Source organism: Lysinibacillus sp. FN11, assembly GCF_024628845.1.
In the GTDB taxonomy this organism is placed as follows: domain Bacteria; phylum Bacillota; class Bacilli; order Bacillales_A; family Planococcaceae; genus Lysinibacillus; species Lysinibacillus capsici.
This window is the reverse complement of record NZ_CP102383.1, coordinates 2,708,985-2,939,670: the sequence shown is the minus strand read 5'-3', so window position 1 is coordinate 2,939,670 and position 230,686 is coordinate 2,708,985. Positions and strand designations below refer to the sequence as shown.

Here is a 230,686-nt window from a genome sequence, read left to right as displayed (position 1 = left end):
CTTTTGATAATAGTCATATGCATGGAACGGATGCAGTGTCTGCTATGGTTGTTTTCATTGATGGGAAGCCTGCAAAAAAGGAGTACCGAAAATATAAAACGCGTACAGCAGCCAAACATGATGATTACGGTGCAATGCAGGAGGTTATACGTCGTCGCTATATTCGTGTTTTAAAGGAAGGTCTACCATTACCAGATTTAGTCTTAATTGATGGTGGTAAGGGACAAATGGAAGTAGCCCGTGAAGTACTAGAAGATGAGCTTGGTCTTGTTATACCGATTGCTGGTTTAGCCAAGGATGATAAGCATAATACTTCTCAGCTATTGTTTGGTGATCCACCAGAAGTGATTAGCTTAAAACGTACAAGTGATGGCTTTTATTTATTACAACGAATTCAAGACGAAGTCCATCGCTTTGCTATTACCTTCTTGCGTCAACAGCATGAGAAACATGCCATTCAATCTGTATTAGATCATATTGAAGGGGTAGGACCAAAACGAAAGCAACAGCTGCTTAAACATTTCGGTTCAGTCAAAAAAATTCGAGAGGCGAGCGAGCTAGCATTACAGGAGGCTGGGATGCCTGCTAATTTAGCAAGCCAAATTTTTAGCTATTTTCAGCAACAATCATTGTCAAAGGAATAGGCATGTGCTATGGTTATAAATAACATTGTTTTCAATGTTATGGAGAGTCAACTGCGTGACTAGTTTGTTTACGCTAAGGCTTAATGAATTGAATACATTCACTTTAAAGTGATGATAGAGGTGCAAGATTCAAGAGTAACGCGATGGAGGATGGACAAGTCCAGAGATATTGTGTGAAAGGGGAGCTTGCCGAAGTGCAGTATTGTTGTTCCATTGCTGTACTGGTTTTGCATTTAAGAAATGTAAGACTGTCGATTCTAAACGTTTCGGAGAGCTATCACACATGCGCAAGTTACGATTATTGTACATGTTATAGGCAGCTTTCACGTTATGTGGAGGCTGCCTTTTGGTTTTCCAGAAACTGTTTTACACCTCATGATTTTGTAAAATATATGAACTGGAAGGGAGAACGAAAGAAATGGCTAAAATCGTGATGAAGTTTGGAGGAGCTGCATTAGCTTCTACTGAACAAATCCAAGAGGCTGCTAGGAAAGCGATTGCTCAAAAGGACAAAGGATTTGATGTAGTAGTGGTCGTTGCAGCAATGGGACACACTGCGAAAGAGATGAAATTGATGGTACACCAACTAACTGACGATGTGTCGAAAAGAGAATTAGATGCAGTGTTGTCAACTGGCTCTCAATTATCAAGTGCTTTATTTGCCATCGCCTTGCAGGAAGCAGGCTATGAGGCTGTGTCTCTAACGGGATGGCAAGCTGGTATACATACGGATGGTATGTATCGGCATGCTCGTATCGACTATATAGATATTAATCGAATGGAAGAACACTTTGCACAGGGACAAATTGTGGTTATTGCTGGAGAACAAGGGATTGACGAAGAGCACAATATCACCATGCTTGGGAAAGGTGGAGCTGAAACAGCTGCTGTTGCACTTGCCATAGCATTGGAAGCGGAGAGAGTAGATATGTATACAAATGTGGATGGTGTTTATACAGCAGATCCACGATATGTTACAAATGCCCAAAAGCTACAGGAAATTTCCTATGATGAAATGTTGGAGTTATCTAATTTAGGGTCTCATATCATACATCCTCGTGCGGTGGAGTTAGCGAAAAAATTTCAAATGCCTGTTATTATACGCTCCAGTTTAATAGAATCAGTAGGCACTTTATTGAAGGAGGAAGTGGAAATGGAAAAAAATTCAGTCGTTCGTGGTGTTGCATTTGAATCAGATATTATTCGTTTAACAGTAGGGTATGATGCTTTTTCCAATGCTTCATTAGCAGATATATTTATGGTGCTTGCAGAGAACCGTATTAATGTTGATATTATTGTCCAAGCCATTATTGATGGGTTGAAGCCAACTGTATCGTTTTCCATTTTAAAAGAGGAATTTGCGAAAGCATTACGTGTTTTAGAGGATAGTAAATTATCACTCGGATTTAGTTTTGCTGACTTCGAAATTGGACTAGCAAAAGTTTCTATTATTGGTTCAGGCATGGCTTCCAATCCAGGCGTTGCCGCTCGTATGTTTGATCGGTTACGTCGCGAAAATATCCCTGTAAAAATGGTTAGTACTTCTGAAATAAAAGTGTCCGTTGTTGTACCACAGGATGATATGATCCAAGCAGCTAATGCTCTCCATGATGAGTTTAATTTAGAGCAAGCACTTTACATATAATAATAGAAGAAACAGCATTTTATGTAATTGACCGAAATAAAAGGAAGAAAAAAGAAGGATTGTCATCCCAATCTTTAATGGGAGACAATCCTTTTTAATTATTCTGAGGGAATGGTATTCATAATACGTTCTTTAACGTCCCATTTGACTGTAAACATGACGTATTGTTGCTTTTCCCGTTTTTCACTATAGCATTCTGTCAGGTAGCCTTTAGCTAGTTGAATTTGCTCTGCTATAAATCCTGCTTCAAGTTTAAAGCTACGCTGCTTTATTTGCAGAATTTCAGGGTCATTTTTCAACTGGAAAATACGTCCATCTTTTGATTCCTTTATGAGTTCTAATGTACCCCAGCAGGCATCTGCGAAAAATGCGATAAGTTCATCTTGACTTTTACATGGGAACTTGCGAGCAAGCTCTTTACCTGCCCAATAAAGGACGTCATCTTCATGTTTACCGAGTATAGAAGATAGAATATGATCACGAATGATCTCATAGCCAAATGATGAGATTGTAGGAGATGGAGTGTTTAACATTGTTATCCTTCTTTCTTAGAATTTTCTTAAAATTTAACGGTAATAAAGTAATGATAGATTTTTCGAGAAAAAACGACGCATCATGTACTAGATTAGTTCTTTAATAAGCTCTATGAAAAACTCCGAGTTGCCTTGACGCTCGTAGCTCTTGAGAGTACAATAAACATGTCATAATATTGTACCATGATGAAATACACAGTCAATGAAGTATCATTTACAAAATGATGACTTCTTTTGTTGTGCTATTTTAAGTACTAAGGGGGGTAACAGTCTTGTCGAAAGATCGAGAGTTTTTATGGCGTCGCTTACATTCTCTACTTGGGATCATTCCAGTAGGTCTGTTTTTAACGATGCACCTGTTCATTAACTTTACAGCAACAGGCGGGGCAGAAAGTTACAACGATGCTACCGCAGTAATGGAAAAGATTCCATTCCTTATCCTAGTTGAATGGATTGTCATCTATATTCCATTAATGTTCCACGCATTCTATGGTGTCTACATTGCATTCACTGCTACACCAAACACAGGACGTTTCAGCACGTACCGTAACTGGATGTTCTCTTTACAACGTTTTACTGGTGTATTCTTAGTGATATTCATTGCATGGCATATTTTCCAAACTCGTATTCAAAAAGCACTTGGCACACACGTTGATTACGACATGATGGCGAATATTGTTGCTAATCCATTCATGCTTGGATTCTACATTGTTGGTATTTTATCAGCAACTTTCCACTTATCTAACGGTTTATGGGCATTCCTAGTAAGCTGGGGTATTACACAATCTCCTCAGTCTCAAAAGATCGCTACTTACGTAACAAACATTCTTTTCGTAATTCTAAGTGTAGTTGGTGTGGCTGCTATTTTAGCTTTCGTATAATTCCATAGAAGCTACGATAGAGCACATGCAATCATTGCAATTTTTTAAGAGGAGTGAGAAATAATCATGGCGAAAAGCAAAATAATTGTTGTCGGCGGTGGTCTTGCCGGTCTGATGGCAACGATTAAAGCAGCTGAAGTTGGTACTGAAGTTGATTTATTCTCATTAGTTCCTGTAAAACGCTCACACTCTGTTTGTGCGCAAGGCGGAATTAATGGTGCGGTAAATACTAAAGGTGAAGGGGATTCTCCATGGATCCACTTTGATGATACAGTATATGGTGGGGACTTCCTAGCGAACCAACCACCTGTTAAAGGTATGTGTGATGCAGCACCTGGCATTATTCACTTAATGGACCGTATGGGTGTTATGTTCAACCGTACACCAGAAGGACTTTTAGATTTCCGTCGTTTTGGTGGTACTTTAATGCACCGTACAGCTTTCTCTGGTGCAACAACTGGTCAACAATTACTATATGCGCTAGATGAGCAAGTTCGTTCTCATGAAGTAGCTGGTTTAGTAAATAAATATGAACACTGGGAATTCCTTGGTGTTATTATCGATGAAGACGGCGTTTGTCGTGGTATCGTAGCGCAAGATATGCGTACAGAAGAAATTAAATCATTCCGTGCAGACGCTGTTATTATGGCGACTGGTGGCCCTGGTATTATCTTCGGTAAAACAACAAACTCTGTTATTAACACAGGTTCTGCTGCTTCTATCGTTTATCAACAAGGTGCTTCATATGCGAATGGTGAATTCATTCAAATTCACCCAACAGCGATTCCTGGAGATGACAAAAACCGTCTAATGTCAGAATCAGCTCGTGGTGAAGGTGGTCGTATTTGGACTTATAAAGACGGTAAACCTTGGTACTTCTTAGAAGAAAAATACCCAGCTTATGGTAACTTAGTACCACGTGATATTGCAACACGTGAAATTTTCGACGTTTGTGTAAACCAAAAACTTGGTATCAATGGCGAAAACATGGTATACCTAGATCTTTCACATAAAGATCCACATGAATTGGACGTTAAACTTGGTGGTATCATCGAAATCTACGAAAAATTCGTAGGGGATGACCCACGTAAATTACCAATGAAAATTTTCCCAGCAGTTCACTATTCAATGGGTGGATTATGGGTTGACTACAATCAAATGACTGAAATTCCTGGTCTATTTGCAGCAGGTGAATGTGATTACTCTCAACATGGTGCAAACCGTCTTGGTGCAAACTCATTATTATCTGCTATCTACGGTGGTATGGTTGCAGGACCAAACGCAGTAGACTATGTAAAACACCTTAAAAAGCATGCTGAAGATCTTCCACAAGAGATTTACGATGCTCGTGTAAAAGAGGAACAAGCGAAATGGGATGCTATCATGAAAATGGAAGGCACAGAAAACGCTTACTTACTGCATAAAGAGCTTGGTGAAATGATGACTGCTACAATGACTGTAGTACGTTACAATGATCAGCTTGAAGATACATTGAAAAAACTTGATGAGCTTACTGAGCGCTGGAATAACATCAACATCAATGATACGCAAAAATGGAGCAATCAAGGCGCTCACTTTACGCGTCAGCTTAAAAATATGTTAGTGCTTGCAAAAGTAATGACAAAAGGTGCACTATTACGTAATGAATCTCGTGGTGCACACTATAAACCAGATTTCCCTAACCGTGATGACGAGAACTTCTTAAAAACAACAATGGCGAAGTTTGACCCAGCTACTGGTAATCCAATCATCACGTACCAAGAAGTCGACGTTTCATTAATCCCACCACGTAAACGCGACTACTCTGCGAAAGGAGACTAAAAGTTATGCAAATCGCAGCTAATACTGGAAGAATGGTCAAAGTGGAAATCTTACGTCAAGATACACAGGGCGGCAATAGCTACTGGCAAAAATTCCAAGTGCCTTACCGTCATGGTATGAACGTAATTTCAATTTTAATGGAAATTCAAAAAAATCCTGTTACTGAAGATGGTGTAAACACATCACCAGTATCATGGGATATGAACTGTTTAGAAGAAGTTTGTGGTGCATGTTCAATGGTGATCAATGGCCGTCCACGTCAATCATGTTCTACACTAGTAGACCAATTGACAGAGCCGATTAAATTGGAGCCAATGAAAACATTCCCTGTTATTCGTGACTTACAAGTTGACCGTGAACGTATGTTCAACGCTCTTAAAAAAGTTAAAGCATGGGTACCAATCGATGGTACGTATGATTTAGGTGAAGGTCCACGTATGCCAGAAGGTAAACGTCAGTGGGCTTATGAACTATCTAAATGTATGACTTGTGGTGTATGTATGGAAGCATGTCCAAACGTGTCTGAAAAGGCTTCATTCATTGGACCAGCTCCATTATCACAAGTACGTCTTTTCAACACTCACCCAACTGGTGCTATGATTAAAGATGAACGTTTAAATGCGATTATGGGTGACGGTGGCCTTGCGAACTGTGGTAACTCTCAAAACTGTGTTGCTGCATGTCCAAAAGGTATTCCTTTAACAACATCCATCGCTTCATTAAACCGTGCAACTACAGTGCAAATGTTCCGTAACTTCTTCGGTTCTGACCACTACGTAGACTAATATCGGACAAGCGGAACTCCCTTACACTTCGTGTGAGGGAGTTTTTTATAGTTATAGAAATGAAATTTATCAAGTTGTTTATTCGCGTTTTTTCTATGATAATATAGCATTTTCTTTTATAATGAATAAGTATTCATTTTGTTTGCCGTCGATTGATAAAAGACGGGCAATTACATGACAGGGGATGGTATATCATGAAGGCAAATTATATCGATAATTTTCAAGAGTGGGAAAAGGGTTTTTCATTTTTTAGTGAGGTACGAGTGCGATTTTCAGAAACAGACATGTATGGTCATATGAACAATACGATTAGCTTTACATATTTTGAGCAAGCAAGAATTGATTACTTCCGACATTTAGGAATTTCAATGCCCTCAGTTGGAGAAGAGAATGTGAAATCTATACCAATTGTAGCCGATTTACAATGTGATTATGTAAAGCAGGTTTTTTTTGATGACGTACTACGAATCTATACAAAAATCGCGCAAGTTGGGAATTCGTCGATGGACATTCACTATCTAGCAAAAAATCAAAAGGACGAAATCTGTTTCACTGGTCGTGGAACAATTGTGCAAATGGATCCTCGTACAGGTAAAAGTGTGCCGATTTCAGAGGAAGAAAAAACGAAATTCATTCAGTTGTCCATTCTGCCTCACTAGTTCACCATATAAGTATATGTAAATTTATTGAAATAGTAGATTTTACTTTTTACGTAAAATTTATGAATGTAACAATGTAATTTTCGAAATTTTTAAGGAAACATGGAATAATCATGCAAATAGCCGTCACCGCTTCCTGCCCCTTAACATAAGTTACAATACGTGCGGGGGAGGAGGGTGTAACTGAATGAATGGCTCTCATCATCGTTCTCTTTTAACAAACCGAGAACGTGAAATATTTGCGCTTTTATTAGCTGAAAAAACAACGAGAGATATTGCAGAGCAGCTTGGTATTAGTGAAAAAACAGTGCGAAATCACATTTCCAATACAATTCAAAAGCTAGGTGTAACGAATCGATCTCAGGCGTTAATTGAGCTGTTACGCTTGGAAGAATTTAAATTAGACTAATGGACACTTGCTATTTCGTGAAAAAAACGACAAAATAGAACTATTCAACGTATTTTTAGGAGTGAAATAGTTATATGTCGGATGAAGTAACAAAGCACTCACCTGAAACCGTTGCAACGGTTGAAAAGGAATTACGCTATATAGCGGCCATCGTGAAGCAAAAGGGAAGAGAAATTGTTTCCGATTATGCGATTACGCCGCCACAATTTGTTGCATTACAGTGGTTAGAAGAGCTTGGTGATATTACAATTGGCGAATTATCAAACCGTTTATATTTAGCTTTTAGCACGACAACAGATTTAGTGGACCGAATGGAGAAAAATGAATTAGTCAAGCGTGTGCGTGATGAAAATGATCGCCGTGTCGTTGTCGTTCATCTTCTCGAAAAGGGCGAACGTATTATTCAAGAAGTAATTGAAAAAAGACAGCAATATTTGCAAGAGATGCTTGTTGGTTTTAATGAACAAGAAGTCGCGCAATTATCAAGCTATTTAGAAAAACTACATGTACACATGAAACAGGATTGAGGCGGAAAGTATGAATGCCCCGATAGGCGTTATTGACTCAGGAGTAGGCGGTTTAACCGTAGCAAAAGAAATCATGAAGCGATTGCCAAACGAAACGATTTATTATATTGGCGATACAGCAAGGTGTCCGTATGGTCCAAGAAGTCGTCAGGAAGTACGGAATTTTACTTGGCAAATGGCAAAAGCACTCGAAAAAATGAATGTTAAGATGCTCGTTATAGCTTGTAATACAGCGACTGCAGTAGCACTCGAAAGTTTACAAAGAAATATGCCTTTTCCAGTACTAGGTGTTATCAATGCTGGCGCACGTGCAGCTGTAAAAAAAACGAAGCGACATGAAGTCGTTGTGCTTGCAACAGAAGGAACAATTAAAAGTGGGGCGTATGAAGAAGCCTTATTGTCACTCAATACGTCGACACATATTATTCCACTAGCTTGTCCCACATTCGTACCACTTGTAGAAAGTGGCGAATATAAAGGTGACTTTGCAAATAATTTAATAGCAGAAGGCTTAAAGCCGTTGAAAAATCGACAATTTGATACGGTTATTTTAGGGTGTACACATTATCCTATTTTACAAAAACAAATTGAAGCTGTTGTCGGAGAAGATGTGAATGTTTTATCTTCTGCGGAGGAAACAGCAAAGGATGTACAGGAAATGTTAGCGTATAATGGCACTTTAGCAAATGCCAATGCGGTGCCTGCTCATAGATTTTTTGCAACTGGTTCTGTTCCAATTTTCCGTTCGATTGCTGAGAATTGGTTAGAGCAAGGTACTCTCGACATAAAACGTATCACATTAAAATAAAAAATCAGCTTAGCAACAGGCTAGGCTGATTTTTGCCGTTTTCAGCATTGTACATAAGCCATCGAGTACTTTTTTGATGGCACAAATTATGATAAGATGAGGGCGCGAAAGTTTTTAGGAGGAACGAAATATATGACAAGATTTGATGGTAGAAATGCAGATGGGCTACGACCTGTGAAAATAGATAGTGAGTATCTATTACACCCTGAAGGCTCCGTATTAATTCAAGTAGGCAATACAAAAGTAATTTGTACCGCAACGATTGAAGACAAGGTACCTGGTTTTTTACGTGGGCAAGGGAAAGGGTGGATCACAGCCGAGTATTCCATGTTGCCTCGTGCAACCGCTCAACGTACACCACGTGAATCCTCTCGTGGGAAAGTCAATGGTCGTACAATGGAGATTCAGCGCTTGATTGGGCGTGCATTGCGTGCTGTAGTCGATTTAGAGGCGCTAGGCGAACGTACTGTATGGATTGACTGTGATGTCATTCAAGCGGATGGCGGTACTCGTACAGCATCCATTACAGGAGCATTTGTTGCCATGACACAGGCCATTGCTAAATTTGCTGAAGAAAAGCCATTTGAAAAATTCCCAGTAACAGACTTTTTAGCAGCTACAAGTGTTGGGATCGTTGAAGAACAAGGCGCTATTCTTGATTTAAATTATGTAGAAGATGTGGCTGCAGCTGTTGATATGAACATTGTGATGACAGGCGCAGGACGATTTGTTGAATTACAAGGTACTGGTGAGGAAGCTACTTTTTCTCGTGAAGAACTAAATGAATTGTTAGCATTAGGTGAAAAAGGCATACAACAATTAGTTGAGCTTCAAAAAATAACGCTTGGTGAACTGGCACACAAAGTTGGAGGGAATCAATAATATGAAACAAGTAGTCATCGCCACAAAAAATAAAGGAAAAGCAAAAGATTTTGAAGCATTATTTGGACCACTTGGTTATGAAGTCGTAACAATGTTTGAAGTGGCACCAGATATGGAAATAGAAGAAACAGGAACAACATTCGAAGAAAATGCCATCTTAAAAGCAGAAGCATTGGCGAAGGAGCTTAATACCATTGTTATTGCAGATGACAGTGGCTTAGCAGTAGATGCATTAAATGGTGAGCCAGGTGTGTACTCCGCTCGCTATGCAAGTGACCATGACGATGAAGCAAACATGATTAAACTGTTAGAAAATTTACAAGGTGTCGAAGATGACAAACGGTCAGCACGTTTTTGCTGCTGTATTGCAATTGCAGGACCTGATTTCGCAACAACAACGGTATTTGGTACATGTGAAGGCGTCATTGCCCATGAAAAGCGTGGAACGAATGGCTTTGGCTATGATCCAATCTTTTTTGTGCCAAGCTTAAATCGAATGATGGCTGAGCTTTCACCAGAGGAAAAGGGTTCTATTTCTCACCGAGGCAATGCAATTCGCAAGTTAAAGGAGCAATTACCGAATCTTATCAAATAAGAGGTGATATCCATGAAAATGCTTGTTATGAGCGATACACATGGTGATAGCCATGTCATCGAAAAGGTTAAAGGTTTTTATCCTGAAATAGATATTGTGATTCATTGTGGAGATAGTGAACTTCCCTATTCGCATGAAGCATTAGAAGGATTGAAAAAAGTACGTGGAAACTGTGATCGTGAGAAAGCTTTCCCTGAAGAAGAAATGTTCACGGTCCATGATGTAAAGATTTTTGTGACACACGGTCATTTATTCAATGTGAAAAATTCCATCTTATCATTATCCTATCGTGCTAAAGAAGTAGGTGCACAGATCGTTTGCTTTGGTCATTCACATATTCTTGGTGCCGAAATGATGGATAATATCCTATTTTTAAATCCAGGCAGCTTATTAAAACCACGTGGTCGTAAAGAAAAAAGCTTTGCTGTTGTGGAAATCAATGCGACATCTTTTAAAGTTGATTGCATGACAGATAATAATCAATGTATGGCTACATATACATTTGATCGACAATAATAGAGAAAATCCGCATAACTAGTAAAGTATGCGGATTTTTATTTGGGCTACTGATAATGGTAAAATTGCCTATGAATGATTCATGCTGAAATAGCAAAAATAAATCGTAAAGGCAATAAAGGAGAAAACATGAAAAAAACAATTGGCTGGCATTTTGATAATAGTTACGTTCAACTACCAAGTATTTTTTATTCCGACATATCGTTAAATCCTGTTCGTTCACCAAAATTGATCTTATTAAATGAATCAGTTGCAGCATCACTTGGGTTAGACATTCAGGCTTTAAAGAGTGAGGCAGCATTAGCCGTTTTAGCTGGTAATACAATCCCAGAAGGTGGCGAACCGATTGCACAGGCTTACGCAGGGCATCAATTTGGTCATTTTAATATGCTAGGTGATGGTAGAGCTCTGTTATATGGGGAGCAAATAACACCTCAAAATGAACGGTATGATATTGCTCTAAAAGGATCAGGTAGAACACCTTATTCTCGGGGTGGAGATGGGCGAGCCGCATTAGGTCCAATGCTAAGGGAATATATTATTAGTGAAGCGATGTTTGCACTAGGGATTCCCACTTCACGTAGTTTAGCAGTAGTCACTACAGGTGAAATGATTATTCGAGAAACGGAACTACCAGGCGCTATTGTCACAAGAGTTGCAAGTAGCCATTTGCGGGTAGGGACATTTCAATATGCTGCGCAATGGGGGACAGATAAGGAGCTACAGCTCTTAGCTGATTATGCAATAGAACGACATTACTCTGCTAATATTGGCAATCAAAATCGTTATCTTTATTTGTTAAATGAAGTCATAAAGAAACAAGCCTCCCTTATAGCAAAGTGGCAGTTAGTGGGCTTTATTCATGGCGTCATGAACACTGATAATATGACCATTAGCGGTGAAACCATTGATTATGGTCCTTGTGCATTCATGGACATCTATGATCCAGCGACTGTGTTTAGCTCGATTGATCGCCAAGGACGTTATGCTTATGGAAATCAGCCCAATATCGCTGGCTGGAATCTAACGCGCTTAGCAGAGTCCTTACTACCTTTAATTGATGATGATCAAGAAAAAGCCATTCTACTGGCACAAGAAACGCTACAACAGTATCCGAAATTATATGTAGAAAATTGGTTGGAAGGAATGCGTGCAAAGCTAGGCATTTTTAATGAGGAGCAAGAAGACATCAAGCTTGTTGAAGAGCTTCTTCAGCTTATGCAGCAATATCAAGCTGATTATACGAATACATTTATCGCCTTAACGTTTGAGCAATTGGAGGATTCCCCATTATTTAACGCATCAGCTTTTATGGACTGGCATCACAAATGGCAAGCTCGATTAGCGAGACAGCAGCAAACAAAAGACATGTCACAACTATTAATGCGTCAACATAATCCAGCTGTTATTCCGCGTAACCACAGGGTAGAAGAAGCTTTGGAAGCGGCTGTAGAACGAGACGATTATAGTGTGATGAACAACTTACTAAAAGTCCTAGCTCAGCCTTATGCTCATACGAAAGAACAACAAGAATACGCTTCATTACCTGAACCCACTAATCAACCATATCGTACGTTTTGTGGCACATAAGTAAAAACGAGAGCTATTTATTCTCTCGTTTTTTATTTGTATAAAGGCACCCTACCGTATTCAAACGCATATTCTATGTATGAATAAAAATAAAGGAGAATAGGGTCGGTGCATAAGTATTCAAAGGGTTGGTTTGTCAAAGTTTTACGTGCTCATGGAATAATGGTTCATCCTCAATTTAAAAGTCATTTAGGCTTATATAAAGAATCTGAATTACGAAACTTATATTATCGTTATGTCGCAATAGAGTCTGCTGAGCAAGATCAATAGACGTTTGTTTGAAGAACTCCTTTCTAGGAAAAACTAGTGATTAGAAAGGAGTTTTACTATGTGGATGATGACTCAAACATGGCAAGATGTTCTATTTTTACATTGGCCAATAGCCCCTCAAGAACTCGAAAAACATGTACCTAAAGAACTGAAGCTCGATCTCTTTGAACAAAATGCTTGGCTTAGTGCTGTCCTTTTTAAAGTTTATCGACATCGGCTACGCTTTCTACCACCTCTTCCTGGGATGACTACCTATTTACAATTGAATGTCCGAACATATGTGGAGTATAACGGCATGAAAGGCATCTATTTTTTTCATTTAGATGTGACGAATTATTTCCTATCAAAAATCACGGCAATAGGTAGCTTGCCATATCGCCATTCCAACATCCTAGTAAAACAAAGAGGGAATCACTATTCATGCACAAGCCATTACAAAGCATGTGACGAAAGATTGAGGGTTATTTATACAATAGGAGACAAGACCAATACTAGTTTTGACCGATGGATTGTAGAGCGCTACCATTCATGGGCGAAATGGAAGGATACACTTTTTCGCATTGATATTCACCACTCCCCATGGGAATTAAAGCGAGCCAACGTAACGATTCAAAGCAATACATTAGCCTCTTTTATGAAGGGGAAACTTCAGGACATGCAGCCTCGTGCTCATTATGCCAAAAACAAAACGGCGAGAGTTTTTCCTCCAGCAGTAGAGCATAAAATGATCATAAATCCACCAAGATCTTTGCATTAAAAGAGGTAGCAAAATTGCATAACGATGGCGCTGGCAATCATATCTGACATCGCAAGTGCCTCTGCTTCAATTTCATCAAATACCTCTACATCTGCCTGATAATCTTTTTGTATCATCGTGACAGCTTCATTTTTCGTTAAAGCTAAATGCGTATAAAACATTTTTTGTACTACCTCTCTACTTAGGTATGGATTGATTGTATGCAAAAAGAAAGCAATATCATCTGCATTACGATACCATTCCCTCTCTTTTGCTTCCGCTGTGGTAGCGTCACCTTTCGCAGCAGCTGTCACTAATTGAGCCGCAATTACCAGATGCTCTTTAATTAAAGCTGCATAACGATCCGCCACGGAGTCACCGTAAAAGGGGCGTAAACAATTCCCTAAATCGGTTGCATTGCGTAGCAAACGCTGCTGCACAAAGGGTAAATCAGGTAAATTAAACACAATGCTTATAATAGTCATCCGTGTCCAATTTACATGCTCCATCCAAAGTAAACGGTTCATAGCCATAAAGTCTGCTTCGCCTTTACTAATACAGCGTCGGTAATCATTTGACTGTAAAAAGTGACGAATCGGAGCCGTATACTGCGTATAGGGGGCATGATACAGCTGGCTTAATGAAAAACCATTTGAATAGGGGTACAAGGCTTCACTCCTTCTTGTTCTTTCTCCTACAGTAGCATACTCCAAGGAATCTCGGAGTATGAAGAACCAGAAAGAAAAGAAGAGACCACAAAATTACGCCTCATACATCATTTTCTTCGTCATGCCACCATCAACTGTAAGATTAATACCTGTCACAAAGTTATTCATAGGGTTTGTTAAATAGAGACAAGCCTGTGCAATATCTTCAGGCAGACCAACCCTTCCTGACAAATGCTGCGCATGATCGATTGGCCGTAGTGCCTCATAATCACCTGTTTCAATCCACCCAGGTGAAATACAATTCACAGTAATTTGATCTGGCCCTAAAGATCGCGCTAAAGCATGTGTTAATGCTATGATCCCTCCCTTTGTAGCCGCATAAGCTTCTGTATGAGGCTCTGACATTTCAGCTCGCGTTGAGGCCAGCGAAACAATGGAACCACCCTTTGCATTATGCCGCATCACTTTTGCAGCCTCTCTGGCACAGAAAAAGGAACCCGTTAAATTCGTCTGCAACAAATCCTGCCACTCATCAAACGTCACCTCGTAAGGAGATTGATGCTGGAACTTCCCAGCATTATTAATTAAAATATGAATGGTTCCATAATGCTCCACAGCCTGCTGCATCAAATGAATGATATCCTGTTCCTTTGTCACATCCGTTGGAACAAATAATGCAGAGTAGCCTTGAGCAAGCATATCCTGTTCTAACTGTTGACCTAAGCCTGCATTCAAATCAGCAATCACCACTTTTGCACCTTGTTGTGCATATGCAAGCGTAATACCCTTACCAATCCCTTGTGCACCACCTGTGACAATAACGACTAAATCTTTAAACATCCACAAACCTCCTACTTTTGTATCGCCAATAGTGTAGCAAATATTTTGCTATCCGTCCTGTTAAGAGGGTGAAGAAATGGTATAATGGATGCTGTAGCAACATACGATAAAAAATATGAGGCAAACCTTGCCTGCATAGTAAAATTAATGTTGACATTATGCTATAAAGTACATATAATAAATATTGTCCTTCCTATGATATACATAAGAAATGACATCATGTCTCAGTAGCTCAGCTGGATAGAGCAACGGCCTTCTAAGCCGTCGGTCGGGGGTTCGAATCCCTCCTGGGACGTCCAAAAAGCAGGTTTCAGGCCTTTAGGGATAAGGGTTTGAGAGAAATTAGGGATACGGTCAGGGCTTCGGTCTGGATGACTTTATCCCTTTTTTGTACCCTTGTAATTTTATTACGTGACCAGAATCATCTTCCAATTCAATTCATGAATGGAGGATTTTTTTTATGACTAAAAAGTCGGGACTATTTGAAGTAGATGTTGATTTAAACCTTTTGAAGGTTGAGAATGAGGCAACTGCTCAGCATAATTCAAAAATGATAAAAGATGCGATTCAAATTGTGAAAAGACAAATGATTTCCAGCGGTCTTCGACCTCGGACAATAAAAGACTATGAAACAATTGTAAATCACTTAGTAGATACACAGACTATTACGTTTTTAAATGAAATAACATTAGATACAATTTACTCTTGGCTTGAAAACATGCAAGTTTCAAATCAAACAAAATTAACGAGATTAAAAGCACTAAAGTCATTCTTAAGTAAATGTTATATTAATGGTTGGTATGAGTCAAAATTTTGGCAAGATGTGAACCTCAAAGTAGATAAAAAAGTAAAAACTGGAGCAAATGAAAAAGATGTACAATTATTGATTTCCCTTTTAGATTTAAATACTTTTATAGGTCTAAGAGATGCAGTAGCAATATTAACAATGTATAAAACAGGGATTAGAATAAATACTTTAGGAAAACTTGAAGAAAAGCATATCGATTTTGATGAAAAAACGTTGGTTTTAGAAGGGGAGATTTTAAAAAATCATAAGTTATTGAAGCTACCGATTGATAATCAATTAGTTCAGTTGTATCAAGTGTTGATTCAACAAAATAATAAAATTCGACGACATTATCATCAAAACAACGAGAATATCTTTATTTCCTATAAAGCAACTCCTTTAGATACAAAATCCACTAATAATGCAATTTCAAAACAATTAACAAAGTATAGCAAACAATTTGGTTTAAAAAACATTAACCCACATGCACTTAGAAGAGCATTTGCTAAAAATTTACTTTCGAAGGGAGCTAATATTGCATTAATATCTAAAGCATTAGGACATTCTAACTTGGAAGTCACAACCCAGTACTTAGACTTAGATGTTGACGAAGTATCAAATAGCTTAAGAGAATATTTGTTATAGCCTCTCACTAAAACAAAGCCTTAGAGATTTTTTTGAGAGACTTGCGAATTTTGGAGGAGCTTGAACCAAATAGGGTCTTAGAAATCCTAAAGAGATATATCATTTGAAGCTCCTAATAAATAAGGATAAGACTAAAAGTAGACATCTGATTTTAAAGATGTCTTTTTTTGTAGAAAAAATTGAAATTATTTTACAAAAATGGGACAATAGTAATGTGAGTTTTATTGGCGAAGTATTTAAAAATTTATATCTTGAGGTGAATGTTTTATGTGGGCTGATGATGCTTCAAAAATTGATATGCTTGCCTATCAACCATACGCAGATTTGATTACTGAAATTGCTGTAAGTGAACGAATGAATCCATTAACTATAGGGCTTTTTGGTAACTGGGGAAGTGGTAAATCGACATTGCTTAATTTAATTGAAGAACAAACCTCTTCTAATTCCAATAAGAAAATTGCTGTAGTAAAGATAAATGCATGGATGTTTGAAGGCTATGAAGATGCAAAGACGGCTTTAATGGAAGCAATTTTGCAAAGTATGGAGGAGAATCAGACATTTTTTTCGAATTCTAAAGAAAAAATTAAAGGTTTGATGAATAGGGTTAATTGGATGGGTTTAGGAAAAACAGTTTTAAAACAAAGCATACCATGGGCTATCAGTGGTATGACAGGAATACCTCCTTTTATAATGATACCCAACTCTTCTGATTTTGAAAGTCCTGAAAAGGTGCAAGAGCAAATTGAAAAAACTCAAAACTGGACTAAAGAATATATAAAAGAAAATCCACAGGAGAATACCGTCGAAAATATTCGCAAATTTCGTGAAGAGTTTACATTACTTATTCGGGACTCAAAGGTAGACAATTTGCTAATACTTATTGATGATTTAGATAGATGTAACCCCGACCGAATTGTGGAGACGCTTGAGGCTATCAAACTATTTTTATCTGTTGAGAAAACTACGTTTATCATTGCGATGGATGAAAACATAATTTCTTATTCAATAAAAAGAAAATATCCTCAATTAAATGATGAAGGAATAAATGTATCGACCGATTACATAGAAAAAATAGTTCAGCTCCCAATTAAAATTGCTGAATTAGCAGAAAGTGACGTTAAGAATTACATGTTGTTGCTTATTGCAGAAATGTTTTTGGATGACAAAGTATTAAATCAACTTCTCGAAAAATTAAAGGAAAAAGGAATATTCATCAAGGGTGAAATAATTTCTGGAACAGAAATATTAGATATAGTTCAAAACGAAATAGAAATAAATGGTTCAAAGTATAAAAATGGTATTACTGAGACAGATTTTGAACAGCAAATTCAAATTTTTAATAGTATCGGAAGTATTGTGGCTTCATCGTTGAAGGGAAATCCACGTCAAACTAAGCGTTTTTTAAACACCTTTTACATTCGTAAAAGGTTGGCGGAAATCCAACGGATAGATTTCAACTTAGCTATTTTAGCAAAATTGATGGTATTGGAATACGTCGACAGCGACTTATTTAAAGAGTTATTTCAGTGGCAATTTGAACACAGTGGAACTCCTTTACAGTTAAAGATTCTTGAAGTAGGAATATTGGATGAGCAAAAAGAGGATGAACAATTAAAAATTGAAGAGGTAACTAAAAATACAGCATGGTTAAGCGAAAAAATGAGGAGATGGTTTGGAACAGAGCCCAAACTTTCTGATATAGACCTCTCTCCTTACTTTTATTTAGCTAAAGATTCAATTTCAGATAGAAGATTATTTTCAATAAACTTGAACCAAGAACAAAGAAAATATATCAATCAAATATGCAATCTTGATACTCATATTGCCTTACGAAGAAAGAAAATAGAGCAGATGCTTGAAATGGACGAAGTTACAAGAAATGAAATTCTCAAAGGTGTATTAGAAAAGTATCATCAAGATAAAGCTCAATTAGAAACACTAATCGTATTCTATAACTCGCTACCTCAATATAAGTCTAAAATTTTTGAAGAGTTTAAAAAGATAGACGGTAAAGACTTCGACCTAAGTGAAATTCTTCTTTTTCGACAATTGGACGGTGAAACGTTTGATAAGTTGAAAGAATATTATATAGAAAAGAAAAACGTTGACAGCAAACTTTGGGATATAGGAGGAGATTAATAGAATGGGAACATCAAAAGGTTATTTACCACCGACAGGGTATTTATGGCCAGATGCTAAAAGGGATGTAACGAAGATGGTGAAGGATAACTTTACCCCTTCTTCGGTTGAAAAGGCAATTTCTAATTTTGCTAAAGCATTAAATGGCTCTACTGGTTCAGGGGCAAATGCAGGAAGAGCTATCCAATCGGGTGGTAAAGCACTGAGTTTCATCGATTCAGTTAGAAAATATGGGCTGTCTGAAACATTAGACCGATTTGGGCTATCATATTTGAAAAACGAGACACCTGAAAATGTTCGAAGGGGGCTATTAAAGTATTTCAGTGATAGTGGTAATGAATTTTACGATGGCATTTCTAATCAAAGTATGAATGAACTAATGAGAGAACTTTTTAAAGGCATTAAGGATGTGAATGGGTATGAAGAAGTATTAAAGTCATTAGATACAGGAGTATTCATTAGAGAATTTATTATCAAATTTATACAAAATTGCTTTTTTGCAAATTTCACTGAAAAACTGTTAAGTTTATTTGATAACATAGATAAATATAAGGTTGCAGAGAAGAATGTTAAGACATATATAAGAAATTCAATTGAAAAAAACTTCTCTATCCAGAAGATTCAAAACATTGATTGGAATGGAACAGAAGGCAACCAAATTTTAAATAATACTTATAAAAAAACTCTTGAGATTCTTTCTGTTTGGAGGGAGATAAATGAGTAATATTTGGATTAACAAAAACCATGATGATTTGAATCCAAGTCATTCGTCTGAAAAACAGTTTCTATTGTTCAATTTATTCGATAAAAAGAATAAGTCGAATGTGAAAACTGATATGGAGCAACTTTGGCGAAAATTTGGTATAAATAGTTTAACAAGCATAAATGAAGATTTTCTTATAATTGCTTCGAGTATTTTTTGTGTGGATAAACGAATTCCAAGAAAGAACTTTTCAGATAGTTGGACAAGGACTTTAAGGCTCTCAATACCTGTATTAGAAGTGGAGAAATGGAATTCAGTGAAAGAAGAGCTTGAATACGTAATAAGTTTTCTAAGTGGAGATAAGTGGAAATTTGAATTTAGACAAACAAATTTAAGGTTCAGAACTGATAAAATAAACACTAAAAATCTTATTGATGCTGGAAAATATGATTCAGTTAGCTTATTTTCTGGTGGATTAGATTCTTTCTGTGGAGCACTAACACTTTCTGAGAACAAACGAAATACACTGTTTCTTGGGTTTAGGGAATACAACCTTTTGACAAATCGACAAAAAGAATTGTTTGACGCTATAAACGACCACTATACAGAATTAGAAAATGAATTATTGTTATTCAACGTTAATCCCTTAGTTCCTATTCAAAGAGGAGAAAAGACAGAGAAGCTTTCAGTGGAAAGTACCAGTCGTAGCAGGTCGTTACTATTTATTGCTGGAGCAATCTCTGTTGCTTCAATTATAGGTAAAGAAACACCAGTGTATATACCCGAGAATGGTTTTATTGGTGTTAATGTTCCATTAACGGACAGCAGGACAGGAAGTTGTAGTACAAGAACAACACATCCTATTTTTATCAATTCATTAAACTCGGTTCTTGATAAAGTGGGGATAAAAAATAAAGTTTCAAACTTTTACTGGGATAAGACTAAGGGAGAAATTTTAGAGGAACACCAAAATAATGCGATTTTTAAGCAATATGCGACTCGCACATTGTCCTGCTCCCATCCATGCTTATCTCGTTATGATAAAAAGAAAAGTGATAAAGTTGTAACACCTTGTAATTGTGGTTATTGCTATCCATGCTTAATTAGAAAAGCCTCTTTTGTGAAGATAGGGAAAGACGAGACTTGTTATAACCCACTTTATGAGTTAAGCAAAGATTTTATCTTAAACTATAACAATATTCAAGGAAGAGCAAGTGACTTAAAAGCGGTCCTATTTAGTTTAAGGCGTTATATTGACCATCAAGAAGATAGTGAATATATTAGAAGTCTTTTAGTAAGGCAAGGACCATTAAATAGTGAAGAGTTAGATGGTTATGAGAGAGTGTATCGAAAGTCTATGGAAGAGTTAATGGAAATGATAAAGCTAAATGGCAAGGGTTTAATTGAATATACAGGAATCAAGGAAGTTGAAATCTATGTATAACTTATCCGATATGCACATTCATATCGACTATTTTAAGAACTTTAAAGAAATATACAACTCTTTTGAGCAGAATAAAACATATGCCTTATTTGTAACCAACTTGCCAGAAATTTATCAGAAATGTAGAAATGAATTTCCAGAAAGCAAATTCATTAAATTGGGGCTGGGATATAATCCTCAGTTGGCTGAAAAGTATCCCTTTAACCAGAACCTTTTCGATTCAATGCTTCCATTTACGAAATATGTTGGCGAAGTAGGGTTAGACTATTCTAAAGAGTTCGTCCAAACTAAGATAGAACAACAGGAAGCATTTGATTATATTTGTTCTCAGTCGGCAAACGGTAAAAAAATAATGTCAATTCATTCTCGTGGAGCTGAAGCAGATGTATTAGCGATGTTAAAAAAGAACAAAGTTGAGTATGCAATATTTCATTGGTATTCAGGTAATAAGGAATTTGTGTATAAAATAGTAGAACAAGGTTATTATTTTTCAGTGAACTATTCCATGTTAGCTTCAAAAAAGGGCTTGGATATTATAAAGTCAATCCCTATAGATAGACTTCTGATAGAGACAGACGCTCCCTTTGCTAAAACAAATTTAAAAGGTAATTCATACAATTTATCTGAAATCTATTGTCAGTTTGCGAAAAAATTAGGTGTAGAGCAATTTGAGGAAGTCATTTATAAAAACTTGGCGAGCCTTTTATTGAATCAAAGGGATTCATTAAATCAATAACTTGTTGAATATGTAAAGAAATATCGTCTCAGAGCAAGGATATTAGTGCGGTATATGAAAGTAGTAACCTTATAAATACATTTCTTAATGATTGTTGCAATCTATTACCCTAAGCTAATCTCCTGTTATATGGATTTTTATGTATCAGCTATGCCTTTAAATAAAATAGCATGTTTCAGACTGAAGGAAAATCAGGTGAAAGCCTGGTCACTCTTCAGTCTTTTTTGCATAAAAGAGTGGAGAAAAACAAGAGTGGAAAAAGGGTATTTGATGAATTGTAGGAAATATAATTCTCTTCCTGCTTGCTATTCCTCTCTACAAATTTCTATCGTTACTTTTTCCAATGTCTATATCTACTAAAGGAAATCACTTATTTGTTATAAAGAGCCTCCAGAAATCTAATATATAGGGATAACTATCTATCAAAAAGTAGGTTTCCTTAATGGGGAATGTTGGGAGGTAAAGGATTTGGAAAAGGAATTAGGGAAAGAGTTTAGCATGATTTTGAGATATTACAGAGAGAATCGAAAGATGTCACTTCAAGAATTATCGGAGAAAACAGGTATTTCAGTATCGTATCTGGACAAATTGGAAACGAATAATTATAGATTGCCAGGTCATCATGCTGTATTAAAACTTTCCGAAGCATTGAATGTTGAGGTGTGGCGATTAATGGGTTCTATGATGCAAGATAGAGTCATGACGATTGCTGAGTTAATTCTTAATAATAAGATTCAGTATGGTGGAGAATTGCTGATAAGCGAACAAAAAGTAGTACTAATTGAAATCATAGAACTACTATTAGACGTAGAATTTTCTTGTCAGACAATGCTTCAAGACTTGAGAATTATCGGGGAAATGTTGATTAAGTTAAAAGAATTACACTGAAAGAAAGTAGATGTATACGTTTAAACATTAGGGTGCATAGAGAGACTTAAAAGGGTTAAGAAGAAAAAATGACGCTTAGCTTTGTGAGAGATATTCAAGAGCTGTCAGATGAAATGAAAGAGCAGAACTAACGACATCTGTTTCTCTGCTTGTAAGAAAATATCTAAGTGAAAATGCTCAAAAAAGGATATGGAAGGTGTTGAAAGGTATGGATATAGTAAAAGAAGAAATGCAACAGCAATTTATTCAAAAAGAAGTGAAAGATGAACTTATAGAGGCGATTCGTGATGGAGATTCAAAAAAATCCATTGAACGATTAATCAAAATCGGGAATTTTAGTAAAGTTAATATAGAGAATATATAACGAGAAGCAGAAGGTAAATAAGAGCATTAAAAGGCAGGTTTGAAAATTTTATTATTCAAAAATGGTGATTCTCAAAAATCAATTAATGAATTAATAAAAGATGGACATTAAAATTGACTCAATAGTAAAAAAGAAGACTTGCAAATAGTCTTCTTTTTCTAATTATTCAACTGTCATTCCCAAATTATTTGGTCTGGCATTTCCATTTGTTTATTGGCTGAATCATGTAAAGTATGCAAAAAAGAAAAGGGTTGCAAGGTTCATAGAAAAGCCAATTAACTTTGCCTAAAAAGAATATTTATTTTTAATGAAGTTAGTCTGTTTTTGAATTGAAAATTTATTTATATATTGATATTATGGTAATAATTAGGCGAATGGATTGGTGAGAATATTTTAAAATAGATAGACTATCAGTTTAGAACTATTGGAGGGGACTTACATAGTGGAACAAAGAGGGTTTGAAGTACATAGCGTTGACCGTAAGGGAAATGATATTATGATTAGATGTGAAGGTGTAGACGACCAAGAGTTAGCTCATTTTGGAGGACTGGATTTACATGTAAAAGCAACAAAAGCACTTATCGGTGATTCTCAAAACGGAATGTCTTTCCCAGAAAAAGAAGGAGATTATAAGATAGGCAGTAAAGTAGTAGCTCTTTACCTAAATGAAATTGGTGAGTTACTTAGAAACCTTTCTTTTGACCCTGAATATTTAAGTGAATACTCAAATATAGATTTAGTAAAAATATTTCTTGAAAACGAGCTGAAAAATCCTGCAATTGCAAATGTAATTGAAAAGGACAATGTTGAAATTCAACAAGAACGTGAAGAAATTGAAAGAGAAGAAAAAGAAATGTGGGCTGGTTTTGTTGAAGGGCTGAATGGAGATATGTAAAGAACATCATTTTTAGGTGTTTTATATATATACTTTAAATAAGATATTAATGCATAAAAAAGACTGCTTATTGCAGTCTAAGATTGTTGGGATTAGACTAAAGGAATTATCACATCAAATGAAGAAATAGAATGAATATAGTAATTCCATAAGATGTAATATAAAGAATTGATGAATAGAAAATACATTCTTCAACATAGTTTAAAATGGTATACTCAAACTAATCCGTACAGAGGAGGCGTGCTATTTGAAGTGGGAATATACAATATCTTCTATTGATTGCAGATTGAAAGATTTAAAAAGTAAATATAGTGAATGTGGGTAAGACGTTGATATAGTGATGACTATATGTAACGTCTTTTTATTTTTGCTTATAGTCAAAATTAGAATAGAATTAATTACTAAATGTGACAATAGGAGGATGAATAATGAAATTGTATCAGATGTTAAAGACTATTAGTGTCATAACACAGGAAGAGCAAACGAACTTTTGGGAACAAGAGTTATACAATGAATTAGAATTTCAACAAGCTTTTTTAGATGTTCAACTTTTGCTTAAAGAAGGAATTGTGAGCCATGGACAGGTGGAAAAATAGATGTAAATGAGCAGGAAAAATAATTCATCCTTATTCTTAGGATGTTTAGGATGAGACTTTTCCCCTGAGAGTATCGAATAAATTTGTAATTCGAATCTATAATATAGCAAGTTTCTAATAATACAGGATTCTATTTTAGAAATAATCATAGTTGGAAATGCTAATGCGATTATGGATTAGATACATGAAGAAGCAGGGGGAATTGTATATGAATCAACAGACTACAACAGAAGATAAAAGAAAGATTTCGAGGACATTTGCACAACGACTTTGTTACTATAGGCAAGTCCGCAACCTCACTTATCAACAATTAGGTGAACTGGCGAAAATAGATGCGGGCTATATTCACAAACTTGAAAAGGGTATTAGACGTGCACCTTCCTATCCAATAATCAAGAATTTGGCTCAAGCACTTGATGTGCATATAACCGATTTAGTTGATATCGACCAGTTCGAGGAAGACCTTCCAACAAAGAGTATTCAAGAAATGTTAGTGTATAACGAATATCTGATTAGAGGGAAATTGCCGACAATGGAAGCGAGAGAGAGCTTTTTAGCACTTGTACAGACCTTACTGGAAAGTGAATGGACAGGACATAGTAAACATGTAGATTCAATTAAAATTATCAGTAAAGTAGATGCTTTTCTGAAGGGGCTTAATTAGTCCATGAATAAAAATTAGGGGGGAACTATGATTTTTATTAGTTCCCTTCGTTTTATTTATATCCAGAGGTTGTCCAGAATCTTCTTCTTAATGAATGAACATTTTTGGAGATAAGGCATTGTTTAATCACATTTAGCATCTACACAGCATCAAACACAACGCTAACCAACTTTACTATCCCTCTCAGCAACCAATAGATTAGTCTGAAGGATAAGCAAAGTAATTCTGTTATACAGAATAGTTGTTCCATACTGATTTATCCTTTTTGAAAATAGTTACTGAGTTTTATCGTGTTTCTTTACTAAATGTATGTTTAAGTTTTTATTTAGCTTCATGAAAGATGTAGTGTTTTTAACATAACTTTATCTGAGTATGTGTGTGTGAATTTCATAAAAGTTCATACTTGTTTTGCTAAATGATGAAAATTATATGAGTTATAACATGCGGGAAGGAGTTAGGATATTATGTTGATTCCAAAAAGTGCAGGTCAGCCAGTAAATTATGAGGTATATGAAGAGTACACTCCTGCAGAGCATAAGTTAGAGTTAGTAAATGGTGTTTTTCTTCCATTCAATAAAGAACGGGAAAAAATGCTTGCTTTATGTTTGTTCAATATGGGGTTACAAGAGTTCGTTACATTTCTACAGAAAGAATCAAAGGAAGAATTATTTCGTCTGCTTCAACAGAATTTGCAACCATGATTTATTTCTTTCAATATCTTAACCTCTTTCAGTTTAATTAAAAGTTTGGTAAAATATAGGAAGCGGAGCTTTTGGGTTCGTGCATAGAAAGGGTATTTTTTATGAGAACGACACCCTATTGCATTATGGGACAACCACTTTCTTTGTTTTTACAAAGTCTTAAAGTGGTTGTTTTTATTATGAATATTTAATATCAAAAGACCAAAATTATATATACTCTTCTTTTAAAAAATTTTTAATTGCTTCCTCAAATTTAAAGATTTCGAGAATGGAGTAGTTCTTTTTAGATATATTAATTCCCCACTCTGGTTTACTTGTTTGTCCTGGATTACCATAATTTCTATCAACAAATATTTCATTCGGTACTTCCTATACTTGTGCAGGGATAAGAAAAACATCAGGCATTTCCCCAACATTAAAAATTAATAGAGCCAGGTATAGGTTTTTATTCGTAATGTCAAATTTACTTTTTTGCATAAACACATAGCCTGTGCCTCTAAGAGAATTCACCTGTATTTCACAGAAATGCCCATTCTTATCTTTAATAATAAAATCAAAACCCCTGTCATCTTTGTAAAGAATTGAGTTTTGTCCAATCAGTATTTGGCATTACTATTCCTCCATATAATTTATAAATTTTATACATACTTTCCTAATATCAAATATTAACATAGAATTAAAATATAGGAATTTGAAATTTCGATTAATATACTTACATAAAGAGGGAAATATTTGTGGATAAATATTATTTCAATCTCATGCAATTTTTCGAGGGGTATGTAAGGAATTACCGCAGAATGAACTTATCTCATTTGCATAATATTTCTATGTTCACAAAAAGGGAAATTGACTTTTTTGCTCAATTAGGAGAAATGCTTGGCTTCGATGCATTCATTGAAGACTCAAAGCTTGATAAATCAAAAGGGTTTTCCCGACCAATGGATTTATCTTGGTGGAAGTGGGATGGCCGATTTAATGATGAATATTTTTTATATCTTGCCTTACATTTGGAGAGGGAGAGTATCCCGAAAAAAGATGTTGAAACAATAGAAAAGCTATTTTCGCAAACAGAAGAAGGATATATTCCGCATAATGTTATAGGGATACAATACATTAAATCTGCTGAAAGAGTAGATTATCTAAATGAATTGATTCTACGAAAGAATAAGATTCAAAAGTCGAATGTTTTAATGGTTTACCGTTATCATGATGAGGAATTTGATTTACAAAGAGTTTGTGCTTATAGTATCTCTCATGAAGGATTAATTGAGGAGAGGAAAGCCATTTTCAAATATGACCAGTCAGGCTATTGTTATATGTGCTTTGATGAAGATTTTGCCCAGTAACAAAATAGAAAGAGAATCACTGATTCGATTAAACATTAAAAAAAATGAAGTTTTAAATAGTGTGGAGCAAATGTTCTTAAGAACAATAACCAATAAGGTTTTGATAGAAATACAGAGGGATGTGATGAAAATGCTTTCTCTTGAAGAATACATTTCAAAAAGAAAAAGAGAAGATAATATCAATGAATATGATATTGATTCAAAAGATGGAAATTTACGTATTTGTGTGAATTATGTTTTTGAATACTTTAATCAATATTTGAATATTGAGGAGATGGAACAAAAAACATTCTTAAATGAAGAAAGGTTAGTAAAATTTAGAAATCAATTGAAAAAGTATGAAGATGCAGTTCAAGAATGGCTTGTTGATATTTATGATGTTCACGAAAAGCAAATCCATCGTTCTATTATAAGTTTTTTAAAAAAAGAGGAACTTTTCCTTTTGTATAACACTGAACATGAATTTAGGACTTGTTCATATGATTGTTATGCCTATCTTATAAAAAAGAACCCATTTCTAAAAGGCCAGACTGAGATGTTATTCAATTTAATAAAAGATTACCATCGGATTGAAAGTGAAAAAGAGTTAAATAATCCTTCGACATTTTTGACTGTGGATATAAATGAATGGCTGGAAAATACTTGGAGTAAACACAAAGTAAACATTTGGGCGTTTGCTTCCAATTATTTATTACGTTTTTCTGATGATGATTCTTTATGGCCAGTAAAACATAAAATTAAAACCAATGAAAATTGGCAACCTTATAATTATGATTATAAACAAAAAACAAATCTCTTTAATTTAGATACTCTTTACACCAAAATTTCAAATAAACCTTTTATAAAAGGGAAGAAGCAATATCTTGAAGTAATTTTGATGTACATATGGTTACATGATATATGGGGAGACAATAAAAATTATTGGGAAGAATACTGTGATAAGGTGGTTAAAAATTTATAAAATTAATTTTTAACAGAGTCAAATTCTCCTATGGTTGATAGTCGGCCATCAGAAAATTTATGTTTTTTAAAGAAGGGACGATGAATAATTGAACATGGTTGTAGTATTTGAAGAACAGGTTGTTAAGAAAACAGAACAAAAATTGAAGCAGACTTTAGTAAAGTTAAAAGAAAGTGTACATCTTCAACAGAATTTTAGGGAATTGACTGATTTATCATCAACATTGGAAAGAATTAAAGTTATCTTAGAAGATTTTGAAATAAATAAACAGAATAGGGATAAGCGGATAGCGAAAAGAAATGAACTTTTAGAAAAACATGATAAAATATATACTGAATTAATATCAGAAGGATTTGAAGATTCATGGATAACAACTATTGTTAAACATGAAATGAAGAATTTAAAAAAGGTTATTAAAGAGGCAAGAGAAGAAGCATACAAGGAATATTTTAGTAAAGTTGAAATTGAAGATGATGATTTGATGGATGACCGCTTTGACCTTGTATTACAACAAATACAGCAAGCAAAAAATAAGTATATTAAAGGCAATTGAAAAAATTCAAGAAGCCTCTTTTTATGCTATTGAATTATTGGTGAATTATACGAGCGGATATTGGACAACCTATCCAGTTTCGCTCGTATATTTAACAAAATAGAATTAGATAGATTAGAAATGAGGAATTTCAGCTTAAGGTGAGTAAAATGAGAAATGCTAAAGAATTAATTTAACAACAATTTAGTATTTTTAAATTCAAATGTTTTTGGTGAAAAATATTTATACAATAGTTCTTGTTGATATTTAGTCTTTGTACTGTTCATTAAAAAATCTGTTAACAAATTCTTTAGCCTTCTATTAATAGTCTAACGGCAAAAGGTGTTCCAAAATCTCCGTACTGAATGACACATTTCAAAGGGTGTTCCAAAATCTCCGTACTGAATGACACATTTCAAAGGGTGTTCCAAAATCTCCGTACTGAATGACACATTTCAAAGGGTGTTCCAAAATCTCCGTACTGAATGACACATTTCAAAGGGTGTTCCAAAATCTCCGTACTGAATGACACATTTCAAAGGGTGTTCCAAAATCTCCGTACTGAATGACACATTTCAAAGGGTGTTCCAAAATCTCCGTACTGAATGACACATTTCAAAGGGTGTTCCAAAATCTCCGTACTGAATGACACATTTCAAAGGGTGTTCCAAAATCTCCGTACTGAATGACACATTTCAAAGAGTGTTCCAAAATCTCCGTACTGAATGACACATTTCAAAGGGTGTTCCAAAATCTCCGTACTGAATGACACATTTCAAAGGGTGTTCCAAAATCTCCGTACTGAATGACACATTTCAAAGGGTGTTCCAAAATCTCCGTACTGATTGACATATTTTAAGGGTGTTCCAGATTCTTCGTACTGAACATACATATAATATCGTATGTAGTTAAACAGGAACAAAGCATGCGGTTACCAGTACCTTGTCTCAATAGGGGCATAAGGATTTGGTTTCATATAATGATTGGTTACAATGAATGATGTGGATTCCAGTAGTGTTTGTTACTTAATTTTATTTGAACATGTGTGAAATAATTTCATAAATGTTCATACTTTCAAATATTTATTTCGAAATAGTTTGAAGTAAATACAGAAAAAATATGAAAAAGTTCATACTTGTTTCGCTAAAATATTATAGGTAATACAATGCGTATTTTGCATTATAATCGATAACACATGTTAAGGTATCTATTATTATCAATTTACATACATGAAGTTTGAGAATTGATTTTTAAAAACCTGGGGGAGGAGTTAAGACACATTAAGGTGATTCCTAAAAAGCAGGGCAGCCAGTGAATTATAAGATGTATCAAAAGAGTATACACCAGCGGAAAATAAATTGGAGTTTGTTGATGGGTTTTTTCTGACATTTGATGAAGAAAGGGTGAAAATGGTTACCTTGTGTTTGTACAACCTGGGATTACATAACTTCGTTAAAATATTGCCACAAGAATCGAGGGTAGAATTACTTCAATTGCTTCAACAAAATTAGTATAGAAAACATGCTCGACATGATAGATGAGTTTGTAGTAGTCAATATGAAGGCATTGGTATTAATCCAGTGCCTTCTTCTTGTTTTTATATCGTTTAATGAATTCTTTACCGAATTCCCTCGTGTTCAATTTTGTTCTACCTACAGGTTCATAATCAATTTTAAAAGAAAATTCGGCATTCAAATTTTTTAGTTTCTCGTACATACTTTTCACAGGAGTTTCAATTTCATCTATTATTTTATAAATTTTTAGTCGGGGCAATGGATTCTTATCAGAAAATAGATATATGCGATATAATCCATTGTTTGATTTAATATCTATTACTTCAAGTAAATTGTTCATTTCATAACCTCCAAATGAATAAAATTAGTTTAACATGTAGTTTCAATAGCATTTGTACCATAACCATATTTGAATATATACAAACGAAGTACGAAATAATTTCATAACTGTTCTTAATTTATCGTACTTATACCATAACATTTCAGAGGAACTACGTAAAAAGTATGAAAAAGTTCATACCTTTTTTCGATATAGACCGAAATTTAATCGGCAATAGTAAAACTGAACAATCCTTATAAAATCTCTTTTTATCTTCTATCATAATAAAAAATAAAAAGAGAGGAGGAAAAGCATGACCATTACCATAAGTGAGAGTAAAAGAAAAGGAGGAAAGCGTTTAAACCCTGGGAAACAGTTCGAGAAGGACTTTTATGTCTCTGTTTCAGAGAAGGAGTACTTATTTTGTCTATAGATTAAAAGATGACAATTTAGGCTTTGCAAACGTGAAAAACCCTTGTGATTTTATCTTATATAGGAAACCAAAAATCTACCTTTTAGAATTGAAGAGTCACAAAGGAAAATCCATTCCATTTGGAGCCATCCAATCCTATCAAATCGAATTATTGTACCAATTCAGCATTATCGATGCTGTAAAGGCTGGATTTATATTCAACTTTTGAGATGTGAATGAGACCTATTTTGTAGAGGTTGTATCTGTGTATCATTTTTATCATGAAAGGGAACGTAAGAGCTTTTCATTGAATTGGGTAAAAGAAAATGGGGTTGCCCTTCCACAGAAGCTTAAACGAACACGATTTAAATATGAATTGGGTAGTTTACTTAATTAGTATTGGAGCTATGTGCTAATGCGTGTTATTATTTTGAAATTAAACTATGTCAGGGCAGGTGCAGGGAATGAGAATTACTTCAGTTATACCCACAAGAAATTTCAAATTGCTATTGGTGTTCGACAAGCAAGAATATCGCATAGTGGATATTCGAAAATTTTTAAAAGGTTATAGTGGTTCATTGGCTGAGGTCAGAGACAATTTGGAGTTGTTTTTACAAGTTACACTGGATGATATTGCTGGGACAGTGTGTTGGCCTAATGGAGTAGATTTTGAACCTGCTATACTGTATCAAGAAAGTATGGAGGTCGATTTTTCCTAAGACAAAAAATATCCCCTTATATCGATTCAGGTGATATACTTAATACATCCATATATGGGAGGTGTTTCGTTTGAAACGGGGATGTATAGCATATTGTATTCATTTCAGGTTGGTAAATTTAAAAATTGAACATAGTAAATGTACGTAAGACGTTGAAGTATAGCGATGACTATATTCAACGTCTTTTTATTTTTGTCTATAGTCAATGTAAATATGGATATTCATTATGAGGTTTAGGAGATGGAGAACAGCATTGATTTTACTTTTAATAAAGCGGTGGTTGTCTTAGAGATTACGGATTTGATGGAGTAGATAGGGAAGAAGAATTTTTTGCTATAAGAGAAGAACTTTTCAATATTTTTTGGAAAGATGAGGAGGAATATTAATTGGATTTTAAATTGAATGGAGGTGAAAAAATGTTAGCTTTAGCTATTGTAAGTATTTGTACTATGATTTTTATTTTTATGATGGCTTTACTCTCTATTTTTGTGATTTATAAAAAAGGAATAAGGAAACAAAGGAAATCAAATAAGAGAGATTCATTATTCAATAACTAAGTGAAAAGAGGGATATTGTGGCACAAATTAACAGAAATAAGAAACATAATCTTCATAGAGTGAAAATGAGAGTGACAGATATGGGATTTAGCGTATCAAATGATAATAAACGAATAATAGCAATGATAGAGGAACAAGAAAAAAGGAGATTTAGATTTTGTAATACAATATTTATCTTGTACTTCGGTATCTTGTTGTTAGCATTGAAAATGGTGATTTTAGATTGAAAAATAGTGATGAATTAATACAAATAAAAAATTACTTATGATAAGAACTATAATAAATTGAAGCCTACTGAGAAACTGATAAAACATATAAATATACTTTTTTGGGAAAGAGCAGATGTCTGGAACCAAGCTTGGTATAATGCTATCTATTCTGAGGAGAAATTAAATAAGGCTTCGATAAATTTAGGGTAGTGGTAACCAAATTAATAGGGGAAGAATGATAGAGATTCATAGTACGTGCTTTGGAAAAAGACTAAATCTTCAGCATTAGATTTTTGAGAAAATAACTTAATGAAAGGTGGATATTAATCATGAAAAAGTATGAAGAAATGTCAAATGAGGAACAGAAAAAATTAATAATGGAGATAAAACGATTCGATGAAGAATTTGATGATGGAGATGGAGTTTATGCCATACCACGACCACCAGGTGAACCAAAAGTAAAAGTACGAGCATTAGCAGATTATTGCAAAAAGAAGAGTGATGAATTAGGGAGAGAAGTAAAACCAATGGACTTGTCTCCAGAAGAATTAGAATTATTTCTTGTTTACTGAAGCATAAATGAAGAGGGGATATTCGAAAATATTAAAGCTTTCAAAGCTAAAGAATATCTCCCATTTCGATTTAACAAACACTCTTAGCTTATTGCTATTTATATCGTGATTGAAAAATATCTAATTTAATCTATATTTTGGTAAATGAGTAATTGAATAAGTATTAATAGTTTAGTATAATCTGTAGGTATTTAGATTTGCATCGTGTTTTTAGTATTTAGTATTTTATGCTTATCAATAAGTAACATTATTTATTAGGAGGAAGGTTTTGTGAAAAAAATAATAAGATACATAATGACCGTTTTAGTTTTATTTAGTAGTTTAATGTTTATGCAGGAAGCAAATGCTCAAACTATATTTTCTGATGTTCCAAAAACACATAGTGCTTATAAAGAAATTATGTTTTTAGCAGAAAAAGGAATAGCGAAAAAGTTCCCTGATGGAACATTTAAACCAAGTACCAATATTACACGACTGGATGCAGTCCGAATGTTATTACTAAGTAAAGAAATTACTGATTTTTCTGATGTCTCGAATCCAGGATTTGTCGATTTGAAACCTGGTCAAAATGGCTACGAAGAAATTGCTAAAGCCGTAGAGTTAGGTATTATTGATGGCAAAGTTAATGCTCAAGGACAAAAAGTGTTTGAACCTTCAGGGAACTTAACACGTGGTCAAATGGCAAAAATCTTCTCTATTGCGTATGAATTTGAAGGATACTCTAATAAAGGCTTCACAGACGTACCACCTTCACACTGGGCATCTGAATATGTTCAGTTATTAGCAAACAACAAAATTACATTTGGTTATAGCAATGGTAAATTTGGTGTCAATGACTTTATTACCCGTAGTCAGTTCTCACTGATGATGGCTCGTACATTGGATGAATCATTCCGTGTAGAACCAGAAACGCTAAAACCACCAACAGGTGGCATAACATACCCTGATGGATGGACAGCTCCAGTATTAACTTCTAAATGGAGTTCTGATTTAGCTAAGAACTTCGAAACTCTACAAAATGAGTTAGGTTTTACAGATGGTGGTCATTTTTACGGAATTCAAGGTGCTTCACGTGCTATCGTTGTAAATGGTGGAGACAGTCAAAATGAAGTGACAATCTCGTTCTACATGTGGGATGGTGATGCTAATGGTCAAATACCACAAGCATACCGCATTCCGATTGTGGCAAAAGAATTATTTAAACTTTATTTTGAAGGCGACGCAACACGTGTATGGAATTATTTTGATAAAAATGACATTCCTGAAACATTCACTGCAAATGGTCGAACTGTTAAAGCATCATATATAGAAATTGATGGGAATTTATATCTTCAAGTTGGTAAAAAGAAGTAAGGGAATAGGGAGACAAGTTGTGAAAAGGGTGATGGGTTTAGTAATTGAAGAACAAATCAGAGAGTGGTCTTCTACTCTCTTTTAGGAGGGAAATTTTGTGAAAAGAATTATGTACATTGTTACAATTATTTTTTTATTCACCAGTTCAGCATTTGTGCAAAATGTAAACGCTAAAACAGTATTTTCAGATGTATCAAAAACACATAATGCTTATAAAGAAATTATGTTTTTAGCAGAAAAAGGGATAGCGAAAGAGTTCCCTGATGGAACATTTAGACCAAGTGCTAACATTACTCGATTGCAAGCAGTTCAGATGTTATTGCTTAGTAAAGGTGTCACGGATTTTTCTGACGTCTCGAATCCGAGATTTGCCGATGTGAGACCAGGACAAGATGGCTACGAAGAAATTGCGAAAGCCGTAGAGTTAGGCATTATTAATGGTAAAGTCAATACTTATGGACAAAAAGTATTTGAACCTTCAGGTAACCTAACACGTGGTCAAATGGCAAAAATCTTCTCTATCGCTTATGAATTTGAAGGATATGCTGATAAAGGTTTCTCAGATGTTCCAGTATCACATTGGGCATCTGAATATGTTCAGTTATTAGCTAACAACAAAATTACTTTTGGTTACGCAAATGGTAAATTTGGTGTAAACGACTTTATCACTCGTAGTCAGTTTTCGCTTATGATGGCTCGTACATTGGATGAATCATTCCGTGTAGAACCAGAAGCTCCAAAACCACCAACAGAACCAACAAATTTACCTACAGGCGGTACAACATACCTTGATGGATGGACAGCTCCAGTATTACAATCTAAGTGGAGTTCAGACCCAGCTAAAAACTTTGTAACTCTACAAAATGAGTTAGGATTTACTGAAGGTGGTCACTTCTTTAATATTACAGGAGCACCATATGCCATTACGGTAAATGGAGGAGACAGTGTAAACGAAGTTACATTTAAATTTACTATGTGGGATGGCGATGCAGGAGGCTATTTAAAAGAAGCATACCGTGTACCTATCGTGGCAAAGGAGTTATTTAAATTATACTTCGGTGACGATGCTCAGAAAGTATGGGATTATTTCAACAATAATGATATTCCAGAAGAATTCACAGCTAATGGACGTAAAGTAAAAGCAACTTATATTGACATTGATGGAAGCATGTATATCCAAGTTGGGAAAAAGAAATAAAAGAATAGGGGAAACAAAGTGTAAGAAGGACGAAGCGTTTAATAATTGAATAGAAAACCAGGGAGTGTTAGCTTACTCCCTGTCTTTATAGAGATTTCTATTAATTTAATTGTATACAGATATTGGAATTAACCTCTTGGTGGGTAAGAGTCGTTACCGTAACTATTTTTTTCACGGATTCGACCTTGTTTATTGTGTATAAGCAGTTCGGATTTTTGATTTATGGCAATGTATCGGCCAAACTGAATAGCTTCATACTGTGTGTTGAATATTTTTGTAGCTTTTGAATTGCCTGCTCCTTTGACCTGAAAACCACCATTTGGATGCGGCGTAATATGTTGATTTTTCCCCATTAAATTGTCTCCTTGTCATTTAAAATTGTGGGAGGGGAACATATTATCCTCTGTTTATTTACTTCATTCTGTATTACTATTTATTTAGATATTTTAAACACATGCTCTTATTTGTTCTGCAAAACAAATAAGGGCTTTTTTACTTTAATTTTCTTTTTAGTTCACGTTCCAGTTTCTGAACTTCCCTTTTTACCTGTTTATCAATCTCTCTATTTATTTTTCTTATTGCACTATTTAATTGAGATTGATTTACTCTTATCTTAGCCATATACATCACCTCCTGTTCATTGGGATTGAAAGTATAATCCCCCCACAATTTAGTATTATAGCAGTTAAGATTCTTTGTATCAATATATGGTATTAAATAAAAATATAAGCAACTATATGTTGTGTTTTAGGTGTAGTTCTTAATGGCGATAGTTTTATCTATTCCATTACAAACTATCGTTTGAAAAATGGGATATAGCTGAAAATGCAAATGAAATTTAAGTATTGTAACGACACGAATAATGAAATTTCAATTCAACCTGGCACGTTTATTTATGGCTGTATAGCTGAAGACAGGAGTTCAATTAAGCCACAAGAAGAAAGATTATTTATTTTGCCTTCAGATACATATCCATGGGTGAAAATGTGGGATTATGAAGATAAGGGATTGCATATATTTATTTCTCCCTGTACTGATTAGATTACAGAGGAAAATAAGTAGGTTAGTGCATTGGTTATCCAATGCTTTTTTTAGTATAAAGTGTTTTTGTTCAACTAAAGTTGCAGTATTGTTTAAGAAGGAAAAAGATTATTAGTGGAGAATCTTTACCCTAAAAAGGAGGGAGAAATATGTTTAAATTAGGTGAAACGGTAGAACATGAAACATATGGAAAGGGGAAAATAGTAAATTTTGATTCACAAGATAAATCCAGTTTGATAGTTGAATTTGAAGAGGCACATGAAGTATTTATTCGAGATATCATTGATGAAGAGTATCATTACGAAGATAACAGTAGATTTGAAAAAAGAAGTTTTATTAACGTTTATACTTGGGATTTAAAAAAACTTAGACCTGATTATAAGAATAGTAAGGGCAAAAAAGTAAAAGAATCTTATATTAGTAATTGTCATTCTTGCGAGGGAATGGTCAGCCACAAGACTCATCCCAGGTGTGAAACTTGTGGATGGTATAAATGTGAATGTGGTTCTTGTGGATGTAATTACAAAAGGTCATTGTACGAGTAAGATGGAAGAAAATCCTTGTTCGACTAACGGAGTGCTTTAGTTCAAGAAGAATAATCATCATTAATGATGGTTTTTTATTAGTTCAGTACATGTTAAGAGTAATACTAATGGGGAATGTTTTATAAATGTATTTGGGTAATTAATAAAAAACTTCCAACAACTCTTCACTATTCGTATTATTTTGATAATTGCTCATAACCTTTTCGTAAAATTTATGAAATTGTTCATACCTTGAAAGGTTTATGTATTGAAAATTGAAATACTAAAACAAAAAGCTCATATCTAATCGTATTATTTTGGTAACTGTTCATAACCTTTTCATAAAATTTATGAAATTGTTCATACCTTTGAAAGATTTATGTATTACAAAAAGAAATGCGGAAACTAATAGAAGATATGAATAGAGATAAAATATTTGAAAAAAGAAACGGGAAGTCGTTTTGGACTCTCCGTTAAAATAAATTATTGATTAAATCGATATCTTCTGCAGAAAGATTATCTTTACTTTTATTAGAATTGATTGTGATTGGTTGTAAAAACTCTTGATTTTGAAGTAATTTATGCATTATTTGTTCCACCTGTGATTCTAAATCTAAAGATGAATGTTCTCCATTCATATCTGCTTCTATTAATTTGCAGAGATAACTACTAATGTTTTCCTTTGTTTTGATAAACTCGTAGAGATGAATGGAATTTTGCTTAAAACTAATCGAAACCTTGTATTTAGACAAGTTGTTTCACTTCCAAGATACGAAAGAAACTTAGCGCATTTGCGTATTGACTGTCTTGTTCGATTACTGCTGTTGGAAATTGTCTAAGGATTGTATCTTTCAGCAAAAGAGAGCCACCACCACAGAAAATAACAGAAATATTGTTAAAGGTGATGCTACGTGATTTAGCGAAGTTAAATATTTCTGTTACATGAGTTTCGATAAGTTTTTGCAATATTACCTTGCTTTCCTCTTGTTTCACTCCATTTACATATAGATAGCCTTCTTTCAAAATATGCTCAACATCTGCATCAGAGACAGTGATACCATAATGGGAAGCCATCTTTTCAGCTATTTTGGAGCGTAGTATATTAATTCCACTATTACCTATGACCATAGAATCTAACATAGGCACGAGCCCTTCAAACATGCAATAATTAGAATTCAATCCTCCAACATCGATTATAAGGCTCCGTTTTGATTTAAATTCATTAATTCGTTGATAAACGGGACCAGTCCCTTCAGGTAATAAAATAATCTTATCAATTCGGAAAATAAATGCCCTGCCATTCACTCGGAGTGAGATGGTTTTTTGTTGGTTCTGTATGAATTTCTCGTATTCTGCTTTCAGAACCGAATTTTTATAGATGTTAAGTGGGACATTCACTGCAAGGCGAATATTTGGGATACCATTGTTCTTACTGTCTATTTTGATAAGGTACTTTGTAATCGCAAGGTAGATACATAATAAGTGTTCTATAGATTGTTTGGATATATCATAGTTAGATTGTGCCTCCGAGTTCATATCCCCAATCAAAAATGTTTTCCCATCTAATTCAACAATTTGATTCGTTGGTGTTAACTCTACCCCCAGTTCTTGAACCTCTTGTACTAAAGTTCTAAATTTATATTTGTGTAAATTGCCATTAATCGAAAATACACTTTTTGTCGTGTGTTTACCACTGTCAACAGCAATTGCAAAATGATTATTCATATAATTTGAAACCTCCTTAAAATGTTATTTTTATATGATAAGCAGATGAGGGAGAATAATTCCTACATTTCGCACTAACTATGTCGAACATGGTGCGAAGTAGTGAGATAAAGGCGGAATCGCATTCAATATAGGGTAAAGCATATTGTGAAGTGTCAGACGTTATAGAACCGATAATCTATGTAGTATTTTTGCTCCTGTTGGTATGTTAGAGATAGCATAAAAAAGGAGAGAAATAGTATTGAATAAAGTATTAAATAGTTATGATTTTGATGAATTGCGTCAGCAAATTGAGAATAAAGAAAAATGGAATAAAGAAGCTTTTACTGTGTTTTCTTATGAGGCAGGTAGTGGGAAATCGAGAGAAAGTCAACGTTTTTTAGGGGAGATGACGAAGAATTATTCGTATAAAGCTGTCTTTATACAACGCTTTGTGAAAGATAATCGATTAGAAGAAACTGTGAACCGTATCAACGAATTTGCAGGTAGGGATGTAGCTGTTGGTTTTACAGGTGAAGATAATAAAAAGAAAAATGGATTGGACAAGGCGAAAGGAGCACAAATTATTGTGTGCAGTCACTCAATGTATAAGCAGTTCTGTCGAGGGTTACACACAGAATTACTGAAAGAGCGTGAGATTTTAGTAGTAGATGAATATATTGATTTAGTGGAGAGAATCTATTTAACCCTTGAAGATATGGCTTCTTTATGGAGCGACTTTGATTTATATGAACAAGGGAGAGAAATGGTAGTATTAGCTGAAATATTAAAGGAGAGATACTATCATTATTCTACATTGTTGAATGCAGCTAATAATCAAGAAATATTTTATTTAGATTTTCAAGATACTATCTATGCAAAATATAAGAGAGCTGTAGAATCATTAATTACCTCTGTTCATGATAAGGTACAGAAACAATTACTATTAAAAATCCAAAATTTATTGAAAAATGGTGGACTTTTTTATGAGAACTGCTTTCATACTTTCGAAGATATCTCGTTCTATCTATTAGAAAATAATATAATTTTAGATGCGAATGGAAATTTTGATGCAACTTATCAGCTCCACCAAGAGATTTTCCGTGTTAAAAATCAACCTCATGTATTTGACTATTCTCAAATCATATTGAAGCATTTTAATATAAATACGAGTAAAGGACAGTTAGAAAAATACCTTAATTTTTATGAAAAAATGTTAGAGGAAATTGAATTCAACAACGGGAGCAAAATATTATTTGTTACGGAAAAAGATAGTGTAAGAACGGTACAAGAAGCGTTGTTAATTAAGTATGCTCATATAGGTGATACGATAGAAGAGATAGAGTCACATTTAGATATAAAGTTTGAAGTGGAATATTTTGGTAATATTATCGGAAGGAATGATTTTCGGGATTTTGATAAGGTGGTTATTTTGAAAACACCAAACTATTCTTATTTAGACTATGCGTTGAAATCTTTTTATCTCAGAACGAAAAGTGGAAAGCCGATGGAAAGTATTCGTATTTTCGAGAATCAGGATATTGAGTCTATAAGAAAGACGGCAGTGGCAGCAGAAATATATCAAGCAATTAAACGAATTAATCGAGATATGAAGAAAAACGCTCAAATTTATCTTTTTTGTGATAGTAATGAGGAAGTAGATATAGTGAGGAAGCAATTAAGAAATGTGCAATATGTAAAGCAGGAAATACTTTTCGTAAAGAAGGGTGAAAATGGAAAGAAAGAAGAGCAGTCTAAATTGGTAGAGAAAATCATTAGGGTGCAGGATGCCTTGCTTGAGTATGTTCACTCTAATATAGATAGTATTCGGAAGAAGGACATTCGAAGTCAAGCGAGTATTGCAGATAAATCTGAGTTCTCTAAAATTCTAAAATATCTTGAGCCGTTCCTGACCACCTACCATATTGAAAGTAAGGGGCAAAAATTTATTTTAAAACATGATACAGAATCTAAAGATGTCAGTTGAGGCATCTTTTTTGTTTTTATAGAAAATGTTGTTTTATACACTCGTTTGAAAAAAAGAATGATGAAATATTATAATTGTTGTTTAAAAAAGTTGTATTTCTCTCTTATATAAGGGAAAGAGACTCAATACAACTTTTATTTTTTAATGTAACAAAAAAATTCAGGAGAATTTCAATCACCAGAATACCTGTTAATTATTGATAACCCTTGTTTTATAGGGGGATTTGGCTACTACATATATAATGTCATATTGTAGATTTTTGTTCATACCATGTGAATAATAACCGTTGTAATCAAAAACATAATTTGGGGAAGTTTTGTTTTCCCTGCATATTTATTTCCTTTTGAACAGTGCGTAGACAAATTTGGTAAGGAACATAATATATCTGGAGAGATGGGGATATTGGAGAACTGCAATACATTTGCGGAATTATAAACAGCTTGCTGTTTTGTTAGGAGTGGTTTTTCAATTATCTTGGGATATGTATATAATTTGACATTTATCTGTGACTGGGTGTAGTAGTGCAATAATCTATAGTAACAAATACTAAGTGTATTGTGTTATCAATTGTTCACAGGTGGATAACCATTACTATTGTCAAAAATATAAATTTAAGATAAGTAATAAAAAATCACTTCTAATAAAAAACATATGGGGGGTTACTGTATCCTCCAGTATTCCGTTTGAACGGATACATATGATTTTTTCAAGATGCATTGGTAAGGTTTTTAAACAGCTTGCTGTTTAGTTAAAAGTGGTTTTTGTTTTTTTAATTAAGTGTTTTGACTTTTAGATTTAATTTGAAATTCGGGTTTATTTTTCACACTATATAGGTTTATGTTTTCAAAAAGTTGTTATACTCATTAAACCATTGATATTAATGGGTTCAGAGGGTTTTATATTGAAAATAATTTCTCTGAAAATCATGTTTTTATAGACTGTCTGGAGTTAAACATTCCCTTTTTCAAACAAGTGTGCAAAACAACATTCTTTGAAAAGTGTGATTTGTAAGAGGTGAAATGTTATGAAATACGGTTACTGAACATACAAAGTATTTTATTGATAATTTGAATTTTAAAATTGTCACTTGCTTATAATAATTTCAGAAGCTTTATGTAGTCCCATTTATGAGGAAATGAAATCTCCTGTTAAAATTTGATGTAGTACCTACTTCTTGAGAAGTTTCATTTGTAAAGCTGTAGTTACAAAAAATATTGACATATAATAAACCTTAATGTAAATTATGGATATAGGCAATCGGAATGATTAGTTGTCTAAAGAGATTTTTTGAAACTAATTTATACATTTTTTTAATGTATTATTATCTGATGTTAGTAAGAGGCTAACGTATTTAGTTTAATACATCTATATAGTTAGAGTCGAAATGCAAAGGTACTCCTTTGCTAATTAAGTCTATCTATGTGGTTGTGTAAGCTAAATAGGTTAGCTTTTTTGCGTTTAAAAAATGAAATGAAGGGATGAGAATTAATGTGAAGAGAAATCAAATTAAAGAACTGGAGCATCAGCATTACTATATATTTAAATGAGCTGATACCTAACAACTTAATAGAGGATATAAAATGTGAAAAGATAGAATAGCATTATAAAAAATGGGAGGAAAGAAAAAGATGGCATATAATAGTGAAGAGATTAGAGTAAAAAATCCAAAGAGTTTAAAAGTATATGGAAAATGTATGGAGTTAAATAATATAATATATCAACTTGTAAAACGGTATCCATCAGAGGAAAAATATGCGATGTCATCACAGACAACGCGTTCATGTACGAGCATCGGAGCTAATTTAGCGGAAGGGAATGGTCAGATTTTTCCTTTAAAGGAAATTAGCTTCTACAATAATAGTATTGGTTCAGCAAATGAATTAATTTACTGGTTAGATGTATCATTGCAGAATGGTTATATTTCGAAACAACAATATAATCAGGCAACTGAATTGACGCAAGAAATCATTAAAATGTTAGTAGGGATGATGAGAAAGCTGAAAAGTAATAATGAGGTTGCATAGATAAAATTCAGAGGAAAGGGTAGAGGGCAACCCACATGTTCGTGGAAACCTCTACTCGCATGTTTCAATATTAAAAGCCAACTATTACAAGAGATGGAGGAACAAGTTTATCACGCTCGTTCCTCCATGTAAAGTTGTAATATACAGTGTGTTGAATGAGTGTTTTATTGCATATCTAATTAGCGTATTTATATCTTTGACAAAGCAGGAATAATAAAGATAAAGAGAAATTTTTTGATATAAAGGTCTTTTCATTACTATAATGTTAATTTGTCACAGAGTACGCAAAAAAATAGACAATACAAAGATAAGTGTTTTCTATAAAACTTCAAATTCGTTCTCAGGTCATTCTTTGAATTTATATACTCTCTTTGTCACTCTTCTTCCTTGAGTACTAATGCCAACACTTAAACCCGATTAGAGTTTCCTTTTGAAGATTTTTCTCTCCATTCAGTATTGAAGTATGCTTGAAAAAAATGCGAATTAACTTGTGGACAAAAATTTAGGAAACTAAGCTATCCTATAAAATGATTAATATTATAATGGATAGAATATAAATTCGAAAGCGAGATTAGGATGGTATGTCAGAATAAATAATGGAAGTAATATTTGAAAAGCGTAAAAGTGCGATTAATAAGTGCTTTTAAAATAAGAAAAAATAATGATAATATGATATTGAAGATGAATACGGTCTAAGTTCGTAAAAAGAACGAATCCCTAACAATTTGAAAAATTGCCTTCGCACCCTGTAAATCCTGAATTAAAAGCTGGATAGAGCAACGGCCTTCTAAGCCGTCGGTCGGGGGTTCGAATCCCTCCTGGGACGTCTTAAGGTTCAGATAGATTAAGTTTGAACCAAATGAAAAGCGCTTCAAATCCTTTAATATAAAGGGTTTGAGGCGCTTTTCCTTTTTTTGAGAATATGTTAGAAAAGGATAGAAAATGAAAAGTTTCTACACAAGAAAAAGTATTACTAAGTCGTTTTGTAACTGTTATTGCACTAAGGGCAAAAAGTTAGATGGGCAGACTTAGAATTCTGAGTGAGAGCCTTCACAATTTTTGTGATGGCTCTTTTTATTGAGACTATTTATTCAACCAGATGTACATGATATATATACAACGCCTGCGTCAATTGTTTTGAGATATGCTTTTCAATATAGGTAGCGATGTACTGCTTCTTTACGGTTTCAATTTGCGAATAACCAAAAAGTTTTCCGAAGTATCGCCTCTTTTTATTATAATTCACTAAAATCCTTTAATGATTTGATACAACCTCTCCACAGCATCAACAATATCTTTTTCATCGATAGTTGCGAATCCGACAATGATCTCAATTTTATTTTTAATGTGGTATTTATTTTTCAGCATAAACCGTCTCATTGAATAAATCTCCAGCTTCCTTTGGATGGCCATTGCTTTAATTTCTTCGTAGGTTTTATTTGTTTTAAATCTTGCTAGAAAATGTAATCCAGCTGAAACATCCTTTATTTGAATGTCGTCACCAAATCGAAGATATAATTCTTTAATAATCAGATCTCTTTTCATTTCATAAAGTAGATTCATTCTTTTAACATGTCGATCGTAATAACCTTGTTCGATGAAATAGTGTAAGGCGAATAGACCCAGAGAATTACTACCTTGTATTAAGTTTGAAAATTGCTGCCGATATTCTTTCAATAATTTAGGTGGTAGTACCATATAACTAATTCGAACTCCTGGAAACATCGTTTTAGAAAATGTACCGATATAGATGACACGTTGATTAGTGTCCAAGCTTTGTAATGAAGGTATATTATCAGTTTTGTACTTAAATTCACTATCATAATCATCTTCAACTATATAGCGATTCTGTGTTTGTATAGACCAATTTAGAAGCTCTATGCGCCTGGAGATGGGCATAATAATACCAGTTGGAAACTGATGTGATGGGGTAACAAAAAGGAACTTTGCCCCTGAAGACTCAACCTTCTCGATATCGATTCCTTTATCATCTAATTCAATAGTTAATACATTGTTCGTAATAATTTTTAACATCGTATATAACCGGGAATAACCCGGATCTTCTACAGCAACTATTGGATTGCCTTCCTGCATGCTAATAAGATTCCTGATTAAGGTTTGGGTACTATCACCAAAGACAATTTGCTCGGGTTCACAAATCACACCGCGAGATAATGCAATCAATCTAGAGAGGGTTTTTCGCACTAAATAAGGCCCCTGTGGATGGACGATTTCTGCAAGATCATTTTGGTGATTATGGATAGCTATACGTTGGCATTTCATCCATTCATTAAAAGGGAAAACCGAGATATCCGACGTCATATGTGAGAGGGATAGCCAACCATCTTCTTTTCTAAAGTCTTCTTTTAAATCCTTCGGGAATATGTTTATATTTTTATTATTTTTAACTAATTTAGTTATATTTTCTACATAATACCCTTTTCTTTCTAAAGAATAGATATACCCTTCTGCTAAAAGCTGCTCGTATGCATTTGTTACCGAATTAACGCTAACTTTCAACATGTCAGCTAACTTTCTTTTTGATGGTAATTTTTCATTAGGTAGAAGTGCACCTGATAATATTTGTTCTTTTATTCCAATGCAAATTTGTTGATAAATATGTATATCATCACCAGTTATATCTGATTTTAGAAAAAACATTTAATTCCTTCTTTCTGTATCTGGTACCTTGTAATATTGATTTCTGATACTTTTCATTGTATCAGATAATTTGCATAATTACAGTATCTTGTAATGAAGGAGAGAATAATTGTGTATTTAAGAAATAATTTAACTGAAGAATTACAGAATAAAAGAAAAAAGTTTGTACCTAAAGGTGTTAGTAATGGAAATCTAAACATAGCACACCATGCGTTTGGGGCTACAATTACGGATGTCAATCAGAATAAATGGATAGACTTTGCGAGTGCAATTGGCACGTTGAATGTGGGGCATAGTCATCCGAAAGTGACTGCTGCAGTGAATTCACAAGTTGAAAAATTCTTGCATCCTGGTTTTAATGTAATGATGTACGAAGGGTATATTAATCTAGCAGAAAAACTATGTGAGCTCGTACCAGGGGATTTTGAAAAACAGGCAATTTTATTCAATTCTGGTGCAGAAGCTGTTGAGAATGCTGTTAAGATTTCTAGAAAGTATACAGGAAGACAAGCAGTTGTATCATTTGTACGTGGATTCCACGGACGTACGAATATGACAATGGGAATGACAAGTAAGGTTAAGCCTTATAAATTTGGATTTGGCCCTTTCCCATCTGAAATTTATCAAGCTCCTTATCCATATCTGTATCACAAACCAAGTGAAATGTCGGATGAAGCATATGTTGATAGAGTAATTCAAGAGTTCAAAGACTTCTTTATTGCGACAGTAGCTCCAGAAACAGTTGCGTGTGTTGTAATGGAACCCGTACAAGGAGAAGGTGGCTTTGTAATTCCACCAAAGAAATTTGTGGAAGCTGTAAGTGTTTTCTGCAAAGAGCATGGGATTGTTTTTATAGCAGACGAAATTCAAACTGGGTTTGGTAGAACCGGAAAAATGTTTGCAATGGAACACTTTGGAATTGCTGCAGATATTACAACAGTTTCGAAATCTTTAGCGGCAGGACTACCTTTAAGTGGTGTTGTCGGTAGAACGGAGATATTAAATGCCGCAGCCCCTGGTGAATTAGGAGGTACATATGCAGGAAGTCCAGTTGCGTGTGCTGCTGCACTAGCTGTCATCGATATTATTGAAGAAGAGAATCTTCTTATTAAATCTGAAGATATGGGGGGAAAAATCGAGTCCAAATTGCATGAACTGGCTGAACGACATTCGTTCGTAGGAGAAATCCGTCGTTTGGGATCTATGGTTGCAGTAGAAATCGTAAATAATTGTAACGAAAAAGTACCCGATAAAGAGAAAACAGCTGAAATTGTTAAGTATGCAAATGCAAATGGGCTGTTGTTATTGTCTGCAGGTTTAAACGGAAATGTCATTCGTTTCTTAGCTCCACTTGTCATTACGGATGAAGAGCTTGATAAAGGATTGGCTATCTTGGAAGTTGCTTTTAATTAAATCGAACAAAGGAAGTGCCGCGATATGGAAACATTGAAAATAATGAATCCAGCTACAGGTGAGATATTAAAGGAAATAAGTTGTCATACAGAACAAGAAATTAAGTTAATATTGGAAAATGGTCAAACCGGTTTTAAGAAATGGGCGAAAGTAAATGCACATGAACGTTCTAGATTATTAAAGGATTGGGCAAGAAAAATCCAAGAACATAAGGCAGAGCTTGCTGAAATCATTACGAAAGAGAATGGAAAACCTCTTAGTGAAGCTGTTGGTGAAATTAATTATGCAACTAGCTATATTGATTGGTATGCGGAAGAAGCTGTACGTATTTACGGACGAACAATCCCAGCATCTTCTGAAACAAAACGAATCGTAGTTAGCCGTCAACCAATAGGTATGGTTGCTGCTATTACGCCTTGGAATTTCCCTGCGGCTATGATGACGAGAAAGGCAGCGCCTGCTTTAGCTGCTGGTTGTTCATTTGTTGTGAAACCGGCAGAAGAAACACCATTAACAACGATGCGACTGATAGAACTTGCACATGAAGTTGGTATTCCAACTGATGTTATCCAATATGTAAACGGTCAAGGTCCAGTTGTTGGGAAGTTATTTACGGATAGTGAATTTATACGCAAAATTACGTTTACTGGTTCAACCCCTGTTGGAAAAGTGTTAATGAAGAATAGTGCAGAAACAGTTAAGCATCTCACTATGGAACTTGGTGGACATGCACCACTAATTATTGTTGAGGATGCTGATTTAGACTATGCAGTCAGTCAAACGATTATTTCTAAATTTAGGAACGCTGGACAAACATGTGTCTGTGCAAACCGTATTCTTGTAGATGAGAACGTTATCGAGGCCTTCTCTGAAAAGTTAACTGCAGCAGTAAATAAATTGACAGTAGGAAATGGGATGGATACTAACGTGGATATTGGCCCGATTATCAATGAAAAAGGCTTTAATAAAATTGTTGCTCAAGTCGAAGATGCGGTAGCAAAAGGTGCGGAAGTGCTAACAGGAAACAAATACGATGTGAATAAAGAACAAAGTTCCTTTTTTGTATATCCTACAGTATTGAAAAATATCGATGCAAGTATGGCTATTATGCAAGAAGAAACATTTGGTCCCATTGCACCAATTATCAGTTTCAAAACTATCGAAGAAGCTGTTGAAATTGCTAATAGCACACCGTATGGTTTAGCAGCGTATTTCTTTACCAATGATTATCGAGTTGGTATGTACCTACATGATCACTTGGATTTCGGAATTATTGGATGGAATGACGGAGCTCCGTCTGCTGCTCACAGTCCTTTTGGGGGAATGAAGGAAAGTGGTCTTGGACGAGAAGGTGGTATTGAAGGTATTGAACCTTACTTGGAAACAAAGTATCTATCCATTGGTAACTTAGTGTAATGGTAGATTCACAGATTAATTGATTACCTCAACTATCTGAGTACAAATGTTTGGAAGTATAAAGTGAATTTCCGTTAACGTACGTTTAAATTAGTTAAGTGATTAGTCTAGAGGAGGATACTTGTGAAAACAATTTTGAAACATGCTAATGTCATTGACGGAGTATCGAAGGAAGTCATTTCATCTTTAAATATTATTATTGAAGACGAGATAATTATAGAAATGACAAATGAACCTGTAGAAATTACTAAAAATGATATCGTCATAGATTGCTCAACTCAGTATGTAATGCCAGGATTGATAGATGCACATGTTCATTTAATTTGGAATGGAAGTGCAGAAGATGAATTTATTATGCATGACCAAGATGATAGTTTTATTGCTTTAAAAGCTTATCGCAATGCGTTAAGAACATTATCATTAGGAATTACATCAGTTCGTGATGTTGGCTCGATCCACAGAACAATAATTGAATTACGTAATACGATTAATCAAGGATTGCTTTTGGGACCAACGATTATTTGTTGTGGTGAAGCTTTATCAATGACTGGTGGACATGTGTATCATATTTGTAAAGAAATTGACGGCCCACATGAAGCAAGAAAAGCAACAAGACAATTGTTTAAAGATGGCGCTGATTTTATAAAGGTAATGGCAACCGGTGGAATGACAACTTTTGGAGAAGAACCAGGTTCATCTCAGTTAACGAAATCTGAGTTGCAAGCTGTTGTCGAAGAAGCAAAAAAACGTAATAGAAAAGTTGCTGCCCATACAGGGGGACTAGAAGGAATTCTAACTTGCTTAGAAGTTAAAATAGATACGATTGAACATGGTATTTACGCAAATGAAGTAGCTTTACGTCAAATGAAAGAACAAGGAACTTTTTTAATCCCGACTTTGGAAGTATACAAACGTCTAGCATATGATGAACGTGTCCCGAAATGGGTTCGAATTAAATCTAAAAAAGTGTTAGATCCACATCGCAGTATGATGAAAATTGCAATTGACCTCGGTGTGAAAATAGTTACTGGTACGGATGCGGGATCTTCAGTAACTGGACCTGACGCTTACTTTGATGAATTGCTTTTTATGGAGGATGTCGGAATGACACCAATGCAAGTGATTCAAGCTTCTACAAGGGTAGCTGCAGAGTGTCTTGATCTTAAAGACCGAGGTGTAATAGCAGTAGGAAGGAAAGCAGACCTTCTTATATTACCAAGTAATCCTCTAGATGATTTAAGTGTATTGTCAAAAAAGAAAAAAGTTCTAAAAAACGGTAAAACAGTGAACGATTGCTTAATGGATTATTAATTCCATTAAGCAATCTTTAAAATGATAACGTATTCATTTTATCAATTAATCAATCTCTTCAAAAAATTTCAATGTCTCTTCACAATAAACCTAAAGAAATGGGGTTTTTCTTATTATCACTACAACTATGAAAAATAATAGGGAAATTCGTAAATCAGTTTTCGCTGGAAGTATTGGGAATATCGTTGAATGGTTTGACTATAGTATTTATGCTTATTTTGCAACTTTTATTGCAGCTAATGTTTTTATAACAGATGATTCATTATCCAGTCTTTTGCAAACGTTCGCAACATTTGCTGTTGGATTTTTAATGCGACCAGTTGGTGCACTTGTGATTGGACGTTACGGTGATAAAGTGGGAAGGAAGAAAGCTCTTTCTTTAACGATATTTATAATGACTTTCGCGACATTTTTAATGGGTGTGATTCCAAGTCATGAAGTAATCGGTATTTGGGCTCCAATTTTACTCGTATTCGCAAGACTATCTCAAGGTTTTTCTGCTGGTGGAGAATATGGTGCAGCAGCCTCTTATATAGTTGAATCAGCAAATAAACAATCTCGCGGATTTTGGGGTAGTTTCCAAGAAGTAAGTGTTTCAATCGGTTCATTAAGTGGGGTTATTTTATTTGTCATATTAACGACAACAATGCCTGCTCCAATGTTAGAAGCATGGGGATGGAGAATTCCCTTCATTCTTTCGGGAGTGCTTGGAATAGCTGGACTTTATATTCGTCGTAATGCGAGCGAATCTACACAGTTTGAGCAAGCGAAACAAAACGAAGTTAAATCTATAGAAAATATTTTTGTACTATTCAGAAAATACAAAAAACATATGCTAACAGGGATTGGCTTTACGATCTTTTGGACGGTATCATATTATGGGTTACTAACTTTTATTCCCTCTTATTTAACTGGAGTTCTCGGATTACCAAATAATGTGTCTTTAATTGCGAAAATTATCGCACCTTTAATCATTTTATTTTTTGTACCGATTTTCGGATATATTTCTGACCGAGTGGGTCGCAAGCCACTGCTCTTAACGTCATCGATATCACTAGGGATTTTAATTTATCCTCTTTTCCAAATGATTGCTTCAGGAAACTCAGTTTTGATTGTTATTGCTATGATTATCTATGCTCTTTTAATTGCCATTTATTCAGGACCTGGTGTTGCTACTGTTGTAGAGATTTTTCCAGTGAAAGTTCGACATAGTACACTTTCTTTTAGTTATAACGTAGCTGTTGCTTGTTTTGGAGGAACTGCACCATTTATTTCGACTTATCTAATTCAAAAAACGAATATGAGTATAGCACCTTCTTTTTATATTATTTTTAGTGCGATTATCACAACGATCGTTCTTTATAATATGAAAATTGACCATTCTTCAAAAGAGGATTAATATTCTTTCCTTTCATGAGCAAAGAATCGTTGTTTTGAAAGTGTTTAATCCCCTTCTAGCCTCCATTTAGCTATGTTATAAATTTTTTACATAATATTTGGAGGTATATATTACAAGAAATGAACATTGAACAATTTGCGAAGTGCATATAAACACTTTTTACTGAAAAGTTTTCTATCCAGTTTGGATGTTCTTTTATTTACACATTAATACAGTCTTTTACTATTTATGAACAATTATATAGAAAAGTTTTAATTATTGGGGGAAAAGTATGGAGAAAAGTGAAGTAAGTTTATCGGGGGTTAAGTCTCAGAAATCAAATAAGAAAAAATTCAAAATCTCGATGCCTCATAGTTATGTCATTATGGGTATCATTCTTATCGTAGTTTCTTTATTAACATACATTATACCAGCTGGTGAATTTAAGCGAGTGGATGATCCAGTTACACAAAGACAAGTTGTGGTTCCAGGATCATATCAGCATGTTGAGCAATCTCCAGTCGGTATTTTTGATATAACTACTAGTATGTACGAAGGGATGTTACGGGGATCAGAAATTATTTTCTATGTCTTTTTTTCGTATGGCTTTATATTTATGCTTACGAAAACTGGTGCTTTCAATAGTGGAGTTGGAGCGCTTGTTCGAAAGACGAAGGGAAAAGAGATACTAATTATACCTGTATTCATGGTTATGTTTGGCCTCATGGGAGCTACTTTTGGTATGTATGAAGAAAGCTATGGGTATATACCTCTAATGATGGGAATTATGATAGCACTTGGCTATGATGCAATTGTTGGTCTGGCGGTTGTCTATATAGGTGTAGCTACCGGATTCGCAGCAGCTTTGACCAATCCATTTACTATTGGAATTGCCCAAAGTATTGCTGATGTTCCCATGTTCTCTGGTATCGGTTTTCGTATGATTATTTTTATATGTTTCATGACATTATCTATTACCTATGTAATGCGTTATGCTAGAAAGATAAAGGCAAACCCTGAGAAGAGTGTTGTGAAAGATGTTAATTTTTCTTTTCTATCAAATGTAAGTTCAAACAACCTTGTAAATTTGGAATTTACAACTCGACATAAGATTAGCATCATTTTATTTGCACTTACAATTTGTACGCTTGTATTTGGAACAGCTAAATATCAATGGTATCTTAAGGAACTGGCAGGGGTTTTAATCATCGCGATGATAGTCATTGGATTAGTAAACAAAATGAATTTTAGTCAAATATCCGAAGTTTTTATTGAAGCTTGTAAAAATGCAACTTTTGGTGTCTTAATTATCGGTATGGCTAATGCTGTTTTAGTCGTTTTAGAAAATGGCCGTATAATTGATTCAATTGTTCATTATACTGCATCAACAATAGATGGAGTATCCCCTCATATTGCAGCATCGGCTATGTTGGTTTTACAAACAATATTGAATTTCTTTTTGTATTCGGCAAGTGCTCAGGCAGTGACATCTATGCCTATTATGGTCCCACTGGCGGATGTGCTTGAAGTAAATAGACAGATTGCAGTTTTAGCTTTTCAGTTGGGAGATGGATTCGCCAATATGATATGGCCAAATTCGGTTGCTGTAATATGTGGAATTGCATGTATTCCTATGGATCGTTGGTATAAATTTTTATGGCCACTTTTCCTATTTATATTTACTTTAGAAATATTATTTGTGATTATCGCAGTAGTTATTAACTTTGGACCATAAAAAACGAAAAGGGTGTGAGTAAAATGTATAATAGCTTGAAAGAATTAACGAAACATCCTGTGTTTCATTATTTTGCGGAGATATCTAATATCCCCCGTGGTTCGTCAAATGAAAAAGAGATCAGCGACTACCTAGTTCGTTTTGCAAGAGAACGTAATCTTGAAGTTATACAAGATGCAGCATTAAATGTAATTATTAAAAAACCTGCTACACCCGGATATGAAAACGTACCGACTGTAATTATTCAAGGGCACATGGATATGGTTTGTGAAAAAAACAAAGGCAACAATCATGATTTTAATAAAGATCCTTTACAATTAAGAATTGTGGGGGAAATGCTATATGCTTCAGATACTACTTTAGGTGCGGATAATGGGGTTGCCGTCGCTTATTCCCTGGCTTTGTTGGATTCTTCTAACATTCCTCATCCTTCTCTTGAAGTACTTATTACGACGGAAGAAGAAACAACTATGAGAGGAGCCCATGCAGTCGACCCAGTTCATCTTGAAGGTAAATTGCTAATTAATGTTGATTCTGAGGAAGATAGAAAGTTGTTAGTTAGTAGTGCAGGTGGAGTTATTGTTACTCAAAAAATCCCTATTGTTTGGGACAATTCTCCGGAAAATGCTGTAACGTACAATTTGAGTATTTGTGGGCTACAGGGAGGACATTCTGGTATATCTATTGATAAAGGAAGAGGCAATGCCGTTAAATTATTAGGGAGAGTCCTATATGATCTATCAAATGAATTTTCTTACTTTATACAAGAAATTAATGGGGGCGTAAAAGTAAACTCCATTCCCCGTGAAGCACAAGTCATGATACAACTTCATCCAGATATAGTTGAAAAATTCTTTGTAAAAATAGAAATGTGGAATAGAATACTAAAAAATGAATTACGTATTTCCGATCCAGAAATAAATATCATACTTGAACCGATTGAAACTAATGTGGGAAAAGTTTTTTCAAAAACAACAAAGGAGAAAGCTATTGCTGCTCTCATGTTAATACCAAATGGTGTTCAAAGTAGAAGTACGGAAGTTGAAGGTCTAGTTGAGAGTTCAACAAATTTAGGAGTCGTTAATACATACGACACAGTGATAAAGTATGAAAGTGAAACAAGAAGTTCTATTAAAAGCCTAAAGGACTCAATAATTAATCAGGCACAGATAATCACTGGTATGCTTGGCGGTGATTTGTCTACGGATTCAGATTATCCAGAATGGCCATATCGTGCTGAATCAAAACTTAGAAACTTATTTGAAGAAGCTTATAAAGAAAAATATGGTACAGATATTGAAATCATTGCGGTACATGCCGGGATAGAATGTGGTATTTTAGTAGATAAAATTCCAGACTTAGATGCTATTTCTATTGGTCCTGATATATTTTATGTGCATACGCCGAATGAACATTTAAGTATTCCTTCAACATTAGAAAATTGGGAATACTTTCTTTACACTTTAAAAAAAATGAAAAATTATCATTGGTAAAACAAAGCTTTCTAATGGGCTTATCAAATGGATAGAGGTGAAGAAGGGGATTATATGGCTAAGTAATAAGGGGAGAGTACAACTATAAACACTATATATAATTTCTTTTATGTAAAATTTTTACTTTATAGTAAGCGGATAAATAGACAATAGTGTTATCTTTCAGTTTATCTACTAATGCCATATACCACAAAATATATTCATGGGAACAAAAGTTGGTGGAAATATATAGGGGTGGTCTTTATCACCAGGTGCAACATAGTGGATTTTAAAGTTTTCAGAGCCCTTTAAAGAAACTAATAAAGACCACTCCATGATGGGTGGTCTCAATCTTTATATAGGGTTACATGATGTGGAGAAAATTAAAAAAGACCATCTCTAATAGAGTGGTCAAAAATACTAACTTGTCTTACATTATAATGAAGTTGACTTACCTTTTTTCTCATCCATAATAAGGTCTTCTTCTCGTTGTGGGCGTGGGGCTTCAGTAGATTCTTTGCGCCCATTAGGTTTTTTTGGGTCTGCTCCACTAGCAAATGATTGTTTTGTTGGCTCGTCTGTTGCAAACTCTGTATTTTTTTTATCGCGTTTCATGTCAACACCTCCTCAAGATATTATTTAACTTATCCTATAAAATATCCCTTGTTTATTTCTATTTCATCCTTAAAATTTCAGATCACCCCTAGATTATGTAAGGGAAATCTGTAAGGGAAATTCTGATGTTGGGATGTTATATTAGATAATTGACTATTTAGAAAAAAATGAATTCGATAAGGTTAATTATGGAGCATTAACATATATTATGGTAAAATAAACCAAGGGAAACATTTTAGAAAAGTACTGGCGCTTTCATTGGAGGTTGAACAGATGGATGAGAAGAAGAGGGGGAAATTACAAATCCTTGTAATAATTTTAATGATATTACTTTTGGTTGCAACGTTTGTTTTATTTTTCATAGGTAAATATATGGTGGCATTTATTTTATTTGGAATTTTTATGCTAATACTAAATTTTATTAGTAGCTGGAAAAACTTAGATAACGCAGATTACGTTTATAGAAAAATTCATAATAGTAACCAGAAGTGGTGATTACTAGACTTTGACCTTAGAAATGTTGCTATACTTATGTTACTTTTAGTGCTTATTTAGATATGTGAAAAGAGCAAAGAAGGAATCCTCACTTTATATGAAGAAATTGTGAGTTATAATATTCAACAACTACGGAGGTGCTTTTTTGCAAACATTTTTTAAATATAATTGGCTAGTTAGGGAAGACTGGTTTCGTTGGTGTGAAGAGTTGACTGATGAAGAACTTTTGCAAAACCGAACTGGTGGAATGGGCAGTATACTACACACACTTTTCCATATCATTGATGTTGAATGGAGTTGGATTCGTCTAATGCAAGGGAAAACTGATTTTCAGGAGAGCTTTGATGAATATAGTAGCTTGGAAAAGGTTCGTAAATTGGAAGCTGCATTTTATTTAGAAGTAGAAAGCTTTGTAAACCAATGGGATGACAGTATGGAAGAGCGTATACTTCATATTCCATTAGACGATGGTAGTATGGAGACACATACATGGGGTGAAATAATTCGTCATACCATTGCACATGAAATTCATCATATAGGACAATTATCAATTTGGGCAAGGGAGATGGGGAGAGCGCCTGTTTCTGCAAATTTAATCAGACGAGGTCTTTCTTCATCATTGAAAGATTCAGTAAGTGCTCAAATAAATATTGAAGCGTCTAAATAGAAAGATTCTATAGAAATGTATAAATGCTAGAAAACGATGTCATAGAATCTTGTTTATTAGTCTAAATAGTGTTCCAGAAAATCTTCCAATTCATTTGAATGGAAGATTTTTTGATGCCAAATGAGAAAAATTGCGGGGCAGATTTCATAAAGGTTAATTATGGCTTATAATACCCAGTAAATTTTAGTTAAAAACTCATGTTTACTGGGTATTTTTTGAACAATATTTAGGTTAATTAGAAATATTTATATGAAGAATAGCTAACAACTTGACAGAAGTTTAAATGGGGAGTACTATACATTGGTCGCAAAAAAAGCTATTGTAACGTAACATTTTATAAAGTGCAATACAGTACTTATCAGTATATATATCTAGATTTTAATTTAATCAGTAAAAGGTAGGTGCAAAAATGAAAAATCTAGTAAATAAAAAAGATAACCTATTACAAAACTTTTTAGGAATTTATATAGTAGCAGTATTAATGTTATGGATTAAAACATACATCTCTCAACTATCACAATTTGACTTAGGTGTAGAAGGAATCATTCAACAATTCCTTTTACTAATAAATCCACTAGGCTCAGCAATGCTATTTCTAGGATTTTCATTTATATTTAAAGGAAAAAGAAAATACACATCACTCGTTGTAGTTTACACATTGATGTCTATTGTCTTATATGCCAACATTGTTTATTACCGATTCTTTAGTGATTTCATTACATTACCTACACTTTCCCAAACGCAGAACTTTGGGGATTTAGGCGGCAGTGTTCTTTCTTTGCTAAAACCTTATGATATCTTATTCTTTGTGGATGTATTTGTTATGCTTTTTCTACTATTCTCTAAAAAAATCCTAAAAGATACGAAGCGTTTTGGCTATAAAAAAGGAATGGCAATCATTGCCTTTGCATTAGCGGTATCAGTCCTTAATTTAGGACTAGCTGAATCTAATCGTCCTCAACTTTTAACACGTGGGTTTGATAGAAACTATATTGTGAAATATCTAGGAATGTATAACTATACGATTTATGACTCAGTTGAAACGATGAAAGCATCTTCTCAGAGAGCTTTGGCTGATAGTAGTGATATTACAGAAGTAATTAACTATACAAAATCAAACTATGCCAAGCCGAATGCCCAATATTTTGGTGCAGCTAAGGGAATGAATGTTATCTATTTACATTTAGAATCATTCCAAAACTTTTTAATCGACTATAAATTAAACGGTGAAGAAGTAACACCATTTTTAAATTCATTAGCAAAAGATAAGAATACATTGTATTTTGATAATTTCTTCCATCAAACAGGTCAAGGGAAAACGTCTGATGCAGAATTTATGCTTGAAAACTCTTTATTTGGGTTACCTCAAGGATCAGCTTATATTACTAAAGCACAAAATACGTATCAGGCAGCTCCAAGTATTTTAAAAGATTATGGTTATACATCAGCTGTATTCCATGGTAATAACGGAAGCTTTTGGAATAGAAATGTGATTTATAAATCATTTGGATTCGACAAATTCTTTGATGCTAGTTACTATAACACAGGTACTTCCGAGGACATGGCTGAATATGGTTTGTTAGATAAACCATTCTTTGAACAATCTCAAAGTCTTTTAAGCTCCTTACCACAACCTTTTTATACAAAATTAATTACGGTAGGAAATCACTATCCATACAAAATGAATCAAGATTTAGTGACAATTGATAAAGCCAATACGGGAGATGCAAGCGTTGATAATTATTTCCAAACAGCGCGTTATGCAGACGAAGCAATTCAACAGGTCTTCCAGCAATTAAAAGAATCAGGTTTATATGATCATTCAATGATTGTGCTTTATGGTGACCATTACGGTATTTCCGATAATCATAATAAAGCGATGGAACAAGTCATTGGAAAAGAGATTACACCATATGAAAGTGCTAATTTACAACGTGTACCATTATTTATACATGTTCCAGGCATACAAGGTGGTACCAACCATAGCTATGGTGGCCAAACAGACCTACTGCCAACGTTATTGCATTTACTAGGAATTGATTCACAACAATTTGTTCAATTTGGTTCAGACTTATTATCAGAAGAGCATGATGAAATTGTTCCATTTAGAAATGGCGATTTTGTCAGTCCTACTATTTATTCAATTAATGAAAAATATTATGATAATAAAACAGGCTTACCATTAGACGAGAGTCAATTAGAGGAAGCAAAGACGGTTAAAAATGAAGTAGATCATAAATTGGCGTTATCTGATAGAGTCGTAAATGGTGACTTATTGAGGTTCTATACGCCAACAGGTTATACGCCAGTTGATCCTTCTCAGTATAATTACTCTCCTGATGAGAATGTAGAGTCTAAATAATTTAAGGCAGTTCAAGGAATTGTGTACGATATCAAAGTCTATAGGATATCATACCATTACCTTGAATTGCTTTTTTATTGGTCATTTTGAATAAGTATGGCAATACCAAGATTTTATATTCTCCTTAAGGTTCAAATAGAAAATTGGACTAACTGAAAAAGCGATTCAAATCCTAATAGTAAGGGTTTGAATCGCTTTTATTAGTAAGGAGAGGAACAAACATGATGGTACTCATCATCCTTACTTATTTCTTTATAAAGAATAATATAGATGAAAAAAGGAAAGAAATAGGTGTAAATTTGAGGAGTTGATCGGGATGGAATTTTATAAAGACATAGTCATTTACTGTTATAGTTGTCGTAAAAAGACTGTGTTTACATGTAAAGATACACATGAAAAAAAGGGTGTCGATAGTCACTGTAGTGAATGTACAGGTATTTGGTTTGAATGGCAAAATCGAGCTGTCGAGAGAGAAATGGAGAAGTGGATTGCCTATAATAAAGACTTAGTAAATAATATAAACCACTGATCTATATTTTTACACAAGAGTTAAGTTGAATACACCTAAAAAGCGTATTATCAAGTAAGTACGATGAGGCGTTGAAAGTGCCATTTTCTTTTAAGGGAGTGGTTCTTTTTCTTTTGTATAGACAAAAGCTCTAGCTAGAATGAACAAAATTACTATTCCTTTATCTCATTTGATTAAGAGACGTGAATAATTGAATCTAAACCATGATTTTCCCGTATACATATTATTAGGATAATCAGGAGGGCATCATGGACGTTTATAAAAAGATTGCAATTATTGGGGGAACAGGTAAAGCGGGGCGTTACATTGCTTTTAAAGCATTAGAGAAAGGATATCACGTACGTATGCTTGTTAGAAACCCAGAAAAGTTAGTTTTCAGAGACAGTAGGATTGAGGTAATAGAAGGAAATGTACAAAAGATCGAGGATCTTCAAAAGCTATTAAAAGATTGTCAAATCGTTATCAATACTTTTGGTCAACCAATGAAAGAAAAACCAATTTATAGTAAAGTAACGGAAAATATATTGGGAGTCATGTCTGATTTACATATGGATCGTTATATTGGGGTAACGGGTGGATCTCTAACCATTGCTGGAGATACAAAGAGTATTATAAATAGAATAGGTGCAAAGATATTTGAAATTATTTATTCGAAAATGATGATGGATAAGAAAAAAGAATGGCATCTACTTAGCCATAATCAAGTAATCAAATGGACACTAATTAGACTTCCATTTATAGTAGAGGGAAATGAAGTAGGGTTCATAAAGGAAAATCTTAGAGATATGCCAGGTACAAAGATAACAAATCGGGATATAGCTACATTCATCATTAACCAAATAGAAAATCAAAAGTATGTACAAAAAGCACCATTTATCTCTAATTAATCTACTTTAAAGGAGAATGCCACTTATAGAGGGATAGGGTCAGCGCCTCAACTAAATGACTTTATCCCTTTTGAATGCTCCACAAAATTTTCCCTTGCCTCAATCGTATTGGTTCAAAAACTCAAATGATTTCCTTTTGAGTAGCTTTTAATTAAAACCTTCTCCAATAAACCTTCCAACCCCTCTCAACAACCAATAAATGATTCTAAATGGGAGGAAAAGCAGTTCTGGTATCCAACCAAGTACGTCAAGAAATAAGTCAATTAAAGAATATTGATCATTACGTCTCTTCTCTCTTCTTCTTGTGTTTTTCCTTTCTTGCAACCACTTCTTCACATTACTCGACCCCTTTTACAAAAAAAGTGCTGGCTTTCTTAAATAAGTTTACGATTCATGGCTTTAGTTGGTTTCATTTTTTAAAAATTTTATGATGTAAAAGCAGATATGGGGCGTAACTGGGAGTAAAAATGTTGGCTTATTATATTTCTTTAGTGATGTGTATTACCAAAAATGGGGAAATGGAAAATATAAAATTGAATAAGGCAAAGGGTATACAGATTTAAAAAGGGCCACTAGACTGGGAGTGACCCTTTTTGCTATGATGTATCGACATTATTATTCGCTCCCAATAATGAAGATCATCCCTTTTTCATGTTTTTCAATAAATATTAATATTCTTTTTGGACGAAAGCTGCTCCGACAATAATGAGAAGAATGAATAGCACAACGATTAAAACGAATGTTGAACTATTATTTTTACCGCCATAGTCCATACCACAACTCATGTTATAACCCCCGCTATAGTCGTTACCATAGCCTCCATAACAACAATTGAAATTACCCATATTTCCAAAGTATCCCATCAAGATCTCTCCTTTCTTTCAGTTTATTGTATGAATGCCGTTGAAAGAGAAAAGGGTATTCGTCTAATGAATCGTATTTACGTAATTTTAAAAGGGATCTTGGGTGAAGGATGCGTATTACTAAACACTTGATATGAATGAAACTAAAGGTTAGTTGTAAATCCACTCCATCATTATTGTCAATTTTTTGATGAATGATGGTGGAACAGGTTTGAAACAGTAAGTCTATGTTAATCCGTTTCTATTTTTAACTACAATCTGTTGTGGAAAGGAATCATTTATTTTTTTATTAAATAATGTGAGAGTTTTTTTTCATTCGCTCGTTATTACTTGTAGAGAAGAAAGGAGGTTTTCTAACTTCGTGTATTCATTAATTAATCAGCTACAAAAAAAGGAAGAACAAGCTTTAAGAGAAGTGATTAACAAATATGGAGGTTATGTTAAAGCCATAGTAGTGAAAGTGTTACAGCCCAATCAAACAGCTATTGAAGAATGTATCAACGATGTATTTCTAACCATTTGGCAAAAGAGTATTCAATTTACTGGCGATGAGATTGATTTTAAAAAATGGATTGGTGTTATCGCAAAATATAAAGCGATTGATACATATAGAAGTCTTCAAAATAAGCCTAAAACAGTCGAGTTACTTTCATCAATTTCAAATAGCAAGGATCTTCCAGAGAGAATTGTAGAACAAAGAGTACAAAAAGAGCAACTGTTTATCAGTATTTTAAATTTAAGTAAAAACGATCAGGAAATTTTTCTATTGAAATACTACTTAGGATATTCCAACGGAGAAATCGCAGAGATATTTGGTCTATCTAAATCAGCTGTTGAAAATCGTTTATATCGAGGTAAGTTAAAGTTAACAGAAGAGCTGGGAGGTATCTAAATGAACGAAAAGGATTTTATCGGAATAGATGTTGAAGAGATTGAACCAGTTGAATTATCTGATTGGGAAAAGTTTAATATTGAAAAAAGTGTTTTACGGTCATCTTCAAACAAGAAGTATGTATTTAAAAAATGGAAATGGGTTAGTATAGTCGCCATGCTCACATTCATTTTTACTAGTAGTAGCATTTGGCTACCTGTAGTGGCTAATCGAGTACCAATTGTACAGCAACTATTAAATAGCAATGATAATCCCCAATTACAAGTATTTAGTGATCATGCATCAATCATCAATCAAAAAGACGAAAGTAACGGAACCTCCATTGAAGTAGCTGAGGCTTTTTTCGATGGAACTGTTGTATCGGTTAGTTATGAAATGAAACATGAAGAATCGATAGATGATCCCCCTCTATTTTGGAAGGGTGATTTAGAAGTCAACGGAAACAAGTTAGACGTACTTAGTCATCAAATCATTAAAAAGAATGATGCTACTTGGATTGGTATGTTTACGGCGAGAATTTCAGACAAAGTAATTGATGAAACGATAAATGTACATTGGCGTCCCAAAGATTTTATAGGTATGAAAAATACGACTCTAGTAGAAGGAGATTGGGACTTTCAATTAGAACTTACACCAACCCAAGCCTATTCAAGAAAAGTAAATATACCATTTGGTAATGATCAATACCAGCTATTATATAATCAAATAACAGAGGGAAAATATATAACCACTCTTTATTTTGAGGGAAATCTTGACTGGGAGACAGAATTTTTAATGGTAGACATAGAAGATAATCTTGGAAATGTATATGAAAAAGTAGGAGCAACAACTATTAAAAGCGGTTCTGGGCGAGTAAATGGTTATGTTGAGGTTTTTATACCTGATTCTGATATTCGAACGCTAATCATTACACCAACTATAAGAATTGTTGACGAAAAAACATTAGAGCGGAAAGAGCTTGTTCCGCTCCCAAGTATTAATATTTCTCTAAAATGATATGGTCTGTTCCTACAACTTCTTTCCAAAGGCTGAAGGAATCAATTCATTGATGTAGTTTCAATGAATTATACAGGTTAGCATCTTTACCATTAGCTCATCTCACGCAGTATTCAATCAAGATAAGGCTATTAATTGTATATCTTTTAAGCTATTAAATTTTAATTCTTCCTTTTAGTACCAATAATCATAAAGCCTAATAATAAATATAGAAGACTGGCCGAAATGGAGCTATACAACAGGAATGTAATAGAAGTTGGTGCCCATACGTTAATAAATGTCCAATTTAAGCCGCCAAGTACTGTGTTAGGTGTGATAAATATTGCTGTCAGCATTGTCGCCACAAGTATAGTATGGGCAGATAATAACAATATTTTTTTGTAATTTAGCTTTGCCATACTACGTTGTTTTTTATAGAGGTTGCGTATATTCTGAACGAATAGATAACAGAAAATAATGCTGATTGCGATGATGATAGCACAGATGATTGTCACAATTTTATCTAGCTTTTGATAGCTGCTGATATGTTGCATGTCAATCGTTTTGCCCTCCCATAAATCCATGACACCTTGTCCAATCGCTGTTGTAGAGCTTGTATTCATATTGGCTAAAATAGCCACGCCAATTTGTTCGTCAGGTTGCATAATGAAATATGAGGAAAAGGTTGGATTCTCACCAGCATGGTAGATATATGACTTTGTGTCCTTTTTCACAACGGCCCAACCGTTTGCATAGTAAGTATTCGTATCAAAAGGCTCCACTGTTAGATCTGGAGTATGGGATTCTTGAATTAAATTGTTACTGATTGAGTAGATATCACTGTTTCCTAACTGTAATTTTAACCATCTGGCTATATCATTAGCGTTACTGATCAGATAACCAGCAGGGATATTGCCACGATAGATAGGTGGTATGTATCGCTGCTCTCTCATTAGACCTATTTTATAGCCAGAAGCCATATGTGTGGAATGTACTTGGTGAATCCCTACAAAAGATTGATTCATACCAACAGGTTGTAAAATTTTCTGTTGAATATACTGATCGAATGGCTGTTTTGCCACTTGTTCAATGACGAGTCCTAAGACATCATAGTTGATGGTTGCATATTCAAAAGAACTCCCTGGTTGACGATTTAGAGATTGATCCAGCAGTGTTTTAACTGTTAATTCAAGGGCATTATCAGCTGTGCTTTCTGGGATTCGAGTAATGGAATTTGAGGGAATTCCGCTAGTATGAGACAATAGCTGCTGTATTGTCACAGCCTGATTTTCGCCTTTATAGGTTAATGATAACCAAGGGATATACTTTCGGACATCATCTGATCGTTTTAACAAACCTTGCTTTTCTAATTGTAAAATAGCGAGGCCTGTAAATGCTTTAGACGTCGAGCCTAGCTCAAAAAGGGTATTAGAGGTAACAGGCGTTTTTGTTTTTGTATCTGCAAAGCCAAAGCCCCTTTGATAGACGGTTTTCCCTTTATCAACAATAATTACTGAAATTCCTGGGATTTTACTAATGGTTTGCTGCTCCTCAATAAACTGATCAATTTTACTAATTGTATCATTTGATGCTGCGTGTCCAAATTCGGGTGTGAAAGTAAAAAATACTAACATTACCATCAACATCACCGTTTTCTTCGTTAATAATGTCATGTTGTTTTTCTCCTTAGATCGTAATGTGCTTGTGACCATGATTTACTGTAACAAGAAAAATAAGGGTAAACCATCGATTAACATGACTATTTCAGGGATAACATGACAAAATTGTCACTTCAAAAAGGGCCACTCCTAAAACCAATAGGAGGGCCCTTGAAATTTTATTTAGTTTGTTCTGGCTCTGGAATAAAATCTTGGCCGTTAAATGTTAATTTAGATGCTGAGATGAGAATTTCTCTATTCGCTTCGTAGTAAGGATCTAAAATTTTGTAGAAGGCTTCCCATTGCTCGCCTGCTTTATCATCTTCACCCTTTTGTTCAAGGGTAACTGCCTCTTCATAGTGTTGTTTTAATTTTGCGTAATCCGCATTACTAATGCTGAATTCGATATCTGTCATATATTCCTCGAAGGTAACAGGTTTAAAGTGTGGGCGAAGTATTTCATAGAATTGATCCCATTTCTTCATGGCCAACTCTTCGTCTTTATCTTTTTCAGCTTTTTGTGCCTCTTCATAGAGCGTTTTAAGTTTTGCAAGTTCCTCTTTTGTTACATCTACGTTCATATCTGCCATGTACTCTTCAAAAGTTAATGGTGGATATAATTCTTGGTAATAAGGTTCAAGAATTGTAAAAATTTTATCAATGTTTTCTGATGCCTCATCCGTTTTATTTTCTTTTACATACTTAATCCAGTTACTATAAAGTGTTTTCAGCTGTTCTTTATCTTGCGCTTTGATAACGATATTTTTCTCAGCGAATGCAGCTTCATTGATAAACTCTTCAAATGGCTCAGGCTGCCAATTTGCTAATTCATAAGGTCTTGTGATGTTATCCATCGCCTCATAGATTCGTTCCATTTCCTCATAATTCTCTTCTTTTTCAGCCTTTTTCATGTCAGAAAAAAGTTTTTCTAGTTGGACTAATTCTTCTTTTGTTACTTCTTTAGGTAAGCTTTTTTTATACACGTCAAAGGTATAGAAATCTGAGTAATCTTTCACAATACTACCCTCAACTAAAATTTCCTGCCCCTCCGCTAGCTTTAATTGCTCGATTTGCTTATCAGAGAAATTGTGCAAACCAATGTAATAGTTCTTTCCATCTGTTCCTTTAAGGGTAATGCTGCCGCCATCAAAATATTTAATGGTACCTGTTATTTTTTGTTCTATTTGAATTGTTACACTATTTGTTGTTTCAACAGCTGTTGCACCAGCTTGAAGCGGTGTTAAAACAGCCATCCCAAGTGTTAATGCTGAAGCTAATAGCCATGTTTTTTTAGCAGGTTTTTTCATATTTATCAATTCTCCTTTGGGTTAACTTCTGTTACCAATTATTAGACGCTTTACCAATTGAAAAAGTTTTAACTTTTTGAAAAAAATTTCAAGAAATTAAAGAGTGGAGGATTCATGATAAGGACTCACTGTTTTAGTATCTGAAGTCTTTGGAAAATAGCCATTATTGCAGCTTATACTATTTTAAGCTCTTTTCTCCTAATTGAAGATTTTAGGAGAGACGCTGTCATTCTAATGTTTAATCTCGTAAGATAGCTTGCAGACGCATCCGTTTAATCCAAGCTCTTCTACTGCTCATCCTGAAAATAGATTTTATAGAATTTGCGATTTGTTGCCTCATCATAGCCAACTTCAATTAATTCATCTATTTGGTCGATATGTTGAATATTTACTTGGATTTCAATATTGGAATCCAGTTTGATTTTACGTTTGTATTTCTTTTCAGCCTTTTCTAGCGCACTATCAGAAATGACAGTCTCATAGGGTTTGACCGAATTAATGATGATATCTTTTTGAGTAGTGTCCGCTTGCTCAAAAACAGTTTCAATATAATGATTTACCTGAAATTCCTCTTCATTTCTAAAGTAATCCAGTGTTTTATTCAAGAGCCCAAGTTTTTCTGTGCTTGTATAATTTTCTTCCTTTAAAATGAATTTTTTGCATTCTGTTAATGCTAAATTGGTTTTATAATAATGCTCATCCGCTGCCTTAATTTTTAAAAATCGTTCTTGCCAATAAACAATATCTTCCTTACGTTTTGTTTTAATATAAACAGCAGGAGATTGATCCTGTCCCATATCAACAATAATAGCCATATTATTAATTTTCTTAACGTTAATGCCATCCACGCCGTTCACGATCATTTGATTGTGTTCATTTTTCACATCTAAAAACATTTCTTTTTCATCAATTTTGACAATAGCGATAATCTTTTTTGCCTCATTTAATAGTAAACAATTTTCAAAGAGGCCAATAAACAGTTCTCCGCTTTTAATGTTAGGATGCTGTGACACACTATGTAAGTGCTTGGCAATATTTTGTGAATGTTCTAGGAAGTTACTTCCCTGTTCGAAAATAGCTCTCGAATACGTAAAAACTTCATTGAGTGTAATAGTGCTTTCATGGAAAAATTCATATTGCTGTTCCAAATCAATTTTACTAAAAGCGAGCTGTGTAAAGGCTGCTTCTAACATGACCTCAGGTTGTGTAAAAACTTCTTCTCCTAAAATAAGCGTCTCACTCAAAAAATGCAGACTATATTGTGCTAATTTACTTTCACTGACTTCTAGCATAAATTTCACCTTCTAATTTTTCATAGTAGCTAGTATACCATAAGCTAAAGATTGCTTTTATAAGTACCAGTACTCATTTGAGGCTGGTTTTTTATGATCACCGAATGTTAGTGTCTTGTTATGAAAGAATGTTGAGGATTGGAAGTTTAAAATACTGCTGCTTAGATAAAGATAAAAACATGTAGAGATACTCTGTACAAGTGTACTAAAGAGGGTGATCAATATGTGGGAAAAGGTGATTTCCTACATGCCACATTGGCAAGTTTTTTTACAAGGCTTTTTAGCATTTTTTATTCCATATTTAATTTATAAATTGTTTCATGTTTTTTTATTTATTAATAAGAGCAATGGCAAAATTGAGATGAAAGAAAAAAGTGAACAAGGTGAGAGGGTACACATCCCTGTTCAAAAAACGTTAGAGCAATTTACAGGGGATTATAATAAAGATCTTTTACAAATGAGGAAAGAACTTGGCCATAATTGGGATATTCATTTTAGAGAATTTCAAATAGGAAATACGGATAATCGTGCAGCAATCGTTTTTCTTAAGGGATTATGCGATAAAGAATTAATTGACAAACATATTTTGAAATCATTAATGAATGGACATACAGGAAAGTCGTCTGTTTTAAGAGGTCATGAACTACAACAATCAATTAGAAATGAAATCCTACCAGTGAGCGATCTGCTAGAGGAATCGAAAGTCATGAAAGCTGTTGGCAAAGTATTAACTGGTTCCACTGTATTAATTGTGGATGGCATACAGAATGTATTTATCATTGGCACGGCACATGGCAAAACTCGAAATCTTGAGGAGCCTGTTTCTGAAGCAATGGTACGTGGACCAAGGGTGGGCTTCACAGAAAAATTAAGTGTGAATACCTCTTTATTAAGGCAGCATGGTGAGAATCGAAATTTATCGATTATTGAGATGGAAGTAGGCGAACGTACGAAAAAAGAGTTGGTTTTAGCCTATATAGATGAAATTGTGCAGCCTAATCTCGTCAAAGAGGTGAAGGAACGAATTGAAACAATCCATTTGGATGATGTTGCTGAATCGGGATATATTGAGCAATTGATGGAGGATAATTACCTCAGTCCATTTTCGCAAGTGCAGAGTACCGAACGTCCTGATCGGGTTATTGCTGCGTTACTAGAGGGACGAGTCGCAATTCTTTTAGATGGAACGCCCTTTGTATTAATTGTGCCAGTCACGTTTAATATGCTACTGCAATCACCAGAAGATTACTATGAACGTTGGTTGTCGAGCTCTCTTATTCGCTTGCTTCGCTATTTTGCTGCAGGCATCTCTTTATTTGGCCCATCCCTGTACATTGCTTTTGTATCTTTTCATCAAGGTTTAATTCCCACTAAACTAGCGCTGTCCATGATGGCAACAAGGCAGGGAGTACCGTTCCCAGCTTTGATTGAAGCCCTCATTATGGAAGTCGCTATTGAGATATTACGAGAAGCAGGACTTCGTCTACCAAAGCCGATTGGTCCGACAATGGGGATCGTTGGGGGGCTTGTTATTGGAGAAGCCGCCGTACAGGCAGGAATTGTTAGTCCAATCATGGTCATTGTGGTTGCATTAACAGCAATTTCCTCTTTTGCTATCCCTCAATATAATGCTGGTATCACGCTAAGAATGTTACGTTTTGTCGCGATGTTTTCCGCAGCTTTATTTGGACTATATGGCATCATTCTATTTTTCTTATTCCTTTGCAGTCATTTAGTAAAGCTAAAGAGCTTCGGTGTATCATATTTGAGCCCAACTATTCCGTATCGAGCAGGTGATTGGAAAGATTTTATGGTACGAATGCCGTTAAAGATGATGAAGCATCGTCCTAAATTGTTAAAGCCAAAAGATTCGGTCCGCAAAGGGGAATAAGAGAAAGGGAGCAAAACAGCCATGAACAGCAGTATGAAAGATAAAATAACGACGTCACAAGCAGTTGTTATTATTATTAACTATATTCTTGCCACTGGGATTCTTACTTTACCTCGTGCATCTGTTGAAAAAGTAAAAACGCCAGATGTTTGGATTAGTGTATTTTTAGGTGGTGTCGTTGCAATGATTGCAGGTGTAATCATTGTGAAGCTAAGCCAACAATACCCTGACAAAACATTTTATCAATATAATCAAGATATCATAGGGAAGTGGTTAGGCTGGTTTATAAGTGCGTGTGTAATTGCCTACTTTTTTACCATTTCTGCCTTTGAAGTTCGCATCATGGCTGAAGTAACCTCTCTCTTCTTATTAGAAGGGACCCCCACTTGGGCGATTATTTTGCCCTTTTTATGGGTTGGGCTTTACTTAATAAGCGGTGGCATCAATACAATCGCACGCTTATTTGAAATCATTTTTCCTATTACCTTTGTTATTTTTTTACTTGTGGCTTTTTTAAGCTTAGGGATTTTTGAAATTGATAATTTGAGACCAGTACTCGGTCTGGGCGTTGTTCCGATGTTAAAGGGAATAAAAACAGCGACCCTGGCATTTTTAGGGCCTGAAATTATGCTACTACTTGTGGCATTTATGTACCCATCTGATAAATCAAAAGCCGTAAAGGTTGTACTGGCGGGTATAGCCATACCTTTGCTCTTTTATGTCATCACAGTTGTGATGGTCATTGGTGCTCTATCTATTGAAGGTGTTATGACAAGGACTTGGCCAACGATTGAATTAATGCGAAGTTTTGAAATCCCTGGTTTAATTTTTGAACGCTTTGAGTCATTTCTTCTTGTAATTTGGATTATGCAAATCTTTGCTACCTTTACGATTACTTATTATGCCGCCACTTTAGGCTTAGCCCATCTGTTTAAGAAAAATATGCATCCTTTCTTATATGGATTACTGCCAATTATCTACATTATTGCGATGACACCTAAAAATATTAATGATCTTTTTACATTTGGCGATAAGATTGGTCATGCTGCATTAATTTTATTTGGTTTAGTACCGATAACCTTACTCCTTATTTCGAAATTGAAAGGAAAGAAAGCATGAAGCGAATACATTGTTGTGTACATTTACTTCTAGTTGCGACGGTAACCTTACTTCTTACTGGATGTTGGAGTAGTAAAGAGATTGAGGATTTAGGCCTTATTGTAGGTACATCATTGGATTTAGAAACGGGTGATGTTTCCTCTGAAGAGCAACAAGATGCTAGGTATGCAAACAGACTGCTGCTAACAATTACTAATCAATTTGTTACGTCAGAGACAACGGTTTCTGGAGCAAAAGAGGGAGCATTGCCAGAAAAAGCGTATAAAAATGTTTCTGAGACAGGTGATGCGGTGTTACCAACTTTACGAAATATGCTATTAAAGGTTGATAAACGTTCCTTTGCTGAACATTCCAAAGTAATTATTATTGGTGAGGAATTAGCTAGTACTATGAATCTCCAGCAAACGTTGGATTTTTTTCTAAGAGAATTAGAAATACGGCCGAGTGGACTGCTCTTTATTGCTCAGGATCAGGCAAGTCAGGCACTGGAAACAAATGAACCAACTAAAATTCCTGCCTTTCAATTAGTAGAAATGATGGAGGGACATGAAAGGACGACTAAAATTTTGCCTCCGATGACCGTAGCCAAACTAGAGGGGAAGCTTTATTCAGACTCTAGCTTTTTATTGCAAAATGTGAGTACGGAAAATGGAGAAGTAAAATTTGCAGGCGCTGCTATTATTGAAGGAAAAACCAAAAAGCTACGAGGATTTTTAAATGAGAGTGACCTAGAAGGAATTGCATGGATGTCTGGCGATGCGAAAGGTGGTCTTGTCAAAGGCTTTGATGAGGAGTCAGGAGCACCCATTGTGTATGAAATTATTTCAGCTAAAAGTAAAATTATTCCACATGTAAAAGGCGATCAAATCTCCTTTACGATAAAAATTCAATCAGAGGGAAGAATTGCTGAACATTGGGTTCTCTCCGATAAAGCATTTGACAATCAATTTTTGAAAAAAGCAGAGAAAGTATTTGAAAAAGAGATAGAACGATTAGTGAGGAAAGCACTAGATAAAACGCAACATGAATTTCAAACAGATGTTTCTGGGTTTGGTAATAAACTAAGAATCGATTACCCGAAAGTATGGCAAAAAAGAAAAAAAGAATGGGATCAAACGTTTAGTGAGGTTCCTATTACATGTGAAGTGAATGTTTCCATTAAGGATTATGGCACGTCAGGTGATTAACATCGTTAATCATCTTTTTTTCTGTCCATTTAGTCTATACTGTAATGAAAGGACATATAGTAGATATTCGAAAAGATGGGGGATAAAAGACATGCAATATACTATTCAATCAATCGCTACCGTTCGTAACAATAGGCAAATGATAAAAGATGATCATTGGGGAGAGATTATTTCAACTATTGAACTTGCTGATCATATCCAAGAGGCGTCCTTAAAAGGAATAGAAGATTTTTCTCATCTAGAAATTATTTTTTATTTTGATAAGGTTACAGACGATCAAATTCAATATGAGGCAAGACATCCGAGAAATAATCATGATTATCATGAGGTCGGCATTTTTGCACAAAGAGGTAAGAATAGACCTAATAAATTAGGAAGTACAATTGTTGCATTGTTAGAGGTCAAATCGAGAGGATTAATCGTTAAAGGGCTAGACGCCATAGATGGCACACCTATACTAGATATAAAGCCTGTAATGAAAGAATTTTTACCTAAAGAGGATGTTAAACAGCCAGCGTGGTCAATAGATTTAATGAAGGCCTACTGGGGGTAAGAAAGTTGTTAAAGCGAAGAAAATTGTGGATTTCTAAAAAGGGAGTAGCGTGCTCCCCTAAGACAGGTTTTAGATAGCGATTATTTTGAAACCTATAATAGGGAGAATGTTTTATTGGTTGATGTTAAAGAATCACCTATTCAAAAAATAACAGGAGAAGGTATTCAAACGGCGGATAACCATTTTGATTTAGAAATCATCATTTTTGCGACAGGCTATGATGGCATGACAGGGCCATTGTTTAAGATTGATATCCGAGGAAGGAAGGGCGTGTCATTAAAAGAGAAATGGAAGGATGGGGCAGCTGTTTAAATCTATCTTGGACTCACAGCAGCAGGTTTTCCTAATTTATTTATGATTACGGGACCAGAAAGCCCTTCTGTCCTTGTCAACATGCCGATTGCTATTGAGCAGCATGTCGAATGGATTGCCGAGTGCATCCATTACTTGCATGAGCATGACATTAACCTTGTGGAACCAACTATAGAAGCAGAGGAAGCTTGGAGCATACATTGTCGAGAGGTTGCTAATGCAACACTCTACTTCAAAGGTGATTCCTGGTATACGGGGCCAATATTGAGGGCAAACCTCGAAGTTTTTTAATCTATCTAGGAGGATTTGATTATTACACAAAACATTGTAATGAGGTGGTTCAAAACAATTATGAAGGCTTTAAGTTAATGAAATTAACATACTATCATAGTTTGTGAGAGGGGAGCATATATCAATATGGGGCAACAAGTAGTCATTATTACAGGTGCTGGAAGTGGTATTGGAAGAGAGACTGCAAAATTGCTTGCCACTAAGGGAAATGCATTAGTTTTAGTGGATTTTGATGAAAAAAGTGGACAAGACACACTACATGCTGTTAAGGAGCATCACCAACAAGCAATTTTTGTCCAAGCAGATGTTTCACAAAGCCATGATGTCAAAAAATATGTGGACGCTGCAAAAGAAACATTTGGCAGGATTGATGCTTTTATCAATAATGCAGGTGTATTAAGCCCACCAACACTACTGGGGGATTTAGAAGAGAAGACGTTTGATAGAGTAATCTCAGTCAATCTTAAAGGGGCATTTCTCGGCTTAAATTATTAAAAGAAATGGAGCAACAGCAATCAGGTGTCATTGTGAATACATCCTCAGCAGCCGGTATACAGGGACAGCCCTATCTAGGTGGCTATGCGGCAAGTAAGCAAGGTGTAATTGGATTAACTAAAACGGCAGCCATGGAATATGGACCTAAAGGTATTCGAGTGAATGCAATTTGTCCTGGTGGCGTGAGGACAAACATGACAAAAGGATTGGCATCGAGTCCAGAAGAAAATGGACCATTACGTAGATTGGCAGACCCAACTGAAATCGCAAATGTAATCGCTTTCTTAATTTCGCAGGAAGCTTCTTATGTGAATGGCGCTGTCGTCACAATTGATGGCGGTTTAACATCGTAAAACATTTAAATAAGAGAGGAAGGATTTTAATGGAACATCGTATTGATTCAGAACTAAAAGAAACGTTAGCAATTTTTCCCTCATTAGATTTGGATAATGTACAAGCTACAAGAGAAGGAATGGCAGCCGTTGCTGTACCCACTCCAATAGAAGAGCACATTATAGTAGAAAATAAAGTCATTCAAGGGCCTGATGATAATCATTCTCTTCGTCTTCGTATTTATAAGTCAAAAGAGCAAAAGGAAATATACCCAGGCCTGCTATGGATTCATGGTGGTGGCTATGTCTTGGGAGCACCAGAGGGAGATGATGTGCTTTGTCAGCGCTTTGTCAATGAAGCGAATTGTGTTGTGGTATCTGTAGACTATCGGCTTGCACCTGAACATCCTTATCCTGCTCCTCTTGAAGATTGCTATGCAGCGTTAAAATGGGTAGCAGATCATGCGAGTGAATTAGGGATAGATCCTACCCGTTTAGGAATTGCTGGAGCAAGCGCTGGTGGTGGACTCACAGCTGCACTTGCATTACTTACGCGTGATCGAAATTATCCGAAGCTTAGTTTCCAAATGCCGCTCTATCCAATGATTGATGATCGCAATAATACCCCATCTTCATTAGAAATTACGGGACATATGATCTGGAACCACTCACTCAATCAAAAGGGATGGGAAATGTATTTGAATGGCGAAAATGGTAGCGACAATGTATCACCATATGCCGCAGCAGCTAGAGCGGATGATTTATCAGGTTTACCATTTACTTATACATGTGTTGGTCAACTTGATCCGTTTCGTGATGAGACTTTGCAATATGTAACCAAGCTATGTCAGGCTGGAGTAGATGTTGAATTCCACTTATACCCAGGCTGCTATCATGGTTTTGAGAGTATTGTTCCTACAGCTGCAGTCAGTCAAAGAGCTGTCAAAGAGTATGTAGAAGCTGCTAAATATGTGTTACATCGAAATATTTCAGTGCCTTTATAAAAAATTTACGAAAATCTCGAAACCATAATTTACTCAGGTTTCGGGATTTTTTTGTTAAACAAAATGATCTTTTAGCTAGTTTGTAATAGCGTCTTTTAGGTTAAACTTTTATCGAGTGAAAGGAGGAGAATGTAAAATGTTACAATTTGAATCAAAAATTGTTGGAAAAGAGATAGGGTTTGGCTATTTACGAGATAAAATTGCCGATCGGGGTTTCACGATTGGCGGGAATTGGGAGTACTATAAAGGTAGCTTTGACTCGGTATTATGGAAAGAGGCAGGAGAAACTATTTATTTACGTGTCCCTTTTATCGTCACATCAGGAGAGCTTGATAATGAAGATGCTCAAATTCGTTTTCAAAAGCCATTTGTCATTAAGCATGTTGAGAATATTGGTCTAGATTATGATGAGGGCTCCTTACTAGATGCAACTGGTGTTAGCCAATTTCAAACCCCGCTTGATAAAGATGGATACATTCATGATAAAAGTAGATGGATTCAAGCAGGTGAACAAGCTGTGGAAGAAAAAGTACTTCCATTTTTCATTCATTAGCTAGATAAATTTAAATGGCTGCTGCAAGAAATTATATGTCTTTTCTCCTTGTTATTTTGGGAACATGTAATCAAAAATACAAATAGAATTGTCTTAAGAATTTTCCAACATTATAATGGTATTAGCATGTACTACTATATGAGGTGAGTTTATGGATAAAATAGCTATAGATGATTTTCAGCATTCCTATCAGAAATTGCACCAAGAACGACTCATCCATCGTAAAGAAGCCTTTCTAGAGGTGTTAGAAAAAACAAGAACATTTGGTGAAATAATCCTGCTTGAAAGTATAAAAAGTAAGAGAGGCGTCTAGGTGGCGTCTCTTTCTATTTTTCACAAAAGAGAGGATGATTAATCATGGGACGTTACATGCCTTTATTACTGCTAACAATGATTCTATGTGTTGCTTGTACGTCAACGAAGAATAATACCAATAAAAGGTTAGAGAGTGAGGGAAATCACGCGATAGATGGTATGAATTCCTCTGTTGAAATACTAGCAGATCAATTGCAGACACCTTGGTCGATTCAAAAAATTGGAGATGTCTTTTATATAGCAGAAAGGCCAGGCAGTATTGTAAAAATTGCGGAAGGGAGCGTTGATAGGCAGCAGATTATCCTGAAAAAGGAGCTATCAACTGCGCCAGAAGCGGGTATGTTGGGATTTGTATTAGCACCTAATTTTCCTACCAGTCAAGTTGCCTATGCGTATTATACGTATGTCGAGGAAGAGGAACAATTTAATCGTATTGTTACGTTAACGTTTAGCGATAATAAATGGATCGAACAGGATCTTATTATGGATCGAATAAAGAGTGGTACATATCATCATGGTGGACGATTGAAAATAGGTCCTGACGGAAAGCTGTATGCAACGGTAGGAGATGCAACACAACCTTCTTTAGCACAGGACGTGAAAGCTTTAGAAGGAAAAATTTTGCGCATCAATTTGGATGGCTCCATACCGAATGATAATCCTTTTCCTCAATCCTATATATACAGCTATGGACACCGAAATCCACAAGGCTTAACATGGTCTACTGATGGTACGATGTATGCCAGTGAACATGGCAATGCAGCAAATGACGAAATTAATATCATTGAGAAGGGGAAGAATTATGGCTGGCCTCTTATTGAAGGAATGGAGAAAGAGCAGGGGATGATAACACCTCTTTTTACATCCGGTGCTTCTACCACATGGGCTCCATCAGGCATTGCTATTGTAAATGATCAATTATATGTCGCTGCCCTAAGAGGTACAGCAGTCCTAGCTTTTGATATAAATAAGAACAAACACAATGAATTACTATCAGAATTTGGTAGAATTCGTGATGTCTTTGTGGATGAAAAGTTTCTTTATTTTATTAGCAATAATACAGATGGTCGTGGAAATCCACAACCTCAGGATGATAAACTATATCGAACGCCATTGTGATATAATATTTGAGAAAACATGGAATGGTAGGAAGAATGGGGAGGACAAACATGGCAAACTATCTTAAGATCGCAGTAGCAATTGATTTCTCAGAACAATCATTAAAAGCATTGGATAGAGCGAGTCAATTAGCAAAGGAACACAATGCTATTTTGCAATTGGTGAATGTCATTGATACAAAATCGTTTGGAGCAGTTTCAGCATATGACTTAAAATATGCTGAGCAATTGAAGAAGGAAAACATTCTTAAAATGGAAAAGCTAGAAAAAGAGGCGTTACAGACAGGAGTCAAAGAGGTTGAATCCATTGTAGAAACAGGTTCACCAAAAGGTATTTTAACACAATTACCTCAGGTTGATTTAATTGTTTGTGGTGCAACTGGGTTAAATCGTATGGAAAAAATGATGTTAGGCTCTGTGGCAGAGAAAGTCGTACGTCATGCGCTTTGTGATGTGTTGATTGTTCGTTAGTGGTTAAATAGTTTAGAGTAAAAGAACCTGCTTGTGCTAGTCGACAAGCAGGTTCTTTTATTATTGGATTGTTTGAGCGTTATCAATAATGCTTTGAGGTATATCGATTGTTTTTAGATGATTAAATTCCGTATACGTAACGACTGATTTTGTATTCATTAACAATTCGTCACCTTCTACGGCCATTTTTAAGTCAAAATTCATATCCATTTTGTTCGTATCGAAAGTCTCTTTATCGATGTGTAGCACGTAGTTAATTTTTTCAATTGATAGTTGATCCATTGGGTTTTCTTCTAGACCCATTTCTTGGATAGACTTATTAATCTCAGAATCGATTAGCTCTTTGAATTTATCGCCTTTTGCATCTAATGTAAGGACATATTCATCATCCGTTTGTTCAAATGTAAAGTCCTTAATGAATTTTTTCAATTGTTCTAGCTGTTCCTTCGCATCAGCAGAAGCCGCCGTTTGATCTAATATAGCATCAAAGTTCTCATCAGGGAGCTTTAACCAGCTGTCTGTTGTCGAATCCTTCATAAATAAGCCTGCATCTTTTTTCATATACATTTCAATTGGCATGTCCATTGTTTCTTCACTTTCATTCATCATATCAGGCATTGTCATAGATCCTGATAAATGCATTGCAAGTGGATCAACGATGATATCCATCTCCATTTTGGAGTCGATTGAAAACTCCATTGCTTCTTCACCAGACCCAACCTTTGTCACCTGTGTCATATCCATTTTAGCACTTGCACTTTGAATATCAGCCTGACGATCTACTGCTTTGTCATACACTTGTTCTAAAGTGAGTTTGCTTTTATTAGTTGTGTCTTTCGTAGGCGTAGCGCTTGAATTACAAGCGGCAAGTGTCAACGCTAGTGTTCCGACTGCTAATACTTTAAAAATTTTCTTCATTACTTTCATCTCCTATTCTTGGTAAAAAACACTATCTACTACTATACGCACTAGAAAAGGAAAAGTTTCATAAATTGTTAGAAAAGAACTACTTTTTTATTAAAAAAATAACATTATTCCTACTTCTGTAAGTGCTAAACGCGATAATTACCATATGAATAGGGATAAAACAAAAAAGCTGTCACGAACTTATCGTACAAGGACGATAAGTTCAGACAGCCTTTTGCTTACACCGTAGTGTAATGGATCAATTATAACCCCAGATCATAGCAAATAATGTACCAATGATTGTTACAACACCTACGAATACTGAGTATAAAATGGTTGTATATAACGTTTTTTTATCTTCAGATTCACCGATGTGCATGAATAATACTAATTGTACAGTTGCCTGTGCAAGAGCCGTTACTAGTAAAATTCCAAATGCCATATTAAGAGACATATCAAATTTAACAACTGCTAAAGCTACGATTGTTAGTAATAGTGAGAAGCCGAAGCCCATCACATGTTGTTTTGGGAATAATTCCTTCATCAGCTAATCAGTCCTTTCAAGTAGACGAAGCTGAAGATGAAAATCCAAACAACGTCTAGGAAATGCCAGTACAGTGAGAAGATAAACGCTTTATTAGCCGTTTGTGGGTTTAAGCCACGTTTTGCTACTTGGATTAAAATAGCTACGCCCCAGAAGAAACCGAATGTTACGTGGGCACCGTGCGTTCCAAGTAAAGTCATTAAGGACGATAAGAATGCGCTTGTTTGGATCGTCGCACCTTCGTGTACATATGTGACAAATTCATCAATTTCAATGGCTAAGAAGCCAAGGCCTAGTAGTAGAGTGATGATAAAGAATGTCATCATCGCTTTTTTACGACCGATACGCATTGCATGAACACCAAGACCAATTGTGAAACTACTTGTTAATAATAAGAATGTTTCCCATAGAACTGGAGTTAACTCAAAGATTTCAGCACCATTTGGGCCACTACCTGTCCGTGTGTGAAGTGTGAAATACACAGTAAACAATGTGGCAAATAACACGATCTCGGCGCCAAGGAAAATCCAGAAACCAAAGATTTTTAGGCGATTTTCCTCTGTACTATATTCTAATGGAAGTGAAGAATCGATTTTCATATTATTTATCACCTCTCAAGCTTTTCTCAGTTGCCATAACTTCCTCAACTGAAATATAACGACCATGGTCTTTTTCGAAAGAACGATGGATCATGAAGCCAAATACACCAAGCATACTAATGATGGCTGGTACCCACATATTGAATACAGCGAAGAATGCTGCAAGGAAGAAGAATCCACTCATCCAGAATGGTGTGCCTGTATTATTTGGCATGTGAATTTTTTCGATTGTACCTGCAGTAATATCGCGACCTTCTTTTTTCGCGAACCAATACTCATCTAAGCGAGTAACGGTAGGCACTACGGCAAAGTTATATTCTGGTACTGGAGAATGAGTAGCCCACTCAAGTGTACGACCATCCCAAACATCTGCCTTTTCATTGCGAGGCATATGCTTCCAGCTGTAGTAAATATTGTAGACGATTAAAGCAAAGCCGACTGCAAGTCCTAGAGCACCGACGAACGATAACATGTTCAATGGACCATAACCAGTAGACTCAGAATAAGTGTACATACGACGAGCATATCCATCTAAACCTAAAATGAATAATGGGAAGAATGTTACGTTGAAGCTGATGGCAATGAACCAGAAACCAGCTTTCCCTAATTTTTCATTTAGACGGAAACCGAACATTTTTGGCCACCAGTAGTGGTAACCTGCAAGGACACCAAATACTGTACCTGGAATTAATACATAGTGGAAGTGGGCAACTAAGAACATCGTATTATGATATTGGTAGTCAGCACTTGCCATCGCTAGCATTACCCCTGTAACCCCACCAATTGTGAAGATAGGAATGAAGCCAAGTGCATAAAGCATCGGTGTTGTAAATTGAATTTTCCCGTGCCTCATTGTGAGTAGCCAGTTAAATATTTTAACCCCAGTAGGAACTGCGATTGCCATTGTTGTAATAGAGAAAACACTGTTTACCATTACACCATGACCCATTGTATAGAAGTGATGGGCCCAAACTACGAATGATAGTAGGGAAATGACCACCATACTCATCACCATTGATTTGTAACCGTATAAGTTTTTACGTGCGAATGTTGCAATGATTTCTGAGAAAATACCAAAAGCAGGTAGGATAACGATATAAACCTCAGGATGTCCCCAAACCCAGAAAAGGTTGGCCCAAAGCATATCCATACCACCGTCTTGCATCGCAAAGAATTTTGTGCCGAATTGACGGTCAAACATCATCAGAGCAAGCGCTACAGTTAATACTGGGAACGCGAATACGATAATAATGTTTGTAATTAAAATAGACCAAGAAAACATTGGCATTTTCATTAATGTCATACCAGGGGCACGCATTTTAATGATCGTCGTGATAAAGTTAACACCTGTCATTAAAGTACCAATACCTGATAATTGAAGGGCTAAAGAATAATAGTTATTCCCTACAGTCGGACTAAATTCCGTACTTGCAAGAGGGAAGTAGGCTGTCCAACCAGCGTCTGGTGAACCACCGATAATGAATGATAAGTTTAATAAACCAGCACCTGCTGCAAATAACCAGAAGCTGACAGCATTTAGACGTGGGAAAGCAACGTCACGTGCACCGATTTGAAGTGGAATGACAATGTTCATTAAGCCGATAACAAATGGCATCGCCATAAATAGAATCATTAATAAACCGTGTGTTGTGAAAATTTCATTATAGTGTTGTGCATCAAGAAGTCCGTTATCTGGAACGGCTGTTTGTGCACGCATTAATAGTGCATCGATACCACCGCGGAATAGCATTAATAAAGCTACTGCGATATACATAATCCCGATTTTTTTATGGTCAACAGTTGATAGCCAGTTTTTGTAGAAATAGCCCCATTTTTTGAAATAAGTAAGGCCTGCTACGATAACCACTGCACCAACTACGATACTAATAGCTGCCGCTAAAATCATCGGTTCTTGCATTGGATGGAATAATTCTTCCATACTCATTGGATGCGCTCCTTTCAGAATTAAAAATTAATGTCTCGATTCGTTCAACGATAAAATCAAATTAATGACCAGAATGTTCATTATTCATGTCTTCTTCAGACATATCTCCATGATCCATTTCATCCATATTCATGTGTTTACCATGTTCCATTGGAGCTGGTCTAAAGTCTAAGTGTGTAGATGAGAAGCTTTGGCGACCAACATGTTCTGCCTCTAAAAGCTCATCAAATTTTTCTTCTGTTAATGGTGCCTCTTTCGCTTTAACATCAGCAACCCATTTATCGAAGTCTTCTTGTGTCATAGATTGTGCTTCAAATTCCATTTCTGCAAAGCCACGTCCATTAAAGTTAGAGTTACGTCCCATAAATGAACCAACTTCATCTGCTGCAAGGTGAATTGTTGTTAACATATCACTCATAGCATATTTTTGACCTGCTAATTGAGGAATCCAGAAACTTGTAATTGGACCAAATGAGTAAAGCTTAAATTCGATTGGACGATCCACCGGAATGTTTACATAGTTAACTGTTTCAACACCTTCTTCTGGATAACTAAAATGCCATTTCCAGTTTGATGATGATGCATAAATCACTAAAGGCTCCTTATCGTCATAACCTGCTGGTTGAGCTTCTACTGTAGCTGTTGTTCTTACTGTCACAACAGCTAAAAATGCTACGATAATAATTGGAATTACTGTCCATGTAATTTCAAGCAGATGGCTTCCTTCTTCATGAGGAGGCTCATAATCTGCAGCAGCTTTTGATGCACGATATTTTGTAAGCATAAAAGCCAAAAGCACATACACGACTAGCAATATAAAGGCCATTGTAATAATGGATAAGATAATTGTGTTTGATAATGTTTCAGCATTAGGTCCTTTTGGATTGAACACTGTTAATGGTTCACATCCAGCAAGAAGAGCAATCGCACTCAATGCTACTAACATTAAACTTAATTTTTTCTTCATGTTTGACTCCTTTCTATAGAACGGCTATTCATAAAATTCATGTGTTTTTTGTCAGTGTCACATTTACAAATAGTTGATACTGAGGTCACCTCTTTTATCTTGGCGTATCAATCAACAACATAAGAAATTACAATGGCATGGTTCAATATGAAACATAATATCTAGTGTTGATTGATCTGATGCAAGCGTTAGCAAAATCAATGATGTGCACAATCGTTTAAATACGTACTTGGTTAACTACGATTGCCACATTCTCTCGTTGTTTGCACATTGGATTATACGCCCTGTTTTTAAGAAAAAACATAATTTTGTTATGAAAATGATAGTATAGCGGTATTGAATTTGAACATTTTTTGAACAAAAATCGTTATTTTAGTATTGGTATTTATAGGTTTTATTTATTAAACACTGTGAAAACGTTGAAAATACTGCATTCCTGATGTTTACCTAAGTAAATAATTTAAAATGTGAAAAATGGTATTTCACATTTTAGACGCTGTTTTGTAATAAAATCATTGTCATACCAGTCCTATTGGGATTTTTTATTTGCCTTTTATCCAAAAAAGGAGTAGATGCAATGACGTTTTATGGAAACAATAGGTTGAATTTTCAATGAAAGGAATGAGTAAGGAGGGAATAAATGGAGTGAAATATTAATTATGTTAATATAATAACTGTTTTTCTTTAATATCCATATTTTTACTTCATTTGTTTTATCTGAAAAGTAAAAAGCAAACTAAGACCGTTCTTAGTTTGCTAGTATTTTAGAAAAAAATTATGTTATCAAGAATTAAGCGGTGTAATTCAGCATTTTTAAAATTACCTGTCAATCACCAAGCTTCAGCCATTTGGCTACTTGTCCATAAATCGTATTTTGAAGCTGTGGAGCTTTATTATTCATTTTCAAAGAAAAATACAGTGTTTTCATAAAGTTTAAGGTACAAGTTCTGCCACTAAAGAAGAGCTCATTATAACCTTGTGTCATTAAATGCATTTCGAATTTATCAAAAGCCTGCTCAACAAATTCGATCAGTGCTTCCTCTGAGTAATTCCGAAGTAATAACGCATCCACTATATTAATTAAACGTTCCTCTTCATCGTTAACAAAGACTGTTTCTTTCCAAGTGACAAGTTTTAATGCATGTAAAATGGATGGTGCATACTGTAAATCGAATTTTGGATGTTTTATTGTTGTTGTAGCTAAATCTGCACCATGTGCAATACTGTGTGCCCAACCTTTTTCCTGAACATATCCCCTCGTATCCTGTTCTAATAACAAATAACGGCCAATTTTTTTGAAGAACACTTCTAGGTCTTCCTCTCTTAAAACGAGTAATTCAGCGTCCTTTGCAAGAAGACCTGCAACTAGTAAAGCGGAAAACGAACGAGTAAAGACACTATCCTCTGTTTTATCTCCGATATGTAAATATAAAAAATCCTCACCTGTAACTGTATCAAACAAATATTGAAGTTGTTGAGAACTCAATAAATTATCACTTAGTAAATCAACAAAGGTGCGATAAATGAGGTGGTCTCGTAATTCGGCATCAACTGAGCCAATATGGGTTAACATCTCCTGTAATAGCCAATCACTATGCTGGAACATAAATGTCTGACGCTCAGACAGTGTCATTGTTGAAAAAGACTGTAATGTTTCTTTAATATCCATGTTAAAAAAGCCCCCAACTTATTTTTGTACTATATATTATAGCGCCATTTCATTTCGAAGGGATAAATTTGAAACCTTCATTTTAAATAAGCACAGTTAGAATGTCCTCTTTAAAACATAATTTTTACAATATTATTTCCAGAAACTATAGAAAGTTGTTATGATAGAAACGCAATTAAATGGTAAAACTAAAATGTGAACAATAAAAAAGACATACCTATTTAAGTATGTCTTTGTCTAGCTAAATAATGACTGCTGATTTAATGCCAATTGGCCATTCAGTGAGCGTGTGTTGATTTGTCTTTAACTCGACAAGAATATTGGCATTTTTGATTGCATCAATGAGCCATTCACTATAGTGACGATTTGGTTCAGGATGCTGTAAAATCTGCTGCATATCTTTTTTATCAACATGTAACAGCTTGTAGTTACATTCAATGTTTACTTTTTGAGGAATAATGGAAAGAGACTCATTTTGATGACCAAGTGCAATAGATCCAGGAATACACCCTTGGATTTTTAAAATATAGGTGCTGGCTTCTTGTGTGAAGACATCAATTTTGGTGCGTGTTAAAAGTTCAAATTCTATCGGCTTATCTTGAAAAGGGCCGTCCGTTGTAGAAATTGAAATGACTTTAATCGATAATGCCTCGAATGTAGATGAGATACAATGATCAAACTCTGTAATTGTATCAAGTAATTGCATGGATTCCACTCCTTGTGTAAGAACTTGATTTTCTTGATGCAGACAACAAAGGGGGAGTGTCTGCGAATTGTGATAAATTTTAGACTATTCTAATTATAATACAATTTATTACAAAATATGAATGCAAAAGCAATAATTTTTTGTTAAAAACAAGAAACTTGTGGATTTTTTAGTAAATAGCAGAAATGAAAAATTAGAACAAAGAGGTGAGAAAAATGACAAAAAGAAAGCGTCATGTCATTAAACATGACAATGTTGTTGTTTTTCCGGGCGCTGTCCAAACTTTAATACGTGAAGGACATATGTTTGCTGAAAATTTTCAGTATGAAAAAGCGGTGGCGAGTTTTGAAAAGGCATTTGTGTACGAAGCTGGAGATGAACTTGCTCTTAGTGCCTATGCTTTTGCCTTGTATGAATTAAAGGACTATAGCAAGACTAAGAATGTTTGTGAGCAATTATTTTCAATGGGTACGTCATTTTATGTAGAAATCATGGAATTGTACATTACCGTATGCATGCAGTTAAAAGAATACCATCAAGTAGAGTCATTAATTACAACCCTACTTGAAGAAAATGTTTTGCCTCAGGATCAAATTGAAAAATTTGAACGTTTAAAAAATTTGAATAGTGAAGTGTCTAAGAATCTAGAAAAAAAAGAAAATGCACAACGGTTAATAGAAGAACAGGAATATGGCCTTGAGAAATTTGGGGCACTTAGTCCAAATGAGCAATCCATTCGCTTACATCGACTGATGGATACAAATGTAAGACAACTAAAAGAGCCATTGAAAGAGATTATTGAATGTTCCACGATCCATCCGTTTGTCCAAAGTCTAGCACTCATATTATTAGTAGAACAAGAAGTAGCTATCAATGTTACAGTGGCCAAATTTAATCAAACCAAAATTGTTAATCCTACTGAATTAGTATTGCCTAACCAGCTACCGCAGTATGGAGAAATAAAAAATATACTAGAATTGAAGCTAGAACAAGACCCATCAACGTTAGAAATGGTACAATATTTAATGGCAAAGCATGCGATTGTAACGTATCCATTTGAATGGCACCCGTTCGAAGCAGATGATGTTGCCTATAGTTATATTGATTTTGTCTTAGCGATGCTTGGAAATGTACAAGAAATGGACTATGAAATCATTGACTTTTTACAAATGTTAGAAAAGTTAACAGAACTACATTAGGTATGAAATAAGTTGAAACTATACACATCTATGTTATACTAAAATGGTTGTCAAAATCGTAGTTACGAATGAATTGTCTAACATCTAAACTTGATTATTTATTTGGAGGTATTTATACATGTCAGCAAAATGGGAAAAACAAGAAGGTAATATCGGTACTCTTACAATCGAAGTACCTGCTGCAGAAATCGACGCAGCAATGGACCAAGCGTTCAAAAAAGTTGTAAAACAAATTAACGTACCAGGTTTCCGTAAAGGTAAAATGCCTCGTAAAATGTTTGAACAACGTTTTGGTATTGAATCTCTATACCAAGATGCATTAGAAATCATCGTTCCTGAATCTTATGCAAAAGCAATTGATGAAGCTGGAATTATGCCAGTTGATTACCCAGAAATCGCTGGTACAGAAAACTTTGTACACGGCCAAGATTTCACATTCACTGCACAAGTAACAGTGAAACCGGAACCAAAGCTAGGAGACTATAAAGGTCTAGAAGTATCTAAACTTCCAGTAGAAGTAACGGATGAAGAAGTAGATGCACAAATTCAAGATCAATTAGCTCGTAAAGCAGAGCTTGAAATCAAAGAAGACGAAGCAATCGTAGAAGGTGATACAGCTGTGATCGACTTCGAAGGTTTCGTTGGTGAAGAAGCTTTTGAAGGTGGTAAAGGTGAAGACTATCCACTAGAAATCGGTTCAGGTTCATTCATTCCAGGTTTTGAAGAGCAACTAGTTGGTGTTAAAGCTGGCGAATCTAAAGATGTTGTTGTTACATTCCCAGAAGAATATCATGCAGCTGAATTAGCTGGTAAAGAAGCTACTTTCAAAGTAACAGTGAAAGAAGTTAAAACAAAAGTTCTTCCTGAGTTAAATGATGAATTTGCAAAAGAATTAGATCCAGAAGTTGAAGGCGTTGAAGCTTTACGCGCTAAAATTAAAGAACAAACTGCAGCTCAAAAGGAAACAGAATCAGATGCAGCTCTTCGTGATGAGCTTGTAGAAAAAGCAGCTGAAAATGCTGATTTTGAAGTACCAGCAGGTATGATCAACTCTGAAACTGATCGTATGTTACAGGAATTTGGTCAACGTTTACAAATGCAAGGTATGAACCTAGACCTTTACTACCAATTCTCTGGTCAATCAGAAGAAGACTTACGTGGCCAAATGAAAGAAGAAGCTGAAAGCCGTGTGCGTGTATCATTAACACTTGAAGCAATTGCTGAAGCAGAAAAAATTGAAGCATCTGAAGCTGATATTGAAGCAGAATTAGAAAAAATGGCTGCTCAATTTAACATGACTAAAGATCAAATCACAAGTGCTTTAGGTGGAACAGCAGTACTTGAAAACGACATCAAAATCCAAAAAACAGTTGAATTTTTAGTAGAAAACGCTAAAATTACTGAATAAGATTTTGTGTAATTAGATAGCCCAAAAAAACAAGGTACGGCATTCATCCGTGCCTTGTTTTATCACATAAACTCTTAGAAATCAGTCCCCTTAACATTAATTCACTTTATACTTCACTTATACATAGTATTGTTTTAGTTTTTATCTTCATTCAGCAGATGTTTTTGTATCCAAAGTATAATGTCAGGTACAAAAAACTCCCATCTCACATAGATGGCGAGCTGTAAGCCTTTTAACCTTTTAGTGTGTGTTTAAACCACGACTGGATGAAGATAGTGCCTGCTGGCAGGCGTCAAGGATTTTGATTGAAGTCCTAGCGCTATTAGAGTCAAGGCGAAATTGATACGATGCTAAACTTAACTTCATTCAGAAAGGTTCTAACTAAATAAAATTTATTTTTTGAGTGATATACCCTTGGTTGATGAATGTAGTAGATTTATAAATAGAGATTCAGTAGTTTGTAGTGTGTCGGAAGTGAATAAATGTAACTTTATAGCAGTATAAGGTGGCGAAGTAAGTAGGTTCCTATAGCATGCTTCGAAAGACAATTGAAGTAAAGTACATGTCGATGCGTTATAATCTACACATGCATAATTACTGAGGCGTAAATGATGCAGACAATTTATTTGATAAAGGTTCAATAATCTTGTAAGATTGTTGCTTGAATAGGGGTGAAACATATTGTTCAAATTTAATGATGAAAAAGGCAATTTAAAATGCTCATTTTGTGGAAAACCACAAGAACAAGTGCGTAAATTAGTTGCAGGTCCAGGTGTTTATATTTGTGATGAATGTATCGAGCTTTGTTCAGAGATCGTTGTAGAGGAACTAGGTGTAGAAGAGGAAATTGAATTCCAAGATATTCCAAAACCAAAAGAAATCTTAACGATTTTAGATGAGTATGTAATTGGACAAGAGCGTGCTAAAAAAGCATTGGCAGTCGCAGTTTACAATCACTATAAACGTATCAATACGAATAGCAAAATTGATGATATTGAATTAGCAAAATCGAACATTGTGTTAATCGGCCCAACTGGTAGCGGTAAAACTTTATTAGCTCAAACGTTAGCACGTATTTTAAATGTTCCATTCGCAATTGCGGATGCTACCTCTTTAACTGAAGCAGGTTATGTTGGTGAGGACGTTGAAAATATTTTATTAAAGTTAATCCAATCAGCTGATTATGATATCGAACGCGCTGAAAAAGGGATTATCTATATTGATGAAATTGACAAGGTTGCACGTAAGTCGGAAAATCCATCTATTACACGAGATGTTTCCGGCGAAGGTGTTCAGCAGGCACTCCTGAAAATTCTTGAAGGAACAGTTGCAAGTGTTCCACCACAAGGAGGACGAAAACATCCTCATCAAGAATTTTTACAGATCGATACAACCAATATTCTTTTCATTGTTGGCGGTGCATTTGATGGTATTGAAGCCATTATTAAACGACGTCAGGGTGAAAAAGTAATAGGATTCGGTTCAGATCCTAATAAAGTAGATGTAGATGAAGGTTCTATCATGTCCAAGCTGATTCCGGAGGATTTATTGAAATTTGGTTTAATACCAGAGTTCATTGGTCGATTACCTGTACTTGCGAGTCTGGAGCAATTAAATGAAGCAGCACTAGTACAAATTTTAACAGAGCCGAAAAATGCACTAGCCAAGCAATATCAAAAAATGCTTGAATTAGATGGCGTTGAGCTTGAATTTGATGAAGATGCTCTTGTGGCAATTGCTAAGGAAGCAATTGAACGTAAAACAGGTGCGCGTGGTCTTCGTTCAATTATTGAGTCAACAATGCTTGATGTAATGTACGAATTACCTTCACGTGAAGACGTAAAAAAATGTATCATTACAGCAAAAACAATTACGGATAAAGAAAAACCGAAATTGCTTCTTGAAGATGGCACTGAACTCGATGAAGGTAGCGACACTAAAACTTCAGCATAATGAATAGACGTGGCTGTCTACCGTTGTGAGATAGAGAGTAATTAGCTGACTTCGATTGTGCAATATTCGCACATATCGACAGTCAGCTTTTTATTCATTCCTACATAAAGCAGCTGTAACTTGAAGAAATTTTTGGCTCGCTTCAATATCTAGTGTGAATCAACTTTTTAAACACATACTAGTAGCGCGGGATGTTAACATGAAAATTTTGACGGAGGTGAATGCCCGCATGGTGACAATACAAAAAACAACAAATGTACCATTATTGCCTTTGCGTGGACTTTTAGTATTCCCATCGATGGTGTTACATATTGATGTGGGTAGAAATCGTTCTGTAGCGGCACTTGAGCAGGCAATGTTAGAGGACCAAATGATTTTATTGGTAACACAAAAAGAAATGCACGATGAACAACCTGAAGAGCAAGATTTGTATTCAGTTGGTACAATTGCCTATGTCAAACAAATGCTTAAATTACCAAATGGCACATTACGTATCCTTGTAGAAGGAGTTGCTCGTGCAACGTGGAAAAACTATCGTGCGTTGGAGAAGTATACGGTTGTCGATATTGAGATTAAAGAGGAGTCAACAGAAAAAGATGTAGAAACACAAGCGTTGATGCGGACATTGTTGACGTATTTTGAAAAATATGCAAAATCTTCCAATAAAATCACGACAGAGACGATCAATACTGTAACGGATATTGAAGAGCCTGGTCGTTTAGCAGATATTATTGCTTCTCATTTGCCCTTTAAAATTGCCGACAAGCAAGAAGTATTAGAAATGCTAAGCGTTAAAAAACGACTAGATCATTTAATTATTCGCTTGCATGATGAACAGGAAGTATTGGATCTAGAAAAGAAGATTAATTCCAAAGTAAAGCAGTCAATGGAGCGTACGCAAAAGGAATATTATTTACGTGAGCAAATGAAAGCTATCCAAACGGAGCTGGGAGATCGCGAAGGGAAAACTGGAGAAGTTGCAGAATTACGGAAGCGTATCGACGAAGCTGGTATGCCAGAAGCAACAAAGGAAGCAGCACTGAAAGAATTGGATCGCTATGAAAAAATACCTGGAGCTAGTGCAGAGAGCGGTGTTATTCGCAATTATATTGATTGGCTTATTTCATTACCGTGGACAAATGCTACAGAGGATCGCATGAATATTACCCATGCTGAAAATATTTTAAACCGTGATCATGATGGATTAGAAAAAGTCAAAGAACGTGTTCTAGAATATTTAGCAGTACGTCAGCTGAAAAATTCACTTCGAGGGCCTATTTTATGTTTATCAGGGCCTCCAGGTGTTGGTAAAACATCATTAGCTCGCTCCATTGCCGAAAGTTTAGATCGTAAGTTTATTCGTATTTCTTTAGGTGGTGTTCGAGATGAATCGGAAATTCGCGGACATCGACGTACGTATGTTGGTGCAATGCCAGGACGTATTATTCAAGGAATGAAAAAAGCAGGTACCATTAATCCGGTATTTTTATTAGATGAAATCGATAAAATGTCGAATGATTTTAGAGGTGACCCAGCAGCAGCCATGCTTGAAGTTTTAGATCCTGCACAAAATAATACATTTAGTGATCATTATATTGAGGAACCATATGACCTATCTAATGTGTTATTTATTGCAACTGCCAATGATTTAAGTAGCATCCCAGGACCATTATTGGATCGTATGGAAGTAATTTCTATTGCAGGCTATACTGAAATAGAAAAAGCTCAAATTACAAAAAATCATCTCATACCAAAGCAGCTTAAAGAACATGGTTTGAAAAAAACACAAGTGGTAATCAAAGATGAAGCAGTTACTGATATTATACGTTATTATACTCGGGAAGCAGGAGTGCGCGGTTTAGAACGACAAATCGCTACGCTTTGCCGTAAAATTGCCAAAGTAATTGTATCTGGTGAGAAAAAACGCGTAACGGTAAGCTCAAAATCATTACAAGATTTGCTCGGTAAACATCGTTTCCGCTATGGACAGGCTGAAAAGGAAAATCAAGTGGGTGTCGCAACTGGACTTGCATATACAACAGTTGGAGGAGATACATTACAAATTGAAGTTTCTTTAACACCAGGTAAAGGGAAGTTACAACTTACTGGTAAGCTTGGTGAAGTAATGAAGGAATCTGCTCAAACAGCATTATCCTATGTGCGCACGAAGATGGAACACCTTAATGTGGATGCAGAATTTTTTGATACACATGATATTCATATCCATGTGCCAGAGGGTGCTGTACCTAAAGATGGACCTTCAGCTGGTATTACAATGGCAACTGCTATCGTTTCGGCTATTCTACATCGCCCGATTCGCCGCGAGGTAGGTATGACAGGTGAGATTACCCTGCGTGGCCGTGTATTGCCAATCGGCGGCTTAAAAGAAAAAACATTAAGCGCTCACCGTGCAGGATTAACGACAATCATTTGTCCTAAGGATAATGAACGTGATATAGAGGATATTCCAGATAGTGTACGTGAGCAACTAACATTTAAACTAGTGTCATCGGCTGATGAAGTATTAGCCTATGCGCTGGACGGAGGTTTTTAAAAAAATGAAAGTCCATAATGTCGAAATGGTCATTAGTGCGGTACGACCAGACCAATATCCAGAAGATGGACTGCCAGAATTTGCATTAGCAGGTCGTTCGAATGTGGGAAAGTCTTCCTTCATTAATCGAATGATCGGACGTAAAGCTTTAGCACGTATTTCATCTAAGCCTGGTAAAACACAAACCCTTAACTTTTATAAGATTGAAGAGCAACTGTTTTTTGTAGATGTTCCAGGGTATGGTTATGCAAAGGTTTCTAAAACAGAGCGTGAGGCATGGGGAAAAATGATCGAGCGCTATTTTACAGGACGCCAGGAGTTAAAAGCAGTCGTACAAATTATAGATTTGCGACATCCTCCAACAGCTGATGATCGTATGATGTATGATTTTTTAAAGCATTACAATATTCCTTGCATTGTCATTGCAACGAAGGCAGATAAAATTCCAAAAGGTAAATGGGATAAACATAAGAAAATTGTCAAAGAGACATTGGAGTTGGAAAAAAGTGATCCTCTTATTGTCTTCTCTTCAGAAACGGGACTTGGCTTTGAGGAAGCATGGAAAACAATCGAAAATAAAATGTAGTAAAAAGCATCTATTGTATCTAAAGCGTTAGGACAATAGATGTTTTTGTATTTTCAATCGAGTGGTGTAGAAAATTAGGGAAAATACTTGATGATGTAACTATTTGTCCGATAAATTAGATAGGAGGTGGACTAGATGGATATCGCAGCTTTATCGATGGCAATGAACCAATCAACACTTATGCAAAATGTATCTTTAGCTGTTACGAAACAGGCAATGGAAATGCAACAGCAAAATACAGAACAGTTAGTTGAAATGTTAGATGCTCCACATCCAACAGCCGGACATACAATTGATATTCAGGTATGAAGTAGGCAAGGTAGCTTGAAGTTAAAAGCTACCTCAACTTTTGTTTTTAGAAATAAATTCAAGAAGGCCTAAAATGTAACTTTTCGAATAAGAAAAACTACCAATAATACGATATACTAATAATTAGTAAGGAGGCAGGTTTTTTGAAAAAATATTTATACATACTGATGATTACGTTACTGATGATAGTTGGTTTTTCCTTTAATCAATCTGCTAAAGCAGCCCAACTAGTGACAGGGACATTTGTTGATGTAACGTTTTCAGAATATACGAAGCCAGATGGTACGATAGAAAAGCAACTTAGTAAAATTACATTGGAAAATGATCGTGGACGAACAGTAACGTTTAATATTAATAAAAATACTAGATTATATATTAATAATACGTCTACAACGATTGAGGGTTTTAAGATGGGGATGGCAGTCGAGGCTGAAATTTCTCTCAGAAGTGTTGTTGAACTTCGCGGTACCTCTCATACACCAACAGAAACAAATGTACCATCAACAGGAAGCAGTAACGGTAAAACAACTGCTGGTGTCGTAACGAGTATTGATCCAAATGGTTTATTTATCATGGTAAAACCAGATGTTGGCGCAGAAACGACATATTATTTAAACAAAGAAACCAATTATCAAAAAGGTTCTTCTGCAACAGATATTAGTGCATTATACGTTGGGGATCGAGTTAAATTAAGTTTCAAAAATAAAACTTCCTCAGTCATATCAAAGGTAGCTATCAGTGAAACAGGTACGCTCGTTGAAAACTTATATAAAGGCGAGATACAAGCGGTCAATCCTAATGCTAACAAGCTTACCGTGAAAAATCAGCATGCCTTTGTTAACTGGCAATTTGGCTCTCAAACAACAAATGATCTTTCAACTATGCCTTTTACATCCAAAGTACCAATCCATGTTGGGAATACGAAAATCGAGAAAGGTCAGCTGAAAAATTATATAGGTAGCGAAGCATACTATGCGACCGTTAAACAATTTGGTAAGGAAGTAATCGAGAAAATTGTTGTATTGAAAAATAATGAAAGAACATATTACGAACCAATGCTGTCTGTTGATACAGATTACCAACTACTGAAATTGAAAACAGCAGGAACAATGTATTTCCATAATGGGACTATTTTAATTCGAAATGGACGATTAATTGAACCTACTGGTCTTATGGCATATGGTACTGCTTTTGTCGTGGCTGATGGGGCTACTCGTGATCACTATGCCCAAGTAGTACAAGTTACAAGTGATAGCTTCATGTCACCTAATCTGGCAGGTCATGAATTATATTATGGACGCTTATCTCAAGCTGATGGATATGTAATTGAAATTGACGATGCGATGAAGATTGAATCGAATGTTTTCAAGAAAGCAGATCGTACTGTACTGTCGGTTAGTAATTCAACGAAAGCTATGGTAGATGACGGCAATAAAACGTATAGTGTCATGCCAGATATTGAACTTTACTTATCTGAGGGAGATTATGGTTATTTCTATGTGAAGGAAGGCCATGTACAAGCTCTTCATATTTTAGACAAGGCTAAACCTGTTGCCCCTCTAATGCTCGCAGGTAAACTACAGTCTGTGAAATCTACGTATCCTGCAGTCATTAATGTCAAGAGTGTTAGTCAATGGCAAAATGGTCGTTGGTATGAAGCGGGTGAAATGGTTAATATGAATATTGACCAAGCGACACTGATTAAAGCAGGTAAGGTGATTCAAGCTTCTGACTTACAGCCATCTGATCGTTTAGTTGTATTATCAGATCGATTTGTTAAAGCTCATTTTATTTTGGTAGATTAGCAATATTAAACTAAAAAAATCTGCGAGTCTTATGCGAATATGTTTCATAAGCTAAAGATAAGGAAGATACTTCAAATAGGCTAAATTGTGTATACATTCGCAAGACAAGCAGATTTTTTTAGTGGTATTAGAAACAAGCTTCATTATGCACGCAAATGCACAGTGAAAGAGAGGAAAAGCGAATGCAAAAAAAATTATCTAAAATCATGTTTCTAGTCCTTGCTGTTTTTTTGATTGGAACAACTATTCCATTCAATGCATCAGCCGCTTCATTAGAAACAACAGGTGCAGTAAAAAATGAATATACATATGAAGAAGCTGTGTTCCTTTCAGGGACACCTGTTATTTTTAAAGGGACAAGCAAAGATATTAAAATTGCACAAAAAGAATCCAAAGGTAAATTAACTGAAACGTATAGCATGAAGTTAACAGCAAACAATGGCGCTACATTGACAAGAAATATTGCCTATGAATCTGATGTAGTGGATTATGCAGTTCTTGGTCAAAAAACATCCAATGGTGAAGTGAAGAAATACACGGAAAAAATTACAATTGGCGCCATTACTTATTCCTTAGTCGATTATCAATTTTCACAAGGAACAGTTACTGATAATCGTGCAGCCTCTGATTATTACTCAGGAAATATTATTTCTAGAAAAACCTATGCTTTTGAAACAGGAAAAGGAAAAAATGCTGTTCAAAACACAGTAACAATTGAAACAGATAGTCGACATGCAGGCTATGAGAACTTCTGGGGTGCGACAGAAACTCAAATTACGGAGTCTGTTTATTCCTATAGTGATGGTAAAACAAGTCATGTGAAAAATCGTTTATCTACAAGTAAATCACGTGTTTTAAATTATGAGGAAAATCTCGGTAGCTTAGGGAGTTTTGAAGGTGGATATGCAGTCGTAAGTGAAAAGGATGTTATTTCTGAATATACATACGACCTATCTTCAGGACAAAAGGGTACACTTGATTTAGATACAGAGTACATGCCGACAATTGAACGTCTGATCATTCCTAAATTCAGAGATTTAACAACCCATTATGCGAAAGAAGCAATTGAAAAACTTTATTCTTTAGGTATTTACTCAGATTCAAGTAACTTCTTTTCTCCTAATACACCAATGAAACGTATTGATTTTACGACGGCTATTGGTAAAGCGGTTGATTTACGTGTGTTTGAAGAAAAGAAATCAAAAAAGACACCTACTACAAGTGTTTTTAAAGACTTGAAGCGTTCTATCAAAGATTACGGCTATATTGAATCAGCGTTAAATAAAGGGATAATTAAAGGTGTATCAGCTGACTACTTTAAGCCAGATAATGCGATTAATCGAGCGCAGGCTGCAACTATCTTTGTCCGTGCCTTAGGACTAGAAAATAGAGCACCTGATCCTGGTTACTTAACTAAATTTACAGATGACAAACAGATTCCAAATTATGCGAGAGATGGCATCTATATAGCGAATGAACTTGGCTTAATGATTGGTGATTCTGCTGGTCGTTTTAATCCAAATAAACCGCTAACGCGTGCAGAGGCGTCAGTTGTTCTAGAACGATTCTTGAAATATTTAGAGGATGACTTAAAACAAAACTATCGTGATGACATATTGTTCTTTAACTAAAGAAAGGATGGAACAAAAATGACCTATGTAAAAAAAGCATTGCTTGCTATGCTTTGCTTCATGCTTCTACTGATGACAGCTACACCTACTGTTACGCAAGCAGCTCCAACAATTAGAGATGTTCCAACAAATAGCAATAATTATAAAGCTATTTCATGGGCGGTCGATAATGACCTGATGTCCTTAAATAGTGCAAGTAACTTTTTACCAAATGATCAAGTGACAGATCGCGATCTTGTTCTGATGTTTGCCAAACTAGATCGGAACTATGCTTTATCTTATATAGATAGTGTTGCTTATAATTTCTATAGTGATTTTTATTTACCATTTAACGGTACACATGTTAATACGAATCGAACAAAAGCTGTAACTCGTGGCCAATTTGCCCAAATCTACGCGGCTTTTAAAGGCTTAGATTTAGATGAGCCACAGGCAGTTCAATATTTATATTCAAATGATTTATCTACAAGTTCTACAGGCAAAAACACATTTGCTAGCTTTAATCCTTCCACAAAATTAACACGGGGTGATGTTGCTGTATTTTTCTATCGTGCTGTTCAAAATAGCACTTTCGCAGTACAAGGATTAAAACGTAGTCCAGCTGGTCGTGATAATGATAGTATTACGTTACCTCCTGGTTTTATGGGATCTAGTAGTGCTGATTTTGAAGAGCCAAAGGATAATTCAAATGATTTTACTGGACCAAATAATGTTAATAATGCATTGCAGAGTATCGTGGTGGAAAAGCCTGATTTAATTGCAAATAATGTGGATACAACACTAGTTACAGTGTCTTTAAAGGCTTGTAATGGTGATCCTATCGCTGATGATAAATCCTATTCATTCCGCGTGAAGGCATCCTACGGAAATATTGTTGATACTTCAGGTGAAGCAGTTGACATTGTCCAATCAGATGGTTCAACTGTATCTGCTATAGTGGTAGCACCAAAACTAACTAAATCAGTACGTGATACAATAACTTTTGAACTGATTAATAATACGGACCCAGCAATGAAGTGTCTTGTTGGAGAGAAACTAAACGCAGAAGTGCGTTATGCACCACAGCCTGAATTACGTATTGATTACCAAGTATACGACCCAGCAAATACAGATGATAATGGTAGCGTGATTCCTGAATTTCCTAAAAGTGAAGATATTCCAGAGTTCTTTACGCAAAACTTAATTGATGTTTATAGCCCAGTTCCTCTCAATGCTAATTCAGATAAAAAATTATTTAGTATTGGGCAGCAAACAAATGTGACAGACGTTTTAGGAAATGTGCAAAACATCTATTTGCGTTACGGTGGTTCTGATCCTAAATATCCGGCATTAGGTTATGAAAATGCTATTCTTCAATTTGAAAACTATAATATTTCTGTTTACTTATTTGAGGAACTTTTAAAGACACGTTTTGAAAACTCTGTTACGACGCCAGCTAAAACGGAAATAATGTATTTAATTGCTGACGATGGTCGTCCTATTTATCGCATTCAGGGCATTGACGATGATATTGCCTCACAGGTAGAGAACATTAATCCAGTCGGCGCCATTATTCAGCTTATGAAAGAAATGCCAGACGAAAAAGATTTAACATTAGAACATTATGATAGTGTTATGAAGATTTATTCGATCTTCACAAACTTAAGTAACTATGACCGTACGGTATTATTAAAATACCAAGGCGGTAAATTACTTGGACAAGTAGAGGCCTTTAAAAAACGAGTTGAGGCACTAAAGGAAAGTGCGGATGCGGCATCAAGACCATCAGGAAAAGATCGTTATACAAAAGTAATGGTGACTTTAGTGCGTCCTGGTGGAGAGCCTATTACAGATTATCAAGGGACAGTTAAAATTAAGTATGACGGAGTAGAAAAAACAGCTTCATTCATTACGAACACTTCTGATCCATTAAATAATACAGGAAATCCAGGTACTGCTGTAGCCTACTTTGATTCAGTTATATATGGGAAATCTAAAGTGGAAGCAAGACTTGTCAATCCAATAGACCCTCGCTATGCAACGTCCTTGAAGGGTTTAAAAGATAAAACAGTGACGAAAGATATTTTCACGAATCCATACTTCAGTAAAAATTCATGTTCTTTAGCAACTGAAATTGCCTATGTAGTGGATTATTCTTCTTCCATGAAAGCTGTTGATCCAACAAATTATCGTGGGAAGAAAATGATTGAACTAATCAATCAATTAAAGGCTAAAAATAACATAGTCATTGAAACCAATACAAAAGCAACAGTACTTGGAGAAGGCACAACAGAAAATGTGTTGAAAAAAGATCTTTATAAAGCATCGAAAGAAAAGGGTGCAACCGATATTTTTGCAGGCATCGATATTGCTTTAACAAAATTCTCGAATGATTCGAAAACATCCAAAGCGATTGTTGTTGTCTCTGATGGTAAAACAAGTAAATCAAAAATGACAAAAGTTATAAATGAAGCGAAAAAGCAAGGTGTCAAAGTATATACAGTAAGTATGGGCAAAAAATCACAAGTAAATGACGCCACTTTAATGCAATTATCTTCAGAAACGGGCGGAACGTACTTCCATGCAATTGATAATATGCAATTGCATCAAGTCTTCCAGAAGTTAATTGATACAATTTTATGTAAAACGCAAGCTTCGAGCTGTATCAATCCAGAAGATTTATTTGAAGAGACAAGTGTTTCGCTACGAAAAGGTTATATTACAATGAGTGCTCGAGTTGATGGTAACTGTCAAAACGTTGCGAAGATGAATGTACGTTTTAATTCAATCAGTGGAGATGTCCAGTTTGATTTGCAAAAGCGTAGTGATCAAGTGTATATGTTAACAAAAACTGTTCAAACGATGCAGGACTTTAAAGTCAATGATGAGATTGAGTTTATAGCATACGATAAAGATGGAAATATGATTGCAATAAAGACTGTTACAATAACAAATTAATGAGAAAACTGCCTCCGATGATGGGGGCAGTTTTTTAATTTGAAACAACACGTATAATTTGTTACACTTAGTTTATAATAATTCTAATGTAGATGACGAATTGCAGTTCTTCATGACATGTTCACAAATTATTGATGAACTCTTGTCGAACTGTGCTATAATGAGATTTGTGAATTAGAACGTGTGAGGTGTTATTCATGCATACCATCGTAGTAGGCTTGAATTATAAAACAGCGCCTGTTGAAATACGTGAGAAGTTATCATTCATTGAGAGTGAACTGCCACAAGCAATGGAAGCGCTGCAAAAGCAAAAAAGTATATTAGAGAACGTAATTGTTTCGACATGTAATCGTACAGAAATATATGCTGTTGTGGATCAATTGCATACTGGACGTCATTTTGTGAAACAATTTTTAGCAAACTGGTTTGATTTACCTGTGGAGACATTTTCTTCGTATTTAACGATTCGTGAAGAAGATGAGGCAATCGAACATTTATTTAAAGTGACAGCTGGAATTGATTCAATGGTTCTAGGTGAAACACAAATTTTAGGGCAAGTAAAAAAAGCTTTTTAAGTGGACAAGAGATTGGCACAACAGGAACGGTATACAATCAGCTATTTAAACAAGCAGTAACATTTGCAAAGCGTGCTCATAATGAAACAGCGATTGGTGAGAATGCGGTATCCGTTTCCTATGCTGCTGTAGAATTAGCAAAGAAAATTTTTGGCTCATTACAACGCAAGCATGTAGCTATTTTAGGTGCAGGTAAAATGGGGGAACTTGCAATTGAGAACCTTTACGGTAGTGGTGTAGGGAAAGTTACTGTCATTAACCGTACATTTGAAAAAGCAGAAAGCTTAGCAGCTAAATTCCATGGTGAAGCTAAATCAATGAAGGAATTACAATGTTCTTTGTTAGAAGCGGATATTTTAATTACTTCAACAGGTGCTACTGATTATGTTATTGATTACGAGCTAATGCAATTCGTGGAACGTTTACGTAAAGGAAAACCATTATTCATGGTAGATATAGCGGTTCCTCGTGATATTGACCCACGAGTTGGCGACCTACCAAATGTATTCCTATATGATATTGATGATTTACAAGGTATTGTCGAAGCGAACTTAGCAGAGCGTGAACGTGCTGCTGCTGATATTACTAATATGATTGGCGACGAAGTTGTGCAATTTAAAGACTGGGTAGCAACGCTTGGGGTAGTGCCAGTCATCTCCGCATTACGTAAAAAGGCAAATCGTATTCAACAAGAGACTATGACAAGTATCGAAAATAAAATGCCAGATTTAACGGAACGTGAACGTAAAATTTTAAGCAAACATACAAAATCTATTATCAATCAATTGTTAAAAGAGCCAATCTTGCAAGCTAAAGAAATGGCTAATTCTCCAAAAGCAAATGAACAGTTACGTTTATTCCAACAAATTTTTGGTATAGAGGATGCTGTGGAAGCTGAAGTTCATGAGATGACAAAGCAAGAGCTTGAGCGCAAAGAACGCGCACAGGTATCTCAGACTTCTACTGAACCAAAGTACTCTTTCTAAATTATCTATTGCGCTCACGTAGAAAGCTGTGATTGTATATGGGTGTTACGCGCAATTGGATTTTCTACTGATATTACATGAGGCGTTTTCGTATCTGTATGGTAAACTAAGGATACGAAAACGTTTTTTTGTTTTCTATGCTAGAATAGTTTATTAATTTCACGACAAAGAAGGGATGTCTATTGGCTGATTTGACCATGACGAGGCTGTATGAAGTGATGATCGTCTTGTATGCGATCAGTCTAGTTTTTTACTTTACTGATTACTTTTATAAGCAAGTACGTGCAAGACGCATTGCTTTTTGGCTTGTTTCATTTGTATGGATGATTCAAAGTGCCATTATCATTTTAACGTTTGTGGAAACGAAGCGTTTTCCGATTTTATCCTTGTCTGAGGGAATACTTTTTTATTCCTGGTTACTCGTGACGTTATCCATTATCCTTCATTGCATAGCAAGGGTGGATTTACCTGTGTTTATTATTAATATACTAGGATTCTTATTCGCTAGTATATTTACTTTTATGCCGAAACGTCCTACAGGAGCTGTCGGGGATACTTTAATTTCGGAGATGCTTTTTATTCATATATCATTTGCAATATTGTCTTATGCAGCGTTTACATTAACATTTGTGTTTGCCATTTTGTATCTCGTTCTATATCGATTGCTGAAAAAGAAAAAGTGGTCGCATTTATGGACTAGATTGCCTTCCTTGCAGCAGACAAGCAGCTGGATGAATATTTCATTTTTTATTGGAATTCCGATGTTATTTATAAGTTTAATATTAGGGTTTGAATGGGCACTATTAACATTAGAGAGTCTTTCGATTTTCGATGCGAAAATCATAGGGTCCTTCATTATTTTAATTTTGTATTGTTTTATCCTATATGTGAATCGCAAAAGCAAGCTGACAGGTACAACTTATGCATGGGTACATATTTATGCCTATCTATTAGTTGTTGTAAACTTCTTCTTAGGGAGTAGTTTATCGAGATTCCATTTATGGTATTAGAAGAAAGGTTGGAGAGAGTTGAGAAAAATTATTGTAGGTTCTAGGAGAAGTAAACTAGCGCTAACGCAAACAAATTGGTTCATTAATGAATTAAAAGCGGCTGGTGCACCATTCGAATTTGAAGTAAAAGAGATTGTAACAAAAGGTGACCAAATTTTAGATGTACAGCTTTCAAAAGTAGGCGGGAAAGGGTTGTTTGTAAAAGAAATTGAACAAGCCCTTTACGATAAAGAAATTGACTTTGCTGTTCATTCTATGAAAGATATGCCTGCTGTATTGCCAGAAGGGCTAGTGATTGGTTGTATTCCACCACGTGAAGATGCTCGTGATGCATTTATTTCGAAAGGGCATGTTAAATTTGCTGACCTTCCTGCGGGAGCAGTCGTTGGGACAAGTTCTTTACGTCGTAGTGCACAGCTTTTAACAGTACGTCCTGATATCGAAATTAAATGGATTCGTGGAAATGTTGATACACGTTTAGCTAAGCTTGAAACAGAAGAATATGATGCCATTATTTTAGCAGCGGCTGGTTTGAAACGCCTTGGGTGGAGTGATGATGTAGTCACTGAGTTTTTACCTGTAGAACAATGTCTACCGGCTGTAGCGCAAGGCTCTCTAGGCATTGAATGTCGTGCCGATGATGCGGAGCTTTTAGCCGAATTAGGTAAACTGACTGATTCATTTACATGGCAAGAAGCACATGCAGAACGTGCATTTTTGGCTGCAATGGATGGTGGTTGTCAAGTACCGATTGCTGGGTATGCCACTTCAAATGGGGAAGAAATTACATTAACAGGCCTTGTTGCTGCTCCAGACGCATCTGTTGTCTATAAAGAAACAGTAGTCGGTACAGATGCACAAAAAATTGGAGAAGAGCTAGCTGCTATTTTAACAGAACAAGGTGCTTTCGATTTAATTCAGCGTGTAAAGGCAGAGCAAGATGCCGAGTAATTTACCTCTCAAGGGTAAAACCATACTTTTAACAGGCACATCTAAGACAACAACCATTGTCGAAAATATAATAGCTTTAGGTGGACAGGCCATCGTAGCCCCATTAATTGAAACTTGTGAACGATTAGATAGCGAGGATTCTGAACTATTGAATCGCGTTAAGCAATATGATTGGTTGATTTTTACTAGTCAAAATGCTGTAGAAGCTTTTGCTAGTAAAATGCTTCGACATCAATTTAATGCGAGTCACTTCCAAGGAAAAATAGCTTCTATTGGAACTAAAACAACAACAGCGCTGGAAAATTTAGGATTTCAAGTGAGCTTTATGCCTTCCATATTTAGTGCTGATATCTTCGTTAAAGAATTTCCGAGTGTAGCGGGTAATCATCCGAGATGTCTGTTTATTCGAGGAGAAAAGGCGAAAAGTACGTTGAAGGATGGATTGCCTTTTGAATTAAAAGAATGGACAGTCTATGAAACGATAGAACGACATGATCAAACATCTGTTATTGTCAATTGCATCCAGCAACATCAAGATGTTACAGTGATTTTTGCTAGTCCTTCAGCAGTTGACGTTTATGCAATGGAGGTTGTGCCACATATTGGCTGGGAAGCAGCTCACATTGCAGCCATTGGCCATATTACGGAAGCAGCTCTTGAACAATACGGCGCTACTGTGGATATTATGCCAAGTGTTTATACAATGCAAGCAGTCATCGAAGAAATTATGAAAGTAGGGGACAAATCATGACAAAACTACAATTTCAAAGACACCGTCGTTTGCGTACCAATGCAACGATGCGATCAATGGTAAAAGAAACATACTTACATAAAGAGGACCTGATCTATCCTATTTTTGTAATAGAAGGCGAAAATATTAAAAATGAAGTACATTCAATGCCTGGCGTTTTTCAATTTTCATTGGATAAATTAGAGGCAGAGGTGGATGAGGTTGTAGCATTAGGTATTCCTGCGGTTATTTTATTTGGCTTGCCAGCTGAAAAGGATGCGGTTGGAACGGGTGCATTTCATGATCATGGCATTGTGCAGGAAGCGACTCGACTCATTAAAACACGTCATCCTGAGTTATTAGTCATCGCGGATACATGCTTATGTGAATTTACAGATCATGGACATTGTGGCTTAATTGAGGGTGATCAAATTTTGAATGATCCTTCATTAGATGTTTTAGCCCGCACGGCGATATCCCAAGCAAAAGCTGGCGCTGATATCATTGCTCCATCTAATATGATGGATGGCTTTGTAACGGCAATTCGCGCTGGTCTGGACGAAGCTGGTTTTGAACATATTCCGATTATGTCCTATGCAGTTAAATATGCATCCAGTTACTATGGACCTTTCCGTGATGCTGCAGATGGTGCTCCGCAATTTGGTGATCGTAAATCCTACCAAATGGATCCATCAAATCGTCTAGAGGCATTCCGTGAGGCAGAGTCAGATATCGAAGAGGGCGCAGATTTCCTAATTGTCAAGCCTGCCCTTAGCTATTTAGATATTATTCGAGACATGAAAAATAACTATCCATTACCGCTTGTTGCGTATAATGTTTCAGGTGAATATGCAATGATTAAAGCGGCTGCTATAAATGGTTGGATTGAAGAGAAAAAAGTTGTGCTTGAAACATTATTAGGCATGAAACGTGCAGGCTCTGATTTAATCATTACGTATCATGCAAAAGATGTTGCACGTTGGTTGGAGGAGAAATAAATGACACGTTCTTACGAAAAATCAAAACAAGCCTATGCTGAAGCTGTTCAATTAATGCCGGGTGGTGTAAGTAGCCCAGTACGTGCATTCAAATCAGTAAATATGGACCCGATTTTCATGGAATCTGGCCATGGGGCAATCATTAAAGACATTGATGGCAATGAATATATTGATTATGTATTGTCTTGGGGTCCGCTAATTTTAGGACATACACATCCCGAGGTAGTGAAAGCAATTGCAGATACAGCTGCGAAGGGTTCTTCCTTCGGTGCTCCAAGCTATACTGAAAATCGCTTAGCTCAATTAGTATTAGACCGTCTACCAGGAATGGAAATGATTCGCTTTGTTTCTTCAGGAACAGAGGCTACTATGTCTGCATTACGTGTAGCGCGTGGTGTTACAGGTCGTGATAAGATCTTAAAGTTTGAAGGGTCTTATCATGGTCACGGTGACTCCTTATTGATTAAAGCTGGTTCTGGTGTTGCCACATTAGGCCTACCTGATAGCCCTGGAGTACCTGCAGATATCGCCCGCAATACGTTGACAGTTGCCTATAATGATTTAGAAGGGGCAAAAGTAATTTTCGAAAAATTTGGCGCAGAGTTAGCTGCAGTAATTGTGGAGCCAGTCGCAGGAAATATGGGTGTTGTACCTCCACAACCAGGTTTCCTAGAAGGTTTGCGTGCGCTTACTTCAGAGCACGGTGCATTATTAATCTTTGACGAAGTCATGACAGGTTTCCGCGTAGATTATGGCTGTGCACAAGGGTATTTTGGGGTAACGCCTGATATGACTACTTTAGGTAAAGTAATCGGAGGTGGCCTCCCTGTAGGTGCATTCGCTGGGAAAAAAGAAATTATGGAGCAAGTAGCACCAGCTGGACCAATTTATCAAGCAGGAACATTATCGGGGAATCCGTTAGCGATGACAGCCGGTTATGAAACGTTATCACGTTTAGATCATGGTACGTATGATTACTTTAAAAAATTAGGAGATCAGCTTGAGGCTGGTTTCCGTGAAGCAGCAACTAAATATAATATCCCGCACACTGTTAATCGTGCAGGCTCTATGATTGGCTTCTTCTTCACGAATGAAGATGTCATTGATTTTGCTTCTGCTAAAACATCAGATTTACAATTATTCGCTGAGTATTTCCGTCTAATGGCAGAGGAAGGTATTTTCTTACCTCCTTCTCAATTCGAGGGACTATTCATCTCAACAGCTCATACGGAAGAGCACATTGCGACAACGGTGGCAGCATTCCATAAAGTATTTGCGCAATTAGCGCAATAAAATTAATTTGATAGAGCATGCTAGAATTATTTCTAGCATGCTCTTCTGCTGTTAAAAAACAAAACCATTACTAGAATTTTTGCGGGAAGTGAAAATGTTTTCCTCTGTAGGCTACTTGCTCTCCTGTGGCCTCACCTCTTTAGCTATCCTATGGGAGTCAAGCATCCTCCACTCCAACCCATAAAAATGTTTCTTTATAGCAAAGGTTTTCATAAAGTGAATGTGTTCACTATTCATTTTATGGAGAGGTGCAAGAACGCAGTGAGTGAAGCAGCTTCGCTGGTGGAACGAAAAACAACCCTCGCCTTGCAAAATTGCTTTTTCTACGTTGATATTACCTTTTTTAATGGATTAAGCAGATAGCATTATAGTGCTTGAGGAATACATGAGCAAAAAGGAATAATAGCATATATTTACTAGTAAGTAAGCTCAACTATACTGGATGAAGGACCTGCTTTTGTCAAAATTACATCTTTCAGCATAGCCAAATTGTGGGCGATATCGTTTATAATATAGCTATTCATAAAAGAAAGTAGTGAATTGATATGGCAACAGGCACACACACGGTCGAAGTACCCGTAGGGATTGAACATGTATGGGATTTCGTTAGTGATATGGAAAAATGGGCAAAGCTTGTCCCTGGTTATAATGCACATGAAATGATTGATGAGAAACACTCCACTTGGACTTTTAAAGGCAATGTTGGCGTTTTGAAAAAAACAGTTGAAGTAGAAATTACAATCTTAGAATGGTTAGCACCATCTAAAGTTACATTTGAATTAAAGGGGCTTTCTGATAACTTCACAGGAAATGGCTATTTCCTCGCAGAAAGTATCGACGCTGAAAATACTAAAATGACAGGATTCTTAGAAGTCGTTGCGGGCGGGTTAGCTGGCCCTGTTCTAAATCCAATTTTTAAACCGATCGTACCAAAGGCAACACAAATGTTAACAGATCGTGTGGCTAATAAAATTAAATTAGTAAATGTTTAATGATACCAACATCCATGGGAATGGCATGCTAGACTATTACTTCTAGCATGTCATTTTTTTAGTAGTATCTATTTTAGACTATGTTCAAATGGCAACATCCTCGCATACTATCCTTCAAATCGTCATATGATGCAAAGGGAGGGATTATTATCGAACACAAAACTTGGAATATGCGCGAAACATTTTGTTTTCCTGGATATGGCTGCCCAACTGAAATAGCAGCTGTTCAAATTAAGCCACAGTGGCAGGCGATGCAGTTAGAGGATTCTTTGCGACTTATGGGCATCTATCATATCACCGCACACGTTCGCTTTGATTTTCAAGATATGCAAGCATTTGCAGAAAATGAAGATTTAATTACAATTGATGCTCTTGATATTCAAGGAGATACTGGTTATTTTGAGTATGCCGTTCCTTTACATGTGGATTTACCAAAAGAATCCGATGTCAAAGATTTAATGGTCAAGGATATTCGCCCTAGTCTGACAAATCAGGTGTGTCAGCTTGAGTGGACAGTCACAAGTGCTTTCAATGAATATGAACCTGTTGTTGAAAAAGATGTGTTAGACAATCCGCACCTATCAACACATGCTTTCGAACAAGAGGAGACATTGGCTGTAATTGAAGAAAGTATTCAAGTGAAACAACCTGCCGCAGTAGCAGCAGCTTCACGCCAAGAGAATTCTACAACAGTTAACCAAAAAGCTATATTAAGAGAATCCTCAAGCCATATTGTTGTACGTGAATCCAGTACTTGGCATGAAGTGCCTTCTATGATTTGGGATCTAACAGAAGAATATACACCGCTTAAAGTTCGTGTTTCAAATGATGTCTTTCAAAAGTAAATAGCAGAGAAGTAGCAGGAGTAATAAGAAGACTAAATCACCTGATGTTGGCACAATAATGACACGGATAAACTGAAAAGCACAAATCGGCACGATAATGGTTCTGCAATAAAAACGAACTTGTCGTAGCCAGGGTGGTAAAAGCCAAGGGTTATACTTGCGTCGTCGCATTTGAATTGTCACTTCCTTTTCTCTTTACTTTTCTCTTACTAAAAGATGACTAAATCACTTGAAAAATGACACGATCCTGCGGTACAATAAGGAAAATCAAATACAGATGCTATGATAGGGAAGAGTAAATTTTGACTACATTTTCAGAGAGGAAACGGTAGCTGAGAAGTTTCTATTTGTACGGAATTGAAGGTAGCCCTTGAGCAGCTTTAGTGAACTAATAGTAGTTAAAGCCGGTTAAACACCGTTACCGAATTGAGAGCCAGTAGAATAGGCTGAGAAAATATGTCATTTAACATTTATCTTAACCCTGCTGGAATTAAAGGTGGTACCGCGAACTAAAACTCCTTCGTCCTTTTAGACGAGAGGAGTTTTTTTATTGGGTAAAAAAATAAATAGTATTTCTTTACCAACAGTTTTCAAACAATAGGAGGAGTCAATATGACAGAAAACATTTCAATGCCAACTAAATATGACCCACAGTCCATTGAAGCTGGTCGCTATGAATGGTGGTTACAAGGGAAGTTTTTCGAGGCACAGCCTGAAAGTGGGAAAAAACCCTATTCAATCGTTATTCCACCACCGAACGTAACAGGTAAATTACACCTAGGTCATGCTTGGGATACAACATTACAAGATATCCTCATTCGTATGAAACGCATGCAAGGCTATGATGCCCTATGGTTGCCAGGTATGGACCATGCGGGTATTGCAACACAGGCAAAAGTAGAAGCCAAGCTGCGTGAGGATAATATTACACGTTATGATTTAGGACGTGAAAAATTCCTTGAAAAAACATGGGAATGGAAAGAAGAGTATGCTGGACATATTCGTGATCAATGGGCAAAGCTTGGTCTTGGATTAGATTATACACGTGAACGTTTCACATTAGACAAAGGTCTTTCAGACGCGGTAAAAACAGTTTTTGTTCAGTTATATGAAAAAGGCTTAATTTATCGTGGTGAACGTATTATCAACTGGGACCCAGCAGCAAAAACAGCATTGTCTGATATTGAAGTAATTTATCAGGATGTGCAAGGTGCCTTCTATCATATGAAATATCCATTAGCTGATGGCTCAGGCTATGTAGAAGTTGCTACAACACGTCCCGAAACAATGCTTGGTGACTCTGGGGTAGCTGTTCACCCGAACGATGAGCGTTACCAGCACTTAATTGGTAAAAACGTTATTTTACCGATTGTAGGTCGCGAAATTCCAATTGTTGCTGACGAGTACGTTGATATGGAATTTGGTACTGGGGTTGTAAAAATGACACCAGCCCATGATCCGAACGACTTTGAAGTGGGTAATCGTCACAATCTGGAGCGCATTCTAGTAATGAATGAAGACGGTACTATGAATGATCTTGCGGGCAAATATAAAGGAATGGATCGCTTCGAATGCCGTAAGCAAATTGTTGCTGATTTACAAGAAGCAGGTGTGTTAATTCGCATTGAAGAGCATATGCATTCAGTAGGACACTCTGAGCGTTCTGGTGCTGTTGTTGAGCCATATCTTTCAGCACAATGGTTCGTTAAAATGCAACCACTTGCTGATGCTTCCCTAGAGCTACAAAAGGACGAAGAAGGGAAAGTAAACTTTGTTCCTGCTCGTTTTGAAAACACATATTCTCGCTGGATGGAGAATATTCGCGATTGGTGTATTTCTCGTCAATTATGGTGGGGCCATCAAATCCCAGCCTGGTACCATAATGAAACAGGTGAAATATACGTAGGTAAAGAAGCTCCAGCAGATGCAGAAAACTGGACGCAAGATGAAGATGTACTAGATACATGGTTCTCTTCAGCACTATGGCCGTTTTCTACTATGGGTTGGCCAGATGAAGCAAATGAAGAATATAAACGTTACTATCCAACAAATACATTAGTAACAGGCTATGATATTATTTTCTTCTGGGTTTCTCGAATGATTTTCCAGGGTCTTGAGTTTACAGATCAACGTCCATTTAAAGATGTGCTAATTCATGGTTTAGTACGTGACGGTGAAGGGCGTAAAATGAGTAAATCACTTGGCAATGGTGTTGATCCAATGGATGTCATTGAACAATACGGTGCAGATTCATTACGCTACTTCTTAGCTACTGGTTCATCACCTGGTCAAGATTTACGCTATACAACTGAAAAAGTAGAAGCAGTATGGAACTTTGCCAATAAGATTTGGAATGCATCACGTTTTGCGCTTATGAATATGGATGGAATGACATATGATGAGATCGATTTAACTGGTGAAAAATCAGTCGCTGATAAATGGATTTTAACGCGCTTAAATGAAACGATTGAACGCGTTACCTCTCTTGCAGAGCGTTATGAATTCGGTGAAGTTGGCCGTGAACTATACAATTTCATTTGGGATGATTTCTGTTCTTGGTATATTGAAATGGCAAAATTACCTCTTTACGGTGAGGATGAAGCAGCTAAAAAGACAACTCGCTCTATTTTAGCTTACGTACTAGATCAAACAATGCGTCTATTACATCCATTTATGCCTTTCATTACAGAAGAAATCTGGCAGCACTTACCACATGAAGGTGAATCTATTACAGTGGCAGCATGGCCAACAGTACGCACAGATCTTCATTTTGCTGATGAAGCAGATAATATGAAGCTCCTAATGGATATTATACGTTCAGTACGTAATATTCGTGCGGAAGTAAATACACCAATGAGCAAAAAAGTACCGTTGTTTATTTCAGCGAAAGATGCAGCAACAGCAGCTGTACTTGAAGAGAATCAAGCATATCTAGAAAAATTCTGTAATCCTGACACTTTAACAATTGGTGAAGGTTTAGAGGCTCCAGGACAATCAATGACGGCTGTTGTGACAGGAGCACAAGTTTTCCTACCTCTTGTTGGACTAATCAATCTAGAGGAAGAAATTGCCCGTCTTGAAAAAGAATTAGAGAAATGGGCGAAAGAAGTAAAGCTGGTTACAGGTAAATTATCGAATGAGAAGTTTGTATCGAAAGCACCGGAAGCGTTAGTCAACGCAGAACGTGAGAAATTAGCAGATTACGAAAGCAAGCATGCAGTTGTTTTAAAACGTTTAGAAGAATTAAAAAATATGTAAAGATGAAGCAATGGATGACGAAAAAGTCATCCATTGTTTTTTTTATATAGAGCTAAAGATATACATTGAATTAGGTAAAAATATGTAGTATTATTTTAAATAAATTGGTCTAATAGATGATGTTCAGCACTGAACTTATAGGAAACAAAACCTAATTTCATTGTTAATTAGCCGTGAAAAACCAAATCTGAAATTGAGAATGGATGGTTTTTTAGATAGACAGTCTTTGTTAGTAAAGAAAATAAGAGCCTATGGAGGTGTTGAGAATGTCAGGAAATATTGCAACCATTATTACAAAAGTCAACAAAGCATGTGATGAATTAGACTTTGTAAGTGCGAGAGTATTGATCGAAACAAATCTCTTAAAATTATCCGAAGCAAAGTATTATCGTTTATTGAATACAAGTGGCCGTGTCCTGATTAAGCACATATTAGCAAATAGTAATCCTCAGCAGGATAGCATTAAATTATCAAGGACTGATTTATTAACAATCCAAAAAATTAATGAGTATTGCTCAGATTTTGATATATCGATGCTAAAAAGAACGTTAAAAAACGCTTTTGAATTAGTGCAACGCCCAGATGTTCATCCTTTATTAAATAGTGATGCAAAAACTATTTTAAATAATATGGGTGCTTTATTAGGTGCTCATAAAGTACACTAAAATAATATTAATACGAACACGCAGTTGCTAGCTGCGTGTTTTTTGTATTTTGTCATTTTGCTATGTTATTAAACGTTACTTGTACTAAAATAAAGATATTGCAGTAAGAAGGAGTGTTTCTTTTGTTTAACACAATGAACGAATGTACAAAATTTATTTTTACATTAAAAGCAGTTGATCATAAACGTGCGCCACTTGTCCTTATGCGAGAAGTACTAGGGCATTTAGATGAACCTCACAACAAGCTAAGAGTAATCCATGTAGCAGGTTCAAATGGTAAAGGTTCTACGGTGAACGCATTAAGAGAAATGCTTCAACATGCAGGCTACACTGTAGGGGCATTTACGTCTCCGCATTTAGAGCGAGTCAATGAACGTATGACCATTAACGGCCGCCAAATTTCGGATGAGCAATTTCTCTACTATTTCAATAAACTTGCGAAAATTATAGAAGAACACTACAATGGCGATTTTCCAAGCTTTTTTGAGGTAGTTACACTGATTATGTTTCAATATTTTGCACATGAAGGAGTAGATATTGCACTTATTGAGACAGGGCTTGGAGGACGTTTGGATGCGACAAACGTAGTAAGACCGCTTATATCTATTATTACAACGATTTCGCTAGAGCATACAGCCTTTTTAGGTGACACCTTCGCAAAGGTTGCCGCTGAAAAAGCTGGCATCATCAAAGAAGGCATACCAGTTGTTGTAGGTGTTCAAAATGAGGAGGCATTGGCTGTCATTAAAGCTACTGCAGAGGAACGACATGCATCATGCTTAGTTTTAGGGCAAGACTTCACGGTGACAAATAGTTGGCAAAGTGCTGACTATCAGCACTTTACATATGAAAAGGCCCCTGTCTTGATGAAGGATATACCATTAAAAATGGCTGGTCAACATCAAATAAATAATGCAAGTTTGGCAATCACAGCCATGCTAACATTACGTGAGCAGGGGGCAATTGGCATTGCTGATGATTCTATTTGTCAAGGTCTACAATGCGCGCAATGGGCAGGCCGCTTTGAGCAATGGCCAAATCAAATTGTGCTAGATGGTGCTCATAATTCCGAGGGGACAGCTGCTCTTATCCAAACACTAAAAAATGTCTATCCAAGAAACCATTATCACTTTATTTATGCGGCATTAGCAGACAAGGATCATGCCAACAGTATAGAACTAATGGATACTGTTGCCACCTCGATCACTTTTACACAAATAGACCTACCGAATGCAATGCCTGCTGAAAGCTTAGCGATGTTGTCGACACATGCAAATAAAACGGTTCATACAGAATGGCTAAAAAGCCTTCAAACAGTATTACAAGAACGCCAAAAAGAGGATATTGTTGTCATTACAGGCTCATTATACTTTATAGCACAAGCTCGACAGTGGCTACAGGAGGAAGGACAATGATCCCAAACTTTGATCATTATAAAGAGAAATGGCAGGTTAAAAGTGATGATGTAATTAAACCAGGTCTTACAGCGATTGAAGAGGCTTTATCATTAGTAGGTAATCCTGAACAAACTTTACGTGTCGTCCACTTAGCAGGCACAAATGGCAAAGGCTCTACGTTAACATTTCTAGAGGCAATTGCACAAGAACATGGCTTACGCGTGGGCAAATTTATGTCACCGTGTATCATTGATGTTCATGACCAAATTCAAATAGCTGGTCAACCTATTAAAGAAGCTGAAATGGATCGAGTTTTTCAACAGATGCATGAGGCTGGGCTGAGTGGCAAACTAACCGATTTTGAATTGCTGACGGTGGCGGCATTTTTACATTTTGTCAATGGGCAGGTGGATATTGCGCTGATTGAAGCGGGAATGGGTGGTTTATTGGATAGCACAAATGTGGTAATACCCATTGTCTCTATTATCCCAAGTATTGCTTTAGAACACACAAAGTTTTTAGGGGGTACACTTGAAAGCATTGCACACCATAAAGCAGGTATTATTAAACAACAACGTCCAGTTATTATTGGTGATTTGCCGGGTGAGGCGAAGCGAGTTGTGGAGGCAGTAGCCAATCAAAAAAAAGCCACTCTATTTGCATTAGGTCAGCATTTTTCCATTAAGCCGACAACTGATGGAGAAAGCTATATAAATGACGTACAGCAGTTCCAAATAGCGAACCTGAAACGTGCTATGAAGGGGGCACATCAGGGGAACAATATGGCTCTCGCCATTACAGCATTTTTTGAAGTGGCGTCAGTATTAGGCGTGTCTATTGATCAAACAGCTATTCGTCAAGCTGTGCAAAAGGCCTCTATTTTGGGACGCTTTGAAGAAATAATGCCTTTCGTTATATTGGATGGTGCACATAATCCTGCAAGTGCTCAAAAATTAGTAGAAACGATTCAGTGTGAATATCCAAATGAGCAGATAACCTTTGTCGTTGGCATACTAGCAGATAAAGATGTTCAGCAGATTCTCGGGCTTCTAGAGCAGGTGAGTGATGACTTTTACTTCGTTGATTTTGCTAATTCACGAGCAATGCCAGCCCATCAAATGGCCAAACTTTCTCATGCAACATCGAAAACAACCTTGGTTGACTATGCATCCTTTATACAGGCACAATCACATAGACAGCAGAGAACCATTGTAGCAGGATCGTTATATTTATTAACAGAGGTTCGTCATAGATTGAAACAATGCAATAACTAGGGCTCTTGATAGGGAGTCCTAGTTTTTTTATGGCTGCAAATTTAGGATTGCAATGAGTTCCGTATCAAAAAATAATAAATTCGCATTTACCCTTTGGAATGTACATATAATATCATATGATGTTGGCATAGATAGGTGGAAGGATGAGGTGATAGTTAAATGAAAATTGTAAGTCATGTGATGAAAAAACAAATATTTCGAGCAATGATTATAGGTGGATTTGTTGGTCTATTAGGTGTAGCAATTTTTCTGGGCGTTTTACAAGCCAGCACGCAATTACCTTTAAAGAAAAATGGTAGTGAAGTGGCAAATAATCAATCACAAACAGAAACAATTCCAACTGCCGGGGAGACAACCAATACATCTAATGCATCTATGTTTTATGCAAGCCAAGCTGGCGTGTATTCAAACTATGAGAGTGCAAGTTCATTTGTTGCTGAGTATCCTGCCTTAAAAGAGAGCGCGATTGTTCAAGTTGATGACAAGTTTTATGTGTGGACAAGCATGGTGACGGAGGAAAGTCAGCTAAAATTTTTACAGGACCCCGCTACCTTTAAAAAGGCATTTAGCGTCAGTGGTGAAAGCTGTAAAGAACCGACCTTGGCAGAACTACCAACTGCTTTAGCAGATAAAAATGCCGCAAAATTAAATTTTAAGGAAAATGGCAAGGACTCAACGCTACCTGAGGATTGGCAGTCCATTGGTGCAGCGGCCTCTACTATTTCCAACGATATCGACATCATTCGTCTGCATGTTTTTGCACATTACCAATCTAAAAATACGTGTCTTCAAGTGAAGTTTTAACAATAAATTATAATGAAATCTTCATTATCTTGTTTTTTTGAAAATTTTCAAATTGTGCATTCTTCTGTATCATAAGGATAAGGAGGAATGATCAGATAATGTTAAAAACAAATCATAAGCTTGTCCTTGCTTCTGCTTCCCCTAGGCGTAAGGAATTGCTTAACATGCTAGCACTCCCATTTGAAGTCTTGACAAGTGAAGTGGAAGAAACAAGTGTACAGGCTCATACAATGCAGGATTATGTAAAAGGAGTAGCTTTATTGAAGACGCGTGATGTAGCCCAAAAAGCAGCTAATGCCACGATTATTGGTGCAGATACGATCGTTGTTTACAATCAAGAGCTACTACATAAACCCAAAACGCGTGAGGAAGCTATTTCTCACTTATTACGTTTGTCAAATAACAAACATAGTGTGATGACTGCGGTCGCTATAATCGAACCGGATGGAAAGGAAACGACCTTTGTGGAAGAGACGACAGTTGTTTTCCACCGTCTATCGCAGGAATTAATTGAAGCTTATGTAGATACAGGAGATCCTTTCGATAAAGCGGGTGGTTATGGCATTCAAACGATTGGTACACTATTAGTTAAACGAATTGAAGGAGATTATAACAATGTTGTAGGTCTACCACTTGCAGCTTTGTTTTCGCAATTGGTGGATCTACAGATAGTCCAGTTTGCGAAGGAGTGAATATTTTTGCTAGAAGACGCTTTACCAACTTTGATGATACGTGATGTCAATATAGAGGATCGCCCTCGTGAGCGGCTATTACGACAAGGGGCTGAAAGTTTATCGAATCAAGAGCTACTCGCTATTTTATTGAGGACAGGCACAAAGGAAGAATCTGTGCTTGTTCTTGCAAATAGGGTGTTAAATGTTTTTGAACGACTCCATCATTTGAAGCACGCAACCATCGAAGAAATGATGGCTATTAAAGGAATAGGTGAGGTGAAAGCCATTCAATTAATGGCTGCCATTGAATTGGGTAGAAGACTGGCTCAAAAACATAATGATGAGAAATTCACGATACGTTCTCCGCAAGATGCAGCAACTTACTTAATGCCTGATATGACGTCGCTTAATCAGGAGCATTTTGTAGTGCTTTTTTTAAATATAAAAAATCAAATTATTCATAAGCAGACGATTTTCATTGGCAGTTTAAATGCCTCCATCGTTCATCCTAGAGAAATATTTCGAGAAGCTGTCAAAAGGTCTGCCGCCTCTATTATATGTGCCCACAACCATCCAAGTGGGGTGCCATTAAACATAGTATCCTAAACTAGAGTACTCTAAGTAATCGAAGTTTAGGATTTTTTAATTACAGTGCTTTAACTATTAAATATATAAGGGTATTATTAATAGTAGTTAAAGTATTTAAAGGTGGTGGAAACATGAAGGTTCAGAAAGTAATTGTGGAGGAAAAATCATATCCGTTATACATACTCCTAGATAAAGAATTTGAAGTCATAGAACCGGTTAAGCGATTTATAAAGTACTTGGATAATACAGGCAAAGCTCCAAATACCATTAAAACATATTGTTATCATCTCAAGTTGTTTTATGAATTTATGAGCCAAAGTGGAATCGAATTAGGAGATTTACAATTTGAGGATTTGGCAAACTTTGTAGGATGGTTAAGAAATCCAGCAGGGCATTTAAAGGTAATAGATATACAACCAAAGAAGGCTAAAAGAGAGGAAACATCAGTTAATTCCATACTTAACGCCGTAACTAGTTTTTTAGAGTATTTAAATCGCACAGAAAATTTTAAAGCTATAGATATGTCTAAAGAAGCAAGAGGAAGAAACTTTAAGGGGTTTCTTCACCATATTACTAAAGGTAGATCCTATAAAAAAAATATTTTAAAGCTTAGGGTCAAAAAGAAACTTGTACAAGTATTAGAACATGGACAAGTTAAAGCAATAATTGAGGCATGTCATACCAAAAGAGATAAGTTACTTATTATGCTTATGTATGAAGGGGGACTTCGGATAGGAGAAGCATTATCCCTTCGTATTGAAGATATTTCAACATGGGATAACCAGATTAACATCAGGCCAAGAGATCACAATGAAAATGGAGCTTATATTAAACTTAAAAAAGAAAGAACTATTGATGTAAGTAAGGAATTAATGGCATTATATACCGATTACTTAGTACATGAATATGGGGAAGATTTAGATCATGATTATATATTTATTAATCTTAAAGATTCTTATTTTGGCCACCCTCTAAAATATCAAAGTGTATTAGACCTAATAAGAAGACTAGGAAAACGGACAGGGATTACTTTCAATGCTCATATATTACGTCATACGCATGCCACAGAGCTTATTAGAAGTGGATGGGATGCTGCATATGTACAAAAAAGATTAGGGCATGCCCATGTACAAACAACACTTGATACTTATGTTCATCTTTCTGATCAAGATATGAAGAATGAATATAAAAAGTATCTTCAAGGGAGAGAAACATGACAATGAAATTTCCAAGTGTAGCGACTAATCGAAAGCTTATCGCTAGTACAGAGATTAATAAAAAAATAGCTAATATGACAAGTGTTTTAAAAGGTTATTGGGCAGCAGATAGATGGGATATAAGAATTTGTCCACATCCTAGTGCAATTGAGTTAAGTAAGAATCCGTCACTAAGAAATCGTTGGGTAAATTTCGATAAGGTGGAAAATATCTGGTTGAAAACAGAATTAAAATATTTTTATTACCTTCACTTGAATAATGGAGCTTGGAATGCAAAATCCGTTTGGATTAGAAAGGGAACAGTGATAAGCCGGATGATGGGATTTTTAAATTTAAAATATCCTAATATTACATCGATAACCGAAGTGCCTATAAAAAAAGCTCTGACAGAATACCGGACCTACTTAACAGAACAAAAAGTAAAAACTACGACTACTAATTACAAACTTGATGTAAATCAGCAGAAAGTTACTGTACATGCTAATTCCTATTACGTTACTCATCTTAAACAGTTTATGGAATTCTATGAGGACTTCTATTTTGATGGGGAAGAATGGGAAAAAGATGTTTGGAATCGAAGAAAATTATCATTACCGGAAGATAAGGTAAACCCAACATCCTACGAATATACGATCAACTTTAAGGGTTTTGAGAATAATTATTTTAAAGAAATAGTTAAGCGATATTGTAAACTAATGTTAAACATAGCTAGCTTTTCTCACGTAGTAGATATAGCTTCAAAATTAAAAGAGTTTTTTAATTTCATGAACAAAAATTGTGAAGGTATACAAAGGATTCATCAATTAACTAGAAATGAAATTGAGCAATATTTAAATTATATTAATTTAAAAGGTTTAAAACCCAGTACTGTAACTGGACGAATATCTACTTTAGACGTTTTTTTTACTACAATTCAAAGGTATGACTGGAAGGATACACCTTCTAAGATCCTTATCTTTCAAGAAGATTACCCTAAAGTGCCGAAGGCACTACCACGTTATATTGATGAACATATACTTGAACAACTAAATGGGAAATTAGATAAATTGGAACCTTATATTGCTACAATGGTTATGGTACTTCAAGAATGCGGAATGCGTATCAGTGAACTTTGTACATTGAAAAAAGGGAGCGTCATAACCGATAAAGAAGGGGATTGCTTTTTAAAGTATTATCAGTGGAAAATGAAGAAAGAGCATATCATTCCTATTTCTAAAGAAATTGCTGCATTGATATTAGTTCAAGAGCAAAGGGTGGCTGATGAACTCGATGATGAATGTATATATGTGTTTCCCCGAAAAGATTGCTCACCATTGAAACAAGATACCTTTAGGGTTAAATTAAATGAACTAGCTTATGAAGAAAAGATAACGGACAGCAACGGAGAAATTTTTCGTTTTCATGCTCATGCCTTTCGGCATACAGTTGGCACAAGAATGATAAATAACGGAGTGCCACAACATATTGTCCAGAAGTTCTTGGGTCACGAATCACCGGAAATGACGGCAAGATATGCACATATTTTTGATGAAACCCTAAAGAAGGAATTTACGAAATTTAAGGAAACCTTTGTAACGAATAACGGTAGCATTCTGGATTTAAGTGAGGAAAATACTGAAGCTGACAATACAGATCTTCAATGGTTTAAAAAGAATATCAATGCACAGGCACTTCCTAATGGCTATTGTCGGTTACCAGTAATTGCAGGACCATGTCCTCATGCAAATGCATGTTTAGATTGTACGAATTTCTGTACAAGTAAACAATTTCTTAATGAACATGAAGAGCACTTAGACCGAACTAAAGAAATACTAAATAGGGCTAAACAAAACCAATGGCAGCGTCAGGTTGAAACCAATGAACGTGTTAAAAATAGATTAGAACAGATTATTCATTCGTTAAAGGAGACGAATTAAAATGATTAGAAAAGGTAACACAACTGCCATAGTTCAGCTAGCTAAAGACAAGTCGGAGAAAACAAGAATTAGGGTTGAAAAGACAATTTCAGAGATGGCATTGAAAGAAGAGAAGATTAATTTTAATTCCGTTGCACAAAAAGCAAATGTTTCAAAGTCATGGCTTTACAAACAAAAAGATATTAGAACTAGAGTGGAGACATTAAGAGGGATGCAGATAAGTGAGTTAACCCCCGTAAACCTAGTAAAAGCCCTCGTTCAGAGGACGTATTAATAAAAACCTTAAAAAGCCGTATAAAGGCGTTAGAAGAAGAGAATGAACGGTTAAAGGATCAAGTTCAAAAATTACATGGCAAGCTGTTTTAGCAGATTTGTGTTTCTTGGAATTTATTGGGTACTTTGAATTGGCTACCTAAAATGAAATCGCTAAAACCTTCAATAACTTCAATAGCCCATTTCCCTAAATGTGTTAAGGGGAAATGGGCTTTCTTCTAGTATTGTTGGCATGATCGCAGAAGTGTTTTATGCTCTTAAATAATACTTTTTAATATATTGCAAATACTCATTAGCACTTTTCTGTATCTCTTCGCCCTTCATATCCGAATTAGCACCGTAAAGTACAAACTCTGGTACATATTCAGCGTGAATGTATGCACATAAAGATTTGAATGGTGTTAACATCTGGGTTAATGTATGCTTGTTTTTACCCATACTTGTAAATTTACCTTTTTTTACGCCAGCTGATATAGCTAATCCTAATTTTCGATTATAAAATATTCTTTTACCCTTTGATCCGTAAGCCCATCCATATATAATCACTTCATCGATCCATTTTTTTAATAATGAAGGAGAGCTATACCAATATAATGGAAATTGAAAAATAATATTATCATGATTTTCAACTAATTCCTGTTCTCTTTTTACATTTATAATAAAATCAGGATACTCTTTATAAAGATCATGAATGGTAATTTCTTTTGGATAGGACGCTGCTTTTTCTACCCAAACTTTATTGATTCGAGAATTTGGCATATCTGGGTGAGAAACGATCACCAATGTTTTCATTGTTTCATCCTTAGCATACTCAACTTTCGCACCAATAAAAAAGTGTACGAAAGTTGAGTTACTTAAAAGTATTCTATTCTAAGAAAGTCAAATTTGCGTGATTCCTAAGCTATTTATTTACAGCTTAAACTATAGAAGATGAACTAAACAATAACTAATCTTTACATAACTAAGTTATTACCCACGCTTTTTTAAACCTAATCCAGCTATTAAGGCAATGAGTATTGCCCCTGTAGCTGCAAGGAACGCATCTGAGTAGGACATAGCTTCCAATATATATAATGGATTTATCGGCTCAGTAGCATCACGTCGAGCGGATAATAATGCTCCAATCATACCTGCTCCAGTTCCTGCTCCAAGGTACAAAGCACCTTGGAAAATCCCCATTCCGACACCAACCTTGTCTGCTTCGAGTGCACTTACTGCGGCGTTATTTGCGGGAGAATTCGTGAATGCAAAAGCAATCCCTACTCCGAGGACCCCCACGGAAACTAACAAAGGTGAAGCACCAGATGCATAGGTGGACAAGAATAAGGTAGACAGCCCCATCAGAGTCATCCCTGTAATTATCAGACGTTTATCCCCAAATCGATCAGAAAGACGGCCAACGAAGGGAGATAAGATTGCAACAGCCACACCACCTGGCAACAATATCATTCCCGCCTGTCCAGAAGAGAGTCCATTCACCTCAACGACTAGCAATGGGACGAACACAAGAACAGCGAAATAAGCAAACATCGAAAAAAATGCAATTATGACCGTATTGACATAATCCTTGTTATTGAACAGGACAGGTGGTACAAATGGATTTTCTGCGGTAACAATTCTCCAAATAAACCCTACCAAAGCTACAACAGAACCAATTAGGCTAGTTAACGATGAGAACGAAGAAAAACCAGAAGTTTCCCCTTGAGTGATACCAAAAAGGAGTAATCCTACTGTGAGGCCGAGCAATAAACCACCAATGAAATCAAAGTTCTTATTGCTTCCTACGGATTCTGCCGGTTTAATTGTCGGTAACGCGTAGTAGGCACCAATAACAAGCATAATGGCTAACAAAAATGTGAACCAAAACAAGGCATTCCACCCTAAATATTGACCAACCACTCCACCAAATATTGGACCAGCAGCAGTTCCAACACCAATACTTCCTGCGATAATTCCCAAAGCTCCCCCACGTTTTCCTTGTGGGAAAACCTTCGAAATTGCAATGACTGATAGAACTGGAATTGCGGACATCCCAGCACCCTGAACCATTCTTCCCAAAACCAACAATGGAAGGTTCGTGGCAATTGCACATAAAAGACTACCACTTGCCAGAATCATAATGGCAAAGATATATAGCTTTCGTAACTCAAAAAAGTCTGAGATTCGACCATAAATCGGAACTCCAATCGCAAGAACAAGTGCAATACCACTAACTATCCAAATCACTTGAGATTTCGAAGCTTCTAAATCTTTGCTTATTAGTGGAAGTACGGGATTGACAAAATCAGCCGTAATTGCACCTACAAGTACAGATAGGGAGAGTACCATCATTAAGAGCCTAGTAGAACCCCTTTTTTCAGATTGAATCATTTCTTTAGATTTACTATCCTTTTTCATTTTATTTCCTCCTAAAATATATTGTGATTTTAGGAGGCTAAATCCACTGCTTTCACCATAAACCTCACCTCATAATCATTTATATTGTAAAACCCAATCAACTAACTCACCATATTTCTACAGCATGATTAAAGATTCGGTTCTCCAAACTAACTGAACTGATCAAACAAAAAAAGGCACCAGTTTAACAACCGGTGCCTAATCATTCGTATGCATTTTTACAAATGCAATAGATTCATAAATTTTTGCCCATTATATAAAAGGAGGCAAAAATTTTTCCGGTAGTGATTTCCATTTTTTGTTTTTGTAAAAAAGGACATACTGATCCCGTTGTACCTAAATCCCCTGAAACTTTTACATGCTTTCTAAACTCGACATTAATGAAATCAATTCCCATAAATTTTTGCCTCCTTTCTCATATTGTGATAATAACACAATAATAATTGATGAAAAAGAAATAATCAACCCTACTTTTTTGAAAACCAATTTAAAGCTTTACTACTTTTACTTACATAATAAAGGCAGGTGCAGTATAAACTTTTTTAAATATGTCTACTTTAACGAGCAGGTAGCGTCAGTTAAAGATGATAATTTAAGATCGAAATCATATTATAGATATTCCGAAATTGGGCGTGATTGTTGCAGGTCAAAAGCCTAATTCCTCGATAAAATAAAAAGGAGTTACTTTTTTTATTTGTGGTACATTCTTATGACCGTAATCAATTGTCATCTCATAATTACATTGTATTTTTTCTTTTGATTTAATGCGTTAAATATATGTCCTTAAAGTAAAAACATTGATGTTAATGGATTTTTAGTAATTTACTCTTGATAAAATCCGACACCGAGCTCGGAGGACATTGAAGTAACAAAGCGAATTGTTGAAGCAGGCTATATTATAGGGATAGAGTTAATAGATCACGTCATCATCGGCGACCATCAATATATTAGTTTAAAGGAAAAAGGATATTTTTAACTCTGCATACAATATGCAGAGTTTTTTATGATTACACCATTTCGTTGTATAGAAAACTCTATTACAAATGGCCTTAATTATAACCAGGCCTAAAAATTTTTTGTATTTTTTTGTGGTATATTAGCGAACCTTTTTTCTTACATAACGTTAATGTATTCATAGAAAAGCAATTATCTTCACAAAAATTGGTAGCCTGATACACATTGTCTTATGGGAATAAAAATTATATGCTAATCTATACGTACTATTTTTAGTTTAAGAGGGAATTAAAATAGTATCTTTTCTGTGAGATGAAGTATGTGATACTACAAATTCTTGCGTTTTTCCGTTATAATGAACGGTATGAATTTTATCTTTATTCAGGGAGGACTCCCATCAAAATTGGTGGTGAGGTGAATGAGTGTGTAGTTTTTTCATAGGTGTAAACTACCAACTGATGGAGATAAAAAACTTTGACAGGTGTTATGGACTTTGAAAGGAGTCAATTGTGTATTTACACAATTCAATTTCCTATACATTGTCGTCAAATATATTGGATGTCAACGAAAGTATGGCTTATATAGAAAGGAGTACACAATTTGTTTGGACTAGGAAGCAAAGATGTCGGGATTGACCTCGGCACAGCGAATACATTAGTGTTTATTAAAGGAAAGGGAATCGTATTACGTGAACCTTCAGTTGTAGCAAAAAATACAAAAACAGGGGATATTGTTGCCGTTGGTAATGATGCGAAAAATATGATTGGTCGAACACCTGGCTCAATCGTAGCGATTCGTCCAATGAAAGATGGCGTTATTGCTGACTTCGATATTACAACAGCAATGATCGAGTATTATTTAAAAGAAGCATGTAAAAACTCTGGAGGCAACTGGAAAAAACCAAATGTTATGATTTGTGTACCTTATGGTATTACTTCAGTGGAGCAGCGTGCTGTTATTGATGCTGCACGACAAGCAGGTGCAAAAGAGGCGTTTACAATCGAAGAGCCATTTGCAGCAGCAATCGGTTCAAATCTTCCTGTATGGGATCCTACAGGGTCAATGGTTGTTGATATCGGTGGAGGTACAACAGAAGTTGCCGTTATTTCTTTAGGTGGTATTGTAACGAGTGAATCTGTCCGTGTTGGTGGTGATGCAATGGATCAATCCATCATTTCGTATATCCGTAAAACGTATAATTTAACAATAGGTGAACGTACAGCGGAAGCCGTAAAAATGGAAATTGGTACTGCATTGGCAGAAGGACCAGAAGCACGAATGGATATTAGAGGACGTGACCTGTTAACAGGATTACCGAAAACAATCGAAATTTCTTCACAGGAAATTTCTGAATCCTTACGTGAAGCGGTTGCCTCTATTATTGACGGTGTTCGTAAAACATTAGAACAAACACCTCCAGAATTATCTGCTGATGTAATGGAGCGCGGTATTGTATTAACTGGTGGTGGGGCACTGCTAACAAACTTAGACAAAGTAATCAGCCAAGAGACAAATATGCCAGTATTCATTGCAGAAGATCCTTTAGACTGTGTAGCAATTGGTACAGGTAAGGCATTAGATCATATCGACTTAATTCGTCAACAACAAGTTAAAGGGTAAGGAGGTTTAGGCAATGCCACACTTTTTTTTCAATAAGAAAGTAATTTTGCTGCTCATAGGCATGGTTTTTCTTGTGGCATTGATTAGCTTCTCATTACGTGATCGGACGAATGCAACTTTACCAGAGCAAATTATTAAAGATACTGTCGGTTTCGCACAATCGCTCGTTGCGAAGCCGGCGAATTATATTAATGGTGTTTTTAATAGTATTGACTCCCTCTTAAACACGTACGAAGAAAATAAACGTTTGAAAGCACGCTTAGAAGATTTTGCAGTTGTACAAGCTGAGGCTACGGATTTAAAATCAGAGAATAACAAGCTTCGAGAGCTTTTGGATAAAACTGAGAGCTTAAAGGCATTTAATCCAATTCAAGCAACAGTGATTGCTAGAAATCCTGACCAGTGGGAAGAGAAAATTATTTTAGATAAAGGGTCTTCTCATGGAGTCAAAAAAAACATGGCAGTTATGACGGCGAAAGGGTTAGTGGGGAAAATTACCCTAGTTACACCTTTCACATCTGAGGTAGAGCTTTTAAATACAAATAATCCAAACTATCGTGTTTCCGCGATGGTGCTAGGAGAAAAAGAAGCATACGGTTTAATCGAGGGCTTTGATGAAGAACGTAATGAACTCATTATGAAGCGAATCGATTCTAGCATGAAGGTGAAAGAAGGCGAGCAAGTAGTTTCTTCAGGTCTTGGTGGTATTTTCCCTAAGGGAGTGCCGATAGGAGAAATTATGGAAGTTAGTACAGATGATCATGGTTTAACAAAAATGGCGTATGTCAAACCATCTGCTGATTTTTCAATTTTAGAGCATGTTGTGATTGCAAAGCGAACATCCACAAGTATTGATGGTTCAGATGGCAATGCAACGAATGAGGATTTATCGAATCCGCAAGAGGCGAGTGAAGAGGAGGCGGAGTGATGGTTCGATTTCTCATTCCCTCTGTAGCGGTTTTACTATTCCTTTTAGAACCAGAATTTGCTATGCTTTCCCCGATTGAAATTAAAGGGGAAGTCTATTTTCTGGTACCGCGTTTTTTAATCTTATACCTTATTTTTATATCCATCTATTACAGCCGTCAACGAGCGGTAATGTATGGACTTTTTTGGTGTCTTGTATGATGTGTTTTACATTGATATTATTGGATTATATTCAGTACTTTATCCACTTATATGTTTTTTGGCAGGGTCTATCGTGAAAGTTATACATCAGCACTTAGTTGTAACAACTACAATTTCAGTTGTACTAGTAGCGATTTTAGAATTTATTCTCTATCAATTCTTTTTCCTAATCGATTTTACAGCAATTCCTTTAGCGGATTTCTTACGTTCACGACTACTACCAACAATCATTGCGAATGCTTTATTTTTAATGATTCTTGGGTGGGCCTTCAAGTATCTAATTAATGCGCGTGTCTTACAGAGAGCACGTGAGGTTTCTTAACAAAGAACAACGTGAGGTGAGGCATTCATGAAAAAACAGTTAGTTAATATGAAGGGAACGAAGGACGGTTTTGTACTACGCCTAGACGACCAATGTGCGTATGGTGAACTAGTGGAAGAATTAAAGAATAAGGTTTTAGAGGGCGGTATCGATGGTAAAGTTGATGTACAATTATACTTAGGCTATCGATACTGTACTGAAGAACAATTAAATGAACTTATAAAAATTATAGAAGAAACAGAGCAGCTTATTGTATCAAAGGTGCAAAGTGAAGTACTGACTGTCCACGAAAGCAACCAGAAGATGTTTGAAAGCCAACAAGATACATATATAGGAGTGGTCAGATCAGGACAAATTCTGCGTTCATCTGGGGATATTACCATCATAGGAAATGTCAATCCAAACGGTCGTGTTGAGGCTGGAGGTAATGTATATGTCCTAGGTAGACTTAAAGGGATTGCACATGCTGGTATGCAAGGTAATAAAGAAGCAATCATTGCAGCATCTCGATTTGAAGCCACGCATATCATGATTGCCGATCAAGTTCAGGTAATGTCAGATGAACACGTAAAAGCGATAAATCAAGTAGAAATGACTTGTGCATTTATTGGCTACGATGGACGCATTACGTACGATCAAATTCATGCCTTAAAAAATATTCGACCATTGTTAAATGTGTCTAAGGGAGGAAGCTAGTGTGGGAGAAGCGATCGTCATAACTTCAGGTAAAGGCGGTGTCGGTAAAACAACGACAACGGCTAACCTTGGGACTGCATTGGCTCTACAAGGTAAAAAAGTATGTTTAGTGGATACAGATATTGGCCTACGTAATTTAGATGTGATTTTAGGCCTTGAAAATCGTATTATTTATGACCTAGTTGATGTGGTGGAGGGACGCTGTAAAATTCATCAAGCATTGATTAAGGATAAACGCGTAGATGAGAAACTATTTTTATTACCTGCTGCTCAAACAACAGATAAAAACGCTGTTACCCCTGAGCAAATGAAGAGCTTAGTAGAGGAATTGAAAAGAGACTATGATTATGTATTAATCGATTGCCCAGCGGGAATTGAGCAAGGCTACCGTAACGCTGTTGCTGGTGCAGATCATGCGATTGTTGTCACAACACCTGAAATTTCTGCTGTTCGTGATGCAGATCGTATTATTGGTTTACTGGAGCAGGAAGAGATCACAGCACCTAAACTCATCATTAATCGTATTCGACAACATATGATGAAGAGCGGTGACACACTGGATGTCAATGAAATTACAACTCATTTATCTATTGATTTATTAGGCATTATTATAGACAGTGAAGGCGTCATCTCATCTTCTAATAAAGGTGAACCAATTGTAATGGATCCCTCAAATAAAGCGTCATTAGGCTATCGAAATATTGCCCGTCGTATTCTTGGTGAATCAGTGCCTTTAATGGCTATTCAAGATGAGCAAAGAGGGATGTTTTCAAAACTTAAAGCCCTTTTCTCAAAATAAATTAAAACCTTTTCGTGCAATAGTACGGGAAGGTTTTTTCTTGTGCATGTTTGGACATGCAATCACATATAGTGAGGAAAAAAGGATGAGGGCTTGTTTAAAAAATGGAAATGGTTCGTCACGATACTTCTTGTGGCGGCAATCATGCTTGTTATTCGTTTAGAGGATCAGGGTGTAGTGGATACACCTGTTCGGAAGCTTGTTACTACCTCTGCTGATTTAACGTATTTAAGTGAGCTCGGACAAAGCTGGTTCGAAAAAGAAAAAGAGACCATCATGGTTTCTAGTGATGTAGGGCAAGCAGATCTTTTAACATTTGCGAATGCCCAAGTATTTAAAGAAGGCTATCTATTGCAGTATGATGTTGGCTTACCTATCTATGCTGGTCAGAATGGATTAGTCGTTTTTACTGGCCATACAAAATACACAGGTAAGACCATGACCATCAGCTATGAAGATGGTACAACCGTTTCCTATGGTATGTTAGATAGTTTAGCTCAACTACCATACACATCTATTCAAGCAAATGATTTAATTGGCATGAAAGAAGCGGGTCAACTTTATGTGTCCATCGAAAAGGGAGATGCCCATTATGATTTAGAGCAAATTGTACAATGGCTTGAAACGACGGAGACAAATGAAGATTAAATTACATCTTTTGTGTATCCCTCTCGTATTTGTCATGATTTTTAGTGGCCAGTTAGCCTATTACGCGATCATTCTATTTTCATTACTGTGGCATGAGGCTGGTCACTTAGTTGCGGCAGTAATGTGCGGAGTGAAGGTGAAATCCTGCGTAATTACACCATACGGGGGAGAAATTCAATTTGAAAATCCAGCGGTTGTGCAAGCTTCGTCACTCCTATGGATTGCATTAGGAGGGCCAATCGCTACGATTATTGGGATTGGCCTCGCTTTTTTATGCCTGATTTACTCGCTACTAAGCTTATAAATGTACAACTCGTGTTATTGGCTGTAAATATTGTACCCATCATACCGTTAGATGGTGGAAGGATATTGTTAGCCTGCCTATTTTTAAAATATCCAAGAGCTCACGTGATAGAGCTATATTATTGGTTATCATTCATCGTAGCTACTATACTATTACTTGTCACTTTCAAGTTCTTGCCACAATCTATTTTTTTAGCCATCATAAATTTATTCATTTGGTTGCAAGTGTTGAAAGAATGGCGTTATCGAAAATATCGAGTTGCTTTTGAAAAATATGTTATGAATAGATTGACTTGAAAAAATTCGTGTGGTAATATTTTAATGTTATTGTTTGTAGCACCCGTGCTACTACAACCGCTCTGTAAAGGTTTAAGTGTCTAGTAAGATCACCTTATGAAACAGGCGAGTCTGAGTCTAAGAGGAGGTGCAGTAAAATGTACGCAATTATTGAAACTGGTGGTAAACAAGTCAAAGTAGAAGCTGGTCAAGAAATCTATGTTGAAAAATTAGGCGTAGAAGCTGATGAGGTTGTAACTTTTGATAAAGTTTTATTCGTAGGTGGCGAAAACGTTAAAGTTGGCGCTCCATTCGTAGAAGGCGCTACTGTAACAGCTAAAGTTGTTAAAGAAGGCCGTGCGAAAAAAATCGTTGTTTTCAAATTGAAAGCTAAAAAGAACTACCGTCGTAAACAAGGTCACCGTCAACCTTACACAAAATTAGTTGTTGAAGCAATCAACGCTTAATTGTGAGGTATAGAGAATGATACAAGTTACGATTCATCACGATGAAAATAGACATGTGTCAGCATTCGAATTTTCAGGACATGCTGGTTATGATGAATCTGGTAAGGATTTAGTATGTGCAGGAGCATCAACTATAGCGATTGGTACAGTTAATGCTATTTATGCATTATTACAAATTCAGCCAGAAATCGAACAAGCTGCTGAAGGTGGAGGCTATCTCAAGGTAGATTTACCATCAGACTTAGAGCCTGAAGTAGATGCAAAACTACAGTTAATTGTTCAAGTAATGACTGCCCAAGTGTATTCTATGGTGCAAAATTACGGACAATACATCCAAATCAACTACAACCAAGTAGGAGGTGGAACTCGATGAAATTATTATTAGCATTAGACCTTCAACTTTTTGCATCGAAAAAAGGGGTAGGTTCTACTAAAAACGGACGTGACTCTGAGTCTAAACGACTTGGTGCAAAACGTGCTGATGGCCAATTCGTAACTGGTGGTTCAATTCTTTACCGTCAACGCGGTACAAAAATTTACCCAGGTACAAACGTAGGTCGTGGTGGTGACGATACACTATTTGCTAAAGTTGATGGCGTTGTTAAATTCGAACGTTTAGGTCGCGATCGCAAACAAGTATCTGTTTATCCAACAACACAAGAAGCTTAATCTTTTATAAGATAACATAAAGCGGAGGACTGCATTTATTGCAGTCCTTTTTTTGGCTAAATTTCAAAAAAGCCAATTTTGGACGCAATGACACCAAGGTATAATTGATTAAAGAATTAAGGGAAAAATACAGCAAAACTTGTTATACTAGTAAGGATAACTTTATTGGAGTGAATGGGATGAACAATCAATCACTAACCATTAGTGAAGTATTACGTTTTGCAAATCATGATTATGTGAATCAACTGCAACTGATTCGCATGAATTTAGATTTAGGTAGAATCGAGGAATCGAAAAAACTTATTCAACATTATTCAGAACAATTACGAGTGTTTTCTATCCTCAATCGACTACAATTACCACAAACAATTGAATGGCTTCAAACAGCAGGATGGCGTTACCCATCATTAGCATGGAAGCTAAGCGGTGAAATAAAAAAGCCTGTGACCATTGATATTGATCAGGGAGTTGTAGATTATTTAAACAAAACAGTTATGCATGTTTATGATACATTAGATCCATTTACAGAGCAGATCCTAACGCTTGATGTACGTGTTGACGATCATACATTTGCCGTGACATTCACGCTAAATGGGTTATGGAGTGCTGATGCATTCACCGAAAAAGGTTTGAAACAATTCGACATTCAAACAATTGAGCAGACAAATACGCGCTGGCAATATGTCTTGAGTGCAAATAGGGAGTGAACTAAATGTTTGTCGATCACGTAAAGATTTATGTTAAAGGTGGCGACGGCGGAGATGGTATGGTTGCCTTTCGTCGAGAAAAATATGTACCGAACGGTGGTCCAGCTGGTGGAGATGGTGGACATGGCGGTAATGTCGTATTTGAAGTAGAGGAAGGCTTACGTACATTAATGGATTTCCGCTATAAACGTCATTTTAAAGCACCGCGTGGCGAGCATGGTATGAGTAAAGGCATGCACGGTAAAAATGCGGAAGATTTAATTGTTAAAGTACCACCAGGTACAGTGGTTATGAATGAAGAAACAAATGCCGTTATTGCTGACTTAGTCGAGCATGGGCAACGAGCAGTTATTGCAAAAGCAGGACGAGGTGGACGTGGTAATTCTCGATTTGCTACTCCTGCCAACCCAGCGCCTGAACTTTCTGAAAAAGGTGAGCCAGGACAAGAATTAAATGTTATATTAGAGTTAAAAGTTTTAGCAGATGTAGGATTAGTTGGTTTCCCAAGTGTTGGTAAATCAACACTTTTATCTGTTGTTTCCGCGGCTAAGCCAAAAATCGGTGCTTATCATTTCACGACAATTGTACCGAATTTAGGCATGATTGAAACGGATGATCATCGAAGCTTTGCAATGGCAGATTTACCAGGGCTAATTGAAGGGGCTCATGAAGGGGTAGGATTAGGCCACCAATTTTTACGACATATTGAACGTACACGCGTTATTGTCCATGTGATTGATATGTCAGGAATGGAAGGTCGCGATCCATATGAAGATTATTTAACAATTAATGAAGAGCTAAAACAATATAATCTTCGTTTAACAGAGCGTCCACAGATTATCGTAGCCAATAAAATGGATATGCCTGATGCAGAGGAAAACTTAACAGCATTCCGCCAAAAGGTAGGGGAAGACGTTCAAATTTTCCCGATTTCTGCTGTCTCACGTCAAGGGTTAAAAGAACTGTTGTTTGCTATTGCGGATCTCTTAGAAGTTACGCCTGAATTCCCACTGTATGATGAAGTTGAGGAACAATCAGACGCAACTGTCATGTACAAGCATGAGGCGAAAGGTGAAGATTTCGAAATCACTCGTGACGATGACGGTACATTTATTATTAGTGGCTATGCAATTGAGCGTTTATTTAAAATGACGGACTTTAGCCGTGAAGATGGTATACGTCGTTTTGCTCGTCAATTGCGTGCAATGGGTGTGGACGAGGCTCTGCGTGAACGTGGAGCACAGGATGGCGATACAGTACGCCTACAAGAGTTTGAATTTGAATTTGTCGATTAAGACATGAGTTTTAGGGGAAGCGTATGAAGAATGTTGCGAATCAGCGATATTATTTAGTTCGTGAGGATGTTTTAACGGATGCAATGCAAAAAACTTTGGAGGCGAAACACTTACTGTCAAGTGGTTCAGTATCTTCCATTTGGGATGCGGTAAAGCAGGTGGATTTATCGCGAAGTGCGTTTTACAAATATCGTGATGCGGTTTTTCCTTTTCATTCAATTGTGCAGGAACGCATTTTAACAGTCTTTTTACAGCTTCAAGATAGAAAAGGAACACTTGCCAAGCTTTTAGAAACGGTGACAATTACACATTGTAATGTCTTAACGATTCATCAAACAATCCCTATTCAGGGACGTGCGAATGTTACATTGTCATTAGATGTAACAAGCATGACCTGTGATCTTGATGATCTTATCCAGCAATTAAAACGCTTAGATTTTGTGGAATCAGCGGAAGTGATTAGCTCTGGAGCATTATAAACACAGAGAGTGTTCAATCCTTTAATTTTTGACAAAATGACAAACATCGTGTTGAATAACCCCAATGGGTAAAGATACGATAACAAAGCTCAAATAAGGAGCTGTCCCAAGCGTTATTCATCACGAGGGACTGCTCCTTATTGTGCCATAAAGGAGGTAAATGCAATGACAAAGCAACAATGGGAAAATCGAATCGCCTATCTAGGACCAGAAGCATCATTTACATACTTAGCAACAAAAGCTACTTTTCCAAATGAGTGGCTTGTACCGTGTGCCACGATTCCAGAATGTATAGAGGCTGTTGCAGAGGGAAAGGTAGATTTAGCTGTCGTGCCGCTAGAAAATGCGCTAGAGGGCTCTGTATCATTAACATTAGATTACTTATTCCATGAGGCAACACTTTATGTAACTGGAGAGTTATTACTGAAAATTCAGCAGCATTTAATGGTCAATAAAGCGCAGAAGGATGATTGGCAGTCAATCGAAGGTGTTTTTTCTCATCCGCATGCACTAGCTCAATGTCATAAATATTTATTTTATCGTTTTAGTCATGTACCATTACATCAAACAACTTCAACTGCAGCAGCAGCGAAATATGTATCAGAGAATCCACAAGAGTGTATAGCGGCAGTTGGTAATGCAGCCGCAGCGGAAAAGTATGGTCTTGAAATAGTGGAGCAGAATATCCATGATTTTCATTTTAATCATACACGATTCTATGTACTGTCTAAGCAAAATAAACGATTGCCACAAGAGCTATCAGATGGGCAAGCAAAAACAACATTTATGATTACCTTACCAACAGATCGTTCAGGTGCATTACATCAGGTGCTTTCTGTTTTTGCATGGCGTCAGCTAAATTTAAGTAAAATTGAATCACGTCCATTAAAAACAGGATTAGGTGATTATTTCTTTATGATTGATGTATTAGCAGATGAAAAGGAACCGATGATGCGTGGGGCAATGGAAGAATTAGCTGCGCTAGGTTGCAAAGTAAAATCTCTAGGTACCTATTTTACTTATGTAACATCAGACGAAGCATAGTAATGTGAAGGAGGAGGAAAGAAGATGGGGGGGATTATTTTATTCGATGGTGTCTGTAATTTTTGTGATAGCACTGTTCAATTTATCATCAAACATGATCAAGCGGGCTATTTTCAATTTGCATCGCTGCAAAGCGAGGTTGGTCAATCGTTCCTCACTCAATATCATATTCCAAAGAATATAGATAGTGTAATTCTTATTGAACAAGGGAAAGTGTCTGTTGAATCTACCGCTGCGTTAAACATTTGCCGTAAATTTGATGGATTGTGGCCTTGTTTCTATGCCTTCATCCTTGTACCACCATTTATTCGCAATGCATTATATCGATTATTTGCAAAGCAACGCTATCGTTTGTTTGGGAAAAAAAGTGAATGCTTATTGCCTACGCCCGAGCAACGACAAAGATTTCTATCCTGATAGGGAAATTGCCGCCTTTAAGGGAGCAATAGTTGCGGAGAGAAGAGAAATACCCGTGCTTACGACACAATACCTGCCTTAAAAACAGAAAGCACCGTTTGAAATTAATTTTCAGACGGTGCTTTTGCTATTCATTGATCTGTCACTAAGTAACCCTTTTTTTGTAAAGCTCGCTCAATTAATGTTAAAACTTCAACAGAGGGTGCTGTGATGACATGTAAATGAATGCCACCAGTGAGAGCAGATAAATAATTGGCCTGTGTTGCATTCACACGTTCGATAAATTGTTTCACTTCATGGCGGTTGGATACCATGATTGAGGCTGTCAGTTCACCATATATCGGATGTTCAACAATGACATTTTTGACGGTTCCGCCACAGTCTACAATCGTCATTAATTCATCTTCTGTCTGCTCTGATGTATGCAAGCAAGGGAATGTTCGTTCAACGGTTTGCTGTATTTGTTCTTGATGCATATAAAGATAGCCCTGGCTTGTAGCAATAATAGGCTCATTTCTTGCCTTTAATAAAGTCATATCATTGACGATTACTTGTCTAGAAACATTGGCGAACTTAGCTAAGTCTGTCCCAGTTATAGGTCCTTTATTTTTTTTTAATTGCGCTAATAGTTGCAGTCGGCGTTCTTCGCCTAACATTTTTTTCATAAGAGATCACCCCTGCTCGTAATAAAGGAATCCGTATTCCTTATGAATTAGTGTACCATGAAGCTTTTCTAACTTGCTGAAATTTTTGTATCCAAATGAAACATTGAACATATGATACGTAGAGAGGAAGGGAGGAAAAAATTGCGTATTCATATTGTTCAAAAGGGAGATACATTGTGGAAGATTGCGAAAGAGTACGGCATTTCGTTTGAAGATTTGAAGCGGCTCAATGTCCATCTTGCCAACCCAGATTATATTGTTCCAGGCATGGAAATTATATTGCCTGAAAAAATAAACAAAGAGCCGCATAGAGATTCACATAAAGAAATGCCGAAAAAGGAAACACAAGTGCATAAGGAGACACCAAAGGAAAGTCCTAAAAAAGAGGTACAGCGACCAATGCCACCACCACCGCCAATTGTACCGCCACCACCTATGCCAATGCCAGAACCACAAATGATACCGATACCAATACCGATGCCAATGCCAATGCAGATGCCACAACAGCCGATGTGGGTACCGCAGCCTGTGGAAATGAATTGGCACCAGCAATTGGTGATGCCACAAATGGAGCAAAATGTTACAATACCACCTGTACAAATACAGCCACCACCGCCGCCAGCACCTACACCGCCACCACCACCTGTAGCTAAACCGAAGCCAATGCCAATGCCACAACCAGCACCACATCCACCAATGCATATCATGCCACAAATGCCTGCCGTACCACATTGTTCAAGTTGCCATCAGCCGATCTATCATCAGATGTGGTGGCCGATGCCAATGCAGCCGCAGGTCGAGCATTATACGATGCCACAGCAGCCAATGTCCTATGACATGCCAGATCATAAAGTTGGTGGAATGGAAGACTTTTTAGAGTCCACATCACCATTCTTCCATACGCAAGATCACCAAATGAAGCCACAAATGGATATGATGCCTGATATGAATATGGGGCAATCCTGTGGTTGTGGCACACAACCAATGATGATGCCAGATATGAACATGGGGCAATCCTGTGGTTGTGGCACACAACCAATGATGATGCCAGATATGAACATGGGTCAATCTTGTGGCTGTGGCACACAACCAATGATGATGCCAAATTGGCAAATGGACCCTTGTCATTGCCCGCCACCACCATGCCAATCAGCAACAGGTCCTTGGATGTCACCGCATTATTTCCCAGGCGGGATGACGCCTTATCGATGGTGAAAAAGCATATATTGTAGAAGAAGTAAAGCCAAATATTTGGAAATATAAGTATCGATCGAAAAATTATTTTGTCAAACGTGCAAAGCAAGTGGAAATTGCAGAGAAGGTAAGAACCATTCATCGCCAATTAGGACGTATGGAACCTTCTTTGATCCTACCATTAGTTCAGAGCGATGATGAGCAGTTAATTGTGCAAATGTGGCAAGAAGGAAGCCACGGTGCTAACTTTGCGCATAAAAAAGATCGTAAGGAATCTCTTAGACTATTAATCGCTTTACATGATACACATAAAAAGATTGCTTGGCAGCGCATGCCAGGCTTGCATACCTACTCACAGCTTTTAAAATGGCAAATGCGTCATATGCGTTTTAAAAGTAGAAGAAATGAGTTTCGAACATTTTTAACGAAAGAAGAAATTGATCAAATACTGCATTATAGTGATAAGTCATTACAATTGATTGCATTGGAAGATGCACCTGAAAAAGAGATTACGCTATTGCATGGGGATGTAGTTCATCATAATTTTTTATGGTGCTCCGATGGACAATTACGTTTAATTGATTTTGATTTAGCACACCTTGGTGAAGCGGATGACGAGTATATTTTATGGTTACATCGTGTGTTACCTGCTGTAGATTATGATCTTGGAAAGATTTTTGCAGAGTTACCTGAGCTGAAACGACTGGATAAAAGAAAGCTTCATCGCTTAAAATATCCGAATGAGTTATTACGAGAATGGCTGTTTGCTATAGATTTACCACTAGAGCAACAGCTAGTATTTTTAGATTATTTAGTACCGTTTACAAAACGAGCCCTCACCTATTGGCCAAAACTGTGGTACGATATTGATAGATTTGTCAAGAAATGACCGTCAACTGGCGGTCATTTTTGTCTGCGAACGGCGTTTCGACGCTACTTTTTGTCGAGCATTCGTTCGCTATATGCTATAATCGAAGACGATGATTGTGAGGGATTATAGATGTATGATTATTTAAAAGGACAAATTACTCGTATTACACCTGAATTTATTGTGCTGGAACAACAGGGGATTGGGTGGCAACTTAATACGCCCAATCCATTTGCTTTTCGAACATCTGCCCTTGAACAACAGATATATGTTCATTTGCATGTACGAGAGGATGCACAAGTTTTATATGGCTTCCCTAATCTAGATCAGCGTGAGTTATTCCGTAAGCTTATTTTAGTTTCAGGAATAGGACCAAAGGGCGCTTTAGCGATTTTAGCTACAGGTAATCCACAACAGGTTATTAGCGCAATTGAACGAGAGGATGAAGCGTTTTTAGTGAAATTCCCTGGAGTTGGTAAGAAAACAGCACGTCAAATGATCCTCGACTTGAAGGGCAAACTTGGTTCATTATTAGATACACTGGAGTTACCTAGTGCAGAAGATGAGTTACCTTTGTTTGGTGTGAATGCATATAAACACGAATTAGAAGAGGCCTTACTTGCCTTAATGGCACTTGGCTATTCTGAAAAAGAGCTAGAAAAAATTAAACCACAGCTAGAGGATAACGATAAACTTGAAACGACAGATGCCTTTATGAAACAAGCATTGCAACTACTGCTAAAATTAAAATAAGGAAAGGAGGAAAGGTGCATGTCTGAACGTATGATGGCAAGTGAAGCAGGCAGCTATGATGAGCAGTTTGAGTTATCTTTACGTCCTCAAAAATTAGCCCAGTATATTGGGCAACATAAAGTTAAGGAAAACTTACAAATATTCATTGAAGCGGCAAAGCTTCGCCAAGAAAGTTTAGATCATGTGTTGTTATATGGACCTCCAGGACTTGGTAAAACGACCCTAGCTGCTGTCATCGCAAATGAGATGAATGTTAACGTACGCATGACAAGTGGCCCTGCGATTGAGCGTCCAGGAGATTTGGCAGCTATTCTAAGTTCACTAGAGCCTGGAGACGTTTTATTTATTGATGAAATTCATCGCCTGCCCCGTGCTATTGAAGAAGTACTATATCCAGCAATGGAAGACTTCTGCTTAGATATTGTGGTAGGAAAAGGTCCTGAAGCACGTTCTGTACGACTTGATTTACCTCCCTTTACCCTTGTAGGTGCAACAACAAGAGCGGGTGCCCTATCTGCTCCTCTAAGAGATCGCTTTGGTGTGTTGCTGCGCCTAGAATATTATGATGACCAATCACTTGCTGAAATTGTTGTGAGAAGTGCACATTTATTTGAGGTAGAAATAGAGCAAGTAGCAGCAATGGAAATGGCGAGACGCTCACGTGGAACACCTCGAATTGCCAATCGTTTATTGAAACGAGTGCGAGATTATGCACAAGTGCTTGGAGATGGTATGATTACGGAGGGTCTTGCACAGCAAGCACTAGAGCTGTTACAAGTAGATCCTAGAGGGCTTGATCATATTGACCATAAACTTGTAACCAATATGATTGAGCGATTCCGAGGAGGCCCAGTAGGCTTAGATACTCTTGCTGCATCAATTGGTGAGGAACGGGTTACGATAGAAGATGTTTACGAGCCTTATTTGATGCAAATTGGCCTTATTCAACGTACCCCGAGAGGAAGAGTAGCCACACATTTAGCCTACGAACATTTTGGATATGAGTATCCCCAACAAACATAAAGAAGGAAGTTATTTTCATGCGTGTAGAAGATTTTGATTTTGAATTACCAGAGGAGCTTATTGCCCAAACACCATTAGTCGATCGTACAGCGAGTCGATTAATGGTCGTGACACCGGGCTCAAATAAAGTGGAGCACCACCATTTTGCTCATGTATTAGACGAGCTACATGCTGGAGACTGTCTTGTACTAAATGATACAAGAGTTTTACCTGCTCGTTTAATGGGTGTAAAAGAAGAAACAGGTGCACATATAGAAGTATTGCTACTGAAGCAAATGGCTGGTACAGATGAGTGGGAAACACTTGTAAAACCAGCAAAGCGTGTAAAGGTAGGAACAGTCATCACATTTGGTGACGGTTTATTAACAGCTACATGTACAGGTGAGCTTGAACATGGCGGACGTACATTTGAATTTCAGTATGATGGTATTTTTTATGAAATTTTAGAGCAACTTGGTGAAATGCCGTTACCTCCCTATATTCGTGAAAAACTAGAGGATAAGGATCGTTATCAAACCGTTTATGCCAAAGAGCGTGGTTCTGCTGCAGCGCCTACAGCTGGGCTGCATTTTACAGAGGAGCTATTAGCTCAAGTGAAGGCTAAAGGCGTAGAGGTTGTCTTTATTACGCTACATGTAGGCCTTGGCACTTTCCGTCCCGTTAGTGTAGACTCGATTGAGAACCATGAAATGCATGCGGAATTCTATAGTGTTACAGAACAAGCAGCAGATACAATTAATCGCGTAAAGCGTAACGGTGGCAAGGTAATAGCTGTTGGGACAACCTCTACTCGTACATTAGAGACAATTGGTTCTAAATATGAGGGAGAAGTGCGAGCAGAACAAGGTTGGACGTCTATTTTCATCTATCCAGGCTACAATTTTACGGTGGTGGATGGGTTAATCACAAACTTCCATTTACCAAAATCAACACTAGTTATGCTTGTTAGTACGCTAGCCACTCGTGAGACCATTTTAAGTGCTTATCAGCAAGCTGTAGAAGAAAGATATCGCTTCTTTAGTTTTGGTGATGCAATGTTTATACGTCCCAAAAAATAATAGTGGATAAAATCGGAGTACTGTTTTTACTTCAGATAAGAAAGGATTATTTATTTTATGACACAACCAGCAATTCGATATGAACTACTTCATACATGTAAACAAACAGGAGCACGTCTTGGCATCGTTCATACACCACACGGCTCCTTTGAAACACCAGCATTTATGCCGGTGGGCACACAAGCAACGGTGAAGACCATGTCACCAGAAGAATTAAAAGAGATGAATGCCGGTATTATTCTGTCTAATACGTACCATTTATGGCTTCGTCCAGGTAATGATATTGTCAAAGAAGCAGGCGGACTTCATAAATTTATGAACTGGGATCGTCCAATTTTAACGGATTCAGGTGGTTTCCAAGTATTTTCACTTAGTCAATTCCGAAAAATCGAAGAGGAAGGCGTTCATTTCCGTAATCACCTCAATGGAGATAAATTATTTTTGAGCCCAGAAAAGGCAATGGAAATTCAAAATGATTTAGGCTCTGATATTATGATGGCCTTTGATGAATGTCCACCATATCCTGCGACACATGATTATATGCTGAAATCAGTTGATCGTACAACGCGTTGGGCAAAACGCTGTAAGGAAGCACATCAGCGTCCAGAGGAGCAAGGCTTATTTGGCATTATTCAAGGTGGAGAGTACGAAGATTTACGCCGCCGCTCAGCAGAAGCGTTAGTAGAACTAGATTTCCCTGGCTATGCAATTGGTGGATTATCCGTTGGAGAACCGAAAGATGTGATGAACCGCGTTTTAGAATTTACTACGCCAATGATGCCTGAAAATAAACCTCGTTATTTAATGGGTGTTGGCTCACCAGATTCTTTAATTGATGGGGCAATTCGCGGTATTGATATGTTTGACTGTGTACTGCCAACACGTATTGCACGTAATGGAACACTGATGACATCAGAAGGACGTCTAGTAGTGAAAAATGCAAAATATGCACGTGACTTTGGGCCGATTGATCCGAACTGTGACTGCTATACATGTAAAAATTACTCTCGTGCCTATGTTCGTCACCTTATTCGCACGGAAGAAACGTTTGGTATTCGTTTAACATCCTATCATAATCTACACTTCCTATTAAAATTGATGGAGCAAGTGCGTGAGGCAATTCGTCAAGATCGTCTTGGTGATTTCCGTGAAGAGTTCTTTGAAAAATACGGCTTTAATGGGCCAGATGCAAAAAACTTTTAAACTAGACGAATAGGATCATTACATGCGCTAAATTAAAAAAGGACATTAGGCATCCCCTAATGTCCATCATCAATAGCAATAGTTTTGCAAATCATTCAAAACTTTGTAAAAAGTGAATATTTCTAGCAAAATATTGTCAATCATAGAAAAAATATTAGTAATTGAGAAAATTTTTGGGCTTGTCCATCGCTTTTTAATGGTGGAATAGTCTATACTAAAAAAGTGAGATTTGGAAAGGGGGCAAGATGCTATTATGGATCAATTATTAGGATTAGCACCAATATTATTAATGTTCGTTGCAATGTGGTTTATCTTAATCCGTCCAGCTAAAAAAAGACAGCAGGAAACACAAAATATGCAAAGTAGTTTGCAACGTGGAGATAAAGTCATTACAATTGGTGGTTTACACGGTGTTATTGATGCAATTGAAGACACAGCAGTGACATTAAAAATTGCTGACAATGTACGTGTGAAATTTGACCGTCAAGCAATTGGACGAATTGTCAATGACAATCAGTAACAAAGAAGAAAAGGCTTACAATAGGCGATAGCTATATTGTAAGTCTTTTTTATACAATATTGGATGGCTGTGTTTAGATGTTTTTTGCAGTTGCAGTTTTTAATTTATGAATGAATGCCTCACCAGTATCATTGCCATTAATCGTTATTCTGCTTAATGTAAATAGGGAATCGCCTTTTTTCACATGTTTATTTTGTATGACAAAGGCCATTTTAAAGCCAGCTTCCTTGGCTAATTTGATGGTGGAGGGTGAATAAATCCCATAAGGATAGCTTATTGCTATTGGTTCATATTCTAACTTTTCTTTGATTATTTTTCTTGAATGAATAAAGTCATTTCTTACCCTTTCTTCATATTCAACCTGACTCTCTAGTTGCCCATTCACAATACCAGGACCAAATACTGCGCCATTTAGTTTACCATTTTTTGAAAGTAATTTATAATGTAAGTCCCAAGTATGACTCTGGATTGTAATATAATCCTTCATTTCCTTTAATTGATCCCAATTCATCTTTGCAGTTTCATTTGGATAGTGATTGTTTCCATTCATCTCTAGGATTCGGCTTGCAATCACAAAGATTTCTGCATGCATATCATATTTTTTCAATATCGGGTAAGCTTTTTCATAATTACTAAAATACCCATCGTCAAAAGTAATTAACACTGGCTTTTGAGGTAACGGTGCTTGGTCGTTTAAGTAATCATATAATTGCTGAGCAGAAATGGCCTGATAGCCTTCCATTTTAAGTAATTTCATTTGATTTTCGAAGTTTTTGGGTGAAATAACTGTAGTGTTGTTTATATTGTCCTCTAAATGATGGTACATAAGAATAGGTATTTCCTGTTCTTGATACCCGTAAATAGGATAAGGTCTAATAAGAAAAAGGATATAAACAAAAACGAAAACAATTATTTTTTTTATCATGTCCTCACCTTGTTTGCATGTTTATTGTGATAAGCATCTAAGTTCTATGTTAGTGTGTACGAACAAGTAGGGACTATTCCTTGAAAACTGTATAAAAAACAATAAGTAAGGTCACCTTGATAGTATGGGGGTGTTTATATGGAAGAATATTACCATATTATTTTTAGAACTTGCTTTTTGTATGTGTTTATCATCATCGTTTTCCGTTTAATGGGTAAACGAGAAGTAGGTGAATTATCAGTCATCGATTTGGTCGTATTTGTATTAATTGCAGAAGTAGCAGCCTTTGCGCTAGACGATTATAAAAATCCTCTCTTTAATGCGATACTACCTATCATTATTTTGCTCTTTATTCAAATATTAAGTGCCTTTTTGTCATTAAAGTTCAAAAAAATACGTGACCTAGTGGATGGTGACCCTGCTTTATTAGTAAAAGACGGTGTTATTTTAGAGAGTGAGATGAGAAAACACCGCTATAATTTAGATGATTTATGTCAGCAATTACGAGAAAACGGAATTGCATCTGTGACAGATGTAGCGTTTGCGTATTTAGAGCCTTCAGGCAATCTTTCTGTCTATAAAAAAGATGAAAAAGCCTTTGTGTATCCATTGATTATCGACGGTGATATCCAAGAAAGACATTTATTTACTATGCATAAAGATGTGGACTGGCTAATGGGTGAGCTAGCAAAAAATAATATTACTGACAGTGAAACGGTATTTTTTTGTATTTGGGAAGACAATAAGCTGCATATCCAATTAAAGGAATCCTAGACTTTCTTCGCTAATTTTTTAATGTAACGGAAATCGGTAATACGCAACTGATTGGTAAATAATAAAAAGGTAAATAGCAAAAATAATGTCACACCACTACTTAAAATAAATGGTAGGGATAGTATTGGAATAAGGAAATACTGGGCGACGCAAACAGCAATAAAACAACTATAAGGCACGACAAACATTCTGAAGCCAGCGCGCAGGTTTTTACGTTGTCTAACTGTTGCAATATGCAAGAACGACGTTAGTAAAACCCCAAAGCCAATAGCTACAACGGCTCCTTTTTCCTGGATACCTGGTTGAGAGGCAAGTACAAACATCACAAATAGTTTACCTAGCCCACCATAGATGGAGTTCATCATGGCAGCTCTTGCCTCACCAATTGCCTGTAAGATGGAGTGTAGAGGACTTTGAATATAATAAAAATAAAAAATAGGTGCTAAAATTTTAACGTACCCACGATTTTCTTCTAAATGAAAAAGCTTCATAGCTAATTCATCTCCATGCACAAAGAAATACGTAGCAGCAAAGCACCCCACTAGCGAAGACAATCTTAGGGACACCGAAATTCGTTCCTGTAATAGTGGGATGTGCTGACGAGCGACGGCATCACTAACAGCTGGAATGAGCACAATCGATAAGGCTGTTGATACAAACGCTGGAAATAACAGTAATGGCACCAAAACACCGGAGATGACACCATATAAAATAGTGGCAGCAGAAGCGGTTAAACCGGCCACAGTCAAAGCTTTTAAAAAGATAATCGGCTCTAAAAACCAAGTGAAAGAACCAAAAAGCTTACTGCCTGCAGAGGGAAGGGCAATACGCAACATTGGTGATGCAGGATACCCTTCAATTTTAGTTTTTCGTGTCAGTAATTTCTTTTTGGAAACGATATAGTGTAGCCATAAATACAAGAATGCTACAACTTCGGCTAGCAGTGTAATGCCCATTGCCGCCGCAGCCGTGACAGCAGCATTATTGTAATTAGCCACATAGGGTAGCATCAAAGTAATGAAGCTAATACGTACAATTTGTTCGATCATTTGTGCCCATGCTGTCGGTGTTATCTTAGCAACACCTTGTAAATAGGCACGTAATAAGCCAGATCCAACTGATACTGGTACAGCAAAGAGTGCAATCCATAGTGTAAATGTTGTCTGTTCATTATGTAATAGAGTTGTTGAAATATATGGTATTGTTAGTGCAACGAGTGGCATAAAAATGATCATGCCAATGAATGACCAAAGAATGGCTGTACGCATGACACCAAAGATGTTCTCACGTTTATTTTTTGCTAGTAGTTCAGCCACTATTTTAGCCACAGCGATAGGTAGTCCTAGTTGAATGAGTGAGATGAAGAAAATAAACGCTGGATAGACGGTCATATAAATACCGACAGCCTCTTCACCAGCAATCCGCATAAATTGCATTCTATAAAAGAAGCCAAAAAGTTTAGATAAAAAAATCACAAACATTAAAAATAATGTACCTCGTACAAAAGAACTCATGCCATCCGTCCCTTCTCAAGCCGCAAAAATTCATTTACACTATTTGTATGCAAGCATGTCTTACGTTACGACTTTGATTGGAGATGATTCAAAATGAGTATGCAATATGAGCAACTATTTGAAAAGATTCGTCCGGCAATTGATAGTAAGATAGCAGAGTTCCAGCATTATCAATACAATGCTATTACAGCCGAAGAACTATGGCGCTACTGTATTGAAAAAAAATGGCGTAAAAAGAAAATTGAGCAACTACGTTTACATGAAGTCATTTCTACCATTTTTTCAGTATCACCATCTGATATCGTCTCATTTAATCAAGTAGAGTTTTTACAAAGTAATAATTGGTTTGAAGAAGTCAATACAGACGAGTTACAATTACTGCTTGGTCCAGTCAGAACGTAATCAATGATGTGTCAAATCTTACAAGATTTAAAAGAATCCTATACGTGTTGAATTGACACAAAGCGCAACCTGTTTCATAATAAGTGTGTTGCGCTTTTTTTATTTTGAATAAGTTCTTACTTACATAAGTCACTTATGCTTTTATTGACATTTGGAAGACTAGTATCTAATAATACTAAGATAAACTTGCGCGTTATGAACGATTGAATTAAGTAAAGCAACCTTTTTGAAGCACAGGTAACACGATTCTAGATGAAAAGGAGGATTAAACGTTTCAAAAGGTATTGCTAGTTACTTGTTTGGCGTGTAAGGACAGCCCTTACACCAATTCGAGGAGGATTTATTAATGAAACTAAAAAGTCGTATAGTTGCATTCCTACTGATTATCGTGCTATTGGCAGCAGGTATTAGTACGACTGTAAACGGCGTCTTAAAGGACATCAAGCTTGGTCTTGACTTACAGGGCGGGTTTGAAGTGCTTTACGAGGTAAATGAATTAAAAGAAGGACAAAAAATCACACCAGAAATTGTCACTGCAACATCCACTGCACTTGGTGAACGTGTAAATACGATGGGGGTTAGTGAACCGAGTATTCAGGTTGAGGACAAAAATCGTATTCGCGTGCAATTAGCTGGTGTTGAGGATCAGGAATCGGCACGAAAGTTACTGTCTACTTCTGCGAATTTAACATTCCGTGATGTTGATGATAATTTATTATTAGATGGAGACGATTTGAAAGCAAACGGTGCTAAAGACTCTTTTGACCAACAAAATCGTCCGATTGTATCCTTAACTTTAAAAGATGCCAAAAAATTTGCTGATATAACAAGTAAAATAGCAGCAAAACCCGCAGGTCAAAATTTATTGGTTGTATGGTTAGACTTTGAAGAGGGAGTCGATTCCTATAAAGCGGAATCACAAAAGGCAAAGCCTCGCTATGCATCGGCAGCAACTGTTAGTCAAACATTAAATACAACAGATGTTATGATTAGCGGTAACTTCTCTGTTGAAGAAACAAAAAATTTAGCAGATATTTTAAATGCAGGGGCATTGCCTGTAAAACTAGATGAAATTTACTCAACTTCTGTTGGTGCTCAATTTGGTGATGCAGCACTGAAAAGTACGATTTTTGCTGGTATTGTCGGCGTAGTAGTTATTTTCTTATTTATGCTATTCTACTATCGTTTACCAGGCTTTATTTCCATTATTACATTGGCTGTGTTCACCTTCCTAGTATTAGTGGTCTTTGACTGGATTAATGCGGTATTAACGCTCCCAGGTATTGCGGCCATTGTTCTTGGTATAGGGATGGCTGTAGATGCCAATATTTTAGCGGCTGAACGTATTCGTGAAGAGCTGCGAGTAGGCTATTCCGTTAAACAAGCCTTCCAAATTGGGTCTAAACAATCTTTATCAGCCATTATTGATGCGCAGTTGACAACTTTATTAGCTGCAGCAGTATTGTTCCAATGGGGAACAAGCTCTGTTAAAGGATTTGCTACAACATTAATTATTAGTATTTTATTGAGCTTTTTAACAGCAGTTTGGGGCTCACGTGTCCTATTAGGACTACTTGTTAACAGTGGCTATTTCAACAGTCCAGCATGGTTTGGTATTGCAAAATCCAAACAGCATAGTCTAGATGAAAATATTGGTACATTAGATTTATCAACGAAATTCGATCGATTTGACTTTGTTCATAACCGTAAGAAATTCTATACGTTCTCATTAGCCATTTTAGTGGCTGGTTTAGTGGTTCTTGGCATTTTCCGCCTCAACCTAGGTATTGATTTCTCAAGTGGTACTCGTGTCCAAATTGAATCTGACCAAACATTAACAAAAGAAGAAGTATCCAAATATCTAGATAGTATTGATTTTTCATCAGAGGATATCATACTCTCTGGTGATAAAAGTAATACAGCAGTCATTCGCTATAAAGATGACCTTACACAAGCAGAAATTATAGAATTTAAAAAAGAAGCTGGCGAAAAATATGGTCATGAACCAGCGGTAAGTACCGTATCGCCTACAGTTGGTAAGGAGCTTGTAAAAAATGCGATTAAGGCTTTATCTCTTGCAGCAATAGGGATCATCATTTATGTGGCAATTCGTTTTGAATGGCGCATGGGTATTGGTGCAATTGTTTCATTATTGCATGATGTATTCTTAATCGTTGCCGTCTTTAGCTTCATGCGTTTAGAAGTAGATATTACGTTCATTGCAGCTGTATTAACAATTGTTGGGTATTCCATCAATGATACGATCGTTACCTTTGACCGTATGCGGGAAAACTTAAATCGCTATGATACCATTAATGACCGTGAAGTATTGGCGAATATCGTGAATAAATCGCTACGTCAAACAATGGGTCGTTCGGTTAATACAGTATTAACTGTAATTATCGTTGTTGTAGCCCTATTAATTTTTGGTGCACCATCTATTCAAAACTTCTCTATCGCTTTATTGATTGGTTTGATTACAGGTATGTATTCTTCAATCTGTATCGCAGCTCAAATCTGGTATTCATTAAAAATTCGTGAAATGAAAAAAACAGATGGAAAGCTACACAAAAAAGAGAAAAAACAATGGGGTACAGACGAACCTACTGTATAAGATAGTGAGCAGGGAATGGAAAACGAATGGTTTTCTATTCTCTGCTTTTTTCATGCAAAAAAATGCTGCCTTTTAAAAAAGCAGCAGATTTTTCATATAGTATTTACAGTTTAAATTGCTGGATTAAGCCTTGTAGCTGTTGCGCATTTTCACTTAATTCTTCTGCGACAGTATTTACCTGCTGCATGGTCGCAACTTGCTCGTCAACAGATTCTGCAATCATATGAGAATTCGTTGCTGATTCGTTAGAAACATTGGCAATTTCCGTAACAGAAGCTGCAACCTGCTCTGCACTAGCAGAGATTTCTTCAGATGTGGCAGAAATTTCTTCAATTTGCTCTGTGAATGCAGCAACAGCAGAGGTGATGGAATAGAAAGCATCTCCAGCCTCATGAATTTTGGCTACGCCGTCCTTTACAGAAGCTAAACCATTGTCTACTGATGCTGCTACATTTTGCGTATCTGTTAGAATTTCTTTTGTAATAGCAACGATTTGATTGGCAGATTGATTCGATTCCTCAGCAAGTTTTCGTACCTCATCCGCTACGACTGCAAAGCCTTTCCCGTGTTCTCCTGCTCTTGCTGCTTCAATGGCAGCATTTAGTGCCAGTAAATTTGTTTGTGCTGAGATAGCTGTAATCACTGTTGTAATTTGTCCAATTTCTTCTGATTGCTTACTTAGTTTTTGCGTTAATGTTGCAATATCAGAAGTTGCTAGTGCGATCATATTCATCTGTTCTTTTGCTGTTGCAATCGTTGTACCACCTGTATGGGCAAGCTGAGTCAGATTTTCTGCATTATGATGAAGACTTTGAGTCGCCTCCGCAATGCGTTGGACCCCTGATGCAGTTTCATCCATTGCCACAGCACTTTGCTGAGAGGCACTAGCAGAAGAAGTGATATGTGTTACATTATTTTGAATTCGTTGAGCAATATTATCAGAAGTTGCGGTTACTTCTTCAGTACTAGCAGAAAGCTCTTCTGAAACGGCCGATAAATGGGATGCACTATCTTGTATGTTAGTCATTAAACCAGCTAGATTTTGTTTTAATGTATTGACTGCATTTGCAAGTATACCGATCTCATCTTTTGATTGATGGTCAAGCTCAGCAATTGTTAAATCACCTTGTGCTAATGTATCTGCTGCTCCAATAACCTTGCGTAGGGGCAGGATAATGGAGGCTTTAACCATATGCATAAAATATAAACCAATAATAATACTTGCAAGGAGAAGGCTAATAGCAATGATAATAGCGCGTGAAACGGTTTGATTAACAGATTGGTCAACATTTTGAAGCTGTTCATCGTGATAAGCTAATAATTCAGTTGTTAACTTAAAAATGTCCTTATTGTATTTTGTAACATCATTATTGATGATAGAGAGTGCTAGATCGGTGTTGCCACTATTAAACGCTTGTAAAGCTTTCTGTGAATTTGATAGTAACTCTTTTTGCAATTCCGTGATTTGCTGCATAATATTTTTTGTATAATCTGATCGAACAATAGTAGAAAGTTCATGAACTGTTTCAGGTAACAACTTTTCATAGCGCTCTAAATTGGCCTTAGCTGTTTCGTCCTTCTTATTTAAAATATAGGAGCGTAAAAATAAACCTTGAGACGCAAGTTGTTGTTGGATTTTATCTGTTAATTGGATTTGCACCATCCGATGCTTCAATACTTCTTCTAAATCATTCTGTGTTGTTTTAAATTGAATAAATGATACGATGCTTGAGATAAAAAGTAAACATGTTAAGGAAATGAATCCTATATTTAATTTTTTGCGAACGGACATAAACTTCCTACTTTCTTTTATTATATGGAAAAAATTGATGTTCTGAAATTACTATAACTTGATATATTTACATGGTCAATAGTCAAGGAATTTTCAATCGTAGGAAATCTTATTCTCCAATAAGTTTTTATAGAAGGATAATATACCTACTTTTTGATTCTGCTGATAAAATAGGAATTTTAACTTTTTTCGTCAGAATTGATTGACAATAGTATTGGATTGGCATAGAATTAAGGCTAACTTTTTGTTCGGTCAAGGTAGAAGGTCTCGGGAGCGAGGTCAGCCGCAGAACAGATGAGCTGAGTTTAGATGAGAATAGCTGAGAAATTGTTGAATAAGAGTAGTAGCCTAAGTGTGTAATAAAGAGAGTCAGTGGCTGGTGTAAACTGATTTACAGCTTATGTGAATGGACTTATGAGAGTCGCTTATAAAAAAGCGAACGTGATTCCCCACGTTATAGGGGTGCTTTCAAGGTATGGTTTACCATACCCATAAAGCACAAAAGTGAGAGCATATGCTCTAATATGAGGTGGCAACGCGGTCATAATCGTCCTCTGCAATTAGGAATAATCCTTTTTGCAGAGGGCTTTTTTATTTTCATGCAGCATTCGTCTAGACATTAGCTAAAGGAATCTTTGAAAAAGGAGCAAAGTAGCTATGCAAATAACGAGTTCAAGAACAAAAATGAAAACGATCAATGGCGATTCTTTAACACCTATTTTGATTTTTAGGCGTTTACAGGGAAAACATAAATTTTTATTGGAAAGTTCTGCTCAACATGAAGGAGCTGGAAGGTTTTCCTTTATTGGGGCTAATCCACGAAAAACATATACAGGTGTGGGTCAAGAAATCCAAGAGGTTTCCTATAAAACAGGAAAAACATACGTGCATCAAGGGGAGCTTTTTGTTCTTCTTAAACGCCTCATGCCACGTATTTCCAATACGACACAATTTCCATTTTCAGGTGGTGCCGTTGGATATATAGGCTTTGGCGGTACAACGATGTTCGTAGATAAAAAAATAGAACTGCCTGATGCTCATTTTCATGTCTATGAAACGATTATTGTATTCGATCATCAAACAGATGAAGTGACATTGATTCATACAACTATAGATGCAGAAAAGCAAGAACCTGATTTGGAAGATTTGGCTCAACAAATAGTAAACGGGCATATCAGTGACGAAGCATCTTATCGTTATCAACCGCTTGATGCTACAACAAATGAATCATTTGCAACGGTTTTACAGACAATGCAAGCCAACTTACATGATGACATAACAAGGGTGGTTTTGCCGAATCGCAATGTAGCAAATTTTCAAGGCGATACGTTGGCTCTGTATCGACAGCTACGCAAAAAAAGCCTGCAGCCTATATGTATTATATAGAATTTGAGGATCATGTTGTATTAGGTACTTCTCCTGAAAGTCTAATACGAGTAAAAGGTGAAAGCGTTATTGCGACTCCTACAGAGGGAGCATATCCGCGAGGGGAAACAAAAAATGAAGACCTAGAAAATGAACGCAAATTATATAACCATGAAGGCATTAGACAATCACATGCAGTTCTTGTTAGGGCTATTCAGCAAGAATTACAGTCGATTTGTTTTCGAGATTCTGTTCAGGTCATGGAGGCTATGCGTATCCAGCGGTCCAAAAAGGCACTACATATGACGACTAGGGTGGAAGGAAAGCTTTTACCAATGCTTCATGCCCTTGATGTTTTAGCAGCAACTATATCACCACTTTCAGCTCCAAAGCTTCCACATACAGCTGGTAATTTTGGTGCTCTCGGCTTTATTGGATTTAATGGTCATTTGGATTTTGCCTTAACAGGTCAATCTATTGTAGTTAAGCAGGATACAATGCATTTGCAAGCAACAATAACTGTTACCAAATATACAAATGTGCAAAACGTATTACATCAAGTGCAAGAGGAAGAACAGGCATTTTTACAGTTACTAGTGAACAATGGGGGGTAAAACTAATGGAACGATTACAAAGGAAAGTACTGCAGGGAACACATCTCATGTACGAAGAAATGCTACAGGCAGCGCAATGGTTATTTCAAGATGATACTCCTAAGGAAGAAATAGCAAGCTTTTTAACAGCTTTAGCTGCGAAGGGAGAAACTGCACATGAAGTAGCCGCATTAGCAACTATTATGCGATCTTTTGCTCTTGATATAGCTGTAAAAGAAGGTAGCTATATGGATAATTGCGGTACAGGTGGAGATGGTCTTCATACTTTTAATATCAGTACAGCTTCTGCTTTCGTGTTAGCTGGGGCAGGTGTCAAAATTGCCAAGCATGGGAACCGTAAAATCTCTTCCTCCTCTGGTAGCTCAGATGTGTTAGAGGCACTAGGTATTCATACAGCTATTTCTATCCCACAAACAGCCCATTTGCTAGAGAGAGAGGGAATCGCTTTTATTTATGCACCGAATGTTCATCCGAAATTAAAGAGAATTGGTGAAGTTCGCCGTTCATTAGGAAAACCGACGATCTTTAATCTTGTTGGCCCTTTAACAAATCCGGTCCCATTATCCACACAATTTACAGGCATTAATCGACCGAATTTTGTCATGGAATATGCCTCAGTCTTACAAATGCTTGGACGTGAGCGAGCCATTGTCGTCTCAGGACCACAAGGCTTAGACGAGGCTTCATTAGCAGGTCAAAATACATTGGTTTTAGTAGATAAAGGAGATCTGATTCCCTTTTCCCTAACCGCAGAAGATGTCGGTCTTCAAATGGCCCCTTTAGAGGCCATTCGTGGTGGCAATGCAGATGAAAATGCGGTGATAATGCAAAAAATATTGGCTGGGGAACAGAGTCCTTATTTAGATACAGTTCTATTAAATGCTGGCATCGGCTTATTTGGCTATGGTCTAGTGGAAACCATCAAAGAGGGTGTAGCCATGGCAAAGGAAAGTATTTTTAGCGGGAGAGCACAACAAAAATTAGAGGCGGTTGTAACGTTTAGCATGCAAATCAAAGAAGTGGAGGTTGGATAATGAATATACTCAATAAAATTTTACAGCAAAAAAAGATTGAGGTAGGTGCTTTATTAGAGCAGCCAGATCCTTTAGCAAACTTTACAGAAACGCCACGTCGCTCGCTCATTGAATCATTGCGTCAAGCCCATACATTGCAAGTCATTGCTGAAATGAAGCGTGCTTCGCCTTCGAAAGGATTAATAGCTGGCGGAGCAGACCCAGTTGCTCAAGCACAAGTCTATGAACTAGCAGGAGCAGCAGCTATTTCGGTCTTAACAGACAAGGAATTTTTTAAAGGCTCCTTTGAAGATTTAGCAGCAGTTGCTGGTGCAGTAGATACGCCACTTCTTTGTAAGGATTTTATGATTGATCGAGTGCAAATCCGATTTGCCAAAGCAGCAGGTGCATCCATTATCTTATTAATTGTGGCAGCCTTAACAGATGATGCCTTACGTGATTTATATAGCTATGCAACAGGCTTAGGCCTAGAAGTTTTAGTGGAAGTACACGATTGTAAGGAGCTAGAACGCGCTCTAGCAGTAGATGCAAAGTTAATTGGCGTTAATAATCGAGATTTACGTACCTTTGAAGTAAGCCTAGAGCGTACCAGAGAAATTGCTAATGTGTTTCCATTTGATGAGAATCGAGTATTAATTAGTGAGAGCGGCATATGGTCGAGAGACAATGCGAAGCTAGTAGCCTCGATGGGGGCTAGTGGTGTCCTGGTAGGTGAAGCTTTAATGCGGAGTGGAGATGCTGGGCAAGCACTACGGGATTTGCAAGTAAGTAAAGAGGGGGCATCGGTATGACAAAGGTCAAAATTTGTGGTCTACAGGAGCAAGAACATGTCAAAACAGCTATTCATGCTGGTGCAGATGCTATAGGGTTTGTTTTTGCACCGAGTAAACGCCGTGTATCCATTGAGCAAGCCCAACTGTTAGCGAAGCATGTACCACAAGGCGTTTTAAAAATAGGTGTCTTTGTGAATCCAACGCCAGCCGAATTAAAGGAAGCAGTAGAGCGGGTGCCCTTAGATTATGTGCAATATCATGGGGAGGAAACGCCAGCATTTATTCAGGAGCAAGGTTATCCCGCCATAAAGGCATTATCGATACGAGAAAAAGAGGATGTTCAAGCGGCTGCCAATTATCAGGTAGATTATTATTTATTTGACGCGCCTGGTACAGAGTTTAAAGGCGGAAGTGGTCACACATTTGATTGGACACTCCTTGAGCAAGTAGGGATTCCCAAAGAAAAATTACTATTAGCGGGTGGTCTCAATGTAGACAATATTGAAGCGGCCATTACAGATGTTGGGCCTTTTATGGTGGATGTTTCGAGTGGCGTGGAAACAGATGGAAGCAAGGATTCTACCAAAATACAAGGTTTTTTACAGGCAGTAAAGAGGGGGAGCAGATGATGGGAATATCAATCGCAAATAGTGTACCGACAAATGAAGGGCGTTTTGGGCAATTTGGCGGTCGGTTTGTGCCAGAAACATTAATGACAGCCTTGCTTGAATTAGAAGCTGCTTATGAGCAAGCATTACTAGACCCTGCATTTACAGAGGAGCTGTCCTATTATTTAGAAGACTATGTTGGCCGCGAAACACCGCTCTATTACGCAGAAAATTTAACGAAGGCGCTAGATGGAGCAAAGATTTATTTAAAGCGTGAAGATTTAAACCATACAGGTGCACATAAAATTAATAATGCGATTGGGCAAGCTCTTCTAGCCAAACGCATGGGTAAAAAGAAAATCGTTGCTGAAACAGGTGCTGGTCAGCATGGTGTGGCAACGGCTACTGCATGTGCATTATTGAATTTAGAATGTGTTGTTTTTATGGGAGCAGAAGATATAAAACGTCAGCAGTTAAATGTCTTTCGTATGGAGTTGCTTGGCACAAAGGTTCAATCGGTGGAAAGTGGTTCTAAAACATTAAAGGATGCTGTGAACGCTGCACTACGTTACTGGGTGACAAATGTTGAAGATACCCACTATATTTTAGGCTCTGCCTTAGGTCCTCATCCATTTCCAAAAATTGTTCGGGACTTTCAGCGTGTTATTGGGTTAGAAACAAGAAAGCAAATCGTGCAAAAAGAGGGGCGTTTACCAGATGCAGTTGTTGCCTGTATTGGAGGTGGCAGTAATGCAATCGGTATGTTTCACCCATTCGTTGATGATGAATCAGTTGCCTTATACGGTATTGAGGCAGCAGGAAGTGGTCTTGAAACTGGGAAACATGCTGCGGCCATCGCAGGTGGACAATTAGGTGTATTACATGGCGCCTACATGTATTTATTACAGGACGAAAACGGCTTTGTCCAAGAAGCACATTCTATTTCAGCTGGGTTAGATTATCCAGGGAAAGGACCAGAGCATTGTTATTTACATGATATTGGTCGAGCGCAATTTGACTCCATCACAGATGCTGGAGCACTGGAGGCACTACAATTATTAAGCCGAACGGAAGGGATACTGCCTGCACTTGAAAGTTCTCATGCCATTGCTTATACGGCTAAACTTGCAAAGACCATGGCAAAAGATCAAATCATTGTTGTGTGCTTATCTGGTCGAGGAGATAAAGATGTTCACACAGTTCGAGCAGCACTAGGAGGGGATGTTAAATGACAACTATACAGCAAGCGATCGAACAGGCAAAAGCTGCAGGTCATAAGGCTTTTATACCTTATATCATGGCAGGTGACGGAGGGCTAGAGACCATTAAGCCGACTATCTTAAAACTGCAGCAATTAGAGGTAACAGCTATTGAAGTAGGGATTCCTTTTACAGATCCTGTCGCTGATGGTCCAACGATCGAACGAGCAGGAGAACGTGCACTCGCAGCTGGTGTGACATTAAGAAGCGTGTTGCAAACACTCGCGTCATTTAGAGATGAAATAACAGTGCCTCTCGTAGTCATGACTTATTTCAATCCAGTATTAGCATATGGCTTAAAGCCTTTTGCGCAAGCCTGTATAGCTGGGGGAGTTAAGGGATTAATTGTACCAGATGTTCCATTGGAAGAGAGCGAGTTGTTACGTGAGGCACTAAATCCATATGGCATTGATATGGTACAACTCGTCTCATTAACAAGCCCTCCAGAGCGTATAGCACGTATCGCAGCAGTTAGTCAGGGCTTTGTTTATGCAGTGACCGTGAATGGGATCACAGGAGCAAGATCGCGTTTTGCCAATAATTTAGAACAGCATTTTGCAAGCTTACGTCAAGCAAGTCCAATCCCTGTGCTTGCAGGCTTTGGTATTTCGACACCTGAGCAAGTGAAGAAGATGGGAGCTTTGGGAGATGGTGTAATTGTCGGTAGTGCCATTGTTACAGCATTACACGAAGGAGATTTGGCAACGGTGGAAGCCTTAGTAGCCGCCTCGAAAGGTATGTTAGAAAAGTCTACTCTTTAGAAGAGTAGGCTTTTTAAATGATGAAAGAAATGAGAAAGTGACAGATAGAAATTAAAAAGTGATGGATAAAACTATCAATCTAACGGATAGTGCGCAACCTATAGAAATTCGGTATAATAGCTTTCGTAAGGAAGTGAGAAGATGATTCTATCGAAAAAAGATGGCAGGTGGAGCGTCCTGACGCAACACTTGTACAAGCATTACAAAATGACTTACAACTTTCTGCGATTGCAGCAAAAATTTTAGCAGCACGAGGCTGCGAAACAACGGCTGAGGCAGAAAGCTTATTAAATATGACTGAGGCAAATATCCATGACCCATTTCTTATGCATGGTATGGCTGAAGCGGTAGCACGAATTGAACAAGCACTAGAAAATGGTGAGAAAATTTTAGTGTATGGTGATTATGATGCCGATGGTGTGACAAGCACAACCGTTATGTTACATGTTTTACTAGATCTTGGAGCAGACGTCTCCTTTAAAATTCCGAATCGTTTTATCCATGGCTATGGTCCGCATGAAGCCCTATTTCGGGAGGCCTATGAAGAGGGTGTACAGTTAATCATTACAGTGGATAATGGTATATCTGGTATTGAGCCTATTCGAGTAGCGAAGGAGCTTGGTATGGATGTCATTGTGACAGATCACCATGAGCCAGGTGAGGAGCTACCACCAGCAGATATTATCCTTCATCCCCGAATACCAGAAGGGCAATATCCATTTGGCGAGCTAGCAGGAGTAGGGGTTGCCTTTAAGCTGGCACATGCTCTTTATGGTGAACTACCAAGCCATCTAATAGAATTTGTGGCGATTGGCACTGTTGCAGATTTGGTTCCGTTGGTGGACGAAAATCGCTATCTCGTGAAGCGGGGCATACAAGAAATGCGTCGTTCTCTTAGCCCATGGGTACAAGCATTGTGTGACATAGCCAGTACAGAGCAGACGAAAATTACAGAAGAAACGATTGGCTTTTATTTTGGTCCACGATTGAATGCTGTTGGTCGACTAGGTGAAGCAGCTCCTGGTGTCGAATTATTAATGGCGGAGGATAATGCTAAAGCAACTGCATTGGCAAAAAAACTAAATGCCTGCAATACCGAGCGCAAAGATATTGTGAAAAGTATTACAGATGAAGCCATCGCACTGATTGAAGCAGATGAAAAAATCGGCAATTCCTTAGTTCTTGTTGTTGCTGGCGAGGGCTGGAACGCAGGTGTTGTAGGAATTGTAGCATCACGTCTCGTTGAACTGTATTACCGTCCAACGATTGTGCTGTCACTTGATCCAGAAAAGGGCATAGCAAAAGGATCTGCTCGAAGTATTGAAGGTTTTCATCTATATAATGAACTAGCTAAAAATCGAGATATTTTACCGCATTTTGGTGGACATCCTATGGCTGCAGGTATGACCTTATCATTAGAGCATGTGGATGAACTACGTACTCGCCTAGATGCTCAAGCAAGAGCCTGTTTAACAGAGGAGCAATTAACACCTGTAGTGCATATTGATATACCGCTCAGCATAGACGAAATTTCAGCGGATGCTATTGAGGAAATTTCAACACTAGGACCATTTGGCACAGATTTTCCTAAGCCTGTGTATGTGCTGGAGGATGTAGAAATCGCCTCCATGCGTAAAATTGGAGCGGGCGAGAATCATATTAAAATGGAAATAACAAACGGCTATGACAAATTGGATAGTGTTGGTTTTAACAAAGGGCATTTACATGATGAATTAACGTATGGCATCAAAGTTTCCTTTATAGGCGATTTGCAAATTAACGAATGGCAGGGACGTAAAAAAGCCCAATTTATGATCGAGGATGTCCAAACTACAGAATGGCAGTTATTTGATATTCGTGGTATCCGTCAAACAGCTCGATGGCTGAATACGGTACCGAAGGACGTGGCTCGGTTTATCGCCTTTCGTCCAGAAACGATGACCTATTATCAATCATTAATCGGTGCACCTATTACACTGGTTGACCCAGTCCTTTCAAATATTGAACAAAGTGATTACATCGTGCTCTTAGACTTGCCACACAATGTTCAAAAGCTAGAGGACGTTTTACAGAAGACAGCACCGTCACGTATTTATGCTCATTTTTATATGCCTGACTCGCAATACTTCAGCGGTCTACCTACTCGTGAGCAATTTGCTTGGTATTATAAGTTCTTGAAAAATCGACCAGCCTTTCCACTTGATATGCATATCGCAGATTTAGCGAAGCATACGGGGTGGCCATTAGATACATTAAAATTTATGACACAGGTGTTTTTTGAGCTTGATTTTGTTAAAATGGAGGGTGGACTGACGACTGTCAACGTGAATGCTCCAAAACAAGCACTAACAGAGGCACCGTCTTACAAACAACGTTCAGAACAGATTGAAATGGAGCAAAAGCTTGTTTATGCTCCTTATATAGAATTAAAACAATGGTTTGATGAACGATTAACATAAACGGACGTATAACGTTTCGTAGGAGGAGCAAGAACATGGATTTAAAGCAATACGTTACAACGGTTGAAAACTGGCCAAAAGAAGGCATTACTTTCAGAGATATTACGACAATTATGGATAATGGGCCTGCCTACAAATATGCAACAGATCAAATTGTAGAATATGCTAAAGAAGTAGGTGCAGAAATTGTAGTTGGACCTGAAGCTCGTGGGTTTATTATCGGTTGCCCAGTAGCTTATGCGCTTGAAATTGGATTTGCACCTGTTCGTAAACCAGGTAAATTACCGCGAGAGGTTATTAGTGCCGACTATGGTTTAGAGTATGGAAAAGATACATTAACAATGCATCACGATGCGATTAAGCCTGGTCAAAAGGTGTTAATCTGTGATGATTTACTAGCAACTGGGGGAACAGTTGAAGCAACAGTGCGTTTAGTAGAACAATTAGGTGGTCAGGTAGTAGGCTGCGCATTCCTAATCGAACTTCAAGAATTAAATGGTCGCGAAAAGCTTGGCGATTTAAATATTAAAACACTTATTCAATATTAAGAGCATTGCAAAAAGCGCCCTACACTGTAGGCGCTTTTTTTTATACTTCGTCATAGGCTTGAATAATTTTTTGCATTGTACGCAATGTATCGTAGAAATCTGCGTATTTTTCGGTTCCAATATCCTCGATAATTCTATCTTGAATGCCTTGCCAAATAGGTGCGGCTTCATGCAACTTTTCTAATCCTTTTTCAGTGAGCGTAATTTTTTTTGTGCGAGCATCATTTGTATCTCGTTTTAATTCAACATAGCCATGTTGCTTTAATAGATTAATATTACGTGTTACAGTTGTTTGATCGAGTTGCAAAATTTCACCTAAACGGCTGATTGAGACAGCTTGTTGAAGGTCGATACGAGCAAGCATCGAATATTGTGTAACCTTTAAACCAGTAGGCTGTAGCAATTTATCATATAATTGCGTGACAACCCTTGTTTTTTTTCTAAGGTTTGCACAAACACAAATTTGTGTATAATCAATATCTTTAAGTTGTTTCTTCATCGACAGTACTCCTTTAAGGGGATTCTACTAACTATAAGTATACACCCAATAACTAGAAATTCCTTCTTGACAGCTTTATGAACGATTACTATGATTATACATGTATATACATATAAATGAAATAAGCAGACTTAAACATGTATATACATGTTTTGTAGTCTATCAAAGAAAAGAAGGTGTTGAGGTGAAGCGTGTTCATTATAGTTGGTTTATTTTAATCGTCACATTTTTCTCGATAATTGTCGCAGGGATTACGATGTCATCATCTGGCGTGTTTATCGAACCTCTTGAAAAAGAATTTCACTGGGATCGTTCAACCATTGCATTAGCTTTTGCTGTAAGTTTGTTTTTATATGGCATATCTGGACCATTTATGGCTGCGTTGCTTGAAGTTATAGGCTTAAAGAAAATGATGCTAGGTGCCATGGCAACTTTAGTATTAGGAATGACTTTAACATTTTTGATGAGTGAATCCTGGCAGCTAATCGTTATTTGGGGTGGCATTATTGGTCTTGGGGCAAGTCTTTTTTTAACTGTCCTTAGCCCATATGTGGCGAATCATTGGTTTGTAAAACGTAGAGGGTTAGCGGTTGGTATTTTAACGGCAAGTACAGCCACGGGCCAGTTAATTTTATTACCAGTTCTAGCTATCATTATTGAACACTATTCTTGGCGATGGGCCATCACATTAATGCTACTCCTTAGTATCATAATGCTTTTCATGATTGCACTTTTTATAAGAAATAGACCTCAGGATATAGGATTAACTCCTTATGGACAAGAGGAGGCTATAGAGGAACGACCAATACAGCAAAAGAAGAATCCAATAGCTATGGCTTTTAAAGGTTTATTTGAGGCGATTAAGGTTAAAGCATTTTGGCTCTTAGCAGGTAGCTTTTTTATTTGTGGGCTATCGACAAGCGGATTAATTGGTACTCATTTTGTTTCTTATTGTATTAGCTTTGGCGTTCCTTTAGTCACTGCCGCATCATTCCTTTCTTTTATGGGCATTTTTAATTTATTAGGTACAACTGCGTCTGGCTGGTTATCTGATCGCTTCGATAATCGGTGGTTATTGTTTTGGTATTACCTGTTAAGAGGCGCATCTCTATTATTGCTTCCTTACGCACTCGCACAAGGATCATATGTTTTATTAACGATTTTCACGATCTTTTACGGACTAGATTGGATTGCTACAGTGCCACCAACCATCAGTATGACACGACAAATTTTTGGTATGCAAAAAAGCAGTATTATCTACGGCTGGATATTTGCTTCACATCAAGCAGGAGCGGCGGTTGCTGCGTATGGTGGAGGGTTAATTTATAAATTTTTTAACGCTTATACATGGGCTTTTTTCCTTGCAGGAATGTTTTGTGCAATGGCCAGCTTATTCGTTATCATTGTTAAAAAACAAACACCTCAGCAAGCATAAACAAATATAAGTTGAACCTCGGTAAGATGAGGTTCAACTTTTTTAATAAAGAATCTTTTGACATAGCGCAAACAAAAGTTTATAATATAAACAAATATAATAAAAGGTGATGCTATGAATGAAAGAGAACAGGCGGTGCTTGCTTTAATTCGCCAGAATCCGTTTATGTCTCAGCAAGAAATGGCAGATGCAATGAATCTGTCGCGTCCTGTGCTTGCTAATTTAGTGTCTAGTTTAACGAAGCAAGGAAAAATTGTAGGTCGTGCTTATATATTACCCGAAGAAAATGAAATTATTTGCATCGGTGGAGCTAATTTAGACCGCAAATTCCATGTCAAGGGCAATGTTCAATTTGGAACATCTAACCCAGCCAGTTCTTCCTTTAGTGTAGGTGGTGTTGGTCGAAATATTGCTGAAAACTTAGGCAGATTAAACCACCAAGTGACGTTACTGACAACGGCAGGTAAGGATGCTGATTGGCAAGTGATCCAAGAGGCTTCGGAATCCTTTATGAATCTACGTTATGTAGAGCAGCTTGCAGAGGCTACTACAGGCTCTTATACTGCCATCATGGATGAACAAGGTGAGCTAGCACTAGCTGTAGCAAATATGGAGGTTTACGACCTTCTGTTACCTACCTTGTTGAAAAAACATGAAACAATGCTTGTAAACGCGGGCTGTTTTATTTTGGATTTAAACTGCCCAAAAGAAACAGTAGCGTATATCCAGCAAGTAGCCATTGCTCGTGATATTCCACTTGTCATTGTGCCAGTATCTTCGCCCAAAATGAATCGACTACCTGAAACATTACAAGGCGTAACTTGGTTTATTTGTAACACAGATGAAGCGGAAACGATTGTTGGACATAAAATTGAAAACGCTACCCATTATGAAAAAGCTTTACAACAGCTCCTACAATTAGGTGCGGAGCATGTCATTATCACGGCTGGCAGCAAGGGCGTTTATGCAGCGTCTACAACGATTGCCCCTCGTCATTTTGCCGCTAAAGTAATTGACAAAATTGAAGATGTGACAGGAGCAGGAGATGCCTTTGTCAGCGCTGTCATACACAGTTGGCTGACTGGACAATCTTTTGAGACATGTATTGATGCTGGATTAACCAATGCAAAAAATACATTGGCATCTCCTTATACAGTAAGACCTGAATTATCAGTAGATTTGTTGAAAAATGAAATGGAGGAATAACAACATGAAAGATTTCATCGTATTATCAGAAGAAGTAAAAGCAGGACAAGCAAAAGGTCTACCAATCGTTGCATTAGAATCAACAATTATTTCACACGGTATGCCATACCCACAAAACGTGCAAACTGCGCGTGAAGTTGAGCAAATTATTCGCGATAATGGTGCAGTCCCAGCAACAATTGCATTAATTGATGGAAAAATTAAAATTGGTCTATCAGATGAAGAGCTTGAAATGTTCGGTAATGCTCAAGGTGTTGCAAAAGCTTCACGTCGTGACTTAGGCTACTTACTAGCAACGAAAAAATTAGGTGCTACAACAGTTGCAGCGACAATGATCTGTGCAGAGCTTGCCGGTATTGAAATCTTTGTTACAGGTGGTATTGGTGGTGTACACCGTGGTGCGGAAACAACAATGGATGTCTCTGCTGATTTAGAAGAATTAGCACAAACAAATGTTGCCGTTATCTGTGCGGGTGCAAAATCTATTTTAGACATCGGTCTTACATTAGAATATCTTGAAACAAAAGGTGTGCCAGTGGTTGGTTATGGTACGAATGAATTGCCAGCATTCTACACACGTCAAAGTGGATTTGATGTAAACTTCCAATTAGATACGCCAGAAGAAATTGCAGCAATGCTATCTGCGAAATGGCAATTAGGCTTAAAAGGTGGCGCTGTCATCGCAAATCCAATTCCTGAGGCGGAAGCATTAGAGCATGCATTTATTACAAACATTATTGAAAAAGCTTTAGTTGAAGCAGAAGAGAATGGCATTCAAGGTAAAAACGTTACACCATTCTTACTTGGCAAAGTTAAAGAATTAACAGAAGGTAAAAGTCTTGATGCCAACATTGCATTAGTGAAAAACAATGCAGTAGTCGGCGCGAAAATTGCTGTAGCTTACAATCAATTACATTAATCAATTTGTCGAAACAAGGACTCTTTGTGACGTGAAGTCGCAGAGGGTCTTTTTTATTAAAAAGAAGAATATTTTTTCCATTTTTCGAACTGTTCACGAGATTAACTAAACTAAATGATACAGTCTCTTTACAATAGACCACTATATTTTATACAATAAAGTTTATATCTAATCTGAAAAATTTGACGAGCAAGGTGGACATGTTATGGCGAAAGAGCAAATTTTGACTCCTGAGGACGTTTTTGAGTTAGTCAAATCCTACATGAATGATGAAAATGTCGCATTCGTGAAAAAAGCATATGAATTAGCAAGGGATGCCCATATTGAGCAATTCCGTAGCTCAGGTGAACCGTATATTATTCACCCAGTACAAGTAGCAGGTATTCTAGCTGAATTACAAATGGACCCAGAAACTGTAGCGGCAGGTTTTTTACATGATGTTGTCGAAGATACGGATTTTACACGGGATGATTTGGTACGTGAATTTGGCGAAGAGGTAGCCGTGCTTGTTGATGGTGTTACCAAGCTAGGGAAAATTAAATATTTATCAAAAGAGGCGCAGCAGGCAGAAAATCATCGGAAAATGTTTGTGGCTATGGCGCAAGATATTCGTGTCATCCTCATTAAGCTAGCAGACCGTCTTCATAATATGCGTACGTTAAAGCATTTACCTGCTGAAAAGCAACGACGCATTTCAAAAGAGACGCTCGAGATTTTTGCACCACTTGCTCATCGTCTTGGAATTTCGACTGTAAAATGGGAGCTTGAAGATACAGCACTGCGCTATTTAAACCCACAACAATATTATCGTATTGTCAGTCTAATGAAGAAAAAACGTGATGAACGTGAAGCTTATTTAGAAAATGTGATGGCTGAGATGAAATCACAACTGAATGAGGTTGAAATTGACGCAGATGTCTATGGTCGACCAAAACATATTTACAGTATCTATCGAAAAATGGTGTTACAAAAGAAACAGTTTAATGAAATTTATGATTTATTAGCCATTCGTGTTCTTGTCGATAGTATTAAAGATTGCTATGCCGTATTAGGGATTGTGCATACACTTTGGAAACCAATGCCAGGACGCTTTAAAGACTATATTGCTATGCCAAAACAAAACCTGTACCAGTCTCTACACACGACTGTTATTGGACCTTATGGTGATCCGTTGGAGGTACAGATTCGTACAAAGGAAATGCACAAAATTGCAGAGTACGGGATTGCGGCGCACTGGGCATATAAAGAAGGCAAAAACGTTGATCATCAAAAGCAAAATGTCGACCAAAAATTAACGTGGTTCCGTGAAATTTTAGAGTTCCAAAATGAATCTTCCAACGCAGAAGAATTTATGGAATCCTTAAAATTTGATTTATTTTCTGATATGGTTTATGTCTTTACACCTGAAGGCGATGTCATTGAATTGCCAGCAGGTTCTGTTCCTATTGATTTTGCCTACCGTGTTCATTCCGAAGTGGGAAATCGTACGATTGGAGCGAAAATCAATGGGAAGATGGTACCGCTTGATACGCCATTAAAAACGGGTGATATCATTGAAATTTTAACTTCGAAACAATCCTTTGGTCCGAGTCGCGATTGGCTAAAAATAGCTCAATCCTCGCAGGCGAAGAATAAGATAAAGCAATTCTTTAAACGACACCTGCGTGAAGAAAATATTGTCAAAGGTAAAGAAATGATTGAAAAAGAAATCCGTGCTCAGGATTTCGATTTAAAGGAAACGATGTCCTCCGAAAACCTAAAACGGGTATGCGACAAATTTAACTATACGAATGAAGAAGATCTGTATGCCGCGGTTGGTGTGAATGGTATTACTGCGCAACAGGTCGTAAATCGTTTAGCTGAAAAACGTCGCAAAGAACGTGAGCAGGAAGAAGCACTAGAGAAGATTGAACAAAAAATGAAAAATCCAATTCCACAAAAACGTACGGAATCGGGTGTTATTGTAAAGGGTATTGATAATATGCTCATTCGACTTTCTCGCTGCTGTACGCCCGTTCCTGGGGATGATATTGTAGGTTTTATTACGAAGGGTAGAGGTGTTTCTGTCCATCGTGAGGACTGTCCAAATATTCAAATTGAGGATGAGCAGGAGCGCTTAATTGAAGTGGAATGGGAGCATGGTGTCATTCCTGAGAAAAAGGAATACCCTGTTGATATTGAAGTGTCAGCCTTTGATAGACCTGGCATTTTAAATGAAATCATGCAAATTGTTAGTGAAACGAAAACGAATATTTTAGCAGTAAGTGGTCGTGCTGACCGTGATAAAATGGCAACAATTCATTTAACAATTTCTATTTCAAATATTTCACATTTGCATAAAGTAGTTGAGCGAATTAAACAAACACCTGATATTTATTCGGTGCAACGTGTCATTAACTAATGGATAGGCAATATAGAATTGGGGTTTAGTACATGAAAGTAGTATTACAGCGCAGTAAAGCTGCCTCTGTAACAGTGGACGGAACTGTTACAGGAGCAATTGATCATGGCTATGTTCTTTTAGTGGGAATCACACATGAAGACACACAAGAGGATGTTGCCTATTTAGCAAAAAAAGTAGCCAATTTACGTCTCTGGGAAGATGAAGATGGAAAAATGAATCATTCGATCTTAGAGCATGGGGGCGCTATTTTATCCGTCTCACAATTTACATTGTATGGGGATGCAAAAAAAGGGAATCGTCCAAGTTTTATCAATGCAGCTAGACCAGAAGCAGCTGATCCACTGTGGGAGGCTTTTAATCAAGCTTTACGCGAGTATGGCTTACATGTGGAAACAGGTATTTTTGGTGCCATGATGGATGTAGCACTAATTAATGATGGTCCAGTCACAATTCTTCTAGAGTCAAAATAATGGAACATTTCCTATAATTCCTTCATATACTAAAGAGTATGGTTAGTTTTATAGGAAGGAGTGTCTTAAACATGACGCAGACGAGAAGTATAACAAATCCATATTTATACGAAACTCTTAATATGATGATTGGTCAGGCAGTAGTTGTGCAAACAGAAAAAAATATTCAACAAGGTATTTTATTATCCATACTACCTGACCATATGGTTCTTGAGATAAATCGTACGCCTTTCTTCATTCGGATGGAGGAAATTGTATGGGTTACATTGGAAACTACAAAAAAATGAGAAAGTATGAACCTTCAAATCATAATAGATGATAGAAGGTTCTTTTTTATTAAGTGCAATAAAAAATACCTGAATAGCAAATTTATTTCGAGGAGATAAAAACTATTAAAACAGTTGCTACTTTTTGAATATTATTTTTTTAAAAAAATATAAACGATATGTAAGAAAGTCCATTTGATTCCTTATGGATAGTTAACCTCGATTTTCAATTCTACTTACTAACTTTGATGTCTTTCATCTTAGATTTATCCCACTAATAATGGGGGAGCTATATGAAGTTCATGAATAAAAAGCACCTAAGGACAATCCATACAACTTTATCATTTAACACCGCCGCATATTGCTCCTGCCTTAATAAGAAACTATAAGATGAAATTATTATTTTGGAAAACAAAAAATAACGTTGGAAATGCCCATTATAATTTGAGTATGTGTCCGTGTTTATAGGAGAGGAATAAGAGGTTTAATAAAGAAAGGCAGCGTGTACTTTCTGAAATAATAGAAAATTAATACTTTACAATAAATTTAAACTCATGTATATTTATTTTCAATTAGCGACAAATAGCGACAATGTACTGCTAATGTCTAAATCAGAAAAAGGAGCGTGATTTAATGGAAAATGAACAGGGGGTAAAGAAGAAAAGCTGGTTGAAAGTACCTCATACATATACGATTATTTTTGCTATTATTTTTTTAGCAGGTATTGCAAGCTATATCATACCAGCGGGTGAGTTTGAACGTGTAGAGGATGAAGAAGGGCGAATGCTCGTTGTAGATGGAAGCTATCATCATATTGAGAGTGAACCAGTTTCCTTTTTTGAAATGTTCACAGCGGTTCCAATGGGCCTCGAAAAAGGGGCTCAAATTATTTTCTACATTTTTTTAGTCAGTGGTGTATTTGGTATTATTCGTTCTACAGGTGCTATTGAGGCTGGTGTTTATAAAGGAGTAAAAGCTTTAGAGGGCAGAGAGAAATTACTGATTCCTTTATCGATGATTTTATTCTCTGTTGGTGGTTTTACAATGGGGATGGCGGAAGAAACTATTATTTTCGTACCAATTGGTGTGGCCATTGCACGTGCGATGGGCTTTGATGCTGTAACAGGAACAGCCATGATTACACTTGGTGCCGCCAGTGGATTTTTTGGAGGAATGCTTAATCCCTTTACGGTAGGTGTTGCGCAATCATTAGCTGATGTGCCATTATTCTCAGGTATTGGCTTCCGTGCTGTTGTCTATGTTTTTGTATTAGGTTTTGCTATTTTCTATGTCTCTCGCTATGCTTTTAAGGTGAAAAAGAACCCACAGGCAAGTGTTATTTACGATATTGAGCAAAAAGCTAAATCCAATGTTTCTGCGATTGACATTCCTGCATTAACGGGAAAGCATAAATTTGTATTTATTGTCATGGCTTGTGGAATAGGCTTTAATATTTATGGTGTCTTTAATTGGGGCTGGTTCTTAACGCAGCTAACTGCATCCTTTTTAATTATGGGGTTAGTTGCAGGATTAATTGGTGGTTTAAAACCTGCTACTATTTTTGATTCCTTTATTGAGGGAGCCAAGGCTGTAACATTTGGTGCTTTAATTGTAGGTTTTGCCCGTGCTATTACGGTTGTTTTAGAGCAGGGGAAAATTATTGATACAATCGTTTATGCAGCATCAGAAACAATTGGACATTTGCCACATGCTATCAGTGCAATCGGCATGTTAGTTATCCAAGCTCTTTTGAATTTATTTATTTCATCTGGTAGTGGACAGGCAGCTGCCACAATGCCGATTATGATTCCAATCACTGATTTATTAGGATTAGAGCGACAAGTGGCTGTTTTAGCCTTCCAATATGGGGATTCCTTAACGAACTCTATTATTCCTACTTCCTCTGCATTAATGGCGTATTTAGCTGTTGCAGGTATCCCATATGAAAAGTGGATTAAGTTTATCTGGAAGATGATTCTTGGGTGGGCATTGATCGCCTGTCTGGCGCTAATTGCTGCGGTAGCATTAGGAATATCTTAAATATGAAAAAAGCTGTGGATGTTATCATCCGCAGCTTTTTTGCTTAGTCATCTTGTTCATTAAAGTAGTTGAGAATTCCCTGATAAATACCAAGAGTCGCTTGTTCACGGAATTTAGCTGTTGTAATGACGCGCTCCTCACTGGAATTACTTAAAAAGCCTAACTCAATAAGGACAGCCTTTTGACGATTCTCTCGTAATACTAAATAATTCCCTTGTTGTGTACCACGGTCTCTTAAATCTAGTTTACTGGAAAGACCATCATGAATTGCTTCAGCAAGCCCTTTTTGATTGTTATTCATATAGTAAGATGTGAAGCCGTTAATGGAGCTATCATCTGTCGCATCGTAATGAAGGCTAATAAAGGCATCTGCCTCATATTGATGGGCAATCGATACACGCTTACGCAATGCCACATATTCATCCGATTCTCTCGTCATGACAACGTTTGCGCCAGCAGCACTTAACTTGGAAGCAAGCAGAGTGGCCGTTTTTAAAGTAATGCCCTTTTCCTCTGTACCTCGTTGACCAGTTGTGCCATGGTCATTTCCACCGTGACCAGCATCAACAACTATCTTTAATCCAGTTAAAGTACCTTTTTTACGAGGCTCTTCCTTTTCTTTCTGTGGACTTGTCGCTTTATTGGAACTTGTTGTGACTACCCAGTTCGCGACAAAAGCTGTTTTTTCGTCGTCTAGTTGTATTTCATAAAAATCATTTTTAACGCCTACAATTGGGTAATTTACACCAGCATCTACACGTTCAACTACTTCTGCAGCTGTTGAGGCATCCGTTCGTAGGTTTGTCCCATTATAGATAATCGTAACAGACTCTAACTCTTTGGAAGTTGATGTTTTTGAGGTACTTTTTACTTTATTAGAGAATGTACCGTAAAAACTATAGACCCAACCTACTTTTTTATCATTGTACTGAATTTGTACCCAATTATGCTCATGTGCGAGTACTTTAAAGGCTTGTCCTTTTGTTACTGTGCCGATTTTTTTAGCGTTCAAATCTGGCTTCTTACGAACATTAAGGGTGTCCACTAAAATGGTGAAGGTTGTATCTTTGTTAGCGGGTGCCGTGGTTGTAGTAGTTACTTCTACAGCATTTTCTTTGGGTTCCGTTTCTTTTTTAGGGTTATCGTTGATCGTGACATAATCCTTCGACACCCATCCTGTTAGTCCATTCCAATCGATTTTTGCCCATTCTCCATTTTCTTCAACGAGGTTTGCTTGGTTACCAGTAGAAAGTTGACCAAGAACAGCTGAAGAGATATCTGGTTCTGTTCGAATATTTAAACGGTCCACTTGTGAAATGACGGTTTTGTCGATCGCTTGTTTAGCATTCGTAGGTGCTGTCAGCCAAGAGGCAACCCATCCCTCGTAATTACCTGCTTTGACTTGATACCAATCACCTTCTCGACCGATTGAGGTTAAAGGGTCACCTTCTTCTAAAGTCGTAATAATGGGATAAGACAATCCAGGACCCTCTCGCAAATGAAGAATCGTTCCAGCGACTTTTAGATCACTGGTGTCAGCGGAAGCTCTTTGAACAAAGTTCTTATTTGGCATCGCCATCGTTACCATTAGTACAAAGATGATTATACTATGTAAAATTTTTGTCCTCATCAGATTCCTCCTATTCCTTGTGCTATTTTACCATGCTTTTATCATAAAATTCGTGGTAAAATGGTAACAGAATTAGTTATTTTCAACATAGACTGATGAAAAATACAAAAATAGTTGACATTGCTTTGGCTAGTGACTAACATAAAGGGTAATCGAAAAATGATTAATCGCTTATGACCAAGCAAGTAGCGTATACCACTATTGGAAAAGAGAGGGAAAGACTTAGGCTGCAATCTTTCCTACAAAAATGTATCACGTGAATAACACTTGAGAGGCTTTTTTCTGAAAAGCAGTGCCTAGTAGGAAAAAACGGAATCGGCCGTTATCCGATTAAGAGGAGGACACATGTAATTATTTGTGTCAACTAGGGTGGAACCGCGGAAGCTTATACAGCTCTCGTCCCTTGCTATTGCAAGGGATGAGGGCTTTTTTGTTGTTCAAAACAGTAATGAGTTTTTTAGAGGGATTGTTGTTTTTGCTCATAAAAGAGGGGAAGGCGCTCCAATTAGTATGAAAAGCGCTCGTCAAAGGCTATAACCCACTCCAACAGGACAAAAATTTGCTCAACCAAAGCATGCATTCGCTCAAAGTGGGACTACAGCTGCTCTATCATAAGCAATCAATATAGGAGGGAATTACATGAGTTTTAAAGTGCCAAGAGGGACACAAGATATTTTGCCAGGTCAATCTGAAAAATGGCAAAAAGTTGAAGCGATTATTCGTGATATTTGTCGTGTTTATCGCTATAACGAAATTCGTACACCAATTTTCGAGCAAACGGACCTATTTGCACGTGGTGTTGGGGAAACAACTGATGTTGTACAAAAGGAAATGTATACATTTGAAGATCGTGGAGGGCGTTCATTAACACTACGTCCAGAGAATACGGCTGGTGTCGTACGTGCCTATGTGGAGCATAAAATGTTTGGTGCTCCTGATCAGCCAGTTAAGCTTTCTTACTTAGGACCAATGTTCCGCTATGAGCGTCAACAGGCTGGTCGTTATCGTCAATTTGTACAATTTGGAGTAGAAGCAATTGGTTCAGCAGATCCTGCGATTGATGCAGAAGTTATTGCTCTTGCTATGGACGTCTACGAATCAGCGGGCTTAAAGGATTTAAAATTAGTGATTAATTCACTTGGCGACAAAGAAACACGTGATACACATCGTACTGCTTTATTACAGCATTTTGAGCCACATATTCATGAATTTTGCTCAGACTGTCAAAATCGTTTACAAAAGAATCCATTGCGAATTTTAGATTGTAAGGTAGATCGTGAACATCCATTAATGCAAACGGCTCCAGCGTTAACTGATTTCTTAACAGAAGAATCGGCTGCTTATTTCGCTCAGGTGAAATCGTACTTAGATACATTGGGTATTTCATATGAGGTCGATCCAAATCTTGTACGAGGACTTGATTATTATAATCACACAACTTTTGAAATCATGTCCACAGCATCAGGCTTTGGGGCTATTACAACATTATGTGGTGGTGGCCGCTACAATGGACTAGTACAAGAAATTGGTGGTCCAGATGTACCAGGTATAGGTTTTGCATTAAGTATTGAGCGTTTGTTGCTGGCACTTGAAGCGGAGGGTGTTGAATTAGACACAGCTTCAGGGCTAGATGTTTACATTATTGCAATGGGCGATGAAGCGAAGCAAAAGGCTGTTGAGCTGACAAGCACTTTCCGAGCGAAGGGACTTGCGACAGAGATGGATTATTTAGACCGTAAAATGAAAGCTCAAATGAAATCTGCGGATCGATTAGGTGCAAAATATACGCTTGTTCTTGGTGAAACGGAACTTGAAGAGCAAGCAGCGGCTGTAAAACATATGGAATCTGGGGAGCAGCACAAAGTGGCGTTCTCAGAGCTGGTGAACTATTTAACACAAAAAGCTTAAAAACAGATAGAGGGCATTCCTAGTGAAATGCTACATAAATTGAAGATATTTTGGAGGAATTTAACAATGGCTACAAGAACACATGCTAGTAACGAGCTTTCAGAAGCGTTACAAGGCGAAAAAGTCGTATTAAAAGGTTGGGTACAGCGTCGTCGAGACCTTGGTGGTTTAATTTTTATTGATTTGCGTGACCGTACAGGTATTACGCAAGTTGTGTTTAGTCCAGATGTTGCAGAAGCACACGCATTAGCGGATAAAGTGCGTAGTGAGTATGTGATCGAAGTGGAAGGCACAGTCATCCTTCGTACAGAGGATCAAATCAACCCGAATGTACCAAACGGTAAAATTGAAGTGGAAGCAACAAAATTAGTCGTGATTAATACGGCAAAAACAACGCCATTCCAAATCGAAGATCGTACAGATGTATCAGAAGATTTACGTTTAAAATATCGTTATCTAGACTTACGTCGTCCTGTAATGTTCGATACTTTCAAAATGCGTTCTGATGTGACACGTACAATTCGTAACTTCCTACAAAATGAAGGATTCTTAGAAGTTGAAACGCCAATTTTAACAAAATCTACGCCAGAGGGCGCTCGAGACTATTTAGTCCCTTCACGTGTACATGAAGGTGAATTTTATGCATTACCACAATCACCTCAATTATTTAAGCAATTATTAATGGTTGCTGGTTTTGAAAAGTACTTCCAAATTGCGCGTTGCTTCCGTGACGAAGATTTACGTGCTGACCGTCAACCAGAGTTTACACAGGTGGACATTGAAACGAGCTTCTTAACACAAGAAGAAGTATTAGAAATGAACGAGCGCTTAATTCAAGAGGTTATGAAAGAAGTAAAAGGCATCGACATTCCTGCACCTTTCCAGCGCATGAAATACCAAGAAGCAATGGATCGTTATGGTTCAGATAAGCCAGATGTACGTTTTGGATTAGAGCTAGTGGCGTTAAATGATATTTTTGAAGGCTGTAATTTCAAAGTATTTGCTGATACGGTTGCACAAGGAAAACAAGTGAAAAGTATCAATATTAAAGGTGCAGCTGACAAATATTCTCGTAAAGACATGGACGAGTTAACAAAATTCGTTGGGATATACGGAGCAAAAGGTCTTGCCTGGTTAAAGGTAACAGAAGAAGGCTTAAATGGACCAATTGCGAAATTCTTTGATGAGGCATTAGCAGCAGCCTTAATCGAGCGTATGGGAGCAGAAGTTGGCGATATTCTAGTATTTGTAGCAGATAAAGCCGCTGTTGTAGCAGCTTCTTTAGGCGCTCTTCGTACAAAATTAGGACAAGATTTAAATCTGATCGATGAATCACAATTTGCTTTCCTTTGGATTACTGATTGGCCATTATTCGAATACTCTGAGGAAGATGGACGCTACTATGCAGCACACCATCCATTCACACGCCCGTTTGATGAAGATATAGCGTTAATGGACACAGACCCTGCAGCAGTACGTGCACAAGCATATGATATCGTTTTAAACGGCTATGAACTTGGTGGTGGTTCATTACGTATTTACGAACGTGACCTACAAGAGAAAATGTTTGAATTACTTGGCTTCTCAGAGGAAGAAGCACAAGCACAATTTGGCTTCCTATTAGAAGCATTTGAATACGGCGTACCACCACATGCAGGTCTTGCCTTTGGTCTTGATCGCTTCGTTATGCTATTAGCAGGTCGTACTAATTTACGTGATACAATCGCATTCCCTAAAACAGCTAGTGCAAGCTGCTTGATGACAGAAGCACCAAGCGAAGTATCTCCTGAGCAACTAAGTGAACTAAGCCTGGCTATCAAACCATTTAGAAAATAATGTATAATTCAAAATACCTGGATTACCTAGCAAATACTGTTGGGAATCTAGGTATTTTTTGCGTTTTCTTAAGAAATTATAGATTATTAGAGAAAATCGTTTGAATTATCAGAAAAGTGGTGTTATGATAACTGTAATACGAATCCTGATGTGTTTGTCTAACTGCTAACTCTACTTCACAGTTTTGACCGAACATTATAGAATCGGGAGCCTTCATTTTGTAGTCGCAAACATGCCCCTAACAAAGCGGGACGTTTAAAGTTGCAAAGCGGGCACCCACCTGCAAATTGCGGGTTCAAAACGAATGTTTCTTGGCATTACGGCACAATTGGGATTCGTCCTATACATAGGATTGAGAGGAGCTTATCAATAGCTCCTTTTTTTACATCAACAGGTACATGGTAGCCAAGAACTCGTAGAGTGTTTGGAGCGAATGTTTAGAAAATAGGAAAGATTACTTTTTATTTCTGATGAAGCAGTATATAATTGGTATAGACAACTATACCTTTTTGAGAAGCTATATCCGCATTCTTCCTTTAGGCAGATAATACGAGGCACTTATGGAAATGATTTTTAAAGCGTTTTAATTGTAGCTGATACTAAACACAGTAAAGGAGAAGCCTACTTAAAAGAAGGCAATTTATATCAAAATTATGAGAAGGTGATTAGTCATTTGACAATATAATGGTACAACGATTGAGCTCAGATGCTACAATGATAGTGAGAAAGGCACCACTTCAAGCGACTGTGTCAATATGTCCTTTTCACACTGTCGTTAGTGGATATCATTTAGCTTTGTTTAATTATGCGAAATACAAAAACCGATCTGACGAGGTAAAGTTGTATTGAGAAATCATAAAGGCGATAAGGAAGGTGCAAGAATTGTTAGAGAAAAATTCTCATATACCTATTTATATACAAATAGAAGAGATTATTAAACAACGGATTTATTTAGAAGAATACAGAATTGGTGAGACCATCCCATCAGAACGAGAGCTTTCTGCACAATTCGATGTAAGTAGAATGACTGTTCGTCAATCCATTACCAATCTAGTTAATAGTGGTCTATTATATCGAGAAAAAGGGAGAGGAACGTATGTTGCAAATCCAAAATTAGAGCAACCGTTAAAAGGTTTAACGAGTTTCACGGAAGATATGCGAGCAAGAGGAATGGAACCAAGCAGTAAGGTATTACGATTTGAGAAAATCATACCACCAGTGGATATTGCAAGAGATTTAATGATAGAGTCTGGCGAAGAAGTGTTTTTTGTAGTGCGCATAAGAAATGCAGATGCGCAACCAATGGCAATCGAAAGAACATATATCCCAGTTAAAATTTATCCGGAGTTGGATGAGAAGCAAATAATGGGCTCGCTTTATGCCTTAATCGAAGCAAAGTTCCATCAAAAAATTGGGAATGCGGTACAACAGATGGAGGCAGCCATCGTATCGAAAGAGGATAGTAAGTTTCTACAAATTAATCATACAGCACCAGTTTTAATTATCAAACGTACAAGTTATTTATCAGATGGTAAGCCCTTTGAGCTTGTACGCAGTACGTATCGAGCTGATCGTTATAAATTCATAAGTGAAATTAAAAGGTGATTTTATGCATGCATATTTTTCTGAAATAGAAAAGCTTATCCAGGTTGTGAAGGAACAGGAGGCATCACATATAAGTGATATGGCTCAAATCATTGTCCAACGTCTCCAAAAAGGTGGGATAATTCAATTATTTGGTTGTGGTCATTCACAGCTATTGGCACAAGAGGCATTTTATCGAGCAGGTGGTTTAGTACCCGTCCGTCCTATATTTATTGAACCATTAGCTTTACATGCTGGGGCATTCGCTTCTTCAATCAATGAGAAAGATTCAACTATTATTGAACAGCATAAGGAACAGTTTGACTTTCGTGAAAATGATGTTTGCATCGTCATTTCAACCTCGGGGAGAAATGCAGCACCTATTGACGCCGCTTTATTAGCAAAGGATTCAGGGATATTTGTGCTATCCCTCCAATCGCTCCACTATAAGGAACAGACTACACGTCATCACAGTGGGCTGCGGCTAGAAGAGGTGGTAGATTTTGTGATTAATACCCATATACCGATTGGCGATGGTGTACTAACTATACATGACCTACAGTATGCGCCAGCATCTACTGTTATTGGTTCATTACTATTAAATGCTTTGTTCAGTGAAATCATAGAAACACTAGCAAAGTCCTCAATAGAGTTACCTATTTTTGTCAGCAATAATGTTGATTCGGATGGATCACATAATGAGAAAATGATTGCCAAATATCAACATCGGATTAATTTTACGTGAAAGAGTGGGGTATGTAAATGAAGAAAATGTATAAAATTACATCTACTGAAGGTATTCATGCCAGACCGGCTGCATTACTCGTAACTGCAGTGACACCATTCCAAAGTGATATTAAATTAATATACGAAGAAAGATCCGTTAATTTAAAGTCTATTATGGGCGTAATGTCACTAGGTGTAAAATCAGGAAGTATAGTGGAAATTTCAGCAGATGGGCCAGATGTAGCAACATTATTTCAAACTATTACTGAAGTCATGTTGTCTAAAGCAATAGGAGAAGTATGGCAAGAGGAATAAAAGATTCGTGCAGTGGTTGTGATCACGCCACTGTAAAAGAATCTCGTGATTAATTATCTGAATATTTAGAATTTAAGAGGTGGTTAAATGGACATTCACATCGTCTTGCCTAATGATTATGGGCAGATTCATCGATTGAGAGACTATTGCTTTCCAAATAAGTACTCTGGGGCTCGTCGAGAGGACTTTCATTATTGGATTGAGCAAAGCACGACCTTAGGTGCTTATGATGACAAAAAAATTGTAGGGCAGCTATTAATATTACCGCTAAATATTACAGTGCATGGAGTTTCATTTAAAATGGGAGGCATCGGCTTTGTTGCAACGTATCCTGAGTATCGACAACAGGGTATTATCAAAAGGCTTATGACAGAAGCGCTGCAAAAAATGCGAGACAATGGACAAACGATTTCAGTATTAGCACCATTCTCTGTGTCCTTCTATCGTTATTTTGGTTGGGAATTATTTTTTGAGAAGCTTCATTATACAATTCCTCAAACTATGTTTCCCTCTCTAGGGAAACAAGTGGACGTCATGAAAAGGATGAGCTTTGAGTGGTTAGATCCGGCGCTCTTTCAGATGATTAAGGATTTTCATAATGCACAGGCAATCGTTCAACATGGTGGCATGGCAAGGGATGATGCATGGTGGAAAAGACTTGAAAGAAGGAGCCCAGATAGTCACTTTGCTGTCTATTTTCAAGGCAATAATATAGAAGGCTATATTCGTTATACGATTCGAGATGGGACATTTACTATCCAGGATTTTATTGTAGCAAATCTCTTAGCTGAACAAGCTATGTGGCGTTATATGACATCTCATGCAGCAAGTGTCAGTAGCATAACTGGTGTTACTAGTAATCATTATCCTTTTGGCTTTTATTTCAAGGAACCACAATTCAAAAGGGAAGTCATACAGGATGTGATGATTAGAGTAGTAGATGTTTATGCATTTATGCAGCAGTATCCGTGGAAGGATATTCAAGAAACTTTAACTATTCGTATTAAAGATCCATTTTGTCTCTGGAATGAGTACGTGTATCAAATAAATAAAAATGGTCAGGTCTCAATAATTGAGACAAGTTCAGTCTCTGATAAGCATATGCTAACACTACCAATTAATCTTTTTTCTGCGATGATGGTAGGTTATCTTTCTGTCAAAGAAACGGTTGTCTATGCTAATCAACCTACGGTAGAAAAGGTTATTGAACAGTGGCAATGGGCAATCCCTACTGAAAAGCCAGCATTTTATGAGTATTTCTAGGTATTGAATAATAAGAAAATTTAAAAAATTTTTGGCTTTTTTTCTGGACTATACCAGTTGATTATAATCATTAATTTCACGACAAAATTGAGATAGCCCAATTTTGTAAATAACTTGATTTAAATAAAATTAATGTAAAATTTGCATTGTGGTATATACCAATAGATGCTATTCTCAAAATAAGTAAGCGATTACACAATCGAAGAAAATAAAAGGAGTGTATCGAATGAAAAACATCATGTTAGTGTGTGTAGCAGGTATGAGTACTAGTTTATTAGTGTCGAAGATGCAAAAAGCAGCGCAAGAGCAAAATATTGAAGCAGATATTTACGCCATTGCGGAAGGAGAGGTGGAAAAGATATTAGCGTCAAAGAAGGCTGATGTTCTTTTATTAGGCCCACAGGTTCGTTATTTGAAAGGATCATTTGAAACAAAATATAAGGATAAAGGTTTTCCAATCGATGTGATCAATATGGCGGATTACGGCATGATGAACGGTGAAAATGTCCTGAAACAGGCTCTACAACTAATTGGATGAAAGAAGGGGCAAAGGGGAATGGAAGATACAGAATTAATGGAGTCCATTATGGGACTGATTGTGCATAGTGGAAATACGAAAAGTGAGTGTATGGAAGCTATTCAGCTAGCAAAAAAGGGGCAAATTGAGGCAGCAAAAGAAAAAATCAAATTAGCGAATGAGTCATTAATTGAAGCACATCACTCTCAAACGGGCTTACTGTCTCAAGAAGCAAGGGGAGAAAAGGTAGAGGTTTCAATGTTATTAATTCATGCCCAGGATCATCTAATGAATGCCATTACTTTTCGCGATTTAGCACAGGAAATGATTGAGCTATATGAACGAATCAAAGGGGAGTAACATCAAATTTTGATGTTATAAATAAAAAGCAAAGGGAGTGTATGTGAGTGTTCCGTTTTTTAGAAGAAAAGTTTGTACCGGTTGCTGCTAGGGTAGGGAATCAGCGTCATTTAGTTGCCATTCGTGACGGATTTATTACGATTATGCCTTTAACGATTGTGGGAACTTTGGCTGTACTTTTTAACAATTTGCCTATCAAATTTTATCAAAATACACTCGATGCCATTTGGAAACATGAGACATGGACTCAATTTGGCGGTAATATTTGGAGTGCTACATTTAATATCATTTCACTGCTACTTGCCTTTACTGTTGCTTATCATCTTGCTAAAAGTTATCAAAAAGATAGTCTATCTGCTGGAGTAATTAGTCTATCAAGCTACTTAACGTTTGGGACTTTTGGGGAAGGCGGAATAACCGGCTTAACAACAGGCACGGGTGGTATATTTATTGCTCTGATTGTTGCACTACTTTCTACAGAATTGTTTTGTAGATTGTCTGGCAATCCTAAGCTACTAATTAAAATGCCAACGGGTGTACCACCAGCTGTTGCCAAATCATTTGCTGCGTTACTTCCTGCCATTATTACGATTGGAATATTTGCTTTAGTACGTACCATTATTTCAGCAGGTTTTGATATACCAGATATTGTCGGGTCCTTCTACTCTGCGATTCAAGAGCCATTTATGGGTCTAACAAATACATGGCTTGCTGCTTTAATTTTGGCATTTATACCTACATTTTTATGGACACTTGGCGTACATGGAGCAAATATCATCGAACCCTTCATGCAAACAATTAATTTACCAGCTATTAACGAAAATGTTGCAGCAATCTCTGCTGGTAAAGTTGCGCCTTACATTGTCAATAAACCATTCTTTGATGCTTTTATTAATATGGGAGGCTCTGGCACGACAATAGCACTCATTATTGCGATTTTCATATTTGCTAGAAAGAATAAGCAATATAATACAGTTGGGAAATTATCTGCAGCACCTGGAATTTTCAATATTAATGAGCCATTACTTTTTGGGTTACCAATTGTATTAAATCCGGTTTTATTTGTACCGTTCATTTTGACACCAATGATCAACGTAACCATTGCATTCTTTGCAACGAAATGGGGCTGGGTACCAGCTGCTACCTTTTCACCGCCGTGGACAACACCGCCAATTATTAATGGTTTTTTAGCAACTCAATCTTGGCGTGGTGCTGTTTTGAGTATGGTTTTAATTGTCATCGCTGTTTGTATTTATCTGCCATTTATCTCAATGGCGAACCGTATGGCAAGGCAGAATGAGCAAAAAGCTGCTTTAGCGGCACAGAGTGAGGAATCTGTAGTGGAATCCAGAGGACAAAAAGTGGAAGTATAAGCGTCAATTAACGGAGGGTTTGAAGTGAAAAGATTAGGAATCTCGCTATATCCACAGCATAGTACGCTAGATGAGATGAAGCGCTATGTTCAGCTGGCTTATGACAATGGCTTTGATCGTATATTCACATGCCTAATGTCACTAAAACAGGATGAGGAGCGTCAAAAATTACAACAAATCAACGAATTTGCGCAACGCCTCGGCTTTGACATATCCGCTGATATTGCACCAGGTGTTTTTGATGATTTAGGCTTAACCTATAGGGATATTGGCTATTTAAAAGAACATTATTATTTGGCAGCTATACGTTTAGATATGGGATTTTCAGGTCAAGAAGAAGCGTTGATGTCACTTGATGGAAGTCATCTAAAAATAGAATTAAACATTAGTAATGGTACGAAGTATGTAGATAATATTATCTCTTATCAGCCTAATAAAGAGAACATTATCGGCTGTCATAATTTTTATCCAAAACGCTTTACGGGGCTATCTCGTCAGCATTTTTTACAAACGTCACAGCACTTTAAAGCGCACAATGTGAGAACGGCAGCGATGATCTCCTCACAACATGGTCAATATGGACCTTGGGAGCAAACAGAGCACGGGTTACCTACATTAGAGGAGCACCGTCAACTCCCAATCACTGTACAGGCGAAAGATTTATGGCATACGGGGTTAATTGACGATTGTATTATTGGCAATATGTTTGCTTCTGAGGACGAACTACGTGCATTAGGACAATTAAATCGTAATAAGCTTGAATTAAGGGTTGTTCAGTCTGAAGACACGAGCATTTTAGAGGAGACGATTCTTTATAAAGAGCCTCATTTTAATCGAGGTGATGTGTCTGAATACGTGATTCGGAGCACCCAATCCCGTGTGAAATATAAAAATGGAGATTTTCCTGTGCATGATATACGGCCATTAAAAAGAGGGGATGTCACGATTGATAATAATTTAGATGTTCGGTATAAGGGAGAGCTACAGATTGTGCTAAAGGACATTCCTAATACGGGATCGAGTAATGTCGTAGCTAGCATTGTAGAGGAAGAACTATTTTTATTAACATGCATTCAACCATGGGCATCATTTGGTTTTACAAAGTAAAGAAGAGTGAGAAAGAGATTGAGTCATCAATCTCTTTTTCTTTATGTGGTCGAGCATAATGTTATATAAGATTTACCTGATTAATGAACTAATTTTTAAAGCGCTATTTTACCATATATAGAACTAAAAGGGATGAAATCTTTTTATGGATTATTATCTCAAAGGATTTAAGTAGACAATTTTGATTTTTTCTTTATATTTTTATCTTGAACAATAACATGATAAAATGTAAGATAGGTTTTGATTTTATCTTAGTATATAACTAGGTTTACTAATAAAATTTCATAGATGGAGAGTGTCAGGATGTTACATCAATTTTCACGTAACGAGCTCGCAATAGGAACAGAGGGTCTCGATAAATTAAAAAATACAACGGTTGCCATTCTTGGTGTGGGTGGTGTCGGTTCATTTGCTGCTGAGGCATGTGCACGAAGCGGAATCGGCCGTATTATTCTAGTCGATAAGGACAATGTAGATATCACAAATGTCAACAGACAACTTGTGGCATACCTATCAACAGTTGGTCAATCAAAATCAGCTGTCATGAAAGAGCGTATTGCAGATATTAACCCAGCATGTGAAGTGATTGACATGCACATGTTTTATACAGAAGAAACCTATGAAGAATTTTTTGCACAAGGCATTGATTATGTGATCGATGCAAGTGATACAGTGATGTATAAAATTCATATAATGAAGGAATGTTTAAAGCGTAATATTCCTATTATTTCAAGCATGGGTGCAGCAAATAAAATGGACCCTACTCGCTTCCAAATTGCAGATATTTCAAAAACACATACAGACCCATTGGCTAAAATCATTCGTACTAAGCTACGTAAAGAAGGAATTCATAAGGGTGTTACGGTTGTATTTTCAGATGAAAGTCCAATTGTCGTACGTCCAGATGTTGTCGAACATGTAGGTAAGCCTGATGCAGCAATTCGTAAAGCAAAGATGCCACCTTCATCTAACGCTTTTGTACCGTCTGTAGCAGGTTTAATTGCAGCAAGCTGGGTAGTCAATACCATCCTAAAAGATGTGAAAATTACGCGCGTACAAGGTTAATACCAAATACGATGCTTTGGTAATAGTCAAAAAACAGCATAAATGTTCATTTTCGTAGAAGTAGCTGCCTTAATTGTATTTAGAGGTAGCTATTTTTTCTGTGTTACAATTAGACCGTTGTAAAAAAGGAGGCGTATACAAATGGAAAAAATTTATCAAATGGAGTATAGAGGTTTAAATCTTTTCGACGAGATTAGCACAGTAGAGTTAGCTATAGATGAAGAAAACCAAACTATACATATTTTTGATGTTGGACAGGTTGTCAGCCCCATTTTTAATTTTGATGTATCAGCCTACGAATTGTCAGATGGTTTTTATAAAATGGCTGATGTTCTGAGACATAAAAAAATCTTAACGAATCAACAAGCAGGTAGTGATTTAACATTAAGTGAATGGTTAATTATGAACAATGCTTATTTTTATATACCTCAAAAGCGCATTAAAAAATATGTGCATGGAAGTATTATTGAAATTATTGATCGAGCAAACGAACAATGCTTATTTGATGATTATGTACAAAGGGTATAATTTTACCAAAATAGTTCCTCTTATGTACATAAAATGCTATTAATTCACGAAATTGTCTTATTTTTTTCATGTCCACACTACTTCAGATGGTTTATTGCTATAATTTGAATCATCCATTAGATAATCGATCTGTTTGTTTGGGATGCTTGGTGCTACTCAGTGAATAGCCAGGAAGCTAAACAGCAAATGACATATGGGAGAGTGGGAAAATGGAAATTCAAGTAATTCGTGATCATTTAGATATTGTGAAACTTCAAGAGAAAATGAATGCCATTGTATTTGACTATTTGGATACATCCAACAACTATCCGAAAGCCATGAGAGAATTGAATCCTTTATATATACAAGTCACTACCTATTATAAGGAATATATTAATCAGCGGGCAGGGGAATTACCGAAAGCAAATACGTATTGGCATTTATTTATCGATTGTTGTGCAAAATTATGCTACTTTTTAGCTGCATCGACCTATTATTCTTCGAATGCTTTGCAAGAAACACCTGAAAAAGTAGAGCATTTATTAACAATAGCAGCCTATTCCTTACCGAGTATTGAGCAGGAAGAGAATGAGCAATTATTAGAAGATATCATGGCTCTTTTAACTGAAGTGCTAGAGGATGAAGAAAAAGCAACAAACATACGCAACGAAGTGCTGTCACAAAAAGGTGAAGTGAAGCAATGTCTTCAACAGTTTAAATTATTTGTGGATCAAGAACTTCCGGCATAGACCTTAGACAATAATAGACTATCTATTTTCTGAAAATAGCCTATACGTCAAGAATCTACGTAACTAATAGGAATTAAATCAGTTTTTCTACAATGTTCGATGTGGAAAGAGAGTGATTTACTTGCCTTTTTTAGTAGCGTGGATTCTTTTTTATTGTGGAGAAAGTAAAAAGGCATATTATCTTGAAAGGTATTTATGTTTTTTTGTCGAATTATAGTTAGAAAATTGGTAATATATGTGCTCACTCTGCTTAACGCTGTAAGAACTTATTGGAAGGGGGCTAAGCAATGATTGTAAATGGAATAGAAATAGATTTGGCGAATTTGGAAAAGCCGCTTTTATTAGTTAGTGAGGAAGATGAACTTTTATTTCTACAGCTTATCCGACCGACAATTGAACAGGAGCTTATTCAATGTCAATTAGCGCTCTCAACAAGGAAATCTATTTCATTGGTCAAAGATATTTGGTTGGCTATGTATAGAGATCGAGAAAAGCTGTACATTAATAGCGGTCATGCCATGCTTTATCCAATACGTTTAATTCTTTTTGAACTAGTCACACAAGCAGAATATTTCCAGCGCTTAGCAAAAAAATCACGAGGCGATGAATGTCTTTCTCTTATCTATGCAGTCATTCTTTTGCAATTTGTCTTGAAATGGTTAAAAGATCGATTTAGTGGAAATAAAGAGATATATGGCGCATTAAAACGGTTATACAGAGTGTCAGATGATGAATTAAGTAAGGAGCCTTCCTGTGAAACAAGAGAACAAAAAATTGCACAAGCAATTGCTGTAAAAGCAATTCGCTTTGAGGTAAGAGAAAACAATCAAGAGTTCGCGAGCTTATTGTATCAGTCGTATAATTTGATTGTTTTTTTGCATAGTAAGGCAAATGAAGGAGATGTGAAAGAATCCATTTTGCCATTACTTCGACATTTAGCTGAACCATTAAATTTGTTTTACCAAGAACGATATACGACAAATAACCCGAGCTTTACAGGATGATTGCTAGAGCAGCCTATCCTGTTGGTATATAAAAAGCAAAGTCATTGCAATTACTTAAGATAGTGACTTTGCTTTTGTTTTATTATTTCTTATCTTGAAATGATTTTAGTTTGTCGTAGATGCCAGCCATGCGCTTTTCCTCACCAGCAATAACAGGTTTGTAGAATTCAGTTCCTACAAGTTCGTCTGGCAAATATTGCTGGTCTACCCAACCACCAAAAGTACCAATCGGTGTGTTATGAGGATATTGATAGCCGACGTGTCCTAAATCTTTTGCACCCTCGTAATGACCATCTCGCAAATGATGAGGGATATCACCTGTTTTGCCTTCATGAATAGCCTTAATAGCAGCATCAATTGCCACAATGGCTGAGTTGGACTTTGAGGCAAGGCACATTTCAATGACAGCACTGGCAAGTGGGATACGTGCCTCTGGTAGCCCTAGTCGTTCTGCTGCTTGAATAGCAGCTAATATATGAGGTCCGACGTCGGGATTAGCTAGACCAATATCTTCATAGGCCATAACAAGTAGGCGTCTGCTGACAGCCACTAAATCGCCTGTTTCCAATAAATGTGCTAGATAATACAGAGCAGCATTAGTATCACTGCCACGCACAGACTTTTGCAGGGCTGATAGTAAATTATAAAAATGTGATCCTTTTTTATCGCCATACACCCCAATTCGACTAATGAGATGTTCAATAACATGGTCGGCAGCAACCGTTTGTCCATCCACCTCGTCACTGGCATAGTAAATAGATTCTAGCAAAGTTAATGCCTTTCGTGCATCTCCGTTTGCTGCGGCTGCAATTTGTTCAATTTGTGATGGTGTTAAGGCAAAATGATACTTACCTAATCCCCGTCTTTCATCAGCAAGTGCTTTTTCAACTAGTTCGATTAAATTTTCCTTCGTTAAGCGTTTTAGCTGGTAAATTTCTCCACAACGTGAACGAATCGCTGGATTAACATCATGATAGGGATTTTCTGTCGTGGCACCAATTAATACAATTGATCCATTTTCTACATGTGGTAACAGCGTATCCTGCTGTAATTTATTGAAACGGTGAATTTCATCTAAGAAAAGTATTACTTTCCCTGAAATTCTGGCTTCTTGTACAATATCTTCCACATCTTTTTTGCCAGCTCGTGTGGCATTAAGTGCGAAGAAAGGGAGCTTGGAACTTCCTGCAATGGCATTGGCAATGGATGTTTTACCGATTCCAGGTTCTCCATATAGCAACATGGAAGGGACATGTTCATTTTGAATCATTTTATAAAGGGCTGTGTTGGGACCAATGAAATCCTGATGACCAACAATTTCATCAAGGGTTAAAGGTCGCATTCGAAAAGCGAGTGGTTCATTGTGCAAAATAACTTCCCCTTTCTGTCATTGTCATTTTTTGCTTCATACATTTTTTTACGCTAAAATAAAGTACTCGTATGGATTTTAAACGATTTTGAATCGCTTTAATTAGTATATCATATCCTTCTAGGTGTATTTCCGAGTTCATCAAGAGGAGATTATGATATACTGTTGGTAGTATTTTGACTAGACTAATTGAGGGTGATAAAATGAAAATTTCAACAAAGGGCCGTTACGGGCTTACAATTATGATTGAATTAGCAAAGCATTATGGGGAAGGGCCAATTCCTTTGCGTAAAATTGCGGCGGAAAAGGAACTTTCAGAGGCATATTTAGAGCAATTAGTATCTCCGCTTCGTAATTCAGGCTTAGTAAAAAGTGTACGTGGTGCTTATGGTGGTTATATGCTAGCAAATCCACCTAGCGAAATTTCAGCAGCCCATGTTATTAGTGTGCTAGAAGGGCCAATTCAACCAGTAGAGGGTATTGAAAATGAAGAAGCACCGCAACGTGAATTATGGCTACGTATTCGTGATGCAGTAAAAAATGTGTTAGATACAACAACAATTGAAGATTTAGCACAATATACAGAAGAAAATGTAGTGGAAGGCTACATGTTCTATATTTAAAATAGTTTAAGCTAAAGCGCTACTCCTGCATTCACTTCATCTTATTGGGAGATTGTGAACTATTCACATCCCAATGACTATTTTTATGATGAGTGATGTGGGTTTTGTGCTTTTATCTCGATTCAGCAAATGTTTTTGTACTAAAATGAACCACCAAGTACGGAAGACCCTGTCATAGTGGGGTGAAGAATACTTGTATTGATTTTACAAGCATTAACTGAATCAAGCGAAAGCCTCTGGCGGATGTCACAGAGTTTAAAAAGGAGTTTTCAACATGAATTCATATATCTATCTCGATCATGCGGCCACATCTCCAATGAATGGCCAAGTAATAGAAGCGATGACGACTGCTATGCAGCAGGTATTTGGCAATGCATCGAGTATTCATAAAGCTGGTCGAGAAGCAAGGAAATATCTAGATGATGCGCGTGAGCTATTGGCGAAATCAATTGGGGCGCAAGCAGGGGAAGTTATTTTCACAAGTGGTGGCACAGAAGCTGATAATATGGCAATTTTAGGAACTGTCTATGCCCGAGCAAATGAAGGAAAACACATCATTACAACGCAAGTAGAGCATCATGCAGTATTACATACTTGTGAAAAACTTGAACGTGATGGGTTTGAGGTGACCTATTTACCTGTCGATCAAAGAGGGCGTGTCGCGGTTGAGGATGTCCAAAAAGCCCTTCGTGATGATACCATTTTAGTAACAATTATGTATGGAAATAATGAAGTAGGAACGATTCAGCCAATTGCTGAAATTGGCGCGTTATTGCGTGAGCATAGTGCTATATTCCATACAGATGCGGTTCAGGCTTATGGCTTAGAGTGCATTAATGTAAATGAATTACAGGTGGATTTATTAAGTGTATCTGCTCATAAAATCAACGGTCCAAAAGGTGTTGGATTCCTTTATCAAAAAGCAGGAACACCGTTAGCAAGTTACGCTCTTGGGGGCGCACAAGAGAAAAAACGTCGTGCAGGTACTGAAAATATACCTGCCATTATAGCTTTTGCGACTGCCGTGCAAGTTGCAAATGAGTTGCGTGAAGAAAAGCGTTCACTATACAATCACTTTAAGCAAATTATGCTTGCTGTTTTTTCACAGGAAAAGCTAGCATTCCATGTTAATGGTGATGAAGAGCAGTCATTGCCACATGTTTTAAATATTAGCTTTGAGGGCATGGAAGTAGAATCATTTTTAGTGAATCTTGATATGGCAGGAATCTGTGTATCTAGTGGTTCTGCATGTACCGCTGGGTCGATTGATCCATCACATGTGTTAGTAGCAATGTTTGGACAAAGTGCAGAGGAGCTACGAAATTCCATCCGATTCAGCTTTGGGCAGGGTTTAACGGAAAAGGATATTCAAGATGCAGCAGAAAAAACGGCTCAAATCGTGAAAAAACTAGCTAAAAAATAATTTGCAAAATACCTATGTTATGTTTCGTTAAAATATTGAAACATAAACTGTAATTAGATAAAAGAAAAGGTGACCACAATGAAAGAAACACGTGACCCCTCTCAAATTCGAGTTGTTGTCGGCATGTCAGGTGGGGTAGATTCATCGGTGGCGGCATACTTGTTAAAACAACAAGGGTATGAAGTAATCGGAATCTTTATGAAAAACTGGGATGATACGGACGAAAACGGTGTTTGTACAGCAACGGAAGATTATGACGATGTGATAAAAGTATGTAATCAAATTGGTATCCCATACTATGCTGTCAATTTCGAGAAACAATATTGGGATAAAGTGTTCACATACTTTTTAGAAGAATATAAAGCAGGGCGTACACCAAATCCTGATGTTATGTGCAATAAAGAAATTAAATTTAAAGCATTTTTAGAGCATGCCATGAACCTTGGCGCTGATTATTTAGCAACAGGTCACTATGCACGAATTGATCGTAGTGGTGATGGTGAAGTAAGAATGTTACGTGGCGTTGATGATAACAAAGATCAAACATACTTTTTAAATCAGTTATCGCAAGAGCAATTAGCGCATGTAATGTTCCCAATTGGTGATATAGAGAAAAAAGAAGTACGAAAAATTGCAGAAGAAGCAGGCCTTGCTACGGCCAAGAAAAAAGATTCAACAGGCATTTGCTTTATCGGTGAACGTAATTTCAAGGAGTTCTTAAGTCAATATTTACCAGCGCAACCTGGCAAAATGGAAACAATGGATGGCGTTGTAATGGGCCAACACGATGGTTTAATGTACTATACACTTGGTCAACGACACGGGCTTGGTATTGGTGGAGACGGTGAACCTTGGTTTGTGCTAGGAAAAGATTTAGCACGTAATGTTCTACTTGTCGGACAAGGCTTTGACAATGAATATTCGTATTCAACATCATTAACAGCTGTGAAAATGAGCTATACTTCGACAAAAAAATTGCCTGGGAAATTTTCTTGCACAGCAAAATTCCGTTATCGTCAAACCGATACACCAGTAGAAGTTGAAATTTTACTAGATGGGCGTGCACACATTACATTTGCAGAACCTGTACGTGCAATTACACCTGGCCAAGCTGTAGTGCTATACAACGGAGAAGAATGTATGGGTGGCGGAACGATTGATGAAGTCTTTAAAAGTAATGAAAAACTAACATATGTTGGATAAATTGCGTTAAGACTGCTTTTATGGCCTCTTGGCTTCCTAAAAGCAGTCTTTCGCTACATAGAGGTGAAGAACAAATGAATTATAATGAACAGGGCATCCAAGCATTTCAAGAAAAACGTTATGAGGATGCTGCTCAACTATTTACAAAAGCAATTGAGGCAGAGCCTGAAAATGCTATTGGGTATGTAAATTTCGGCAATTTATTAGCCGTATTAGAGGATACTGAACGTGCAGAACGTTTCTTCCAAAAGGCAATCACTGTGGATGAATCAGCAGCTACAGCCTATTACGGTCTAGCCAATTTATATTACAATGCTGAACGCTATGCCGAGGCTGTGAAGCTATATGAGCAAGCGCTAAACCATCATATTGAAGGTGCCGATGTCTATTATATGATGGGGAAATGCTTTGAACGTATGGATAACTCTAAATTGGCATTACCTTATTTACAACGTGCAGTAGAGATTGCTCCAGAAGATACACAGATTCGTTTAGCTTATGCGATAGTACTATGTGCATTAGAAATGTTTGATGAAGGGAAGAAGGAACTGGATCTCTTGATTGAACAGGATTGGAATAATGCCGATGCACATTATAATTTAGGCGTACTATATGCCGTGTCCACTGAACAAACAGAAGATGCCATGTATCATTTGAAACAAGCCTTTACCTTACAACCTGAATATGACCAAGCACGTTATATTTACGATATGATTGCTCAACGATTTAACTGATAGATAATAAGCAGCGAGTGAATGTTGATTAACATTCCTGCTGCTTTTTTATTGATTTTATCTAGTAAAACAGAAAAACATCGTTTATTTTTTTATAAATTAAATCCCTTTCTCTTTTAATTCTAGTTCAAACTTGGTAATGTATGTCATGCAGGAAAGGAAAAGGTGACAGAATGAATAAAGTATTTATAGCACTATTACTTGTAACAGCACTCGCTGCAATTGAGGGAACTATTGTTAGTACTGCTATTCCGAGTATTACGGCTGATTTATTAGGTGTAGACTTAATAAGCTGGATTTATTCTGCTTATTTACTAGCTTCCGCCATAGCGGCGATTATTTTTGGTAAATTAGCTGATTTATTTGGCCGTAAACGGATGATTATTACAGGTATCATTATTTTTTTAGTAGGTTCTATGTTATGTGGTTTAGCTCAATCCATGGAGCAATTAATTGTTTTTCGAGCAATTCAAGGTATTGGCGCAGGTTCAATTTTGCCCATCACATTAACAATGGTTGGTGAGTTGTTTAAAACTGAAAAAGAGCGTGCCAAAGGACAAAGCTATTTAAGTATGGTATGGGGCGTCTCTGGTGTAGTGGGTCCATTATTTGGCGGCTTTATTGTTGACCAAGTATCTTGGCACTTTATTTTCTTCATTAATGTACCGTTTGGTTTAGCCTCTATTTACTTAATTGCTAAACATTATAAAGAACAATTAGAGGTAGTGAAGCGTAAAATTGACTACTTAGGTGCAGTATTTTTTACAATTGGCATGGTTGCGTTACTGTTTGTTATTATCGAAAACAGTAAAACACAAACTTGGTTATCAGGCCAATCGCTGCTAATGTATGGTGTTGCTCTTGTATTCCTAAGTATTTTTATCTGGGTGGAGTTGCGAGCAGAGGAGCCAATTATTCCGTTAACACTGTTTAAAAATGGACGACTAATGGTCATTAATGCATTAACTTTAAGTGGCATGTCTATTGTCATTGGTGTGACCGTTTATATTCCCATATTTGCCCAAAGTGTTTTAGGCAAAAATGCAACGCAGGCTGGTTTATTATTAACACCAATGTCTATTTTTTGGACGGTGAACTCGATTATGGCAGGTTATTTAATCGGTCGTTTAACAAATAAACGCATTATCCAAATGGGTACGATTTTACTTGTTACGGGTACACTATTGTTGGCAAGACTATCTTCAGGTTCTAATGATTTCAGCGTTTATTTCGCATCATCATTAATTGGACTAGGGATGGGCTTTATTATGCCGATGCTAATGATTTCCATACAAAAGGTGGCTGATCCAAAGCAACTTGGTATATCAATTGGTTTGAACTCCTTTACAAATACATTTAGCCAAGCGATTGGTGCAGCGCTATTTGGTATGATTTTCAATCTAGCAACAAGTGAAAAAATGGCTTCATTAGGAAAAGGTGAAATTCAATTAAATGGTGAATTTGCAAAAGGTGGTTTTAATTTAGAAGAAGTAAGCTTTTTAAAGGACACTATTGCCAATGGCGTCAGTTATGTATATATAGCTACCTTTATTTTTGCTATTGGTGCACTTATTTTCTCCTTTTTTGTAGCAACGAAATCCACAAGGAAGGCGCAATAGCAAATAACTAGTACAATCCACCTCACATTCTGTGGTCAAGCAGCGTGTGAGGTGGTTTTTCATTTGATGACTAAACCATAGAATAAATTTACTTTTTGAATAGAGCGTCATCAATTATTTTATTGCCAGGTAGATCCGTTAAGTATTTCGCTAAATGTGCGATTGGGGTACTGTCTAGCAATGAAGGCTCGGCTTCATTTTCTTTTAAAATATTGATTTCCTTATTCAGTCGCTCCATTTTTCGATCTAACTCAGCTGCTTGTAGGGCGGCTTCCTTTAATTCATGACGAATATGCTCAGGTACTTCTTTGTTATACTTATAATAAATTTTGTGTTCTAAGCTTGCCCAGAAATCCATTGCAATTGTACGAATTTGGATCTCTGTATAGACCTTTTCCATATGGTCTGACATAAAGATAGGAATTTTAATAATGAGATGTAAGCTTTGGTAGCCATTTTCTTTTGGATTGGCTATATAATCCTTCACCTCAACAACTTCCATGTCATGCTGTGCTTGTAACATGGCACTTACCTTGTAAATATCCTCCACGAAGGAACAGGTGATGCGAGCACCAGCTATATCGCGGATATTTTCACGCACAGCCTCTATTGATGGAGGAAGCTCTTTTTTCATCATCTTCGTTAAAATACTTTTAGGTGATTTTATACGTTAGATACATGCTCAATTGGATTATATTCATGAATTAACTTAAATTCTTCTTGTAATATATTAATTTTCGTTTCCACTTCCTGTAGAGCAAATTTGTAAGCTAAAAAGAAGCGTGTTAATTCAGTTTGAAATGATTTTAAAGTGTTTACTTCTAGTTCAGTTTTCATCGTTTGTAAATCCTTTCTTTTTTTGGTTTGTTCGATTTTTATTTTTTGTATAGCTGTGATGGCAATGAGATAGCCGATAGTTGGTGAAATTCCATAGCCCATAATAGGCATAGGAAAATGACCCACGAACGTGACAAGGATTGTCATTAGAAAATATAAGCCTAAAGCTAATGACAAGGTATCTTTTTTCCATGGGACAAAGAATGGATAAATTAACAATAGGAGTGCTAAAACACCTAAAAAAAGCAAAATACTGCCCATGTCAGCCACTAAAAAAATAATTTGCTCCACATATGGGATTGGAGCTAAATGATCAAGAAAAATCCATGATGCGATGACAAAAAAAGCGAATAAGAGCAGTGAAATGTACTTCCAAATCGAATTTTCTATAGCTCTCCATAAAATAATAGTGGATGCACAAGCAAACGCAGTGATTTGTCCTGCATCAGGTTGCATTAATAATATACCTTCTATGAGGAACATGAATCCTATCGTAAATGATAAATGTTTATTGATTGAAAGCTTCCATAAATAAACAATTAGACTATATAAAAATTAAACGGACCAAAAGTTATCCACCGATGGACACCCTGTATACCAACATGTTCTGTATCCACTATGAAAGCCTACGCTATAGGAGATTATGGTGATCATCCCTATAAGAAGAGCGGGAAGCATAAAAATAAGGTAGGAAAATTTGAATATGTAGTTTAGTCATGTAAGCCCCCTGTGGTTTATGCTATACAATATATAACTCACATGACAATGAAAAGGTTTCAGAAATAGGGGCAAGGAAGAATGCAGAAGAGGATTTGAGGTTAAAACAAAGGGAACCATCTGTCCCCATGTTTTAACTAATAATTTCAGCATTTAAGTTATAACGCTTATTAAACTCATCAACGAAAACTTGTAAATCAATATAGGTTCCAATATAAGGCTCTGTTTCTTGATCGCGTAAAAAGCCACAAGTTGCCTTTAATGATTTTGAAAATTCCAGTAACATTTGCTCGTTGTCAAGTTGCACTTGAATTGCAAGAGAATTATCTTTTTTATTCACTTTAAAATATTTACCATCTATAATTCTCTCTAAATTTGTTTCTTGAAATGGAAAAACATAATCTTTATAAATAAGCTTCACAAAATCCCACCTTTTTTACAATATTCTACTACATCTGTATAAGGTAAATCGCCACCAAAAATAGAGAGCGCACTCCCAATGGTTACATGAAGTTTTCCGTTAGCTAATTGGTTAAATCTTTCTAAGTCTTCGATTGAACGAACGCCGCCTGCATAAGTAGTTGGGATAGATGTCCAAGCAGCTAAGTCCTGTACCAAGCTTTCCTGCATGCCACCCTTTTTTCCTTCAACATCGACAGCATGTATTAACAGCTCATCACAAAAATCTTCAATATAGGCAATCGACGCAGCATTGACTTCGAAGTGACTAAATGTAGTCCATTTATCTGTCATGACAAACCACTTCCCGTCACGCATCTTACAACTGAGATCGATGACAAGGTGTTCTTTACCAATTAATTGATTTAAACGCTTTAAACGTGCTAAATCGAGCTGACCATCATGAAAAATATAGGATGTGACAATGACATGCGAAGCACCTGCATCAATATACTTTTGAGCATTGTCAGCCGTAATGCCACCACCTATTTGCAAGCCTTGAGGATAGGCTGTTAGAGCGGATAGGGCAGCTTCTTCATTACCAGAGCCTAGCATAATAACGTGTCCACCTGTTAAACGATCTTGGGCAAACATTTGTGCATAGTAGCTAGCGTCATGTTGAGAAATAAAGTTTTCAACAACTGCTTGATTTGTATATCCCAAAGTGCTGCCTACAATTTGCTTTACTTTGCCATCGTGTAAATCGATGCAAGGTCTAAATTCCAATAATTTCACAATCCTTCCGTGCAACTAATTCATATTAATCATAGCATGGAACGGAGGATAAAGGCAGAGAATTGTCATTTGTCAAAATAATGTAAAAATAACGAAGCGAATCTATTTTTGTCTGCGATATTTTCATGTGGCTATGGTAAAATAAAAAGATTGAAAACTATAAGAAAGGACGGACCGAACATGACAGATCATTTAGATTTATTTGAACTCAATAAATTTTTTATACTCGGACGTCCGATCGTCTCTATCTTTCATAATGCGCAAAATATGTATTCGATTGTACGTGTGAAAATTCAAGAGACGAATTTGCAATATGAAGATAAAGAAATTATTGTTGTTGGTTATTTTCCCCCACTACAAATGGACGAACAATATCGATTTACTGGTATTTTAAAACAACATCCTAAATACGGTGCTCAATTTCAAATTGAGACATTTACGAAAGAGGTACCTGCAACTGAGCAAGGAATTATTCATTATTTATCTAGTGACCTCTTCGTAGGGGTCGGGAAAAAAACAGCTGAAACGATTGTTGAAAAACTAGGTGCGAATGCACTCCGTGTTATTTTAGAAGATCCTAATGCCCTCGATGCTGTTCCGCGTCTATCTGCTGAAAAAAAAGAAGTCATTCACCGCACCATTGAGCAAAACTTAGGTTTAGAGCGGATCATGATTCAATTGAATGAGTGGGGATTTGGTCCACAGCTTGGCATGAAAATTTATCAAACCTATAGAACAGAAGCCATTGAATTACTGACAGAGAATCCATACCGCTTAATTGAAGATGTGGAAGGGGTGGGTTTCTTTCGAGCTGATGAGCTAGGTGCAAAATTAGGTATAACTGGTAAACATCCTGATCGTGTCAAAGCAGCGATTTTACATATTTTAAATACAGCAGCTTTATCAGATGGACATGTCTATCTAGATGCAGAACATGTTTTACCGCTCGTTAAGGAAATGCTTGAACAAAGCCAACGACAGGAGATACCATTCGAAGATATTTCTCAAGCCTGCATCGGACTCCGTGAAGAAGGCAAAATTTGTGGTGAAGAGACAAGGTTATATTTACCGTCACTGTATTTTTCAGAGGTAGGGATTGCATCGAAAATCTTATCCCTTATCGAACGGAATATTAAGGCTGAACATTTTAGTAAAGATGAAATTCGAAAAGCCATTGGAGAAACAGAGGAGCTACTCAATGTTACCTATGCAGAAACACAAGCGAATGCCATTGAGCAGGCTTTAAATTCAGCTGTTATGATATTAACGGGTGGTCCTGGTACGGGGAAAACCACTGTTGTACGGGGAGTCGTAGAAGTGTATGCAAAGCTTCATGGCCTATCCTTAAATCCAAAAGAGTATGCTCAAAAAGAGGAGCCTTTTCCGATTATTCTTTGTGCGCCGACTGGACGTGCTGCTAAACGATTAGCCGAATCAACAGAGCTACCTGCGATGACCATTCATCGACTGCTCGGTTTTACAGGGCAAGAAAAAGAGGAAGAAACAGAGCGTGAAGTGACAGGTAAGCTGATTATCGTGGATGAAATGTCCATGGTTGATACATGGCTTGCCCATCAATTATTAAAAGCTTTACATGAAGATGTTCAAGTTGTCTTTGTAGGAGATCAGGATCAGCTTCCACCAGTAGGTCCAGGACAGGTGTTAAAAGATTTATTAGCATCCAAGCAGCTACCAACCGTCGAGCTAACAGATGTTTACCGACAAGCAGAAGGCTCAACGATTATTGAACTTGCCCATCAAATAAAAAAGGAACGATTCCAAAAGAGTTAACAGCTAAAACCTCTGATCGTTCGTTTATTAAGGCTTCAGCCGATCAAGTTGCCAACGTTGTAACACAGGTTGTCAAAAGTGCTGTCGCAAAAGGTCAGGAAATCCGTAATATCCAAGTGTTGGCACCCATGTATAAAGGACCAGCTGGGATAGATAATTTAAATAAAATGATTCAAGAGCTTATTAATCCAAATGATACTGGAACACGAAAAGAGCTAGTCTTTGGGGATGTAACCTATCGAATAAAGGATAAAGTTCTTCAGCTTGTCAATCAACCAGAAAGCAATGTCTTTAATGGAGATATGGGTGAGGTCATTAGTATTATTAAGGCGAAAGAGACGGTCGAAAAACAAGATTTATTGATCGTATCCTTTGATGGCAATGAAGTGACCTATCAACGAAGCGATCTCAATCAATTGACACTAGCTTATTGTTGCTCCATCCATAAATCACAGGGCTCTGAGTTTCAAACGGTCATTATGCCAGTGGTTAGAGGGTATTCCAAAATGTTACGGCGTAATCTTTTATACACAGGTATTACACGTGCTAAAAACTTTTTGATTTTATGTGGTGAACCAGATGTACTTGCAGATGGTTTACAACGTACAGATGACCTACAGCGTTTCACCTCTTTACGTGCAAGACTTAACCCAATGGAAATTGAGGAAGAACTTGTGGAAGTCGAGGCAGTGTCAGTTGAAAATGAAGTGACGCAGGAGCCTGTTTCCATTGAACAAAAGCTAACAGTAGAAACAGCCCCTTTTATTCATCCAATGATTGGTATGAATGATGTCTCTCCCTATGATTTTTTGGATGACTAAAATAAATATACCCGATTAGACTGTCTAATCGGGTTTTTCTAATTGATGTATCGTCACCTAATATTTGGACATTTCATATACTAGATAAGTACAAAAACATAGGGAATGTATAGGGGTGACAGCATGCCAATAATGACAGGGCAGCAGTATATTGAACGAATTGATGCTTTAAAAACGTATATTTCGATAGATGGGAAAATCGTGACAGGGAAGGTGTCAGAACATCCTGCCTTTAAAGGAATTATTCAGAGTCAAGCGAAACTTTTTGATTTACAACATCAAGAGGCACTTCTTGAAAAAATGACCTATGAATCGCCAACTAGCAAACAGAAAGTTGGCATGTCCTTTCTTCAAGTATTGACGCAAGAAGATCTTGTGAAAAGGCGCCATGCGGCAAGAGAATGGGCATTATCTTCACAAGGCTTTATGGGGAGAAGCCCTGATTATATGAATACAACATTAATGGCCCTTGCATCAGCGTCAGACTTTTTAAAAGAGAAGCCAAATTGTTTCCCAGAGCATTTGCTAAAGTTCTATGAGTATGCTCGCGAGAATGATATTACGATGACACATACCTTTATTGAACCACAGGTAAATCGCAAACGCTATTACTATGAGGATGAAGAAGTAACCATTGCTGCTAAAATCATTGGGAAGACAAGTGAGGGCTTAGTCATTAAAGGGGCAAGATTACTAGCAACACAGGGTGGCATAACAGATGAGCTTCTTGTTTTATCGACAAATGGCTATGATGAAGGAAAAGGTTTCGGTTTTTCTATTCCAAGTAATACTAAAGGCTTAAAGTTTTTATGTCGGCAATCGTTTGTAGGGGGAGATTCTACCTTTGATTATCCGTTAAGTGCTCGTTTTGAAGAAATGGATGCAATCGTTGTGTTTGATGATGTAGTTGTCCCATGGGAACGTGTTTTTTACTATGAAAATATAGAAGTGGCCAATCAATTTATGAATGTCAGTGGCTTCCAAGCTTACACATTACATCAAGTGTTATCTCGCCAAATTGCCAAGACCGAATTTGTACTTGGGGTTGTGCAATCGATAGTGGACACTATTAACATCGGAGACTATCAACATGTACAACAAAAAGTGGTGGATGTGATTGTGCCATTAGAAACGATGAAAGCACTGTTAATCAAATCAGAAGTGGATGCACAAAGAGATAATTTTGGCTTTATTCGACCTGACCTTGCAACCCTCCAAGTAGCTATTCAAATTTTCCCGAAAGTTTATCCAACTTTTACGGAAATTATCCAGCAACTAGGAGCAAGTGGCTTGATGTCTATACCGACTGAACATGCATTTGCAGTAGATGACGGTGATCTTGAACATTATTTGCAATCATTCAAAGACAAAGGAGAAGAGCGAGTAAAGAAATTCCGTTTAGCTTGGGATTTAACGATGAGTAGTTTTGGCACAAGACAGACATTGTACGAACGCTTTTTCTTTGGTGATCCTGTACGTTTATCTAGCTTGCTCTATCAATCTTATCAACGAGAGCATTTAGTGCAAAGAGTAGAAGACTTTCTGAAAAATGATTGATAGAAAGTTTGACAGTTGTGAAACTATCCGTTATCATTTACAGGAATAAAAAAATAAGACTCCCTTCGTTAGGTGAGGCTCCTATGCTGGAGATACGCTACTACCCAAAAATGTCGAGAGACGCCAATGGGTCAACAGAAATCATCGAAATAAGGTGTTTTTTAACGTAGCTGGACATATTCCTATGCCGCATAGTGCTAAAACTCAACGTTTGAAGGTAACAAGCATGCAATGTATTTTATTGCTATTTTTTGATATGTGTATTCAACACGCCTTCATTCGTAGAAGGCGTGTTTTTGTTATGGAAGGAAGGTGATGAGAAATGGATAGTAGTCCTGAACCGAATAAGTATCATTTAGGCAAACGGAAACATATAAAAAGTCATCGATTTCTGATCACCGATGCAGACAAAAGGTGATAAGGATGACCTTTTGTTTCCCTCAATAACAAACATGAGGTGAAATGCAATGATTAAAATCCACTATTATAATAGCAGCAGCAAGACAGTCCAACATGATTTCAATATGATTGATTTAAAACTCCCTATTCATAACGAAGATTTATTATGGGTAGATTTATATGCCTATAGTTATAATGAATTGAACAATATAGCAGATGTATTTGGCTTTCATCCACTATCAGTTGAAGATTGCTTACATGAAGGCTCACGTCCAAAAATGGATAGTTATGGTGATTATAAATTTTTTGTGCTCCATGCACCAATCTATAATGAGAAAAGTAACAATGAAATTACAACAGTTGAGTTAAATATTTTTATGGGACCAAACTATATTGTGACTGTGCATAAACAAAAGTTGCAATGGCTAGGGAAAATGGAGAATGTTTGTGTCAATAGCCCAAGATATTTAGAAAAGGGTACTGATTTTTTATTGCATACTATTATTGACGGTATTACAGACGAATACTTCCCAGTATTAGAACGAATTCGCGCACGTATAGATGAACTAGAAGAAGAAATTTATGACTATCAACCAAAAGTGGTGACAGAGGAATTTCTTGCGTTGAAGCGGACAATTATTTTAATTCGTCAGGCCATTATGCCACAAAGGAGAATTTTTTCTACAATCAATGGCCAGTGGAAATTTGACATTCAAGAAGAAAATATTCCATTCTATAAAGATTTGAATGACCATCTAGAACGTATTGTCGACTCCACAGAGACATATCGCGATTTAGTGAACAGCACGCTTGATACGTATTTTTCAATTATCAGTGGGAAATCCATTGAAAAGCTGAATTTATTAACGGTCATTTCGACAATTATGTTACCACTATCAGTAATTACTAGTTTTTTTGGAATGAATGTACCTTTACCTTATCAAGATACCCCTTATACAACGATTGCAATTAGCGCCTTCTTAGTTATTTTTACATGGGGTATGTGGATATATTTCAAAAAAATGATTGCTTAGTTAGTGTTAGTCATACTAGTACTAATTGACAGCGCAATAGATTTTTTTTATAATTTTCGATAGAAAAAGTAAAAACGATGATGGAAAAAGTACGTATTTGTGTGTGTACAAGAAAGGGATTTCTAGGCTGAAAAAATCCTCACAACAGCAAATGCCGAAAGCTACTCCAGAGTGCAGCTAATCCCTGCCGTTCACTGACGTTACAAGTGCTAAAGAGGTAAGTAAGATTTTTACTTACAACTAGGGTGGTACCGCGAGACTAATGACAAGTCCTCGTCCCTTTTTGGGGATGAGGGCTTTTTTTATTTTCTTCGGTAGATCGCAGGACTCGTATCGTGATTTTACAATATAAAATAGGAGGAATTTATCCGATGAAAGCAGTAGATATTCGCCGTATGTATTTGGAATTTTTTAAAGAAAAGGGGCATCATCATGAGCCCTCAGCACCACTTGTGCCAATAAATGATCCATCACTTCTTTGGATCAACTCAGGTGTTGCAACTTTGAAACCATATTTTGATGGCCGTATTATCCCTGATAATCCACGTATTACAAATGCACAAAAATCGATTCGTACCAACGATATTGAAAACGTTGGGAAAACAGCTCGACACCATACATTCTTTGAAATGTTAGGAAACTTCTCTATTGGTGACTACTTTAAAAAAGAAGCAATTCATTACGCTTGGGAGTTTTTAACAGATAAAAAATGGATGGGCTTTGATCCATCATTATTATCTATCACGATTCACCCTGAAGATCAGGAAGCTTATGATGTTTGGCATCAGGAAATCGGTATTCCAGAAGAACGTTTAATTCGTTTAGAAGGGAACTTCTGGGATATCGGAGAAGGTCCATCTGGTCCGAACTCAGAGATTTTTTATGATCGCGGCGTAGAATACGGCTCAGATGAAAATGATCCTGAAATGTATCCAGGAGGAGAAAATGAGCGTTACCTTGAAATTTGGAACCTTGTGTTCTCTCAATTTAACCATAATCCTGATGGCACTTACACGCCACTACCAAAGCAAAATATTGATACAGGTATGGGCTTAGAACGTATTGTGTCCGTCGTGCAAAATGTACCAACAAACTTTGATACTGATTTATTTATGCCAATCATTGAAAAAATCGAGGAATTTGCCAACCGTAAATATAAACGACCTGGCGAAGTAGACTTAAATGAAATCTTTGGCTCAGAAGAAGATATTAATACACCATTTAAAGTGATTGCAGACCATATCCGTACAGTAGCATTTGCTATAGGTGATGGTGCCCTGCCATCAAACGAAGGCCGTGGCTATGTATTACGTCGTTTACTACGTCGTGCGGTTCGCTATGCTAAACAAATTGGCATTGAAAAACCATTTATGTTTGAACTTGTACCAACTGTGGGTAAAATTATGGAAGACTTCTATCCAGAAGTGACAGAGAAAAGCGAATTTATTCAACGTGTCATTAAAAATGAAGAAATTCGTTTCCATGAAACATTAGATGGTGGTTTAGCTATCTTTAATGAAGTAGTGGAATCTCAAAAAGCAGTCGGTCATGATTACATCCCAGGAGCAGATGCTTTCCGTTTATATGATACTTATGGTTTCCCAATCGAGCTAACGGAAGAATATGCAGAGGAAGTAGGCATGAAAGTAGATCATGAAGGTTTTGAGGCAGCGATGGAAGAGCAACGTGAACGCGCGCGTGCTGCACGACAAGATGTTGATTCGATGCAAGTGCAGAATGAAGTATTAGCAAACTTAACGGTTGCTAGTGAATTTGTTGGCTATGATACGTTAACTGTTAATACTGAAATCGCTGCAATGATCGTCAATGGTCAAGTTGCGAAAGTCGCTTCAGAAGGTCAGGAAGCATTGGTTATTTTAGCAAAGACACCATTCTACGCTGAAATGGGAGGCCAAATTGCCGATAGTGGTACTATTTCAAATGATAGCTTTACGGCTGTCGTAAAAGATGTTCAAAAAGCACCGAATGGTCAACCGCTTCATACAGTAGTAGTTGAATCTGGGGAAATGCATGTGGAAGATGCAGTGCAAGCAGTGGTCAATCGTGATGACCGCAATTTAATCATTAAAAACCATACGGCAACACATATTATGCAACGTGCATTAAAAGATGTGCTAGGTGATCATGTAAACCAAGCTGGATCATATGTAGGACCTGACCGTTTACGTTTTGATTTCTCTCACTTTGGTCAAGTTACAAAAGAAGAATTACAACAAATTGAACGTATTGTAAATGAAAAAGTGTGGGATGATATAGAGGTCATTATTGAAGAAAAAGGCATTGATGAAGCAAAAGCAATGGGTGCTATGGCATTATTCGGTGAAAAATATGGAGATGTTGTACGTGTAGTATCCATCGGAGATTATTCGATTGAGCTATGTGGTGGTATCCATGTTAAACGCTCTTCTGAAATTGGCTTCTTTAAAATTGTTTCAGAAGGTGGTATCGGTGCAGGTACTCGTCGTATAGAAGCTGTTACAGGAAAAGTTGCTTATGAAGCAGTAAAAGAAGAAGAAGCATTATTAAATGATGCAGCAGCATTATTAAAAGCAAATGCTAAAGATATTGTCACAAAAATACAGGCATTACAAGCAGACTACAAAGAATTACAACGTGAAAACGAAGCATTATCTCAAAAAATTGCCAATGCTCAGGCTGGGGCAATTGTTGATGCAGCACAAACAATTGGAGATGTCACAGTTCTTTCTACAAAGGTAGAAGCAAAAGACAATAACCAACTGCGTCAGATGATGGATGATTTGAAGGCGAAAATGCCAAAGGCTGTTATCGTTCTTGGAGCAGTGGATGGCGATAAGGTTATGCTATGTGCTGGAGTATCAAAAGAATTAGTTGGTGGCAATTACCATGCTGGAAATATCGTGAAAATGGTTGCGGAAGCATGTGGTGGTAAAGGTGGCGGTCGTCCGGATATGGCGATGGCAGGTGCAAAAGATGCATCAAAACTTGATGAAGCACTACTTTCTGTGTATGATTATGTTAAATCCATTTAATTAATTCACCAAAACATGTTATAATAAAGAGAAATTGGAGATGAGCTTGTTTGCACATCTCCTTATTTCTGAAAGCGAGGTGCTGGTCATGAGTTCATTTGATCAAACGATGAAATTTAATTTTCCAGAAGAATCAATGGAACAGGAAGTCAAGCAGGTAATGTTGAAAGTTCATTCTTCATTAGAGGAAAAGGGATATAACCCTATCAATCAGATTGTTGGTTACTTACTTTCTGGTGATCCGGCGTATATTCCTCGCCATCAGGATGCTCGTAATTTAATTCGCAAGCTTGAGCGTGACGAAATTCTAGAGGAGCTTGTTAAATTTTATATCAAAAAGAATAACGAGGACTAGAAATGAGAATTATGGGATTAGACGTTGGGTCAAAAACTGTGGGTGTTGCTGTAAGTGATGCACTTGGTTGGACCGCCCAAGGTATTGAAACCGTAAAAATTGATGAGGCAAATGGTGAGTTCGGTATTGACCGTATCTCTGAGCTAGTAAAGGAATATACTATAACAGAATTTGTTGTAGGTTTTCCAAAAAACATGAATAATACGGTTGGACCGCGTGGAGAGGCTTCTGAGAACTATAAAAAGCTATTAGAAGAGCATTTCTCACTACCGGTCAAATTATGGGATGAACGTTTAACGACGATGGCTGCTGAACGTATGCTGATCGAAGCGGACGTGAGTCGCAAAAAGCGCAAGCAGGTCATTGATAAAATGGCAGCTGTGATGATTTTACAAGGCTACTTAGATAGCAAAAATTAATTGATGAGGTGACTATGCATGGCACACGAGCATAACCATGAGGAAGAACTACATGTTCAACACATTACAGTGATTGACGAAAACGGAAACGAGCAGCTTTGTGAAGTGATTCACGTTCATGAATCTCCAGAGTTTGGCAAATCATATGTGTTTTACTCAATGGTAGGCGCAGAGGAAGATGAAGATGGCTCAGTTGAAATCTTTGTATCTTCATTTGTACCATCTGAAAATGGTGAAGATGGTGAATTAACACCAATCGAAACTGAAGCAGAGTGGGATATGGTAGAGGACGTTTTAAACGCTTTAGAGGATGAAAACGAAGACTAATCTTCTAACTCAAAGCTTGGAACAAGGATCGCAGCTTGCAGTCCTTGTTCCTTTTTTATTGAAGCTTTTCTATTGTAGAAGGATTGTTAAATGGAGGAATGAATGCATTGTAGATGTGTGAATTTGATCCACAATTGTTGGGAAACGTTCATAAAGTTAGAGGATTCGCTTAGAATTAGAGTGGCACCGCTCCATGAATGGAGGCTCCGCTCAAAGCCACGCTCGAAAATTTCGAGAGCCTGCTCAAATGTAGAGAAGAGAAGCTCCTAAACAGGGGAAACTTGCTCAAAAATAGGAGAAGCTATTCTAAAGTGTATAGCCTCAAAAACGATTTAATAAATGACATCAAATTGTCATAAAGGAGGAAACAGGATGAATGAAGAAACGCAAGAATTTATGATCATTGGGAAAGATGGTAAGGAACAGCAGTGTCGTGTGGTCATTACCTTTGATGCGGAGGACAAGTCCTATGTGTTATTTTCCCTTCTAGATGAAACCGGTCAAGAAATTCCAGGAGATCTTTCGGCGATGACTTTTGATTATGATGACAATACAGGTGAGATGACAAATTTACAGCCTGTTGAAACAGATGCAGAATGGGAAATGATTAATGAAGTGGTGTTAACATTACTTGATGAATTTGAAGAAGAACCACAGCTAATTACTGTGACAGACGAAGAGGGAAAAGATCAAGTGTGCGAAGTCATTCATACGTTTTCATCTGAGCAATTCGGTAAATCGTATGTATTATATGTGCCAGCAACAGATGAACCGATTGATGAGCGTGATATTTTTGCTGCCCAATATATAGCTGGAAATGAAGGCCAGATTGAAGAATTATACCCGATTGAGTCAGATGAAGAATGGGAATTTGTAGAAGAAGTATTAAACAATTTATAGGATAAACTATTTCTAGAATGCTCAAAAATCTGCTAACGAAAGTTGTTGGCAGATTTTTTACATATGTAATTTCTCCTGAATTGTCGATTTCTGTTTGTCGTGAAAGTTGATTTCTAGTATGATATTGAATAGTGATAGGGGGGAAACCCGTGGATAACGGTTCTAAAAAACAAGAAATGTTTTCAAAAATGCAAGAAAGAAAATCTGAGGTAAAAATCGTGAGAAAAATCGTCGCAATTATTGCCATTGTTTTCGTACTAATAATTGGCGTTGTTGGTTTATTTGGGTACAATTATGTAAAAGGTGCTTTAAAACCACTAGACCCTAATGCAACGAAAACGATTGCGGTAGAAGTACCAATTGGCTCTAGTTTGTCCTCCATTTCAACACTACTAGAGAAAAAAGGTGTCATAAAAGATGCACGTGTTTTTAAGTACTATGCAAAATTTAAAAATGAATCACAATTTCAAGCGGGAAATTATGATTTAACACAGGCAATGACTTTTGATGAACTTATTGAAAGCTTGAAAACAGGGAAGGTATATCGTAAGCCTGTCTTTACGATGACGGTCCCAGAAGGCTTAACACTTGAACAAATTGGGAAAGTGATTGAAAAGAAAACACCGTACACACAAAAAGAATTTATGGATCTTGTGACGAGTGACACATTTGTTCAACAAATGATGGCTAATTATCCTGAGCTAGTTACAGAGGCGGTTTTAGCTGACAATATTCGCTATGACTTAGAGGGCTATTTATATCCAGCTACGTATTCTTATTATGAGGAAAAACCATCCTTACAAGCGATTGTAGAAGAGATGATAGCAGCCATGAACAATGTGGTGAAGAACTATAGTGATGTATTAGCTGAAAAACAAATGTCCGTACATCAGCTGTTAACATTTGCTTCATTATTGGAAGAAGAAGCGACTGCTCAAACGGATCGAGAGACTATTGCAAGTGTCTTCTATAATCGAATCAATGAAGGGATGCCACTACAAACAGACCCAACCGTGCTCTATGCACTGGGTGATCACAAGGATCGTGTTTTATATGAGGATTTAGAAGTGGATAATGCCTATAACACATACAAAAATAAAGGTCTACCACCTGGTCCAATAGCGGGTGCAGGTAAAACTTCGATTGAGGCATCATTAAATCCAAGTCAAACAGATTATTTCTACTTCCTAGCAGATAAAGAGGGTGTCAACCACTTCTCGAAAACCTATGATGAGCATTTGCAGAAGGTAGAAAAATATTTACGAAAAGAAGAGTAAACGTATAGGAAGAACAAAAATCGTATAGCAAACAGATGGATAGAAGGAAAGAAAAATAGCTTTCCTTCTATTTTCATGCTATTATAAAGTGTGATTTTTGATCAATCCGTTCATTTATGCGGGACAAATATGCGTGGTGGCAATTGTTTGAGCATATCGAAGCAATTGCTCATTTTTGTATGGCAAAGTACCAAGACATCACGTTTGGTCTTTTTCTTTTTGTTGATAAATGATGAAGTACAGACAACGGCAAACGCTCGTTGCCTTTTAAATGAGGGTGGAAACAATGGAATTATCAGATGCATATATACAATCATTTATACAGCCACGTAATGAATTGCTTTTAGAAATGGAAGCATATGCGGAGGAGCATCACGTACCGATCATGCAGCTAGCAGGTATTGATGCATTAAATCAACTGTTGCGTATTCAAAATCCGTCAAAAATTTTAGAGATAGGTACAGCAATTGGTTACTCTGCTATTCGTATGGCAGAGGCATTGCCTCATGTCCAAATTGTTACAATTGAACGTGATCAAGATCGTGTAGCAAGGGCAAAAGCCTATATTAAACGTTCGACTGTATCAGATCGAATTACGGTCATTGAGGGTGACGCTTTAGAAGTGGATGACGAGGCCATTAACACAACATTCGATGCGGTCTTTATTGATGCTGCGAAGGGACAATACCAACGCTTTTTTGAAAAGTATGCACCTTTAGTAAAATCAGGTGGGGTATTGTATATCGATAATATGTACATGCATGGTTTGTCTGATTTAGAGTTGAAGGATGTTCCACGTCGTAAGCGAACAATGATTCGCAATTTAAAAAGCTTCACGGATTGGATTATGCAGCACCCAGATTATACAAGTGCTTTTTTACCAGTCGGTGATGGTTTATTACTATGTTTGAAGAGGTGACTACTATGAAAAAACCAGAATTGCTTGTGACACCACAATCATTAGAACATATAAAAGCACTTTTAGCCGCTGGAGCAGATGCTTTTGTTATTGGTGAACAACAATTTGGTCTACGTCTAGCAGGAGAGTTCTCAGTTGAAGAAGTAGAAGAAGCGACAAAGCTTATTCATGAAGCGGGTAAAAAGGTATATGTTGCAGTCAATGCACTTTTCCATAATGAGAAACTAGAGGCACTTGCTGATTATTTAAAAGAAATGCAACGTATCGGTGTGGACCGTTTAATTTACGGTGATCCAGCGGTACTCATTATTCGCAGAGAGCAAGGTGTTACGATTCCGTTACATTGGAATCCAGAAACGACAGCTACAAACTGGTTTACAGCTAATTACTGGGGGAAACGTGGTGCAACGCGTGCCGTATTAGCGCGTGAGCTTTCTCTTGATGAAGTATTAGAGATTAAAGAAAATACTGAAATGGAAATTGAAGTACAAGTACATGGCATGACATGTATGTTCCAATCAAAACGCCCATTACTCGGCCATTATTTCTTATATCAAGATAAAGTAATGGCTATTGAAAATCGCCAAGAAAATCGTAATATGTTCCTACATGATGATGAACGAAATAATAAATATCCAATATATGAAGATGTGAATGGTACACATATTTTCAGTCCAAATGATATGTGTATGATTGATGAACTAGGCGAATTATTTGAAGGTGGCATCGATGCGCTGAAAATTGAAGGTGTACTTCAAACACCAGACTATGTAGTCGCGGTAACAGAAGCTTATCGAAAAGCGATCGATACGTATTTTGACGAATCAGAAGACGCATATGAAGAAATAAAAGACGATTTATTAGCAAAAATTGAAGATATTCAACCAGCTATTAGACCATTAGATACAGGCTTTATCTTCAAGGAAACAGTTTACTAGGAGGGGACAATAACATGGCATTAGCGTTAGAGCAAAATGACAAAATCCGTGAGATTGTCAACGGTAAACGTGTCATTACTAAAAAACCAGAACTACTTGCTCCAGCTGGTAGCTTAGAGAAATTAAAAATAGCTGTCCATTACGGAGCAGATGCTGTATTTATCGGTGGGCGAGAGTTTGGCCTACGTTCGAATGCGGATAACTTTTCAATTGAAGAGATGCGTGAAGGTGTAGAATTTGCCAATCAATATGGTGCGAAAATATATGTAACAACAAATATTTTTGCCCACAATGAAAATATGGATGGCTTAGAGCGTTATTTAAAGGATATTGAATCAGTGGGCGTAACTGGTATTATTGTAGCAGACCCGCTCATTATTGAAACATGTCGTACAGCAGCACCTAAGCTTGAAATTCACCTTTCTACTCAGCAATCATTGTCCAACTGGAAGGCCGTCCAGTACTGGAAAGAGGAAGGTTTACATCGTGTTGTATTAGCACGTGAAGTCGGCGGAGAAGAAATGAAGCTGATGAAAGAAAAGGTCGACATTGAAATTGAGGCCTTTGTCCATGGAGCAATGTGTATTGCCTACTCTGGTCGTTGCGTTCTTTCTAATCATATGACGGCTCGTGACTCAAACCGAGGGGGATGCTGCCAATCATGCCGTTGGGACTATGATCTATATGAATTAGAAGATGGTGAAGAAAAAGCACTTTTCGATGAGAGCCATGCACCATTTGCGATGAGTCCAAAAGATTTAAAATTAATTGAAGCGATTCCTCATATGATTGAGCTAGGTATTGACTCGTTAAAAGTTGAAGGTCGTATGAAATCCATTCACTATGTAGCGACAGTAGTTTCTGTGTACCGTAAAGTGATTGATGCTTATTGTGCAGATCCAGATAACTTTAACATTAAACGTGAATGGCTAGAGGAATTAGACAAATGTGCTAACCGTGATACGGCTGAAGCATTCTTCCATGATGCACCTGGCTTTGAGGAGCAGATGTTTGGTGTGCATGGTCGTAAAACAACCTATGAATTTGCTGGACTTATTTTAGAGCATGATCCAGAGACAAAAATAGTGACAATGCAACAGCGTAATTATTTTAAACCTGGTGACGAAGTAGAATTCTTTGGTCCTGAAATTGAGAATTTCCGTTTAACAATGGGTGAAATTTGGGACGAGGATGGCAATAGCCTAGATGCAGCACGTCATCCATTACAAATTGTTAAATTTAAATGTGATACACCATTGAAGCCGCATAACATGATGCGAAAGGAGAATAACTAATGGCAGTGAAGCGCCCTGTTGTCATCGGAATCGCAGGTGGCTCATGCTCCGGAAAAACGAGCGTGACGCGCGCCATTTATGATGTTTTCCGTGAGCATTCTGTTGTGGTAATTGAACAAGATTTTTATTATAAGGATCAAAGTCATTTAACATTTGAAGAACGCTTAGGAACTAACTATGATCATCCGTTAGCTTTCGATAATGATTTATTAATTGAGCACATAAAAAAGTTGTTAGTTCGTCAACCAATTCAAAAACCTGTGTATGATTACGTCCAGCATACAAGGGCAGAAGAAGTTATACATGTTGAACCAGTAGATGTTATTATACTAGAAGGTATTCTAGTTCTAGAGGATGCTGATTTACGTGATTTAATGGATATTAAATTATTTGTGGATACAGATTCAGATTTACGTATTATTCGCCGCATTATGCGTGATATTAAAGAGCGTGGACGTACAACAGATTCGGTGATTGAGCAGTATTTATCAGCGGTTCGACCAATGCATAATTTATTTATTGAACCAACGAAACGTTATGCTGATATCATTATTCCAGAAGGTGGGGATAATGAGGTCGCGATTGATTTAATGGTAACGAAAATTAAAACTATTCTTGAAACCGACAACGTATTGTAATAAGATAGAGTGGTATTGACAATATTTACATGCATATTTTGAAAAAGCATGCATACTATTAGGTCAAAGCGTAATTTGAAAACGTTTAAAAATAATAAAATTCGATTAAGTGCATCTCACATGCATTTAGTCGAGTTTTATGTTTTTATATTGAAGAAACAAGGAGTGAAGGACTTTGGCAAATGAAAAACAGTACCCTATGACAGCTGAGGGAAAACGTAAATTAGAAGAAGAATTAGTAAAATTAGAAACTGAAACACGTAAAGAAATCGTTGAACGTATTAAAATAGCACGTGATTTTGGAGATCTTTCTGAAAACGCTGAGTACGATTCTGCAAAAGAAGAACAAGCCTTTTTAGAAGGTCGTATTTCAACATTAAAATCAATGATTCGTAATGCAGTGATTATTTCTGAAGACGAGACAGATAACAGTGTAGTATCACTAGGGAAAACGGTTACATTTGTAGAAATCATCAATGGTAAGCCATCAGCAGATGAAGAATCTTATACAATTGTTGGTTCTGCTGAGGCAGATCCTATGGAATTCCGTATTTCGAATGAATCACCAATTGCAAAAGGTCTACTTGGTCGTGCTGAAGGTGAAGAGGTTGTTGTTCAAACACCTGGCGGCGAAATGAAAGTGAAAATTCTCTCAATTAAATAATATGTATATGTACAAGCAGTTAGCCTTTGGCTGACTGCTTGTACCATTTTTAGCGTGAAAACTATGTAGTAAAATAATGAGTAGAATTATTTTGCAAGTGCTGTCGAACTTGATAGAATATTGCCTAGAGAGGGGGAGACATTATGAGTGAACGACAAACTCGAAGTGGTCGTCATTTGCAGCCATCTCGTAATAAAAAGCTAGATAAACTATTGAATGTTTTAATTGGTGTTGTGGTTGTACTCATTATTATCACAGCAACCTATGTGTTTAAATGGCAAGATGATGCAGATCAAGCAGTGAAAGAGGATCCAGCTCAAGAAGAACAGAGCGGTGATGATGAAAAAGAAGTAGAGAAAGAACCGACGGATGAAGAAAAAGAAGATCTCGCTGTAGAAGAAGATAAACCTTCAGAGGAAGAGTCGGAACCTGAGACATCCCAGCAAGAACAAGGCACAGCAGAAGAATCAGCATCAGATAATCCTATTGTTGAGAAGGTTATCACGAATAAAAATTGGCAGCCAACACCTACAACCCAAACAGGTCAGCATGTGTCTTCATATGACGACAAGTCTGTAGACTGGGCTGAGAAAGTAGCAACAGTATCTACTGTGACAGGTATTGACCAAAGCAATATGATCATCTGGCGTATGCAAAATAATGGTGGTCCTAATTCATCCATTGCTACTGTTTCTACAAATGATAAATCTCAAATGTATCGTGTAAGCATGGAATGGGTTGATAATGAAGGTTGGAAGCCTGTGAAGCTAGAGCAACTAAATACATTAGAAGGCGCCTATTGACGAAAATTACTCTTTTTATTATTTTTAATAGAGTTGATAAAAGAAGGGAAGTAACAGTACATGAAAATTGCAGTAATTGGCGCAATGGAAGAGGAAGTGGAGCTTCTAAGAGCAGCATTAGACAATGCACACAGCACAACGATTGCGGGTAGTGAGTATACAACAGGAACTTTTGAAGGGAAGGAAGTCGTATTATTAAAAAGCGGTATTGGTAAAGTAAATGCTGCTATGTCTACGACAATTCTTTTACATGAGTTTAAACCAGATGTTGTAATTAATACAGGCTCTGCAGGTGGATATGATGAAGCTCTTGAGGTAGGCGCTGTCGTTATTTCTGATGAAGTTCGTCACCACGATGTAGATGTCACAATCTTTGGCTATGAAATTGGACAAATGGCTGGTATGCCAGCAGCCTATAAATCAGATGAGAAATTGATGAAGGTAGCTGAGGAGGCTGTGAAGGCAGTTGGAGAGCACCAGTATGGCGTTGGTTTAATTTGCTCTGGAGATGCTTTTATGAATGATCCTGAACGTGTAGAGGCTGTTCGTCGTCATTTCCCTCAAATGAAAGCTGTAGAGATGGAAGCAGCCGCAGTTGCACAAGTTTGTTATCAATTTGCTACACCTTTTGTAGTCATTCGTGCATTATCAGATATTGCAGGTAAAGAATCGAATATTAGCTTCGATGAATTTTTACCAGTTGCTGCAAAACATTCGACACAAGTCGTATTAAAAGCAATTTCCTCACTATAAACTACACAGAATGGTCAAAATGTGTGGTTTATTCTGTGAGAAAAATCACAGTTAATACAAAAAACAAATGCTACACTGACATTAATAAATCTCTTCATAATAGAATGGGAGGCTTTCATGATGTTATTTTTAACAGCAGGTGTAGTCATTATTACAACTTTAATAGGTACGTTGATTTCAGCAGAACTCTCTGAATCAGCACATTAGTATGACGGGAAAGCTCCCTTGCGACATAGTCATGTTGCAGGGGAGCTTTTTATATGCCATAAAATAGGCATATTCTTCCGCCATTGAAGGATTGAATTTTTTTCATAACCATTTTACAATATATTATTCAATAGTTTTTTGGTCTCGTTTATATAGTTGATAGAGTTTAATAAGTGCCCGTTTTTCAATGCGAGATACATAGCTACGTGAAATATTTAAGCGTGCTGCAATTTCCTTTTGCGTAAGTGCATCCTGTTGATTTAATCCATAACGGAGTGTCACAATTTCGAGCTCACGTTCATCGAGCATATGCAAATAGTGGTATAGTTGTGCTACATGCTCTTTATGCTCTAGCTTCTCTGTGGCACTTTCTTCATCACACTGAAGTAAATCACGAATTTGCAGTGCGTTCCCATCTTTATCAGTTCCAATCGGCTCAAATAGCGAAACGTCTTTTTGCACTTTCTTTTGGGTGCGTAGATGCATTAAAATCTCATTTTCAATGCAACGAGCTGCATATGTGGCAAGTCGAGTTTTTTTATCAGGGGTATAGCTCTCAACGGCTTTCATTAGTCCAATTGTTCCAATGGAAATATAATCATCGAGTTGCTCATGTTTTGGATGGAATTTTTTAACGACATGCGCGACAAGCCTCATATTACGTTCTATTAGATCAAGACGTGCTTGCTCATCGCCACCTAAAAATCGTTCAATACAAGCAGCTTCCTCTTCTTTTGAAAAGGGTTTATGGAATGTTTGCCCCTTTAAATAGCCAAGCAATGCAGGGATTTCAAGCCATAACTGCAACATCGATGTAAAAATTCCGCTCATTGAATGATTTCATCCTTTCCCCATTTTTCGACAGTATATGTTTAAAAGCAGTGGGAAATGAAAAAAGTGCAACAGCAAATGTGCTGTTACACTTTTTTTAACGTAAATGTACTAATCATGAGTAAAGCTAAAATGGGGAAAAGGAAAAGATAAAATGCCGGATGGAACGTATAAGCTGCGAAATACGTTAAAGTTAAGAACGTACCTGCGGCTGTAATTGGTAAACCTGTGAAATAACCGTTCGCTTCGCTAATATTGAAGCGAGCTAAACGCATAGCGCCACAGACGATAAATAATACGGCCATCATCATGCCGACAAAACCAAAATCAACTAGAACAACTTCATACATTAATAATGCAGGCGCCACACCAAATGATATAATATCACTCATAGAATCTAATTGTTTACCTAATTCTGACACTTGTCCGAGCGCTCTCGCTACCTTACCATCGTAGCGATCAAGAAGAGCTGCTATAAAGATAAACAAGACACTATAGCTATAGTATTCATGTAGAGTGGCCATAATAGCCGCGCCTCCAAAGGACATATTACTAATTGTTATGAAGTTAGCTGCGTGCGATTTCATTTTCTTAACCGTGGTATCCACCAACTTGTGATAAAAAAACAAGGGGGATCACTCCTTTGCACTTAAGATATTGTACCATTATACTTCGAATGCGAAAAAATTGACAGTCTAAATTAATGGATAGGGGTTTTACTGTATGAAAGAAAAACTATATCAACGCTTGATAGAACTAACGAATGGTAAGCAATCTTCCCATCTTTTGCAAACAATTGCAAAAGCGAAGTGGAGTAAACGTATAATTCCAAGCTACATGAAGTTATACGATATTAACCTTGAAGAAGTTTCAAAAAAACAACAACAATTTTCGTGTTTACATGATTTTTTTACAAGAGAACTTATTGAAGAAGCTCGCCCTATTGAAAAAAATCCAACTGTATATGCCAGCCCAGTAGATGCAAAAGTGGAGTCCTTTGGACGTATTGAATGGGATATGACATTTCTTGTGAAGGGTAAGCCTTATGCATTACAAGATTTACTTGGCAATACAGAACGAGCTGCACAATATGCAGACGGACATTATATCGTTTTTTATTTAAGTCCGGCTGATTACCATCGTATCCATAGCCCGATAGATGGAGAAGTCTTACGACAATATACACTTGGTCAGAAATCTTATCCTGTGAATCAGTTAGGTCTTACATACGGTAAAAAACCAATTTCTCATAATTATCGTTTAGTGACTGAGCTGAAAACAGCAAATAATCAGCATGTTGCATTGATCAAAGTAGGTGCGACCTTTGTGAATTCCATTGTGCTTACCAATACAACAACGAAATGGCAGAAAGGGCAAGAAGTTGGTTATTTCTCATTTGGTTCTACTGTTGTGATGCTGTTTGAAAAGGATACAATTAAATTTACGGATAATGTTGTAAAAGGAAGCCCAATTCGAATGGGTGAAGCCTTTGCAAATATGCTATAATGGTCGAATAATACGTTAAGATTAGGGGTCGCTATTTTGTATAATTTTTTATTACCGAACGAATTTGTGACGAATATTTTTGAAATTACGCCGGAAAAGTTACAGGAATTAGGGATTAGAGGAATCATTACGGATTTAGATAATACGCTTGTTGAATGGGATCGTCCAGATGCAACAGAAGAGCTAATCATATGGTTACGCATTATGAAAGAATCAGGTATTCGTGTTATTATTGCGTCAAACAACAATGAAGCTCGTGTAAAGCATTTTGCTGAGCCGTTAGGTATCCCTTATATTCACAAGGCGAAAAAGCCACTTCGTAATGCTTTTTATAATGCACTGATTCAACTAGGCTTGCGTCCAAATGAAGTAGTAATGGTAGGAGATCAACTCCTTACGGATGTTATGGGAGCAAATCGCTTAGGCTTACACACAGTGCTCGTGAAGCCTGTTGCACAATCAGATGGGCTTGTAACAAAATTGAATCGTTTTATTGAACGTCGCGTATTTAATGATTTGAAACGAAAAGGAATTATAACTTGGGAGGAACAAGAATGATTGAAATGCCAAATTGTATTGGCTGTGGTACAACAATTCAAACAGAAGATAAAACAGCAGTTGGGTATGCACCCCCATCATCATTAGAAAAGGATGTGGTCATTTGCCAGCGTTGCTTCCGTTTGAAAAATTACAATGAAATTCAACCAGTCTCGTTAACAGATGACGATTTTTTACGTATTTTAAATGGTCTTGGTACACAGCAAGGCTTAATCGTAAAAATTGTTGATATATTTGATTTTAATGGAAGCTGGCTACCAGGGCTTCATCGTTTTGTAGGGAAGAATCCTGTCCTATTGATTGCCAACAAAGCTGATTTATTACCAAAGTCAGTGAAGCCCAAAAAAGTTATCAACTGGCTGAAACGTGAAGCAAAGGCTCTTGGACTACAGCCTGTCGATGTCCTATTAGTCAGTGCCCATAAAGGCAAAGGGATGGCAGAAGCAATGGAAGCCATCGATGAATATCGTAAAGGACAAAATGTATATGTTGTTGGCTGTACAAATGTTGGGAAATCTACGTTCATTAACCGAATTATTAAGCAGGCAACAGGTGAGGGTGAAGTGATTACAACCTCACACTTCCCAGGTACTACTTTAGACATGATTGATATTCCATTGGATGATGGTAGTGCATTATATGATACGCCAGGTATTATTAATCATCATCAAATGGCTCATCATATTGATTCCAGTGAATTAAAATATATTATGCCGAAAAAAGAAATTAAGCCGAAAGTCTATCAACAAAATGCAGGGCAAACTCTATTTATTGGTGCATTGGCAAGATTTGATTTTATTCAGGGTGACCGTTCTGCCTTTACAATCCATGTGGCAAATGATTTACCAATTCATCGTACAAAGCTTGAGAAGGCAGATGCGTTATATGAAGAGCATAAAGGAGAATTATTGGCACCCCCAACTGCGGACTTTATCGACCAGTTACCGCCATTGGTTCGTCACGAATTTTCCATCAAAGAAGCGAAAACAGATGTTGTATTTTCTGGGCTTGGCTGGATTACCGTTCAACATGCGAATGTAGTAGTAGCAGCTTACGCACCAAAAGGTGTACAAGTTTCAATTCGTCCTTCGCTGATCTAAATGGAGGACATAGTAGAGAGAGGGACTAAAAATGAAGAAATGGTTTGCAGTTATGGGTGATCCAATTGAACATTCAAAATCACCTGCCATGCACAATGCTTGGTTTGAGGACATGTCAATTGATGCGACATATATTCCTTTACATGTAACGCCTGATCAATTAGAATCTGCTGTTGCTGGTTTGAAGACATTAGGGGCAAGTGGCTGGAACGTGACCATTCCTCATAAAACAGCAATCATTCCGTATCTAGACGAGCTAGATGAGCTGGCACAAAAAATGGGCGCAGTGAATACAGTCGTACGAACAACAAAAGGAAAGCTAAAAGGCTATAATACAGATGGTATTGGATTTGTTCGATCACTTGAAGAAGCCGTTGGGGTTTCTCATAAAGACAAGCCTGTATTACTTGTTGGTGCTGGAGGTGCTGCTCGAGGCATTGCCTTTGCTATGCAGCAACAAGGCTATCGTCATGTAACCATCGCCAATCGTACGGTGACGAATGCACAAATGATTATTGATGAAATGGGTATGGGAAGTGCCATTTCATTACAACAAGCGGAAGAAACGCTAGCTGATTTCAGCATTATTGTGCAAATGACATCAGCTGGCCTTTCCACGGGTAATTTTTCAATGCCATTTTCATTAGATCGGCTGATGAAAGAAGCAATTGTTGCGGATATTGTGTATAATCCATTAATGACGCCTTTTTTACAAGCGGCTGAAGAAAAAGGAGCAACGATTATCACTGGCTTAGGAATGTTTGTCCATCAAGGAGCCATCGCTTTTGAACACTGGTTAGGAGACTATCCAAATACAAATTCAATGATTGCGCAACTGAAGGCGCAATTAGGAGGAAACTAATTTTTATGTTAACAGGTAAACAGAAACGTTTTTTACGTGCAGAAGCACACCATTTAACACCGATTTTCCAAGTGGGAAAAGGTGGCGTTAATGATGAAATGACAAAGCAAATTCGCGAGGCATTAGAAGTACGTGAATTGATTAAAGTACGTATTTTAGATAACTGTGAAGATGATAAACATGAAGTCGCTGAAGCATTAGCCAAAGGCGCTCATGCGGAGCTTGTCCAATTAATCGGTCTGACAGTTGTTTTATATAAAGAGTCCCGCAATCATAAAAAGATTGTATTACCAAAAGTAACGAAATAAGGTGAGACGATGAAAAGGGTCGGTTTACTTGGAGGTACATTTAACCCACCACATATGGGTCATCTTTTAATGGCAAATGAAGTTTTTCATGCGCTAGAACTTGATGAAATCCGCTTTATGCCTAATGCCATCCCACCACATAAGCATGCACGTTTTGATGCTAGTAATGTTGAGCGACTTGAAATGGTAAAACGTGCGATTCGTCCATTTCCTTATTTTTCAGTAGAGTCGTATGAGCTTGAGAAGGGTGGCGTATCCTATTCCTATGAGACACTTTCTGCATTGTGTAGAAGAGAGCCGAATGTGAAATTTTACTTTATCATCGGTGGCGATATGATTGATTCGCTACATACATGGCATTGTATAGATGATTTAGTGAAACTTGTTCAGTTTGTCGGAGTAAAGCGTCCAGGGACAGCCGCGGCAACAGAGTACCCTATACGTATGGTGGAAATACCTCAAATCGATTTATCGTCCACACTGATTCGTGAACGCCTGGCTACAGGAGGAACGGTGACATTTCTACTACCAGAAGCTGTAGAGACGTTCATACGAGAGGAAGGTCTTTATGGAACGCGAACAGTATTTAGCGGCGATTAAGCCAAGAATGCCTGAAAAACGTTATATTCATACAGTCGGAGTGATGGAAACGGCCATCAACCTAGCTCATAAATATGGCGAGGACGTAAAAAAAGCTGAAACAGCAGCTATCCTCCATGATATTGCTAAATATGCTGATATTGAGTGGATGGAAAATATCGTTCGTGATGAAAAATTAGATGAAAGACTGATTGGATGGGGTAGTGAATTACTACATGGTCCAGTAGGTGCATATATAGCACAAAGTGAGTTTGGTATCACAGACGAAGAGCTGTTGAATGCTATTCGTTTCCATACAACTGGGCGGGCTAATATGAGCCGTTTAGAAAAAATTATTTTTGTCGCAGATATGATTGAACCGAACCGTCGATTTGATGGAGTTGATCGTCTGCGCAAAAAAGCACAAAAAAATTTGGATAAGGCGATGAGTGCATGTGTACGCCATACTTTGGCATTTTTAATTGACACAAAGCAGCCGATTTATCCTTTATCTATAGAATGTTATAACGATATGATGAACAGAGAGGATAGTGAAGGATGACTTCAACTTTATTACAAGCAGCGTACAAAGCAATTGACGACAAACATGGTGAGGATATTGTCGTTTTAAATATGCAAGGAATTTCCCTTTTAGCAGATTATTTTATCATTGCTCATGGTAACTCAGATCGCCAAGTGCAAGCCATTGCACGCGAATTACAGGATGTAGCTGAACAACAAGGCTATGAAATTCGCCGTGTCGAAGGATTTGATGGAGCTCGTTGGGTACTAGTTGACCTAGGCGATGTTGTGGCACATGTATTCCATAAGGATGAGCGTGCTTATTATAATTTAGAGCGTCTTTGGGGCGATGCACCGCAACTAGACATGCCAGAGGCCTAAGTGAGTTACGAACGCTTTGCTCATGTCTATGATGAGCTGCAAACGGATATTCCTTACAATCTTTATGTAGATTGGGTTGTACAGCATGCACCAAGCAGCCAGTACCCAAAACTGTTGGATATTGGTTGTGGCACTGGTGTACTTAGCTTGTTATTTGCAAAGTCTGGTTATCAAGTCAGTGGAATCGATTTATCAGAAGAGATGCTGTCCATTGCCGCAGAACGCTTTGCTGGTGCAGGCTACCATGCACCATTATACTGTATGTCTATGGTCGAACTAGATGGCTTTGAGGAAATCGATGTTGTCACAATCACAATTGATTCCTTGAATTATGTGGTAGAGGAGCACTCTGTTTATACGACATTAGAACGTATCTATACGGCGTTGCGTGATGGAGGTCAGCTGTTTTTTGATGTTCATTCGTTATTTAAAATGAATGAGATTTTTTTAGATGGTCCGTTCACATATGATGATGGTGACATTAGTTATATATGGCATACGGAGCCTGCCGACTTTGAACATTCGGTTATTCATCAAATGACCTTTTATGTACGAGATGACGCAAGTGAATTATATGAACGCTTTGATGAGGAGCACGTGCAACGTACTTACACTATCGAGCAGTATATGGCTTGGTTGCGTGCCATCGGTTTTAGTCATGTGGAAATTACAGCAGACTTTACAGATGAGGCACCTGATGAGGAAAGTGAACGCATTTTTATTCGTGCAGTGAAATAAAGAAAAGGGAGCTACACTGTGTAATTGGCAGTGTGGCTTTTTTGATGGATAGAAAGGTTAAAGTAGCGGATAGAAAACTTGAATAGGCGGATAAAGAGGCTAAATTGTCGGATAAAACCTGTATAGAAGGATAAAAAATCTAAACTCCTGACGATTTTTTATCATTTTCAACCACCCATCCATAGTGTAAGATATATATAACTCCATATGATGACCTTTCGCAAGGAAAGGATGGTACTGTGCTACAATGTTTATGGCAAAAGTACAAAAAAAGTATGTTATTCCCCAGCATACTAGTCGTCAGTGGACTTTGTTACTTCTATTTTTCGAGTTCTGACTCTTCACCTCCCCAAGAAGAGCTCATCGAAACAATCCAACCTATTGAAGAAAAAAATTTGAGTGAATCTGCTGAGGAAGCGGTTATGCAGCAGCTATTTGTGGAAATAAAGGGTGCGGTAATGTATCCAGGCGTTTATGAACTTGAGCAAGACCAACGTATAAAAGATGTTGTACAGCTTGCTGGAGGCTATACAGAGAACGCTGACACACAATTTATCAATCATGCCCAAAAGGTACAGGATGAAATGGTAATCTATATTCCTATCAAGGGCGAACAGCTAGAGGAAGGAGCCTCTTCTCTGTTAACGCTACCTACTGAGACGAATAAGGAGCAAAAGATTAATATTAATAAAGCTGATGTAGCAACGTTAGCAACATTGCCAGGAATCGGTCCTTCTAAAGCACAAAGTATCCTAACGTATCGAGAGGAAAATGGGCAGTTTCAAACCATAGATGACTTAAAAAATGTTAGTGGTATTGGTGATAAAACATTTGAGAAGCTAAAGGATGCAATTACCGTAAAGTAATGCTTTTACAAGATGGTATATTGACGCCCCTTTTCTAAAAGGGCTACACTATAGTAGAAAAGCAAGAGAAAGTTAATTTGTTAGACAATTTTTGGAGGTAGTCATATGGAGCGAATTACTTGGGATCAATTTTTTATGGCACAAAGCCATTTACTCGCATTACGCAGTACATGTACAAGACTAGCTGTAGGAGCAACTGTTGTACGGGACAAACGCATCATTGCAGGTGGTTATAACGGTTCCATTACAGGGGACGAGCATTGTATCGAAAAAGGATGCTATGTGGTTGATAATCATTGCGTCCGTACCGTGCATGCTGAAATGAATGCCTTACTGCAATGTGCTAAATATGGAACACCGACAAAAGGTGCTGATTTGTATGTAACACATTTCCCATGTTTACCATGTACAAAATCTATCATTCAAGCTGGCATAGAACGTGTGTATTATGCAACGGATTATAAAAATAATCCCTATGCACAGGAGTTATTTGCAAAAGCTGGAGTGGAAGTAGTTCATGTACCCTTTGATGAACGTAAAATTGATTTTTTACGAGATGACAAGCTAGCTTTGTATACAGAAATGCTGCACGAGCTTCGCGAGAGTGGGGTTTCTGCTGAAAAATTGCTCCCATATGAACAGAAGGTGAGTGCATTATTTGGCATCAAGCTTTAAAGCATAGATGGATTATGGTAGCTCTTGCTGTACTGATAGCTGCTATGGCGATATACAAATCAGTATGGCTACTCATTTTTTTATTGCTACTAGCCCTGTGGCTCACCATAAAAGGTGAGTCACGTTTTCTTGCAATTTTTGTACTAACAAGTGGTCTACTAACTTATTTTTTCCTTTCTATCAATCATCTGACGGAACCTTCTCCTTTACCGTCAACCTTCCCTATAACTTGGTCAAATGACTATAAAATAAATGGGCAAAAACTCCGTGGGTTTGCTACAACAACAAATGGTGAAAAACTTTACGTGGTTTATACCTTTTCTTCGGAACAAGAGAAAAATTTTTATGAAAACACCTCATTAACTGGAATGACGTATTCTGCAAAAGGTGAACTTGTGACTCCCTCTCTAGCTGCACATGCTTATGCTTTTTCCATGTCAACCTATTTAACGAGCAAAGGAGCAACAGGCGTCGTTGAAATCGCAAATTGGAACTATATAGGAAAACGAACCTCCATCTTCACTATTCTTGCCGAAGTAAGACACAATATGAAAAAGCATATAGAGAGAACTTTTCCTAAATCACTTGTAGCAGAGGCTCAAGCACTTTTAATAGGGGTGCAAGATCAGATGGAGGATGAACTGCAGCGTGCCTATCAAAAGCTCGGTATTACCCATTTATTTGCGATTTCTGGGCTACATGTCGCGCTGATGTCTTGGTTCTTTTTTGAAGGATTACTGAGAATCAGAGTTCGCAAGGAAATGGCTACTGTCGTGCTATTGATCCTCTTACCGATTTATGGAGTTATTGCAGGTGGAGCACCTTCCGTATGGCGTGCTGTTTCTGTAGTAGAGTTGATGATGTTACTGCGCTTTTTTAAGTGGGTTCTTTCGATCGATGATGCATTAGCTATTAGCTTTATAGGCTTTGTTTTGCTTGAGCCAGGTGTTATTTTCCAGATTGGTTTCCAGCTATCCTATTTAGCAACCGTTAGTCTTCTTTATTCTGGTATTATTTTTAAGCAGACAAGAACTTGGCTAGGTCGTTCTTTTTTTATCACATTCGTGTGCCAACTGCTCGTTTACCCACTATTACTCCATCATTTTTATGAATTATCTTTATCCTCGTTTTTTGTCAATATTGTTTTTGTTCCACTGTTTTCCTTTGTTATATTACCCTTTAACTTGATAGCCTTTGTACTAACTTATCTTTCTTTACCACTTGCTAATGTCCTATTTGCTGGCTATGAACCACTGCGTAAATGGCTGACCGAAATAACCTTTTCTATGCAAGAGCTTCCTTGGCAATTATGGACACCAGGCAAACCATCAATTTGGCTGAGCTGCGTGGCGATGTTAAGTGTTTTAGTGAGCCTCTATTATTTGGAAATAAAACAATTCAGGAAAGCTATTTTGGTCCTTGTCATCCCTGCTATTTGGATTCATTTGGCACCCATGTTGTATAACGAAACAAAGATTACCTTTTTAAATGTAGGACAAGGAGACAGTATTATCATTGAATTGCCTTTTAGACGGGCTGTCTATGTTATAGATACAGGTGGAGTATTGCGCTTTGAGCAGGAATTGTGGAAGAAAGCAGATAGTCCTTATAAGGTAGGGAAGCAAGTTGTCGTCCCATTTTTAAAAGGCAAGGGTATACGTACTATCGATATTTTTATTGCTTCTCATGCGGACGCAGATCATATTGAGGGAGCAGAGGAAGTATTACAAGAGATTAACATGAAGGAAATACACGTTACACCTGGTTCATTGTATGAGCCTTTAATGCATGATTTATTACGAGAAGCCAATAAGCGACATATTCCTATTAAAGAAAAAATGAAGGGGACTTCGTGGCATGTAGGGGAAGCATATTTTTATTACTTATGGCCTGATGACGCCATTTATGAGGGAAATGATGATTCTCTTGTCCTGTACATGCAGCAAAAGGCGTTTACAGCGTTATTTACAGGGGATTTGGAGCAATATGGCGAACAACAGCTGATCAATCGTTATGGACCTTTATTGGCCAATCTCACATTACTAAAGGCAGGGCATCATGGGAGTAAGACATCGAGCACAGAAGCCTTTGTCGAGCTGCTACAGCCCCAATTAACGGTTTTTAGTGCAGGTCTCCATAATCGTTATGGTCATCCACATGAAGAAGTAGTACAACGATTTGTCAGTAGACATTTAGTGACATGGACAACAGGGGTGAATGGATCAATCGAAATAAGTATTCGTGATAATCGCTGGTCCGTTAACGGAAAGGAAAAGGGCCTTGTCCAATGACCAAGGCCCTTTTCCTGCATAAGTCCAATTACTGTGATACAAATTCTACTATAGTTGCAATAATAAACATAAGCGTGAAAACGCCAAATGATACACCGAAGCCAACACCAGAATCGATGGCATCGTTACGTCGACATTGTATGTTTTTTCCTTCAAATGGATTCATTGTTATCCCTCCAATTCTGTTATTTATTATAAGACAACATGGTCATAAAAGCTATATCGAAAAGGTGATTTCCCCGTCTGGAAAGGAATCGACACAATTCGGTCAAAGACACAAAGGACTATGAAATCATGTATACTAATAGTATTGCTAGATGGAGGGGAAATTATGATTTCAACGGTTTGGAATACAATAAAAAAAGGTGAGCTTGCACCAGTATATTTGCTTGTTGGTGAAGAAAGCTATTTTATAGATGAAACCATTAAACGTTTAAAAGAGGCAATGGGTCCAGAAGAAGAGCTGGAGATGACCACATTTGATTTAGAAGAAGTACCAGTAGATGTGGTCATGGATGAAGCAGATACCATTCCTTTTTTCTCAGAACGTAAGCTTATTATTGCTAAAAATGCTTCGTTTTTAAAGGCAACCGAGAAAGGGAAGGAAAAAATCGATCATGATGTGAAACGATTGGAAACATGGTTGTCGAATCCTTCTGATTTTTCCGTAACGGTTTTTATTGCCCCTTATGAAAAATTGGATGAACGCAAAAAAGTGACTAAAATGATGAAAGAGCATGCATTATTTGTACAAGCAGAAACACCAAAAGAGCAGGATTTAGCCGTATGGATTCAAGGCATTGTCAAAACACAAGGTAATAGCATTACACAAGATGCTATTGAATTGCTTGTTACGATGGTCGGAGCCAACATGCTACAATTACAGATGGAAATTGACAAGCTAACCCTTTATTTAGGTGGTGGGGGCGAAATTACAACTTCTTTAGTGGAGGATTTGGTGGCAAAGACATTAGAGCAAGATGCCTTTAAAATGCTTAACGCATACTTGGCAAATGACTCTGTCGGAGCCTTGTCCATCTATCATGATTTATTGCGACAAAAACAAGAACCTATTATGTTAGTGGGCTTGCTAGCATCCAATGTTCGTACCATGTCAAATGTTTTTTATTTATTGAAAAAAGGTTATCACCCTCAACAAATTGCTAAAAATCTAAAAATTCATCCGTATCGCGTCAAACTTATGATTGAGCAACGGCATCGGCCTTCAGAAGAAAATTTGCTCCGGGCATTATATCAATTAGCAGAGGTTGATTTACAGCTTAAATCGTCTGGTGGAAATCGAGAGCGCTATCTAGAGCTATTTTTATTGCGCCAACTATAGGAAAAGAAAGCTGTCCAATAAGGGCAGCTTTCTATGTTCTCTATAAAATTAAAAAGATCAGCTACTCCTAATAGAGTATCTGATCCTTTAAACAATTACGCTTTTTTAGCAAGGCGAGACTTTTTACGAGCCGCCGCGTTTTTGTGGATAAGTCCTTTTGAAGCTGCTTTATCTAAAGATTTGAAAGCTGCTTGTAAAAGTTCTTGTTTGTTTTCAGCGTTAGCAGCAACAGCGTTTTCAGCTTTTTTCACTGTAGTACGCATTGCAGATTTAGCTTGAGAATTAGCAATGTTAGCTTTTTCGTTAACTTTTACGCGTTTAATCGCAGATTTAATGTTTGGCATATATTTCACCTCCTAAATTAGGTACGAGATGATATCTTCTCATTGATTTCTTGTGTCAATACAACAAAAATCATTTTAACAAACGCTTGGCCAAATTGCAATAGATAAATGCAAAGAATATTTACTTGACAGTTTGAACAAACTACAGCTTGAGGTGAACTGTATGCAAAATTTTAATTGGCAAAGAACAGATTTAATTGATGAATCAGAAGAGGTAGTTGTCCATCAGACCAAAGAGCAAAAAGAAAAGCTTGAACAATCAAGTGGCATTCAAATTGAAGATCGGAATGCTGGTAGAGTAAAAATTACAGATGTTCTTGTAGACGCTGAAGGGGAAAAGCAAATTGGTAAAAAGGAAGGGCAGTATATTACCCTTTCTGTCCCGACACTAACATTAGAAGATCAAGAAGGCTTTGCACAACTCGAACAAGAATTGCTTGTAAATTTCAAAAAAATGCATGACGCAATTTCTTGGCAAGAAGACGATAAAATTTTAATAGTCGGTTTAGGAAATCGCACTATTACACCCGATGCAATAGGTCCCTATTTAATTGACCATTTGCATAGTTTAGATGTCATTGATGAAAAATTCGTTATGTATGCTCCTGGTGTAACAGGACAAACAGGCTACGAAACAGGTGAGTTTGTGGCTGCTATTGCTGAACGTCTGCAACCGAAATTAATCATTGTAGTAGATGCACTTGCTACAAGAGCGAGTAATCGACTCTGTAAAACGATTCAATTAACAGATACAGGCATACATCCAGGTTCAGGAGTAGGTAATCAACGGCAAGAGATTTCCTATGAGATGCTTGGCATTCCCGTAACAGCAATAGGGATCCCTACCGTAGTAGATGCACCTGTCCTAATTGCAGATGCGGTAGAAACTATGCTCCGTTCGATAGCTGCTCGTGTGGCTGAACGCAGTAAACCGTCATCGAAGCTTTCATTATCCTCATGGCAACCAGATATCAACAAGGAACTGGATATGACATTAGTACAACCTATATTTGGAGAATGGGCGACATGGACGAAGGAGGAGCGGCAGCAGCTGTTTGAGGAAACCTTCGCTGGCTCCCACACACAATTGATGGTTACACCAAAAGAAGCAGACTATTGGATTGATCGCTATGCAAAATTAGTGGCTTCTATGCTTATGGATTGGGCAAGTGATTTATAAAATAATGAAGAAAAAACGCTTAGAGTAGTCCTTCTAAAACACGCTTATTTATGCGTAAAACAAGAAATTTATTTTCGTTCTAATTAACATCCCCCCTCCATACGATATGGGGAGGAGGGTGTGACTTTGCTAAAAAAACTACAATGGTCATTTGGTATATTATTGTTCTTTTTCGTATTACCTGTCATTGCTGGGCAACTTCCGTTCAACAAGCAAGCATCGACTCCGATCAAACAATCAGAAGATAAGCAAGTCGTGTTTGCTGCTACCAATTTAGCTGAACAAAGTGTACTGGAACAAACGAAAGAACCTGAACCAGATCAAGCCCTAGACCCGGACCCATTTAAAGTGTTAGTGTTATTTACCCATACGCATGAAGCATATGAACCCATGGTGAAAGCAGTGAGTGGTAAGGTAGTGACTTCTCATGAAACGGTCAATATTATGAGCCTGAAGGATAAGATTGTGAATCATTTTAATGTAAATGGTTTAAAGACGGATGTTCTTGATGTAGATATTATGAAGAAATTACAAGAAGAGGGTAAAGGCTATCATGAATCTTATAATGTGATGAGGCCATATTTAAGTAAGCATTTAGAGACAAATAGTTATGATCTAATAGTTGATTTACATCGTGACTCATTAAAACATGATCTTACAACGATCTCATATAATGGGGAAAATTATGCGAAAATCGCTATTGTTGTTGGGGCAGAGCATGCTAATTACCGCTGGAATACAGCCTATGCTGAAAGTTTATCATCCACACTAAACGCCATCGTTCCAAAAATTTCTAAAGGGGTTATTTCTAAAAGTGGTGATGGGGTTGATGGGCGATACAATCAGGATTTAGCAAAGCAAATGATGATTATTGAGATTGGTGGAATTGGTAATACTGAGGAAGAGGTTAATCGTACGATTGCTGTAATTGGTAAGGCTATATCAAAAGCGTTTGTCAATGATTCAACAAAATAGACCAATCATATTAAAAAGTGGGACTCTTGTGGGCTCACTTTTTTTAATATTGTATGATAATAAAATTTCCAGAAATAATTCTCATTAATTGTCTTTCCATTGCTCCATTCTTGTCTTATAATTTTCAAGTTGGCTCGCGAATTTCATGATAAAACGTTAAATGAAGGCATATGCAAATAAAGCAAACATACTTTTGAAGTATATCCCACTTTTGGGAATGCCTTTTTAAGTCTATAGCAAATATACATATGAATTTTTAGAAGACAAAAAGTGATAACGTTTCATTTTTCTCTCAAACTTTTATCGTATTTCAATCGTCAAACATATAAGTGAATAAGCAAAAATAATAGAGAGGGGATGGTTATCAATCAAAAGGTTCTATTACGTGACAACAGGTTTTATCTTGATGCAGAAGGGAATACCTTCAAAAAGCGTTACTCCTTGTAGCATTTGGATGTAACTATCATTTATCAGCCGTGGGCGGTTATTAGAGGTTGTGACAGCGACTTCTCATTGTACAGCTAGAAAATACCAAAACATTATACCGAAACGAAATTGAGAGATTATTGAAGGAAGGAATAGTATGTCAGGCAAGTCATTAAATCATCGTTATATTCCTGGACTAGACGGGATTCGAGCATTGGCTGTGTTAGCAGTTATTGCTTATCATTTTAACTTTAGTTGGGCTAGAGGTGGCTTTTTAGGAGTAGATATCTTCTTTGTGTTATCGGGCTATTTAATCACCTCTACCATCTTACCTTTAAAGGGCAATCAATTAACAGTCAGCCTAAAGAAATTTTGGGTGGGACGATTTAGAAGGCTACTACCAGCGGCCTACGTTATGATTGTTACATCATTTGTTTGGGCAATGCTCTTTCATAAAGAGCTTCTCCATACTTTGCGCGGGGATGCACTGTCCTCCATTTTTTATTCAAGTAATTGGTGGTTCATTTTTCATAAACTCTCTTATTTTGATAGTTTCGGTTCTCCATCACCTTTAAAAAACCTATGGTCATTAGCCATTGAAGAACAATTTTACTTGATTTGGCCATTGCTCTTAATGATTGGACTTTTTGTTGTTAAAAAACAAAATAAACTAGCAAATATCGTCTTTTGTTGTGCCCTTTGTTCAGCATTCGTAATGGCCTTACTCTATCAGCCTGGCGCTGATCCTAGTCGTGTCTATTATGGAACGGACACACGTTGTTTTGAATTATTAATAGGCTGTTGGCTAGCCCTTGTTTGGCCAATGAAAAGACTTTCTTCTCAAAAATTATCATCGAACCATGTGAAGAAACTAAATACTATGAGTTTCATTGCACTTACTATTTTTTTAGTAAGCATAGTGTATGTGGATGAATATCAATCCTTTCTTTATAGAGGAGGTATGTTTTTATTTTGCTTGAATGCTGCCGTTTTGATTGCATGTATTTCTCATCCAGTCAGCATACTAGGAAAAATATTAGCATGGAAGCCATTATGTTGGATAGGCTCTCGTTCCTACGGAATTTATCTATGGCATTATCCTGTCATGGTTTTAGGGACACCCATTCATGAAATTGGTAATCCCTTCTATTGGCGAATCTTCCTGCAGCTTTTACTAATCCTGATGATTGCAGAGTTATCCTATCGCTTCATTGAGATGCCCATCCGGAAAGAAGGTTTCCGAGTCTATTGTCAAAAATATCTGATTTGTAATAAAAATAAATGGGGAAGCCTTACTTTTCCACGAAAAATATCAACGGTTATGGTTCCACTTTTCCTGCTTGTATTTTTCACAGGCATGACAGGTGTAGTGGGTGAAAGTCAGCAAAACCCATCTAAAACGCTGCCAACAACGATAAAAATTAATGGCGATGACAAGCAGGACAAACAAGCCGAAGCCTCAACCGACAAGCCTTCTCAAAGCAAGGGTGAGGGAGTGGAGGATGTGCAGGAGTTAGAAACGCCTAAGCAAGAAGAAAATAACACCATTATTGAGCCTGAAAAGGATGAGTTTTATCGTGGTATACTAGCCATTGGCGATTCCCTAATGATTGATATTGCACCGAGCTTACATAATATGTATCCGACTATTACAATCGATGGAAAAATAGGTCGTCAAGTTTCACAAGCTGTAAGACTTGCACCAAACTATGCAAGTTTTAATCAACCTCATCATGCAGTCATTCTACAATTGGGGACAAATGGTTATTTTACGACTGACCAAATGGATGCACTCCTTGGAGCTTTTTCAAATGCCGATATTTATTTAGTGAATACACGTGTGCCGCGTTCATGGGAAGCAAAGGTGAATGAAGCTTTACTGCAAAAAGCACAGGAACATGAGCGAATAACACTAATTGACTGGCATGCAGCAGCAATCAATCACCCTGAATACTTTGCCCCAGACGGTGTACATTTAGAGAAAAAAGGGGTAGAAGTTTTAACAAAGCTCATTCAACAATCCTTAAACAAATAAAATAATAAAGTCAGTATACACAGTTTTTTCTGCGTAGCTGACTTTTTCTATATCTTAGAAAGGGAACTATTTGATCTACCTATATGTTTTCTATTAGTTGTTGCTCCTGTATGGTAAGCTTGACATTTGACTTGTTCTATTGTGTGGAAGATGGTGCGTTGTTCATTCTTTCTTTTACGATCATGGTTTAGGTTGATAAAAATGGGGTTTTGTCCACGCTTTTTAGTAATATGGATGTTGATATCTTTAGTAGATAGCGGGCTTTTCTCGTTTGATCAAGGGAAGATTTATCCATCGAATCTCTCCTCATGTCGAGTAGACACATTTTTATTTCAACTGCTACACATCGAGCACTACTATAGCTGATTTGTCTGCATTTATATACTTAATATTGTAAAATTTAAAAACGATGTGAAACACTGAAAGTATTGATATTATAGGCTTTCAAGTCTAGTTGCTGTTGTACTTTGCGTAACGTTCATAGTATAATTCATTATAGTTTAATTAGGAGTGGAAAAGATGAACCGAGAAGCACGTTTAAAACGACAAGAGAATATACGAAATTTCTCTATTATTGCACATATTGACCATGGGAAATCAACGCTTGCTGACCGTATTTTAGAGCAAACAAAATCTTTAACTTCCCGTGAGATGAAGGCACAGCTCCTCGACTCAATGGATTTAGAGCGTGAGCGAGGCATTACAATTAAGTTAAATGCAGTTCAATTAAAGTACGAAGCAAAAGACGGCGAAGTGTATACATTCCATTTAATCGACACACCAGGACACGTCGATTTCACATATGAAGTATCACGTAGTTTAGCTGCTTGTGAGGGTGCCATATTAGTTGTGGACGCAGCACAAGGGATTGAAGCACAAACACTAGCAAATGTTTACTTAGCACTTGACAATGACTTAGAAATTTTACCTGTAATCAATAAAATTGATTTACCTGCAGCTGACCCTGAACGTGTACGTCAAGAAGTAGAAGACGTTATTGGATTAGATGCCTCTGAAGCAGTATTAGCTTCTGCAAAAGCAGGAATTGGTATCGAGGATATTTTAGAGCAAATCGTAGAGAAGGTACCAGCGCCAACTGGTGATCCAGATGCACCACTACAAGCTTTAATTTTTGACTCTGTTTACGATGCTTATAAAGGTGTTATCATTTCGATTCGTGTCATCAATGGTACTGTCAAGCCTGGCGATAAAATTCGCATGATGGCAACAGGTGCGGAATTCGAAGTTATTGAAGTTGGGGTACATACACCAAAAGTTGTGCCACAGGCTGAATTAACAGTGGGTGATGTAGGTTATTTAACCGCATCTATCAAAAATGTAGGAGACACACGTGTAGGGGATACTGTAACCTATGCGAATCGTCCTGCAGCTGAGCCATTAGCTGGTTATCGCCGTTTGAACCCAATGGTCTACTGTGGTTTGTATCCAATTGATACAGCCAAATACAACGATTTACGTGAAGCGTTAGAAAAGCTAGAGCTAAATGATTCTGCTCTACAATATGAGCCAGAGACATCGCAAGCACTTGGTTTTGGTTTCCGCTGTGGATTCTTAGGATTACTACATATGGAAATTATTCAGGAGCGTATTGAGCGTGAATTTAATATCGACTTAATTACAACAGCACCTTCCGTAATTTACAATGTTCATATGACAGATGGTACTGAGCTTAAAGTCGATAATCCATCCTTTATGCCAGACCCACAAAAAATCGATCGTGTGGAGGAACCATATGTGAAAGCAACAATCATGGTACCAAATGATTATGTGGGTGCGGTTATGGAACTTTGTCAAATGAAGCGTGGTAATTTCATGACGATGGATTATATTGATACATCCCGTGTAAGTATTATTTATGAAATGCCATTATCAGAAATTGTCTATGATTTCTTTGACTATTTAAAATCAAATACAAAGGGCTATGCATCATTCGACTATGAACTTATTGGTTACCAGCCATCGAAATTAGTGAAAATGGATATTTTATTAAATGGTGAGCAAGTCGATGCACTAAGCTTTATCGTACACCGTGACTTTGCCTACGATCGAGGCAAAATCATCGTAGAAAAATTAAAAGAATTAATCCCACGCCAACAATTTGAAGTCCCAATTCAAGCAGCAGTTGGACAAAAAATCGTGGCGCGTTCAACAATTAAAGCCATCCGTAAAAACGTATTAGCGAAATGTTACGGGGGAGATATTTCTCGTAAACGAAAACTTCTTGATAAACAAAAAGAAGGTAAAAAACGTATGAAACAAGTAGGCTCAGTCGAAGTCCCTCAAGAGGCATTCATGGCTGTGCTGAAGATGGATGATTCGAAGTAACATTGATATAACAGCGTTTATAGGGGTTTTTAATAATTGATTTTATATCAATTTGGTGGGGTTCCCCACCAATTCCCCACCATAAAAAAATAAGTTAGAAATTCTTTTCTTATATATCTTGAGCAAATGAGTCAAAGATGTTAGCGGCATCTCTAGCCATTTTCTCAGTGAGGTGGACATAGCGATCTTCTGTTACGGCAGCTCGACTATGTCCTAATCTTTTTGTACTGTTTTAACAGGTGTACCATTTTCGATTAAAGTTGTTGCATGTGTGTGGCGTAAGGAATGATAGTTAAAACTAAGATTTAACTTTTCGCTTATTTTTCTAGTATTATATTTAATTACACTTTGCGTACAATGTTCGCCATTTTCTTTTTTACATACATAATCATGTTCAGGATCCTTTTGATAAAACTCACCGTATTTTAAACGATTTTCTATTTGTGCTTTTTTAATACGTTTGAGCATTTCTGCGAGCGTATTACCAAATGGAATTGTTCTATAACCAGCCTTTGATTTTGGAGGTCTAGGTTGCCATTGTGCTTTCCCATTTTCATCTTTAATACCAACTAATTATTGTTCAACCTCCAATGTCATTTCTTCAAAATTTATGTGCTTCCATTCAAGTCCACAAACTTCTCCTACACGTAACCCACAATGTAACCCAATATGAAATGGTAAATAAAAAGGGTGTTCTTCATCTAAAATGCTATTAATAAGTCTTAGATTTTCCTTCGTTTGTATCTTTAATTCCTCGCGAGTTGGTT

General features: G+C 36.9%; 217 protein-coding genes, 1 tRNA gene, 1 other RNA gene, 8 pseudogenes, 2 riboswitches and 5 other annotated features (2 of these 234 only partly in view). Of the genes and pseudogenes, 186 read left to right on the top strand and 41 right to left on the bottom strand.

Annotated features, from left to right (window positions below):
* Both uvrC and NP781_RS15635 read left to right on the top strand, forming a co-directional pair.
* Window positions 1–644, top strand: the end of a protein-coding gene (uvrC, locus tag NP781_RS15640) for an excinuclease ABC subunit UvrC (protein ID WP_257520329.1). Its footprint begins 1,147 nt before the window's first position; 644 of the gene's 1,791 nt are visible here — the last part of the coding sequence; its start codon lies beyond the left edge, outside the window; its stop codon occupies window positions 642–644.
* A 107-nt stretch (window positions 645–751) separates the two neighbouring features.
* A riboswitch (Lysine riboswitch) is annotated at window positions 752–929 on the top strand.
* A gap of 133 nt (window positions 930–1,062) precedes the next feature.
* Window positions 1,063–2,289: an aspartate kinase gene (locus NP781_RS15635; RefSeq protein WP_257520328.1), complete on the top strand. Its 1,227-nt coding sequence runs from the start codon at window positions 1,063–1,065 to the stop codon at window positions 2,287–2,289.
* Between the two features lie 98 nt (window positions 2,290–2,387).
* On the opposite strand, the gene NP781_RS15630 is transcribed toward NP781_RS15635, so the two are convergent.
* The gene (locus tag NP781_RS15630; protein ID WP_257520326.1) at window positions 2,388–2,822 is read right to left on the bottom strand and encodes a YslB family protein; all 435 of its coding nucleotides are present in this window, start codon (window positions 2,820–2,822) and stop codon (window positions 2,388–2,390) included.
* 272 nt (window positions 2,823–3,094) lie between these two features.
* Here NP781_RS15630 and NP781_RS15625 point away from each other — a divergent pair, with 272 nt between their 5' ends.
* The 13 genes from NP781_RS15625 to NP781_RS15565 all read left to right on the top strand — a co-directional run bounded on the left by NP781_RS15625 (window position 3,095) and on the right by NP781_RS15565 (window position 13,322).
* Entirely contained in the window at window positions 3,095–3,703 is a 609-nt protein-coding gene (locus NP781_RS15625) for a succinate dehydrogenase cytochrome b558 subunit (protein ID WP_004226428.1), read from the top strand.
* 66 nt (window positions 3,704–3,769) lie between these two features.
* The gene (sdhA, locus tag NP781_RS15620) at window positions 3,770–5,524 is read left to right on the top strand and encodes a succinate dehydrogenase flavoprotein subunit (protein WP_004226429.1); all 1,755 of its coding nucleotides are present in this window, start codon (window positions 3,770–3,772) and stop codon (window positions 5,522–5,524) included.
* Between the two features lie 5 nt (window positions 5,525–5,529).
* A complete protein-coding gene (sdhB, locus tag NP781_RS15615) occupies window positions 5,530–6,309 on the top strand; it encodes a succinate dehydrogenase iron-sulfur subunit (protein ID WP_004226431.1) in 780 nt (259 codons plus the stop codon).
* Between the two features lie 194 nt (window positions 6,310–6,503).
* Window positions 6,504–6,968, top strand: a complete 465-nt coding sequence (locus NP781_RS15610) for an acyl-CoA thioesterase (protein ID WP_257520325.1) — start codon at window positions 6,504–6,506, stop codon at window positions 6,966–6,968.
* Window positions 6,969–7,155: 187 nt separating this feature from the next.
* Window positions 7,156–7,377 carry a helix-turn-helix domain-containing protein gene (locus NP781_RS15605; protein WP_004226437.1) on the top strand — a complete coding sequence of 74 codons (222 nt, stop codon included), beginning with the start codon at window positions 7,156–7,158 and terminating at the stop codon, window positions 7,375–7,377.
* A 74-nt stretch (window positions 7,378–7,451) separates the two neighbouring features.
* The gene (locus NP781_RS15600; RefSeq protein WP_016991542.1) at window positions 7,452–7,904 is read left to right on the top strand and encodes a MarR family winged helix-turn-helix transcriptional regulator; all 453 of its coding nucleotides are present in this window, start codon (window positions 7,452–7,454) and stop codon (window positions 7,902–7,904) included.
* Window positions 7,905–7,914: 10 nt separating this feature from the next.
* The gene (gene racE / locus NP781_RS15595; protein ID WP_004226440.1) at window positions 7,915–8,712 is read left to right on the top strand and encodes a glutamate racemase; all 798 of its coding nucleotides are present in this window, start codon (window positions 7,915–7,917) and stop codon (window positions 8,710–8,712) included.
* 132 nt (window positions 8,713–8,844) lie between these two features.
* Entirely contained in the window at window positions 8,845–9,594 is a 750-nt protein-coding gene (gene rph, locus NP781_RS15590; RefSeq protein ID WP_004226442.1) for a ribonuclease PH, read from the top strand.
* A gap of 1 nt (window position 9,595) precedes the next feature.
* Window positions 9,596–10,189, top strand: a complete 594-nt coding sequence (locus tag NP781_RS15585; RefSeq protein WP_257520324.1) for an XTP/dITP diphosphatase — start codon at window positions 9,596–9,598, stop codon at window positions 10,187–10,189.
* 12 nt (window positions 10,190–10,201) lie between these two features.
* A complete protein-coding gene (locus tag NP781_RS15580) occupies window positions 10,202–10,705 on the top strand; it encodes a metallophosphoesterase (protein ID WP_257520323.1) in 504 nt (167 codons plus the stop codon).
* Between the two features lie 129 nt (window positions 10,706–10,834).
* The gene (locus tag NP781_RS15575) at window positions 10,835–12,295 is read left to right on the top strand and encodes a protein adenylyltransferase SelO (protein WP_257520322.1); all 1,461 of its coding nucleotides are present in this window, start codon (window positions 10,835–10,837) and stop codon (window positions 12,293–12,295) included.
* Between the two features lie 108 nt (window positions 12,296–12,403).
* The gene (locus NP781_RS15570) at window positions 12,404–12,565 is read left to right on the top strand and encodes a YflJ family protein (RefSeq protein ID WP_257520321.1); all 162 of its coding nucleotides are present in this window, start codon (window positions 12,404–12,406) and stop codon (window positions 12,563–12,565) included.
* Between the two features lie 58 nt (window positions 12,566–12,623).
* The gene (locus NP781_RS15565) at window positions 12,624–13,322 is read left to right on the top strand and encodes a YqjF family protein (protein WP_257520320.1); all 699 of its coding nucleotides are present in this window, start codon (window positions 12,624–12,626) and stop codon (window positions 13,320–13,322) included.
* Here NP781_RS15565 and NP781_RS15560 read toward each other — a convergent pair.
* Together NP781_RS15560 and NP781_RS15555 are read right to left on the bottom strand one after the other, a co-directional pair.
* Entirely contained in the window at window positions 13,319–13,969 is a 651-nt protein-coding gene (locus tag NP781_RS15560) for a hypothetical protein (RefSeq protein ID WP_257520319.1), read from the bottom strand. The two genes, NP781_RS15565 and NP781_RS15560, sit on opposite strands and share 4 nt — an antisense overlap.
* 93 nt (window positions 13,970–14,062) lie before the next feature.
* Complete coding sequence (locus tag NP781_RS15555; protein WP_221680935.1) at window positions 14,063–14,809, bottom strand: SDR family NAD(P)-dependent oxidoreductase; 747 nt, start codon at window positions 14,807–14,809, stop codon at window positions 14,063–14,065.
* A 221-nt stretch (window positions 14,810–15,030) separates the two neighbouring features.
* Here NP781_RS15555 and NP781_RS15550 point away from each other — a divergent pair.
* The 15 genes from NP781_RS15550 (at window position 15,031) to NP781_RS15480 (ending at window position 28,231) form a co-directional block, all read left to right on the top strand.
* A tRNA-Arg gene (locus tag NP781_RS15550) sits at window positions 15,031–15,104 on the top strand.
* A 165-nt stretch (window positions 15,105–15,269) separates the two neighbouring features.
* Window positions 15,270–16,241: a tyrosine-type recombinase/integrase gene (locus NP781_RS15545; RefSeq protein ID WP_257520318.1), complete on the top strand. Its 972-nt coding sequence runs from the start codon at window positions 15,270–15,272 to the stop codon at window positions 16,239–16,241.
* A gap of 267 nt (window positions 16,242–16,508) precedes the next feature.
* Window positions 16,509–18,380, top strand: coding sequence for a KAP family P-loop NTPase fold protein (locus NP781_RS15540; RefSeq protein ID WP_257520317.1), 1,872 nt, complete (start codon window positions 16,509–16,511; stop codon window positions 18,378–18,380).
* A gap of 4 nt (window positions 18,381–18,384) precedes the next feature.
* Window positions 18,385–19,104: a hypothetical protein gene (locus tag NP781_RS15535; protein ID WP_257520316.1), complete on the top strand. Its 720-nt coding sequence runs from the start codon at window positions 18,385–18,387 to the stop codon at window positions 19,102–19,104.
* A complete protein-coding gene (gene qatC / locus NP781_RS15530) occupies window positions 19,097–20,527 on the top strand; it encodes a Qat anti-phage system QueC-like protein QatC (protein WP_257520315.1) in 1,431 nt (476 codons plus the stop codon). Before NP781_RS15535 ends, qatC begins: the two co-directional genes overlap by 8 nt.
* Window positions 20,520–21,263 (top strand): TatD family hydrolase, encoded by a 744-nt coding sequence (locus NP781_RS15525; protein WP_257520314.1) that lies wholly within the window; start codon window positions 20,520–20,522, stop codon window positions 21,261–21,263. The genes qatC and NP781_RS15525 overlap by 8 nt, the downstream gene beginning before the upstream one ends.
* 468 nt (window positions 21,264–21,731) lie before the next feature.
* Window positions 21,732–22,151 carry a helix-turn-helix domain-containing protein gene (locus NP781_RS15520; protein ID WP_257520313.1) on the top strand — a complete coding sequence of 140 codons (420 nt, stop codon included), beginning with the start codon at window positions 21,732–21,734 and terminating at the stop codon, window positions 22,149–22,151.
* 208 nt (window positions 22,152–22,359) lie between these two features.
* Complete coding sequence (locus NP781_RS15515; protein ID WP_257520312.1) at window positions 22,360–22,515, top strand: hypothetical protein; 156 nt, start codon at window positions 22,360–22,362, stop codon at window positions 22,513–22,515.
* 442 nt (window positions 22,516–22,957) lie between these two features.
* Complete coding sequence (locus NP781_RS15510) at window positions 22,958–23,410, top strand: hypothetical protein (protein WP_257520311.1); 453 nt, start codon at window positions 22,958–22,960, stop codon at window positions 23,408–23,410.
* Between the two features lie 428 nt (window positions 23,411–23,838).
* Window positions 23,839–24,006 carry a hypothetical protein gene (locus tag NP781_RS15505; RefSeq protein ID WP_257520310.1) on the top strand — a complete coding sequence of 56 codons (168 nt, stop codon included), beginning with the start codon at window positions 23,839–23,841 and terminating at the stop codon, window positions 24,004–24,006.
* A 208-nt stretch (window positions 24,007–24,214) separates the two neighbouring features.
* Window positions 24,215–24,670, top strand: a complete 456-nt coding sequence (locus NP781_RS15500) for a helix-turn-helix domain-containing protein (RefSeq protein ID WP_257520309.1) — start codon at window positions 24,215–24,217, stop codon at window positions 24,668–24,670.
* Between the two features lie 464 nt (window positions 24,671–25,134).
* Entirely contained in the window at window positions 25,135–25,371 is a 237-nt protein-coding gene (locus NP781_RS15495; RefSeq protein ID WP_257520308.1) for a hypothetical protein, read from the top strand.
* 734 nt (window positions 25,372–26,105) lie between these two features.
* A complete protein-coding gene (locus tag NP781_RS15490) occupies window positions 26,106–26,717 on the top strand; it encodes a hypothetical protein (RefSeq protein ID WP_257520307.1) in 612 nt (203 codons plus the stop codon).
* Window positions 26,638–27,678 carry a hypothetical protein gene (locus NP781_RS15485; protein ID WP_306827483.1) on the top strand — a complete coding sequence of 347 codons (1,041 nt, stop codon included), beginning with the start codon at window positions 26,638–26,640 and terminating at the stop codon, window positions 27,676–27,678. The genes NP781_RS15490 and NP781_RS15485 overlap by 80 nt, the downstream gene beginning before the upstream one ends.
* Window positions 27,679–27,766: 88 nt before the next feature.
* Window positions 27,767–28,231, top strand: a complete 465-nt coding sequence (locus NP781_RS15480) for a hypothetical protein (RefSeq protein WP_257520306.1) — start codon at window positions 27,767–27,769, stop codon at window positions 28,229–28,231.
* A 1,551-nt stretch (window positions 28,232–29,782) separates the two neighbouring features.
* Here NP781_RS15480 and NP781_RS15475 read toward each other — a convergent pair.
* Window positions 29,783–30,064, bottom strand: a complete 282-nt coding sequence (locus NP781_RS15475) for a hypothetical protein (protein ID WP_257520305.1) — start codon at window positions 30,062–30,064, stop codon at window positions 29,783–29,785.
* Window positions 30,065–30,919: 855 nt separating this feature from the next.
* Between NP781_RS15475 and NP781_RS15470 the strand changes: the two genes are divergently transcribed.
* The 6 genes from NP781_RS15470 to NP781_RS15445 all read left to right on the top strand — a co-directional run bounded on the left by NP781_RS15470 (window position 30,920) and on the right by NP781_RS15445 (window position 35,063).
* On the top strand, window positions 30,920–31,174 hold the full coding sequence (locus tag NP781_RS15470; RefSeq protein ID WP_257520304.1) for a DUF2442 domain-containing protein: 255 nt from the start codon (window positions 30,920–30,922) through the stop codon (window positions 31,172–31,174).
* A 386-nt stretch (window positions 31,175–31,560) separates the two neighbouring features.
* A complete protein-coding gene (locus NP781_RS15465) occupies window positions 31,561–31,731 on the top strand; it encodes a hypothetical protein (protein ID WP_257520303.1) in 171 nt (56 codons plus the stop codon).
* A gap of 17 nt (window positions 31,732–31,748) precedes the next feature.
* Window positions 31,749–31,958 carry a hypothetical protein gene (locus NP781_RS15460; protein WP_257520302.1) on the top strand — a complete coding sequence of 70 codons (210 nt, stop codon included), beginning with the start codon at window positions 31,749–31,751 and terminating at the stop codon, window positions 31,956–31,958.
* A 311-nt stretch (window positions 31,959–32,269) separates the two neighbouring features.
* Window positions 32,270–32,512: a hypothetical protein gene (locus NP781_RS15455; protein ID WP_257520301.1), complete on the top strand. Its 243-nt coding sequence runs from the start codon at window positions 32,270–32,272 to the stop codon at window positions 32,510–32,512.
* Window positions 32,513–32,782: 270 nt separating this feature from the next.
* Entirely contained in the window at window positions 32,783–33,865 is a 1,083-nt protein-coding gene (locus NP781_RS15450; protein WP_257520300.1) for an S-layer homology domain-containing protein, read from the top strand.
* A gap of 97 nt (window positions 33,866–33,962) precedes the next feature.
* Entirely contained in the window at window positions 33,963–35,063 is a 1,101-nt protein-coding gene (locus NP781_RS15445; RefSeq protein ID WP_257520299.1) for an S-layer homology domain-containing protein, read from the top strand.
* A 128-nt stretch (window positions 35,064–35,191) separates the two neighbouring features.
* Here the strand turns inward: NP781_RS15445 and NP781_RS15440 are convergent, their stop codons facing one another.
* Together NP781_RS15440 and NP781_RS15435 are read right to left on the bottom strand one after the other, a co-directional pair.
* Window positions 35,192–35,416 (bottom strand): DUF2188 domain-containing protein, encoded by a 225-nt coding sequence (locus tag NP781_RS15440; RefSeq protein ID WP_257520298.1) that lies wholly within the window; start codon window positions 35,414–35,416, stop codon window positions 35,192–35,194.
* A 139-nt stretch (window positions 35,417–35,555) separates the two neighbouring features.
* On the bottom strand, window positions 35,556–35,684 hold the full coding sequence (locus NP781_RS15435) for a hypothetical protein (RefSeq protein ID WP_257520297.1): 129 nt from the start codon (window positions 35,682–35,684) through the stop codon (window positions 35,556–35,558).
* 569 nt (window positions 35,685–36,253) lie between these two features.
* Between NP781_RS15435 and NP781_RS15430 the strand changes: the two genes are divergently transcribed.
* A complete protein-coding gene (locus tag NP781_RS15430; RefSeq protein ID WP_257520296.1) occupies window positions 36,254–36,649 on the top strand; it encodes a hypothetical protein in 396 nt (131 codons plus the stop codon).
* A 452-nt stretch (window positions 36,650–37,101) separates the two neighbouring features.
* Here the strand turns inward: NP781_RS15430 and NP781_RS15425 are convergent, their stop codons facing one another.
* Entirely contained in the window at window positions 37,102–37,380 is a 279-nt protein-coding gene (locus NP781_RS15425) for a hypothetical protein (RefSeq protein WP_257520295.1), read from the bottom strand.
* The gene (locus NP781_RS15420; protein WP_257520294.1) at window positions 37,373–38,353 is read right to left on the bottom strand and encodes a ParM/StbA family protein; all 981 of its coding nucleotides are present in this window, start codon (window positions 38,351–38,353) and stop codon (window positions 37,373–37,375) included. The genes NP781_RS15425 and NP781_RS15420 overlap by 8 nt, the downstream gene beginning before the upstream one ends.
* A 241-nt stretch (window positions 38,354–38,594) precedes the next feature.
* Here NP781_RS15420 and NP781_RS15415 point away from each other — a divergent pair, with 241 nt between their 5' ends.
* Together NP781_RS15415 and NP781_RS15410 are read left to right on the top strand one after the other, a co-directional pair.
* Window positions 38,595–40,319 (top strand): hypothetical protein, encoded by a 1,725-nt coding sequence (locus NP781_RS15415; RefSeq protein ID WP_257520293.1) that lies wholly within the window; start codon window positions 38,595–38,597, stop codon window positions 40,317–40,319.
* A gap of 1,628 nt (window positions 40,320–41,947) precedes the next feature.
* Window positions 41,948–42,343, top strand: coding sequence for a four helix bundle protein (locus tag NP781_RS15410; protein WP_257520292.1), 396 nt, complete (start codon window positions 41,948–41,950; stop codon window positions 42,341–42,343).
* A 1,245-nt stretch (window positions 42,344–43,588) separates the two neighbouring features.
* On the opposite strand, the gene NP781_RS15405 is transcribed toward NP781_RS15410, so the two are convergent.
* Window positions 43,589–45,004, bottom strand: coding sequence for a MocR-like transcriptional regulator GabR (locus tag NP781_RS15405; protein WP_257520291.1), 1,416 nt, complete (start codon window positions 45,002–45,004; stop codon window positions 43,589–43,591).
* A gap of 111 nt (window positions 45,005–45,115) precedes the next feature.
* Here NP781_RS15405 and gabT point away from each other — a divergent pair, with 111 nt between their 5' ends.
* The 6 genes from gabT to NP781_RS15375 all read left to right on the top strand — a co-directional run bounded on the left by gabT (window position 45,116) and on the right by NP781_RS15375 (window position 53,750).
* A complete protein-coding gene (gabT, locus tag NP781_RS15400) occupies window positions 45,116–46,417 on the top strand; it encodes a 4-aminobutyrate--2-oxoglutarate transaminase (RefSeq protein WP_257520290.1) in 1,302 nt (433 codons plus the stop codon).
* A 24-nt stretch (window positions 46,418–46,441) separates the two neighbouring features.
* Complete coding sequence (locus tag NP781_RS15395) at window positions 46,442–47,833, top strand: NAD-dependent succinate-semialdehyde dehydrogenase (RefSeq protein WP_221680924.1); 1,392 nt, start codon at window positions 46,442–46,444, stop codon at window positions 47,831–47,833.
* A 123-nt stretch (window positions 47,834–47,956) separates the two neighbouring features.
* Window positions 47,957–49,144 carry a metal-dependent hydrolase family protein gene (locus NP781_RS15390; protein WP_257520289.1) on the top strand — a complete coding sequence of 396 codons (1,188 nt, stop codon included), beginning with the start codon at window positions 47,957–47,959 and terminating at the stop codon, window positions 49,142–49,144.
* A gap of 127 nt (window positions 49,145–49,271) precedes the next feature.
* Window positions 49,272–50,543: an MFS transporter gene (locus NP781_RS15385; RefSeq protein ID WP_221680923.1), complete on the top strand. Its 1,272-nt coding sequence runs from the start codon at window positions 49,272–49,274 to the stop codon at window positions 50,541–50,543.
* A 271-nt stretch (window positions 50,544–50,814) separates the two neighbouring features.
* Window positions 50,815–52,257 carry a YfcC family protein gene (locus NP781_RS15380; protein ID WP_221680922.1) on the top strand — a complete coding sequence of 481 codons (1,443 nt, stop codon included), beginning with the start codon at window positions 50,815–50,817 and terminating at the stop codon, window positions 52,255–52,257.
* A gap of 23 nt (window positions 52,258–52,280) precedes the next feature.
* Complete coding sequence (locus NP781_RS15375) at window positions 52,281–53,750, top strand: aminoacyl-histidine dipeptidase (protein ID WP_257520288.1); 1,470 nt, start codon at window positions 52,281–52,283, stop codon at window positions 53,748–53,750.
* A gap of 414 nt (window positions 53,751–54,164) precedes the next feature.
* On the opposite strand, the gene NP781_RS15370 is transcribed toward NP781_RS15375, so the two are convergent.
* The gene (locus tag NP781_RS15370) at window positions 54,165–54,344 is read right to left on the bottom strand and encodes a hypothetical protein (RefSeq protein ID WP_257520287.1); all 180 of its coding nucleotides are present in this window, start codon (window positions 54,342–54,344) and stop codon (window positions 54,165–54,167) included.
* 273 nt (window positions 54,345–54,617) lie between these two features.
* Between NP781_RS15370 and NP781_RS15365 the strand changes: the two genes are divergently transcribed.
* From NP781_RS15365 to NP781_RS15345, 5 genes are all read left to right on the top strand, one after another.
* Window positions 54,618–54,839, top strand: coding sequence for a hypothetical protein (locus NP781_RS15365; RefSeq protein WP_257520286.1), 222 nt, complete (start codon window positions 54,618–54,620; stop codon window positions 54,837–54,839).
* A gap of 145 nt (window positions 54,840–54,984) precedes the next feature.
* Window positions 54,985–55,506 (top strand): DinB family protein, encoded by a 522-nt coding sequence (locus tag NP781_RS15360; RefSeq protein WP_221680919.1) that lies wholly within the window; start codon window positions 54,985–54,987, stop codon window positions 55,504–55,506.
* 409 nt (window positions 55,507–55,915) lie between these two features.
* Window positions 55,916–57,868, top strand: a complete 1,953-nt coding sequence (locus NP781_RS15355; protein WP_257520285.1) for a lipoteichoic acid synthase — start codon at window positions 55,916–55,918, stop codon at window positions 57,866–57,868.
* A 316-nt stretch (window positions 57,869–58,184) separates the two neighbouring features.
* Window positions 58,185–58,397, top strand: a complete 213-nt coding sequence (locus NP781_RS15350; RefSeq protein WP_112118074.1) for a hypothetical protein — start codon at window positions 58,185–58,187, stop codon at window positions 58,395–58,397.
* Window positions 58,398–58,645: 248 nt separating this feature from the next.
* Complete coding sequence (locus tag NP781_RS15345; RefSeq protein WP_221680917.1) at window positions 58,646–59,284, top strand: NAD(P)H-binding protein; 639 nt, start codon at window positions 58,646–58,648, stop codon at window positions 59,282–59,284.
* Window positions 59,285–59,431: 147 nt separating this feature from the next.
* On the opposite strand, the gene NP781_RS15340 is transcribed toward NP781_RS15345, so the two are convergent.
* Complete coding sequence (locus NP781_RS15340; RefSeq protein WP_221680916.1) at window positions 59,432–59,620, bottom strand: hypothetical protein; 189 nt, start codon at window positions 59,618–59,620, stop codon at window positions 59,432–59,434.
* 332 nt (window positions 59,621–59,952) lie between these two features.
* The gene (locus NP781_RS25560) at window positions 59,953–60,147 is read right to left on the bottom strand and encodes a YjcZ family sporulation protein (protein ID WP_004226543.1); all 195 of its coding nucleotides are present in this window, start codon (window positions 60,145–60,147) and stop codon (window positions 59,953–59,955) included.
* A 361-nt stretch (window positions 60,148–60,508) separates the two neighbouring features.
* Here NP781_RS25560 and NP781_RS15330 point away from each other — a divergent pair, with 361 nt between their 5' ends.
* Window positions 60,509–61,039, top strand: coding sequence for a sigma-70 family RNA polymerase sigma factor (locus NP781_RS15330; RefSeq protein WP_221680915.1), 531 nt, complete (start codon window positions 60,509–60,511; stop codon window positions 61,037–61,039).
* A complete protein-coding gene (locus tag NP781_RS15325) occupies window positions 61,040–62,035 on the top strand; it encodes a DUF4179 domain-containing protein (RefSeq protein WP_221680914.1) in 996 nt (331 codons plus the stop codon).
* Window positions 62,036–62,196: 161 nt separating this feature from the next.
* On the opposite strand, the gene NP781_RS15320 is transcribed toward NP781_RS15325, so the two are convergent.
* The 3 genes from NP781_RS15320 to NP781_RS15310 all read right to left on the bottom strand — a co-directional run bounded on the left by NP781_RS15320 (window position 62,197) and on the right by NP781_RS15310 (window position 66,271).
* Window positions 62,197–63,687: a serine hydrolase domain-containing protein gene (locus NP781_RS15320; RefSeq protein ID WP_257520284.1), complete on the bottom strand. Its 1,491-nt coding sequence runs from the start codon at window positions 63,685–63,687 to the stop codon at window positions 62,197–62,199.
* 164 nt (window positions 63,688–63,851) lie between these two features.
* The gene (locus NP781_RS15315; protein ID WP_257520283.1) at window positions 63,852–64,979 is read right to left on the bottom strand and encodes a hypothetical protein; all 1,128 of its coding nucleotides are present in this window, start codon (window positions 64,977–64,979) and stop codon (window positions 63,852–63,854) included.
* A gap of 287 nt (window positions 64,980–65,266) precedes the next feature.
* A complete protein-coding gene (locus NP781_RS15310) occupies window positions 65,267–66,271 on the bottom strand; it encodes a nucleoid-associated protein (RefSeq protein ID WP_221680911.1) in 1,005 nt (334 codons plus the stop codon).
* A gap of 223 nt (window positions 66,272–66,494) precedes the next feature.
* Between NP781_RS15310 and NP781_RS15305 the strand changes: the two genes are divergently transcribed.
* The 12 genes and pseudogenes from NP781_RS15305 (at window position 66,495) to NP781_RS15250 (ending at window position 75,912) form a co-directional block, all read left to right on the top strand.
* On the top strand, window positions 66,495–68,162 hold the full coding sequence (locus NP781_RS15305; protein WP_257520282.1) for a spore germination protein: 1,668 nt from the start codon (window positions 66,495–66,497) through the stop codon (window positions 68,160–68,162).
* Between the two features lie 21 nt (window positions 68,163–68,183).
* Window positions 68,184–69,281 (top strand): spore germination protein, encoded by a 1,098-nt coding sequence (locus NP781_RS15300; protein WP_221680909.1) that lies wholly within the window; start codon window positions 68,184–68,186, stop codon window positions 69,279–69,281.
* Entirely contained in the window at window positions 69,278–70,468 is a 1,191-nt protein-coding gene (locus tag NP781_RS15295) for a Ger(x)C family spore germination protein (RefSeq protein ID WP_257520281.1), read from the top strand. The genes NP781_RS15300 and NP781_RS15295 overlap by 4 nt, the downstream gene beginning before the upstream one ends.
* Window positions 70,469–70,559: 91 nt before the next feature.
* A complete protein-coding gene (locus NP781_RS15290; RefSeq protein WP_257520280.1) occupies window positions 70,560–71,021 on the top strand; it encodes an SAM-dependent methyltransferase in 462 nt (153 codons plus the stop codon).
* A gap of 114 nt (window positions 71,022–71,135) precedes the next feature.
* Window positions 71,136–71,333: a hypothetical protein gene (locus NP781_RS15285; RefSeq protein ID WP_257520279.1), complete on the top strand. Its 198-nt coding sequence runs from the start codon at window positions 71,136–71,138 to the stop codon at window positions 71,331–71,333.
* A 42-nt stretch (window positions 71,334–71,375) separates the two neighbouring features.
* Window positions 71,376–71,624, top strand: coding sequence for a hypothetical protein (locus NP781_RS15280; RefSeq protein WP_257520278.1), 249 nt, complete (start codon window positions 71,376–71,378; stop codon window positions 71,622–71,624).
* A gap of 120 nt (window positions 71,625–71,744) precedes the next feature.
* Window positions 71,745–72,472: pseudogene (locus NP781_RS25685) on the top strand (SDR family NAD(P)-dependent oxidoreductase).
* A gap of 29 nt (window positions 72,473–72,501) precedes the next feature.
* Window positions 72,502–73,455: an alpha/beta hydrolase gene (locus NP781_RS15270; RefSeq protein WP_221680905.1), complete on the top strand. Its 954-nt coding sequence runs from the start codon at window positions 72,502–72,504 to the stop codon at window positions 73,453–73,455.
* A 136-nt stretch (window positions 73,456–73,591) separates the two neighbouring features.
* Complete coding sequence (locus NP781_RS15265; RefSeq protein WP_202341304.1) at window positions 73,592–74,008, top strand: YugN family protein; 417 nt, start codon at window positions 73,592–73,594, stop codon at window positions 74,006–74,008.
* Between the two features lie 151 nt (window positions 74,009–74,159).
* Complete coding sequence (locus NP781_RS15260; protein ID WP_004226572.1) at window positions 74,160–74,321, top strand: hypothetical protein; 162 nt, start codon at window positions 74,160–74,162, stop codon at window positions 74,319–74,321.
* A gap of 44 nt (window positions 74,322–74,365) precedes the next feature.
* On the top strand, window positions 74,366–75,442 hold the full coding sequence (locus NP781_RS15255; RefSeq protein ID WP_257520277.1) for a PQQ-dependent sugar dehydrogenase: 1,077 nt from the start codon (window positions 74,366–74,368) through the stop codon (window positions 75,440–75,442).
* A gap of 50 nt (window positions 75,443–75,492) precedes the next feature.
* Window positions 75,493–75,912: a universal stress protein gene (locus NP781_RS15250; protein WP_221680903.1), complete on the top strand. Its 420-nt coding sequence runs from the start codon at window positions 75,493–75,495 to the stop codon at window positions 75,910–75,912.
* A 60-nt stretch (window positions 75,913–75,972) separates the two neighbouring features.
* Here the strand turns inward: NP781_RS15250 and NP781_RS15245 are convergent, their stop codons facing one another.
* From NP781_RS15245 to NP781_RS15215, 7 genes are all read right to left on the bottom strand, one after another.
* Window positions 75,973–76,830 (bottom strand): DUF6612 family protein, encoded by an 858-nt coding sequence (locus NP781_RS15245; RefSeq protein ID WP_255601140.1) that lies wholly within the window; start codon window positions 76,828–76,830, stop codon window positions 75,973–75,975.
* 247 nt (window positions 76,831–77,077) lie between these two features.
* Window positions 77,078–77,362 carry a cytochrome aa3 quinol oxidase subunit IV gene (gene qoxD / locus NP781_RS15240; protein WP_004226585.1) on the bottom strand — a complete coding sequence of 95 codons (285 nt, stop codon included), beginning with the start codon at window positions 77,360–77,362 and terminating at the stop codon, window positions 77,078–77,080.
* Window positions 77,362–77,961: a cytochrome aa3 quinol oxidase subunit III gene (qoxC, locus tag NP781_RS15235; protein ID WP_004226587.1), complete on the bottom strand. Its 600-nt coding sequence runs from the start codon at window positions 77,959–77,961 to the stop codon at window positions 77,362–77,364. Before qoxC ends, qoxD begins: the two co-directional genes overlap by 1 nt.
* A 1-nt stretch (window position 77,962) precedes the next feature.
* Complete coding sequence (gene qoxB, locus NP781_RS15230; protein ID WP_221680901.1) at window positions 77,963–79,906, bottom strand: cytochrome aa3 quinol oxidase subunit I; 1,944 nt, start codon at window positions 79,904–79,906, stop codon at window positions 77,963–77,965.
* Between the two features lie 61 nt (window positions 79,907–79,967).
* Window positions 79,968–80,873 (bottom strand): cytochrome aa3 quinol oxidase subunit II, encoded by a 906-nt coding sequence (gene qoxA, locus NP781_RS15225; protein WP_257520276.1) that lies wholly within the window; start codon window positions 80,871–80,873, stop codon window positions 79,968–79,970.
* 826 nt (window positions 80,874–81,699) lie between these two features.
* The gene (locus NP781_RS15220) at window positions 81,700–82,542 is read right to left on the bottom strand and encodes a DUF2785 domain-containing protein (protein WP_221680899.1); all 843 of its coding nucleotides are present in this window, start codon (window positions 82,540–82,542) and stop codon (window positions 81,700–81,702) included.
* A gap of 241 nt (window positions 82,543–82,783) precedes the next feature.
* The gene (locus tag NP781_RS15215) at window positions 82,784–83,248 is read right to left on the bottom strand and encodes a hypothetical protein (RefSeq protein WP_066036516.1); all 465 of its coding nucleotides are present in this window, start codon (window positions 83,246–83,248) and stop codon (window positions 82,784–82,786) included.
* 215 nt (window positions 83,249–83,463) lie between these two features.
* Between NP781_RS15215 and NP781_RS15210 the strand changes: the two genes are divergently transcribed.
* The 27 genes and pseudogenes from NP781_RS15210 (at window position 83,464) to NP781_RS15075 (ending at window position 118,169) form a co-directional block, all read left to right on the top strand.
* The gene (locus NP781_RS15210; RefSeq protein ID WP_221680898.1) at window positions 83,464–84,447 is read left to right on the top strand and encodes a CDC27 family protein; all 984 of its coding nucleotides are present in this window, start codon (window positions 83,464–83,466) and stop codon (window positions 84,445–84,447) included.
* A 118-nt stretch (window positions 84,448–84,565) separates the two neighbouring features.
* Window positions 84,566–85,855, top strand: coding sequence for a trigger factor (tig, locus tag NP781_RS15205; protein WP_048395116.1), 1,290 nt, complete (start codon window positions 84,566–84,568; stop codon window positions 85,853–85,855).
* A gap of 681 nt (window positions 85,856–86,536) precedes the next feature.
* Window positions 86,537–87,808, top strand: coding sequence for an ATP-dependent protease ATP-binding subunit ClpX (clpX, locus tag NP781_RS15200; RefSeq protein ID WP_257520275.1), 1,272 nt, complete (start codon window positions 86,537–86,539; stop codon window positions 87,806–87,808).
* A 229-nt stretch (window positions 87,809–88,037) separates the two neighbouring features.
* Window positions 88,038–90,362, top strand: coding sequence for an endopeptidase La (gene lon, locus NP781_RS15195; RefSeq protein ID WP_257522542.1), 2,325 nt, complete (start codon window positions 88,038–88,040; stop codon window positions 90,360–90,362).
* A gap of 4 nt (window positions 90,363–90,366) precedes the next feature.
* A complete protein-coding gene (yihA, locus tag NP781_RS15190; RefSeq protein ID WP_004226613.1) occupies window positions 90,367–90,948 on the top strand; it encodes a ribosome biogenesis GTP-binding protein YihA/YsxC in 582 nt (193 codons plus the stop codon).
* Between the two features lie 135 nt (window positions 90,949–91,083).
* Window positions 91,084–91,257, top strand: a complete 174-nt coding sequence (locus tag NP781_RS15185) for a YjfB family protein (RefSeq protein ID WP_257520273.1) — start codon at window positions 91,084–91,086, stop codon at window positions 91,255–91,257.
* Between the two features lie 143 nt (window positions 91,258–91,400).
* Entirely contained in the window at window positions 91,401–93,062 is a 1,662-nt protein-coding gene (locus NP781_RS15180; RefSeq protein ID WP_257520272.1) for an epsilon-toxin family protein, read from the top strand.
* A gap of 182 nt (window positions 93,063–93,244) precedes the next feature.
* Window positions 93,245–94,693 carry an S-layer homology domain-containing protein gene (locus tag NP781_RS15175; RefSeq protein WP_257520271.1) on the top strand — a complete coding sequence of 483 codons (1,449 nt, stop codon included), beginning with the start codon at window positions 93,245–93,247 and terminating at the stop codon, window positions 94,691–94,693.
* A gap of 18 nt (window positions 94,694–94,711) precedes the next feature.
* On the top strand, window positions 94,712–97,630 hold the full coding sequence (locus tag NP781_RS15170; protein ID WP_257520270.1) for a vWA domain-containing protein: 2,919 nt from the start codon (window positions 94,712–94,714) through the stop codon (window positions 97,628–97,630).
* A 197-nt stretch (window positions 97,631–97,827) separates the two neighbouring features.
* Window positions 97,828–99,191, top strand: a pseudogene (gene hemA, locus NP781_RS15165) (glutamyl-tRNA reductase).
* Window positions 99,192–99,373: 182 nt separating this feature from the next.
* Window positions 99,374–100,201 carry a cytochrome C assembly family protein gene (locus NP781_RS15160; RefSeq protein ID WP_004226624.1) on the top strand — a complete coding sequence of 276 codons (828 nt, stop codon included), beginning with the start codon at window positions 99,374–99,376 and terminating at the stop codon, window positions 100,199–100,201.
* An 18-nt stretch (window positions 100,202–100,219) separates the two neighbouring features.
* Window positions 100,220–101,152 carry a hydroxymethylbilane synthase gene (gene hemC / locus NP781_RS15155; protein ID WP_221680891.1) on the top strand — a complete coding sequence of 311 codons (933 nt, stop codon included), beginning with the start codon at window positions 100,220–100,222 and terminating at the stop codon, window positions 101,150–101,152.
* Window positions 101,142–101,903 carry a uroporphyrinogen-III synthase gene (locus tag NP781_RS15150; protein ID WP_257520269.1) on the top strand — a complete coding sequence of 254 codons (762 nt, stop codon included), beginning with the start codon at window positions 101,142–101,144 and terminating at the stop codon, window positions 101,901–101,903. The genes hemC and NP781_RS15150 overlap by 11 nt, the downstream gene beginning before the upstream one ends.
* Window positions 101,900–102,880 (top strand): porphobilinogen synthase, encoded by a 981-nt coding sequence (hemB, locus tag NP781_RS15145; protein WP_004226631.1) that lies wholly within the window; start codon window positions 101,900–101,902, stop codon window positions 102,878–102,880. Before NP781_RS15150 ends, hemB begins: the two co-directional genes overlap by 4 nt.
* Entirely contained in the window at window positions 102,881–104,173 is a 1,293-nt protein-coding gene (hemL, locus tag NP781_RS15140) for a glutamate-1-semialdehyde 2,1-aminomutase (RefSeq protein WP_054550021.1), read from the top strand.
* A 545-nt stretch (window positions 104,174–104,718) separates the two neighbouring features.
* A complete protein-coding gene (locus tag NP781_RS15135; RefSeq protein ID WP_221680889.1) occupies window positions 104,719–105,165 on the top strand; it encodes an SRPBCC family protein in 447 nt (148 codons plus the stop codon).
* Between the two features lie 80 nt (window positions 105,166–105,245).
* On the top strand, window positions 105,246–106,010 hold the full coding sequence (locus tag NP781_RS15130; RefSeq protein ID WP_255601109.1) for a valyl-tRNA synthetase: 765 nt from the start codon (window positions 105,246–105,248) through the stop codon (window positions 106,008–106,010).
* Between the two features lie 273 nt (window positions 106,011–106,283).
* Window positions 106,284–106,541, top strand: a binding site (T-box leader).
* Window positions 106,542–106,622: 81 nt separating this feature from the next.
* A complete protein-coding gene (locus NP781_RS15120) occupies window positions 106,623–109,268 on the top strand; it encodes a valine--tRNA ligase (RefSeq protein ID WP_221680888.1) in 2,646 nt (881 codons plus the stop codon).
* A gap of 266 nt (window positions 109,269–109,534) precedes the next feature.
* Window positions 109,535–109,933: a hypothetical protein gene (locus NP781_RS15115; RefSeq protein WP_016991882.1), complete on the top strand. Its 399-nt coding sequence runs from the start codon at window positions 109,535–109,537 to the stop codon at window positions 109,931–109,933.
* 134 nt (window positions 109,934–110,067) lie between these two features.
* Window positions 110,068–111,348 carry a bifunctional folylpolyglutamate synthase/dihydrofolate synthase gene (locus NP781_RS15110; RefSeq protein WP_306832410.1) on the top strand — a complete coding sequence of 427 codons (1,281 nt, stop codon included), beginning with the start codon at window positions 110,068–110,070 and terminating at the stop codon, window positions 111,346–111,348.
* A complete protein-coding gene (locus NP781_RS15105; RefSeq protein WP_257520267.1) occupies window positions 111,345–112,604 on the top strand; it encodes a bifunctional folylpolyglutamate synthase/dihydrofolate synthase in 1,260 nt (419 codons plus the stop codon). Before NP781_RS15110 ends, NP781_RS15105 begins: the two co-directional genes overlap by 4 nt.
* A gap of 159 nt (window positions 112,605–112,763) precedes the next feature.
* Window positions 112,764–113,408, top strand: a complete 645-nt coding sequence (locus tag NP781_RS15100; RefSeq protein WP_221680886.1) for a hypothetical protein — start codon at window positions 112,764–112,766, stop codon at window positions 113,406–113,408.
* Between the two features lie 98 nt (window positions 113,409–113,506).
* Entirely contained in the window at window positions 113,507–114,100 is a 594-nt protein-coding gene (locus tag NP781_RS15095) for a Maf family protein (RefSeq protein ID WP_257520266.1), read from the top strand.
* 33 nt (window positions 114,101–114,133) lie between these two features.
* Window positions 114,134–114,670, top strand: a pseudogene (gene radC / locus NP781_RS15090) (DNA repair protein RadC); the annotation flags it as partial.
* A 131-nt stretch (window positions 114,671–114,801) separates the two neighbouring features.
* Window positions 114,802–115,887, top strand: a complete 1,086-nt coding sequence (locus NP781_RS15085; protein ID WP_095234887.1) for a phage lytic cycle repressor MrpR family protein — start codon at window positions 114,802–114,804, stop codon at window positions 115,885–115,887.
* Window positions 115,888–115,889: 2 nt separating this feature from the next.
* Window positions 115,890–117,803 carry a tyrosine-type recombinase/integrase gene (locus NP781_RS15080; protein ID WP_031590465.1) on the top strand — a complete coding sequence of 638 codons (1,914 nt, stop codon included), beginning with the start codon at window positions 115,890–115,892 and terminating at the stop codon, window positions 117,801–117,803.
* A 1-nt stretch (window position 117,804) separates the two neighbouring features.
* Window positions 117,805–118,169: pseudogene (locus tag NP781_RS15075) on the top strand (DUF6262 family protein).
* A 156-nt stretch (window positions 118,170–118,325) separates the two neighbouring features.
* On the opposite strand, the gene NP781_RS15070 reads toward NP781_RS15075, so the two are convergent.
* The 3 genes from NP781_RS15070 to NP781_RS15060 form a co-directional block, all read right to left on the bottom strand.
* Complete coding sequence (locus NP781_RS15070; protein WP_031590464.1) at window positions 118,326–118,868, bottom strand: NAD(P)H-dependent oxidoreductase; 543 nt, start codon at window positions 118,866–118,868, stop codon at window positions 118,326–118,328.
* A 177-nt stretch (window positions 118,869–119,045) separates the two neighbouring features.
* Window positions 119,046–120,473: a chloramphenicol/florfenicol efflux MFS transporter FexA gene (fexA, locus tag NP781_RS15065; protein WP_123316349.1), complete on the bottom strand. Its 1,428-nt coding sequence runs from the start codon at window positions 120,471–120,473 to the stop codon at window positions 119,046–119,048.
* Window positions 120,474–120,708: 235 nt separating this feature from the next.
* Window positions 120,709–120,870, bottom strand: a complete 162-nt coding sequence (locus NP781_RS15060) for a hypothetical protein (protein ID WP_159083127.1) — start codon at window positions 120,868–120,870, stop codon at window positions 120,709–120,711.
* 438 nt (window positions 120,871–121,308) lie between these two features.
* On the opposite strand from NP781_RS15060, the pseudogene NP781_RS15055 reads away from it, so the two are divergent.
* The 16 genes and pseudogenes from NP781_RS15055 to NP781_RS14980 form a co-directional block, all read left to right on the top strand.
* A pseudogene (locus tag NP781_RS15055) lies at window positions 121,309–121,449 on the top strand (JAB domain-containing protein); the annotation flags it as partial.
* 578 nt (window positions 121,450–122,027) lie between these two features.
* A complete protein-coding gene (locus NP781_RS15050; RefSeq protein ID WP_004226654.1) occupies window positions 122,028–123,047 on the top strand; it encodes a rod shape-determining protein in 1,020 nt (339 codons plus the stop codon).
* A gap of 13 nt (window positions 123,048–123,060) precedes the next feature.
* Window positions 123,061–123,975: a rod shape-determining protein MreC gene (gene mreC / locus NP781_RS15045; RefSeq protein ID WP_004226655.1), complete on the top strand. Its 915-nt coding sequence runs from the start codon at window positions 123,061–123,063 to the stop codon at window positions 123,973–123,975.
* Window positions 123,975–124,497: pseudogene (mreD, locus tag NP781_RS15040) on the top strand (rod shape-determining protein MreD). Before mreC ends, mreD begins: the two are co-directional and overlap by 1 nt.
* A gap of 27 nt (window positions 124,498–124,524) precedes the next feature.
* Window positions 124,525–125,193 (top strand): septum site-determining protein MinC, encoded by a 669-nt coding sequence (gene minC / locus NP781_RS15035; RefSeq protein WP_004226657.1) that lies wholly within the window; start codon window positions 124,525–124,527, stop codon window positions 125,191–125,193.
* Window position 125,194: 1 nt separating this feature from the next.
* Window positions 125,195–125,992: a septum site-determining protein MinD gene (minD, locus tag NP781_RS15030; RefSeq protein WP_004226660.1), complete on the top strand. Its 798-nt coding sequence runs from the start codon at window positions 125,195–125,197 to the stop codon at window positions 125,990–125,992.
* 93 nt (window positions 125,993–126,085) lie between these two features.
* Window positions 126,086–126,640, top strand: a complete 555-nt coding sequence (locus NP781_RS15025; protein ID WP_016991889.1) for a peptidoglycan DD-metalloendopeptidase family protein — start codon at window positions 126,086–126,088, stop codon at window positions 126,638–126,640.
* The gene (locus tag NP781_RS15020) at window positions 126,630–126,944 is read left to right on the top strand and encodes a site-2 protease family protein (RefSeq protein ID WP_257520265.1); all 315 of its coding nucleotides are present in this window, start codon (window positions 126,630–126,632) and stop codon (window positions 126,942–126,944) included. Before NP781_RS15025 ends, NP781_RS15020 begins: the two co-directional genes overlap by 11 nt.
* A 341-nt stretch (window positions 126,945–127,285) precedes the next feature.
* Window positions 127,286–127,363: a sequence feature (ribosomal protein L21 leader region), on the top strand.
* A 14-nt stretch (window positions 127,364–127,377) separates the two neighbouring features.
* Window positions 127,378–127,686 carry a 50S ribosomal protein L21 gene (gene rplU, locus NP781_RS15015; RefSeq protein WP_004226667.1) on the top strand — a complete coding sequence of 103 codons (309 nt, stop codon included), beginning with the start codon at window positions 127,378–127,380 and terminating at the stop codon, window positions 127,684–127,686.
* Between the two features lie 16 nt (window positions 127,687–127,702).
* A complete protein-coding gene (locus tag NP781_RS15010; protein WP_004226670.1) occupies window positions 127,703–128,059 on the top strand; it encodes a ribosomal-processing cysteine protease Prp in 357 nt (118 codons plus the stop codon).
* Window positions 128,056–128,355 carry a 50S ribosomal protein L27 gene (gene rpmA / locus NP781_RS15005; protein ID WP_016991892.1) on the top strand — a complete coding sequence of 100 codons (300 nt, stop codon included), beginning with the start codon at window positions 128,056–128,058 and terminating at the stop codon, window positions 128,353–128,355. Before NP781_RS15010 ends, rpmA begins: the two co-directional genes overlap by 4 nt.
* Window positions 128,356–128,534: 179 nt before the next feature.
* The gene (locus NP781_RS15000) at window positions 128,535–129,062 is read left to right on the top strand and encodes a Spo0B domain-containing protein (protein WP_257520264.1); all 528 of its coding nucleotides are present in this window, start codon (window positions 128,535–128,537) and stop codon (window positions 129,060–129,062) included.
* Between the two features lie 5 nt (window positions 129,063–129,067).
* The gene (gene obgE, locus NP781_RS14995) at window positions 129,068–130,357 is read left to right on the top strand and encodes a GTPase ObgE (protein ID WP_036162247.1); all 1,290 of its coding nucleotides are present in this window, start codon (window positions 129,068–129,070) and stop codon (window positions 130,355–130,357) included.
* Window positions 130,358–130,380: 23 nt separating this feature from the next.
* Window positions 130,381–130,836 (top strand): ACT domain-containing protein, encoded by a 456-nt coding sequence (locus NP781_RS14990; RefSeq protein ID WP_004226679.1) that lies wholly within the window; start codon window positions 130,381–130,383, stop codon window positions 130,834–130,836.
* A 165-nt stretch (window positions 130,837–131,001) separates the two neighbouring features.
* Entirely contained in the window at window positions 131,002–131,880 is an 879-nt protein-coding gene (gene pheA / locus NP781_RS14985; RefSeq protein ID WP_004226680.1) for a prephenate dehydratase, read from the top strand.
* A 24-nt stretch (window positions 131,881–131,904) separates the two neighbouring features.
* On the top strand, window positions 131,905–132,297 hold the full coding sequence (locus NP781_RS14980; protein WP_257520263.1) for a thiol-disulfide oxidoreductase DCC family protein: 393 nt from the start codon (window positions 131,905–131,907) through the stop codon (window positions 132,295–132,297).
* A gap of 131 nt (window positions 132,298–132,428) precedes the next feature.
* Here NP781_RS14980 and NP781_RS14975 read toward each other — a convergent pair whose 3' ends face one another.
* Complete coding sequence (locus tag NP781_RS14975; protein ID WP_257520262.1) at window positions 132,429–132,962, bottom strand: transcription repressor NadR; 534 nt, start codon at window positions 132,960–132,962, stop codon at window positions 132,429–132,431.
* Between the two features lie 141 nt (window positions 132,963–133,103).
* Between NP781_RS14975 and NP781_RS25545 the strand changes: the two genes are divergently transcribed.
* The 7 genes from NP781_RS25545 (at window position 133,104) to yajC (ending at window position 139,581) form a co-directional block, all read left to right on the top strand.
* Window positions 133,104–134,177, top strand: coding sequence for a LysM peptidoglycan-binding domain-containing protein (locus NP781_RS25545; RefSeq protein ID WP_306827396.1), 1,074 nt, complete (start codon window positions 133,104–133,106; stop codon window positions 134,175–134,177).
* Between the two features lie 88 nt (window positions 134,178–134,265).
* Window positions 134,266–135,045, top strand: a complete 780-nt coding sequence (locus NP781_RS14965; protein WP_257520261.1) for an aminoglycoside phosphotransferase family protein — start codon at window positions 134,266–134,268, stop codon at window positions 135,043–135,045.
* Window positions 135,046–135,156: 111 nt separating this feature from the next.
* The gene (gene ruvA / locus NP781_RS14960) at window positions 135,157–135,777 is read left to right on the top strand and encodes a Holliday junction branch migration protein RuvA (protein WP_004226690.1); all 621 of its coding nucleotides are present in this window, start codon (window positions 135,157–135,159) and stop codon (window positions 135,775–135,777) included.
* An 18-nt stretch (window positions 135,778–135,795) separates the two neighbouring features.
* Window positions 135,796–136,800: a Holliday junction branch migration DNA helicase RuvB gene (ruvB, locus tag NP781_RS14955; protein WP_221679907.1), complete on the top strand. Its 1,005-nt coding sequence runs from the start codon at window positions 135,796–135,798 to the stop codon at window positions 136,798–136,800.
* Between the two features lie 17 nt (window positions 136,801–136,817).
* Window positions 136,818–137,858, top strand: a complete 1,041-nt coding sequence (gene queA / locus NP781_RS14950) for a tRNA preQ1(34) S-adenosylmethionine ribosyltransferase-isomerase QueA (RefSeq protein ID WP_221679909.1) — start codon at window positions 136,818–136,820, stop codon at window positions 137,856–137,858.
* A 57-nt stretch (window positions 137,859–137,915) separates the two neighbouring features.
* Window positions 137,916–139,061, top strand: coding sequence for a tRNA guanosine(34) transglycosylase Tgt (gene tgt / locus NP781_RS14945; RefSeq protein ID WP_016991901.1), 1,146 nt, complete (start codon window positions 137,916–137,918; stop codon window positions 139,059–139,061).
* A gap of 253 nt (window positions 139,062–139,314) precedes the next feature.
* Window positions 139,315–139,581 carry a preprotein translocase subunit YajC gene (yajC, locus tag NP781_RS14940; RefSeq protein ID WP_004226696.1) on the top strand — a complete coding sequence of 89 codons (267 nt, stop codon included), beginning with the start codon at window positions 139,315–139,317 and terminating at the stop codon, window positions 139,579–139,581.
* Between the two features lie 73 nt (window positions 139,582–139,654).
* On the opposite strand, the gene NP781_RS14935 is transcribed toward yajC, so the two are convergent.
* On the bottom strand, window positions 139,655–140,506 hold the full coding sequence (locus NP781_RS14935) for a polysaccharide deacetylase family protein (RefSeq protein WP_257520260.1): 852 nt from the start codon (window positions 140,504–140,506) through the stop codon (window positions 139,655–139,657).
* Between the two features lie 138 nt (window positions 140,507–140,644).
* Here NP781_RS14935 and NP781_RS14930 point away from each other — a divergent pair, with 138 nt between their 5' ends.
* Window positions 140,645–141,280 (top strand): DUF421 domain-containing protein, encoded by a 636-nt coding sequence (locus NP781_RS14930; protein ID WP_066036504.1) that lies wholly within the window; start codon window positions 140,645–140,647, stop codon window positions 141,278–141,280.
* On the opposite strand, the gene NP781_RS14925 is transcribed toward NP781_RS14930, so the two are convergent.
* Window positions 141,277–142,794, bottom strand: coding sequence for a putative polysaccharide biosynthesis protein (locus NP781_RS14925; RefSeq protein ID WP_004226701.1), 1,518 nt, complete (start codon window positions 142,792–142,794; stop codon window positions 141,277–141,279). The two genes, NP781_RS14930 and NP781_RS14925, sit on opposite strands and share 4 nt — an antisense overlap.
* Window positions 142,795–142,887: 93 nt before the next feature.
* Between NP781_RS14925 and NP781_RS14920 the strand changes: the two genes are divergently transcribed.
* Both NP781_RS14920 and secDF read left to right on the top strand, forming a co-directional pair.
* The gene (locus NP781_RS14920; protein ID WP_257520259.1) at window positions 142,888–143,196 is read left to right on the top strand and encodes a post-transcriptional regulator; all 309 of its coding nucleotides are present in this window, start codon (window positions 142,888–142,890) and stop codon (window positions 143,194–143,196) included.
* A gap of 346 nt (window positions 143,197–143,542) precedes the next feature.
* Complete coding sequence (secDF, locus tag NP781_RS14915) at window positions 143,543–145,810, top strand: protein translocase subunit SecDF (RefSeq protein WP_257520258.1); 2,268 nt, start codon at window positions 143,543–143,545, stop codon at window positions 145,808–145,810.
* Between the two features lie 103 nt (window positions 145,811–145,913).
* Here the strand turns inward: secDF and NP781_RS14910 are convergent, their stop codons facing one another.
* Window positions 145,914–147,602, bottom strand: coding sequence for a methyl-accepting chemotaxis protein (locus tag NP781_RS14910; RefSeq protein ID WP_257520257.1), 1,689 nt, complete (start codon window positions 147,600–147,602; stop codon window positions 145,914–145,916).
* Window positions 147,603–147,923: 321 nt separating this feature from the next.
* Window positions 147,924–148,160: a binding site (T-box leader), on the top strand.
* 99 nt (window positions 148,161–148,259) lie between these two features.
* Here NP781_RS14910 and NP781_RS14905 point away from each other — a divergent pair.
* The 9 genes from NP781_RS14905 to NP781_RS14865 all read left to right on the top strand — a co-directional run bounded on the left by NP781_RS14905 (window position 148,260) and on the right by NP781_RS14865 (window position 157,023).
* Window positions 148,260–148,988, top strand: a complete 729-nt coding sequence (locus NP781_RS14905) for a chorismate-binding protein (protein WP_257520256.1) — start codon at window positions 148,260–148,262, stop codon at window positions 148,986–148,988.
* Window positions 148,976–149,581, top strand: a complete 606-nt coding sequence (locus NP781_RS14900; RefSeq protein ID WP_257520255.1) for a chorismate-binding protein — start codon at window positions 148,976–148,978, stop codon at window positions 149,579–149,581. The genes NP781_RS14905 and NP781_RS14900 overlap by 13 nt, the downstream gene beginning before the upstream one ends.
* A gap of 5 nt (window positions 149,582–149,586) precedes the next feature.
* Window positions 149,587–150,615, top strand: a complete 1,029-nt coding sequence (gene trpD, locus NP781_RS14895) for an anthranilate phosphoribosyltransferase (RefSeq protein ID WP_221679923.1) — start codon at window positions 149,587–149,589, stop codon at window positions 150,613–150,615.
* Window positions 150,615–151,406, top strand: a complete 792-nt coding sequence (trpC, locus tag NP781_RS14890; protein ID WP_257520254.1) for an indole-3-glycerol phosphate synthase TrpC — start codon at window positions 150,615–150,617, stop codon at window positions 151,404–151,406. Before trpD ends, trpC begins: the two co-directional genes overlap by 1 nt.
* On the top strand, window positions 151,403–152,017 hold the full coding sequence (locus NP781_RS14885) for a phosphoribosylanthranilate isomerase (protein WP_221679927.1): 615 nt from the start codon (window positions 151,403–151,405) through the stop codon (window positions 152,015–152,017). The genes trpC and NP781_RS14885 overlap by 4 nt, the downstream gene beginning before the upstream one ends.
* Window positions 152,017–153,228 carry a tryptophan synthase subunit beta gene (gene trpB / locus NP781_RS14880; protein ID WP_257520253.1) on the top strand — a complete coding sequence of 404 codons (1,212 nt, stop codon included), beginning with the start codon at window positions 152,017–152,019 and terminating at the stop codon, window positions 153,226–153,228. The genes NP781_RS14885 and trpB overlap by 1 nt, the downstream gene beginning before the upstream one ends.
* Entirely contained in the window at window positions 153,225–154,016 is a 792-nt protein-coding gene (gene trpA / locus NP781_RS14875) for a tryptophan synthase subunit alpha (RefSeq protein WP_257520252.1), read from the top strand. Before trpB ends, trpA begins: the two co-directional genes overlap by 4 nt.
* A gap of 167 nt (window positions 154,017–154,183) precedes the next feature.
* Window positions 154,184–156,475: a single-stranded-DNA-specific exonuclease RecJ gene (gene recJ, locus NP781_RS14870; RefSeq protein ID WP_257520251.1), complete on the top strand. Its 2,292-nt coding sequence runs from the start codon at window positions 154,184–154,186 to the stop codon at window positions 156,473–156,475.
* 35 nt (window positions 156,476–156,510) lie between these two features.
* Entirely contained in the window at window positions 156,511–157,023 is a 513-nt protein-coding gene (locus tag NP781_RS14865; protein WP_221679935.1) for an adenine phosphoribosyltransferase, read from the top strand.
* Between the two features lie 40 nt (window positions 157,024–157,063).
* Here NP781_RS14865 and NP781_RS14860 read toward each other — a convergent pair whose 3' ends face one another.
* A complete protein-coding gene (locus NP781_RS14860; RefSeq protein WP_257520250.1) occupies window positions 157,064–157,522 on the bottom strand; it encodes a MarR family winged helix-turn-helix transcriptional regulator in 459 nt (152 codons plus the stop codon).
* A gap of 184 nt (window positions 157,523–157,706) precedes the next feature.
* On the opposite strand from NP781_RS14860, the gene NP781_RS14855 reads away from it, so the two are divergent.
* The 7 genes from NP781_RS14855 (at window position 157,707) to NP781_RS14825 (ending at window position 166,262) form a co-directional block, all read left to right on the top strand.
* Window positions 157,707–158,957 carry an MFS transporter gene (locus NP781_RS14855; protein ID WP_257520249.1) on the top strand — a complete coding sequence of 417 codons (1,251 nt, stop codon included), beginning with the start codon at window positions 157,707–157,709 and terminating at the stop codon, window positions 158,955–158,957.
* Between the two features lie 114 nt (window positions 158,958–159,071).
* Window positions 159,072–160,163, top strand: a complete 1,092-nt coding sequence (locus tag NP781_RS14850; protein ID WP_221679938.1) for a carbohydrate kinase — start codon at window positions 159,072–159,074, stop codon at window positions 160,161–160,163.
* A 4-nt stretch (window positions 160,164–160,167) separates the two neighbouring features.
* A complete protein-coding gene (locus NP781_RS14845; RefSeq protein WP_257520248.1) occupies window positions 160,168–161,082 on the top strand; it encodes a pseudouridine-5'-phosphate glycosidase in 915 nt (304 codons plus the stop codon).
* 205 nt (window positions 161,083–161,287) lie between these two features.
* Window positions 161,288–163,483, top strand: coding sequence for a RelA/SpoT family protein (locus NP781_RS14840; RefSeq protein WP_048392114.1), 2,196 nt, complete (start codon window positions 161,288–161,290; stop codon window positions 163,481–163,483).
* A 32-nt stretch (window positions 163,484–163,515) separates the two neighbouring features.
* Window positions 163,516–163,956, top strand: a complete 441-nt coding sequence (gene dtd / locus NP781_RS14835) for a D-aminoacyl-tRNA deacylase (protein ID WP_257520247.1) — start codon at window positions 163,516–163,518, stop codon at window positions 163,954–163,956.
* Between the two features lie 71 nt (window positions 163,957–164,027).
* A complete protein-coding gene (locus tag NP781_RS14830; RefSeq protein WP_004226745.1) occupies window positions 164,028–164,243 on the top strand; it encodes a DUF2642 domain-containing protein in 216 nt (71 codons plus the stop codon).
* 612 nt (window positions 164,244–164,855) lie between these two features.
* Window positions 164,856–166,262 (top strand): YfcC family protein, encoded by a 1,407-nt coding sequence (locus NP781_RS14825; RefSeq protein ID WP_221679943.1) that lies wholly within the window; start codon window positions 164,856–164,858, stop codon window positions 166,260–166,262.
* A 43-nt stretch (window positions 166,263–166,305) separates the two neighbouring features.
* Here NP781_RS14825 and NP781_RS14820 read toward each other — a convergent pair whose 3' ends face one another.
* Complete coding sequence (locus NP781_RS14820; RefSeq protein WP_257520246.1) at window positions 166,306–167,892, bottom strand: N-acetylmuramoyl-L-alanine amidase family protein; 1,587 nt, start codon at window positions 167,890–167,892, stop codon at window positions 166,306–166,308.
* Window positions 167,893–168,056: 164 nt separating this feature from the next.
* Window positions 168,057–168,299 (top strand) — a binding site (T-box leader).
* Window positions 168,300–168,531: 232 nt separating this feature from the next.
* Here NP781_RS14820 and hisS point away from each other — a divergent pair.
* The 15 genes from hisS to NP781_RS14745 all read left to right on the top strand — a co-directional run bounded on the left by hisS (window position 168,532) and on the right by NP781_RS14745 (window position 182,206).
* On the top strand, window positions 168,532–169,800 hold the full coding sequence (gene hisS / locus NP781_RS14815) for a histidine--tRNA ligase (RefSeq protein ID WP_054550047.1): 1,269 nt from the start codon (window positions 168,532–168,534) through the stop codon (window positions 169,798–169,800).
* 66 nt (window positions 169,801–169,866) lie between these two features.
* Entirely contained in the window at window positions 169,867–171,636 is a 1,770-nt protein-coding gene (gene aspS / locus NP781_RS14810) for an aspartate--tRNA ligase (protein ID WP_257520245.1), read from the top strand.
* 139 nt (window positions 171,637–171,775) lie between these two features.
* Window positions 171,776–171,975, top strand: a non-coding RNA gene (gene ssrS, locus NP781_RS14805) — 6S RNA.
* A gap of 543 nt (window positions 171,976–172,518) precedes the next feature.
* On the top strand, window positions 172,519–173,241 hold the full coding sequence (locus NP781_RS14800) for a GntR family transcriptional regulator (protein ID WP_221679950.1): 723 nt from the start codon (window positions 172,519–172,521) through the stop codon (window positions 173,239–173,241).
* Window positions 173,242–173,245: 4 nt separating this feature from the next.
* Window positions 173,246–173,965, top strand: a complete 720-nt coding sequence (locus NP781_RS14795) for a sugar isomerase domain-containing protein (protein WP_221679952.1) — start codon at window positions 173,246–173,248, stop codon at window positions 173,963–173,965.
* 17 nt (window positions 173,966–173,982) lie between these two features.
* Window positions 173,983–174,261 carry an HPr family phosphocarrier protein gene (locus NP781_RS14790; protein WP_221679953.1) on the top strand — a complete coding sequence of 93 codons (279 nt, stop codon included), beginning with the start codon at window positions 173,983–173,985 and terminating at the stop codon, window positions 174,259–174,261.
* 87 nt (window positions 174,262–174,348) lie between these two features.
* Window positions 174,349–175,524 carry a GNAT family N-acetyltransferase gene (gene eis, locus NP781_RS14785; protein ID WP_257520244.1) on the top strand — a complete coding sequence of 392 codons (1,176 nt, stop codon included), beginning with the start codon at window positions 174,349–174,351 and terminating at the stop codon, window positions 175,522–175,524.
* A 226-nt stretch (window positions 175,525–175,750) separates the two neighbouring features.
* Window positions 175,751–176,062: a PTS sugar transporter subunit IIB gene (locus tag NP781_RS14780; RefSeq protein WP_221679957.1), complete on the top strand. Its 312-nt coding sequence runs from the start codon at window positions 175,751–175,753 to the stop codon at window positions 176,060–176,062.
* 18 nt (window positions 176,063–176,080) lie between these two features.
* Complete coding sequence (locus tag NP781_RS14775) at window positions 176,081–176,401, top strand: PTS lactose/cellobiose transporter subunit IIA (protein WP_221679959.1); 321 nt, start codon at window positions 176,081–176,083, stop codon at window positions 176,399–176,401.
* A 47-nt stretch (window positions 176,402–176,448) separates the two neighbouring features.
* Entirely contained in the window at window positions 176,449–177,774 is a 1,326-nt protein-coding gene (locus NP781_RS14770) for a PTS sugar transporter subunit IIC (protein ID WP_221679961.1), read from the top strand.
* A gap of 24 nt (window positions 177,775–177,798) precedes the next feature.
* Window positions 177,799–178,881, top strand: a complete 1,083-nt coding sequence (locus NP781_RS14765) for a DUF871 domain-containing protein (protein ID WP_257520243.1) — start codon at window positions 177,799–177,801, stop codon at window positions 178,879–178,881.
* Between the two features lie 303 nt (window positions 178,882–179,184).
* Complete coding sequence (locus NP781_RS14760; RefSeq protein ID WP_257520242.1) at window positions 179,185–179,946, top strand: tRNA threonylcarbamoyladenosine dehydratase; 762 nt, start codon at window positions 179,185–179,187, stop codon at window positions 179,944–179,946.
* Between the two features lie 141 nt (window positions 179,947–180,087).
* Window positions 180,088–180,474: a hypothetical protein gene (locus NP781_RS14755; RefSeq protein WP_257520241.1), complete on the top strand. Its 387-nt coding sequence runs from the start codon at window positions 180,088–180,090 to the stop codon at window positions 180,472–180,474.
* 209 nt (window positions 180,475–180,683) lie between these two features.
* Window positions 180,684–181,202, top strand: a complete 519-nt coding sequence (locus tag NP781_RS14750; RefSeq protein WP_221679967.1) for a hypothetical protein — start codon at window positions 180,684–180,686, stop codon at window positions 181,200–181,202.
* Between the two features lie 287 nt (window positions 181,203–181,489).
* Entirely contained in the window at window positions 181,490–182,206 is a 717-nt protein-coding gene (locus tag NP781_RS14745; RefSeq protein ID WP_257520240.1) for a hypothetical protein, read from the top strand.
* A gap of 82 nt (window positions 182,207–182,288) precedes the next feature.
* Here the strand turns inward: NP781_RS14745 and NP781_RS14740 are convergent, their stop codons facing one another.
* Complete coding sequence (locus NP781_RS14740; RefSeq protein WP_257520239.1) at window positions 182,289–183,575, bottom strand: replication-associated recombination protein A; 1,287 nt, start codon at window positions 183,573–183,575, stop codon at window positions 182,289–182,291.
* Between the two features lie 203 nt (window positions 183,576–183,778).
* On the opposite strand from NP781_RS14740, the gene cymR reads away from it, so the two are divergent.
* The 5 genes from cymR (at window position 183,779) to NP781_RS14715 (ending at window position 189,177) form a co-directional block, all read left to right on the top strand.
* Window positions 183,779–184,198: a cysteine metabolism transcriptional regulator CymR gene (gene cymR, locus NP781_RS14735; RefSeq protein ID WP_004226809.1), complete on the top strand. Its 420-nt coding sequence runs from the start codon at window positions 183,779–183,781 to the stop codon at window positions 184,196–184,198.
* 274 nt (window positions 184,199–184,472) lie between these two features.
* Window positions 184,473–185,621 (top strand): cysteine desulfurase family protein, encoded by a 1,149-nt coding sequence (locus NP781_RS14730; RefSeq protein ID WP_257520238.1) that lies wholly within the window; start codon window positions 184,473–184,475, stop codon window positions 185,619–185,621.
* 78 nt (window positions 185,622–185,699) lie between these two features.
* Window positions 185,700–186,824, top strand: coding sequence for a tRNA 2-thiouridine(34) synthase MnmA (gene mnmA, locus NP781_RS14725; RefSeq protein ID WP_257520237.1), 1,125 nt, complete (start codon window positions 185,700–185,702; stop codon window positions 186,822–186,824).
* Window positions 186,825–186,898: 74 nt separating this feature from the next.
* The gene (locus tag NP781_RS14720) at window positions 186,899–187,558 is read left to right on the top strand and encodes a tetratricopeptide repeat protein (protein ID WP_221679973.1); all 660 of its coding nucleotides are present in this window, start codon (window positions 186,899–186,901) and stop codon (window positions 187,556–187,558) included.
* Between the two features lie 173 nt (window positions 187,559–187,731).
* Window positions 187,732–189,177, top strand: a complete 1,446-nt coding sequence (locus tag NP781_RS14715; protein ID WP_257520236.1) for an MDR family MFS transporter — start codon at window positions 187,732–187,734, stop codon at window positions 189,175–189,177.
* 88 nt (window positions 189,178–189,265) lie between these two features.
* On the opposite strand, the pseudogene NP781_RS14710 reads toward NP781_RS14715, so the two are convergent.
* The 3 genes and pseudogenes from NP781_RS14710 to hisA all read right to left on the bottom strand — a co-directional run bounded on the left by NP781_RS14710 (window position 189,266) and on the right by hisA (window position 191,916).
* Window positions 189,266–190,014: pseudogene (locus NP781_RS14710) on the bottom strand (GTP pyrophosphokinase family protein).
* 850 nt (window positions 190,015–190,864) lie between these two features.
* A complete protein-coding gene (locus NP781_RS14705; RefSeq protein WP_202341276.1) occupies window positions 190,865–191,152 on the bottom strand; it encodes a hypothetical protein in 288 nt (95 codons plus the stop codon).
* Window positions 191,149–191,916 carry a phosphoribosylformimino-5-aminoimidazole carboxamide ribotide isomerase gene (hisA, locus tag NP781_RS14700; RefSeq protein WP_257520235.1) on the bottom strand — a complete coding sequence of 256 codons (768 nt, stop codon included), beginning with the start codon at window positions 191,914–191,916 and terminating at the stop codon, window positions 191,149–191,151. Before hisA ends, NP781_RS14705 begins: the two co-directional genes overlap by 4 nt.
* 189 nt (window positions 191,917–192,105) lie before the next feature.
* Here hisA and NP781_RS14695 point away from each other — a divergent pair.
* From NP781_RS14695 to mtnN, 16 genes and pseudogenes are all read left to right on the top strand, one after another.
* Window positions 192,106–194,537, top strand: a pseudogene (locus NP781_RS14695) (ATP-dependent RecD-like DNA helicase).
* A 123-nt stretch (window positions 194,538–194,660) separates the two neighbouring features.
* Entirely contained in the window at window positions 194,661–196,094 is a 1,434-nt protein-coding gene (hpaB, locus tag NP781_RS14690) for a 4-hydroxyphenylacetate 3-monooxygenase, oxygenase component (protein WP_257520234.1), read from the top strand.
* Between the two features lie 57 nt (window positions 196,095–196,151).
* A riboswitch (M-box (ykoK) riboswitch) is annotated at window positions 196,152–196,317 on the top strand.
* 244 nt (window positions 196,318–196,561) lie between these two features.
* Complete coding sequence (gene corA / locus NP781_RS14685) at window positions 196,562–197,527, top strand: magnesium/cobalt transporter CorA (RefSeq protein ID WP_257520233.1); 966 nt, start codon at window positions 196,562–196,564, stop codon at window positions 197,525–197,527.
* Window positions 197,528–197,595: 68 nt separating this feature from the next.
* Window positions 197,596–197,811, top strand: a binding site (T-box leader).
* 87 nt (window positions 197,812–197,898) lie between these two features.
* Entirely contained in the window at window positions 197,899–200,559 is a 2,661-nt protein-coding gene (gene alaS / locus NP781_RS14680; protein WP_221679982.1) for an alanine--tRNA ligase, read from the top strand.
* Window positions 200,560–200,647: 88 nt separating this feature from the next.
* On the top strand, window positions 200,648–200,914 hold the full coding sequence (locus tag NP781_RS14675) for an IreB family regulatory phosphoprotein (RefSeq protein WP_004226839.1): 267 nt from the start codon (window positions 200,648–200,650) through the stop codon (window positions 200,912–200,914).
* 2 nt (window positions 200,915–200,916) lie between these two features.
* Window positions 200,917–201,333 carry a Holliday junction resolvase RuvX gene (gene ruvX / locus NP781_RS14670; protein ID WP_257520232.1) on the top strand — a complete coding sequence of 139 codons (417 nt, stop codon included), beginning with the start codon at window positions 200,917–200,919 and terminating at the stop codon, window positions 201,331–201,333.
* Between the two features lie 18 nt (window positions 201,334–201,351).
* The gene (locus tag NP781_RS14665) at window positions 201,352–201,660 is read left to right on the top strand and encodes a DUF1292 domain-containing protein (protein ID WP_004226842.1); all 309 of its coding nucleotides are present in this window, start codon (window positions 201,352–201,354) and stop codon (window positions 201,658–201,660) included.
* Window positions 201,661–202,032: 372 nt separating this feature from the next.
* On the top strand, window positions 202,033–202,560 hold the full coding sequence (locus NP781_RS14660; protein ID WP_257520231.1) for a DUF1292 domain-containing protein: 528 nt from the start codon (window positions 202,033–202,035) through the stop codon (window positions 202,558–202,560).
* A gap of 149 nt (window positions 202,561–202,709) precedes the next feature.
* The gene (gene mltG / locus NP781_RS14655) at window positions 202,710–203,837 is read left to right on the top strand and encodes an endolytic transglycosylase MltG (RefSeq protein WP_009373773.1); all 1,128 of its coding nucleotides are present in this window, start codon (window positions 202,710–202,712) and stop codon (window positions 203,835–203,837) included.
* A gap of 286 nt (window positions 203,838–204,123) precedes the next feature.
* On the top strand, window positions 204,124–204,756 hold the full coding sequence (locus NP781_RS14650; protein WP_257520230.1) for an O-methyltransferase: 633 nt from the start codon (window positions 204,124–204,126) through the stop codon (window positions 204,754–204,756).
* A 5-nt stretch (window positions 204,757–204,761) separates the two neighbouring features.
* Complete coding sequence (locus NP781_RS14645) at window positions 204,762–205,694, top strand: peptidase U32 family protein (RefSeq protein ID WP_009373774.1); 933 nt, start codon at window positions 204,762–204,764, stop codon at window positions 205,692–205,694.
* A 14-nt stretch (window positions 205,695–205,708) separates the two neighbouring features.
* Window positions 205,709–206,989, top strand: coding sequence for a peptidase U32 family protein (locus NP781_RS14640; RefSeq protein ID WP_004226855.1), 1,281 nt, complete (start codon window positions 205,709–205,711; stop codon window positions 206,987–206,989).
* Window positions 206,989–207,627: a uridine kinase gene (gene udk / locus NP781_RS14635; protein ID WP_221679987.1), complete on the top strand. Its 639-nt coding sequence runs from the start codon at window positions 206,989–206,991 to the stop codon at window positions 207,625–207,627. The genes NP781_RS14640 and udk overlap by 1 nt, the downstream gene beginning before the upstream one ends.
* Before the next feature lie 175 nt (window positions 207,628–207,802).
* Complete coding sequence (gene greA / locus NP781_RS14630) at window positions 207,803–208,291, top strand: transcription elongation factor GreA (RefSeq protein ID WP_257520229.1); 489 nt, start codon at window positions 207,803–207,805, stop codon at window positions 208,289–208,291.
* Between the two features lie 143 nt (window positions 208,292–208,434).
* A complete protein-coding gene (locus NP781_RS14625; RefSeq protein WP_221679989.1) occupies window positions 208,435–209,094 on the top strand; it encodes a YrrS family protein in 660 nt (219 codons plus the stop codon).
* A gap of 60 nt (window positions 209,095–209,154) precedes the next feature.
* Window positions 209,155–209,847 carry a 5'-methylthioadenosine/S-adenosylhomocysteine nucleosidase gene (gene mtnN / locus NP781_RS14620; RefSeq protein ID WP_257520228.1) on the top strand — a complete coding sequence of 231 codons (693 nt, stop codon included), beginning with the start codon at window positions 209,155–209,157 and terminating at the stop codon, window positions 209,845–209,847.
* 330 nt (window positions 209,848–210,177) lie between these two features.
* Here the strand turns inward: mtnN and sigK are convergent, their stop codons facing one another.
* Both sigK and pssA read right to left on the bottom strand, forming a co-directional pair.
* The gene (gene sigK / locus NP781_RS14615; protein ID WP_004226867.1) at window positions 210,178–210,885 is read right to left on the bottom strand and encodes an RNA polymerase sporulation sigma factor SigK; all 708 of its coding nucleotides are present in this window, start codon (window positions 210,883–210,885) and stop codon (window positions 210,178–210,180) included.
* A gap of 86 nt (window positions 210,886–210,971) precedes the next feature.
* The gene (gene pssA, locus NP781_RS14610; RefSeq protein ID WP_004226869.1) at window positions 210,972–211,409 is read right to left on the bottom strand and encodes a CDP-diacylglycerol--serine O-phosphatidyltransferase; all 438 of its coding nucleotides are present in this window, start codon (window positions 211,407–211,409) and stop codon (window positions 210,972–210,974) included.
* 199 nt (window positions 211,410–211,608) lie between these two features.
* On the opposite strand from pssA, the gene NP781_RS14605 reads away from it, so the two are divergent.
* The 12 genes from NP781_RS14605 to NP781_RS14550 all read left to right on the top strand — a co-directional run bounded on the left by NP781_RS14605 (window position 211,609) and on the right by NP781_RS14550 (window position 221,271).
* Window positions 211,609–212,391 (top strand): phosphatidylserine decarboxylase, encoded by a 783-nt coding sequence (locus tag NP781_RS14605; RefSeq protein WP_221679993.1) that lies wholly within the window; start codon window positions 211,609–211,611, stop codon window positions 212,389–212,391.
* Between the two features lie 36 nt (window positions 212,392–212,427).
* Entirely contained in the window at window positions 212,428–212,949 is a 522-nt protein-coding gene (locus NP781_RS14600) for a YqeG family HAD IIIA-type phosphatase (RefSeq protein ID WP_058844216.1), read from the top strand.
* Entirely contained in the window at window positions 212,946–214,049 is a 1,104-nt protein-coding gene (gene yqeH, locus NP781_RS14595) for a ribosome biogenesis GTPase YqeH (RefSeq protein ID WP_004226877.1), read from the top strand. The genes NP781_RS14600 and yqeH overlap by 4 nt, the downstream gene beginning before the upstream one ends.
* Window positions 214,050–214,080: 31 nt before the next feature.
* On the top strand, window positions 214,081–214,911 hold the full coding sequence (gene aroE / locus NP781_RS14590; protein ID WP_257520227.1) for a shikimate dehydrogenase: 831 nt from the start codon (window positions 214,081–214,083) through the stop codon (window positions 214,909–214,911).
* Window positions 214,912–214,916: 5 nt separating this feature from the next.
* A complete protein-coding gene (gene yhbY / locus NP781_RS14585) occupies window positions 214,917–215,219 on the top strand; it encodes a ribosome assembly RNA-binding protein YhbY (protein ID WP_004226882.1) in 303 nt (100 codons plus the stop codon).
* Between the two features lie 9 nt (window positions 215,220–215,228).
* Window positions 215,229–215,819, top strand: a complete 591-nt coding sequence (locus NP781_RS14580) for a nicotinate-nucleotide adenylyltransferase (RefSeq protein ID WP_221679999.1) — start codon at window positions 215,229–215,231, stop codon at window positions 215,817–215,819.
* Window positions 215,788–216,360: a bis(5'-nucleosyl)-tetraphosphatase (symmetrical) YqeK gene (gene yqeK / locus NP781_RS14575; RefSeq protein WP_048392153.1), complete on the top strand. Its 573-nt coding sequence runs from the start codon at window positions 215,788–215,790 to the stop codon at window positions 216,358–216,360. Before NP781_RS14580 ends, yqeK begins: the two co-directional genes overlap by 32 nt.
* Complete coding sequence (gene rsfS, locus NP781_RS14570) at window positions 216,357–216,701, top strand: ribosome silencing factor (protein WP_004226890.1); 345 nt, start codon at window positions 216,357–216,359, stop codon at window positions 216,699–216,701. Before yqeK ends, rsfS begins: the two co-directional genes overlap by 4 nt.
* Window positions 216,702–217,439, top strand: a complete 738-nt coding sequence (locus NP781_RS14565) for a class I SAM-dependent DNA methyltransferase (RefSeq protein WP_221680003.1) — start codon at window positions 216,702–216,704, stop codon at window positions 217,437–217,439.
* Between the two features lie 239 nt (window positions 217,440–217,678).
* On the top strand, window positions 217,679–218,305 hold the full coding sequence (locus NP781_RS14560) for a helix-hairpin-helix domain-containing protein (protein ID WP_257520226.1): 627 nt from the start codon (window positions 217,679–217,681) through the stop codon (window positions 218,303–218,305).
* A 105-nt stretch (window positions 218,306–218,410) separates the two neighbouring features.
* Window positions 218,411–218,980, top strand: a complete 570-nt coding sequence (locus NP781_RS14555; protein ID WP_004226897.1) for a ComE operon protein 2 — start codon at window positions 218,411–218,413, stop codon at window positions 218,978–218,980.
* A 14-nt stretch (window positions 218,981–218,994) separates the two neighbouring features.
* The gene (locus tag NP781_RS14550; protein WP_257520225.1) at window positions 218,995–221,271 is read left to right on the top strand and encodes a DNA internalization-related competence protein ComEC/Rec2; all 2,277 of its coding nucleotides are present in this window, start codon (window positions 218,995–218,997) and stop codon (window positions 221,269–221,271) included.
* A gap of 28 nt (window positions 221,272–221,299) precedes the next feature.
* Here NP781_RS14550 and NP781_RS14545 read toward each other — a convergent pair whose 3' ends face one another.
* A complete protein-coding gene (locus NP781_RS14545) occupies window positions 221,300–221,437 on the bottom strand; it encodes a YqzM family protein (protein WP_004226902.1) in 138 nt (45 codons plus the stop codon).
* Between the two features lie 165 nt (window positions 221,438–221,602).
* Between NP781_RS14545 and holA the strand changes: the two genes are divergently transcribed.
* Window positions 221,603–222,613 (top strand): DNA polymerase III subunit delta, encoded by a 1,011-nt coding sequence (holA, locus tag NP781_RS14540; protein WP_221680009.1) that lies wholly within the window; start codon window positions 221,603–221,605, stop codon window positions 222,611–222,613.
* 95 nt (window positions 222,614–222,708) lie between these two features.
* Here the strand turns inward: holA and rpsT are convergent, their stop codons facing one another.
* Window positions 222,709–222,957, bottom strand: a complete 249-nt coding sequence (gene rpsT, locus NP781_RS14535; RefSeq protein WP_004226906.1) for a 30S ribosomal protein S20 — start codon at window positions 222,955–222,957, stop codon at window positions 222,709–222,711.
* A gap of 163 nt (window positions 222,958–223,120) precedes the next feature.
* Between rpsT and gpr the strand changes: the two genes are divergently transcribed.
* From gpr to lepA, 4 genes are all read left to right on the top strand, one after another.
* On the top strand, window positions 223,121–224,137 hold the full coding sequence (gpr, locus tag NP781_RS14530) for a GPR endopeptidase (RefSeq protein WP_221680011.1): 1,017 nt from the start codon (window positions 223,121–223,123) through the stop codon (window positions 224,135–224,137).
* Window positions 224,138–224,257: 120 nt separating this feature from the next.
* A complete protein-coding gene (spoIIP, locus tag NP781_RS14525; protein WP_257520224.1) occupies window positions 224,258–225,112 on the top strand; it encodes a stage II sporulation protein P in 855 nt (284 codons plus the stop codon).
* A 583-nt stretch (window positions 225,113–225,695) separates the two neighbouring features.
* A complete protein-coding gene (locus NP781_RS14520) occupies window positions 225,696–227,573 on the top strand; it encodes an acyltransferase family protein (protein ID WP_257520223.1) in 1,878 nt (625 codons plus the stop codon).
* Between the two features lie 519 nt (window positions 227,574–228,092).
* Complete coding sequence (lepA, locus tag NP781_RS14515; protein WP_004226914.1) at window positions 228,093–229,919, top strand: translation elongation factor 4; 1,827 nt, start codon at window positions 228,093–228,095, stop codon at window positions 229,917–229,919.
* Window positions 229,920–230,132: 213 nt separating this feature from the next.
* Here lepA and NP781_RS14510 read toward each other — a convergent pair whose 3' ends face one another.
* Window positions 230,133–230,387: a site-specific integrase gene (locus tag NP781_RS14510; protein WP_257520222.1), complete on the bottom strand. Its 255-nt coding sequence runs from the start codon at window positions 230,385–230,387 to the stop codon at window positions 230,133–230,135.
* A gap of 105 nt (window positions 230,388–230,492) precedes the next feature.
* Window positions 230,493–230,686, bottom strand: the 3' portion of a protein-coding gene (locus NP781_RS14505; protein WP_221680019.1) for a site-specific integrase. The gene runs 37 nt beyond the window's last position; only the last 194 of its 231 coding nucleotides appear in the window; its start codon lies off the right edge, out of view; the stop codon is at window positions 230,493–230,495.

Bases quoted from the DNA above. Each gene is read 5' to 3' on its own strand.
- NP781_RS15635 (WP_257520328.1), top strand. From the start codon at position 1,063: ATGGCTAAAATCGTGATGAAGTTTGGAGGAGCTGCATTAGCTTCTACT.
- NP781_RS15630 (WP_257520326.1), bottom strand. From the start codon at position 2,822: ATGTTAAACACTCCATCTCCTACAATCTCATCATTTGGCTATGAGATC.
- sdhA (WP_004226429.1), top strand. From the start codon at position 3,770: ATGGCGAAAAGCAAAATAATTGTTGTCGGCGGTGGTCTTGCCGGTCTG.
- sdhB (WP_004226431.1), top strand. From the start codon at position 5,530: ATGCAAATCGCAGCTAATACTGGAAGAATGGTCAAAGTGGAAATCTTA.
- NP781_RS15610 (WP_257520325.1), top strand. From the start codon at position 6,504: ATGAAGGCAAATTATATCGATAATTTTCAAGAGTGGGAAAAGGGTTTT.
- NP781_RS15605 (WP_004226437.1), top strand. From the start codon at position 7,156: ATGAATGGCTCTCATCATCGTTCTCTTTTAACAAACCGAGAACGTGAA.
- NP781_RS15600 (WP_016991542.1), top strand. From the start codon at position 7,452: ATGTCGGATGAAGTAACAAAGCACTCACCTGAAACCGTTGCAACGGTT.
- racE (WP_004226440.1), top strand. From the start codon at position 7,915: ATGAATGCCCCGATAGGCGTTATTGACTCAGGAGTAGGCGGTTTAACC.
- rph (WP_004226442.1), top strand. From the start codon at position 8,845: ATGACAAGATTTGATGGTAGAAATGCAGATGGGCTACGACCTGTGAAA.
- NP781_RS15585 (WP_257520324.1), top strand. From the start codon at position 9,596: ATGAAACAAGTAGTCATCGCCACAAAAAATAAAGGAAAAGCAAAAGAT.
- NP781_RS15580 (WP_257520323.1), top strand. From the start codon at position 10,202: ATGAAAATGCTTGTTATGAGCGATACACATGGTGATAGCCATGTCATC.
- NP781_RS15575 (WP_257520322.1), top strand. From the start codon at position 10,835: ATGAAAAAAACAATTGGCTGGCATTTTGATAATAGTTACGTTCAACTA.
- NP781_RS15565 (WP_257520320.1), top strand. From the start codon at position 12,624: ATGTGGATGATGACTCAAACATGGCAAGATGTTCTATTTTTACATTGG.
- NP781_RS15555 (WP_221680935.1), bottom strand. From the start codon at position 14,809: ATGTTTAAAGATTTAGTCGTTATTGTCACAGGTGGTGCACAAGGGATT.
- NP781_RS15545 (WP_257520318.1), top strand. From the start codon at position 15,270: ATGACTAAAAAGTCGGGACTATTTGAAGTAGATGTTGATTTAAACCTT.
- NP781_RS15540 (WP_257520317.1), top strand. From the start codon at position 16,509: ATGTGGGCTGATGATGCTTCAAAAATTGATATGCTTGCCTATCAACCA.
- NP781_RS15535 (WP_257520316.1), top strand. From the start codon at position 18,385: ATGGGAACATCAAAAGGTTATTTACCACCGACAGGGTATTTATGGCCA.
- qatC (WP_257520315.1), top strand. From the start codon at position 19,097: ATGAGTAATATTTGGATTAACAAAAACCATGATGATTTGAATCCAAGT.
- NP781_RS15525 (WP_257520314.1), top strand. From the start codon at position 20,520: ATGTATAACTTATCCGATATGCACATTCATATCGACTATTTTAAGAAC.
- NP781_RS15515 (WP_257520312.1), top strand. From the start codon at position 22,360: ATGGATATAGTAAAAGAAGAAATGCAACAGCAATTTATTCAAAAAGAA.
- NP781_RS15505 (WP_257520310.1), top strand. From the start codon at position 23,839: ATGAAATTGTATCAGATGTTAAAGACTATTAGTGTCATAACACAGGAA.
- NP781_RS15500 (WP_257520309.1), top strand. From the start codon at position 24,215: ATGAATCAACAGACTACAACAGAAGATAAAAGAAAGATTTCGAGGACA.
- NP781_RS15495 (WP_257520308.1), top strand. From the start codon at position 25,135: ATGTTGATTCCAAAAAGTGCAGGTCAGCCAGTAAATTATGAGGTATAT.
- NP781_RS15475 (WP_257520305.1), bottom strand. From the start codon at position 30,064: ATGAACAATTTACTTGAAGTAATAGATATTAAATCAAACAATGGATTA.
- NP781_RS15470 (WP_257520304.1), top strand. From the start codon at position 30,920: ATGAGAATTACTTCAGTTATACCCACAAGAAATTTCAAATTGCTATTG.
- NP781_RS15455 (WP_257520301.1), top strand. From the start codon at position 32,270: ATGAAAAAGTATGAAGAAATGTCAAATGAGGAACAGAAAAAATTAATA.
- NP781_RS15440 (WP_257520298.1), bottom strand. From the start codon at position 35,416: ATGGGGAAAAATCAACATATTACGCCGCATCCAAATGGTGGTTTTCAG.
- NP781_RS15435 (WP_257520297.1), bottom strand. From the start codon at position 35,684: ATGGCTAAGATAAGAGTAAATCAATCTCAATTAAATAGTGCAATAAGA.
- NP781_RS15430 (WP_257520296.1), top strand. From the start codon at position 36,254: ATGTTTAAATTAGGTGAAACGGTAGAACATGAAACATATGGAAAGGGG.
- NP781_RS15420 (WP_257520294.1), bottom strand. From the start codon at position 38,353: ATGAATAATCATTTTGCAATTGCTGTTGACAGTGGTAAACACACGACA.
- NP781_RS15410 (WP_257520292.1), top strand. From the start codon at position 41,948: ATGGCATATAATAGTGAAGAGATTAGAGTAAAAAATCCAAAGAGTTTA.
- NP781_RS15405 (WP_257520291.1), bottom strand. From the start codon at position 45,004: ATGTTTTTTCTAAAATCAGATATAACTGGTGATGATATACATATTTAT.
- NP781_RS15395 (WP_221680924.1), top strand. From the start codon at position 46,442: ATGGAAACATTGAAAATAATGAATCCAGCTACAGGTGAGATATTAAAG.
- NP781_RS15385 (WP_221680923.1), top strand. From the start codon at position 49,272: ATGAAAAATAATAGGGAAATTCGTAAATCAGTTTTCGCTGGAAGTATT.
- NP781_RS15380 (WP_221680922.1), top strand. From the start codon at position 50,815: ATGGAGAAAAGTGAAGTAAGTTTATCGGGGGTTAAGTCTCAGAAATCA.
- NP781_RS15375 (WP_257520288.1), top strand. From the start codon at position 52,281: ATGTATAATAGCTTGAAAGAATTAACGAAACATCCTGTGTTTCATTAT.
- NP781_RS15370 (WP_257520287.1), bottom strand. From the start codon at position 54,344: ATGAAACGCGATAAAAAAAATACAGAGTTTGCAACAGACGAGCCAACA.
- NP781_RS15365 (WP_257520286.1), top strand. From the start codon at position 54,618: ATGGATGAGAAGAAGAGGGGGAAATTACAAATCCTTGTAATAATTTTA.
- NP781_RS15355 (WP_257520285.1), top strand. From the start codon at position 55,916: ATGAAAAATCTAGTAAATAAAAAAGATAACCTATTACAAAACTTTTTA.
- NP781_RS15350 (WP_112118074.1), top strand. From the start codon at position 58,185: ATGGAATTTTATAAAGACATAGTCATTTACTGTTATAGTTGTCGTAAA.
- NP781_RS15345 (WP_221680917.1), top strand. From the start codon at position 58,646: ATGGACGTTTATAAAAAGATTGCAATTATTGGGGGAACAGGTAAAGCG.
- NP781_RS25560 (WP_004226543.1), bottom strand. From the start codon at position 60,147: ATGGGATACTTTGGAAATATGGGTAATTTCAATTGTTGTTATGGAGGC.
- NP781_RS15325 (WP_221680914.1), top strand. From the start codon at position 61,040: ATGAACGAAAAGGATTTTATCGGAATAGATGTTGAAGAGATTGAACCA.
- NP781_RS15320 (WP_257520284.1), bottom strand. From the start codon at position 63,687: ATGACATTATTAACGAAGAAAACGGTGATGTTGATGGTAATGTTAGTA.
- NP781_RS15315 (WP_257520283.1), bottom strand. From the start codon at position 64,979: ATGAAAAAACCTGCTAAAAAAACATGGCTATTAGCTTCAGCATTAACA.
- NP781_RS15310 (WP_221680911.1), bottom strand. From the start codon at position 66,271: ATGCTAGAAGTCAGTGAAAGTAAATTAGCACAATATAGTCTGCATTTT.
- NP781_RS15305 (WP_257520282.1), top strand. From the start codon at position 66,495: ATGTGGGAAAAGGTGATTTCCTACATGCCACATTGGCAAGTTTTTTTA.
- NP781_RS15300 (WP_221680909.1), top strand. From the start codon at position 68,184: ATGAACAGCAGTATGAAAGATAAAATAACGACGTCACAAGCAGTTGTT.
- NP781_RS15295 (WP_257520281.1), top strand. From the start codon at position 69,278: ATGAAGCGAATACATTGTTGTGTACATTTACTTCTAGTTGCGACGGTA.
- NP781_RS15290 (WP_257520280.1), top strand. From the start codon at position 70,560: ATGCAATATACTATTCAATCAATCGCTACCGTTCGTAACAATAGGCAA.
- NP781_RS15280 (WP_257520278.1), top strand. From the start codon at position 71,376: ATGATTACGGGACCAGAAAGCCCTTCTGTCCTTGTCAACATGCCGATT.
- NP781_RS15270 (WP_221680905.1), top strand. From the start codon at position 72,502: ATGGAACATCGTATTGATTCAGAACTAAAAGAAACGTTAGCAATTTTT.
- NP781_RS15265 (WP_202341304.1), top strand. From the start codon at position 73,592: ATGTTACAATTTGAATCAAAAATTGTTGGAAAAGAGATAGGGTTTGGC.
- NP781_RS15260 (WP_004226572.1), top strand. From the start codon at position 74,160: ATGGATAAAATAGCTATAGATGATTTTCAGCATTCCTATCAGAAATTG.
- NP781_RS15255 (WP_257520277.1), top strand. From the start codon at position 74,366: ATGGGACGTTACATGCCTTTATTACTGCTAACAATGATTCTATGTGTT.
- NP781_RS15250 (WP_221680903.1), top strand. From the start codon at position 75,493: ATGGCAAACTATCTTAAGATCGCAGTAGCAATTGATTTCTCAGAACAA.
- NP781_RS15245 (WP_255601140.1), bottom strand. From the start codon at position 76,830: ATGAAGAAAATTTTTAAAGTATTAGCAGTCGGAACACTAGCGTTGACA.
- qoxD (WP_004226585.1), bottom strand. From the start codon at position 77,362: ATGAAGGAATTATTCCCAAAACAACATGTGATGGGCTTCGGCTTCTCA.
- qoxC (WP_004226587.1), bottom strand. From the start codon at position 77,961: ATGAAAATCGATTCTTCACTTCCATTAGAATATAGTACAGAGGAAAAT.
- qoxB (WP_221680901.1), bottom strand. From the start codon at position 79,906: ATGAGTATGGAAGAATTATTCCATCCAATGCAAGAACCGATGATTTTA.
- qoxA (WP_257520276.1), bottom strand. From the start codon at position 80,873: ATGAAGAAAAAATTAAGTTTAATGTTAGTAGCATTGAGTGCGATTGCT.
- NP781_RS15220 (WP_221680899.1), bottom strand. From the start codon at position 82,542: ATGGATATTAAAGAAACATTACAGTCTTTTTCAACAATGACACTGTCT.
- NP781_RS15215 (WP_066036516.1), bottom strand. From the start codon at position 83,248: ATGCAATTACTTGATACAATTACAGAGTTTGATCATTGTATCTCATCT.
- NP781_RS15210 (WP_221680898.1), top strand. From the start codon at position 83,464: ATGACAAAAAGAAAGCGTCATGTCATTAAACATGACAATGTTGTTGTT.
- tig (WP_048395116.1), top strand. From the start codon at position 84,566: ATGTCAGCAAAATGGGAAAAACAAGAAGGTAATATCGGTACTCTTACA.
- lon (WP_257522542.1), top strand. From the start codon at position 88,038: ATGGTGACAATACAAAAAACAACAAATGTACCATTATTGCCTTTGCGT.
- yihA (WP_004226613.1), top strand. From the start codon at position 90,367: ATGAAAGTCCATAATGTCGAAATGGTCATTAGTGCGGTACGACCAGAC.
- NP781_RS15185 (WP_257520273.1), top strand. From the start codon at position 91,084: ATGGATATCGCAGCTTTATCGATGGCAATGAACCAATCAACACTTATG.
- NP781_RS15175 (WP_257520271.1), top strand. From the start codon at position 93,245: ATGCAAAAAAAATTATCTAAAATCATGTTTCTAGTCCTTGCTGTTTTT.
- NP781_RS15170 (WP_257520270.1), top strand. From the start codon at position 94,712: ATGACCTATGTAAAAAAAGCATTGCTTGCTATGCTTTGCTTCATGCTT.
- NP781_RS15150 (WP_257520269.1), top strand. From the start codon at position 101,142: ATGCCGAGTAATTTACCTCTCAAGGGTAAAACCATACTTTTAACAGGC.
- hemB (WP_004226631.1), top strand. From the start codon at position 101,900: ATGACAAAACTACAATTTCAAAGACACCGTCGTTTGCGTACCAATGCA.
- hemL (WP_054550021.1), top strand. From the start codon at position 102,881: ATGACACGTTCTTACGAAAAATCAAAACAAGCCTATGCTGAAGCTGTT.
- NP781_RS15135 (WP_221680889.1), top strand. From the start codon at position 104,719: ATGGCAACAGGCACACACACGGTCGAAGTACCCGTAGGGATTGAACAT.
- NP781_RS15130 (WP_255601109.1), top strand. From the start codon at position 105,246: ATGTTCAAATGGCAACATCCTCGCATACTATCCTTCAAATCGTCATAT.
- NP781_RS15120 (WP_221680888.1), top strand. From the start codon at position 106,623: ATGACAGAAAACATTTCAATGCCAACTAAATATGACCCACAGTCCATT.
- NP781_RS15115 (WP_016991882.1), top strand. From the start codon at position 109,535: ATGTCAGGAAATATTGCAACCATTATTACAAAAGTCAACAAAGCATGT.
- NP781_RS15110 (WP_306832410.1), top strand. From the start codon at position 110,068: ATGAACGAATGTACAAAATTTATTTTTACATTAAAAGCAGTTGATCAT.
- NP781_RS15105 (WP_257520267.1), top strand. From the start codon at position 111,345: ATGATCCCAAACTTTGATCATTATAAAGAGAAATGGCAGGTTAAAAGT.
- NP781_RS15100 (WP_221680886.1), top strand. From the start codon at position 112,764: ATGAAAATTGTAAGTCATGTGATGAAAAAACAAATATTTCGAGCAATG.
- NP781_RS15095 (WP_257520266.1), top strand. From the start codon at position 113,507: ATGTTAAAAACAAATCATAAGCTTGTCCTTGCTTCTGCTTCCCCTAGG.
- NP781_RS15085 (WP_095234887.1), top strand. From the start codon at position 114,802: ATGAAGGTTCAGAAAGTAATTGTGGAGGAAAAATCATATCCGTTATAC.
- NP781_RS15080 (WP_031590465.1), top strand. From the start codon at position 115,890: ATGAAATTTCCAAGTGTAGCGACTAATCGAAAGCTTATCGCTAGTACA.
- NP781_RS15070 (WP_031590464.1), bottom strand. From the start codon at position 118,868: ATGAAAACATTGGTGATCGTTTCTCACCCAGATATGCCAAATTCTCGA.
- fexA (WP_123316349.1), bottom strand. From the start codon at position 120,473: ATGAAAAAGGATAGTAAATCTAAAGAAATGATTCAATCTGAAAAAAGG.
- NP781_RS15060 (WP_159083127.1), bottom strand. From the start codon at position 120,870: ATGGGAATTGATTTCATTAATGTCGAGTTTAGAAAGCATGTAAAAGTT.
- mreC (WP_004226655.1), top strand. From the start codon at position 123,061: ATGCCACACTTTTTTTTCAATAAGAAAGTAATTTTGCTGCTCATAGGC.
- minC (WP_004226657.1), top strand. From the start codon at position 124,525: ATGAAAAAACAGTTAGTTAATATGAAGGGAACGAAGGACGGTTTTGTA.
- NP781_RS15020 (WP_257520265.1), top strand. From the start codon at position 126,630: ATGAAGATTAAATTACATCTTTTGTGTATCCCTCTCGTATTTGTCATG.
- rplU (WP_004226667.1), top strand. From the start codon at position 127,378: ATGTACGCAATTATTGAAACTGGTGGTAAACAAGTCAAAGTAGAAGCT.
- NP781_RS15010 (WP_004226670.1), top strand. From the start codon at position 127,703: ATGATACAAGTTACGATTCATCACGATGAAAATAGACATGTGTCAGCA.
- rpmA (WP_016991892.1), top strand. From the start codon at position 128,056: ATGAAATTATTATTAGCATTAGACCTTCAACTTTTTGCATCGAAAAAA.
- NP781_RS15000 (WP_257520264.1), top strand. From the start codon at position 128,535: ATGAACAATCAATCACTAACCATTAGTGAAGTATTACGTTTTGCAAAT.
- obgE (WP_036162247.1), top strand. From the start codon at position 129,068: ATGTTTGTCGATCACGTAAAGATTTATGTTAAAGGTGGCGACGGCGGA.
- NP781_RS14990 (WP_004226679.1), top strand. From the start codon at position 130,381: ATGAAGAATGTTGCGAATCAGCGATATTATTTAGTTCGTGAGGATGTT.
- pheA (WP_004226680.1), top strand. From the start codon at position 131,002: ATGACAAAGCAACAATGGGAAAATCGAATCGCCTATCTAGGACCAGAA.
- NP781_RS14980 (WP_257520263.1), top strand. From the start codon at position 131,905: ATGGGGGGGATTATTTTATTCGATGGTGTCTGTAATTTTTGTGATAGC.
- NP781_RS14975 (WP_257520262.1), bottom strand. From the start codon at position 132,962: ATGAAAAAAATGTTAGGCGAAGAACGCCGACTGCAACTATTAGCGCAA.
- ruvA (WP_004226690.1), top strand. From the start codon at position 135,157: ATGTATGATTATTTAAAAGGACAAATTACTCGTATTACACCTGAATTT.
- ruvB (WP_221679907.1), top strand. From the start codon at position 135,796: ATGTCTGAACGTATGATGGCAAGTGAAGCAGGCAGCTATGATGAGCAG.
- queA (WP_221679909.1), top strand. From the start codon at position 136,818: ATGCGTGTAGAAGATTTTGATTTTGAATTACCAGAGGAGCTTATTGCC.
- tgt (WP_016991901.1), top strand. From the start codon at position 137,916: ATGACACAACCAGCAATTCGATATGAACTACTTCATACATGTAAACAA.
- yajC (WP_004226696.1), top strand. From the start codon at position 139,315: ATGGATCAATTATTAGGATTAGCACCAATATTATTAATGTTCGTTGCA.
- NP781_RS14935 (WP_257520260.1), bottom strand. From the start codon at position 140,506: ATGATAAAAAAAATAATTGTTTTCGTTTTTGTTTATATCCTTTTTCTT.
- NP781_RS14930 (WP_066036504.1), top strand. From the start codon at position 140,645: ATGGAAGAATATTACCATATTATTTTTAGAACTTGCTTTTTGTATGTG.
- NP781_RS14925 (WP_004226701.1), bottom strand. From the start codon at position 142,794: ATGAGTTCTTTTGTACGAGGTACATTATTTTTAATGTTTGTGATTTTT.
- NP781_RS14920 (WP_257520259.1), top strand. From the start codon at position 142,888: ATGAGTATGCAATATGAGCAACTATTTGAAAAGATTCGTCCGGCAATT.
- secDF (WP_257520258.1), top strand. From the start codon at position 143,543: ATGAAACTAAAAAGTCGTATAGTTGCATTCCTACTGATTATCGTGCTA.
- NP781_RS14910 (WP_257520257.1), bottom strand. From the start codon at position 147,602: ATGTCCGTTCGCAAAAAATTAAATATAGGATTCATTTCCTTAACATGT.
- NP781_RS14905 (WP_257520256.1), top strand. From the start codon at position 148,260: ATGCAAATAACGAGTTCAAGAACAAAAATGAAAACGATCAATGGCGAT.
- NP781_RS14900 (WP_257520255.1), top strand. From the start codon at position 148,976: ATGTATTATATAGAATTTGAGGATCATGTTGTATTAGGTACTTCTCCT.
- trpD (WP_221679923.1), top strand. From the start codon at position 149,587: ATGGAACGATTACAAAGGAAAGTACTGCAGGGAACACATCTCATGTAC.
- trpC (WP_257520254.1), top strand. From the start codon at position 150,615: ATGAATATACTCAATAAAATTTTACAGCAAAAAAAGATTGAGGTAGGT.
- NP781_RS14885 (WP_221679927.1), top strand. From the start codon at position 151,403: ATGACAAAGGTCAAAATTTGTGGTCTACAGGAGCAAGAACATGTCAAA.
- trpB (WP_257520253.1), top strand. From the start codon at position 152,017: ATGGGAATATCAATCGCAAATAGTGTACCGACAAATGAAGGGCGTTTT.
- trpA (WP_257520252.1), top strand. From the start codon at position 153,225: ATGACAACTATACAGCAAGCGATCGAACAGGCAAAAGCTGCAGGTCAT.
- NP781_RS14865 (WP_221679935.1), top strand. From the start codon at position 156,511: ATGGATTTAAAGCAATACGTTACAACGGTTGAAAACTGGCCAAAAGAA.
- NP781_RS14860 (WP_257520250.1), bottom strand. From the start codon at position 157,522: ATGAAGAAACAACTTAAAGATATTGATTATACACAAATTTGTGTTTGT.
- NP781_RS14850 (WP_221679938.1), top strand. From the start codon at position 159,072: ATGAATGAAAGAGAACAGGCGGTGCTTGCTTTAATTCGCCAGAATCCG.
- NP781_RS14845 (WP_257520248.1), top strand. From the start codon at position 160,168: ATGAAAGATTTCATCGTATTATCAGAAGAAGTAAAAGCAGGACAAGCA.
- NP781_RS14840 (WP_048392114.1), top strand. From the start codon at position 161,288: ATGGCGAAAGAGCAAATTTTGACTCCTGAGGACGTTTTTGAGTTAGTC.
- dtd (WP_257520247.1), top strand. From the start codon at position 163,516: ATGAAAGTAGTATTACAGCGCAGTAAAGCTGCCTCTGTAACAGTGGAC.
- NP781_RS14830 (WP_004226745.1), top strand. From the start codon at position 164,028: ATGACGCAGACGAGAAGTATAACAAATCCATATTTATACGAAACTCTT.
- NP781_RS14825 (WP_221679943.1), top strand. From the start codon at position 164,856: ATGGAAAATGAACAGGGGGTAAAGAAGAAAAGCTGGTTGAAAGTACCT.
- NP781_RS14820 (WP_257520246.1), bottom strand. From the start codon at position 167,892: ATGAGGACAAAAATTTTACATAGTATAATCATCTTTGTACTAATGGTA.
- hisS (WP_054550047.1), top strand. From the start codon at position 168,532: ATGAGTTTTAAAGTGCCAAGAGGGACACAAGATATTTTGCCAGGTCAA.
- aspS (WP_257520245.1), top strand. From the start codon at position 169,867: ATGGCTACAAGAACACATGCTAGTAACGAGCTTTCAGAAGCGTTACAA.
- NP781_RS14795 (WP_221679952.1), top strand. From the start codon at position 173,246: ATGCATGCATATTTTTCTGAAATAGAAAAGCTTATCCAGGTTGTGAAG.
- NP781_RS14790 (WP_221679953.1), top strand. From the start codon at position 173,983: ATGAAGAAAATGTATAAAATTACATCTACTGAAGGTATTCATGCCAGA.
- eis (WP_257520244.1), top strand. From the start codon at position 174,349: ATGGACATTCACATCGTCTTGCCTAATGATTATGGGCAGATTCATCGA.
- NP781_RS14780 (WP_221679957.1), top strand. From the start codon at position 175,751: ATGAAAAACATCATGTTAGTGTGTGTAGCAGGTATGAGTACTAGTTTA.
- NP781_RS14775 (WP_221679959.1), top strand. From the start codon at position 176,081: ATGGAAGATACAGAATTAATGGAGTCCATTATGGGACTGATTGTGCAT.
- NP781_RS14760 (WP_257520242.1), top strand. From the start codon at position 179,185: ATGTTACATCAATTTTCACGTAACGAGCTCGCAATAGGAACAGAGGGT.
- NP781_RS14755 (WP_257520241.1), top strand. From the start codon at position 180,088: ATGGAAAAAATTTATCAAATGGAGTATAGAGGTTTAAATCTTTTCGAC.
- NP781_RS14750 (WP_221679967.1), top strand. From the start codon at position 180,684: ATGGAAATTCAAGTAATTCGTGATCATTTAGATATTGTGAAACTTCAA.
- NP781_RS14745 (WP_257520240.1), top strand. From the start codon at position 181,490: ATGATTGTAAATGGAATAGAAATAGATTTGGCGAATTTGGAAAAGCCG.
- cymR (WP_004226809.1), top strand. From the start codon at position 183,779: ATGAAAATTTCAACAAAGGGCCGTTACGGGCTTACAATTATGATTGAA.
- NP781_RS14730 (WP_257520238.1), top strand. From the start codon at position 184,473: ATGAATTCATATATCTATCTCGATCATGCGGCCACATCTCCAATGAAT.
- mnmA (WP_257520237.1), top strand. From the start codon at position 185,700: ATGAAAGAAACACGTGACCCCTCTCAAATTCGAGTTGTTGTCGGCATG.
- NP781_RS14720 (WP_221679973.1), top strand. From the start codon at position 186,899: ATGAATTATAATGAACAGGGCATCCAAGCATTTCAAGAAAAACGTTAT.
- NP781_RS14715 (WP_257520236.1), top strand. From the start codon at position 187,732: ATGAATAAAGTATTTATAGCACTATTACTTGTAACAGCACTCGCTGCA.
- hpaB (WP_257520234.1), top strand. From the start codon at position 194,661: ATGCCAATAATGACAGGGCAGCAGTATATTGAACGAATTGATGCTTTA.
- corA (WP_257520233.1), top strand. From the start codon at position 196,562: ATGATTAAAATCCACTATTATAATAGCAGCAGCAAGACAGTCCAACAT.
- alaS (WP_221679982.1), top strand. From the start codon at position 197,899: ATGAAAGCAGTAGATATTCGCCGTATGTATTTGGAATTTTTTAAAGAA.
- NP781_RS14675 (WP_004226839.1), top strand. From the start codon at position 200,648: ATGAGTTCATTTGATCAAACGATGAAATTTAATTTTCCAGAAGAATCA.
- ruvX (WP_257520232.1), top strand. From the start codon at position 200,917: ATGAGAATTATGGGATTAGACGTTGGGTCAAAAACTGTGGGTGTTGCT.
- NP781_RS14665 (WP_004226842.1), top strand. From the start codon at position 201,352: ATGGCACACGAGCATAACCATGAGGAAGAACTACATGTTCAACACATT.
- NP781_RS14660 (WP_257520231.1), top strand. From the start codon at position 202,033: ATGAATGAAGAAACGCAAGAATTTATGATCATTGGGAAAGATGGTAAG.
- NP781_RS14650 (WP_257520230.1), top strand. From the start codon at position 204,124: ATGGAATTATCAGATGCATATATACAATCATTTATACAGCCACGTAAT.
- NP781_RS14645 (WP_009373774.1), top strand. From the start codon at position 204,762: ATGAAAAAACCAGAATTGCTTGTGACACCACAATCATTAGAACATATA.
- NP781_RS14640 (WP_004226855.1), top strand. From the start codon at position 205,709: ATGGCATTAGCGTTAGAGCAAAATGACAAAATCCGTGAGATTGTCAAC.
- udk (WP_221679987.1), top strand. From the start codon at position 206,989: ATGGCAGTGAAGCGCCCTGTTGTCATCGGAATCGCAGGTGGCTCATGC.
- NP781_RS14625 (WP_221679989.1), top strand. From the start codon at position 208,435: ATGAGTGAACGACAAACTCGAAGTGGTCGTCATTTGCAGCCATCTCGT.
- mtnN (WP_257520228.1), top strand. From the start codon at position 209,155: ATGAAAATTGCAGTAATTGGCGCAATGGAAGAGGAAGTGGAGCTTCTA.
- sigK (WP_004226867.1), bottom strand. From the start codon at position 210,885: ATGAGCGGAATTTTTACATCGATGTTGCAGTTATGGCTTGAAATCCCT.
- pssA (WP_004226869.1), bottom strand. From the start codon at position 211,409: ATGGCCACTCTACATGAATACTATAGCTATAGTGTCTTGTTTATCTTT.
- NP781_RS14605 (WP_221679993.1), top strand. From the start codon at position 211,609: ATGAAAGAAAAACTATATCAACGCTTGATAGAACTAACGAATGGTAAG.
- yqeH (WP_004226877.1), top strand. From the start codon at position 212,946: ATGATTGAAATGCCAAATTGTATTGGCTGTGGTACAACAATTCAAACA.
- aroE (WP_257520227.1), top strand. From the start codon at position 214,081: ATGAAGAAATGGTTTGCAGTTATGGGTGATCCAATTGAACATTCAAAA.
- yhbY (WP_004226882.1), top strand. From the start codon at position 214,917: ATGTTAACAGGTAAACAGAAACGTTTTTTACGTGCAGAAGCACACCAT.
- NP781_RS14580 (WP_221679999.1), top strand. From the start codon at position 215,229: ATGAAAAGGGTCGGTTTACTTGGAGGTACATTTAACCCACCACATATG.
- yqeK (WP_048392153.1), top strand. From the start codon at position 215,788: ATGGAACGCGAACAGTATTTAGCGGCGATTAAGCCAAGAATGCCTGAA.
- rsfS (WP_004226890.1), top strand. From the start codon at position 216,357: ATGACTTCAACTTTATTACAAGCAGCGTACAAAGCAATTGACGACAAA.
- NP781_RS14555 (WP_004226897.1), top strand. From the start codon at position 218,411: ATGGAGCGAATTACTTGGGATCAATTTTTTATGGCACAAAGCCATTTA.
- NP781_RS14550 (WP_257520225.1), top strand. From the start codon at position 218,995: ATGGTAGCTCTTGCTGTACTGATAGCTGCTATGGCGATATACAAATCA.
- NP781_RS14545 (WP_004226902.1), bottom strand. From the start codon at position 221,437: ATGAATCCATTTGAAGGAAAAAACATACAATGTCGACGTAACGATGCC.
- holA (WP_221680009.1), top strand. From the start codon at position 221,603: ATGATTTCAACGGTTTGGAATACAATAAAAAAAGGTGAGCTTGCACCA.
- rpsT (WP_004226906.1), bottom strand. From the start codon at position 222,957: ATGCCAAACATTAAATCTGCGATTAAACGCGTAAAAGTTAACGAAAAA.
- gpr (WP_221680011.1), top strand. From the start codon at position 223,121: ATGCAAAATTTTAATTGGCAAAGAACAGATTTAATTGATGAATCAGAA.
- NP781_RS14520 (WP_257520223.1), top strand. From the start codon at position 225,696: ATGTCAGGCAAGTCATTAAATCATCGTTATATTCCTGGACTAGACGGG.
- lepA (WP_004226914.1), top strand. From the start codon at position 228,093: ATGAACCGAGAAGCACGTTTAAAACGACAAGAGAATATACGAAATTTC.
- NP781_RS14510 (WP_257520222.1), bottom strand. From the start codon at position 230,387: ATGCTCAAACGTATTAAAAAAGCACAAATAGAAAATCGTTTAAAATAC.